Origin of the sequence: Cellulosimicrobium cellulans, assembly GCF_007679345.1 — a bacterium.
Classification (GTDB): Bacteria; Actinomycetota; Actinomycetes; order Actinomycetales; family Cellulomonadaceae; genus Cellulomonas; species Cellulomonas cellulans_A.
This window is the reverse complement of the sequence record NZ_VEGH01000006.1, coordinates 1-230,686: the sequence shown is the minus strand read 5'-3', so window position 1 is coordinate 230,686 and position 230,686 is coordinate 1. Positions and strand designations below refer to the sequence as shown.

Annotated in this window: 203 protein-coding genes, 2 tRNA genes and 1 pseudogene (1 of these 206 cut by a window edge); 85 read left to right on the top strand and 121 right to left on the bottom strand. The window is 74.9% G+C overall.

The window, feature by feature from the left end:
- On the bottom strand, positions 1 to 210 hold the 5' end (the start) of the coding sequence (sigE, locus tag FS882_RS10260; protein ID WP_158372950.1) for an RNA polymerase sigma factor SigE. The gene continues 393 nt to the left of window position 1, outside the view; 210 of the gene's 603 nt are visible here — the first part of the coding sequence; the start codon lies at positions 208 to 210; the stop codon falls past the left edge of the window.
- Positions 211 to 476: 266 nt separating this feature from the next.
- Here sigE and FS882_RS10255 point away from each other — a divergent pair, with 266 nt between their 5' ends.
- Positions 477 to 1,109, top strand: a complete 633-nt coding sequence (locus FS882_RS10255; RefSeq protein WP_158373039.1) for an O-methyltransferase — start codon at positions 477 to 479, stop codon at positions 1,107 to 1,109.
- 85 nt (positions 1,110 to 1,194) lie between these two features.
- Here FS882_RS10255 and FS882_RS10250 read toward each other — a convergent pair whose 3' ends face one another.
- The 6 genes from FS882_RS10250 to dapE form a co-directional block, all read right to left on the bottom strand.
- Complete coding sequence (locus tag FS882_RS10250; RefSeq protein ID WP_262348201.1) at positions 1,195 to 2,808, bottom strand: leucyl aminopeptidase family protein; 1,614 nt, start codon at positions 2,806 to 2,808, stop codon at positions 1,195 to 1,197.
- A gap of 22 nt (positions 2,809 to 2,830) precedes the next feature.
- Entirely contained in the window at positions 2,831 to 2,998 is a 168-nt protein-coding gene (locus FS882_RS10245) for a DUF3117 domain-containing protein (RefSeq protein WP_082812748.1), read from the bottom strand.
- 264 nt (positions 2,999 to 3,262) lie between these two features.
- Positions 3,263 to 4,585 (bottom strand): hypothetical protein, encoded by a 1,323-nt coding sequence (locus FS882_RS10240; RefSeq protein ID WP_187365249.1) that lies wholly within the window; start codon positions 4,583 to 4,585, stop codon positions 3,263 to 3,265.
- Positions 4,582 to 5,571 (bottom strand): dihydropteroate synthase, encoded by a 990-nt coding sequence (gene folP, locus FS882_RS10235; RefSeq protein WP_158372949.1) that lies wholly within the window; start codon positions 5,569 to 5,571, stop codon positions 4,582 to 4,584. The genes FS882_RS10240 and folP overlap by 4 nt, the downstream gene beginning before the upstream one ends.
- Positions 5,561 to 6,412, bottom strand: coding sequence for a TIGR00730 family Rossman fold protein (locus FS882_RS10230; RefSeq protein ID WP_158372948.1), 852 nt, complete (start codon positions 6,410 to 6,412; stop codon positions 5,561 to 5,563). The genes folP and FS882_RS10230 overlap by 11 nt, the downstream gene beginning before the upstream one ends.
- Positions 6,413 to 6,492: 80 nt before the next feature.
- Entirely contained in the window at positions 6,493 to 7,596 is a 1,104-nt protein-coding gene (gene dapE, locus FS882_RS10225; protein WP_158372947.1) for a succinyl-diaminopimelate desuccinylase, read from the bottom strand.
- Between the two features lie 59 nt (positions 7,597 to 7,655).
- On the opposite strand from dapE, the gene dapD reads away from it, so the two are divergent.
- Entirely contained in the window at positions 7,656 to 8,606 is a 951-nt protein-coding gene (gene dapD / locus FS882_RS10220; RefSeq protein WP_158372946.1) for a 2,3,4,5-tetrahydropyridine-2,6-dicarboxylate N-succinyltransferase, read from the top strand.
- A 4-nt stretch (positions 8,607 to 8,610) separates the two neighbouring features.
- A complete protein-coding gene (locus tag FS882_RS10215; protein ID WP_158372945.1) occupies positions 8,611 to 9,528 on the top strand; it encodes a hypothetical protein in 918 nt (305 codons plus the stop codon).
- A gap of 92 nt (positions 9,529 to 9,620) precedes the next feature.
- On the opposite strand, the gene FS882_RS10210 is transcribed toward FS882_RS10215, so the two are convergent.
- The 5 genes from FS882_RS10210 to fdxA form a co-directional block, all read right to left on the bottom strand.
- A complete protein-coding gene (locus FS882_RS10210; RefSeq protein ID WP_222848186.1) occupies positions 9,621 to 10,607 on the bottom strand; it encodes a methyl-accepting chemotaxis protein in 987 nt (328 codons plus the stop codon).
- Positions 10,604 to 11,146, bottom strand: a complete 543-nt coding sequence (locus FS882_RS10205) for a PAS domain-containing protein (RefSeq protein WP_262348200.1) — start codon at positions 11,144 to 11,146, stop codon at positions 10,604 to 10,606. The genes FS882_RS10210 and FS882_RS10205 overlap by 4 nt, the downstream gene beginning before the upstream one ends.
- Positions 11,147 to 11,308: 162 nt before the next feature.
- Positions 11,309 to 12,607 (bottom strand): citrate synthase, encoded by a 1,299-nt coding sequence (locus FS882_RS10200; RefSeq protein ID WP_158372943.1) that lies wholly within the window; start codon positions 12,605 to 12,607, stop codon positions 11,309 to 11,311.
- 235 nt (positions 12,608 to 12,842) lie between these two features.
- The gene (gene dapC, locus FS882_RS10195) at positions 12,843 to 14,000 is read right to left on the bottom strand and encodes a succinyldiaminopimelate transaminase (protein ID WP_158372942.1); all 1,158 of its coding nucleotides are present in this window, start codon (positions 13,998 to 14,000) and stop codon (positions 12,843 to 12,845) included.
- A 4-nt stretch (positions 14,001 to 14,004) separates the two neighbouring features.
- Complete coding sequence (fdxA, locus tag FS882_RS10190; RefSeq protein WP_147795850.1) at positions 14,005 to 14,331, bottom strand: ferredoxin; 327 nt, start codon at positions 14,329 to 14,331, stop codon at positions 14,005 to 14,007.
- A 126-nt stretch (positions 14,332 to 14,457) separates the two neighbouring features.
- Between fdxA and FS882_RS10185 the strand changes: the two genes are divergently transcribed.
- Positions 14,458 to 14,739: a hypothetical protein gene (locus FS882_RS10185; RefSeq protein WP_262348199.1), complete on the top strand. Its 282-nt coding sequence runs from the start codon at positions 14,458 to 14,460 to the stop codon at positions 14,737 to 14,739.
- Between the two features lie 30 nt (positions 14,740 to 14,769).
- Here FS882_RS10185 and FS882_RS10180 read toward each other — a convergent pair whose 3' ends face one another.
- The 6 genes from FS882_RS10180 to FS882_RS10155 all read right to left on the bottom strand — a co-directional run bounded on the left by FS882_RS10180 (position 14,770) and on the right by FS882_RS10155 (position 22,724).
- Positions 14,770 to 16,557 (bottom strand): VanW family protein, encoded by a 1,788-nt coding sequence (locus tag FS882_RS10180; protein WP_158372941.1) that lies wholly within the window; start codon positions 16,555 to 16,557, stop codon positions 14,770 to 14,772.
- A 145-nt stretch (positions 16,558 to 16,702) separates the two neighbouring features.
- Positions 16,703 to 17,236 carry a flavin reductase family protein gene (locus tag FS882_RS10175; protein WP_262348198.1) on the bottom strand — a complete coding sequence of 178 codons (534 nt, stop codon included), beginning with the start codon at positions 17,234 to 17,236 and terminating at the stop codon, positions 16,703 to 16,705.
- A complete protein-coding gene (locus FS882_RS10170; RefSeq protein ID WP_158372940.1) occupies positions 17,233 to 17,619 on the bottom strand; it encodes a hypothetical protein in 387 nt (128 codons plus the stop codon). Before FS882_RS10170 ends, FS882_RS10175 begins: the two co-directional genes overlap by 4 nt.
- Positions 17,620 to 17,643: 24 nt before the next feature.
- Positions 17,644 to 18,705 carry a PIG-L family deacetylase gene (locus tag FS882_RS10165; RefSeq protein ID WP_158372939.1) on the bottom strand — a complete coding sequence of 354 codons (1,062 nt, stop codon included), beginning with the start codon at positions 18,703 to 18,705 and terminating at the stop codon, positions 17,644 to 17,646.
- A gap of 10 nt (positions 18,706 to 18,715) precedes the next feature.
- Entirely contained in the window at positions 18,716 to 20,653 is a 1,938-nt protein-coding gene (gene typA / locus FS882_RS10160) for a translational GTPase TypA (protein WP_158372938.1), read from the bottom strand.
- Between the two features lie 139 nt (positions 20,654 to 20,792).
- Complete coding sequence (locus FS882_RS10155; protein WP_158372937.1) at positions 20,793 to 22,724, bottom strand: ABC transporter ATP-binding protein; 1,932 nt, start codon at positions 22,722 to 22,724, stop codon at positions 20,793 to 20,795.
- A 93-nt stretch (positions 22,725 to 22,817) separates the two neighbouring features.
- Here FS882_RS10155 and FS882_RS10150 point away from each other — a divergent pair, with 93 nt between their 5' ends.
- Positions 22,818 to 23,432, top strand: coding sequence for a PH domain-containing protein (locus FS882_RS10150; RefSeq protein WP_158372936.1), 615 nt, complete (start codon positions 22,818 to 22,820; stop codon positions 23,430 to 23,432).
- 4 nt (positions 23,433 to 23,436) lie between these two features.
- Here the strand turns inward: FS882_RS10150 and FS882_RS10145 are convergent, their stop codons facing one another.
- From FS882_RS10145 to FS882_RS21370, 5 genes are all read right to left on the bottom strand, one after another.
- Positions 23,437 to 24,504, bottom strand: a complete 1,068-nt coding sequence (locus tag FS882_RS10145; protein WP_158372935.1) for an ABC transporter permease — start codon at positions 24,502 to 24,504, stop codon at positions 23,437 to 23,439.
- Complete coding sequence (locus FS882_RS10140) at positions 24,501 to 26,117, bottom strand: ABC transporter permease (protein WP_158372934.1); 1,617 nt, start codon at positions 26,115 to 26,117, stop codon at positions 24,501 to 24,503. The genes FS882_RS10145 and FS882_RS10140 overlap by 4 nt, the downstream gene beginning before the upstream one ends.
- Positions 26,118 to 26,321: 204 nt before the next feature.
- Entirely contained in the window at positions 26,322 to 28,172 is a 1,851-nt protein-coding gene (locus FS882_RS10135) for an ABC transporter family substrate-binding protein (protein WP_158372933.1), read from the bottom strand.
- A gap of 411 nt (positions 28,173 to 28,583) precedes the next feature.
- Positions 28,584 to 28,991 carry a VOC family protein gene (locus FS882_RS10130; protein ID WP_158372932.1) on the bottom strand — a complete coding sequence of 136 codons (408 nt, stop codon included), beginning with the start codon at positions 28,989 to 28,991 and terminating at the stop codon, positions 28,584 to 28,586.
- A 95-nt stretch (positions 28,992 to 29,086) separates the two neighbouring features.
- Entirely contained in the window at positions 29,087 to 29,620 is a 534-nt protein-coding gene (locus FS882_RS21370; protein WP_222848185.1) for a CGNR zinc finger domain-containing protein, read from the bottom strand.
- Between the two features lie 113 nt (positions 29,621 to 29,733).
- Between FS882_RS21370 and FS882_RS10120 the strand changes: the two genes are divergently transcribed.
- From FS882_RS10120 to FS882_RS10105, 4 genes are all read left to right on the top strand, one after another.
- On the top strand, positions 29,734 to 30,402 hold the full coding sequence (locus FS882_RS10120; RefSeq protein ID WP_158372931.1) for a hemerythrin domain-containing protein: 669 nt from the start codon (positions 29,734 to 29,736) through the stop codon (positions 30,400 to 30,402).
- Positions 30,403 to 30,514: 112 nt separating this feature from the next.
- Positions 30,515 to 32,029 (top strand): APC family permease, encoded by a 1,515-nt coding sequence (locus FS882_RS10115; protein ID WP_158372930.1) that lies wholly within the window; start codon positions 30,515 to 30,517, stop codon positions 32,027 to 32,029.
- The gene (locus tag FS882_RS10110) at positions 32,026 to 32,472 is read left to right on the top strand and encodes a hypothetical protein (protein WP_158372929.1); all 447 of its coding nucleotides are present in this window, start codon (positions 32,026 to 32,028) and stop codon (positions 32,470 to 32,472) included. Before FS882_RS10115 ends, FS882_RS10110 begins: the two co-directional genes overlap by 4 nt.
- A gap of 110 nt (positions 32,473 to 32,582) precedes the next feature.
- Positions 32,583 to 33,026 carry an iron chaperone gene (locus tag FS882_RS10105; protein ID WP_158372928.1) on the top strand — a complete coding sequence of 148 codons (444 nt, stop codon included), beginning with the start codon at positions 32,583 to 32,585 and terminating at the stop codon, positions 33,024 to 33,026.
- A gap of 19 nt (positions 33,027 to 33,045) precedes the next feature.
- Here the strand turns inward: FS882_RS10105 and FS882_RS10100 are convergent, their stop codons facing one another.
- Together FS882_RS10100 and FS882_RS10095 are read right to left on the bottom strand one after the other, a co-directional pair.
- The gene (locus FS882_RS10100; RefSeq protein ID WP_158372927.1) at positions 33,046 to 34,293 is read right to left on the bottom strand and encodes an ATP-binding protein; all 1,248 of its coding nucleotides are present in this window, start codon (positions 34,291 to 34,293) and stop codon (positions 33,046 to 33,048) included.
- 115 nt (positions 34,294 to 34,408) lie between these two features.
- Positions 34,409 to 34,912, bottom strand: a complete 504-nt coding sequence (locus FS882_RS10095) for a MarR family winged helix-turn-helix transcriptional regulator (protein ID WP_158372926.1) — start codon at positions 34,910 to 34,912, stop codon at positions 34,409 to 34,411.
- Between the two features lie 109 nt (positions 34,913 to 35,021).
- Here FS882_RS10095 and FS882_RS10090 point away from each other — a divergent pair, with 109 nt between their 5' ends.
- Positions 35,022 to 35,813: an SDR family NAD(P)-dependent oxidoreductase gene (locus tag FS882_RS10090; protein ID WP_158372925.1), complete on the top strand. Its 792-nt coding sequence runs from the start codon at positions 35,022 to 35,024 to the stop codon at positions 35,811 to 35,813.
- Between the two features lie 10 nt (positions 35,814 to 35,823).
- Here the strand turns inward: FS882_RS10090 and FS882_RS10085 are convergent, their stop codons facing one another.
- Genes FS882_RS10085 through FS882_RS10070 form a run of 4 tightly spaced genes read right to left on the bottom strand, consistent with a single transcriptional unit; the run spans position 35,824 to position 40,391 of the window.
- Positions 35,824 to 36,957 (bottom strand): class I SAM-dependent methyltransferase, encoded by a 1,134-nt coding sequence (locus tag FS882_RS10085; RefSeq protein ID WP_158372924.1) that lies wholly within the window; start codon positions 36,955 to 36,957, stop codon positions 35,824 to 35,826.
- Entirely contained in the window at positions 36,957 to 38,042 is a 1,086-nt protein-coding gene (gene ychF / locus FS882_RS10080) for a redox-regulated ATPase YchF (protein WP_158372923.1), read from the bottom strand. The genes FS882_RS10085 and ychF overlap by 1 nt, the downstream gene beginning before the upstream one ends.
- 40 nt (positions 38,043 to 38,082) lie before the next feature.
- Positions 38,083 to 39,648 carry a hypothetical protein gene (locus FS882_RS10075; RefSeq protein WP_158372922.1) on the bottom strand — a complete coding sequence of 522 codons (1,566 nt, stop codon included), beginning with the start codon at positions 39,646 to 39,648 and terminating at the stop codon, positions 38,083 to 38,085.
- Positions 39,624 to 40,391 carry an ABC transporter ATP-binding protein gene (locus tag FS882_RS10070; protein WP_158372921.1) on the bottom strand — a complete coding sequence of 256 codons (768 nt, stop codon included), beginning with the start codon at positions 40,389 to 40,391 and terminating at the stop codon, positions 39,624 to 39,626. The genes FS882_RS10075 and FS882_RS10070 overlap by 25 nt, the downstream gene beginning before the upstream one ends.
- Positions 40,392 to 40,442: 51 nt before the next feature.
- Between FS882_RS10070 and rmuC the strand changes: the two genes are divergently transcribed.
- A complete protein-coding gene (gene rmuC, locus FS882_RS10065; RefSeq protein ID WP_158372920.1) occupies positions 40,443 to 41,828 on the top strand; it encodes a DNA recombination protein RmuC in 1,386 nt (461 codons plus the stop codon).
- Between the two features lie 34 nt (positions 41,829 to 41,862).
- Here rmuC and FS882_RS10060 read toward each other — a convergent pair whose 3' ends face one another.
- On the bottom strand, positions 41,863 to 42,903 hold the full coding sequence (locus tag FS882_RS10060; protein WP_158372919.1) for a 4-hydroxy-3-methylbut-2-enyl diphosphate reductase: 1,041 nt from the start codon (positions 42,901 to 42,903) through the stop codon (positions 41,863 to 41,865).
- Between the two features lie 381 nt (positions 42,904 to 43,284).
- On the opposite strand from FS882_RS10060, the gene xseA reads away from it, so the two are divergent.
- Positions 43,285 to 44,649 (top strand): exodeoxyribonuclease VII large subunit, encoded by a 1,365-nt coding sequence (gene xseA, locus FS882_RS10055; RefSeq protein ID WP_158372918.1) that lies wholly within the window; start codon positions 43,285 to 43,287, stop codon positions 44,647 to 44,649.
- A gap of 81 nt (positions 44,650 to 44,730) precedes the next feature.
- On the opposite strand, the gene FS882_RS10050 is transcribed toward xseA, so the two are convergent.
- On the bottom strand, positions 44,731 to 45,495 hold the full coding sequence (locus tag FS882_RS10050) for an SDR family oxidoreductase (protein WP_158372917.1): 765 nt from the start codon (positions 45,493 to 45,495) through the stop codon (positions 44,731 to 44,733).
- Between the two features lie 100 nt (positions 45,496 to 45,595).
- Here FS882_RS10050 and FS882_RS10045 point away from each other — a divergent pair, with 100 nt between their 5' ends.
- The 3 genes from FS882_RS10045 (at position 45,596) to FS882_RS10035 (ending at position 47,780) form a co-directional block, all read left to right on the top strand.
- Positions 45,596 to 46,447, top strand: a complete 852-nt coding sequence (locus FS882_RS10045) for a helix-turn-helix transcriptional regulator (protein ID WP_158372916.1) — start codon at positions 45,596 to 45,598, stop codon at positions 46,445 to 46,447.
- A gap of 51 nt (positions 46,448 to 46,498) precedes the next feature.
- Complete coding sequence (locus FS882_RS10040) at positions 46,499 to 46,750, top strand: exodeoxyribonuclease VII small subunit (RefSeq protein WP_262348197.1); 252 nt, start codon at positions 46,499 to 46,501, stop codon at positions 46,748 to 46,750.
- Between the two features lie 91 nt (positions 46,751 to 46,841).
- Positions 46,842 to 47,780 carry a carbohydrate kinase family protein gene (locus FS882_RS10035; RefSeq protein WP_158372914.1) on the top strand — a complete coding sequence of 313 codons (939 nt, stop codon included), beginning with the start codon at positions 46,842 to 46,844 and terminating at the stop codon, positions 47,778 to 47,780.
- Between the two features lie 103 nt (positions 47,781 to 47,883).
- On the opposite strand, the gene FS882_RS10030 is transcribed toward FS882_RS10035, so the two are convergent.
- The 4 genes from FS882_RS10030 to FS882_RS10015 are packed head-to-tail and all read right to left on the bottom strand — an operon-like array spanning position 47,884 to position 52,326.
- Positions 47,884 to 49,176 carry an ABC transporter ATP-binding protein gene (locus FS882_RS10030; protein ID WP_158372913.1) on the bottom strand — a complete coding sequence of 431 codons (1,293 nt, stop codon included), beginning with the start codon at positions 49,174 to 49,176 and terminating at the stop codon, positions 47,884 to 47,886.
- 26 nt (positions 49,177 to 49,202) lie between these two features.
- Entirely contained in the window at positions 49,203 to 50,051 is an 849-nt protein-coding gene (locus tag FS882_RS10025; RefSeq protein ID WP_158372912.1) for a carbohydrate ABC transporter permease, read from the bottom strand.
- A complete protein-coding gene (locus FS882_RS10020; RefSeq protein WP_262348196.1) occupies positions 50,051 to 51,037 on the bottom strand; it encodes a carbohydrate ABC transporter permease in 987 nt (328 codons plus the stop codon). Before FS882_RS10020 ends, FS882_RS10025 begins: the two co-directional genes overlap by 1 nt.
- A complete protein-coding gene (locus tag FS882_RS10015) occupies positions 51,034 to 52,326 on the bottom strand; it encodes an extracellular solute-binding protein (RefSeq protein WP_262348195.1) in 1,293 nt (430 codons plus the stop codon). Before FS882_RS10015 ends, FS882_RS10020 begins: the two co-directional genes overlap by 4 nt.
- A 202-nt stretch (positions 52,327 to 52,528) precedes the next feature.
- On the opposite strand from FS882_RS10015, the gene FS882_RS10010 reads away from it, so the two are divergent.
- Both FS882_RS10010 and FS882_RS10005 read left to right on the top strand, forming a co-directional pair.
- A complete protein-coding gene (locus tag FS882_RS10010; RefSeq protein WP_158372910.1) occupies positions 52,529 to 53,194 on the top strand; it encodes a carbonic anhydrase in 666 nt (221 codons plus the stop codon).
- Positions 53,195 to 53,308: 114 nt separating this feature from the next.
- Positions 53,309 to 54,721: a class II fumarate hydratase gene (locus FS882_RS10005; RefSeq protein ID WP_158372909.1), complete on the top strand. Its 1,413-nt coding sequence runs from the start codon at positions 53,309 to 53,311 to the stop codon at positions 54,719 to 54,721.
- Positions 54,722 to 54,781: 60 nt separating this feature from the next.
- Here FS882_RS10005 and FS882_RS10000 read toward each other — a convergent pair whose 3' ends face one another.
- The 3 genes from FS882_RS10000 to FS882_RS09990 all read right to left on the bottom strand — a co-directional run bounded on the left by FS882_RS10000 (position 54,782) and on the right by FS882_RS09990 (position 57,606).
- Positions 54,782 to 55,726 carry a methyl-accepting chemotaxis protein gene (locus tag FS882_RS10000; protein WP_262348211.1) on the bottom strand — a complete coding sequence of 315 codons (945 nt, stop codon included), beginning with the start codon at positions 55,724 to 55,726 and terminating at the stop codon, positions 54,782 to 54,784.
- Positions 55,657 to 56,913, bottom strand: coding sequence for a Cache 3/Cache 2 fusion domain-containing protein (locus FS882_RS21615; protein ID WP_158372907.1), 1,257 nt, complete (start codon positions 56,911 to 56,913; stop codon positions 55,657 to 55,659). Before FS882_RS21615 ends, FS882_RS10000 begins: the two co-directional genes overlap by 70 nt.
- A 207-nt stretch (positions 56,914 to 57,120) precedes the next feature.
- Positions 57,121 to 57,606: a MarR family winged helix-turn-helix transcriptional regulator gene (locus FS882_RS09990; RefSeq protein WP_222848184.1), complete on the bottom strand. Its 486-nt coding sequence runs from the start codon at positions 57,604 to 57,606 to the stop codon at positions 57,121 to 57,123.
- A gap of 74 nt (positions 57,607 to 57,680) precedes the next feature.
- Between FS882_RS09990 and FS882_RS09985 the strand changes: the two genes are divergently transcribed.
- Positions 57,681 to 58,808: an FUSC family protein gene (locus FS882_RS09985; RefSeq protein ID WP_158372905.1), complete on the top strand. Its 1,128-nt coding sequence runs from the start codon at positions 57,681 to 57,683 to the stop codon at positions 58,806 to 58,808.
- Positions 58,809 to 58,878: 70 nt separating this feature from the next.
- On the opposite strand, the gene FS882_RS09980 is transcribed toward FS882_RS09985, so the two are convergent.
- The gene (locus FS882_RS09980; RefSeq protein ID WP_410053270.1) at positions 58,879 to 60,225 is read right to left on the bottom strand and encodes a PhoH family protein; all 1,347 of its coding nucleotides are present in this window, start codon (positions 60,223 to 60,225) and stop codon (positions 58,879 to 58,881) included.
- 324 nt (positions 60,226 to 60,549) lie between these two features.
- A complete protein-coding gene (locus FS882_RS09975) occupies positions 60,550 to 61,311 on the bottom strand; it encodes an isoprenyl transferase (protein WP_158372904.1) in 762 nt (253 codons plus the stop codon).
- Positions 61,312 to 61,554: 243 nt separating this feature from the next.
- On the opposite strand from FS882_RS09975, the gene trhA reads away from it, so the two are divergent.
- From trhA to FS882_RS09960, 3 genes are all read left to right on the top strand, one after another.
- A complete protein-coding gene (trhA, locus tag FS882_RS09970; RefSeq protein ID WP_262348194.1) occupies positions 61,555 to 62,226 on the top strand; it encodes a PAQR family membrane homeostasis protein TrhA in 672 nt (223 codons plus the stop codon).
- A 29-nt stretch (positions 62,227 to 62,255) separates the two neighbouring features.
- The gene (locus tag FS882_RS09965; protein ID WP_187365248.1) at positions 62,256 to 63,038 is read left to right on the top strand and encodes a GTP pyrophosphokinase family protein; all 783 of its coding nucleotides are present in this window, start codon (positions 62,256 to 62,258) and stop codon (positions 63,036 to 63,038) included.
- Positions 63,039 to 63,120: 82 nt separating this feature from the next.
- Positions 63,121 to 63,705: a hypothetical protein gene (locus FS882_RS09960; RefSeq protein ID WP_158372903.1), complete on the top strand. Its 585-nt coding sequence runs from the start codon at positions 63,121 to 63,123 to the stop codon at positions 63,703 to 63,705.
- Positions 63,706 to 63,726: 21 nt separating this feature from the next.
- Here the strand turns inward: FS882_RS09960 and FS882_RS09955 are convergent, their stop codons facing one another.
- From FS882_RS09955 to mca, 3 genes are read right to left on the bottom strand one after another with little or no spacing between them, the layout of a single operon-like run.
- Positions 63,727 to 64,551, bottom strand: a complete 825-nt coding sequence (locus FS882_RS09955) for a carbon-nitrogen hydrolase family protein (RefSeq protein ID WP_262348193.1) — start codon at positions 64,549 to 64,551, stop codon at positions 63,727 to 63,729.
- Complete coding sequence (locus tag FS882_RS09950; protein ID WP_158372902.1) at positions 64,548 to 64,925, bottom strand: hypothetical protein; 378 nt, start codon at positions 64,923 to 64,925, stop codon at positions 64,548 to 64,550. The genes FS882_RS09955 and FS882_RS09950 overlap by 4 nt, the downstream gene beginning before the upstream one ends.
- Positions 64,922 to 65,779: a mycothiol conjugate amidase Mca gene (gene mca / locus FS882_RS09945; RefSeq protein WP_158373028.1), complete on the bottom strand. Its 858-nt coding sequence runs from the start codon at positions 65,777 to 65,779 to the stop codon at positions 64,922 to 64,924. The genes FS882_RS09950 and mca overlap by 4 nt, the downstream gene beginning before the upstream one ends.
- Before the next feature lie 134 nt (positions 65,780 to 65,913).
- On the opposite strand from mca, the gene FS882_RS09940 reads away from it, so the two are divergent.
- Positions 65,914 to 66,318 (top strand): DUF4307 domain-containing protein, encoded by a 405-nt coding sequence (locus tag FS882_RS09940; RefSeq protein ID WP_158372901.1) that lies wholly within the window; start codon positions 65,914 to 65,916, stop codon positions 66,316 to 66,318.
- Positions 66,319 to 66,539: 221 nt separating this feature from the next.
- Positions 66,540 to 67,028 carry a transcription elongation factor GreA gene (gene greA / locus FS882_RS09935; protein ID WP_158372900.1) on the top strand — a complete coding sequence of 163 codons (489 nt, stop codon included), beginning with the start codon at positions 66,540 to 66,542 and terminating at the stop codon, positions 67,026 to 67,028.
- Between the two features lie 87 nt (positions 67,029 to 67,115).
- On the opposite strand, the gene FS882_RS09930 is transcribed toward greA, so the two are convergent.
- Positions 67,116 to 67,322 (bottom strand): hypothetical protein, encoded by a 207-nt coding sequence (locus tag FS882_RS09930; RefSeq protein ID WP_158372899.1) that lies wholly within the window; start codon positions 67,320 to 67,322, stop codon positions 67,116 to 67,118.
- 211 nt (positions 67,323 to 67,533) lie between these two features.
- Positions 67,534 to 68,004, bottom strand: a complete 471-nt coding sequence (locus tag FS882_RS09925) for an SRPBCC domain-containing protein (RefSeq protein ID WP_158372898.1) — start codon at positions 68,002 to 68,004, stop codon at positions 67,534 to 67,536.
- A gap of 16 nt (positions 68,005 to 68,020) precedes the next feature.
- Between FS882_RS09925 and FS882_RS09920 the strand changes: the two genes are divergently transcribed.
- The gene (locus FS882_RS09920) at positions 68,021 to 68,356 is read left to right on the top strand and encodes an ArsR/SmtB family transcription factor (RefSeq protein ID WP_262348192.1); all 336 of its coding nucleotides are present in this window, start codon (positions 68,021 to 68,023) and stop codon (positions 68,354 to 68,356) included.
- Between the two features lie 14 nt (positions 68,357 to 68,370).
- On the opposite strand, the gene ilvA is transcribed toward FS882_RS09920, so the two are convergent.
- From ilvA to FS882_RS09905, 3 genes are read right to left on the bottom strand one after another with little or no spacing between them, the layout of a single operon-like run.
- Positions 68,371 to 69,573, bottom strand: coding sequence for a threonine ammonia-lyase (gene ilvA / locus FS882_RS09915; RefSeq protein WP_158372897.1), 1,203 nt, complete (start codon positions 69,571 to 69,573; stop codon positions 68,371 to 68,373).
- Between the two features lie 17 nt (positions 69,574 to 69,590).
- Positions 69,591 to 70,934, bottom strand: a complete 1,344-nt coding sequence (locus FS882_RS09910) for an AI-2E family transporter (protein ID WP_158372896.1) — start codon at positions 70,932 to 70,934, stop codon at positions 69,591 to 69,593.
- On the bottom strand, positions 70,931 to 72,160 hold the full coding sequence (locus tag FS882_RS09905; protein WP_158373026.1) for a cystathionine gamma-synthase: 1,230 nt from the start codon (positions 72,158 to 72,160) through the stop codon (positions 70,931 to 70,933). Before FS882_RS09905 ends, FS882_RS09910 begins: the two co-directional genes overlap by 4 nt.
- Before the next feature lie 126 nt (positions 72,161 to 72,286).
- On the opposite strand from FS882_RS09905, the gene msrA reads away from it, so the two are divergent.
- The 3 genes from msrA to FS882_RS09890 all read left to right on the top strand — a co-directional run bounded on the left by msrA (position 72,287) and on the right by FS882_RS09890 (position 74,467).
- Positions 72,287 to 72,955 carry a peptide-methionine (S)-S-oxide reductase MsrA gene (msrA, locus tag FS882_RS09900; RefSeq protein ID WP_187365247.1) on the top strand — a complete coding sequence of 223 codons (669 nt, stop codon included), beginning with the start codon at positions 72,287 to 72,289 and terminating at the stop codon, positions 72,953 to 72,955.
- A 183-nt stretch (positions 72,956 to 73,138) separates the two neighbouring features.
- Entirely contained in the window at positions 73,139 to 73,876 is a 738-nt protein-coding gene (locus FS882_RS09895) for a HEAT repeat domain-containing protein (RefSeq protein WP_158372895.1), read from the top strand.
- A 180-nt stretch (positions 73,877 to 74,056) separates the two neighbouring features.
- On the top strand, positions 74,057 to 74,467 hold the full coding sequence (locus FS882_RS09890; protein WP_158372894.1) for a VOC family protein: 411 nt from the start codon (positions 74,057 to 74,059) through the stop codon (positions 74,465 to 74,467).
- 22 nt (positions 74,468 to 74,489) lie between these two features.
- On the opposite strand, the gene deoD is transcribed toward FS882_RS09890, so the two are convergent.
- Together deoD and FS882_RS09880 are read right to left on the bottom strand one after the other, a co-directional pair.
- Entirely contained in the window at positions 74,490 to 75,206 is a 717-nt protein-coding gene (gene deoD / locus FS882_RS09885) for a purine-nucleoside phosphorylase (protein WP_158372893.1), read from the bottom strand.
- Between the two features lie 103 nt (positions 75,207 to 75,309).
- Positions 75,310 to 75,714, bottom strand: a complete 405-nt coding sequence (locus FS882_RS09880) for an FKBP-type peptidyl-prolyl cis-trans isomerase (protein WP_154729024.1) — start codon at positions 75,712 to 75,714, stop codon at positions 75,310 to 75,312.
- 124 nt (positions 75,715 to 75,838) lie between these two features.
- Between FS882_RS09880 and FS882_RS09875 the strand changes: the two genes are divergently transcribed.
- Positions 75,839 to 77,107 (top strand): FAD-binding protein, encoded by a 1,269-nt coding sequence (locus FS882_RS09875; protein WP_158372892.1) that lies wholly within the window; start codon positions 75,839 to 75,841, stop codon positions 77,105 to 77,107.
- Positions 77,108 to 77,293: 186 nt separating this feature from the next.
- Here FS882_RS09875 and FS882_RS09870 read toward each other — a convergent pair whose 3' ends face one another.
- The 6 genes from FS882_RS09870 to FS882_RS09845 all read right to left on the bottom strand — a co-directional run bounded on the left by FS882_RS09870 (position 77,294) and on the right by FS882_RS09845 (position 86,955).
- Positions 77,294 to 79,678, bottom strand: coding sequence for a carbon starvation CstA family protein (locus FS882_RS09870; protein WP_158372891.1), 2,385 nt, complete (start codon positions 79,676 to 79,678; stop codon positions 77,294 to 77,296).
- Between the two features lie 193 nt (positions 79,679 to 79,871).
- Entirely contained in the window at positions 79,872 to 81,278 is a 1,407-nt protein-coding gene (locus FS882_RS09865; RefSeq protein ID WP_158372890.1) for a cystathionine beta-synthase, read from the bottom strand.
- Between the two features lie 61 nt (positions 81,279 to 81,339).
- Positions 81,340 to 82,950 carry a UxaA family hydrolase gene (locus FS882_RS09860; RefSeq protein WP_158372889.1) on the bottom strand — a complete coding sequence of 537 codons (1,611 nt, stop codon included), beginning with the start codon at positions 82,948 to 82,950 and terminating at the stop codon, positions 81,340 to 81,342.
- A gap of 106 nt (positions 82,951 to 83,056) precedes the next feature.
- Entirely contained in the window at positions 83,057 to 84,151 is a 1,095-nt protein-coding gene (locus FS882_RS09855) for a sugar kinase (RefSeq protein WP_158372888.1), read from the bottom strand.
- A gap of 276 nt (positions 84,152 to 84,427) precedes the next feature.
- Positions 84,428 to 85,456 carry a LacI family DNA-binding transcriptional regulator gene (locus FS882_RS09850; RefSeq protein WP_158372887.1) on the bottom strand — a complete coding sequence of 343 codons (1,029 nt, stop codon included), beginning with the start codon at positions 85,454 to 85,456 and terminating at the stop codon, positions 84,428 to 84,430.
- Positions 85,457 to 85,491: 35 nt separating this feature from the next.
- Positions 85,492 to 86,955, bottom strand: coding sequence for a Gfo/Idh/MocA family protein (locus FS882_RS09845; RefSeq protein ID WP_158372886.1), 1,464 nt, complete (start codon positions 86,953 to 86,955; stop codon positions 85,492 to 85,494).
- Between the two features lie 240 nt (positions 86,956 to 87,195).
- On the opposite strand from FS882_RS09845, the gene FS882_RS09840 reads away from it, so the two are divergent.
- The 9 genes from FS882_RS09840 (at position 87,196) to FS882_RS09800 (ending at position 97,229) form a co-directional block, all read left to right on the top strand.
- Positions 87,196 to 88,143 carry a carbohydrate ABC transporter permease gene (locus tag FS882_RS09840; RefSeq protein ID WP_147795795.1) on the top strand — a complete coding sequence of 316 codons (948 nt, stop codon included), beginning with the start codon at positions 87,196 to 87,198 and terminating at the stop codon, positions 88,141 to 88,143.
- A gap of 15 nt (positions 88,144 to 88,158) precedes the next feature.
- Positions 88,159 to 89,073, top strand: coding sequence for a carbohydrate ABC transporter permease (locus tag FS882_RS09835; RefSeq protein ID WP_158372885.1), 915 nt, complete (start codon positions 88,159 to 88,161; stop codon positions 89,071 to 89,073).
- 44 nt (positions 89,074 to 89,117) lie between these two features.
- Positions 89,118 to 90,446: an ABC transporter substrate-binding protein gene (locus tag FS882_RS09830; RefSeq protein ID WP_158372884.1), complete on the top strand. Its 1,329-nt coding sequence runs from the start codon at positions 89,118 to 89,120 to the stop codon at positions 90,444 to 90,446.
- A 103-nt stretch (positions 90,447 to 90,549) separates the two neighbouring features.
- Positions 90,550 to 91,458: a fumarylacetoacetate hydrolase family protein gene (locus FS882_RS09825; protein ID WP_158372883.1), complete on the top strand. Its 909-nt coding sequence runs from the start codon at positions 90,550 to 90,552 to the stop codon at positions 91,456 to 91,458.
- Complete coding sequence (gene kduD, locus FS882_RS09820) at positions 91,455 to 92,219, top strand: 2-dehydro-3-deoxy-D-gluconate 5-dehydrogenase KduD (RefSeq protein ID WP_222848183.1); 765 nt, start codon at positions 91,455 to 91,457, stop codon at positions 92,217 to 92,219. The genes FS882_RS09825 and kduD overlap by 4 nt, the downstream gene beginning before the upstream one ends.
- A gap of 92 nt (positions 92,220 to 92,311) precedes the next feature.
- The gene (gene kduI, locus FS882_RS09815; protein WP_158372882.1) at positions 92,312 to 93,142 is read left to right on the top strand and encodes a 5-dehydro-4-deoxy-D-glucuronate isomerase; all 831 of its coding nucleotides are present in this window, start codon (positions 92,312 to 92,314) and stop codon (positions 93,140 to 93,142) included.
- Between the two features lie 12 nt (positions 93,143 to 93,154).
- Positions 93,155 to 94,324 (top strand): glycoside hydrolase family 105 protein, encoded by a 1,170-nt coding sequence (locus FS882_RS09810; protein WP_158372881.1) that lies wholly within the window; start codon positions 93,155 to 93,157, stop codon positions 94,322 to 94,324.
- Positions 94,321 to 95,766, top strand: a complete 1,446-nt coding sequence (gene uxaC, locus FS882_RS09805) for a glucuronate isomerase (protein ID WP_158372880.1) — start codon at positions 94,321 to 94,323, stop codon at positions 95,764 to 95,766. The genes FS882_RS09810 and uxaC overlap by 4 nt, the downstream gene beginning before the upstream one ends.
- Positions 95,763 to 97,229, top strand: a complete 1,467-nt coding sequence (locus tag FS882_RS09800; RefSeq protein ID WP_158372879.1) for a tagaturonate reductase — start codon at positions 95,763 to 95,765, stop codon at positions 97,227 to 97,229. The genes uxaC and FS882_RS09800 overlap by 4 nt, the downstream gene beginning before the upstream one ends.
- Before the next feature lie 178 nt (positions 97,230 to 97,407).
- Here the strand turns inward: FS882_RS09800 and FS882_RS09795 are convergent, their stop codons facing one another.
- A complete protein-coding gene (locus tag FS882_RS09795) occupies positions 97,408 to 98,265 on the bottom strand; it encodes a Bax inhibitor-1/YccA family protein (RefSeq protein WP_158372878.1) in 858 nt (285 codons plus the stop codon).
- 268 nt (positions 98,266 to 98,533) lie between these two features.
- On the opposite strand from FS882_RS09795, the gene FS882_RS09790 reads away from it, so the two are divergent.
- The 4 genes from FS882_RS09790 to FS882_RS09775 all read left to right on the top strand — a co-directional run bounded on the left by FS882_RS09790 (position 98,534) and on the right by FS882_RS09775 (position 102,544).
- Positions 98,534 to 99,502 (top strand): ABC transporter ATP-binding protein, encoded by a 969-nt coding sequence (locus FS882_RS09790; RefSeq protein ID WP_158372877.1) that lies wholly within the window; start codon positions 98,534 to 98,536, stop codon positions 99,500 to 99,502.
- The gene (locus FS882_RS09785; protein WP_158372876.1) at positions 99,499 to 100,323 is read left to right on the top strand and encodes an ABC transporter permease subunit; all 825 of its coding nucleotides are present in this window, start codon (positions 99,499 to 99,501) and stop codon (positions 100,321 to 100,323) included. The genes FS882_RS09790 and FS882_RS09785 overlap by 4 nt, the downstream gene beginning before the upstream one ends.
- A 179-nt stretch (positions 100,324 to 100,502) precedes the next feature.
- The gene (locus tag FS882_RS09780) at positions 100,503 to 101,849 is read left to right on the top strand and encodes a sensor histidine kinase (protein WP_158372875.1); all 1,347 of its coding nucleotides are present in this window, start codon (positions 100,503 to 100,505) and stop codon (positions 101,847 to 101,849) included.
- Positions 101,846 to 102,544: a response regulator gene (locus FS882_RS09775; RefSeq protein ID WP_158372874.1), complete on the top strand. Its 699-nt coding sequence runs from the start codon at positions 101,846 to 101,848 to the stop codon at positions 102,542 to 102,544. Before FS882_RS09780 ends, FS882_RS09775 begins: the two co-directional genes overlap by 4 nt.
- 16 nt (positions 102,545 to 102,560) lie before the next feature.
- Here the strand turns inward: FS882_RS09775 and FS882_RS09770 are convergent, their stop codons facing one another.
- Entirely contained in the window at positions 102,561 to 103,793 is a 1,233-nt protein-coding gene (locus tag FS882_RS09770; RefSeq protein WP_158372873.1) for an MFS transporter, read from the bottom strand.
- 102 nt (positions 103,794 to 103,895) lie between these two features.
- Between FS882_RS09770 and FS882_RS09765 the strand changes: the two genes are divergently transcribed.
- Positions 103,896 to 104,351 carry a MarR family winged helix-turn-helix transcriptional regulator gene (locus tag FS882_RS09765; RefSeq protein WP_158372872.1) on the top strand — a complete coding sequence of 152 codons (456 nt, stop codon included), beginning with the start codon at positions 103,896 to 103,898 and terminating at the stop codon, positions 104,349 to 104,351.
- Positions 104,352 to 104,487: 136 nt separating this feature from the next.
- A complete protein-coding gene (locus FS882_RS09760; RefSeq protein ID WP_262348191.1) occupies positions 104,488 to 105,390 on the top strand; it encodes a siderophore-interacting protein in 903 nt (300 codons plus the stop codon).
- Positions 105,391 to 105,418: 28 nt separating this feature from the next.
- Here the strand turns inward: FS882_RS09760 and FS882_RS09755 are convergent, their stop codons facing one another.
- The 3 genes from FS882_RS09755 to FS882_RS09745 all read right to left on the bottom strand — a co-directional run bounded on the left by FS882_RS09755 (position 105,419) and on the right by FS882_RS09745 (position 107,898).
- Positions 105,419 to 105,718 (bottom strand): sulfurtransferase TusA family protein, encoded by a 300-nt coding sequence (locus tag FS882_RS09755; protein WP_222848182.1) that lies wholly within the window; start codon positions 105,716 to 105,718, stop codon positions 105,419 to 105,421.
- 55 nt (positions 105,719 to 105,773) lie between these two features.
- Complete coding sequence (locus FS882_RS09750) at positions 105,774 to 106,613, bottom strand: ANTAR domain-containing protein (protein WP_158372870.1); 840 nt, start codon at positions 106,611 to 106,613, stop codon at positions 105,774 to 105,776.
- Positions 106,614 to 106,749: 136 nt separating this feature from the next.
- On the bottom strand, positions 106,750 to 107,898 hold the full coding sequence (locus FS882_RS09745) for a glutathione-independent formaldehyde dehydrogenase (protein WP_158372869.1): 1,149 nt from the start codon (positions 107,896 to 107,898) through the stop codon (positions 106,750 to 106,752).
- 228 nt (positions 107,899 to 108,126) lie between these two features.
- Between FS882_RS09745 and FS882_RS09740 the strand changes: the two genes are divergently transcribed.
- Together FS882_RS09740 and FS882_RS09735 are read left to right on the top strand one after the other, a co-directional pair.
- The gene (locus tag FS882_RS09740) at positions 108,127 to 110,181 is read left to right on the top strand and encodes a beta-galactosidase (RefSeq protein ID WP_262348190.1); all 2,055 of its coding nucleotides are present in this window, start codon (positions 108,127 to 108,129) and stop codon (positions 110,179 to 110,181) included.
- A gap of 80 nt (positions 110,182 to 110,261) precedes the next feature.
- On the top strand, positions 110,262 to 110,912 hold the full coding sequence (locus tag FS882_RS09735; protein WP_262348189.1) for a TetR/AcrR family transcriptional regulator: 651 nt from the start codon (positions 110,262 to 110,264) through the stop codon (positions 110,910 to 110,912).
- Between the two features lie 13 nt (positions 110,913 to 110,925).
- On the opposite strand, the gene FS882_RS09730 is transcribed toward FS882_RS09735, so the two are convergent.
- The 20 genes from FS882_RS09730 to FS882_RS20975 form a co-directional block, all read right to left on the bottom strand.
- Entirely contained in the window at positions 110,926 to 112,188 is a 1,263-nt protein-coding gene (locus FS882_RS09730; RefSeq protein ID WP_262348188.1) for an ABC transporter permease, read from the bottom strand.
- The gene (locus FS882_RS09725) at positions 112,185 to 112,928 is read right to left on the bottom strand and encodes an ATP-binding cassette domain-containing protein (RefSeq protein ID WP_158372868.1); all 744 of its coding nucleotides are present in this window, start codon (positions 112,926 to 112,928) and stop codon (positions 112,185 to 112,187) included. Before FS882_RS09725 ends, FS882_RS09730 begins: the two co-directional genes overlap by 4 nt.
- Positions 112,925 to 114,652: a hypothetical protein gene (locus FS882_RS09720; RefSeq protein ID WP_262348187.1), complete on the bottom strand. Its 1,728-nt coding sequence runs from the start codon at positions 114,650 to 114,652 to the stop codon at positions 112,925 to 112,927. Before FS882_RS09720 ends, FS882_RS09725 begins: the two co-directional genes overlap by 4 nt.
- Position 114,653: 1 nt before the next feature.
- Positions 114,654 to 115,712: a hypothetical protein gene (locus FS882_RS09715; protein WP_158372867.1), complete on the bottom strand. Its 1,059-nt coding sequence runs from the start codon at positions 115,710 to 115,712 to the stop codon at positions 114,654 to 114,656.
- Between the two features lie 284 nt (positions 115,713 to 115,996).
- The gene (locus FS882_RS09710; RefSeq protein ID WP_158372866.1) at positions 115,997 to 117,070 is read right to left on the bottom strand and encodes a hypothetical protein; all 1,074 of its coding nucleotides are present in this window, start codon (positions 117,068 to 117,070) and stop codon (positions 115,997 to 115,999) included.
- Positions 117,071 to 117,195: 125 nt separating this feature from the next.
- Positions 117,196 to 118,734 carry a DHA2 family efflux MFS transporter permease subunit gene (locus FS882_RS09705; protein ID WP_158372865.1) on the bottom strand — a complete coding sequence of 513 codons (1,539 nt, stop codon included), beginning with the start codon at positions 118,732 to 118,734 and terminating at the stop codon, positions 117,196 to 117,198.
- Between the two features lie 175 nt (positions 118,735 to 118,909).
- Positions 118,910 to 118,983 (bottom strand) — tRNA-Leu (locus tag FS882_RS09700).
- Positions 118,984 to 119,080: 97 nt separating this feature from the next.
- Complete coding sequence (locus tag FS882_RS09695) at positions 119,081 to 120,607, bottom strand: NAD(P)/FAD-dependent oxidoreductase (RefSeq protein WP_158372864.1); 1,527 nt, start codon at positions 120,605 to 120,607, stop codon at positions 119,081 to 119,083.
- Positions 120,608 to 120,698: 91 nt separating this feature from the next.
- A complete protein-coding gene (locus FS882_RS09690) occupies positions 120,699 to 121,859 on the bottom strand; it encodes an HAAS signaling domain-containing protein (RefSeq protein WP_158372863.1) in 1,161 nt (386 codons plus the stop codon).
- The gene (locus FS882_RS09685; protein ID WP_158372862.1) at positions 121,856 to 122,185 is read right to left on the bottom strand and encodes a PadR family transcriptional regulator; all 330 of its coding nucleotides are present in this window, start codon (positions 122,183 to 122,185) and stop codon (positions 121,856 to 121,858) included. The genes FS882_RS09690 and FS882_RS09685 overlap by 4 nt, the downstream gene beginning before the upstream one ends.
- A 356-nt stretch (positions 122,186 to 122,541) precedes the next feature.
- Positions 122,542 to 123,513, bottom strand: coding sequence for a Ppx/GppA phosphatase family protein (locus tag FS882_RS09680; RefSeq protein ID WP_158372861.1), 972 nt, complete (start codon positions 123,511 to 123,513; stop codon positions 122,542 to 122,544).
- Positions 123,514 to 123,556: 43 nt separating this feature from the next.
- Positions 123,557 to 124,084: a DUF501 domain-containing protein gene (locus FS882_RS09675; RefSeq protein WP_410053272.1), complete on the bottom strand. Its 528-nt coding sequence runs from the start codon at positions 124,082 to 124,084 to the stop codon at positions 123,557 to 123,559.
- A 57-nt stretch (positions 124,085 to 124,141) separates the two neighbouring features.
- Positions 124,142 to 124,672, bottom strand: coding sequence for an FtsB family cell division protein (locus tag FS882_RS09670; protein ID WP_262348186.1), 531 nt, complete (start codon positions 124,670 to 124,672; stop codon positions 124,142 to 124,144).
- Between the two features lie 691 nt (positions 124,673 to 125,363).
- On the bottom strand, positions 125,364 to 126,644 hold the full coding sequence (eno, locus tag FS882_RS09665; RefSeq protein ID WP_147795774.1) for a phosphopyruvate hydratase: 1,281 nt from the start codon (positions 126,642 to 126,644) through the stop codon (positions 125,364 to 125,366).
- Positions 126,645 to 126,742: 98 nt separating this feature from the next.
- The gene (pntB, locus tag FS882_RS09660; RefSeq protein WP_158372860.1) at positions 126,743 to 128,131 is read right to left on the bottom strand and encodes a Re/Si-specific NAD(P)(+) transhydrogenase subunit beta; all 1,389 of its coding nucleotides are present in this window, start codon (positions 128,129 to 128,131) and stop codon (positions 126,743 to 126,745) included.
- A gap of 1 nt (position 128,132) precedes the next feature.
- Positions 128,133 to 129,695: a Re/Si-specific NAD(P)(+) transhydrogenase subunit alpha gene (locus FS882_RS09655; protein WP_158372859.1), complete on the bottom strand. Its 1,563-nt coding sequence runs from the start codon at positions 129,693 to 129,695 to the stop codon at positions 128,133 to 128,135.
- Between the two features lie 200 nt (positions 129,696 to 129,895).
- Positions 129,896 to 130,558 carry a YabN family protein gene (locus tag FS882_RS09650; protein ID WP_262348185.1) on the bottom strand — a complete coding sequence of 221 codons (663 nt, stop codon included), beginning with the start codon at positions 130,556 to 130,558 and terminating at the stop codon, positions 129,896 to 129,898.
- A complete protein-coding gene (locus FS882_RS09645) occupies positions 130,555 to 131,109 on the bottom strand; it encodes a hypothetical protein (RefSeq protein WP_158372858.1) in 555 nt (184 codons plus the stop codon). Before FS882_RS09645 ends, FS882_RS09650 begins: the two co-directional genes overlap by 4 nt.
- 85 nt (positions 131,110 to 131,194) lie before the next feature.
- Entirely contained in the window at positions 131,195 to 131,392 is a 198-nt protein-coding gene (locus FS882_RS20980; protein ID WP_187365245.1) for a hypothetical protein, read from the bottom strand.
- Between the two features lie 146 nt (positions 131,393 to 131,538).
- A complete protein-coding gene (locus tag FS882_RS20975) occupies positions 131,539 to 131,937 on the bottom strand; it encodes a hypothetical protein (RefSeq protein ID WP_187365244.1) in 399 nt (132 codons plus the stop codon).
- Between the two features lie 75 nt (positions 131,938 to 132,012).
- On the opposite strand from FS882_RS20975, the gene FS882_RS09635 reads away from it, so the two are divergent.
- Positions 132,013 to 132,255: a hypothetical protein gene (locus FS882_RS09635; protein ID WP_158372856.1), complete on the top strand. Its 243-nt coding sequence runs from the start codon at positions 132,013 to 132,015 to the stop codon at positions 132,253 to 132,255.
- Positions 132,256 to 132,294: 39 nt separating this feature from the next.
- On the opposite strand, the gene FS882_RS09630 is transcribed toward FS882_RS09635, so the two are convergent.
- From FS882_RS09630 to mfd, 3 genes are all read right to left on the bottom strand, one after another.
- Complete coding sequence (locus FS882_RS09630) at positions 132,295 to 132,531, bottom strand: hypothetical protein (protein WP_158372855.1); 237 nt, start codon at positions 132,529 to 132,531, stop codon at positions 132,295 to 132,297.
- 16 nt (positions 132,532 to 132,547) lie between these two features.
- Positions 132,548 to 133,174 (bottom strand): RHS repeat-associated core domain-containing protein, encoded by a 627-nt coding sequence (locus FS882_RS09625; protein ID WP_158372854.1) that lies wholly within the window; start codon positions 133,172 to 133,174, stop codon positions 132,548 to 132,550.
- Positions 133,175 to 133,362: 188 nt separating this feature from the next.
- Complete coding sequence (mfd, locus tag FS882_RS09620) at positions 133,363 to 137,016, bottom strand: transcription-repair coupling factor (protein WP_158372853.1); 3,654 nt, start codon at positions 137,014 to 137,016, stop codon at positions 133,363 to 133,365.
- A 242-nt stretch (positions 137,017 to 137,258) separates the two neighbouring features.
- Here mfd and FS882_RS09615 point away from each other — a divergent pair, with 242 nt between their 5' ends.
- Positions 137,259 to 138,653, top strand: a complete 1,395-nt coding sequence (locus FS882_RS09615; protein WP_187365243.1) for an acyltransferase family protein — start codon at positions 137,259 to 137,261, stop codon at positions 138,651 to 138,653.
- Between the two features lie 21 nt (positions 138,654 to 138,674).
- Here the strand turns inward: FS882_RS09615 and FS882_RS09610 are convergent, their stop codons facing one another.
- Both FS882_RS09610 and FS882_RS09605 read right to left on the bottom strand, forming a co-directional pair.
- Positions 138,675 to 139,838 carry a glycosyltransferase gene (locus FS882_RS09610; RefSeq protein WP_158372851.1) on the bottom strand — a complete coding sequence of 388 codons (1,164 nt, stop codon included), beginning with the start codon at positions 139,836 to 139,838 and terminating at the stop codon, positions 138,675 to 138,677.
- Positions 139,839 to 140,000: 162 nt separating this feature from the next.
- A complete protein-coding gene (locus FS882_RS09605; RefSeq protein WP_158372850.1) occupies positions 140,001 to 140,954 on the bottom strand; it encodes a glycosyltransferase in 954 nt (317 codons plus the stop codon).
- Positions 140,955 to 141,191: 237 nt separating this feature from the next.
- Here FS882_RS09605 and FS882_RS20970 point away from each other — a divergent pair, with 237 nt between their 5' ends.
- Genes FS882_RS20970 through lhgO form a run of 4 tightly spaced genes read left to right on the top strand, consistent with a single transcriptional unit; the run spans position 141,192 to position 145,235 of the window.
- On the top strand, positions 141,192 to 142,040 hold the full coding sequence (locus FS882_RS20970) for a hypothetical protein (protein ID WP_187365242.1): 849 nt from the start codon (positions 141,192 to 141,194) through the stop codon (positions 142,038 to 142,040).
- On the top strand, positions 142,037 to 142,993 hold the full coding sequence (locus FS882_RS20965) for a glycosyltransferase family 2 protein (RefSeq protein WP_187365241.1): 957 nt from the start codon (positions 142,037 to 142,039) through the stop codon (positions 142,991 to 142,993). Before FS882_RS20970 ends, FS882_RS20965 begins: the two co-directional genes overlap by 4 nt.
- Complete coding sequence (locus tag FS882_RS09595; RefSeq protein ID WP_158372849.1) at positions 142,990 to 144,018, top strand: glycosyltransferase family 2 protein; 1,029 nt, start codon at positions 142,990 to 142,992, stop codon at positions 144,016 to 144,018. Before FS882_RS20965 ends, FS882_RS09595 begins: the two co-directional genes overlap by 4 nt.
- Positions 144,015 to 145,235, top strand: a complete 1,221-nt coding sequence (gene lhgO / locus FS882_RS09590) for an L-2-hydroxyglutarate oxidase (protein ID WP_158372848.1) — start codon at positions 144,015 to 144,017, stop codon at positions 145,233 to 145,235. The genes FS882_RS09595 and lhgO overlap by 4 nt, the downstream gene beginning before the upstream one ends.
- A 134-nt stretch (positions 145,236 to 145,369) precedes the next feature.
- On the opposite strand, the gene FS882_RS20960 is transcribed toward lhgO, so the two are convergent.
- Positions 145,370 to 146,725, bottom strand: coding sequence for a glycosyltransferase family 2 protein (locus tag FS882_RS20960; RefSeq protein WP_187365240.1), 1,356 nt, complete (start codon positions 146,723 to 146,725; stop codon positions 145,370 to 145,372).
- On the bottom strand, positions 146,722 to 147,561 hold the full coding sequence (locus tag FS882_RS21365; RefSeq protein ID WP_222848181.1) for a polysaccharide deacetylase family protein: 840 nt from the start codon (positions 147,559 to 147,561) through the stop codon (positions 146,722 to 146,724). Before FS882_RS21365 ends, FS882_RS20960 begins: the two co-directional genes overlap by 4 nt.
- Positions 147,562 to 147,910: 349 nt before the next feature.
- Here FS882_RS21365 and FS882_RS09575 point away from each other — a divergent pair, with 349 nt between their 5' ends.
- The 15 genes from FS882_RS09575 to FS882_RS09505 all read left to right on the top strand — a co-directional run bounded on the left by FS882_RS09575 (position 147,911) and on the right by FS882_RS09505 (position 167,737).
- Positions 147,911 to 148,735, top strand: a complete 825-nt coding sequence (locus FS882_RS09575) for a glucose-1-phosphate cytidylyltransferase (RefSeq protein WP_158372847.1) — start codon at positions 147,911 to 147,913, stop codon at positions 148,733 to 148,735.
- A 4-nt stretch (positions 148,736 to 148,739) separates the two neighbouring features.
- Positions 148,740 to 149,768 carry an NAD-dependent epimerase/dehydratase family protein gene (locus tag FS882_RS09570; protein ID WP_158372846.1) on the top strand — a complete coding sequence of 343 codons (1,029 nt, stop codon included), beginning with the start codon at positions 148,740 to 148,742 and terminating at the stop codon, positions 149,766 to 149,768.
- Positions 149,765 to 150,316 carry a dTDP-4-dehydrorhamnose 3,5-epimerase gene (gene rfbC, locus FS882_RS09565; protein ID WP_158372845.1) on the top strand — a complete coding sequence of 184 codons (552 nt, stop codon included), beginning with the start codon at positions 149,765 to 149,767 and terminating at the stop codon, positions 150,314 to 150,316. Before FS882_RS09570 ends, rfbC begins: the two co-directional genes overlap by 4 nt.
- Positions 150,313 to 151,596 (top strand): NAD(P)H-dependent oxidoreductase, encoded by a 1,284-nt coding sequence (locus tag FS882_RS09560; protein ID WP_158372844.1) that lies wholly within the window; start codon positions 150,313 to 150,315, stop codon positions 151,594 to 151,596. The genes rfbC and FS882_RS09560 overlap by 4 nt, the downstream gene beginning before the upstream one ends.
- A 282-nt stretch (positions 151,597 to 151,878) precedes the next feature.
- Positions 151,879 to 153,054, top strand: coding sequence for a glycoside hydrolase family 99-like domain-containing protein (locus tag FS882_RS09555; protein WP_222848180.1), 1,176 nt, complete (start codon positions 151,879 to 151,881; stop codon positions 153,052 to 153,054).
- Positions 153,047 to 154,126, top strand: coding sequence for a glycosyltransferase family 4 protein (locus FS882_RS09550; RefSeq protein ID WP_158372843.1), 1,080 nt, complete (start codon positions 153,047 to 153,049; stop codon positions 154,124 to 154,126). Before FS882_RS09555 ends, FS882_RS09550 begins: the two co-directional genes overlap by 8 nt.
- Complete coding sequence (locus FS882_RS09545) at positions 154,123 to 155,331, top strand: ABC transporter ATP-binding protein (protein WP_158372842.1); 1,209 nt, start codon at positions 154,123 to 154,125, stop codon at positions 155,329 to 155,331. Before FS882_RS09550 ends, FS882_RS09545 begins: the two co-directional genes overlap by 4 nt.
- A gap of 3 nt (positions 155,332 to 155,334) precedes the next feature.
- Positions 155,335 to 156,159: an ABC transporter permease gene (locus FS882_RS09540; RefSeq protein ID WP_158372841.1), complete on the top strand. Its 825-nt coding sequence runs from the start codon at positions 155,335 to 155,337 to the stop codon at positions 156,157 to 156,159.
- Between the two features lie 23 nt (positions 156,160 to 156,182).
- The gene (locus FS882_RS09535; RefSeq protein ID WP_158372840.1) at positions 156,183 to 159,440 is read left to right on the top strand and encodes a discoidin domain-containing protein; all 3,258 of its coding nucleotides are present in this window, start codon (positions 156,183 to 156,185) and stop codon (positions 159,438 to 159,440) included.
- A gap of 26 nt (positions 159,441 to 159,466) precedes the next feature.
- Positions 159,467 to 160,354, top strand: a complete 888-nt coding sequence (locus FS882_RS09530; RefSeq protein WP_158372839.1) for a glycosyltransferase family 2 protein — start codon at positions 159,467 to 159,469, stop codon at positions 160,352 to 160,354.
- A gap of 59 nt (positions 160,355 to 160,413) precedes the next feature.
- Complete coding sequence (locus FS882_RS09525; protein WP_187365239.1) at positions 160,414 to 161,574, top strand: glycosyltransferase family 4 protein; 1,161 nt, start codon at positions 160,414 to 160,416, stop codon at positions 161,572 to 161,574.
- Between the two features lie 52 nt (positions 161,575 to 161,626).
- The gene (locus FS882_RS09520; protein WP_262348184.1) at positions 161,627 to 163,831 is read left to right on the top strand and encodes a glycosyltransferase; all 2,205 of its coding nucleotides are present in this window, start codon (positions 161,627 to 161,629) and stop codon (positions 163,829 to 163,831) included.
- Entirely contained in the window at positions 163,828 to 165,408 is a 1,581-nt protein-coding gene (locus FS882_RS09515; protein WP_158372837.1) for an O-antigen ligase family protein, read from the top strand. The genes FS882_RS09520 and FS882_RS09515 overlap by 4 nt, the downstream gene beginning before the upstream one ends.
- The gene (locus tag FS882_RS09510) at positions 165,405 to 166,499 is read left to right on the top strand and encodes a glycosyltransferase family 4 protein (RefSeq protein WP_158372836.1); all 1,095 of its coding nucleotides are present in this window, start codon (positions 165,405 to 165,407) and stop codon (positions 166,497 to 166,499) included. The genes FS882_RS09515 and FS882_RS09510 overlap by 4 nt, the downstream gene beginning before the upstream one ends.
- A complete protein-coding gene (locus FS882_RS09505) occupies positions 166,496 to 167,737 on the top strand; it encodes a glycosyltransferase (RefSeq protein ID WP_158372835.1) in 1,242 nt (413 codons plus the stop codon). The genes FS882_RS09510 and FS882_RS09505 overlap by 4 nt, the downstream gene beginning before the upstream one ends.
- On the opposite strand, the gene FS882_RS09500 is transcribed toward FS882_RS09505, so the two are convergent.
- The 8 genes from FS882_RS09500 to glmU form a co-directional block, all read right to left on the bottom strand.
- Positions 167,697 to 168,905 (bottom strand): glycosyltransferase, encoded by a 1,209-nt coding sequence (locus FS882_RS09500; RefSeq protein ID WP_158372834.1) that lies wholly within the window; start codon positions 168,903 to 168,905, stop codon positions 167,697 to 167,699. The two genes, FS882_RS09505 and FS882_RS09500, sit on opposite strands and share 41 nt — an antisense overlap.
- Complete coding sequence (locus FS882_RS09495) at positions 168,902 to 170,812, bottom strand: polysaccharide biosynthesis tyrosine autokinase (RefSeq protein WP_158372833.1); 1,911 nt, start codon at positions 170,810 to 170,812, stop codon at positions 168,902 to 168,904. Before FS882_RS09495 ends, FS882_RS09500 begins: the two co-directional genes overlap by 4 nt.
- Entirely contained in the window at positions 170,809 to 172,011 is a 1,203-nt protein-coding gene (locus tag FS882_RS09490) for a glycosyltransferase (RefSeq protein WP_158372832.1), read from the bottom strand. Before FS882_RS09490 ends, FS882_RS09495 begins: the two co-directional genes overlap by 4 nt.
- Entirely contained in the window at positions 171,998 to 173,641 is a 1,644-nt protein-coding gene (locus tag FS882_RS09485; protein ID WP_158372831.1) for a sugar transferase, read from the bottom strand. Before FS882_RS09485 ends, FS882_RS09490 begins: the two co-directional genes overlap by 14 nt.
- Before the next feature lie 503 nt (positions 173,642 to 174,144).
- Positions 174,145 to 174,762 (bottom strand): aminoacyl-tRNA hydrolase, encoded by a 618-nt coding sequence (pth, locus tag FS882_RS09480; RefSeq protein WP_158372830.1) that lies wholly within the window; start codon positions 174,760 to 174,762, stop codon positions 174,145 to 174,147.
- Between the two features lie 108 nt (positions 174,763 to 174,870).
- Entirely contained in the window at positions 174,871 to 175,470 is a 600-nt protein-coding gene (locus FS882_RS09475) for a 50S ribosomal protein L25/general stress protein Ctc (RefSeq protein WP_158372829.1), read from the bottom strand.
- 307 nt (positions 175,471 to 175,777) lie between these two features.
- A complete protein-coding gene (locus tag FS882_RS09470) occupies positions 175,778 to 176,761 on the bottom strand; it encodes a ribose-phosphate diphosphokinase (RefSeq protein WP_154730688.1) in 984 nt (327 codons plus the stop codon).
- Positions 176,758 to 178,425: a bifunctional UDP-N-acetylglucosamine diphosphorylase/glucosamine-1-phosphate N-acetyltransferase GlmU gene (gene glmU, locus FS882_RS09465; RefSeq protein ID WP_158372828.1), complete on the bottom strand. Its 1,668-nt coding sequence runs from the start codon at positions 178,423 to 178,425 to the stop codon at positions 176,758 to 176,760. Before glmU ends, FS882_RS09470 begins: the two co-directional genes overlap by 4 nt.
- A gap of 185 nt (positions 178,426 to 178,610) precedes the next feature.
- Between glmU and FS882_RS09460 the strand changes: the two genes are divergently transcribed.
- Together FS882_RS09460 and FS882_RS09455 are read left to right on the top strand one after the other, a co-directional pair.
- Positions 178,611 to 179,048, top strand: a complete 438-nt coding sequence (locus FS882_RS09460) for a VOC family protein (RefSeq protein ID WP_158372827.1) — start codon at positions 178,611 to 178,613, stop codon at positions 179,046 to 179,048.
- 141 nt (positions 179,049 to 179,189) lie between these two features.
- Positions 179,190 to 180,665, top strand: a complete 1,476-nt coding sequence (locus FS882_RS09455) for a hypothetical protein (RefSeq protein ID WP_158372826.1) — start codon at positions 179,190 to 179,192, stop codon at positions 180,663 to 180,665.
- Positions 180,666 to 180,717: 52 nt separating this feature from the next.
- Here FS882_RS09455 and FS882_RS09450 read toward each other — a convergent pair whose 3' ends face one another.
- From FS882_RS09450 to FS882_RS09430, 5 genes are all read right to left on the bottom strand, one after another.
- Positions 180,718 to 181,593, bottom strand: coding sequence for a PRD domain-containing protein (locus tag FS882_RS09450; RefSeq protein ID WP_158372825.1), 876 nt, complete (start codon positions 181,591 to 181,593; stop codon positions 180,718 to 180,720).
- 40 nt (positions 181,594 to 181,633) lie between these two features.
- Positions 181,634 to 183,043, bottom strand: a complete 1,410-nt coding sequence (locus FS882_RS09445; protein ID WP_158372824.1) for a glycoside hydrolase family 1 protein — start codon at positions 183,041 to 183,043, stop codon at positions 181,634 to 181,636.
- 12 nt (positions 183,044 to 183,055) lie between these two features.
- The gene (locus FS882_RS09440; protein ID WP_158372823.1) at positions 183,056 to 183,607 is read right to left on the bottom strand and encodes a PTS glucose transporter subunit IIA; all 552 of its coding nucleotides are present in this window, start codon (positions 183,605 to 183,607) and stop codon (positions 183,056 to 183,058) included.
- A 59-nt stretch (positions 183,608 to 183,666) separates the two neighbouring features.
- Positions 183,667 to 185,556: an FAD-dependent oxidoreductase gene (locus tag FS882_RS09435; protein ID WP_158372822.1), complete on the bottom strand. Its 1,890-nt coding sequence runs from the start codon at positions 185,554 to 185,556 to the stop codon at positions 183,667 to 183,669.
- A gap of 66 nt (positions 185,557 to 185,622) precedes the next feature.
- Positions 185,623 to 187,062, bottom strand: coding sequence for a PTS transporter subunit EIIC (locus tag FS882_RS09430; protein WP_158372821.1), 1,440 nt, complete (start codon positions 187,060 to 187,062; stop codon positions 185,623 to 185,625).
- Between the two features lie 622 nt (positions 187,063 to 187,684).
- On the opposite strand from FS882_RS09430, the gene FS882_RS09425 reads away from it, so the two are divergent.
- Positions 187,685 to 187,963 carry an HPr family phosphocarrier protein gene (locus FS882_RS09425; RefSeq protein WP_158372820.1) on the top strand — a complete coding sequence of 93 codons (279 nt, stop codon included), beginning with the start codon at positions 187,685 to 187,687 and terminating at the stop codon, positions 187,961 to 187,963.
- A complete protein-coding gene (gene ptsP, locus FS882_RS09420) occupies positions 187,960 to 189,696 on the top strand; it encodes a phosphoenolpyruvate--protein phosphotransferase (RefSeq protein ID WP_262348183.1) in 1,737 nt (578 codons plus the stop codon). Before FS882_RS09425 ends, ptsP begins: the two co-directional genes overlap by 4 nt.
- Before the next feature lie 168 nt (positions 189,697 to 189,864).
- Here ptsP and FS882_RS09415 read toward each other — a convergent pair whose 3' ends face one another.
- From FS882_RS09415 to FS882_RS09390, 6 genes and pseudogenes are all read right to left on the bottom strand, one after another.
- On the bottom strand, positions 189,865 to 190,542 hold the full coding sequence (locus tag FS882_RS09415; protein WP_158372819.1) for a DUF6518 family protein: 678 nt from the start codon (positions 190,540 to 190,542) through the stop codon (positions 189,865 to 189,867).
- A gap of 181 nt (positions 190,543 to 190,723) precedes the next feature.
- Positions 190,724 to 192,652 (bottom strand): FtsX-like permease family protein, encoded by a 1,929-nt coding sequence (locus tag FS882_RS09410; protein WP_158372818.1) that lies wholly within the window; start codon positions 192,650 to 192,652, stop codon positions 190,724 to 190,726.
- A complete protein-coding gene (locus tag FS882_RS09405; protein WP_158372817.1) occupies positions 192,649 to 193,440 on the bottom strand; it encodes an ABC transporter ATP-binding protein in 792 nt (263 codons plus the stop codon). Before FS882_RS09405 ends, FS882_RS09410 begins: the two co-directional genes overlap by 4 nt.
- Positions 193,441 to 193,583: 143 nt before the next feature.
- Positions 193,584 to 194,255 (bottom strand): response regulator, encoded by a 672-nt coding sequence (locus FS882_RS09400; RefSeq protein ID WP_158372816.1) that lies wholly within the window; start codon positions 194,253 to 194,255, stop codon positions 193,584 to 193,586.
- A complete protein-coding gene (locus tag FS882_RS09395) occupies positions 194,252 to 195,538 on the bottom strand; it encodes a sensor histidine kinase (protein ID WP_187365238.1) in 1,287 nt (428 codons plus the stop codon). Before FS882_RS09395 ends, FS882_RS09400 begins: the two co-directional genes overlap by 4 nt.
- Before the next feature lie 127 nt (positions 195,539 to 195,665).
- Positions 195,666 to 196,268, bottom strand: a pseudogene (locus tag FS882_RS09390) (TetR/AcrR family transcriptional regulator); the annotation flags it as partial.
- A gap of 197 nt (positions 196,269 to 196,465) precedes the next feature.
- Between FS882_RS09390 and FS882_RS09385 the strand changes: the two are divergent.
- Positions 196,466 to 196,537 (top strand) — tRNA-Gln (locus tag FS882_RS09385).
- A gap of 11 nt (positions 196,538 to 196,548) precedes the next feature.
- Here FS882_RS09385 and FS882_RS09380 read toward each other — a convergent pair.
- Complete coding sequence (locus FS882_RS09380) at positions 196,549 to 196,935, bottom strand: SdpI family protein (protein WP_158372814.1); 387 nt, start codon at positions 196,933 to 196,935, stop codon at positions 196,549 to 196,551.
- Between the two features lie 120 nt (positions 196,936 to 197,055).
- Here FS882_RS09380 and FS882_RS09375 point away from each other — a divergent pair, with 120 nt between their 5' ends.
- The 5 genes from FS882_RS09375 (at position 197,056) to FS882_RS09355 (ending at position 202,823) form a co-directional block, all read left to right on the top strand.
- Positions 197,056 to 197,589: a MarR family winged helix-turn-helix transcriptional regulator gene (locus FS882_RS09375; protein WP_158372813.1), complete on the top strand. Its 534-nt coding sequence runs from the start codon at positions 197,056 to 197,058 to the stop codon at positions 197,587 to 197,589.
- A 339-nt stretch (positions 197,590 to 197,928) separates the two neighbouring features.
- Positions 197,929 to 198,615: a hypothetical protein gene (locus FS882_RS09370; RefSeq protein ID WP_158372812.1), complete on the top strand. Its 687-nt coding sequence runs from the start codon at positions 197,929 to 197,931 to the stop codon at positions 198,613 to 198,615.
- A gap of 199 nt (positions 198,616 to 198,814) precedes the next feature.
- Complete coding sequence (locus tag FS882_RS09365) at positions 198,815 to 199,915, top strand: radical SAM protein (protein WP_158372811.1); 1,101 nt, start codon at positions 198,815 to 198,817, stop codon at positions 199,913 to 199,915.
- The gene (locus tag FS882_RS09360; RefSeq protein WP_158372810.1) at positions 199,912 to 201,027 is read left to right on the top strand and encodes a methyltransferase; all 1,116 of its coding nucleotides are present in this window, start codon (positions 199,912 to 199,914) and stop codon (positions 201,025 to 201,027) included. The genes FS882_RS09365 and FS882_RS09360 overlap by 4 nt, the downstream gene beginning before the upstream one ends.
- A 134-nt stretch (positions 201,028 to 201,161) precedes the next feature.
- Positions 201,162 to 202,823 carry an ATP-binding cassette domain-containing protein gene (locus FS882_RS09355; RefSeq protein ID WP_262348209.1) on the top strand — a complete coding sequence of 554 codons (1,662 nt, stop codon included), beginning with the start codon at positions 201,162 to 201,164 and terminating at the stop codon, positions 202,821 to 202,823.
- Positions 202,824 to 202,933: 110 nt separating this feature from the next.
- Here FS882_RS09355 and FS882_RS09350 read toward each other — a convergent pair whose 3' ends face one another.
- The 10 genes from FS882_RS09350 to FS882_RS09305 all read right to left on the bottom strand — a co-directional run bounded on the left by FS882_RS09350 (position 202,934) and on the right by FS882_RS09305 (position 214,632).
- Positions 202,934 to 204,067 (bottom strand): ABC transporter permease, encoded by a 1,134-nt coding sequence (locus tag FS882_RS09350; RefSeq protein WP_158372808.1) that lies wholly within the window; start codon positions 204,065 to 204,067, stop codon positions 202,934 to 202,936.
- On the bottom strand, positions 204,064 to 204,999 hold the full coding sequence (locus FS882_RS09345; RefSeq protein WP_158372807.1) for an ABC transporter ATP-binding protein: 936 nt from the start codon (positions 204,997 to 204,999) through the stop codon (positions 204,064 to 204,066). The genes FS882_RS09350 and FS882_RS09345 overlap by 4 nt, the downstream gene beginning before the upstream one ends.
- 132 nt (positions 205,000 to 205,131) lie before the next feature.
- Positions 205,132 to 205,890 carry a response regulator gene (locus FS882_RS09340; protein ID WP_158372806.1) on the bottom strand — a complete coding sequence of 253 codons (759 nt, stop codon included), beginning with the start codon at positions 205,888 to 205,890 and terminating at the stop codon, positions 205,132 to 205,134.
- Complete coding sequence (locus tag FS882_RS09335; protein WP_262348182.1) at positions 205,887 to 207,323, bottom strand: sensor histidine kinase; 1,437 nt, start codon at positions 207,321 to 207,323, stop codon at positions 205,887 to 205,889. Before FS882_RS09335 ends, FS882_RS09340 begins: the two co-directional genes overlap by 4 nt.
- A 69-nt stretch (positions 207,324 to 207,392) precedes the next feature.
- Positions 207,393 to 209,474 carry a hypothetical protein gene (locus tag FS882_RS09330; RefSeq protein ID WP_158372805.1) on the bottom strand — a complete coding sequence of 694 codons (2,082 nt, stop codon included), beginning with the start codon at positions 209,472 to 209,474 and terminating at the stop codon, positions 207,393 to 207,395.
- Positions 209,475 to 209,524: 50 nt separating this feature from the next.
- Positions 209,525 to 210,511 (bottom strand): glycoside hydrolase family 130 protein, encoded by a 987-nt coding sequence (locus FS882_RS09325; RefSeq protein WP_158372804.1) that lies wholly within the window; start codon positions 210,509 to 210,511, stop codon positions 209,525 to 209,527.
- 2 nt (positions 210,512 to 210,513) lie between these two features.
- Entirely contained in the window at positions 210,514 to 211,350 is an 837-nt protein-coding gene (locus tag FS882_RS09320; RefSeq protein ID WP_158372803.1) for a carbohydrate ABC transporter permease, read from the bottom strand.
- A 1-nt stretch (position 211,351) separates the two neighbouring features.
- Positions 211,352 to 212,311 carry a carbohydrate ABC transporter permease gene (locus FS882_RS09315; RefSeq protein WP_158372802.1) on the bottom strand — a complete coding sequence of 320 codons (960 nt, stop codon included), beginning with the start codon at positions 212,309 to 212,311 and terminating at the stop codon, positions 211,352 to 211,354.
- A 1-nt stretch (position 212,312) separates the two neighbouring features.
- Positions 212,313 to 213,596, bottom strand: coding sequence for an extracellular solute-binding protein (locus FS882_RS09310; protein WP_158372801.1), 1,284 nt, complete (start codon positions 213,594 to 213,596; stop codon positions 212,313 to 212,315).
- 19 nt (positions 213,597 to 213,615) lie between these two features.
- The gene (locus FS882_RS09305) at positions 213,616 to 214,632 is read right to left on the bottom strand and encodes a LacI family DNA-binding transcriptional regulator (RefSeq protein ID WP_158372800.1); all 1,017 of its coding nucleotides are present in this window, start codon (positions 214,630 to 214,632) and stop codon (positions 213,616 to 213,618) included.
- Between the two features lie 98 nt (positions 214,633 to 214,730).
- Between FS882_RS09305 and FS882_RS09300 the strand changes: the two genes are divergently transcribed.
- The 3 genes from FS882_RS09300 (at position 214,731) to cycA (ending at position 218,750) form a co-directional block, all read left to right on the top strand.
- Positions 214,731 to 216,542, top strand: a complete 1,812-nt coding sequence (locus FS882_RS09300) for an ABC-F family ATP-binding cassette domain-containing protein (RefSeq protein WP_158372799.1) — start codon at positions 214,731 to 214,733, stop codon at positions 216,540 to 216,542.
- A gap of 473 nt (positions 216,543 to 217,015) precedes the next feature.
- Positions 217,016 to 217,198: a hypothetical protein gene (locus tag FS882_RS09295; protein WP_158372798.1), complete on the top strand. Its 183-nt coding sequence runs from the start codon at positions 217,016 to 217,018 to the stop codon at positions 217,196 to 217,198.
- A gap of 58 nt (positions 217,199 to 217,256) precedes the next feature.
- Positions 217,257 to 218,750: a D-serine/D-alanine/glycine transporter gene (gene cycA / locus FS882_RS09290; RefSeq protein ID WP_158372797.1), complete on the top strand. Its 1,494-nt coding sequence runs from the start codon at positions 217,257 to 217,259 to the stop codon at positions 218,748 to 218,750.
- A gap of 180 nt (positions 218,751 to 218,930) precedes the next feature.
- Here the strand turns inward: cycA and FS882_RS09285 are convergent, their stop codons facing one another.
- Positions 218,931 to 220,208 (bottom strand): MFS transporter, encoded by a 1,278-nt coding sequence (locus FS882_RS09285; RefSeq protein ID WP_187365236.1) that lies wholly within the window; start codon positions 220,206 to 220,208, stop codon positions 218,931 to 218,933.
- A 238-nt stretch (positions 220,209 to 220,446) separates the two neighbouring features.
- Between FS882_RS09285 and metG the strand changes: the two genes are divergently transcribed.
- The 6 genes from metG to FS882_RS09255 all read left to right on the top strand — a co-directional run bounded on the left by metG (position 220,447) and on the right by FS882_RS09255 (position 228,196).
- Positions 220,447 to 222,240, top strand: coding sequence for a methionine--tRNA ligase (metG, locus tag FS882_RS09280; protein ID WP_158372795.1), 1,794 nt, complete (start codon positions 220,447 to 220,449; stop codon positions 222,238 to 222,240).
- A 1-nt stretch (position 222,241) separates the two neighbouring features.
- Positions 222,242 to 223,234, top strand: coding sequence for a TatD family hydrolase (locus tag FS882_RS09275; RefSeq protein WP_158372794.1), 993 nt, complete (start codon positions 222,242 to 222,244; stop codon positions 223,232 to 223,234).
- Between the two features lie 151 nt (positions 223,235 to 223,385).
- Positions 223,386 to 224,606 carry a ubiquitin-like domain-containing protein gene (locus tag FS882_RS09270; protein ID WP_316043631.1) on the top strand — a complete coding sequence of 407 codons (1,221 nt, stop codon included), beginning with the start codon at positions 223,386 to 223,388 and terminating at the stop codon, positions 224,604 to 224,606.
- Between the two features lie 301 nt (positions 224,607 to 224,907).
- On the top strand, positions 224,908 to 226,167 hold the full coding sequence (locus tag FS882_RS09265) for a resuscitation-promoting factor (RefSeq protein ID WP_262348181.1): 1,260 nt from the start codon (positions 224,908 to 224,910) through the stop codon (positions 226,165 to 226,167).
- A 36-nt stretch (positions 226,168 to 226,203) separates the two neighbouring features.
- A complete protein-coding gene (locus FS882_RS09260; protein WP_158372792.1) occupies positions 226,204 to 227,175 on the top strand; it encodes a ribosomal RNA small subunit methyltransferase A in 972 nt (323 codons plus the stop codon).
- Between the two features lie 76 nt (positions 227,176 to 227,251).
- Positions 227,252 to 228,196, top strand: a complete 945-nt coding sequence (locus FS882_RS09255) for a 4-(cytidine 5'-diphospho)-2-C-methyl-D-erythritol kinase (protein ID WP_158372791.1) — start codon at positions 227,252 to 227,254, stop codon at positions 228,194 to 228,196.
- Here FS882_RS09255 and FS882_RS09250 read toward each other — a convergent pair.
- Together FS882_RS09250 and FS882_RS09245 are read right to left on the bottom strand one after the other, a co-directional pair.
- Positions 228,193 to 228,702 (bottom strand): GNAT family N-acetyltransferase, encoded by a 510-nt coding sequence (locus FS882_RS09250; RefSeq protein ID WP_158372790.1) that lies wholly within the window; start codon positions 228,700 to 228,702, stop codon positions 228,193 to 228,195. The genes FS882_RS09255 and FS882_RS09250 overlap by 4 nt on opposite strands.
- Positions 228,699 to 230,306, bottom strand: a complete 1,608-nt coding sequence (locus FS882_RS09245) for an alpha/beta fold hydrolase (RefSeq protein ID WP_158372789.1) — start codon at positions 230,304 to 230,306, stop codon at positions 228,699 to 228,701. Before FS882_RS09245 ends, FS882_RS09250 begins: the two co-directional genes overlap by 4 nt.
- Between the last annotated feature and the right edge of the window lie 380 nt (positions 230,307 to 230,686).

Sequence of the window (230,686 nt, the reverse complement as noted above, 5' to 3'; positions counted from 1 at the left end):
GATCCGGTGCAGCCAGCCCTCGAACGTCCCGGGGGTGTACGTCGACAGCGACCGGAAGACGCGGACGAACACCTCCTGCGTGAGGTCCTCGGCGTCGTGCCGGTTGCCGGTCAGCCGGTAGGCGAGGCGGTACACGCGCGCGGAGTGCTCCCGGACGATCGCCTCCCAGGTCGGGGGCTGCCAGTCCGGGTCGGGCAACGAGGTCGCCATCCACGTCCTTCTGCTCGGGGGCCGCGGGTGCGGCGCGGAGTCCCAGGGACCCAGTGTCCCAGGGCACGGGGCCCGGTGCGAACCGGGTCCACCCCTCCTCCCCCACAACGCGCACACTCCCCGCGCGGTTCCTGCGCGCCCGGGTGAGGTCGCGGGGCGCCGCGGGCCGCGGGACGGCCGCGCGCACTAGGCTGGCCTGCGCCGGCGCCACGTCCGCGCACCGCCCGCCGCACCCGGCGCGCACCACCCCCGACCAGGAGGACACCATCGCCACCGACAAGGCCGCGAGCTGGGTCTACGCCGAGGGCTTCGTCCCCGAGGACGACACCCTGCTGCGCGCGCGGGACCGCGCCGGCGAGCTCGGCTGCACGCCCGTGCAGCCCGGCACGGGCGCCGCGCTCACCGTGCTGGCCGCGGCCTCCCGGGCGCGCGCCGTGGTCGAGGTCGGCACCGGCGCGGGCGTCAGCGGGCTGCACCTGCTGCGCGGGATGCCGTCGGACGGGGTGCTCACCACCATCGACGTCGAGGTGGAGCACCAGCGGGCGGCCAAGCAGGCGTTCACGGAGGAGGGCGTCCGCGCGGCGCGAACCCGCACCATCTCCGGGCGGGCGCTGGACGTGCTGCCGCGGCTGACCGACGGGGCGTACGACCTGGTGTTCGTGGACGCCGACGTCGAGAGCTACCCCGCGTACGTCGAGCGCGCCGTGCGCCTGCTGCGGCCGGGCGGCGTGCTGGCCGTCGACGACGCGCTGTGGCACGACCGGGTCGCCGACCCGGCCCGGCGCGACGAGGCGACCACCCTGGTGCGCGAGACGGGCCGGCTGGTCCGCGAGGACGACCGGCTGATGCCGGCGATGCTGCCCGTCGGCGACGGCCTGCTGGTGGCCGTCCGCCGCTGACACCCGCGCCGTGCACGACGACGGCCGCCCACCAGCGAGGGTGGGCGGCCGTCGTCGTCCCCCGCCGTGCGGGTCCGGGTCGGGCTCAGCGCAGCGCGGCGAGCCAGCGCAGCAGCAGGCGCGCGCCGAACCCGGTCGCGCCCTCGGTGACCTCGTGCCGGTCCGCCGTCGACCGTGCGGGCCCGGCGATGTCGAGGTGCGCCCACGTCCGGGCGCCCACGAACTCGCGCAGGAACAGCGCGGCCGTGATCGAGCCACCGCCGTACTTCGCGTCCTGCGGGACGTGCCGCAGGTCGGCGACGGTGGACCGCACCGCGTCGACGTAGTCCTCGACCAGCGGCATCGACCAGACCGGCTCGCCGGACTCGGCCCCGGCCGCCTCGAGCGCGGCGGTGAGCCGGGGGTCGGTGGCGTAGAGCGCCCCGTGCTGCTTGCCGAGACCCAGGCTGGCCGCGCCGGTGAGCGTCGCGACGTCCACGAGCACGTCCGGGTCGAGCGTCGCGTCGGCCCAGGCCAGCGCGTCGCCGAGCACGAGGCGGCCCTCGGCGTCGGTGTTGGCGATCTCGACCGTGCGGCCGCCCCACATCCGGAGCACGTCGCCCGGACGGTACGACGAGGCGCCGACGTGGTTCTCCGCGAGCGGCAGCACCGCGGTCACCCGGTGCGGCACCTCGGCGGCGGCCGCCCCGAGCACGGTCGCGAGGGCGACCGCCGCGCCGGCCATGTCGGTCTTCATCGGCACCATCGCCTCGCGCGGCTTGATGGACAGGCCGCCCGTGTCGTAGGTGATCCCCTTGCCGACGACCACGACGTGCTGGCGCCGACGACCCGCGGTGCCGGCCGGGCCCGCCGGGTCGTAGGACACGGTGACCAGCCGGGGCGGCGACGCCGAGCCGGCGCCGACCGCGAGGATGCCGCCGAAGCCCTGGGCCTCGAGCTCGCGCGGGCCGAGCACCTCGACCCGCAGGCCGGCCGCGCGCGCCAGGTCGGACGCGCGGTCGGCGACCCAGGCCGGGTCCTTGGTGCTGGACGGGGTGTTGGCGAGGTCGCGCACCAGCCAGGTGGCGGTCGCGCCGCGCACGGCCTCGTCGAGCGCGGCCTGCACCCGGACGCCCTCACGGCCGACGACGACCAGGTGCTCGGCCGGCGCCTCGGCCGGCGACGCGGGCGCGCCGATCCGCTGCACGCGGTAGGCGGCCAGCAGGTAGCCCTCCGCGAACGCGCGGACCGCGCGCGGGCCGTCGGCGCCGGGCTCGGTGGCGACGGTCGTGAGCACGCGGCGCAGGCCGCGGGTGGCGCGCGCCAGGGCGGCGCCGGCCCGCCGGAGCTGGTCCGGGGTGCCGTCGCCGACGCCGACCAGCACGAGCCGGCGCGGCAGACCCGCCCAGGGCAGGTCGCCGCCGGCGCTGCCGACGGGGCGCGGGAGCAGCAGCGTCCACGCCTCGCCGGCGGCGCCGGTCAGGCCGGCCCGCTCCGCGAGCTCGGCCAGGTCGATGCCGTAGCGCGCCGCCGCGTCCGCGGTGCCGCGCCTCGGCTGGAGGTCGGTGTCGTCCGGCGCCGCGGGGGCGACCGGGACGGCCACCGCGTCGACGTCGGCCTCGAGCAGCAGCTCCGAGGTCGCCAGCGAGCCGGCCGCGAGGCCGATCGCCGGGACCGCGCGGCCGATGCGCACCGCGGGCGGGGTCAGGGAACGAGCCACGTCGGAAGCAGGTCCCGCGTGGTCAGGAGACGACGGAGGTCAGGGCCTCGCCGAGCTCCTGCGCCTCGGTCGCGTTGAGCTCGACGACGAGTCGGCCACCGCCCTCGAGCGGGACCCGCATGACGATGCCGCGGCCCTCCTTGGTCACCTCGAGCGGACCGTCACCAGTCCTCGGCTTCATCGCGGCCATGCGGGGCTCTCCTTCGCGTCGTCAGCTGGGCGTCCGGGCGCCCGGTACCGCCGCGTCCGCGGGGGGCGGGACGGGCGGACGCGGGCCTCCGGCTCCCGGATGTCCAACCCGCAGTCTAGTTCACCGGGGCGACAAGGCGGGGCCGTCCTCGCGCGCCGGGTGCGTCAAGCCGCTCGTCAGGCCCCTGCGGCCGGGTCGCGGCGTCCCGGCGGAGCGCCCGCGGAGCCCCGACGGCACCCCGCGGACGGGGGCGGTGGCGACGGGTCACGGCGGCCAGCCGGACGGCGGCACGAACCGCCAGATGTGCCAGATCCACACCACCTGGAGCACGAGCATGAGGACCACCACGGCGCCGGTCCACGCCCAGCGGGCCGCGCGCGGCCGGGTCACCACGCCCGCGGTCGCGGCGCCGAGCGGGAACGCCAGGAGCAGGAACCGGGCCAGGCTGCTGCCCGGCTCGACCGCCGCCGCGAGGTACAGCAGGTACGCGGCCGACCAGGCGTGCAGCTCCCTGCCGAGGCGCCACGCCGACGGCGTGACCAGGCACGCGACCACGAACGCGGCCGCCGCGAGCACCACGAGGGGCGCCGCGTCGCCGAACCAGAACGCCGGCACGTACGACCACCCGGCGAACGGCGCGGTCGTGGCGGCGCCGCGCCAGGCCTCCTGGGTCTGCAGGTAGGCGTCGGGCACGCCGGTGACCCAGCCGCAGATCGCGAGCCACGCGACGCCCGAGACCACGGCGGCGACCCCCACGGCCGCGATGCCCGCGAGGTCCCGGCCGCGCGGTCGCTCCCCGGCCGCCCGCCACTCCCGCCACCGCACCAGCGCGTGCACGGCGACCACGACGGCCATCGGCAGCGCGACGGCGCGGGTGAACCCGAGCGCGAGCACCGCGGCGCACGCCCAGCCGTACCGCCGGGTGACGACGGCGAGCAGCGACGCGGCGACCAGCAGTAGCGCCAGCGACTCGGTGTACCCGACCTGCAGCACCACCGACGTCGGGAAGACGCTCACCAGCAGCACCGTCGCCAGCGGCAGGCCCGGGCGGGCGGCGACCGCGCGCGGCGCCCCGCGCACCACGACGCGGTGCACCAGCAGCACCGCCCCGGCTCCCGCGAGCAACGACACGGTCGGGGCCACGACGGCCCAGGACCCGCCGGTCACGGTCATCACCGCGCGGACCAGGAACGGGTAGAGCGGGAAGAACGCCCACGCGTTCTGCTGCACCAGGCCGTCGGCGCCCACGGGGAGCTCCGCGGGGTAGCCGCCCTCGGCGATCGTGCGGTACCAGGTCGCGTCCCACATCAGGCCCGTGTAGTCCGCGTACCCGGGGGACGCGCCGGTCCAGCCGCTCGCCACCTGCCGGGTGGCGACGACCAGCAGCACGACGGCGGAGAAGGCGCGGGCCGCGGCGTACACCGCGAGCGCCTGCACCCACCACGGCCAGGTGCGCGGGTCGAGGGCGCGGCGGCCGGGGGCCGGGGCGCGGGTCGCGCTCCCGGTGCCCGGCGCGCGCCACCCGGGCGACCGCGGCTCCGGCGACCCGGACGGGACCGGCCCGGGAGCCCCGGACCCGGCGGTCACGCCAGGCCCCGGACGGCGCGCGCCGGCGGGGCGTCCCCGCGCAGCGCCGCGACCATGTCCACGGTCCGCCGGGTGGCCCGCACGTCGTGCGCGCGGAACACGCGGGCCCCGAGCCAGGCGGCCAGCGACGTCGCGGCGAGGGTGCCCTCCAGCCGGTCCTCCGGGGGCAGGTCGAGCGTCTCCCCCACGAAGTCCTTCCGGGACAGGGCGACGAGCACCGGGTGCCCGAGCGCGGTGAGCGCGGCGGTGCGCCGGACCAGGTGCAGCGAGTGCCAGGTGCTCTTGCCGAAGTCGTGCGTCGGGTCGACGAGCACGCTCGCCGGGTGCACCCCGAGGTCCACGGCCCGCGCGGCGGCGGCGCGCAGCGTCGCGAGCACGTCGAGCAGCACCCCGTCCCGCGGGTCGGCGCCGGCGGGCGCGTCGGGCGGCAGCGGGTACGACACCCGCAGCGGGTCCGTGCGCGGCGGGAGCCCGCCGGTGTGCGAGCAGACCACGCCCAGCCCGCGCCCGGCGGCGACCTCCACCAGCGCGGGGTCGTGCCCGGCCCAGGTGTCGTTGAGCAGGTCGGCGCCGGCGTCCGCCGCGGCCCGCGCGACCTCGGCGCGCCACGTGTCCACGCTGACCAGCAGGTCCGGGTGCCGGCGCCGGACGCGCTCGACGAGCGGCACGACCCGGGCGATCTCCTCGGCGACGTCGACCGCGGGCCCGCGGCCGGCGCGCACCCCGCCGAGGTCGACCAGGTCGGCGCCCTCCTCCTCGGCGCGCGCCACCGCCGCGTCGGCGCCGGCGTCGTCGTGCCGAGCGGCGGCGTAGAACGAGTCCGGCGTGCGGTTCACCACCGCCATGACGACCGGGTGGTCCGGGCCGAACCAGCGGCCGCGCAGCAGCAGCGGCGCACCGGGGGCCGGGACGCCGCCCGCGGGCGGAACGACCGGCGGCGGTGCGGCGGGTCCGGCGTCGGCTCCGGGCTCGGGCTCAGCGCCCACCCGGGGCGTCCTCCGCCTCGTCGGCCACCTCCGCCTCGGCCTCCTCCTGCGCCCGCTCCGCCGCCGCGGCCGCCGCGCGCTCGGCGGCGCGCAGCTCCGCCCCGCGGTCGCGCACGATGCGCACCGCCTCCTCCGGGCCGTCGACCAGCCGGATCAGCTCCAGGTCCGCCTCGCGGATCATGCCGCGGTCCAGGACCGGGCCGCGCAGCCAGTCGAGCAGTCCCTGCCAGTAGTCGGTGCCCACCAGCACGATCGGGAACTCGGTGACCTTGTGCGTCTGGACGAGGGTCAGGGCCTCGAACAGCTCGTCGAAGGTGCCGAACCCGCCGGGCAGCACGATGAAGCCCTCGGCGTACTTCACGAACATCGTCTTGCGGGCGAAGAAGTACCGGAAGTTGACCCCGAGGTCGACCCACGGGTTCATGCCCTGCTCGAACGGCAGCTCGATGCCGAGGCCGACCGACAGGCCGCCCGCCTCGGAGGCGCCCTTGTTCGCCGCGGACATGATGCCGGGGCCGCCGCCGGTGATCACCGCGTAGCCGGCCTCGGCCAGCAGCCGGCCGACCTCCTCGCCCAGCGCGAAGTCCGGGTGCTCGGGCAGCGTGCGGGCGGAGCCGAACACGCTGACGGCCGGGCCGAGCTCGGCGAGCGCGCCGAAGCCCTCGACGAACTCGCTCTGGATCCGCATCACGCGCCACGGGTCGCCGTGCAGCCAGTCGGCGCCGTCGCCGCCGGACAGCAGGCGCTGGTCGGACGTGGTGGTGGGGATCTGCCCGCGCCGCAGCAGCACGGGGCCCTTGCGGTAGCCCGAACCCGGCACGGGAACGCCGTCGTCGCTCATGGCCCCGACTCTACGGTCCGCGCCGGGGCGCGCACGGGCACCCCGGTGGTCCGGCGGGTGAACCCCCGTCGACGGCGACGTCAGGCCGTCAGCCAGGTCCGGAGCGCGTCGTGGCACAGCCCGAGCTGGGCGACCGGCAGCCGCTCGTCGTCCTTGTGCGCGAGCAGCGGGTCGCCGGGGCCGAAGTTCACGGCGGGCACCCCGAGCGCGGAGAACCGGGCGACGTCCGTCCAGCCGTACTTGGGCGCCGGCGCGCCGCCGGTGACGCCGAGCACCGCGGCGGCGAACTCGGCCGCCGCCGGGTCGTCCAGCCCGGGGCGGGCGCCGGCGGCGGAGTCCGTGACCACGACCTCGAAGCCCTCGAACAGGTCCCGGACGTGCGCCTCCGCCTGCGCCTCCGAGCGCGACGGGGCGAACCGGTAGTTCACGGTGACGACGCACCGGTCCGGGACGACGTTGGTCGCCACGCCGCCGCTGATCAGCACGGCGTTCAGCCCCTCGCGGTACACCAGGCCGTCGACCTCCACCGACGCCGGCTCGTACGCCGCGAGGCGCGCCAGCACCGGCGCCGCGCCGTGGATCGCGTTCACGCCGGTCCAGGCCCGCGCCGAGTGCGCCGCGACGCCCGGCACCCGGACCTCGGCGCGCAGCGTGCCGTTGCAGCCGCCCTCCAGGCCCGCGTCGGTCGGCTCGCACAGCACGGCGAAGTCGGCGGCCAGCCAGTCCGGGTGCTCCCGGGCGATCCGGCCCAGGCCGTTGAGCGAGGCCTCGACCTCCTCGTGGTCGTAGAACACCCACGTGATGTCCCGCGTCGGCTCGGTCAGCGCCGCCGCGAGCGCCAGCTGCACGGCGACGCCGCCCTTCATGTCGACCGTGCCGCGGCCCCACAGCACCGCGTCGGCGCCGGCGCCCTCGAGCCGGGTCGGCAGGTTCGCGGGGTCCGTGGTGACCGGCACCGTGTCGATGTGCCCGGCGACCACGACCCGGGACGACCGGCCGAGGTGCGTGCGCGCGACCACGGCGTCGCCGTCGCGCAGCACCTCCAGGTGCGGGTACCCGCGCAGGGCCGCCTCGACCGCGTCGGCCAGCGCCGCCTCGTCGCCGCTGACGGAGGCGATGTCGCAGATCGCGGCGGTGAGCGTCGTGAGGTCGGCGGTCAGGTCCAGCGGGGTGGTCGTCGTCACGCCCGCGACCCTACCCGCGGACGACCACCCCCTCGCCGACGGCCCCTAGGCTGGACGCCATGACCGACCGCACCGCCTGGGCATGGGGCCTGGCCACCGTCACCGGCTCCGCCACGCTGGACGCCTGGTACCCGGAGCCCGCGCTGGGCGAGGTGCCCCCCGCCGCGGAGTGCCCCGAGGAGCTCGCGGCCCTGGTCACGGTCGACGCCGCCCGCGGGGTCCGGACCGAGACCGTGCTGACTGTCGTGGACCTGGACGCCGAGCCGGTCGACACCGCCGACGCCTACCTCCGGCTGCACCTGCTGTCCCACCGGCTCGCGGCGCCGAACACGCTCAACCTCGACGGCATCTTCGCGGTGCTGCCGAACGTCGTCTGGACGGACCACGGCCCGTGCGCGGTCGACGGCTTCGAGCTGACCCGCGCCCGGCTGCGCGCCGCCACCGGCCGGCCGGTCACGGTCCTCGGGGTCGACAAGTTCCCGCGCATGGTCGACTACGTCCTGCCCGACGGCGTGCGGATCGCGGACGCCGACCGGGTCCGGCTCGGCGCGCACCTCGCCTCCGGCACCACGGTCATGCACGAGGGCTTCGTGAACTTCAACGCGGGCACCCTCGGCACGTCGATGGTCGAGGGCCGCATCTCCCAGGGCGTCGTCGTGGGCGGGGGCAGCGACATCGGCGGCGGCGCCTCCATCATGGGCACCCTGTCCGGCGGCGGCCGCGAGCGGGTGTCGATCGGCGAGCGCTCGCTGCTCGGCGCCAACGCCGGCCTCGGCGTCTCGCTCGGCGACGACTGCGTCGTGGAGGCCGGCCTGTACCTGACGGCCGGCACCAAGGTGACCCTGGTCGGCGAGACCGGCGACGACGGCGCCCCGCGCGTCGTCAAGGCCCGCGAGCTGTCGGGCTCCGACGGCGTGCTGTTCCGCCGCAACTCGCTCACCGGCGGCGTCGAGGCCGTGGCCCGCACCGGCACCGGCATCACGCTCAACGCCGCCCTGCACGCGAACTGACGCCGTGTCCCGCCGCCGCAGCACGGCCTCGCGCCTCGGCTGCGCGGCGCTGGCCGCCCTGGCCCTGCTGGCCGGGGCGGTCGGCGCGGTGGTGTGGGCCCTCGGCGGGACCTCCCCCGCGCCCGCGTCCCGGCGGTGCACCGCGACCGTCGGCGGCACGGCGTGGGCGCTGTCCGCGGACCAGGCCGACAACGCCGCGCTCATCGCCGCCACCGCGGCGCAGCGCGGGCTGCCGGCCCGTGCCGTCACGATCGGGCTCGCCACCGCGCTGCAGGAGTCCCGGCTGATCAACATCGACTACGGCGACCGGGACTCGATCGGGCTGTTCCAGCAGCGGCCCTCGCAGGGCTGGGGCACGGTCGAGCAGATCATGGACCCGGTGTACTCGACCGGGAAGTTCTACGACGGCCTGGTCGCGGTGCCGGGGTACACCGAGCTGCCGGTGACCGAGGCGGCGCAGGCGGTGCAGCGCTCGGGGTTCCCGGACGCGTACGCCCAGCACGAGGGCAGGTCCCGGGCGTGGGCGTCGGTGCTCACGGGCTGGACCCCCGCCGCCGTCGACTGCGACCTCGACCCGGCGGAGCCCGGCGACGTCGACGCCGTGGCCGCGCGCGTGCAGCGGGACTTCGGCGGCGCGGTGTCCGCGGCGGTCGACGCCTCCGCGGACGGTGCGTCGGGCCCGGTGGTCGTGCTGGACGTGGCGGGGCTGACCGCGGCGACCGGCGGCGACCCGGCGCGCGCCGCCTGGTCCGTCGCGCAGTGGTCGGTGGCCGCGGCCCAGGCGCTGGGCGTCGACGCGGTCGAGGTGGGCGACAGCCGGTGGGACCGCGCGGGCGAGGGCTGGACCGCGGGCGGCGCCGCGGCGGACGCCGCCGCTGCCCCCGAGGGCACGGTCGCCCTCACCCTCGCCCCGGCCCCCTGACCCCGCCCGTCGAGATCGGTGGTTCCCACCGAGATCGGTGCCTGCAGCCACCGATCTCGCGCGGAACCACCGATCTCGCGCGCACCGGCGCGTCAGCGGAGGGCCGCGAAGGCGGTGATCTCCTCCCGGAGCTGCTCCGCGAGCTCCGCCAGGCCGGCGCCCGAGCCCGCGCCGCCGCCCGCCGCGGCCGCGACCGCCTCGACCTGGTCCGACATGCCGGCCACGATCTCGTCGATCCGCCCGATGGCCCGTCCGGCCTCGTCCGCCACCGCCTGGGCCTCGGCGACCTGCCGCGCGATGTCGTCGGACCGGCCCGCTGAGTCGTCGGCGAGCGCCCGGACCTCCTCGGCCACGACCGCGAAGCCGCGTCCCGCCTCCCCCGCCCGCGCGGCCTCGATGGTCGCATTCAGCGCGAGCAGCCGGGTCCGGCTGGCGATCGCCTTCACCAGCCCCGCCGCCTCGTCGATCTGCCCGGACGTGTCGGCGAGCTCCCGGACCGTCGCCCGGGAGTCGCGCGCCGCGGACGTCGCCTGCTCCGCGGCGGCCCCCAGCGCGGCGGCCGACGACGCGAGCCGCTGGGCGCTCTCCGCCACCCGCTCGGCCACGGCGACCAGCCGCTCGGCGAGCTCGGCCCGCTCCGCCCGGTCCCGGGCGGTGCGGGTCGCGGCGCTCTCCAGCCCGGCGCGCGCGCCGTCGATCCGGGCGGCGCCCTCGCGGAACGCCCCGGGCAGGCCGCGGCGCAGGAACCGGCGGTGGAACCGTCCCTCGCCCGCGGCGGCGAGCGAGGCCTGGGACTCGCGGACGTAGGCGTCCACCAGGTCGGCCAGCCGGTTGAGGGAGTGGCGGGCACGCTGCACCGACTCGTCGCCGTCCAGCGCGGCGAGCCGGCCCTCGAGGTCACCCGCCGCGATGCGGTCGCAGAACGCGGCGATCGCGTCCAGCGCCGCCGCGTTCCCGTCGTCGGGCCCCGCGACCGGCCCCCGGGAGCGGGACCACCGGCGTCCCCGGTCCGGGGGCGCCGGGGCCTCGACCCGGCCCGAGCCCGCCGGCACCGCCGGCGCCCTCGTCGTCGCGGTCACGCGGCACCGCCGTCGGCGTCGTCGCGGCCGGCGAGCGACCACACCCACTCGTCGTACGACAGCCCGGCGTCGTCGAGCGCGGCGCCGAGCACCGCCGCCCCCGCGGCGAGGGCGTCCGGCGTGCTCGGCTGCGCGTCCTCGGCGGCCCGGACCCGGGCGTAGAGGTCGCCGACGGCGCGCTGCGTGGCCGGCGGCACCCACCGGCGGTTGGAGTGGTACCCGACGACCCGCCCGTCCGGCCCGCGCGACGCCGTGACGTGCGCGAGCACCCAGTAGTGCCCGCCGTCCGCCGCGAGGTTCAGCACGTAGGCGAACAGCTCCTGGCCGGTGGGGATGACCTCCCACATCAGCCGGAACACCGCCCGCGGCATGGCCGGGTGCCGGATCAGGTTGTGCGGGCTGCCGAGGATCTCGTCCTCGGGGTACCCGCTCACGCGCACGAACACGTCGTTCGCGTAGGTGACGACTCCCTTGGGGTCGGTCTTGGAGACGATGATCTCCTCGGGCCCGAAGGCCCGCTCGACACCGGTCGGCCGCACCCCGCGTCGCCCCCGCACGGGTCCTGACCGCCGGCCGCTGCCGCGACGGTGCGCGGCCTCAGTGGGCGACATGCCCCCCGGATCGGTCCGAGTCGTCGGGTTCTGACCGGTTCGTCCGACCCGATCCGGGGGAAGCGCTCGCCCGGTCGGGCGGTGCTCCCGTCAGCGGTCCTCGACCGGGACGAAGGTCCGCTCCGGCGAGCCCGAGTACACCTGGCGCGGGCGGCCGATCTTGGTCGTCGGGTCCGTCATCATCTCGCGCCACTGCGCGATCCAGCCGGGCATCCGGCCGAGCGCGAACAGCGGCGTGAACATGCGCTCGTCGAAGCCCATCGCCTTGTAGATCAGGCCCGTGTAGAAGTCGACGTTCGGGTAGAGCTTGCGCGAGATGAAGTACTCGTCGGACAGCGCGATCTCCTCGAGGGCGCGCGCGATGTCCAGCAGCTCGTTGTCCTTGCCGAGCGCGGCGAGGACGGCGTCGGCGCTCTCCTTCACGATGGCCGCGCGCGGGTCGTAGTTCTTGTAGACCCGGTGCCCGAAGCCCATCAGCCGGACGCCCTGCTCCTTGTTCTTGACCCGGCGCATGAACTCGGTGGCGTCGCCGCCGTTCGCCTGGATCTCGGCGAGCATCTTGAGCACGGCCTCGTTGGCGCCGCCGTGCAGCGGGCCGGACAGGGCGTTGATGCCCGCCGCGACCGAGGCGTACAGGTTGGCGTGGCTCGACCCGACGATGCGCACGGTCGACGTCGAGCAGTTCTGCTCGTGGTCCGCGTGCAGGATGAGCAGCTTGTCCAGCGCGCGCACCACCGTGGGGTCGACGTCGTACTGCTGGTACGGGACGGCGAACGTCATCCGCAGGAAGTCCTCGATGTACCCGCGCGAGTAGTCCGGGTAGAGCAGCGGCTCGCCGCGGGACGTGCGGTGCAGGTAGGACGTGATGGTCCGGGTCTTCGCCAGGATGAGCACGGTGGCCAGCTCGACGGTCGCCGGGTCGAACGGGTCGAGCGACTCCGGGTAGAACGTCGGCAGCGCGTTGATCGCCGACGACATGACGGCCATCGGGTGCGCGCCGGACGGGAAGGTGCCCATGAACGTGCGGAAGTTCTCGTGCACGAAGGTGTGCCGGTTGATCCGCTCGACGAACGCGTCGAGCTGGTCCGCCGTCGGCAGCTCGCCGTTGATGAGCAGGTAGGCGACCTCGAGGAACGACGACCGCTCGGCGAGCTGGTCGATCGGGTACCCGCGGTAGCGCAGGATGCCCGCGTCGCCGTCGATGTACGTGATCTGCGACTCGCAGGACGCCGTGTTCATGAAGCCGGGGTCGACGGTGACCAGGCCGGTCTCGCGCAGCAGCGACGACACGACGACGCCGTCGTTGCCCTCGGTCGCGCGCACCACGGGCAGGTCGTGCGGGGTGCCGTCGACGACCAGCTGGACAGGCTCGGTGGTGACGTCGGACATGGCGCTCCTCCTCGGGCGGTGTGCGGGGCTCGGACCTCGGTCCGGTCCGCGAGGTCGTGCAGGTCAGGTTGCCGGCGGCCGCTGCGGTGCGGGCGCGCGCCACGGGGGTGGCTCGGCCTGCGACGAGGCTACGTGCCGTCCGCGGGCGGAACCATCCCGGGAGCGACGCGAGACGCTGTGACGAGAGTCACACGCCCGGTCGCAGGCGGGGAACCGCCACCGGGCCCGTGCGCCCTCAGCGCGCGTCGACCGCCGCGAGCCGCGCCGCCGCGGCGGCGATCCGCTCGTCCGTCCCGGTGAGCGCGACGCGCACGTGCCGCGGTGCGCCGTAGAACGACCCGGGCGCGACGAGGATCCCCCGCTCCGCCAGCCGCCCGACGGTGGCCCAGCAGTCGTCGTCGCCCTCGGCGGGACGGGCCCAGAGGTACAGGCCCGCGGCGGACCGGTCGACCACCAGCCCGGCGGAGCCCAGCGCCCCGAGGAGGGCGGTGCGGCGCGCCCGGTACCGCTCGCGCTGCTCCGCCACGTGCGTGTCGTCGCCCAGGGCGACGGCCATCGCGGCCTGCACCGGGGCGGGCACGATCATGCCGACGTGCTTGCGGGTGGCGAGCAGGTCGGCGACGAGCGCCGGGTCCCCGGCGGCGAACGCCGCCCGGTACCCCGCGAGGTTCGACTGCTTGGACAGGGAGTACAGCGCGAGCAGGCCGGCGACGTCGCCGCCGGTGACGCGGGGGTCCAGCACGCTCGGCACGCCGTCGGTCGCCCACGGCTCGTCCCAGGCCAGCTCGGCGTAGCACTCGTCCGAGGCCACGACGACGGGCCGGCCGGTGCGCGCCGCGGCGGCGCGGGCGGCCTCGACCACCGCGCGCAGCTCCTCGACGCCGAGCACCCGGCCGTCCGGGTTGCCCGGCGAGTTCAGCCACACCAGGCGCACCCGGTCCCCGTCCGGGCCGGCGAGCAGCGCCGCCGGGTCGTCGGTCGCGACCGGCTCGGCGCCGGCCAGCCGGGCGCCGACGTCGTAGGTCGGGTACGCCGCCGCGGGGTGCGCGACCAGGTCGCCCGCGCCCAGGCGCAGCAGCGCGGGCAGCAGGGCGACGAGCTCCTTCGACCCGACCGTGGGCAGCACGCCCGCGGGGTCGAGGCCCGGGACGCCCCGGCGCCGCGCGTACCAGGCGACGACGGCCTCGCGCAGCGCGGGGGTGCCCCACGTCTGCGGGTAGCCCGGCGCGTCGGCGGCGTCGGCGAGCGCGCGGCGCACCACGTCGGGCGTCGGGTCGACCGGCGTGCCGACGGACAGGTCGACGATGCCGTCCGGGTGCGCGCGTGCCCGGTCGCCGTACGCCGTCAGGGTGTCCCAGGGGAAGTCCGGCAGCGCGCCGGTGTGCAGGCCCACGCGCCTACTCCCCGTGCACCTGGAGCGGCAGCGTCGCGATGACGGGGTGGTCCTTCTCGATCACGCCCATCTTGGCGGCGCCGCCGGGCGAGCCCAGGTCGTCGAAGAACTCGACGTTCGCCTTGTAGTACTCGCTCCACTGCTCGGGGACGTCGTCCTCGTAGTAGATGGCCTCGACGGGGCACACCGGCTCGCAGGCGCCGCAGTCCACGCACTCGTCGGGGTGGATGTACAGCGACCGCTTGCCCTCGTAGATGCAGTCGACCGGGCACTCCTCGATGCACGCCTTGTCCTTGACGTCCACGCAGGGCTGGGCGATCACATACGTCACGGTGTCCTCCACGCGCCCCGGCCTCGGCGGTCGGGCGCGGTCCGGGTCGGCTCGGGCTGGCTGCTCCTAGTATCGCTCACCTGCGCACGACCGGCGCAGCAGGGCGCGACGAGACGGGGACGACACGTGACCAGCGACGACGCGAGGCCTGCGGACCGCCCGGCGGACGGGGGTCGCGCCGCGGCCCCGTGGCGCGCCTGGCGGGCCGGCCAGCGGGTGGTCGTCCGGCGCCGGCTGCCGCCGGGCGAGCCGCAGCCCTACACCGACGTGCTGGGCGACCTGGTGGCCGTGGACGACGACGGCGTCACCGTCCGGACCCGCCGGGCGGGCGACGTGCGGGTGCCCGGTGCCGAGATCGCGCTCGGCAAGGTCGTCCCGCCCGCCCCGGAGCGCCGCCCACGGCGGTGAGCCGGCGCGCGGCCCGGGGCCGGGCGGTCCTCAGCCCGCCGGCGGCGCCGAGGCCGGGTCGGGCCCGCAGACCACCTTGTTCTGCGCCTTGTAGGTCCAGGTCGACGGCTCGACCGCGACGACCTCGCCGTTGAGCTTGATGGTCCGGGTGTTGGTGATCCGGAAGCCCGGGTTGCCCGCGGACTGCGGCGAGCAGGTCGCGGACTGCGAGTACACGGTGGTCGGCTGCACGACGTTGGTCTTCGGCCCGGCCTCGGTGGTCACCTCGAAGTACGGGGTGCTCCAGATCTTCACCCACGTCTTGCCGTCCGCGACGTACGCCTGGACCAGCGCGCCGTAGGGGGTGGTGTTCTTCCACCGCATGTCGAGCGTGCCGGTGAACAGGGTCGCCTCGCGGCCGGCGGGGTACCGGGTGAACCACTCGGAGTGCGGCTTGTGCTCCACGTCCTCCATGCCGGCGAAGTACGCGGCGTTGTACGTGGTCGTCGACAGCTGCGACAGCCCGCCGCCCCACGCGTCCGTGTGCTCGCCGCTGACGATCGCGCCCGCGGTGGTGAAGCCGTGGGCGGCGTCGATCGGGCCGAGGGCGTCGGTCAGGCTGAACGTCTCCCCCGGCCGGACCAGCGTGCCGGAGATGGCGGCGGCGCCGGCGGCGATGTTCTGCGTGCGGCGCGGCTCCGACGTCAGCGGCGTCGAGAACTCGGAGACGACCTGCGTGACGCCGAGGGCCTGCAGCGCCTCGGTGGTCTGCGCCGGGTCGGAGGCGACGAGCTCCACGGCCGCGTCCCGCTGGTCGGCCTGGGTGGCCTGCGCGACGGCGGCGGCGAGGGCGGCGGGGTCGAGGGTGGTGCCGGGGGTGCCCGGCACGATCACCGGCGCGCCGTCCTGGAACTCGAAGCGCGCGTCCGAGGCGGTGGTGAGCAGGTTCGTGGAGCGCGCGAGGACCGCCTCGACCAGCGCGGCGCCGTCCATCTGCAGCACCAGGTCGGAGTCCTGCGGCACCATCGACGCGGCGGCGCTCAGCACGTCCACCGGCAGCTCGACGGTCTGGCCCGCGACCTGCACGGCGACGGGCGCCGCCACGACCCGCGACGCGACGTCCTGCAGCGCGCGGTCGGTCTCCTCCTGGGTGATGTCCGGGGCGACCACCTCGGTGGCGAGCTCGAGCGGGCGCGCCGCGGTGAGCCACGTGCCGGTCAGGGTCGCGCGGGCGGCGTCCTCGTCCAGCGCCCAGCCGTCCTCGGCCGCGACGGCGTGCGCCTCCCCGTCCGCGAACGCGATCGACCCGTCGACCGGCGCCAGGGTGAGCGTCCCGGCGAGGGCCTCGACGGCCGCGTCGAGCGCGGCGTCGTCGACCGCGGTGACCGGCTGCTCGGCGCCGCCGCCCACCACGTGCCGCCACAGCCGCTGCGGGCGCAGGTCCGCGCCGGTCAGCCGGTCGACGGTGGCCGCCGCGTCGAACGTCAGGCCGGCCGTCGCGGGGTCGACGGTGCCGGACATGTCCTGCGCGCTGACCGGCACGGGCTGCACGGCGAGACCGCCCAGCTCGTCGGTCAGGACCTGCTCGGCGCGGTCGGCGGACATGCCGCCCACGGCGACGCCCGCGACGGTGGTGCCGCGCGGGACCCGGTCGGCCAGGGCGAAGGACGCACCGACGTAGGCGCCCGCCAGCAGCACGACCACGCCGCCGACGACGAGCGTCGTGCGCAGCCAGCGCCGCGGCCGCTCGGGCTCGAACTCGTCCAGCGGGGACCACGACTCCTCGGGTCCGTCGCCGTCCACGACGGGCTCGGTGCCCTCCGCGCTGCCCTTCGCCATCCAGGTTCCCCCTCGCGAGTGCGCGGCACCGGGATCAGGGCACCGCGACCGCCGATTCTACGGCCGCAGCCCGGTTCCGCCCCGGGTCCCTGTCCCGCTTTCGACCGGTTCACAGGTCACGACTTCGCAACGGCGCCCGCGCCGGTCAGCGCAGCCCGCGCACCCGCCGGCGCAGGTGGACGAGCGAGCCGGCCCCGGGATCGCCCTCGCGCGACTCGAGCACGTCCGCGAGCACCACGTCGTGGTCGCCCGCGGGGACGATCTGCGCCGTCCGGCACTCGAACCAGGCGGCCGCGCCGGACACCCACGCCGCACCCGACCGCGGCGCGGCGACGTGCGGCACCCGGTCCAGCTGGCCCACCGCGGGGCGTCCCGGCGAGGCGAGCCAGTCGGCCACCGGCGCCTGGTCGTCCGCCAGCACGCTGACCGCCCAGGTGTCGACGTCGTCCAGCGCGTCCCGCAGCCGCGCGTCCTGGTGCACGCACAGCAGCAGCATGGGTGGCTCCAGCGACACCGAGGTCAGCGCGGAGGCCGTCATCGCGTGCTCGGTGCCCTTCCAGCGCACCGCCACCACGACCACCCCCGCGGGCAGCCGGCCCATCGCGGCCCGGAACGCGTCCGTGGCCGCGGCGGACCCGGGCGCGGACCCGTCGCCGTAGAGCGGGTCGACCTCGGTCACGGGGCGCTCGGGCGGCGGCGCAGCGGCACGTCCGCGAACCAGCGGCGCGGCGCGAGCGACACGGCGAGGGCCACCGCCAGCGCGCCGAGCGCCCACGTCCAGCCGAGGGCGGCGTCCCCGCCCGGCACCAGCACGTCCCCGCCCGGGCCGAACCCCGACAGCACCTGCACGCTGCCGAACAGCCCGACCAGGAGCCCGACCGAGGCGACCCAGCCGCCCCAGGCGCGCACGGTCACGGCGGCGGCGAGCACCAGCAGCAGGCAGACGACCACGCCCCAGGGGCGCACCGAGCGGTGCATCACGGTGCCGACGGTCCCGACCAGGACGCCGAGCAGCAGGGCGCCGAGGGCGCGGAGGACCATCCGGGTCGACAGGGGCTGCACGCGCGCCAGGCTACCCCGCGCCGCTCAGGGCAGCGGGAGGGGGGCGGCCGGGGCGCGGCCCGGGGCCCAGGCGTACGACTCCGTCGGCAGGACCGGGGTGAGCACGAGGTTCGACAGGGCGTAGCAGGCCACGGCGTCCGGGTGGGCGAGCGGCGTGACGGCCTGGACCTGGGTGGCGTGGGCGCGCAGCGCGGCGAGCACGCGGTCCCGGACCGGCAGCACCGCGACGGCCAGGTCCACGGGCGCGTCGGTCGCGACCGACGGGAGCGGGCCCGCCGGGTCCGGCAGGGCCAGCGGGGCCTCCCGGGTCGCGCGGCGGTCGTCGGCGGCGGCCGCCAGCGCCGCCCGGGCGCCCGGGTCGGTCGCCAGGGCGGCGTATCCCGCGCGCAGGGCGGCCGCGGGCGCGACCGCCCAGGCGACGGCGGGCGCCCAGCCGTCGGCGGCGGCCGCCACGGCCAGCTCCACCGCCCGCATCGTGATCGCGTGCGCGCGCACGTGGTCCGGGTGCCCGTACCCGCCGCCCGGCTCGTAGGTCACGACCAGGTCCGGCCGCCGCTCCCGCAGCAGCCCGGCCAGCCGCCCGGCCGCGACGTCGAGCGGCACGGCGACGAGCGCCCCCGCGGGCACCTCCCCCGCGGCACCGGCGCGTCCGGCCCCGACCCAGGCCATCCCGGAGTCCTGGTACCGCGCACCGACCGCGCCTCCCCCGGCCGGATCGCCCGCCGAGACGGCAGAAGATGTCGCTGCCCGAGCCGCGAAGGCGGCATCTTCTGCGACCTCGGCGAGGTCGGCGGGGAGCGGGAGGGCGTCGAGGAAGTGCTGGGTGGCGCCCAGAGCGCCCACCGCCGCCGCCAGCTCGCTCTCGCGGTGCCGCGCGAGGGCCTCGCCGTCGCCCTCCAGGGCCGCCAGCGCGGCGCCGATCACCTCGCCGCGCTCGCCGCGGGTGCACGTCACCACCGTCGCGGGGAGGCGGGCCGACGCCCAGGTCGCGAGCAGCGCCCCGGTCGACAGCGTCTCGTCGTCCGGGTGCGCGTGCACCGCGAGCACGCCACCCGTGCGGGTCGGCGTGCTCGCGGCGTCGGTCATGCGGGCGGCGTCAGGCGCGCTTGGTGCGGGCCACGGCCCGGGCGCGCTCCGTCTGGTCCAGGATCACCTTGCGGATGCGGACGACCTCGGGGGTCACCTCGACGCACTCGTCCTCGCGGGCGAACTCCAGCGACTCCTCGAGGGTGAGGTGCCGCGGCGGCACCAGGTTCTCGAAGTTGTCGGCCGTGGAGGAGCGCATGTTGGTGAGCTTCTTCTCCTTGGTGATGTTCACGTCCATGTCCTCGGCGCGGGAGTTCTCGCCGACGATCATGCCCTCGTAGACCTCCTGCGTCGGGTCGACGAAGAACGACCCGCGCTCCTGGAGGTTGATCATCGCGAACGGCGTCACCGCACCGGCGCGGTCGGCGACCAGCGAGCCGGAGACCCGGGTCTCGATGGGGCCGGCCCACGGCTCGTAGCCCTCGGCGATCGACGAGGCGATGCCGGTGCCGCGGGTGTCGGTGAGGAACCGCGTGCGGAAGCCGATGAGGCCGCGCGACGGGACCAGGAACTCCATGCGGACCCAGCCGGTGCCGTGGTTCGACATGGTCTCCATGCGGCCCTTGCGCTGCGCGAGCAGCTGCGTGACGGCGCCCAGGTACTCCTCGGGCACGTCGATGGTCATGCGCTCGACCGGCTCGTGCACCTTGCCGTCGATCTTCTTGGTGACGACCTGCGGCTTGCCGACGGTGAGCTCGAAGCCCTCGCGGCGCATCTGCTCGACCAGGATCGCCAGCGCCAGCTCGCCGCGGCCCTGCACCTCCCAGGCGTCGGGGCGGTCGGTCGGGACGACGCGGAGCGACACGTTGCCGATCAGCTCCGAGTCGAGGCGGTCCTTGACCTGGCGGGCCGTGACCTTGTGGCCCTTGCCGCCCTTGCCGGCCAGCGGCGACGTGTTGATGCCGATCGTCATCGAGATGGCCGGGTCGTCGACCGTGATGAGCGGCAGCGGCCGCGGGTCGTCGGGGTCGGTCAGCGTCTCGCCGATGGTGATGTCCGCGATGCCCGCGACCGCGACGATGTCGCCGGGGCCGGCCTTCTCGGTCGGGACGCGGTCGAGCGCCTTCGTCTCGAGCAGCTCGGTGATGCGGACGTTCTGCATCGTGCCGTCGTGCCGCGCCCAGGCCACGGTCTGGCCCTTGGTGAGCTCGCCGTTGAAGATCCGGAGCAGCGCGAGCCGGCCGAGGAACGGCGAGGCGTCGAGGTTGGTGACGTGCGCCTGGAGCGGCGCGCCCTCGGTGTAGGTCGGCGCCGGGATCTTCTCGAGGATCGTGGCGAACAGCGGCTCCAGGTTCTCCGAGTCCGGCAGGCCCCCGTCGGCGGGCTGGGTCAGCGAGGCACGGCCGGCCTTGGCGGCGGCGTACACGACGGGGACGTCCAGGATGGCGTCGAGGTCCAGGTCCTCGACCTCGTCGTGCAGGTCGGAGGCCAGGCCGAGCAGCAGGTCGGTCGCCTCGGCGACGACCTCGGAGATCCGGGAGTCCGGGCGGTCGACCTTGTTCACGACCAGGATCACCGGCAGCTTCGCGGCCAGCGCCTTGCGCAGCACGAACCGGGTCTGCGGCAGCGGGCCCTCGGACGCGTCGACCAGCAGCACGACGCCGTCGACCATCGACAGGCCGCGCTCGACCTCGCCGCCGAAGTCGGCGTGGCCCGGGGTGTCGATGACGTTGATGGTGATCCCGTCGGGCTGACCCGCCGCGGCCGCCGCGGGGCCGGCGTACCGGACCGCGGTGTTCTTCGCGAGGATCGTGATGCCCTTCTCGCGCTCGAGGTCGCCCGAGTCCATCGCGCGCTCGTCCACGTGGGCGTGCGCACCGAAGGCGCCGGACTGGTGGAGCATCGCGTCGACCAGCGTGGTCTTGCCGTGGTCGACGTGCGCGACGATCGCGACGTTGCGCAGGTCGCCGCGCACGCGCGTGCCCGTGGGCGAGGTGGGCACAGTCATGTCAGGACTCGTTTCCGCGAGGAAGTGGGGAGATGAGGGGCGCGACGACGTCGAGCGCCGATCGATTGTACGCGCACGCGCGCCCCGGCACGAGGAGGGGTCGTGCCGGGGCGCGCGGGGGACGGGCTGCGGGTGCGGGTCAGACCGACCCGTCGCCGCCGCCCCGGGGGCGGAGGTTGCCGTCGTACCGGCCCGCGTTGGTGACCTGCTCGTCCTCGAACGCCTGGACGCGCTGCCCGTCGGCCACGGCCGACTCGGCGGCCGAGGTGCCGGCGGGCGCGGCCGCGGCGAGCAGCCGGTCCCGCTCCTCGCGGCGCAGCTTCTGCTCGGCCGGGTTCGGCACGGGCACCGCGGCGAGCAGGCGCCGGGTGTAGTCCTGCTGCGGCGCGCGCAGGATCTGCTCGCGCGGGCCGACCTCGACCAGGTCGCCCTTGCTCATCACGGCGATCCGGTTGGACAGGATCTCGACGACCGCGAGGTCGTGGCTGATGAACAGGCAGGCGAACCCGTACTCGCGCTGCAGCTCCTGGAACAGCTCCAGCACCCGCGCCTGGACCGACACGTCGAGCGCGGACGTCGGCTCGTCGGCGATGAGCAGCTTGGGCGACAGGGCCAGGGCGCGGGCGATGCCGACGCGCTGGCGCTGGCCGCCGGACAGCTCGTGCGGGTAGCGGTTCCGCATGGCGCGGGGCAGGTGCACCCGGTCCAGCAGGGACTCGACCCGGCGGTCCAGGTCGGCGCCCGAGGCGATCTTGTGCAGCTTGAGCGGCTCGCCGATGGACTCGCCGATCGGCAGGCGCGGGTTCAGCGAGGAGCCCGGGTCCTGGAACACGATCGAGACGTCCTGGCGGACGGCGCGCAGGTCCTTCGGCTTGATGCCGGCCAGCTCGACGCCGTTGACCGAGAGCGAGCCGCCGGCGACCGGCAGCAGGCCGACCGCGGCACGGCCGACGGTGGTCTTGCCGGAGCCCGACTCACCGACGAGACCGACGACCTCGCCCTTCCCGATGGACAGGTCGATGCCGTTGATCGCCCGGAAGGCGGGCACGCGGCCGCGGCCCGGGTACTCGATGACGAGGCCCTTCGCCTCGAGCGCGTAGCCGGTCTGCGCGGCGTCCAGGACGCCCGGCCGCGGCAGGGGCTGGCCGAGCGGCCGCTCCGAGACGTGCAGCGCCGCCGTGCCCTCGGCGGCGGCGACGGGGTGCTCGCCGTGCAGGCCGGACGCGGCGAAGGTCTCCGAGCCGAGGTGCGGGACGGCGTCCAGCAGCTGGCGCGTGTACTCGTGCTGCGGGCGGTTGAAGACCTCGTCGGCCGAGCCCGACTCGACCACGCGGCCGTTCTTCATCACCATGACGCGGTCCGACAGGTCCGCGACCACGCCCATGTCGTGGGTGATGAGGATGATGCCGGCGTCGACGCGGTGCCGCAGGTCGCGCATCAGCTTGAGGATCTCGGCCTGGACCGTCACGTCGAGCGCGGTCGTCGGCTCGTCGGCGATGAGCAGCTTGGGCTCGCAGGCGAGCGCCTGGGCGATCATCGCGCGCTGGCGCTGACCGCCGGAGAGCTGGTGCGGGTACTTGTCGACCGACTCCTCCGGGTTCGGCAGGTCGACCATGCGCAGCAGCTCGATCGCGCGGGCGCGGGCCTGCTTCGGCGTCATGTCGAAGTGCACGCGGAGCGTCTCGACGATCTGGAACCCGACGGTGTAGACCGGGTTCAGCGCCGTCATCGGCTCCTGGAAGATGACCGAGACGTCCTTGCCGCGGACCTTGCTCAGCTGCTTGTGGGTGAGGCCGAGCAGCTCCCGGCCCGCGAGCCTGGCGGAGCCCTCCGCGCGGCCGTTCGGCGGCAGCAGGCCGATCAGCGACATCGACGACTGCGTCTTGCCGGAGCCGGACTCGCCGACGATCGCGAGGACCTCGCCCGGGCGGACGTCGTAGGACACGTCCTGGGCCGCCGGGAACCACTCGCCGTCGACGAAGAACTCGACGCGCAGGTCGCGGACCTCGAGGATCGGCGCCTTGGCGTCGGCCGCGGGTGCCCCCGGGCTGGTGGCGTAGTCAGTGGTCACGGTTCACGAGATCCTTCCGTGGGACGACCCGATGTGTGCGGGCCGCGCGACGTCGAGAGGGGCGGACGTCCGCTGGTCTGGGACGATGGCCGCATGGTCTCGGCGGACGTGGTGGAGTACAGACCGGCCTTCGGCCGGGTGCTGGCGGTGGTCGTGGCGGTCCTGGGCCTCGGCGGCCTGGTGACCGGGCTGGTGGCCGACGCGGGGGCGACGTGGCCCTACGTGGCACCGGTGGTGCTGGTGGTGCTGTGGGTGTGGGCCGCCTACTGGCGTCCGGCCGTGCTGGTCAGCCCCGCGGGCGTCGAGCTCAGGAACGTCACCCGGACGATCGAGCTGCCCTGGCCGACGATCCAGCGGGTCGACACCCGCTACGCGCTCACGCTGCACACCGCCTACGGCGACTACGCCGCCTGGGCCGCGCCGGCGCCCGGCCGCACGCGCGTGGCGACCTCCGGCAAGGCGGACGTCGCGGACCTGCCGGGCTCGACCTACGGCCCCGGCGGGACCGTGCGCCCCGGCGACCTCGCGTCGAGCGCCTCCGGCCAGGCGGCCATCATCGTGCGCCGCCGCTGGGAGGAGCTGCGCGACGCGGGCGTCCTGGACGACCCGCGCCTCGAGCGCGCCACCCCGCGGGTGCGCTGGCACGCCGGCACGCTGGCCGCGATCGCCGTGCTGATCGCGGCCAGCGTGCTGACCGTGGCGCTCTGACACGTCAGGCTCGCGCCGCGGCCCGGGCCTGGGCGCGGGCCTTGCGGGCGTCCGCCTTCGCCAGGGCCCGCTTGGTCGGGATGCGCCGCTGCCGCGGGTCGAAGGCGTCGCGCAGGCCGTCACCGATGAAGTTCACGCACAGCGCGATCGTCACGATGAACAGGCCGGGCCACCAGAACAGCCAGGGCCGCGTGGCGAACGCGGTCTGGTACTCGTTGATGAGCTGACCCAGCGACACCTCGGGGCTGCTGATGCCGAAGCCGAGGTAGGACAGCGCGGTCTCCAGCAGGATCGCGGAGGCCATGAGCAGCGTCGCGTTGACGATGATCACGCCGACCGCGTTCGGCAGGATGTGCTTGAACATGATCCGCGCGTTCGACGCGCCGGCCACGCGGGCCGCGTCCACGAACTCCCGCTCGCGCAGGGTGAGGAACTGCCCGCGCACCAGACGCGCCATGTTCGTCCAGGACACCAGCGACAGCGCGATGGCCAGCGACCACGGGTTCGCGCCGCCGACCAGCACGCCGAGGATGGCGCCGATCATGATGACCGGGATCGTGATGATCATGTCGGTGAACCGCATGAGCAGGTCGTCCAGGCGGCCGCGGAAGAAGCCCGCCAGCGCGCCGACGAGGACGCCGATCGTGGTCGACAGGAGGCCGATCACGAACATGACGGTGAGCGACTGCTGCGTGCCGCGCATGACGAGCGCGAAGCCGTCGTGGCCGATGTTGTCCTGGCCGAACGGGTGCTCGCCGAAGTGGAACCCGCCGTCGAAGCCCATCGTCGGGGCGCCGCCCGCGTTCACGATGTCGCTGGTCTCGCGGTAGCCGTACTTCCACCATCCGGGGATCGGGCCCCAGCCGATGGACGTCGTCACGAGGACGACGACCGCGACCAGCACGACGGCCGAGATCATCGCGCCGCGGTGCCGCAGGAAGCGCCGCAGGACGATGCGGCCCTGCGAGAGGCCCTCGACCTCCTTGAGCTCGATGGCGTTCTCGGTGTTCTCGACCGCGGCCTTCGGGTCGGTGATGCCCTCGTTCGGCTCGAGGGGAGGAGTGATGCTCATGAGTTCACCCGGATCCGGGGGTCGAGCGCCGCGTACACGAAGTCGACCACGATGTTGGCGAGGACGAGGAGGGTGCCGGTCACGAGGAAGTACCCCATGATCGGGTCCGCGTCCTTGGCGCCCAGGGACTTGATGAACAGCGCGCCCATGCCGCTCCACGCGAAGATGCGCTCGGTGATGATCGCGCCGCCGAACAGGGCCGCGATGTCCAGCGGCACCACGGTGGCGAGCGGGATGAGCGCGTTGCGGAACGCGTGCCGCGTGGTCACGACCCGCTCCGAGAGGCCCTTGGCCCGCGCGGTGCGGATGTAGTCCTGGTTCATCACCTCGAGCAGGCTCGCCCGGGAGTACCGGGTGTAGCTCGCGAACGAGATGAGGATCAGCGCGATCGTCGGCAGCACGAGGTGCGTGAACTTGTCGAGCGACTCCACCCAGAAGTCGCCGGACAGGCCGGGCGTCTGCGAGCCGATCGTCGCGATCGGGCGGCCGTTGATCACCGACGCGTTCGAGTACGTGTACCAGACCGCCATGACGCGGTCGACGAAGATCAGCACGCCCACGCCCACGGCGGTGACGGCCGCGGCCCGCATCGAGACCGCCCGGTCGTACCCGCCGAACAGGTAGCCGACGACCAGGCCGACCACGACCGACGCGATCGCCAGGCCGATGATCAGCAGCCAGGTCGCGTTCACGAAGGCGAACTGCAGCGGGTAGTACAGCGCGGCGCCGATCGCGACCGTGGTCAGCGAGGCGTACAGGGCGCGGCGGTTGTCCAGGCCCGCGCTGAGCGCGACCACGCCGAACGCGATGCCGACGCCGAGGACGAGCACGCCCACCAGGCCGAGGCTCGGGTTCAGCAGCCAGTCGGAGTTCGAGATGAACAGCAGCGCGCCGGCGGTGGCGACGAGCGCCGCACCGAACGACACCCAGCGGGTGCGGGTGCTGCCGCCGATGATCGACGACCAGAGCACGCCCGAGATCACGGACAGCAGGGCGATCCACAGCGGCGGGACCGTCGGGTCCGCGAGGAAGTCGTTGAAGCCGATGGCGCCCCAGAGCTTGAGGAGCACCGCGACCCAGAACGAGGGCAGCGAGTACAGGACGAACGACAGGAACGTCACGCTGTAGTCGAACCGCGTGTACTGGCGCAGGGCCGACACGATGCCGACCAGGACGCCCAGGCCGATGGCGAGCAGCGTCGACGCGGCGACGAGCTGCACGGTGCTCGGGATCGCGGAGCCCAGCAGGGCGGTGACCGGCTGGCCGGAGACCCAGCTGGAGCCGAGGTCACCGGTGAACAGCGCGCCGAGCCACTTGAAGTAGCGGATGACGGGCGGCGTGTCCAGGTCGAGCGCCATGGTGCGGGCCGCGATCAGCGCCTCCTTGTTCGGCGCCGTGCTCGTCCGCAGGTCCTCGAGGGGGTCCAGGGAGTACGCCAGGAGCATGTAGACGATGAACGTCGCTCCCAGCAGCACGATCGCCGACGACACGAGGCGTCGACCGAGGAAGGTCAGGGTGGGCGCCGCGTTCCGGAACCAGGAACGTCGCGCCGTGACCGGTGCGTCGGGCGCGGAGCGCGCGCCGGAGGCACGGGTCGTCACAGAGGTGGCCATGGGGTCCTTGCCTCACGGGAAGGGGGGTACTCGCAAAGCGCAAGTGTAGGCACTCCGGATAGGGGTGCTGCGCCCGGGCCGGGGTCGGCCGTGGGTACCCGTACGGCTGTGGTACTGGAAGGGGCACGGCAACGGGGGTACCGCGGTGGCCGCGGTACCCCCGTGCCGGCGTCGCTCCTCGGGGAGGAGCGTCAGGTCAGTGCGTCACTCGGTCTCGGTCGCCGTCGGCGCCTCGATGGAGTCGTCCGCGCTGATCTCCCAGTCCCAGTAGTTCCAGAAGATCGTCGGCGAGAGCGCGATGGTCGAGACGCCCTCGAGGACGTCGCGGTGCGCGACCACGCCGGGGAACTGGAAGATGTTGACGCCGAAGGCGTCCTGGTTGAGCTTCTGCTCGATCTGGATCGCGAGCTCGGTCTCCTTGTCGGCGTCCGTGTTCGTCGCGACCTCGGCCCACAGGGCGTCGACCTCGGGGTTCGAGTAGCCGCCGTAGTTGTTCTGCCCGCCGGTCACGTAGTTCGCCTCGGCGTTCAGGATGAACGTGTTGGTGGACTGCCAGCCGAACAGCGACGCGTCGTACGTGCCGGTGCCCAGGATCGTGCCCCAGTTGTCGTCACCGTTGTCGATGACGTTGAAGCCGGCCTGCGAGGCGGACGCCGAGATGAGCTGGAACTCGTTGGCGCGGCGCACGTTCGACTTGCCGTACAGGAAGCGGACGTCGACCGGGGTGGTCACGCCGGCCTCGGCGAGCAGCGCCTTGGCGCCCTCGATGTCCACGTCGGCCCAGGCGTCGGAGCCGTTGCCGGCGACGACCTCGTCGTAGCTCGGGGCACCCGGCACGATGAGGAAGGAGTCACGGGTGGTGGCGTCCTCCTGCAGCGGCTGGATGAGCTTCTCGATGATCTCCTGGCGCGGGATCGTCTTGAGGAACGCCTCGCGGACCTTGCGGGCCTTCTCGGCGTCGCCGCCGTAGGTCGCCGGGTCGAACGGGCCACCGTTGTCGAAGGTCAGGTCGACGTGCTCGTAGGTGCCCTCGGGGGCCGAGGTGTAGGAGACGCCGTCGATGCCGTCGAGCGTCGCGAGGACGTCCACGGACGACTGCGGGGCGATGAGGTCGACCTCACCGTTCTGCAGCGCGGTCACCGACGCCAGCGGGTCCTCGGTGTAGCGGACCGTGATCGAGTCGACCTTCGGCTCCGGGCCCCAGTTGTAGTCCTCGTTGCGGGTCAGCGTGAGGTACTGGTTCTCGACGTAGTCCGAGATGACGTACGGGCCGTACGAGAGGTACAGGTCCGGGTCGTCCGGCAGCGAGGTGAAGTTGAACGCGTTCGTCCAGGTGTCCGCGATCTTCGCGAGCGCCGCGGCGTCGTTGTTCTCGAACGCGTCCTCGACGGCCTGCTTGGCCTCGGCCGGGTCGTCGATGCCGAGCGCCAGCTTGCCGACCACGTGGGCGGCGACCGGGCTGGGCTGGTTCATCGACACCTCCCAGTCGGAGCGCGGGGTGTCGTAGACGTACGTGACCGAGCGGCCGTCGTCGCCGATCTCCGGGAACTCGGAGATGGCGGTCATGGCCGGCGAGGAGGAGTCGAAGTAGACCTGGCCGTCGCCGACGATGGCGTTGCCCTCGTCGTCCGTCTCCACGTCGGAGGCCGCGACCGTGTCGAACTTGTCGTTCTGGGCGCCCCAGAACAGGATCATGTCCGCCGCGTCGACCGCGGTGCCGTCCGACCAGGTGACGCCCTCGTTGACCGTGTACTTGACGGTCAGCGGGTCCTCGGAGACGACCTCGTACGTGCCGAAGTCCTCGTTCTTCGCGAGGTTCAGGTCGCCGTCGTAGTAGTTGAAGAACGAGGTCGTCAGGTAGACGATGTTCGCGTTCGTCGTGGCGTTGCCGTTGGCCGTCAGGTTGTTGGTCGAGCGGAAGGGCTCGTTCCACCCGACGTTGACCGAGGTCGTCTCCTCGATCTCGCTCTGCTGCGCCGGGCTGGAGCACGCGGTGAGCACGAGGGCCCCCGCCGCCACCGCGGCCGCCGCGGCGCTGAATCGCCTGATCTTCAATGTTCCTCCTGTGAAGGTGGCGCCCACCCGTCCTCGCGCCGCGCGGGCCGACCTCCAGGGGTCGTCCCGAGCGCGGCAGACGTGCGGTCCCGCCGTGGATGGGGCAACGCTAGTGACCCCACTTGGGACAAAACGGACACATCCCCCCGTCGGAGGCGATCGTTACCGGATCGATACTGAGCAGTAGTGTCCAGCATTCAAGACGGAACCTGCCGGAAACACGGCGGAAACATGCCAGTCAGGGCATCCCCGGCAGGTGGATGCCCTCGTCCGGGGCCTCCGGCTCAGCGCGGAACCGGGGCCCTGTGCTATGGGGTGACCTGTCGGTCGCGTGCCTCCCGGCGTCGCGACGCCCTCGTCCCGGCGCCGGGTGTGACGAGCATCGCACGCGGCGGCCCGTCCGGCGCGCCGTCAGCCCGCGGCGGCGACGGTCTCGACGTTGAGGATGTTCCCGTCCGGGTCGGCGAACCACACCGCCCGCATCGGCCCGTCCGTCAGGACGCCGTCCAGCCACGACCCCGACGGCAGCTCGAACGTCTGGAGCTCGACCCCGCCGGCGCGCAGCGCGGCGACCTCGGCGTCGAAGGCGTCACCGGGGACCTGGAACGTCACGGCGGTCGCCCGGTTCGTCCCGGCGTAGGCGGACGGGTACACCAGGATCCCGCCCTCCTTCGTCGCGTAGACGACGCCCGCGCCCTCGGTCTCGTCGAGCCCCGGCACCTCCGCCCGCCGGAAGCCCAGGGTCTGCTCGTAGAACCGGCGCGCGCGGTCGAGGTCCCGCACGGCGAGGCAGGGCATCGCGGGGTGGTCGGACAGCATGGTCGCCTCCAGCGCGGGCCCGCCGACGGCCGGCCGGCCGGCGCCCGCAGCGTACGGCTGGCCGCTCGCAGCCCGGTCGCGGCGCCGGCGCGGCGTCAGGCCGGCGCCGAGCCGGCCCGGGCGCGGCGGCGGTAGGCGCGCGCCTTCATCACGTCGCCGCACTCGCCCATCGAGCACCACCGGCCCGACCGGTTGCGCGAGCCGTCGTGGTAGACCCACTGGCAGTCCGGGTTGGCGCACGCCTTGAGGCGCGCCCACTCCCCCGCGGCGACCGCGCGGTGCAGCGCGGCGAGCACGCCCGCGACCAGCGCCGCGTCCGGGCCGGCCCCGGGCGCGGGGACGAGGGTGAGCGCGGCGGTCCCGGGGTCGCCCGGCGCGACGACGAGCGGGTACCGCGCCGCGAGCGCGGCCAGCGCGGCCGGCTCGCCGCCGCCGAGGTACCCGCGGAGCACGTCGCGGGCCTCGACGAGCGCCGCAGGGCCGGAGCCGCGGAGCGGGTCGACCCCGTGGAACCGGTCGTCCGTGTTCAGCAGCGCGCGCAGCCCCTCCGTCGCGTCCGGCGCGACGCCGGGCTCGACGCCCCGGACCACCCAGGCGTCGAGCGGGTCGGGGCTCTTGACGGCGGACATGGGTCTGAGGATAGTCGTCACCACCGTTCGGCGATAGCCGGTGACGTCCGCAGGGGCGACGTCACCGGTGCCGGGCGTCCCGACCAGCCCCGCCGAGCGAGAGCGAGCCGACGATGACGACGACCACCGACCGTCCGGGGTGCGACACCTCCGACCTGCTGCACATCCACCAGCTGTTCCGGCGGGCGTTCGCCGACGCGCCCGGCCTCGTCCGCGGCGTCCGGGACGGCGACGTCGGCCGGATGCGGGTCGTCGCCGCGCACGTCCGGGAGGTCGCGACCGGCCTGCACCACCATCACGAGGGCGAGGACCAGCTGCTCTGGGACCGCCTCGAGCAGCGCTCCCCCGCCTGCGCCCTGCACGTCGGGCTGATGCGCGCGCAGCACGCGACCGTCGCCGAGCTGCTGCGCGACCTGGACGCCGCGCTGCCCGCCTGGGAGGACGGCGCGCCGGCGACCGCGCGCGACGGCGTCGCCCGGGTGCTGGACGACCTGCACGCCCTGCTCGTGCTGCACCTCGGCCAGGAGGAGGAGCGCATCCTGCCGACGGCGTCGAGCGTGCTCAGCCAGCGCGAGTGGGACCAGCTGCACGAGCACGGGATGGCCGCGGTGCCGCGCAGCCGGCTGCTCATCCAGCTGGGCTGGATCCTGGACGCCGTGCCGCCCGCGGAGCGCGCGGGCTGGCTGCGCACCAACCTGCCCGCGCCGGCCCGGCTGCTCTGGCACACCGTCGGGCGCCGGCGGTTCGCCGCGCACCGCGCGCGGGTCTACGGCGTCGGGTGACCCCGCCGGGCCGTCGGGCGCGGGGAGGTAACCCCGCCCGGGTGAGGACGCCCCACCCGCCCCTTCCTAGCGTGGGCCTCGTCGCCGGCGACGGCGCGGAGAGGGGGGCCTGATGTCCGCAGAGACCGCACCCACCACCGGTGAGCCCGTCGGGCGGCACCGCGCGGGCGACGCCCCGGAGCCGCCCGCCGCGGACGCCCCGGCGGGCCGCACCCCGGTGCCGGCGGCCCAGTGGATCTCCTGGGTCGCTCTCGCCATGATGACCACCAGCTCGGTGGCCAGCCTGCGCGCGGCGCCGACCATGGCGATCTACGGCCTCGCCGCGGTGTTCCTGTACGTCGTCCCGGCCATCGTGTTCCTGCTGCCGACCTCGCTGGTGTCCGCCGAGCTCGCGTCCGGCTGGAAGGGCGGCGTCTACAACTGGGTGTCCGAGGGCATCTCGAAGCCCGCCGGGTTCCTCGCGGTCTGGTGCCAGTTCGCGATGACGATCTTCTACTACCCGACGCTGCTCGGCTTCGTGGCCAGCACGCTCGCGTACGTCATCAACCCGGACCTGGCGACCAGCGGCGTGTGGACGGCCGCGGTCATCGTGATCGTCTACTGGAGCGGTGTCTGGGTGTCGTCCCGCGGCACCAAGGCGATCGCGGGGCTCGCCTCCGGCGGCCTCATCATCGGCACGCTGATCCCCGGGGTGCTGCTCGTGACCCTCGGCGTCGTGTTCCTCGGGCAGGGCAACCCGTCGGCGGCCCCGATGGACGCCGAGCACCTGCTGCCCGCGTGGGCCGGCCTGTCCAGCCTCGTGCTGATCGTGAACAACTTCCTGTCCTACTCGGGCATGGAGATGAACGCGGTGCACGTCTCGTCGCTGCGGAACCCCGGGCGCGAGTTCCCGCGGTCGATGTTCCTGGCGATGGGGATGGTGCTGCTCATCTTCATCCTGCCGGCGCTCGCCATCTCCTGGTTCGTCCCCGCGGAGGAGCTGTCGCTCACGGCCGGGATCATGCAGGCGTTCGACGCCGTGTTCGCCCAGTTCGGCTGGCAGTGGCTGACCCCGGTCATCGGGATCATGCTCGTCGCCGCCTCCGTCGGCGGGATGCTCACCTGGCTCGCCGGGCCGTCGAAGGGCCTGCTGCTGATCTCCCGGCAGGAGGGCTACCTGCCGCCGTTCCTGCAGCGGCTCAACAAGAACGGCGTCCAGCAGAACATCCTGGTCGCCCAGGGCGCCGTCACGACCGTCATCGCCCTCGGCTACGCGCTCATCCCCTCGGTGTCGAGCGCGTACTGGGTGTTCTCGGTCATCACGACGCAGGTCTACCTGATCATGTACCTGCTCATGTTCGTGGCAGCCGTGCGGCTGCGGCGGCTGCACGCCGACCACCCGCGCGGCTACCGCGCCCCGATCATCCGCACGCTGTGCGGCGTCGGCTTCGTGGCCTCGGCCGCCGCGCTGCTCGTCGGGTTCGTCCCGCCCTCCCAGCTCGGCACCGGCAGCCCGTGGGTCTACGTCGTGGTCGTCGGCGGCGGCGCCCTCGGCCTCGGCCTGCTCGTGCCGTTCCTGTTCTACCGGTCCCGCAAGCCCACGTGGCGGCTCGCGGAGGCGCAGCAACCGGAGGTGAGCGCGTCATGACCGTGCCCGTCGAGACCTCGACCCGCCGCGAGCGCGGCTGGGTCTACGGGGTGAGCATCGCGGTCCTCGCGGTGCTGGTGCTCATCGCCCTGCTGTCGTTCCGCTCCGCGCGGCAGGACGCCGAGGCGCAGGACAAGGCCCAGGAGCTGGTCGACGCGATGGCCGCGTCCGGCGCCACCCGGCTGCCGTCCGCCGACCGGGTCGCCGCGGTGCTCGGCGCCGACGGCGGCGTCGTCTGCGCCGACCCCGCGTCCGCCCTCGGGAAGGCGGCGCTGTTCCGCGGCCTGGCGAACGGCGCCACCGGCCCGGGGAGCCGGCCGACGCTCGCCGCCGACCGCGCCGTGCGCGCCGAGCTGCTGATCGTCGAGGTCTACTGCCCGGAGCACCTGGCCGACCTGCAGGCGGTGGTGGACGACCTGCAGCTCGCGGACACCGGGTCCTGACACCGGGGACGCCGGACGCCGGACCCGTCAGGATCGGAGAAGCACGGCGCCGGCCGCGGCTCCTACGGTGGGCTCACGCACCGCACCCCGCCGAGCAGGAGGCACCGAGCATGACCGAGACCCGCGAGCCCACCGCGAACTTCACCGCCGAGGAGCGCGCCGCGATGCAGGAGCGCGCCGCCGAGGTCCGCACCGCCCGCAAGCGGGGCAAGGCCGCCGGCGACCCGGAGGCCGAGCTGCTCGCGAAGATCGCCGAGCTGCCGGACGAGGACCGGGCGATGGCCGAGCGGATCCACGCGATCGTCCGCGAGGTCGCGCCCGGGCTCACCCCCCGCACCTGGTACGGGATGCCGGCCTACGGCGCCACGAAGGCCGTGCTGTTCTTCCAGCCGGCGTCCAAGTTCAAGGCCCGGTACGCGACGCTCGGGTTCAACGACGACGCGCGGCTGGACGACGGTGGGATGTGGCCGACGGCGTACGCGCTGACCCGGGTCGGCGAGGCCGAGGAGGCGGCGATCCGGGACCTGGTGCGGCGGGCCGCCGGGGAGGGGTGAGGGCGCTCGGCCGAGCCGGTCACGCCCCGAGGAGGGCGAGCGGCACGACCGCGACCCCGTCACGGCGACGGTAGGCCGTCGTCCCCGTGGTCACGACGACGAGGTCGGCGACCAGGTCGGGCAGCCGCTCGCGCAGCCACAGCAGGTGCCGGACGTCGGCGTCCGTCACGGCCGGGGCCAGCTTCACCTCGACGCCCACGACCCTGCCGTCGTCCCCCTGCACGACCAGGTCGACCTCGCGGTCGCCCGACCCGGTCCGCAGGTGGTGCACCGTCGCCTCGGCCGCCTGCGCGGCGACCCGGACCCCGAGCGTGACGAGCGACTCGAACAGCGGGCCGGTCATGTGCGCGCCCGCCGGGCCGAGCAGCGAGTCCGCCGAGAGGCCGAGGAGCCGGGCCGCCAGGGCGGGGTCGGCCAGCTGGTGCTTGGGCGCCTGCTGCAGGCGCGAGATCGGGTTGTTCGCCGGGATCCAGCCCGGCACCGGGTCCAGCAGCCACAGCCGGGTGAGGTGGTCCCGGTAGGCGATGGTGGTCGTCTTGGCCGGCTGGGCGCCGTCGCCCCCGGTCGTCGCGTCGAGCAGGCGCGAGTACGCGGTGGTGGTCGAGGAGGCCGCGCCGTAGGCGGCCAACCAGCGCCGGAGGGTCTCCGGACGGCGGACCGAGAAGCCGAGGTCGGGCAGGTCGCGGTCGACGACTCGCTGGAGGTAGGCGTCGAGCAGACCGCGGCGCACGCGCGGCGCGTGCGTCCTGACCCCGGGCAGGCCGCTCTCGACGATCGCCTCGGCGTAGTCGCGGAGCGAGGTCGTCGACTCGCCCGCGACGGTCGCACCCCCGGCCAGCAGGGCCGAGAGGGACACGGTCGGCTCCACCCCGCCCCGCTCGTGGAGGGCCATCGGCCGCATCCGCAGCGAGAGGATGCGGCCGGCACCGCTGTGCGTGCCGGCGCCGTCGACCGGGCTCGCGGAGCCCGTGAGGAGAAACCGGCCCGGCGGTGCGCCGGCGTCCACCTGGCGGCGCACCGCGTCCCACACCTGCGGGATCCGCTGCCACTCGTCGAGGAGCACGCCCCCGGGCGGGGGCGTGGACAACGCGGTGTCGGCCGCGGCCACCTGCCGCTGCGCAGGGTCGTCGAGGAACCAGGCAGTCGTCGCGCGCCGGAGCGCGGTGGCGGTCTTCCCCACGCCCTTGGGGCCGTCGAGGGCGATCGCCGCCGCGTGCGGGAGCAGCGCGGACAACTCGGCGTCGACGGTCCTGGTGAGGTACTCCACGGTCGGCACGCTACCGCTCGCAGGCGCCCTACGCTACCTCTGACAGGCCGGCTACGCTACCTTCTGTACCGTCGCTACGCTACCTTCTGCAGGGTACGGCGCCCCGGCCGGCCGGTCACCGCTCCCTCGGCACGGGCGGCCGCCAGGCACCCTCCTCGCGCACCGCCCGCGCGATCCGGAGGCTGACCTCCCGCAGCTGCCGCGCCTGCGCCGCGGTCAGCCGGTCGAGCACCAGCCGGTGCACCGTCGCGACGTGCCCGGGCGTCGCCGCCGCGACCGCCGCCCGCCCGGCGTCGGTCAGCAGCGCGAGCGTGTAGCGCCCGTCCGTGGGGTCCGGCTCCCGGCGCAGCCACCCGCGACCCTCGAGCCGGGCCGCCGCGCGGGAGAGCCGGGACAGGGTGCTGTTCGCGTAGTCCGCGAGCACGCTCATCCGCAGCGCGCCGTCGTCCGCCCGGCTCAGCGCGTAGAGCACCCCGTACTCGAAGTGCGTGATCCCGGCGTCCCGCTGGAGCTGCGCGTCGAGCGCGGGCGGGAGCCACTCGAGCACGGTCGCCAGCGCCGACCAGGTCGCGAGGTCGTCGCCCTCGAGCTCGGCGGGGGTCTGCGCGGAGTGCGTCATGCGAGCCAGCCTAGCCGGGCCTGACTTGCTCAGGAAAGTGATCGCGACCTACCGTGACTTTCCTGAGCAAGTGATCGCCGCACGGTGCGGCGGCACGGGGAGGACCACCATGGATCTGCAGCTGACCGGGACCCGGGCGTTCGTCAGCGGGTCGACGCAGGGCATCGGCCACGCGATCGCCGCGGCCCTGCTGCGCGAGGGTGCCGAGGTCGTCGTCAACGGGCGCGACGAGGGCCGGGTGCACGACGCGGTCGCCCGACTGAGCGACGCCGTCCCGGGGTCCGGGGTGTCCGGCATCGCCGCCGACCTCGCGGACGCCGATCAGGTGGAGCGGCTGCTGGACCGGCTGGGGGACGTCGACGTGCTCGTCAACAACGCCGGCGTCTTCGACGTCGTGCCGTTCGACCGGGCCACCGACGCCGAGTGGCAGCGCTACCTCGACGTCAACCTGCTGAGCGGCGTGCGCCTCACCCGCCGGCTGCTCCCGCCGATGCTCGCCCGCGGACGGGGCCGGGTGGTGTTCGTCAGCAGCGAGTCGGGGGTGGACGTCCCGGCCGACATGATCCCCTACGGGGTCACGAAGGCCGGGGCGCTGGCGCTGGCCAACGGCCTCGCCAAGACCACGCGCGGCACCGGCGTCACGGTCAACACGATCCTCGGCGGGCCGACCTACTCCGACGGCGTCGCGCGCACGGTCGAGCAGATCGCGCAGGCCCAGGGGGTCCCCGCCGGCGACCTGAAGGACACGCTGGCCGCCGCCCGGACGACGTCGCTGCTGCAGCGGTTCCTCGAGCCCGAGGAGATCGCGCGGCTGGCGGTGTACCTGGCGAGCCCGCTGTCGTCGGCCACGAACGGCGCCGCGGTGCGGGCCGACGGGGGCGTGCTGACGACGCTGCTGTGAGGCCGTCGCCTCAGACCCGGCGGGACGCCGTGATCGTGAACTTCGGGTTCCGCGCCACCTGCCGGGTCGGGCCGACCGCGGCCTGGAGGGCGGGCCGGTAGCCGAGCCCGGAGTTCCACACGCACCACAGCTCGCCCCCCGGGCGCAGCACCCGCGCCGCCTCGGCGAACAGCCCGCGCGCGACGCCGTCGTGCACCGCGGCGCCCACGTGGAACGGCGGGTTGAGCAGGACGAGGTCGGCGCTCGCGTCGGGGATCCCGGCCGTTCCCCGGGCCCGCTGCACGCGCACCCGGTCCGCGAGCCCGTTCGCCTCGACGGTCGCCCGGGCCGAGGCGACCGCGGCCGCGGCCTCGTCGGTCGCGACGACCTCGACGCCCGGACGAGCGGCGGCCAGCGCGGACGCCAGCACCCCGGTGCCGCAGCCGAGGTCCACCGCGGCGCGCGCGTCGGGGGCGGCATCGGCCAGGTGCTCGACCAGGAACCGGGTGCCGATGTCCACGCGGGCGCCGGCGAACGCCGCCCCGTGCGCGCGGACGGTCAGCCCGAGGTCGTCGTGCCGCGCGGTCGCGGGCCAGGCGGGGCCTCCCTCGTCGACGGCGAGCGGTCCGGCGGCGTGCAGGACGCGGGCCTTCTGCCGCCCGCGGCTGGCGCGCACCTGCCCGAAGTGCCGCGCGAGGACGTCGTTCATGGCCCGGGACATGTGCTTCTCCCGGCCACCCGCGACCACGACCACCGACGGGTCCGCGTGCCGGGCGACCAGGGCGGCGATCTCGTCCAGCGCGTCGAGCGACCGCGGCAGCAGGAGCAGCACCACCCGGGCGCCGGACACCAGCTCGGGGGCGAGGTCCGCGAGCGACCGGAACGCGTCGGCGCGACCCAGCCGGGCCGCGTTCTCCGCCAGCGCGAGCTCGCCGGTCAGCCGGTCGGTGTGCGTGCGGACGCCGGTCAGCCCGAACCGGTCGATCGCGCCCAACGTCACCGCGCCGTACCGGTCGCCGATCACGACGACCGAGCCGGGCGCGGCGCCGTCGAGCAGCGGCGCGGCCTCGTCCAGGACCAGCCGGTCGGCGGCGTCGACCGCGACCAGGTCCGGCGCGGGGATCTCGGGGTCGCAGCGCAGCGCGCCGAGCAGGTCCTCGGTCATCAGACGTTGAAGCGGAACTCCACCACGTCGCCGTCGGCCATCACGTAGTCCTTGCCCTCGATGCGCGCCTTGCCGGCGGCGCGGGCGGCGGCGACGGAGCCGGCCTCGACCAGGTCGTCGAACGAGATGACCTCGGCCTTGATGAAGCCCTTCTGGAAGTCCGTGTGGATCACGCCGGCCGCCTGCGGGGCGGTCCAGCCCTGCCGGATCGTCCAGGCGCGGGACTCCTTGGGACCGGCCGTCAGGTACGTCTGCAGCCCGAGCGTGTGGAACCCGACGCGGGCGAGCTGGTCGAGCCCCGCCTCCTCCTGGCCGTTCTCCGCCAGCATCTCCTTGGCCTCGTCGGGCTCGAGCTCGACCAGGTCGGACTCGAACTTCGCGTCGAGGAAGATCGCGTCGGCGGGCGCGACGAACGCGCGCAGCTCGTCCTGCATCGCGGTGTCCGCCAGGCCCGCGTCGTCCGTGTTGAACACGTAGATGAACGGCTTGGCCGTCATGAGCTGCAGCGAGGCGAGGTCGGCGAGGTCGAGCCCGGCGGCCTTCGCGCCCTGGAACAGCGTCTGGCCGGACTCGAGCACGGCCTGGGCGGCCTGCGCGGCGGCGAGCTCGGCGGGGTCCGCCTTCTTGATCCGGACCTCCTTCTCCAGGCGCGGGACGACCTTCTCCAGCGTCTGCAGGTCGGCGAGGACCAGCTCGGTGTTGATCGTCTCGATGTCGTCCTTCGGCGACACGCGGCCGTCGACGTGCACGACGTCGGGGTCGGCGAACGCGCGGGTCACCTGGCAGATCGCGTCGGCCTCGCGGATGTTCGCGAGGAACTTGTTGCCCAGGCCCTCGCCCTCGCTCGCGCCCTTGACGATGCCGGCGATGTCGACGAACGACACGGTCGCGGGCAGGATCCGCTCGCTGCCGAAGATCCCCGCGAGGGTCTCCAGGCGCGGGTCCGGCAGCGGCACGATGCCGACGTTGGGCTCGATCGTGGCGAACGGGTAGTTCGCCGCGAGGACCTGCGCGCGGGTGAGCGCGTTGAACAGGGTGCTCTTGCCGACGTTGGGCAGGCCGACGATGCCGATGGTGAGTGCCACGGGCGACCATCCTAGGGGGCGGACGCCTCGGGCGGGTCCGTCAGGCGAACGAGCGGATGGTCTGCAGCAGCTCCGGCGCCCGCCGGTCGTAGAGCCCGCCGCCGACCCGCACGCCCACGACCAGCGCAGCCGCGCCCGAGCCGAGGCCGACGACGAGGGTGAGCACCTGGAGCACCGGGTGCCCGGTGACGACGGCGCCGATGCCGAGCCCGACGGTGGGCGCGCAGACCGCGAGCAGCAGGAGCATGCCGAGCGACTGGGTGAGCATCACCGCGAGCGACGAGCCCTGCGGCGTCGAGAACGGGTTGTCCCCCGGCTTCGGCACCGGGTAGACGACGCGGGCCGAGTAGATCGACGACGCCCCCACGCCCACGGCCAGCACGCCGAGCGACATGCCGAGCACCGGGACGGTGGCGTCCCACCGCCCGGACACCCCGAGCACGAGCACGTCGGTCGCGAGCACGACCACGCCGCCGACGACCATCCCGGCGACCGCGCGGCCCGCCCGGTCGACCCGGCCGTCGACCGGCGCCGCGACGTGCGTCCAGAACGCGGTGTCGTCGTAGGAGATGTCCGCGGACAGCGACCAGCCCATGACGAAGGCCACGACGACGCCGGCGCCGAGCACGATCCCGCCGCCCCTCCCCATGAACCACAGCAGCAGCACCATGACGGGGACGACGGCGACGGCCGCCGCGTACCGGGGGTCGCGGAGCCAGTAGGTCAGGCTGCGGGCGGCGACCGCACCGGTCGGCGTCGCCGGGAACCGGGCGAAGAAGCCCAGGCCCTCGCTGCGGGCGACGTGGCCGGCGCCGCCGGGTGAGCGCACGAGCGCCGCCGACAGCGCCCGGTCCCAGACGCCGACCAGGACCGCGAGGGTCGCCCCGGTCACCGCGAGCTTGCCGAGCGCCGCGAGCCAGGCACCCGCCTGGACGTCCGCCGCGAGCGCCCACGGGGCGCCGAGCGGCGTCCAGCCGACCACGGCGCCGACCTCGGGCAGCGCGTCGGCGACCGCCTGCAGGCCGGCGGTCGCGCCGAGCAGGATCGGGCCGATCAGCATGAGCGGGACGATCGCGAGCACGGCGGCGACCTCGCGGAACCGCCGGCCGCCGACCAGCGGCGCGAGCATCGTGGTGATCGCGCGGGAGCCGACGACGCAGACGGCCACGCCGAGCGCCCCGCCCACGAGGCCGGCCGCGAGCGCGCCGGGCTCCTGCCACCACGCGAGGGCCGACGCGCCGCCGAGCACCAGGGTCGCGGCGCCCGGCACGCCGACCAGGCCGGCGAGGGTGAGGCCAGTCAGCAGGTGCCGGCGGCGGATCGCGAACAGCTGGAACCGCTCCGGGTCCAGGGTGCTGTCCACGCCGAACGCGACCAGCGGCAGCAGCCACCACCCCGCGACGAGCAGCGCGCCGCCGAGCACGAGGACCGTCCGGGTCAGCTCGGGGTCGTCGTGCGCGCCGAGCGCCACCAGGCCGACCACCGCGAGCCCGAGCAGGAACAGCGCGTAGAGGACCGACAGCAGGAGGGCGACGACCTTCCACACGCTGCGCCGCAGGCCGTTCCGCAGCAGGGTCAGCTTCAGTCGGACGAGGTGCGCAACCACGCGAGCGCCCCCTCCGTCCGGCGGCCACCGACCAGCTCGACGAACCGGTCCTCCAGCGAGTCGTCCCCGCGCACCTCGTCCACCGTGCCCTGCGCGAGCACGTGGCCGCCGGAGATCACGGCGACGTGGTCGCACATCCGCTGCACCAGGTCCATCACGTGCGAGGACACCACGACCGTGCCGCCGCCGGCGGCGTAGGCGGCGAGGATGTCCCGGATGTTCGCCGCCGACACCGGGTCGACCGCCTCGAACGGCTCGTCCAGGACCAGGACCCGCGGCGCGTGCACCAGGGCGCAGGCCAGGCCGATCTTCTTGGTCATGCCCGCCGAGTAGTCGACCACCAGGGTGTCGGCGTCGGCGGTGAGGTCGAAGGTGCGCAGCAGGTCGGCGGTCCGGTCGCGGACGGTGTCCCGGTCCAGGCCGCGCAGCAGCCCCGCGTAGGTGACGAGCTGGGCCCCGGTCAGCCGGTCGAACAGCCGCACGCCGTCGGGCAGCACGCCGAGCCCGGCCTTGACCGCGGGCGGGTCCGCCCACAGGTCCTGCCCGCGCACCAGCACCCGCCCGAAGTCCGGGCGGAGCAGGCCGGTCGCCATCGACAGCGTCGTCGTCTTGCCGGCGCCGTTCGGGCCGACGAGGCCGTAGAACGAGCCGGCAGGGACCTCGAGGTCGACGCCCGCCACGGCGATCTTCGTGCCGAACCTCTTCCACACCCCTTGGATGGACAAAGCGGACATCGGCTCCATCGATCCAGCATAGGGGCGGGCGTGTCGGTGGCGCCTGGCAATCTGCAGGTCATGGACACCGGACTCGTGCTCGCCCTCGCCGGGGCCCTCCTCGTCGGGCTCGCCCTCGGCTGGCTCCTGGCCGCAGGCCGCTCGGGGGCGCGGCTGCGCCGGGCCGAGGTGGAGGCCGCCCGCTGGCGCACCGCGGCCGAGCTCGGCGGCGGGACCGTCGACGCCGACCGGCAGGCCGAGCGGTTCCGGGCCCTCGCCGCCGACGCGCTGGCGCAGAGCAGCGAGCAGTTCCTCGCGCTCGCGCACCAGAGCCTCGCGGCGCGCCACCAGGAGCAGTCCGGCGACCTCGCGCAGCGCGAGCAGGCGGTCCGCTCGATGGTCGACCCGCTGGCCCGCACGCTCGACGCGGTGCGGGCCGAGCTGCGCACCGCCGAGCAGACCCGCGCGCAGCACGACGCCGCGCTGAGCGAGCAGGTGCGGCAGATGCACGAGGAGGCGGGGCGGCTGCGGGAGCAGACGGCCCAGCTCGTCACGTCGCTGCGCGCGTCCCAGGTGCGCGGGCGGTGGGGCGAGGTGCAGCTGCGCCGGGTGGTCGAGGCCGCCGGGATGCTGCCGCACGTCGACTTCGCCGAGCAGGACCAGGTCCGCACCGACGACGGGCTGCTGCGGCCGGACATGGTCGTGCACCTCGCGGGCGGCAAGCGGGTGGTGGTCGACGCGAAGGTGCCGTTCCTCGGCTTCCTGGAGGCCGCCGAGGCCACCGACCCCGCCGAGCGCGAGCGCCGGCTCGCCGCGCACGCCCGGCACCTGCGCGCGCACGTCGACCAGCTCGCGGCCAAGCGGTACTGGGACCAGTTCAGCCCGTCGCCCGAGTTCGTCGTGATGTTCGTGCCCGCCGAGGCGTTCCTGCACGCGGCGATCGACGTCGACCCGGCGATCGTCGAGCGCGCCTTCGAGAAGGACGTCGTCATCGCGACGCCGATGACGCTGCTCGCGCTGCTGCGCACCGTGGCCTACGCCTGGCGGCAGGACGCGCTGGCGAGCAACGCGCAGGCGGTGCTGGACCTGGGCAAGGAGCTGCACGGCCGGATCGCGACGCTCGGCGGGCACCTGTCGAAGGTCGGCCGGGCGATCGACTCGGCGGCGACGGCCTACAACCAGTCGGTGGCGTCGCTGGAGTCGCGGGTGCTCGTGAGCGCGCGGAAGTTCGCCGACCTCCGGGTCGTGGACGCGGGCCTGGAGACGCCGCCGTCCGTCGAGCGGCGGCTGTCCGTGGTGACGGCGCCGGAGCTCGTGGCGTGGGAGACGCAGCAGGTGGTGGGGCTGGGGTCCGACGGGCCGGCCGCGCCGGGGACCGGGCGGCAGGCGGCCGACGCGCTCGGGGCGCTGGACGACGCGGTGCTCGGGGACGTGCGGCCGCCGGAGGCGGGGCCGGGCGGGGCCTGACCCGGTCGGACGCGGTCCGAGGAGGGCCCGGCGGTCAGACGGGACGGACGGCCAGGTCGGGGCGGTCGCCGCGGCGCGGGCGCGGGTCGCCGCCGCCGGCCGCGCGCAGGTCGGCGCGCAGCTCCCGGGGCAACGAGAACATGAGGTCCTCGGTCGCGGTCCGCACCTCCTCGACGTCGCCGAACCCGTGCGCCGCCAGCAGGTCCAGCACGTCCCGGACCAGGATCTCCGGCACCGACGCCCCCGAGGTCACGCCGACAGTCCGGGCGCCCTCGAGCCACGCCGGGTCCACCTGGTCCGCGGTGTCCACCCGGTACGACGCGCGGGCCCCGGCCTCGCGCGCGACCTCGACCAGCCGCACGGAGTTCGACGAGTTCGCCGAACCGACCGTGATGACCACGTCGCACTCCGGCGCGAGCTTCTTGACCGCCACCTGCCTGTTCTGGGTGGCGTAGCAGATGTCGTCGCTCGGCGGGTCCTGCAGCAGCGGGAACCGCTCGCGCAGCCGCCGGACGGTCTCCATCGTCTCGTCCACCGACAGCGTGGTCTGCGAGATCCACACCACCCGGCTCTCGTCGCGGACCACCACGTCGGCGACCGCGTCCGGCGAGTCGACCACCTGGACGTGCGCGGGTGCCTCGCCCTGGGTGCCCTCGACCTCCTCGTGCCCGGTGTGCCCGATCAGCAGGATGTCGAGGTCCGCCGCGGCGAACCGCACCGCCTCCCTGTGCACCTTCGTGACCAGGGGGCAGGTCGCGTCGATCGTCCGCAGCGACCGGGCCTCCGCCGCCGCCCGCACCGCCGGGGACACCCCGTGCGCGGAGAACACGACGCGGGCGCCCTCGGGGACCTCGTCGGTCTCGTCGACGAACACGGCGCCGCGGGCGGCGAGGGTGTCCACGACGTGCCGGTTGTGCACGATCTCCTTGCGGACGTACACCGGGGCCCCGTAGTGCTCGAGGGCCTGCTCGACGGCGACGACCGCGCGGTCCACGCCGGCGCAGTACCCGCGGGGTGCGGCCAGGAGCACGCGACGGCCCGCGGTCGCGGGGCCGGGCTCGGTGCCGAGGGTCACGCGCCCATCGTAGGTCGCCCGGCGGGCGGCGGTCGGGCGAGCCGCCGCGCTGCGCCGAGGCAGGACCCGCCCGCCGAGGCAGGACCCGCTCGCCGAGGTAGGACCCGCTCCCCGAGGCAGGACCCGCTCCCCGAGGCAGGACCCGCGCGCCGAGGTAGGACCCGCGCGCCGACGTAGGACCGTCGGGAGTCCTATCTCGGCGCGACGGTCCTATCTCGGCGCGACGGTCCTATCTCGGCGCGACGGTCCTATCTCGGCGCGAGAGTCCTATCTCGGCGCGACGGTCCTATCTCGGCGCGAGAGTCCCATCTCGGCGCGAGAGTCGGAGGGTCGGCGTGCGCCCCGCCGCGCGGTGTCGGGAGCGCGTGGCAGGGTGGGCCCGTGCAGCAGCAGTCCTCCCCCACGACCGCCCGCGCGGGAGCCGGCGGCGCCCCCGGCGCGCCGGCAGCCGGCACCCCGGCACCCGGCGCGCCCGCCGAGCTGCCCGCCCGCGCGAACGAGACCACCGCCGAGCGCCCCTGGCCCGTGCGGCTGCTCTCGGTGAAGATCGCCGACTACGTCGCCAAGATGTCGCCGCTGTGGGTCGAGGGCCAGGTCGTCCAGCTCAACCGGCGCCCGGGCGCGAACATCGCGTTCCTCACGCTGCGCGACACGGACACCGACATGTCGCTGCCCGTGTCGATGCCGGCGGGCGTGCTGTCCGGCGCCGCCACCCCGCTCGCCGAGGGGGCGCACGTGGTGGTGCACGCGCGCCCGACGTTCTGGACCAAGCGCGGCACGCTGCAGCTCAACGCCGACGAGGTGCGCGCGGTCGGCGTCGGCGAGCTGCTCGCCCGGATCGAGCACCTCAAGCGGGTGCTGGCCGCGGAGGGCCTGTTCGACCCCGAGCGCCGGGTGCCGCTGCCCTTCCTGCCCCGGGTCGTCGGCCTGGTGTGCGGGCGGGAGTCGAAGGCGGAGCACGACGTGGTGGTGAACGCCCGCGCGCGCTGGCCGCAGGTGGAGTTCGTCATCCGCGAGGTCGCGGTGCAGGGCGTCGGCGCGGTGCCGCAGGTCAGCCGGGCTATCGCCGAGCTGGACGCCGACCCGCGGGTCGAGGTGATCGTGGTCGCGCGCGGCGGCGGCTCGGTCGAGGACCTGCTGCCGTTCAGCAACGAGGCGATGGTGCGCGCCGCCGCGGCCTGCCGGACCCCGCTGGTGTCCGCGATCGGCCACGAGACCGACACCCCGCTGCTGGACCTGGTCGCCGACTACCGCGCGTCCACCCCCACGGACGCCGCGAAGCGGATCGTGCCGGACGTCGGCGAGGAGCGGGCCCGCGTCACGCAGGCCCGCGCCCGGATCCGGTCGGCCGTCGAGCACCGGGTCGCCCGCGAGGCCGCCGGCCTGGAGCAGGTCCGCAGCCGCCCGGTGCTCGCCCGCCCGCAGACGATGGTCGAGACCCGGGAGGCCGAGGTGCTGCGCGCCCGGGACCACGCCCGGCGGAGCCTCGACCACGCGCTCGCCGGCGCGGTGACCTCGACCCGGGCGCTCGCCGCGCAGGTCCGGGCGCTGTCCCCCGCCGCGACGCTCGACCGCGGGTACGCCGTGGTGCAGACGTCCGACGGGCGCGTCGTGCGCGAGGCGACCGAGGTCGCCGCCAAGGACTCGCTGCGGATCCGCGTGTCCCGCGGCGAGCTCATGGCGACGGTGCTGGCGGTCGCGCCCGGGCGGAAGCGCCCCGCGGCGGCGGACGCCGAGGACGCCTGACCGCGTCCACCGTCCGCCACCCCGCGCGCCGACGGGACCGGCGCGGCGCCGGACCGCGCGTGCGGCCCGGCAGCCGCCCGGCTACTTCCCGTGCGGGTCCCGCGCGTTGAGGGCCGCGACCACCTGCGGGTAGTCCCCGCGGGCCTCGCCGTACCGGAGGAACTTCACGCGCTCGACCTGGATCTCCGTGGCGTCGGGCTGCGCCTCGATCAGCGCCAGCACCTCCGCGACGAAGTCGTCGAGCGGCATCGCGTCCGCGTTCTCCCGGTGCCCCGGCATGAGGTCGGTCTGGACCGACGGCGGCTCGAGCTCGACGACCCGCACGCTCGTGCCGGCCAGCTGCAGCCGGATCGACTCGCTGAGCATGTGGATGAACGCCTTGCTGGCGTTGTACGTCGGCGTGACCTGGAGCGGGGCGAACGCCAGCCCGGAGGACACGGTGAGGATGGTGGCGTCCGGGCGGGTCTGCAGGTGCTCGACGAACGCGGCGATCAGCCGGATGGGCCCGAGCACGTTGGTGGTCACGGTCTGCTCGGCCGTGCCGAGGAAGCCGGCCGGGTCGGTCCAGTCCTCGACGCGCATGATGCCGGCCATCGGGACCAGCACGTTCACCTCGGGGTGCTCCTCGATCACGCGCTTCGCGACCTCGGCCACGTCCTCGGCGTCGGCGGTGTCGATCCGGTAGGCGTGGATGCCGGGGTGCTCGGCGGTGACGCGGTCGAGCAGCTCGGTGCGCCGCCCGCCGACGATCACCTCGTTGCCCCGCTCGTGCAGGGCGAAGGCGAGGGCCAGGCCGATGCCGCTCGTCGCGCCGGGGATGAAGACGGTGTTACCGGTGATTCGCATGCCCCGAGTCTTCGGCGGCCCGCCCGGCCGCACCAGAGAGCGGTTGTCGGGGGACCGCCGATCCCTGCTTGCGCATCGGCGTCCCGCCGATACTGCTCGGGTGGATCGCGACGCACTGGCCGACTTCCTGCTCCGGCACCGGGAGGCGCTGCGCCCGGACGACGTGGGGCTGCCCCCGGGCGCGCGGCGCCGGGCACCCGGCCTGCGCCGCGAGGAGGTCGCGCAGCTCGCGGTCATGTCGACGGACTACTACACCCGGCTCGAGCAGCGGAGAGGCCCGCAGCCCAGCACCCAGATGCTCGGCTCGCTCGCCCGTGCGCTGCGCCTGACGCCCGACGAGCGCGACTACCTCTACCGCGTCGCCGGGCACAGCGCCCCCGACCGCGCGGCGCGCGAGGACTACGTCGCCCCGGGGCTGCTGCGGGTGCTCGACCGGATCACCGACAGCCCGGCGCTCATCCTGGACGGGCTCGCCCGCACGCTGGTGCAGAACGACCTGGCCCGGGCCCTGTTCGGCCCCGTCGAGCAGCTGACCGGCTGGGAGCGGAGCGCGATCTACCGCTGGTTCGCGCACCCGGAGACCGAGCGCCCGATGTACCCCGAGGAGGACCGGGACCGGCAGAGCCGGGCGCAGGTCGCCTCGCTGCGCGCGACGCTCGGCGCGGAGGGACCGCGCTCCCGGGCGGCCGAGCTGGTGCGCGCGCTGTCCGCCCGGAGCCCGGAGTTCGTCGCGATCTGGGAGGCGCACGAGGTGTCCCGCCGGTTCGAGGACCACAAGACGCTGGTGCACCCGCGGGTCGGGCCGATCGAGGTCGACTGCCAGGCGCTGTTCACCGAGGACGGCTCCCAGACGCTGCTGGTGCTGACAGCGGCGCCGCGCAGCGAGGCCGAGGGGCGCCTGCGGCTGCTGGCCGTGCTCGGCACCCAGGAGTTCGCGGCGCAGCAGGGCTGAGCGACCCCCGGGTGGGCGCGCGGGCCGGCGGTCGTTGGTTAGATGGTGCCCGTGAGCGACACCTCCCCCGCCTCCGACACCCCCGGCGCCCCCGGCGTCGCCGACCTGTCCTACGAGCAGGCGCGCGACGAGCTCGTCGCCGTCGTCTCCCGGCTGGAGGCCGGCGGAGCGACCCTCGAGGAGTCGCTCGCGCTCTGGGAGCGCGGCGAGGCCCTGGCGGCCCGGTGCCAGCAGTGGCTGGACGGCGCGCGCGCCCGGCTCGACGCCGCCCGCGCGGCCGACGGCGAGGACGCCGGCTCCTGACGGCCGGGCGCACCCGCGCCCCGGGCGACCCCGCTCCACCCGCTCGACCCCACCCCCGACCCGGCACCGACGCCGGACGCGAAGGAGCCCCATGACCGAGCAGCCCGCCGCCCGCGCCCTCGTCGTCGGGGAGGCCCTGGTCGACGTCGTCCTCCGCCCGGGCGCCGAGCCCGCCGAGCACCCCGGCGGCAGCCCCGCGAACGTCGCGATCGGGCTCGGCCGCCTGGGCCGGCGCGTCGACCTGCTGACCTGGCTGGCCGACGACGCCCACGGCGACCTCGTCCGGGAGCACCTGGCCGGCTCGGACGTGCACGTCCTCGCGGGCGACCGCGGCCCCGAGCGCACCCCCGTCGCGCGCGCCCACCTCGACGCCGAGGGTGGCGCGACCTACGAGTTCGACCTGACCTGGGACCTGCCGACGCGCTGGGACGAGGGCGAGGACGCCCCGGCCGTCGTGCACACCGGCTCGATCGCCACGGTGATCGCCCCGGGCGGCGAGGCGGTCGCCCGCCTGCTGGCGGACCGCCGGGACACGTCCACGATCACCTACGACCCCAACCTGCGCCCCGCGCTCATGGGCTCCCCCGAGGACACGCTGCCGGTGGTCGAGCGGCTCGTCGCGCTGGCCGACGTGGTCAAGGTGTCCGACGAGGACCTGGCCTGGCTGCACCCGGGGGTCGCGCCGGCCGAGATCGCCCGGGACTGGCTGGGCCGCGGCCCGGCGCTGGTCGTCGTGACGCTCGGCGGCGAGGGCGCGCTCGCGATCACGGCGGGCGGCGACGAGGTGCTGGTCGAGGCGCCGCGGGTCCAGGTGGCCGACACGGTCGGCGCGGGCGACTCGTTCATGGGCGCGCTGATCGACGGCCTCTGGACGGCGGACCTGCTGGGCGCCGCCGCGCGCGACCGGCTGCGGGCGATCGACCGCCCGACGGTGGAGCGCGTCCTGGTCCGCTGCGCCCAGGTCGCCGCGATCACGGTCTCCCGCTCCGGCGCCAACCCCCCGACGTCCGCGGAGCTCGGCGAGGCCTGACCCCACCGCCGAGGTCGAGGGTTCCGCCCCGAAGAGGGCACGGAAACACTCGACCTCGGCGGAAACCCTCGACCTCGGCGGGGGCAGCTCGCGGGGGTGCGGGTCAGCTCGCCTGGCGGTGGCGGCCCGCGGCCTCGCCGTTCGACTGCTTCTCGGCGTCGCGGTGGGCGCGCTCCAGGGCCGCGCGGCGGTCCTCCTCCGTCTCGCCGTCGATGCGGCGGGCCGCCTCCTCGTCGTAGGTGAGGTTCTCGCCCGACTCCGGGTCGAAGATCAGCAGCCGCCTCGGGTCGAACCACAGGTCGGCGCTGCTGCCGTCGCGCACCCGGCTCTCGGAGCCGAGCGCGACGATCATCTGGGTGCGCATCCCCTCGCCGTCGAGGTCGCGGTCGAGCTCCTCGAGCTTCTGCGCGACGTCGGCGTGCGTCTCGAACGGGATGTAGGCGTACAGCTCGGCGCCCAGCCACTCGACGACGTCGACCTCGGCCGAGAACGTCGCGCCCTTGGCGCGCTTGTCCTCGTCCAGGACGCGGGCGTCCTCGACGTGCTCCGGCCGCAGGCCGACGATGACCAGCTCCCGGCCGTCGAGCTTGCCGCGGGCCGACTCCGGGATCGGCACGTCGCCGAACGGCAGCCGCAGGGAGTCGCCGTGCACCTCGCCGGGCAGGAAGTTCATCGGCGGGGAGCCGATGAACCCGGCCACGAACAGGTTGACCGGCTGCTCGTAGAGCGCGCGCGGGCTCGCGACCTGCTGCAGCTCGCCCTTGCGGAGCACCGCCACCCGGTCGCCGAGGGTCATCGCCTCGGTCTGGTCGTGCGTGACGTACACGGTGGTGGTGCCGAGCCGGCGCTGCATGCGGGCGATCTCGGTGCGCATCTGGCCGCGCAGCTTGGCGTCCAGGTTGGACAGCGGCTCGTCGAACAGGAACGCGCGCGCGTCCCGGACGATCGCGCGCCCCATCGCGACGCGCTGCCGCTGGCCGCCGGACAGGTTGGCCGGCTTGCGGTCGAGGTGCTCGCGCAGCTCCAGGGTGTCCGCCGCGTACTCGACGTTGTCCTTGATCTGCTCCTCGGTGTACTTGCCCTTCTGCAGCCGCAGCGGGAAGGCGATGTTCTCGTACACGGTGAGGTGCGGGTACAGCGCGTAGTTCTGGAACACCATCGCGAGGTGCCGGTCGCGCGGGGCCTTCTCGTTGACGACCTCGTCGCCGATCTTCAGCTCGCCGGAGGTGATGTCCTCCAGGCCGACGATCATGCGCAGCAGCGTCGACTTCCCGCAGCCGGACGGGCCGACGAGGATGACGAACTCGCCGTCCTTGATGTCGAGGCTGACGCCGTTCACGGCCGGGTAGCCGTCGCCGTACTTCTTGACGATGTCGGTGAGGGTGATGGATGCCATGGGGTACTCCTTCCGCGGCGAGGGCCTCAGCCCTTGACCGCGCCCTGGGTCAGCCCGGACACGATCTGGCGCTGGAACAGCAGCACCAGGACGACGACGGGGATGGTCACGACGACGGCGGCGGCGGAGATCGCGCCGGTGGGGTCCTCGAACTGCGAGGCCCCGGAGAAGAACGCCAGAGCGGCGGGCACGGGCCGGGCCGCCTCGGTCGAGGTCAGCGAGATGCCGTACACGAAGTCGTTCCACGCGATGAAGAACGCGATCAGCGCCGTGGTGAACACGCCGGGCGCCGCGAGCGGCACGATCGCCTTGCGGAACGCCTGCCACGTCGTGGCGCCGTCGACCTGCGCGGCCTGCTCGAGCTCCCACGGGATCTGCCGGAAGAACGCGGTCAGCGTCCAGATGGAGATCGGCAGGGTCAGCGACAGGTACGGGATGATCAGGCCGGGCCAGGTGTCGTACAGGCCGATGTTCCGCCACAGGTTGAACAGCGGCGTGACGATCGAGATCACCGGGAAGATCGACACCCCGAGCGCGGTGGTGAGGATCAGCTTGCGGCCCGGGAAGTCGAGGCGGGCGATCGCGTACGCGGCGAGCGTGGCCAGCACCGAGGAGATCGCCGTCGCGATCAGCGAGATGCCGATCGAGTTGCGCAGCGAGGACAGGAACAGGTCCTGCGCCGAGCCGTCCGGACCGAGGATCTGCTCGTAGTTCGTCCACGACCACGTCGTGGGCAGGAAGTTGCCGGTGCTGAGGTCGCTCGGCAGCTTGAACGACGTCGCGATGATCGACGCGACCGGGAACAGCGCGTACACCAGCACCACGACGGTGATGGCCGCCCAGGCCGCCTTCTGCTTGCCGGACAGGGTTCCCATCACTTCTCCCCTCGGGCACCGGCGAGGTCGACCTTGAAGATCTTGATCGCGATGAAGCAGATGATGATCACGCAGACGAACAGCAGCACCGAGATGGCGGAGCCGAGGCCGATCTCCAGCCGCCCGATGGACGTCCGGTAGGCCAGCAGCGACAGCACCGTGGTGCCGTTCGCGCCGTTCGTCATGATGAAGACGTTGTCGAAGATGCGGAACGCGTCGAGCGCCCGGAACAGGACGGCCACCATGATCGCGGCCTTCATGTTGGGCAGGACCACGCGCTTCATCCGCTGCCACCAGGTGGCGCCGTCGACCTGCGCGGCCTCCTCCAGGTCGCCCGGCACCTGCGCCAGGCCGGCGAGCAGCAGCAGCGAGATGAACGGCGTGGTCTTCCAGACCTCGGACGCGATGATGACGAACAGGCTGGTCCCGGTGCCGGCGAACCAGTTCAGGTCCTCGCTGATCCCGGGCACCCAGTCGAACCAGCTGTTGACGTAGCCCGAGCTGATGTCGAACGCGTAGAACCACGCGAACGCGGAGACGACCGTGATGATCCCGTACGGCACGAGGATCGCGGTGCGCAGCAGCCCCCGGAGCCGCAGGACGGCCCGGTGCATGACCAGCGCCAGCGCGAAGCCGAGCACCAGCTCGATGGCGACGGTGATCACCATGATCACCGTCGTCACCCAGAGGGACTGCCAGAACACCTGGTCGCCCAGCACCACGCCGTAGTTGCCGAGCCCGACGAACGCCCGGTCGTCCGGGGCGGTGAGCCGGTACCGGAACAGCGAGTCGTAGACGGCCTGCAGGATCGGGTAGGCGGTGACGGCCAGCATCACCACGAACGCCGGGCCGGCCAGCCACCAGCCCAGCCGGGCCTCGGCCCGGGCGCGGTCGCTCTTGCGGGGCTTCGACGCCCGGTCCGGGCCGGCGCCGCGGGTGGCCCGCGCCGTCGTCCCCGCCGTGGCGCCGGTGATCTCGGTACTCACAGCAGGCGCTCCCCTCGCAGCACGGCGGTGATGAAGTCCGTGGACTCCTGCGGCGTCCGGTCGGGGTCGACCGAGGCCGGCGGGTGCCACGTCTCCTGCAGCCCCTGGGACACCTCGTTGTAGTACGGCGTCTGCGGCCGCGGGGCCGCCTGCTCCAGCGACTGCCGGATGACGTCCGCCATCGGGAACGTCTCCTGCACCTCGGGATCGTCGTAGGCGACCGTCGAGGACGGCGGGTTGCCGTCGGAGACGAAGTACGCGGCCTCGTTCTCCGGCTGCACGATGCACGCGGCGGCCTCGTAGGCCTCGTCGACGTGCGCGCTGAACGCGCCGACGCCGAGGTTGATGCCGCCGTACGGCGGCGCGGCGTCGGTGCCCTCGGTCACCTGCGGGTAGATCGCCCAGCCGACGTCGTCCAGGAACGCCTGGTCCAGCGCGCCGTCCTCGACGGACGCCTGCATGGCGGGCCAGACGAACGGCCAGTTCACCATGAACGACCCGCTGTCCCCCTGGAACTGGGTGAGCGAGGCGTTCTCGTCCTGGGTGGGCAGGCCGGGGCCGCCGAGCCTGTCCTTGCCGATCTCCCCGATGATCCGGGCGGCCTCCCTGCCGGCGTCGGACTCCAGGCCGAGCGTCACGTCCTCGGCCGGCGCCTCGGGGTTCTCCACGATCTGGCCGCCGGCCGACTCGACCAGGGCGTTGATCCACACCGTGTACGCCTCGGCCTTGATGCCCTGCACGCCGAGCGTCTTGTCCTGGTCGCGGGCCGCGTCCATCACCTGGTCCCAGGTCACGGGCGCGGCGGCGGGGTCGAGCCCGGCGGCCTCGGCGACCGACTTCTTGTACCAGAGCAGCTGGGTGTTGGCCCAGAACGGGACGGTCACGAGCTCGTCGCCCCAGGACGCGCCCTGCAGCGCGCCCTCCGCGACGTCCTGGCTCACCTGCTCGGCGACGTCGTCGGGCACCGGCGCCAGGAACCCGGCGTTGGCCAGCTCGGGGATGAACGGCGGGTCCAGGCTCATCAGGTCGATCGACGAGTCCGACGCCGCGAGCCGGCGCGCCAGCTGCTCGCGCTGCGAGCTCGCGTCGCGCGGCAGCACCGAGACCTCGATGCGGTACGCGCCGCCGGCCTCCTCGGTGCACTGCTGCGCCAGCCTCGCCTGGCCCCCCGCGTCCGGGTTGGTGTACCAGGTGAGCACCGGCGTCGAGTCGGCCGGCGCGCACGCCGCCAGCCCCGCCCCCAGCGCGAGCACCGTCACCCCGGCGATCGCCCTCGACCGTCTTCGCACGCGCACCGCTCTCCTCAGTCCGGCGCCGCGTGCGCCCCGACCTGGGGATCCGCGGCGTCTCCACGCTTCCACCACTAGGGCTACACCGCGCCGCGGTGGTCTGCCACCGGAGCGCAGGCCGTCCGGGGCGCTCGCGGCGGGACGTGCGGGCCGCGCGGACGCCGGTCCCGAGCACGCGCCCGGCGGTGCGACCATGGGGCGCATGGCACACCCCACGACCCCCGCCGAGGCCTGGACCGCGCTGCGCGCCGGCAACGACCGGTTCGTCCGCGGCGAGATGGAGCACCCGTCCCAGGGCATCGACCGCCGCGCCGAGGTCAGCACGGCGCAGCACCCGTTCGCCGTCGTGTTCGGCTGCTCGGACAGCCGCGTGGCGGCCGAGATCATCTTCGACCAGGGCCTCGGCGACGTGTTCGTGGTCCGCACGGCCGGGCACGTCCTGGACACCACCGTGATCGGGTCGATCGAGTACGGCGTCGAGGTGCTGGGCGCCTCGCTGGTCGTCGTCCTCGGCCACGACTCCTGCGGCGCGGTGGCGGCGGCCACGGCGGCGCTCACCACCGGCGAGCTGCAGCGCGGCTTCGTGCGCGCCGTCGTCGACCGGGTGATCCCGTCGATCGTGTCGCTCGCGCACGGCTCCGACGCCGAGGGCCGGCCGCGCGACCTGTCGTCGGTGGACCCCGCCGAGCTCGGCCACGAGCACGTGCGGCACACCGTCGACATGCTGCGCTCGTACTCCGTGACGCTGGCCGAGGGCATCGACGCCGGCCGCGTCGCGGTCGTCGGCGTCGAGTACGCCCTGGCGGACGGCCACGCCCGCCTCACCTCCGCGATCGGTGACATCGGCGACGTCCCGGTCCCCGCCTGACGCCTCCCTCGCACACCCGCCTCTCGTGAGGGGCCCGCCGGGGGCGTGTGACGTGCGCCACCCTGGGGCCGGGTGGTCGGGACCTCGGTCCCTGGCGGTGGCAGGATCGGCCGCATGAGCCTGCACGCCGACGACGACGTCCAGTACCGCATCGAGCGCGACACGATGGGCGAGGTCCGCGTCCCCGCGGACGCCCTCTACCGCGCGCAGACCCGGCGCGCGGTAGAGAACTTCCCGATCAGCGGGACCGGCCTGGAGCGCGGCCACGTCGCCGCGCTGGCCCGGGTCAAGAAGGCCGCCGCCCTGGCCAACGCCGAGCTCGGCATCCTCGACGCCGCCGTGGCGCGCGCGATCGCCGACGCGGCGGACGAGGTCGCCGACGGCCGGCACGACGCGCACTTCCCGGTCGACGTCTACCAGACCGGCTCCGGCACGTCCTCGAACATGAACATGAACGAGGTCCTGGCGACCCTCGCGTCCCGGTCCCTCGGCGCCGACGTCCACCCGAACGACCACGTCAACGCCTCGCAGTCCTCGAACGACGTCTTCCCGACCTCGGTGCACGTGGCCGCCACCGACGGCGCGGTCAACGACCTCGTCCCCGCGCTGGAACACCTCGCCGCCTCGCTGGAGCGGCTCGCCGGGAAGCACGCCGGCGACGTGAAGGCCGGCCGCACGCACCTCATGGACGCGACGCCGGTGACCTTCGGCCAGGAGTTCGGCGGCTACGCGGCCGCGGTGCGCCGGGGCGTGGAGCGGGTGCAGGCGGCGCTCCCCCGCGTGGCGGAGGTCCCGCTCGGCGGCACGGCGGTGGGCACCGGCATCAACACCCCCGCCGGCTTCCCGCAGCGGGTCATCGCCCTGCTCGCCGAGGAGACGGGCCTGCCGCTCACCGAGGCGCGCGACCACTTCGAGGCCCAGGGCGCCCGGGACGGGCTGGTCGAGCTGTCGGGCGCGCTGAAGACCATCGCGGTCAGCCTGACCAAGATCTGCAACGACCTGCGCTGGATGGGCTCCGGCCCGAACACCGGCCTGGGCGAGATCCGCATCCCCGACCTGCAGCCGGGCTCGTCGATCATGCCGGGCAAGGTGAACCCGGTGATCCCCGAGGCCGTCCTCATGGTGGCCGCGCGCGTGGTCGGCAACGACGCCACGGTGGCGTGGGCCGGCGCGAGCGGCTCGTTCGAGCTCAACGTGCAGATCCCGGTCATGGGCCAGGCGGTGCTCGAGTCCGAGCGGCTGCTCGCGGCGGCCTGCCGGGTGCTCGCCGACCGGACCGTCGACGGCATCGAGGTCGTCACGGAGCGCGGCGCGGCCTACGCCGGGTCGTCCCCGTCGATCGTCACCCCGCTGAACCGGGTGATCGGCTACGAGGCCGCGGCGAAGATCGCCAAGCACGCGGTGGCGCAGGGCATCACGGTGCGCGAGGCGGTCGTCGACCTCGGCTACGTCGAGCGCGGCGAGGTCACCGAGGCGCAGCTGGACGCGGCGCTCGACCTGCTGAGCATGACCCGCCCGAAGGCCTGACGCCGGCGCGACGGCGCCGCCGGTCCGGGGCAGGGGGTCCCGGGCCGACGGCGCCGCGCCCTAGCGTGCCAGGTCGAACTGCGCGGCGGGCCCGTTCAGCGTGAATTCCTCCGCACCCCGCGCGAGCTCGGCGGCGACGTCACCCAGGGTGATGACGGCCTGCCGCACCTCGGCGGCCCCGTCGAACGCCCGGCCGGCCGCCTGCGCGACGTCCGCCGCGCTGCCCGCGATGTCGGTCGTGCTCTCGGCGGCGACCACCAGGTTGCGCTCGATCTCCGACGTCGTGGCGGTCTGCTCCTCGACCACCGCGGACACCGCGCCCTGCAGCCCGTCGACCGTCGCGACCGCCCGGGAGATCCGGGACACCGACTCCTGCACGTCCGCGGCGTCCCGGGTGACGGCCTCCAGCACCGGGGTGATGGTGCCGATCGCGCTGGACGTCTGCTGCGCCAGGTCCTTGACCTCGCCCGCCACCACCGCGAACCCGGCACCGGCGCTGCCCGCCCGGGCGGCCTCGATGCTGGCGTTCAGCGCCAGCAGGTGGGTCTGGCCGGCGATGGTCGTCACGGTGTCGAGCACGGCCGCGATCTGGCCGGTCGAGGCCGCGAGCCGGTCGGCCGCCGCGGCCGCCTCGGCGGTCACGCCCACGGCCTGGGCCGCCTCGCCGGAGGCCGCGGTCACGTCCTGCGCGACCGACTCGATCGACGCGCGCATCTCGGTCATCGCCGCGGTCACGGTCTGCACCTCGGTGCTCACGACGGAGGCGGAGCCGGCGACGCCCTCGGCGCGGGACACCGTGCGCCCCGCGGCCTCCTCCAGCGTCCCGGACGACCCGTCGAGCCGGCCCGCGGTGCCGCGCACGGCCTCGGCGCCCTCGCGCATCCGGGTGAGCGCGGCGCGCATGGCGTCGATGGCCTCGCCGAGGGCGGCGCCCATCACGCCGATCTCGTCGCGGCCCTCGCCGCGCACCGCCACGGACAGGTCCCGGTCCGCGACCCGCCGCAGCGCGGTGGTGAGCCGGCCGACCCGCGCGACGACCCGGCCCGAGATCCACACGACGAGCGCGACCGCCGCCGCGGCCACCACGAGCCCGGCCACCAGCAGCGTGAGCATGAGGGTGCCCGCGCCGGACTCCAGCTCGGCGGACACCGCGCGCAGGTCGGCGTCGAAGCCCCACGCGGCGACGGTCCAGCCCCACGGCGCGTACCGGGCGAGCTGCACGGTGGCGGCGCCGGCCTCCCCGAGGTCCACGCGCTCGGTCGCCGTCTCCCCTCGCCCAGCGCGGCGGCGGCCTCGACCAGCCGGGGCGCGTACGCCTCGCCGTCCGCGTCCACGGAGCCCGCGGCGTCGCCCGCCTGCGCTCCCGGCGGCGGGACGACCCACTTCCCGTCCGCGTCCGCGACGGTCAGGTAGCCCTCCTCGCCGACGGCCACCTCGGCCAGCGCGGCGCGCAGCGGGGCGTCGACCTCGGTCTGCGGGACGCCGACGAACAGCGCGCCCACGACGTCGTCGCCGGCCATCAGCGGCGCGTAGGCCGTGACGTACGGCTGCCCGACGACGGTCGCCGTGCCGTAGTACGGCTGCCCGGCCAGCAGCGAGGCGACCACGGCGTTCGGCGTGCCGTCGGCACCCGTCGCGCCGATCGCGGTGCCGATGACCCGCGCGCCGTCGGCGTTCGTCACGCTCGTCGCGACGCGCAGCATGTCGCCCTCGGCGTCGACCCGCTGGAAGACGGTGACGGGGGCGTCGAGCAGCGACGTGATGTCGTCGACGACGGGGACCGGGACCGCGGGGTCCGTGGTACGGCCGAGCCAGGTGCCGCCGACCTGCAGGCGCGGCAGGTCGACCTCCTCGGTGGCGCCCGTGGTCTGGTCGGTGACGGTCCAGTGCTCGGAGCCCTCGAAGGTCAGCGCCCCGGCCTGCGCGAACGTCTCCTGGGCCACCCGGAGGCTGGACGCCATCCGGTCGGTGACCGTGGCCACCTGGGTCCCGACCATCGTCACCGCCTGCTGCGTCGTCTGCGACATGGAGTCGCGCATCAGGCGGTCGACGTCGTCGCCCGCCTGGGACGCGAGGCCGGTCACCTGCCAGCCGCCGACGGCGGTGAGCAGGGCGGCGGTGACGGCGACGGCGCCGGCTCCGGTCGCGACGAGCTGAGCGCGCAGGCTGGTGCGCAGTCGGGGCAGGGGCACGGTGGTCTCCTGGGCCGAGGGCGGGCGCCGGTCGGCCGGGTGGGCCGCCGGCGGTGTCGCCGACCCATCGGAGGGACCTCGGTCCCATGTGAGCGGTCACAGGGGAGGAAACCGGATGTCGCGGACGATCTTCACCCGCGAACGGGCCGCGCGGAGGGCGTCGACCTGGTCAGCCGTCGGGGCCCCGGCGGCCGCCCGGACCCGCGCTCAGGCCCCGCCCTCGACCCGGACGAGCACCCGGGACAGCAGCGCCGCGAGCGCCTCCGCCTCGTCCCCGTCCAGGGCGGCCAGGGCGTCGGCCTCGCGGGCGAGGTGCTCGGGCATCAGCCGGTCGACCGCGGCGCGACCCTCGTCGGTGAGCTCGAGGAGCACACCCCGGCGGTCCCGGTGCGGGATCGCCCGCGCCACCAGGCCGGCGCGCACCAGCGTGTCCGCGCGCTTGGTGATCGCGGCCGGCGAGGCGGCGGTGATCGTGGACACCTCGGCGGCCCGCAGCGCGCGCCCGGCCCGGCGCAGGGCGCAGAGCACGTCGAACTCGCCCCGCGTCAGGTCCGCCTCCGCCAGCGCGGCCTCCGCCCGGGCGTCCAGCAGCGCGGCGATCCGGGTGATCCGCCCGGCCACGGCGATCGGCGCGACGTCGAGCCCCGGCGCCTCGCGCTCCCAGTCCGCACGGAGGCGGTCCACGCTGTCCACGGCCGCCACCCTACCGAGCGTGAGTTGCTTCACGAATCATTTACCGGTGAACGACTGCGTGGCAGGATCAGCAGGTGCACCGTCTGTCCCTCGCCGCCGCCCTCCTGCACCCGTCCCAGCTCCGCGCCGCCCTGAGGCCGCACCGGGGCGGGCCGAGCACCCGGGACTCCCTCGGCGGGGCGCTGCGGTGCGGTGCGAGCGTCGCGCTGGCGTTCCTGCTGGTCGCCACGATCGGCCACCACGAGCTCGCCGGCTACGCCTCGCTCGGCGCGCTCGCGTCGCTCTACGGGCGGTCGAGCGGGTACGCCTGGCGGCTGCGGCTCATGGCGCTGGTCGGCGGCGCCCTCACGGCGACCGTGGTGGCGATGTCGGCCCTGGCCGCCGCGGGCGCCCCGGTCGTCGCGGAGCTGGCCGTGCTGACGCTGCTCGCCGCGGGCGCCACGGCCGGTGCGGTGGCGCTGCGCACCGGCCCGCCGGGGGCGACGATCCTCGTCTTCGCGGCGGGTGCCGGCACGGCCGCCGCCGCCGGCGCGGGCGACGTCCTGGCGCGGGGCCTCGCGGTCGCGGGCGGCGCGCTCGTCGCCTGCCTGGTCTGCAACGCCGGCTGGTCGCTCGACCGGCGCCGCGGGCGTCCGACCGAGCCCGCGCCGCGGGTGCGCGACGTCGTGCGCGCCGGCACCGCGGGCGGCGCGGCCCTCTCCCCCACGGCCTCCGTCGCGGTGGCCGCCGCGCTCGCCGGGGCCGTCGCGTCCGCCGCCGGCTGGGGACATCCGGCCTGGGCCGTGATGGGCGCCGCGGCCGTCCTGCAGGGCGCGCACGTCCGGCACATGGGCGTCCGGGCGCTGCAGCGCGCCGCGGGCACCGCCGCGGGCGTCGCCATCGCGCTCCCGCTGCTCGGGGCGCACCTGCCGTTCTGGGCCGTCGCGGCGCTCGTCGTGGTGCTGCAGACCGCGACCGAGCTGGTCGTCGCCCGGCACTACGGGGTCGCGATGCTCACCATCACCCCCATGGCGCTGCTGATGACGTCGCTGGGCGCGCCGCTGGACCCGACCCGGCTGGCCCTCGACCGCGCCCTGGACACGGCCGCCGGCGCGGTGGTCGGCCTCGTGGTCGCGGTCCTGGCGGCCCGCCCGGACCCCACGCCCCCCACCCCGACCCCCACTCCCTCGCCGATCCCCGCCACCTCGCCGAGCGTGCAGTAGACGTCGTCTTCCCGGCCGGGGAAGCGACATCTGCTGCACGCTCGGCGAGAGCGGCCGGGCGGTCGGGGCGTCAGAGCTCGATGCCCTCCAGCATCTCCGTCACCAGGGCCGCGACCGGCGACCGCTCCGAGCGGGTCAGCGTCACGTGCGCGAACAGCGGGTGCCCCTTGAGCGCCTCGATCACCGCCGCGACGCCGTCGTGCCGGCCGACGCGCAGGTTGTCCCGCTGCGCGACGTCGTGGGTGAGCACCACGCGCGAGCTCTGCCCGATCCGGGACAGCACGGTCAGCAGCACGTTCCGCTCGAGGGACTGCGCCTCGTCGACGATCACGAAGGCGTCGTGCAGCGACCGCCCGCGGATGTGCGTCAGCGGCAGCACCTCCAGCAGCTCGCGGTCCATGATCTCCTCGACCACCTCGCGGCTGACCACCGCGCCCAGGGTGTCGAACACCGCCTGGGCCCAGGGGTTCATCTTCTCGGCCTCGCTGCCCGGCAGGTAGCCGAGCTCCTGGCCGCCGACCGCGTAGAGCGGCCGGAACACCATGACCTTGCGGTGCTGCCGGCGCTCCAGCACGGCCTCCAGCCCGGCGCACAGCGCGAGCGCCGACTTGCCGGTGCCGGCCCGTCCGCCCAGCGACACGATGCCGACCGACTCGTCCATCAGCAGGTCGATCGCGATGCGCTGCTCCGCGCTGCGGCCGTGCAGGCCGAAGACGTCCTGGTCGCCACGCACCACCTGCACGTGCTTGTCGGCGGTGACCCGGCCGAGCGCCGAGCCGCGCGGGCTGTGCATCACCAGGCCGGTGTGGGTCGGCAGCGTCGGGGCGTCGGGCAGGTCCGCCAGCGGCAGCGACTCGTGCTCCCACAGGTCGGCCATCTGCTGCTCGGTGAGGTCGAGCGCGTCCATGCCGGTCCAGCCGGAGTCGACGGCGAGCTCGTGCCGGTACTCCTCCGCCCGCAGGCCGATCGCCGACGCCTTGATCCGCATCGGCAGGTCCTTGGAGACCACGGTGACGTCGTGGCCCTCCGCCGCGAGGTTGGCGGCGCACGCGAGGATGCGGGTGTCGTTGTCCCCCAGCCGGAAACCGGCCGGCAGCACCGCCGGGTCGGTGTGGTTGAGCTCGACCCGCAGCGTGCCGCCCTGCTCCCCGAGCGGGATCGGCGTGTCCAGCCCGCCGTGCGCGACCCGCAGGTCGTCCAGCAGCCGCAGGGCCGCACGGGCGAAGTAGCCGAGCTCGGCGTGGTGCCGCTTGGCCTCGAGCTCGGTGATCACGACGACGGGGAGGACCACGTCGTGCTCGGCGAACCGCGTGATCGCCCGCGGGTCCGACAGGAGGACGGAGGTGTCGAGGACGTGCGTCCGGCGCCCCTCCGGCTGGTCGGTCGAGGCGGTGGCGGTTCCCAGCTTGCTGACCACGGCAGGCTCCCTCCGGCGCTGCTCAGCGCCGAGTCGGACCCCTCGCGCCGGACCCGCGGGTCCTGCGGCGCTCGGTGACGGGACGAGGGCGGCCGGCCGCGGAGGGCCAGGACCGGCCCTCCCCCCGGAGCGGATGCTCCATGGGCTGGCCTCCCGGGGGCGGCGGGTGCCGCCCGTTGCTCCGGACGCTACGCCGCGCCTCCGACACGTCCGCGCGCGCGACACGCCGCGGGTGTGATCCGCAACACGTTGTTCACCCGCGGGACGCCGCGGCGTCGTCCGGGTCGCCGGGGCAGGGCCCGGCGGCGGCGCGCGACCGGCGCGTCACTGGCCGTGCCGGCGCTCCCGGGCGGCGTAGTCGCGGACCGCGCGCAGGAAGTCGACCCGCCGGAAGTCCGGCCAGTAGACCTCGCAGAAGTAGTACTCGGAGTGCACCGACTGCCACAGCATGAAGCCGCCGAGCCGCTGCTCCCCCGACGTGCGGATCACCAGGTCGGGGTCGGGCTGGCCCTTGGTGTAGAGGTGGTCGGCGATGTGCTCGACGTCGAAGGTCGCCGCGATGTCGTCCAGCGTCGCGCCCTCGGCGGCCCGCTCGCGCAGGTAGGACCGCACGGCGTCCGCGATCTCCCGGCGGCCGCCGTAGCCGATCGCGACGTTCACGTGCAGTCCGCGGACGTCGGCCGTGGCGGACTCGGCGTCCCGCAGCGTCGCCCGGGTGTGCTCCGGGAGCAGGTCGAGGGAGCCGACCGCCTGCAGCCGCCAGCGCCGGGTGGCCGCGAGCTCGCGCACCGCGTCCTCGATGATGCCCAGGAGCGAGTCCAGCTCCTCGGGGTCGCGGCTCAGGTTGTCCGTCGACAGCATCCAGAGCGTGACGACCTCGACGCCGACCTCCTCGCCCCAGGCCAGGAGGTCCGCGATCCGGTCCGCGCCGCGCCGGTGCCCGGTGGCGGTGGACTCGCCGAGCTGCCGCGCCCACCGCCGGTTGCCGTCCAGGATGACGCCGACGTGCCGCGGGACCCGGTCGCGGGGCAGCGAGGCGGCGAGGCGGCGCTCGTACAGCCCGTAGAGCGGGTGGGGCAGGCGCACGCGCGGGTCTCCTCATCATGGGCGGCTGGCGTGCTCACGCTACCGCTCGCGCGCGGCACGGCACCGCGCGTCCCGCGGCCCCCGCGAGGAGGATTCGTGCAGGCCGCGCGACCGGCGCCGGGCGCACAACCTACGCACCCGTAACCTACGCATTCGTAGGTTAGGCTCGACCGCGTCGCGAGCCGCCGCGACGGCGCGCCGTCGGTGCGCCGCCCCCACCGCGAGCACGAGGGAGGACCCGCCGTGGACGTCACCGAGACCGCCGAGCAGATCGCCGACGCCGTCAAGCCGCGGCTGCGCGGCTGGATCCACGCCGGCATGTTCCCGGTGGCGACCGTCGCCTCGGTCGTGCTCGTCGTGCTCGCCCCCACCACGCCGCTGACGCTCGCCAGCGCGGTCTTCGGCGTGGCCGCGATGCTGCTGTTCGGCACGAGCGCCGTCTACCACCGCGGCACCTGGTCCCCGCGGGTCGCCGGCGTCCTGCGCCGGATGGACCACACCAACATCTTCCTGGTCATCTCGGGCACTTACACGCCGCTGGCGGTCGCGCTGCTGCCCGCGTCGACGGCGCGGACGCTGCTGATCATCGTCTGGGCCGGCGCGCTGGTCGGCCTGCTCGCGCGCGTGTTCTGGCTCGGCGCGCCGCGCTGGGTCTACGTGCCGGTGTACGTCGCGCTCGGCTGGGTCGCCGTGTGGTTCCTGCCCGCGTTCGGGCGGGCGCCCAACGGCGGCGCCGAGGTGGTGTGGCTCGTCGCCCTCGGCGGCCTGGCGTACACGGTCGGCGCCGTGGTCTACGGCCTCAAGCGACCGAACCCCAGCCCGCGCTGGTTCGGGTTCCACGAGGTGTTCCACGCGCTCACCGTCGTCGGCTTCTCCTGCCACTACGCCGCCGCGGCCCTGGCGGTCCTGCGCTGACCCCCTCTTGGGGCAACTACGGTGGAGGCATGACCGGCACCGTGCAGCGCACTCCCGACCCGTCGGCCCTGCCCGACCCGGCCGAGCTCCGGGCGCTCATGCGCGACATGCGCCGGCTGGCGCTGACGTACAAGTTCGGCATCGACGAGGTCATGACCAAGATCGCGATCCTGCGCGACGAGTTCCGGCACATGGCCAACTACAACCCGGTCGAGCACGTCGGCTCCCGGCTCAAGTCGTTCGAGTCGATCGTAGCCAAGTGCCGGCGCAAGGGCATCCCGCTGACGCCCGCGGCGGTCCGGGAGCAGATGTTCGACGTCGCGGGGGTGCGGGTCACCTGCTCGTTCGTCTCGGACATCTACCGGGTGCGGGACATGCTCGTCGGCCAGTCCGACCTCACGCTGCTCGAGGAGCGCGACTACATCGCGCACCCGAAGCCCAACGGCTACCAGTCGCTGCACCTCATCGTGCAGGTGCCGGTCTACCTGTCCGACCGCGTGGAGGACGTGGTCGTCGAGATCCAGCTCCGCACCATCGCGATGGACTTCTGGGCGAGCCTCGAGCACAAGATCTTCTACAAGTACGGCCGGCAGGTGCCCCGGCACCTCACCGACTCTCTCAAGCTCGCCGCCGACGTGGCCGCCCAGCTGGACGCCTCGATGGAGCGGATCCACGACGAGGTCCGCGCGCTCGCCGGCGACGACGAGGCGGTCGAGCACGCCGAGGCGGTGCTCACCCCCGAGGAGCTGCTGCGCACGTTCTGGCCGCCGCCGGACACGGGCATCGACGCGGAGGGGCGCCCGCGGGGCTGACCTGCCGGAACCGGCCACGCCGGGGCCCCCGACCCGGCAGACTCGTCGCGGACCAGCACCGCGAGCCAGGGGGCACGAGCGCATGACCGGCACGAACGACACCACCCGCGTGCTCGGCACGCTCGTCGGCCTGGCCGCCGGGGCCACCGGGGTCGGCTACTGGGTGAACGGGCTCACGGTGCCGCTGGCGAAGGTCGCGGTCCGCGTCGCCCCGGACGCGACGGCGGTGCCCGGGTTGTCCGGAGACGCCACGCTCGCGCCCGTCACGACCACCGCCGAGCTGACCCTGTGGGGCGTCGACGGCGCGGACCGGGTCGTCACCCGGCTCGGCCTCGTGCTGACGCTGCTGCTGGTCGCCGCGACCGCCTTCGTCCTCGTGGCGCAGGCCCGCCGGTACGCGTCCTACGGCCCCGCGTGGTTGCTCGTGCCGTCCCGGCTGTCGACCTGGGCCGGCGTGCTGGTCGCCGCGCTGGGCATCCTGCCCGCCGCGGGGGCCTGGGTGGCGTCGAGCACCGTGCTGGTGCTCGCCGGGTCGCCGAAGGGGCTCTCGCCCGTGGTCGACGTGCAGCCGGGCTGGGTCGTGGCCGGCCTCGGCTACCTGGCGGTCACGCGCGCGGTGCGCCTGGCGGTCCCCCTGCGGCCCGTGCCGGCTCCGCCGTTCGTCTGACCCGGACCGCTCGCGACGGCGTCAGACCGCCGGGACCACCCGGTAGCGGCGGTTCGCCAGGGACGGGTTGGCCGCCCGCACGTCCCGCAGCGCCTCCGGGTCGAGGTCGACCGTCCGCAGCTCGGGCTCCTCGCCGAGCTCCAGCCCCACCACGCCGTCGGGGCCGACCACGAGCGAGCGCCCGGTGACGCCCTTCCCGGCCTGGCCGACCGCGACCACGACGGCGGTGTTCTCGATCGCCCGCGCGATCGACAGCGCGCGCCAGTGCTCGGCCTTCAGCGGGCCGGCCGCCCACGCGGCCGGGACCACCAGCACGTCCGCCCCGGCGTCCACCAGCCGGCGCGCCGACTCGGGGAACCGCAGGTCGTAGCAGGTCAGCACGCCGAGCCGGAGTCCCGCGACGTCGAGCGTCAGCGGCGGGGCGTCCGCCGGGCCGGCCTCCAGCCGCTCCGACTCCCGGTGCCCGAAGGCGTCGTACAGATGCACCTTGCGGTACACGCCCGCGAGCGCGCCGTCGGCACCGACGGCGACCACCGCGTTCACCGCCCGTGCCGGGTCGGTGCCCGGCAGCGTCGTGCCCGCCAGGACCGCCACGCCGTCCGCGGCCGCGCGCTCGCGCAGCAGCGTGACGAACGGGCCGTCCAGCGGCTCGGCGTGCTCCGGGCCGGTCCCCCGCGGGTCGAAGCCCGAGGCGTACTCCGGCAGCACCAGCACGTCCGCCCGGGCGCGGCCCGCCGTGTCGAACGCCCGGCGGACCACCTCGCGGTTCGCGTCGTGGTCGTCGCTCACCCGGAGCTGGCCGACCGTGACGCGCACCGCCGGGCGGACCGGCGGCGGGGTGGTCACGCGCGGCCCCGCGGCGGGGCGCTCGGCCCCGGGTCGACGGTGCCGTCCGGGTCGTCGGTGCCGTCCCGGTCGCCGGCCGGCGGCGCGGACGCGGTGCCCGACGCGGCGGACGTGCCCGTCGCGCCGCCCTCGGCCTCCCGCAGCCGCCGCGCGTTCCGGTCGACGACCCGCAGGTGCCGCACCATCGAGAACCCGAGCAGGATCACGGCCACCGCGGCCGCGAACGTCACCAGGAACCCGAGCAGCCCCGGCGACGTCTGGTCCTCCGGCGGGATCTCGATGCTCGACGGCGAGGGCGACGGGTCGACGGCCGCGGCCACCGCCCCCCAGCCCTGCAGCAGCGTGCCGTGCGCGACCGCCAGCAGCCCCGTCACGCGATCGCCTCCCGCACGCCGGCGAACAGGTCGTCCTCCGGCAGCGTCGTCGGGACCCGCGACTCGGCGAGCTCGAACTCCTCGGTCGGCCACACCTCGAGCTCCAGGTCCCGCGGCATCGCGAAGAAGAAGCCCTCGGGGTCGATCTGCGTCGCGTGCGCCCGCAGCGCCGCGTCCCGCGCGTCGAAGTGCTCGTGCACGTCGACCAGGGTGGTGACCTCGCGCTCGGGGATCTCCCGGGCCGCCCGGGACTCGACCCACTCGCCGAACGGCGACTCCAGGCCCCGCTCCACCAGCGCCTCGTGCGCCGCGCGGATCCGCGCCATCGAGAACCCGTGGTTGTAGTAGAGCTTCAGCGGCTCCCACGGCTCGCCCGCCCCGCGGTACCGCTCGGGGTCGCCGGCGGCGTGGAACGCCTCGAAGGCGACCCGGTGGCACATGATGTGGTCCGGGTGCGGGTAGCCGCCGGTCGGGTCGTACGTGGTGATCACGTGCGGCCGGAACTCGCGCACCAGCTCGACCAGCGGGCGGGCCGCCTCCTCCAGCGGCTGCAGCGCGAAGCAGCCGTCGGGCAGCGGCGGCAGCGGGTCGCCCTCGGGCAGCCCCGAGTCGACGAAGCCCAGCCAGTGCTGGCGCACGCCGAGCGCGGCGGCCGCCGCGGCCATCTCGGTGCGGCGCACGGCGCGCATCTCCTCGATGCCGCCCTCGACGGGCGGGTGGTGCGGGTTCAGCACGTCGCCGCGCTCCCCGCCGGTGCAGGTGACGACGAGCACGTCCACGCCCTCCGCGGCGTAGCGGGCGGTCGTCGCCGCCCCCTTGCTCGACTCGTCGTCCGGGTGGGCGTGCACCGCCATCAGGCGCAGCTGCTCGGTCACGGTGTGATGTCGTCCTCTCCTCGTCGCCGGTGCGGCACCCGGCGCGAGACAATGGTCGCACCCCGACGACTCCGCGCGGCCCGGCGCGCGACCCCCTCACCCAGGAGCGACACGTGACGGCGACCCCGACCCCCGCCCCCGAGCTCCCCGCCGGGCGCTACGGGAAGCCCGCAGGGCCCGGCCGCCGACGCGCCGCCCGCGTCGCGATGATCGCGCTCGGCGTCCTGGCCGTGGCGGTCGCAGCGTGGCTCGCCCTCGCGGGGGACGGCCTCACCTGGAAGATGGTCGGCTTCCGCGTCGACGGGCCGACCAGCACGCAGGTCACGTTCGACGTGACCAAGGACGCCGATGCGACCGTCACCTGCCGCGTGCAGGTGCTGTCCGAGTCGTACGCCGAGGTCGGGGTGCAGACCGTCGAGGTCGGCCCCGCCGGCACCGCAACCCAGCGCGTGACCACCACCGTCCCCACCAGCGAGCTCGCGGTGTCGGCCGTCGTGGAGTCCTGCACCGCTCCCTGACCGGCACGCGCGGGGCGGACCCACCCGCACCGGACCCGGCCAGTTGCTATGCTTGCCGATTCATACGCCGCCCCCGGTCCGACGTCGCCCGATGTCACCGCAGGTCGACGCGACCGCGAGGGAGACGGCATCCCCGTTCATCGCTCGGGCCCGCGCACGCCTGGCCGGGGTCACCGACGGCGCGACCCGGACGGGCGCGCGACACGCAGGAAGGAGTGGACGTGACCGACACGACGCAGGCCGCCACCTGGCTGACGCAGGAGGCCTACGACCGCCTCAAGGCAGAGCTCGAGCACCTCGAGGGCCCGGGACGAGCCGAGGTCACCGAGCGGATCGCCGCCGCGCGTGACGAGGGCGACCTCAAGGAGAACGGCGGCTACCACGCCGCCCGCGAGGAGCAGGCCAAGCAGGAGGCCCGCATCCGCGAGCTCAAGGAGAAGCTCCGCAACGTGCAGATCGGCACCCCGCCGGACGACGGCGTCGTCGAGCCGGGCATGGTCGTGACCGCCGTGGTCGCCGGGGACGAGATGACCTTCCTGCTCGGCTCGCGCGAGATCGCCGGCAGCGCGGACATCGAGGTGTTCTCCCCCACGTCGCCGCTCGGCGCGTCCATCAACGGCCGCAAGGTCGGCGAGAAGGTGTCCTACACGGCGCCCAACGGCCGGGACATCCCGGTCGAGATCACGGACGCGAAGCCCTTCGCCGGCTGACGCACCGCACGCGACGAGGGCCCCGACCGGCGATCCGGTCGGGGCCCTCGTGCGTGGCGGGCCGGGGCTGCGCGGCCCTCGCGGGTGTCAGACGGCGCACTCGCAGACCAGGTTGTACTCGACGACCTGCTCGCCGTCCTCGGGCCGCGCGAACGCCTCGGCCTCGGCGCGGGACGCGAACCGCCGCCCGGCGAGCCTGCCGTCGGCGAGCAGCACGCCCACCTCGATCTGCGTGCGCGGGTCGACCCAGCCGTCCGTGGTCGTGGCCGCCGGGGTGCTCGTCGTGGTCGTCACCGTGGGTCCCTCTCGTCCGTGCGGGCCGCACCGGCCCTCGCCGGATACAACACCACGCCTCCTCCGTCCATGCCCGCCGCGCGCCGCCCGCCGCGCGCCGCCCGCCGCAGACCCGGACGCCGAGGGGGTACGCGACGCGTCGAGGGGGTAGTCGGCGACTGCTCGCTCGACGTGTCGGATACCCGCTCGGCGCGGTCGGCCGGCCCGGCGGTCAGGCGTAGAAGCCCTCGCGGAGGGTGATGCCGTGCTCCAGCCACACCTTCAGCGCCGCGAGCATGCCCGTCCAGCCCTGGCAGTTGCCGAACGCGCCGCGGGCACCCTCCGGCGTGGGCCGCCAGGCCGCCTCGGAGATGGTGACGAGCGTGCGGGTGCCGCCGTCGAGGGGTTCGAGCTCGAACGTCGTGGTGGTGCCGGACCCGTCGACCGTCGCCTCGCCCGCCCACCGGATGACCAGCCGGCGCGGCGGCTCGGCCTCGACCACGGTGACGGGGAACCGCCCCGGCGCGTCGTGGAAGTCCCAGGTCACCTCCGCCCCGGGCTCCAGGCGGCCGCGCGCCCCACCGGTCGTGAAGTACCGGGAGAGCTGCTCGGGGTCCGCGATCGCCTCGTACACCTCGGCGCACGGGCGGGCGATGCGGCCCGACACGGTGAACCGGAGGTCCTGCAGCGCGTCGTCGCTCATGTTGTAGTTTTACAACGTGTTGGCCGACCGCGACAACCCCCAGGACGACCTCGTCTTCAAGGCGCTCGCCTCGCCGGCGCGGCGCCGGATGCTCGACGCCCTGCGCGACGGGCCCCGCACCACCGGCGAGCTGTGCGCGGCGCTCTCGGAGCTCGACCGCACGACGGTCCTGCAGCACCTGCGCGTGCTGGAGCGGGCGGCGCTCGTCGACGGCCGGCGGGTCGGCCGCGAGCGGCACCTGACCCTGGCGCCGCTGCCGATCAAGCGGATCCACGACCGGTGGATCAGCGGCTACGCGGCCGCCGCGGTCGACCTCCTGGACCGCCTGGACCGCGGCGCCGAGCGGCCCTGAGGCCACTCGTCGCGTCAGTGCTCCGCGAGCCGGAAGCCCGCGTCGCGCAGGTGCTGCAGCACCCGCGCGCAGTGCTCGGGCCCCTTCGTCTCGACCTGCACCTCGATCTCGACCTCGTCGATCTCCAGGTCCACGCCGGTCCGCACGTGCGACACGTGCATGACGTTCCCGCCGGTCGTCGCGAGCTCGCGCAGCAGCGCCGCCAGCGCCCCCGGGGCGTCGTGCACCCGGACCCGCAGCTGCAGGTACCGGCCCGAGACCGCGAGGCCGTGCCGGACGACGCGGAGCAGCACCAGGGGGTCGATGTTGCCGCCGGACAGCAGCACCACCACCGGGCCCTCGAGCTCCCCCGGCGCGGCCATGACCGCTGCGACGCCGGCGGCACCCGAGGGTTCGACCAGCAGCTTCGCCCGCTCGGCGACCAGCAGCAGCGCGCGGGACAGGTCCTCCTCGGAGACCGTGCGCACCTCGCAGCCGAGCTGGTGCAGCAGCGCGAACGGGACCGCGCCCGGCGTGCCGACCGCGATGCCGTCGGCCATCGTGTGCAGCTCGGGCGCGGCGACCGGCTCCCCCGCGGCCAGCGACGCCGGGTACGCGGCGGCGCGCGCGGCCTGCACCCCGATCACCCGCACGTGCGGCGCGACCTCGGCCACGACCGCCTGGATCCCCGCCGCGAGCCCGCCGCCGCCGAGCGGCACGACGATCGTCCGGACGTCGGGCACCTGCTCCAGGATCTCCAGGGCGAGCGTGCCCTGCCCCGCCACGATGTCCTCGTGGTCGAACGGGTGGATCAGCACCCGGCCGGTGCGCTCCGCCTCGGCGCGCGCCTGCACCAGCGCCTCGTCGACGCTGCGGCCGTGCAGCCTGACCTCGGCGCCGTACTCCTTGGTGGCCGCGATCTTCGGCAGCGCCGCGTCGACCGGCATGTAGACGACCGCGTCGATGCCCAGCAGCTGCGCCGCGAGGGCCACGCCCTGGGCGTGGTTGCCGGCGCTGGCCGCCACGACGCCGCGGGCCTGCTCCTCCGGCGACAGCCGGGCCATCCGCACGTACGCGCCGCGGATCTTGAACGAGCCGGCGCGCTGGAGGTTCTCGCACTTGAGCAGCACCGGGACCCCGGCGACCTGGGAGAGCGCGCGGGAGGACTCCACCGGGGTGCGGGTCGCCACGCCCGCCAGCAGGCGCGCGGCAGCGCGGGCGTCGTCGAGGAAGGTCACCGGTGCATCATTCCCGATCAGGCGGGGGGCTCGTCCGGGCCGCGCCGCGCGCCCCCGGCCCCGCGCGCGCCGCCGGGCTCCACGCCCGCCGTCGCGTCGTCCCCGCCGGGCAGCACCCGACCGCGCCCGCCGTAGCGCCGGCGGCCGAACACCCCGGGCGGCCGGAGCGTCACGTGGTCGTCGGTGCCGAGCGCGGGGAACTTGTCGTGCCCGTGCAGGTACAGCACCACCGTGTTCAGCACCGCGGCGATCGGCACCGCGAACAGGGCCCCGACGATGCCGGCGGCCAGGGAGCCCGCGGCCACCACCAGCAGCACCGCCACGGGGTGCAGCGACACCGCGTGGCCCATCAGGAACGGCTGCAGCACGTGCCCCTCGATCTGCTGGACCAGCAGCACGACGCCGAGCATGATCAGCGCCACGACCGGGCCCTGCGCGACGAGCGCGACGAGCACCGCGACGGCGCCCGTCGCGATCGCGCCGACGATCGGGATGAACGAGCCGACGAACACCAGCGTCGCGAGCGGCACCGCCAGCGGGACGCCGAGGATCGCGGCGCCGATGCCGATGCCGGTGGCGTCGACGAACGCCACCAGGATCTGCGTCCGGGTGTACCCGGAGAGCGTGACGATGCCGCGGCGGCCCGCCTGGTGCACCCGCTCCCGCACGGTGATCGGCAGCAGGCCGACCAGCCAGGTCCAGATGGTCCGGCCGTCGAGCAGGAAGAAGAACGTGCAGAACAGCGCGATCAGGGTGCCGGCGGCGACGTGGCCGACGGTCGTCGTGACCGACAGCGCACCGGACACGAGCGTGCTGGCGTTCTCGCTGATCTGGTCGCGGCCCTGCTGGACGAGGTCGTCGAGCTGGTCGGTGCTCAGCCCGAGCGGGCCGTCCGACAGCCACTGCAGCGCCTCGTCGACGCCCTGCGACGCCTGGTCGTAGAGGTCGCCGAAGCCGCTGGCGATCGACCGCCCGGCGAGCACGACCAGCCCGGTCACGACCGCGAGCAGCAGCAGCACCGACGTGATCGCCGCCAGCCCGCGGGGGAACCGGAGGCGGGCGTGCAGGAACCGGGCCACCGGGGCGAGCAGCACCGTCAGCAGCAGCGCGATCGCGACCGACACCACGATGACCTTGAAGAACCCGACGACCCACAGCCCGGCGGCGGTGGCTGCGGCGATCAGCAGGAACCGCCAGGACCACGCCGCCGCGGCGCGCACGGACGGCGCGACCGACTGCTCGGCCGACCAGCCCGGGGGCGTGTCGCCCGACGCGAGGTCGCCCTCGTGCAGGACCGGAGCGGGTGCCGCCGGCTCGCCGGCGCGGTTGCGGCCCCGCCCGCCCCGGCGCGGGGTGGTCATGCCAGCGCCTGGGCCAGGTCGGCGAGCAGGTCGGCCTCGTCCTCGATGCCCACCGACAGGCGGACCAGGTCGTCCGGGACCTCGAGGTCGGTGCCGACCACGGAGCCGTGCGTCATCCGGGCGGGCAGCTCGATGAGCGACTCGACGCCGCCGAGCGACTCGGCGAGCGTGAACACCTTCGTGCGGGCGCAGACCTGCGCGGCCCGCTCGGCGCTGCCGACGCGGAACGACACCATGCCGCCGAAACCCGACATCTGCCGCGCCGCGACCTCGTGGCCCGCGTGGCTCTCCAGCCCCGGGTAGATGACCTGCGGGACGTCGTCGCGCGCCTCGAGGAACGCGGCCACCGCGGCGGCGTTCGCGCAGTGCCGGTCCATGCGCACCGCGAGGGTCTTGAGCCCGCGCAGCGTCAGCCACGCGTCGAACGGGCCGGCGACCGCGCCCGAGGCGTTCTGGTGGAACGCGACCGCGTCCGCGAGCGCCGTGGTGCCCGTCGGGCCGTCCAGCCCGACCGGCAGCTGCGCCCCGTCCGCGACCACGAGCGCGCCGCCGACGACGTCGGAGTGCCCGCCGATGTACTTCGTCGTCGAGTGCACGACGACGTCCGCGCCGAGTGCGATCGGCTGCTGCAGGTAGGGGGTCGCGAATGTGTTGTCGACGACGAGCACCGCGCCCGCCGCGGCGGCGTGGGCCGCGAGCGCCGCGACGTCCGCGACGCCCAGCAGCGGGTTCGTCGGGGTCTCCAGCCAGATGACCTTGGTCTGCCCCGGGCGGATCGCCGCGAGCACCGCCTCGGCGTCCGACAGGTCCACCGCCGTGTGCTCGACGCCCCACGGCCCGAACACCCGCGCGATCAGCCGGTACGTGCCGCCGTACGCGTCGTTCGCCATCACGACGTGGTCGCCGGGGCGCAGCACCGCGCGCAGCAGCGTGTCCTCCGCCGCGAGCCCGGACGAGAACGCGAAGCCCGCGCCGCCGCCCTCCGCCGAGCGCAGGGCCTCCTCGAGCGCCGCGCGCGTCGGGTTGCCCGACCGCGAGTACTCGTAGCCGCCGCGCAGCCCGCCGACGCCGTCCTGCTTGTACGTCGAGACCTGGTAGATCGGCGTCACCACGGCACCCGTGGCCGCGTCGGGGTCCTGGCCCGCGTGGATCGCGCGCGTCGCGAACCCGGCCGACGACCAGTCGCCGTGGTCCGTGTGCTGGTCGAGGTCGCCCGTGGCGGCCAGGGTCGGGGTGCTGTCGTTCGCGTCCGTCACAGGCCCAGGCTAGGCCCCCGCCCCGGCCGGTGCCGCGCGGGAACACGCAGGCCCGCACGCGGGTTGAGCGTGTCGGACCCGTGGAAGGGAGTCACCATGAACTGGCTGTTCGGATCCGCCCTCAAGTCGACCATGGTCGAGCCGGAGCGCGCGCTGAAGGGGCACGAGGGCTACACCTACTCCGTGCCCGCCACCCACACGGTGCTCGGCACGCCGCTGCAGGGCCCCTGGCCCGAGGGGACCCGGACGATCGCGCTCGGCATGGGCTGCTTCTGGGGCGCCGAGCGCATCTTCTGGCAGCTGCCGGGTGTCGTCAGCACCTCGGTCGGCTACCAGGGCGGGTACACGCCGTACCCGACGTACGAGGAGACGTGCACCGGCCTGACCGGTCACGCCGAGGTGGTCCAGGTCGCCTACGACCCGGCCGTCGTCTCGGACGCGGACGTGCTGCGCACGTTCTGGGAGTCGCACGACCCGACGCAGGGCTACCGGCAGGGCAACGACCGCGGCACGCAGTACCGGTCGACCGTGTACACGACGACGCCGGAGCAGGCCGTCGTCGCGGAGGAGACCCGCGCCGCGTACCAGCAGCGGCTGACCCAGGCCGGGTACGGAGAGATCACGACCGAGATCCGCACCGCGGACGAGGCCGGCCCGTACTACTACGCCGAGGACTACCACCAGCAGTACCTGGACAAGAACCCGAACGGGTACTGCGGCATCGGCGGCACGGGCGTCTCGTGCCCGCGCCCGCTCGACGCCTGACGGCGCGCGCCCGGACGGCCCGGTCCCCCCGCACGGGGGGCCGGGCCGTCCTGCGTCGGGGACGGTCCGCACGGCCCTTCCCCCGCCGAGATAGGACCCGCGCGCCGAGATAGGTCCCTGGACGGCCCTATCTCGGACGGAAAGTCCTATCTCGGCGCAGGTGGCGGGGCTAGCGTGCTGGGCATGGGCGTGAGCAGCGGCGTGCGGGAGCGGCACCGGGAGGACCTGCGGGGGCTGCTCGGGGACCCCGCAGCCGTGCGGGCGCACCTCGCCGCCGGGTCCGGGCTGCCCGGGCCGCGGTCGAACCTCGAGCTGCTCGGCGCGTTCGCCGACGTCGCGCCGGCCGACCTGGTGCTCGCGCTCGCCGACGACGCCGACGAGTACCTGCGCTGCTGCGGGACCGACGGCGTCGGGCGGCTCGTCCTGGAGGCCCCCGCGGCCGAGCGCGGCCGGCTGACCGCCCTGCTCCGCGCCCGGGCCGCCGACGGCTCCTGGCGCGTGCGCGAGTCCGCCGCGATGGCGCTGCAGCGGATCGGCGACGCCGAGCCCGGGACCCTGCGCGCGCTCGTCGCCGACTGGGTCGCCGACCCCGACCCCCTGGTCCGCCGGGCGGCCGTCGCCGGCGCGTGCGAGCCCCGGCTGCTCCGGGACCCGGCGACCGCGGCGGCCGCCCTCGACGCGTGCGCGACCGCCACGGCCTCGATCGCGGCGCTGCCGGTCGACGACCGCCGCGACCCCGGCGTCCGGACGCTGCGCCAGGCGCTCGGCTACGCGTGGAGCGTCGCGGTGGCCGGCGACCCCGCCGCGGGGCTGCCCCGGTTCGCCGCGCTGCGGGCGTCCGACGACCCCGACGTGGCGTGGGTCGTGCGCGAGAACGAGAAGAAGACCCGCCTGCGTCGCCTGCTCGACCCACCCGGCTGACCCTGCGCCTGCCCCTGCCCCTGAGCAGCCGGACCACGCCCTGTGGGAGCCTCGGCCGGTGATCCTCGACGCCGACTGCCGCGCCGGCCTGAACCTGAGGCCCTGCCCTCGGCTCGACGACGTACCGCGCCCGCTGGGCGCGCCGGCGGACCGGGAGCCCGCGCGCCCCGCGGGGGCCGCATGACGCGCGGGGCGGTGCACCACGTCGAGCTGTGGTTCGCCGACCTCCGGCGCGCCGAGCGGTCCTGGGGCTGGCTGCTCGGCGCGCTCGGCTACGCCCGCACCCGCGAGTGGACCGGCGGCTGCGCGTGGTCGTCCGGCGGCGCACCCGGCAGCACGGACGTCGTGCTGGAGTCGGGACCTGACGTCGTCGACGCCCCGCACGAGCGGCGCCGCCCCGGCGTGAACCACCTGGCGTTCCACGCCGGGACGCGCGCGGAGGTCGACGCGCTCGTCCGCGAGGCGCCGGCACACGGTTGGACGCTGCTGTTCGCCGACCGGCACCCGCACGCCGGCGGCCCGGACCACTACGCCGCGTACCTGGAGGACGGCGAGGGCCTGGAGGTGGAGCTGGTCGCCGCTCCGGCCTGACCCGGCCCCCCGCCGCCGCCGGTCAGGCCGCGGTGGCGAACGCGCGGAGCGCCATCTGCACCGCGTGGTCGAACAGCTGCTCGCGCTCGTCGGCGGTCAGCTCGTTCGGCTGGAACGTGAAGTCCGAGATCGACAGCAGCGCCAGCGCCTTGGCCCGCTCCCGGTCCGCCACCGCGTAGAGCCCGGCGGCCTCCATCTCGACGGCGAGCGTGCCGTGGTCGACCAGCGCCTGCGTGCGCTCGGGGCGGTTCGAGTAGAACGAGTCCGAGGTGAACACCGCGCCGGCCTGCGCGCGGGCCCCGGGGATCTCGGCCGCGGCGGCGAACGCGGCGACGGCGAGGCCGAAGTCCGGCACGTGCGAGTAGTGCACGCCGGAGATGCGGTGCTCGCTGACCCCCGAGTCGGTGTGCGCGGCGATCGCGACGACGACGTCGCCGAGCTCCAGCGTGCGGGCCATGCCGCCCGCGGTGCCGATCCGGATGATGCGCTGGACGCCGTAGAACCGGAACAGCTCGGTCGCGTAGATCGAGATGGACGGCACGCCCATGCCGGACGCCATCACCGAGACGGGCCGGCCCTGCCAGGTGCCGGTGTACCCGAGGATGCCCCGCACCTCGGTCACCAGCCGCGCGTCCTCCAGCACGGTCTCCGCGATCCGGGTCGCGCGGCGCGGGTCGCCCGGCATCAGGACGTCGGGGGCGAAGTCGCCGGGCTGGGCGGAGATGTGCGGGGTGGGCATGGCGGGCTCCTCGGGGTGGTGGCGGGGTGGGGCGGACGCGCAGCCGCCGCCCGGCCCGGTGCGGGCTCGGGCGGCGGCCGAGGTGGTGCGGGGACTGCCTGCGTCAGTGCGTGCCGACGATGTCGACGACGAACACCAGGGTGTCGCCGCCGCGGATGCCGGCCTGCGGGACCCCGCGGTCGCCGTAGCCGAGGTGCGACGGGATCGACAGCAGGACGCGCGAGCCGACGGGCTGGCCGACGAGGCCCTCGTCCCAGCCGCCGATGACGGCGCCGACGCCGATCGGGAACGAGATGGACGAGCCGCGGTCGTACGAGTTGTCGAAGACGTGGCCGCCCCAGGTCTGGCCCAGGTAGTGGACCTCGAGGTCGTCGCCTGCCTCGACGAGCGCGCCGTCGCCGGGCGACAGCACGACGACCTCGAGCTCGGCGGGGGCGTCGCCCTCCGGGAACGTGAGGGTCGGCTTCTCACCGAACGAACCGGTGGCCTCGGGCAGCGTGGCGGACATGACGTCTCCTCGATCGGGTGCGGCGTACTGCCCCATCCTGCACGGTGCGCTCCCCGGCTCGCGAACGCGCCCGGGTTACGGTCGTCCCGGCGGGCGAGGGGCGCCCGCCGGGACGGGAGCACCGATGACGCTGACCACCTGGGCCGGGAACCTCACCTACGCCGCCGCGCGCGTGCACGAGCCGCGCACGGTCGAGGAGGTGCAGGAGGTGGTGGCGGCCGCGCGGCACGTGCGCGCGCTGGGCACCCGGCACTGCTTCAACGACCTCGCGGACACCCCGCACGACCTCGTGCGGCTGGACGGGCTGGACCCGGACGCCCGGGTGGACGCGGCCGCCCGCACCGTGACCGTCTCGGCGGGCACCCGGTACGGGACGCTCGGGCAGGCCCTGCACGCGCAGGGCTGGGCGCTGCACAACCTCGCCTCGCTGCCGCACATCTCGGTCGCGGGCGCGGTGGCGACGGGCACGCACGGGTCCGGCGACCGGTCCCGTAACCTCGCCGCCGCGGTGGCGGGCCTGGACCTGGTGACCGCCGACGGCTCGCTGCGGCACCTGGCGCGCGGCGACGCCGACTTCCCCGGTGCGGTCGTCGCACTGGGCGCCCTCGGGATCGTGGTCCGCGTGACCCTCGACGTCGAGCCGACGTACGACGTCGCGCAGGAGGTGCACACCGACCTGCCCTGGGACGCCGTGCTCGAGCACCTCGACGAGATCACCGGCTCCGCCGACTCGGTCAGCCTGTTCACCGACTGGGCCGGCCCCGCCGTCCGGCAGGTCTGGCGCAAGACCCGCGTCGCGCCCGGCGCGGCGTACGAGCCGCGCGCCGAGCTGTTCGGCGCCCGCCCGGCGCCCGGCCCGCTGCACCCGCTCCCCGGCATCGACCCGGTGAACTGCACCCAGCAGCTCGGGGTGCCGGGTCCGTGGCACGAGCGGCTGCCCCACTTCCGGCTGGACTTCACGCCCAGCAACGGCGACGAGCTCCAGACCGAGTACCTGGTCCCCCGTGCGCACGCCGTCGAGGCGATCGAGGCGATGCGCGGCCTGGCGCCGCTCGTGGCCCCGCTGCTGCAGGTCGCGGAGATCCGCACCATGGCCGGCGACGACCTGTGGCTCAGCGGGGCCGAGGGCGGCGACCGGGTCGGCCTGCACTTCACCTGGCTGCCGCGGCAGGCCGAGGTGGAGGCGGTGCTGCCCCGGATCGAGGCCGCGCTGGCGCCGTTCGGGGCCCGGCCGCACTGGGGGAAGCTCTTCGCCTCGGTGGGCGGCCCCGGGGTGGACCCGCGGCAGCTGTACCCGCGCCTCGACGACTTCCGCGCGCTGGTGGCCCGGACGGACCCGGAGGGCACGTTCCGCAACGCGTTCGTCGACCGGCACGTGCTCGCCGCGGCCTGACCGCCCCGAGGTGGGTACGGGTGGAGCGTCCTGCCGGGACACGCCGCGCGTGTCGGGCAGAACGCTCCACCCGGTTCCGGTCCGGGGGTCGCGGTCAGCAGCAGCCCGGGCCGGTGCCCCGGTCGGACGTGCGCAGCACCTCGCGGACGTACCAGCGCAGGGCGCGCACCGCCCGCCTCACCGCGCTCACGGCCGGCCCCCGCCGTGCCCGTGCCCGCCGGAGCCGTGCCCGCGCCCGCCGGAGCCGTGCCCACCGCCGACCGGCGCGACACGGCCCTCCTCGACCAGCCGCTCGAACTCCGCCTCGACCTTCCGCTCCAGCGGTGACGCGAACAGCTGGCCCGGCGCGTAGAGCCGCGACGGCTCGGCAGGGTCCTCGGACGTCCCGATCCCGCCGGGCGTGCGCAGCGCGCGGGCGACGGTGACGACGGCCGCCACGAAGAGCGTCGCCACCAGCACGACGAAGAGGATCGACAGCGTCCCCTGGATCGCGGTGTTCCGGACCACCGCCCGCGCGTCCGCGAGCGCCGCCGGGTCGTCGATGCCGTCGGCGATCAGCTGCTGGTACTGCCGGTGCTGCGCCCAGTACCCGATGGCCGGGACGCCGGAGAAGATCTTCTGGTACGAGGCGGTGAACGTGACGACGGTGTCCCAGGCGAGCGGCACCAGCGGGATCCACGCCCACCGCACGTAGCCCTTGCGGACCACCATCACCGTGACCACGAGCAGCGCGACGGCGGCGATGAGCTGGTTCGCGATGCCGAACAGCGGGTACAGCGTGCGGATGCCGCCGAGCGGGTCGGTCACGCCCATGAGCAGCAGCGACCCCCAGGCCGCGACGACGACCGCCGTCGAGATCCAGCCGCCCACCAGCCAGGACGGGTCGCGGAACCGTGGCACCCAGTTCCCGATCGCGTCGGACAGCTGGAACCGGGCGACCCTCGTCACCGCGTCGACGGCGGACAGGATGAACAGCGCCTCGAACATGATCGCGAAGTGGTACCAGAACGACATCATCCCGGTGCCGCCGACCACCTGGTGCAGGATGTTCGCCATCCCGACGGCCAGGGTCGGCGCGCCGCCGGTCCGGGACACCACGGACGGCTCGCCGACGTCCTCGGCCACCTTGTCGAGGGCCTCGGCGCCGGTCAGCGACACCGGGTTCCCGGCGGCGTCCTCGGAGTCCCAGCGGATCTCGACCGGGTCGCCCGCCGCGTCGGTGACGCCCAGGTCGGCGATCGCGGCCTCGGCGCCGATGGACGTGCCCTCGGTCGTCACGGCCGGCGCGTTCATCGAGAAGTACACGCCCTGGTTCAGGGACACCGCGGCGGCCAGCGCCATGATCGCGACGAACGACTCCATCAGCATGCCGCCGTAGCCGATCATCCGGACCTGCGACTCCTTCTGCACCATCTTGGGCGTGGTGCCGGAGGCGACCATCGCGTGCATCCCGGACAGGGCGCCGCACGCGATGGTGATGAACAGGAACGGGAACAGCGCGCCCGCGAACACCGGGCCCTCGCCGTTCGACGCGAACTCCGTGACGGCGGGCATCTGCGCGATCGGCCGCACCAGCACGATGCCGGCGGCGAGCACGAGGATCGTCCCGACCTTCATGAACGTCGACAGGTAGTCGCGCGGGGTCAGCAGCAGCCACACCGGCAGCACCGCCGCGAAGAAGCCGTAGATCACCACCGCCCAGGTCAGCGTCACCGGGGACAGGTGCAGGTGCTCGCCCCAGGACGACTCCGCGACCCACCGGCCGCCCACGATCGCCGCGATCAGCAGCACGAACCCGATGACCGACACCTCGGTGACCGCGCCGGGCCGGACGAACCGCAGGTACAGGCCCATGAGCAGCGCGATCGGGATGGTGCAGCCGACGGAGAACACGCCCCACGGGCTCTCGGCGAGCGCGTTCACGCACACCATCGCGAGCACGGCCAGCACGATCATCAGCATCACGAAGACGACGACCATCGCGACCGTGCCGCCGAACCTGCCGATCTCGTCCCGGGCCATCTGCCCGAGCGACCGACCGCCGCGCCGGGTGGAGAAGAACAGCACGAGCATGTCCTGCACGCCACCCGCGACCACGACGCCGAGGATGATCCACAGCGTGCCGGGCAGGTAGCCCATCTGCGCCGCGAGCACGGGACCCACCAGCGGGCCCGCGCCGGCGATGGCCGCGAAGTGGTGCCCGTAGAGCACCCGCCGGTCGGTCGGGTCGAAGTCCCGGCCGTTGTCCACGCGCTCGGCCGGGGTGGCGCGGGTGTCGTCCGGCCGCATGATCCGGCGCTGCACGTACAGCGCGTAGAACCGGTAGGCGATCGCGTAGGTGGCGACCGCGGTGACGACGAACCAGATCGTGTTGACCTGCTCGCCCCGCACGACCGCGAGCATCGTCCAGCCGACCGCGCCCGCCAGCGAGATCGCGACCCAGACCGCGATCCGCAGCGGCGTCCACCGCTGGCGCGGGACCACGCCGACCGGCGTCCCGTCCTCCGCCCGGACGACCTGGGCCCGTTCCTCGTCGGTGTAGTCCTGCTCCTCGACGGTCGCCTGCGTCATGCCGAGCCCCTTCGCTCACGTGCCGTGCACGGGGCGCGCCCGACCGCGCGGGGGCGCGACGACGCGCCCGCCGGGCGGGACCGAGGCGCCCCCTTTCGTGCCTCGGCGCCAACCTAACGGGGCCGGGTAAGCGCCTGCCACCCGAAGTCGCGGGCGGACGGCCGTCACGCCCGCACGAGCCGCGGGAACCCCGTCAGCGGGCCAGGAACGCCAGCAGGTCGTGCCGCGTCAGCACCCCGACGGGCTGCCCGTCGTCGACCACCATGAGCGCGTCGTGCTTCTGCAGCGCCTCGCGCGCCGACTGCACGGACTCCCCCGAGCCGATCAGCGGCAGCGCGGCGGCCATGTGCCGGTCGACCCGGTCGGACAGCGACGCCGACCCGGAGAACACCGCGTCCAGCAGCTCGCGCTCGGAGACCGACCCGGCGACCTCGCCGATCTTCACCGGGGGCTCCGCGCCGACGACCGGCATCTGCGAGACGCCGTACTCCTGCAGGATCTCGATGGCGTCCCGCACGGTCTCGTTCGGGTGCGTGTGCACGAGCGCCGGCACGCTGCCGTCCTTGGTGCGCAGCACGTCCGCGACGGTCGCGCCCGCCTCGGTGTCGAGGAACCCGTACGACCGCATCCACCGGTCGTTGAAGATCTTCGACAGGTAGCCCTTGCCGCTGTCCGGCAGCAGCACGACGATGATCGCCCGCGCGGCCGCGGCCGGGTCCTCGTCCTCGAGCCGGCGGGCCAGCCGCAGCGCCCCCTCGACGGCCATGCCGCAGGAGCCGCCCACCAGCAGGGCCTCCTCGCGGGCCAGGCGCCGGGTCATCGCGAACGAGTCCGCGTCGGACACGGCGATGATCTCGTCCGGCACCGACGGGTCGTACGCGGCGGGCCAGAAGTCCTCGCCGACGCCCTCGACCAGGTACGGCCGCCCGTCGCCGCCCGAGTAGACCGAGCCCAGCGGGTCGATGCCGACCACGCGCACCGGGCCGCCGTCGGCCGCGGCCCGGTCGGCGGACGCGTCGTGCAGGTACCGGCCGGTGCCGGTGATGGTGCCGCCCGTGCCGACGCCGGCGACGAAGTGCGTCACCCGGCCGTCGGTGTCCGCCCAGATCTCCGGGCCCGTCGACGCGTAGTGGCTCGCGGGGCCGTTCACGTTGGCGTACTGGTTCGGCTTCCAGGCGCCCTCGATCTCGGTGACCAGGCGGTCCGAGACCGAGTAGTAGGAGTCGGGGTGGTCGGGCGGCACCGCGGTCGGGGTGACGACGACCTCGGCGCCGTACGCGCGCAGCACGTCCCGCTTGTCCTCCGACACCTTGTCCGGGCAGACGAACACGCAGCGGTAGCCCTTGCGCTGCGCGACCAGGGCCAGGCCGACGCCGGTGTTGCCGCTGGTCGGCTCGACGATCGTGCCGCCCGGGCGGAGCTCGCCGGAGGCCTCCGCCGCCTCGATCATCCGCAGCGCGATCCGGTCCTTCGCCGACCCGCCGGGGTTGAAGTACTCGACCTTCGCCAGGATCGTCGCGGACAGGCCCGCGGTCACGGCGTTGAGCCGGACCAGCGGGGTGCCGCCGACCAGCTCGGAGATGTGCTGCGCGTACTTCACGGGTCTCCCAGGAGGCGAAGGGACGGGACGGGCGACCGCCCCGGGCCCCCCAGCCTAGGTGTCAGGTGACCGTGCCGACGTGCCAGGGGATGAACTCCTCGACCCCGATGCCGAGCTCCTCGCTCGCGGTGCGCTCCCCCGAGGCGACGGCGAGGATCCGGTCGAACAGCTCCTGCCCCACCTCGGCCACGGTGCGCGCGCCGTCCGCGATCGGCCCCGCGTCGAGGTCCATGTCCTCGGCCATGCGCTCGTACACCGCGGTGTTGGTGGCCACCTTGATCGACGGCGTCGGCCGGCAGCCGAACACCGACCCCCGGCCGGTGGTGAACACGACGACGTTCGCGCCGCCGGCGACCAGCCCGGTGACCGACACCGGGTCGTACCCCGGCGTGTCCATGAACACGAAGCCCCGGTGCGGCGCCATCGGCTCGGCGTACCGGTAGACCGCCGCGAGGTCCGCCTGACCGCCCTTGGCGACGGCGCCCAGCGACTTCTCCAGGATGGTGGTCAGGCCCCCGGCCTTGTTCCCCGGCGACGGGTTGTTGTCCAGCGACCCCTGACCCGCCGCGGCGTAGTCCTTCCACCACGCGATCCGGTCGAGCAGCTGCGTCGCCACGTCCGCGTCGACCGCCCGGCGGGTCAGCAGGTGCTCCGCGCCGAAGACCTCGGGCGTCTCCGCGAGCGCCGACGTGCCGCCGTACGCGACGAGCCGGTCGCTCGCCCAGCCGAGCGCCGGGTTCGCGGTGATGCCCGAGTAGCCGTCGGACCCGCCGCAGTTCAGGCCCAGCACGAGCTCCCGGACGTCCACCTCCTCCCGCCGGCACCGGTCGAGCGCGGGCAGCATCGCGCGGACGGCCTCGACCCCCGCGCGCACCGTGGCCCGCACGCCCCCGACCTCCTGGATCGTCAGGCTCCGCACGACCGTGCCCTCGGGGATCGCGGCGAGCAGGTCGGCGCCCGCCGGCTCCGGCGCCGGAGCGCCGACCGACGGCATGCCCAGGAACGCCTCGGCGCCCGAGCGCGCGGACAGCTGCGCCGGCTGCAGCATCTCGCAGCCCAGCCCGAGCACCAGCACCGCGCCGATGTTGGGGTGCGCGGCGTACCCGCGCAGGGTGCGCAGCAGCAGCCGGCCACCCTCGCTCTCCGGCACCATCCCGCAGCCCGACTGGTGGGTCAGCGGGAGCACGCCGTCCACGTGCGGGAACGCCGCGAGCGCGCTCGGCGGGAACTCCGCCGCGATCATCCGCGCGGTCGACGCCGAGCAGTTCACGCTCGTGAGGATCGCCAGGTAGTTGCGCGTGCCGACCCGGCCGTCCGACCGGCGGTAGCCCCGGAACGTGGGCCGCGGGCCGTCCGGCACGGGCAGCACGGTCCGCGTGCCGCCGAGCTCGTGCCGGCGCTCCCCCTCCTCGTACCCGAGGTTGTGCGCGTGCACGTGCTCCCCGGGCGCGATGTCCGCGGTGGCGACCCCGATCACCTGGCCGTACTTGCGCACCGGCGCCCCCGCCGTGGCGGGCCGCAGCGCGACCTTGTGGCCCCGCGGCACCCGGTCGCGCACCCGGACTTCCGGGCCGGCGGCGGGCGCGGCGTGCTCCCCGGGGGCGAGGTCGCGGGTCGCGACGGCGACGTCGTCCCCGTCGCGGAGCACCAGCAGGTCGGGGCGGGTCGTCATGGGCGGGCCTTCCGTCGGTCGGTCGGTCGGGGGCGGGTGCTGCGGGGTGCGGCGAGGCCGGGGGCGGGGAGGCCGGGCGCGGTCGAGCGGCCTAGGCCGCGGCGGCTCACCACGCGATCGCCGCCGGGCGGCGGGCCGCGGCGTCGCGCACGTCCGCGAACCGGGCGCGCGCGGCGTCGCCGGGGGTCGTCATCGCCAGCGCGCCCGACGCGACCCCGAGGTCCAGCGCCTCCGGGAGCGGGGCCCCGCGGAGCAGCCCGGCGACGAGGCCCGCGGCGAACGCGTCGCCCCCGCCGACCCGGTCGAGGACCTCCACGTCGCCGTGCCCGACGGAGGCGTGCACCCCGTCCGCGGCCGACCAGCCGAGCGCGCCCCAGCCGTTGCGGGAGGCGGAGCGCACCGCCCGGCAGGTGGTCGCGACCACGCGCACGCCGGGCGCGACCGTGCGGATCCGCGCGACGCCGCGCTCGAACGCCTCGCGGGCGGCGACCGGGTCCTCGGCCGGCGGGTCGTCCACGTCCGGGAACAGGTCCCACGCCGACCCGATCAGCACGTCGCACCCGGCGGCGAGGGCCCGGGCGGTCGCGCACGCCTCCGCGCGGCCGCCGCGGGCCCGCCACAGCGAGGGCCGGAAGTTGGTGTCGACGGACACCGGGACGCCGCGCCGCCGCGCCTCGCGGGCGGCGTGCAGGGCCGTGGCGGTCGTGGTCGGCGACAGCCCTGCGAACACGCCGCCGGTGTGGAACCACCGCGCTCCCGCCAGCACCGCGCCCCACGGCACGTCCGCCGGCGCCAGCCGCGACGCCGCCGTGCGCGCGCGGTCGGAGACGCCCACCGCGCCGCGGGCACCGTGCCCGCGCTCGGTGAAGTTCAGCCCGTTCCGGCCGGGAACCGGTCCCCCGGCCGGCGACCAGCGGATCCAGCGGGTGTCGACGCCCGAGGCCAGCACGAGGTCCTCGACCAGCCGGCCCACCTCGTCGTCGACGAGGGCGGTGACCACCGCGGCCCGCAGGCCGAACGCCGTGCGCAGCGCGCGGGCGACGTTGTACTCGCCGCCGCCCTCGTGCGCCGTGAACGCACGGGCCGAACGGATGCGCGCCTCCCCCGGGTCCAGCCGGAGCATCACCTCGCCGAGCGCGACGACCTCGGGGGCCCGACCGCCCGGCGGCGCCGCGGGCGGCGGGGAAGACGGGGACGGCATGACCTCACCTCGCTGTCGGGATCACCGGCAACCTACCCGAGAAACCGGTTCCTCGACACCCCTTGATCCGCGCTCCGGAGATGCCGGGCTGGCGGGCGGAGGCGGGCGACCCCGCGGCCTGCGGCTTCCGGCGCCGGCCCCCGCCGACCGCCGAGGGCAGGGCCGGGGGCCGTCGGCGTACCGCGCGCGACCCGGCAGCGCGGGCACGCGAGGCCACCGGGTGGCCGGCAGCGGCGCGCGTCGGCGCCGCCCCCGCGCGCGGCTCCCCGCTCCGCGTCAGCCGGCCGCCGGCGCGGGCGCCGAGGACGCCCGGGTGAGCAGTGCGGCCGGCAGGACCTCCGCGGCGCCCTGGACGTCCACCCCGTCGGCGGGTGCCGGCTCCGGGACCCCGGCGATCCGCGCGTGCAGCCGGGCCCACGCGCGGGCGCCGATCTGCTCGTACGGCACGTGCACCGTGGTGAGTGAGGGCGTCGCGTACCGCGCGAGCTCGATGTCGTCGAACCCGACCACCGAGAGCGTGCCGGGCACGTCCACCCCGAGCTCGTGCAGGTGCCCCAGCAGCCCGAACGCCACCTGGTCGTTGTAGGCCACCACGGCCGTCGCCTGCGTGGCGAGCGCCGCGTGCGCGAGCGCGTACCCCTCGGCGACCGTCGCGCCGCAGGCCAGCGTGAAGAACCGCACGTCCCGGAAGGCGACCCGCGCCCGCCCGAGCCCGTCCAGGCGCGCGACGTTCGACGGGCTGGAGTCGGGCCCGGACAGGTAGGCGATCGCCCGGTGGCCGAGGGCCACCAGGTGCTCGACGACGCCGTACATCGCGGGCGAGTAGTCGACGTTGACGCTCGGGGTCGCCGACCCCGGCACGGTGCGGTTGACGAGGACGACCGGGGCGACCTCGTCCAGGACCCCGCCCAGCACCTCCTGCGACATCCGCGGCGCGACGATGACCAGCGCGTCGCACCGGGCACGCGTGCTGCGGACGATGTCGACCTCGTCGCGACCGGGCCCGGCCGTCTCCGCGACGACGACGCCGTACCCGTGCCGGTGCGCCCCGTCGGCGACCGCGCGGAGCACGGCCTGGAACATCGGGTTCGCCAGGTCCGGCACGACGATGCCCACCGCGAGGGTCCGCCCGAGGGACAGCGAGCGGGCGGTGACCGAGGGGCGGTAGTGCAGCTCCGCGGCGGCGGCGCGCACCCGGCGGGTCAGCTCGGCGTCGACCGTGCTGCCGTTCATCACGCGGGAGACCGTGGCCCGGGAGACCCCCGCGGCCGTCGCGACGTCGCTGATGGTCGCGCCCGTGCGCATCGGTCGGCTCCCTTCCGCCGGACGCGTGCTGCGGCTCAGCGCACGGTGCCCAGGTCGAGTGCGCCGATGTTAACAGCGCGCCCGGTCCGCAGGGACTCGCCGGCCGCGATCCCGACGGACACCGCGCGCAGCCCGTCGGCGTACCCGGCGGCGCGACCCAGCGGGTCGTCCTCGACGCGGAGGTCCCGGCGGAACACGTCCATGAGCAGCAGCGCGTCGCCGCCGCCGTGGCCGCCCTCGCCCCGCGGGATCGGCACCTCGCGGGCGCCCTCCCAGTGCCGCTGGACCACCAGGTGCTCGCCCTCGGGCCGGGACGCCGCGACCGGCACGGCGTGCGGGTTGGCCGAGGGGTCGAGCACGACGCGCCCCTCGGCGTCGACGGAGACCGCGCCCCGCTCGACGACGGTCAGCTCGGCCCGCCCCTCGGTCCCGTTCACCGCGACGGAGTACCCCTCCCACGGGCAGTGCGCGTTGAGGGCGTAGGTCATCGAGACGCCGGACCGGTAGTCGACGACCAGGGACAGGTCGTCCTCGATCGTGATGCCGTCGGTGAACACGTCCCGGTCGCGCAGGTAGCCGTCGTGGTGCTCGGCGTCGAGGTAGAGGCCCTTCAGGCGGCGGTCCGCCCGCAGGTCGAGCGCCCACGGGTCGCCGGTGGTGCCGGTGCCGCGCTCGGGCCGCGGCCCCAGCCCGCGGGCCTGCGCGTTGTCGTGCCCGTAGAACCGCAGGCCGCCGGAGGCGAACACCCGCTCGGGCTCGTCGTCGAGCCACCAGCCGACCAGGTCGAAGTGGTGCGACGACTTGTGCACCAGCAGGCTCCCGGAGGCCTCGCGGTCCCGGTGCCACCGGCGGAAGTAGTCCGCGCCGTGCACGGTGTCGAGGAGCCACTCGAAGTGCACGCTCGTCGGCCTGCCGATCACCCCGGACGCGATGACCTCGCGGAGCGCGGAGTTCCGCGGCGCGTACCGGTAGTTGAACGTCATGACGAGGTCGCGGCCCGTGGCGGCCACGGACGCGGCGATCGCCCGGCACCCGTCGGCCGTGGTGGCCATCGGCTTCTCCAGCACGACGTCCGCCCCGGCGGCCTGCGCCCGGGCGACGTGCTCGGCGTGCAGGTGGTCCGGCGTCGTCACCACCACGACGTCGACCGCCTGCTCCGCGACCATCCGCGCGAGGTCCGCCGGGCCGTAGCGCGGCAGGCCGGCCGGGCCGTCGAGCCCCAGCGCGGCGCCGACCTCCGCGTCGTAGAAGTCGATCCGCCCGGGGTTCGGGTCGCACCAGGCCACGAGCTCGGCGACGTCCCGGTGCGCGCCGGTGATCGCACCCACGTACATGCCGGCCCGGTGCCCGGTGCCCAGGACCGCGTACCGGCGCCGCGGCCGGCCGGGCGGGACCGGCGCGAACCGCGGCGTGACGGCGGCGTCCGGGTGCGCGGAGGCGGAGGCGGGCGGGCGGGGGGCCGTCGGGTTCTGGTCGAGCGGGGCGGGGGGAGGCGTCATCGCGGGTCCCTTCTCTCAGAAACGGGTTTCTCGCGATCACCCTACCCACGCGTCGACGGCACCGGCAGCAGCACCTCGCAACCGGGACCTAGGGCCCAGTTCGAGGCCCGCTCTACCGCCGGATCCGCGATCGGACGCCGGATCGGGCGACTGGGGCTGGACAGGGCGTTCACCCGTTCGGGTAACGTCCGGAACCGGTTCCTGAGAACCGATGCAGCCAGACCACGAGGAAGTGTGTCCATGACAGCACTCAACGAGCTCCGCACGATGCGCAGCAAGCGCGGCGGCCCGAAGATCGCGGCCGTCTCGAACCTCCGCAAGTCCGATCAGCGTGCGGCGCTGGCGTTCCTGGCCCCCTGGTTCCTGGGGCTGTTCGGGATCACCCTGATCCCCCTGGTCGCGTCGCTGGTCCTGGCGACGACCGACTACGACCTGCTGACGTCGCCGACGTTCATCGGGCTCGACAACTTCACGGCGATGCTGACCGACACCCGGCTGCACGAGTCGCTCCGGGTGACGTTCCTGTACGTCGTCACGGGCGTCCCGCTGCAGCTGGTCGTCGCGCTGGGCCTGGCCGTGCTGCTCAACCGCGGCCTGCGCGGGATGACGTTCTACCGCTCGGTCTTCTACCTGCCCTCGCTGCTCGGCAGCTCGGTGGCCATCGCGATCCTCTGGCGGCAGGTGTTCGGCGAGGACGGGCTGTTCAACGCGTTCCTCGGCCTGTTCGGCATCCAGGGCATGGGCTGGGTCTCGCACCCCGACACCGCGCTGTGGACGCTCGTCCTGCTGCACGTGTGGACGTTCGGCTCCCCGATGATCATCTTCCTGGCCGGCCTGCGGCAGATCCCGGAGATGTACTACGAGGCGGCCTCGCTGGACGGCGCCTCGCGCTGGCGGCAGTTCCGCTCGGTGACGCTGCCGCTCCTGAGCCCGATCATCTTCTTCAACCTCGTGATGCAGGTGATCATCGCGTTCCAGTCGTTCACGCAGGCGTTCGTGGTGTCCAACGGGACGGGCGGACCGTCGGACTCGACGCTCTTCTACACCCTCTACCTGTACCAGGAGGGGTTCACGAACCTGCGCATGGGCTATGCGGCCGCCATGGCCTGGGTCCTGGTCCTCATCGTGCTCGTGCTGACCGCCATCAACTTCTGGGCCTCGAAGTTCTGGGTCTTCTACGAGGACTGAGAGGAGTCCAGCGCCATGACCACCACCACCTCCCCCGACCTGCCCACGCGCATCCGCCGCCTCGCCGACGACAGCCCCGTCCGGCCGGGCCGCGAGCGGTGGCGCTCGGTCCTGCGCACCACCCTGCGCCACGCCACCATGATCGTCGCCGCGGTGATCATGATCTACCCGCTGATCTGGCTGGTCGGCAGCTCGTTCAAGCCGACCGAGCTGATCTTCCGCGACCTGTCGGTGCTGCCGACCGAGTGGGACTTCTCCAACTACGCGAGCGGCTGGGAGGCGCTGTCCCAGCCCTTCGGCCGGTACATGCTCAACTCCGCCGTCATCGTCGCCGGCTGCCTGCTGGGCAACCTGGTCACCTGCTCGATGGCCGGCTACGCCTTCGCCCGGCTGCGGTTCCGGGGCCGGAACATGTGGTTCGCCATGATGCTCATCAGCATCATGCTGCCGATCCACGTGATCATCGTGCCGCGCTACATCATGTTCCAGCAGATGGACTGGATCAACACGTTCTGGCCGTTGATCGTCCCGAAGCTGCTGGCCACCGACGCGTTCTTCATCTTCCTGATGGTGCAGTTCTTCCGCGGCATCCCGAACGAGCTCGAGGAGGCCGCGCGGATCGACGGCTGCGGCCACCCGCGCATCTTCTTCTCGGTGATGCTGCCGAATGCCGTCCCCGCCCTCGCGACCACGGCGATCTTCACCTTCATCTGGACGTGGAACGGCTTCTTCAGCCAGCTCATCTTCCTGACCCGGGACGAGATGCGGACGGCGCCGCTCGCGCTGCGCCTGTTCCTCGACCCGGCGACGGGCAGCAACTGGGGACCGATGTTCGCGATGTCCATCGTGACGCTCGTCCCCATCTTCCTGGTCTTCCTCTTCGGCCAGCGGTACCTGGTCCAGGGCATCGCGACGACGGGGATGAAGTGATCGGCCGCACCGCAGAGCACGACTCGACGACGAGAGGGACGCTGATGCAGGTAGGACGAGGGACGGCGCGCGCGCGTCGGCTGGGCGCGGCCGTCGCCGCCACGGCGATGGCCGTGACGCTGGCCGCGTGCGGGAGCTCGGGCAGCCCGGGCACCGGGGGCAGCACGAGCGGGTCCGACGACCCGGACCAGGTGACGATCACCTTCGCCTGGTGGGGCTCGGACACGCGGCAGCAGATCACCGAGGAGGTCATCGCGGCCTTCGAGGCCGAGTACCCGCACATCACGGTGGAGCCGGACTTCACCAGCTGGGACAACTACTTCGAGCGGCTCAACGTGGCGGCGGCCGGCGGGAGCCTGCCGGACGTCATCACGCAGCAGGAGCGGTTCCTGGCCGAGTACGCCAGCCGCGGGCTGCTCGCGGACCTCCGCGAGCTGGACATCGCGACGGACGCCATCGACCCGTCGGTGATCGAGTCCGGCGAGGTCGACGGCACGTTCGTCGGGATCGCGACCGGGGTCAGCAGCCACGCGCTGGTCACGGACCCCGCGATCTTCGCCGAGGCGGGCGTCGACCTCCCGGACGACACCACCTGGTCCTGGGACGACTACGAGGCGGTCGCGAACGCGATCTCCGCGGGGTCCGGGGGCGAGCTGTTCGGCGTGCAGAACTACAGCTTCCTCGAGGTCGTGCTGAAGATCATGGCGCGGCAGAACGGCGAGGAGGTGTTCACCGAGGACGGCGAGCTCGGCGTCTCGGTCGACACCGTGGAGGCGTGGTTCCAGCGCTCGGTGGACCTGATGGAGTCGGGCGGCGAGCCGTCCGCGTCGGTGTCCACCGAGATCAACGCCGCCGGCGTCGAGGGCTCGCTGCCCGCGACCGGTCAGGGCGCGATGGCGTGGTTCTGGTCCAACCAGCTCGACGCGATCCAGAGCGCCGCCGGCCGCGACCTGCAGCTGCTGCGGCCGCCGGGCGAGGCGGACGGGGTCCGGACGGGCGCCTACCTGTACCCGACGATGTACTACTCCGTCGCCGAGTCCAGCCCGCACCCGGAGGAGGCCGCGCTGCTCGTCGACTTCCTCATCAACTCGACGACCGCGGGCGAGCTGATCCTCATGGACCGGGGCCTGCCGTCCAACACCGAGGTGCGCGAGGCGGTCCTGCCGCTGCTGTCGGACGCCGACCGGGTCGGCGCGGACTTCGTCGCCGAGATCGAGCCGACGATCGTCGACGGGACCCCTGTCCCGCCGGTCGGCGCCGGCGAGACGACGCAGATCACCCAGCGGGTGAACTCCGACGTGCTGTTCGGGCGGATCACCCCGCGCGAGGCGGCGGAGCGCTGGCTGGACGAGGTCGGCACGGCGATCTCCTGACGCCCGGGGCCGGGACTCGCGCCGCGAGCCCCGGCCCCGTCCCGACCCCACCCGCTCCGACCCACCCGCGGCCCCGCCCGGACCCGACCCCAGGGAGACCCCCGTGCGCCTCGTCAGCCACCACGCCGGCGACGCCGTCCGCCCCGGCGCCCTCGTCGCCGGCCCCGGCGGCGACCGGCTGCTCGACCTCGCCCCCGTGCTGCCCGGCCGCGGCGTCGTGGACCTGCTGCGCGACCCCGCGCTGCTCACCGCCGCGCACGAGGCCGTGGGCGCGGCCGACCCCGCGTGCCTGCCCGACGCCGCCACGGTCCGGCTCGCGCCGCCGGTGCGTCCCGGGAAGATCCTCTGCCTGGGCCACAGCTACGCCGGGCACCTCGGCCGGGACCGCGCGCCGGACGACGTGCCGGAGGTCCCGAACGTCTTCGTCAAGACCCCCAACACCCTGTGCGGCCCCCACGACCCGGTGGTGCTGCCGCCGGCCGTGCGGCACGCCGACTACGAGGGCGAGATCGCCGTCGTCGTCGGGCGGCGCGCCCACCGCGTCCCGCTGGCCGAGGCCGAGGCGCACGTCGGCGGGCTCACGCTCTTCGACGACGTGTCCGCCCGCGACTGGCAGTCCCGCACCTCGCAGTGGACGCTCGGCAAGTGCGTCGACGGCTTCGGCCAGCTCGGCCCCGCCGTCGTCACCGCCGACGAGGCGCTGCCGGTCACCGGGCGCGAGCTCACCGTCGAGCGCGACGGCGTCGTCACCGTCCGGTCGAGCACCGACGCCCTGGTGTTCTCCCCCGCGTTCCTGGTCCACCACCTCAGCCAGGTCCTCACCCTCGAGCCCGGCGACGTCATCGCCACCGGCACGCCCGCGAAGCTCCCCGAGGCCGCCGCCGCGCACGTGCCCCTGCGGCACGGCGACGCCGTGACGATCACGGTCACCGGCCTGGGGTCCCTCACCACCACGTTCGTCGACGGTCCCCCGTCGGCGCCCCGCCCCGACACCCCTGGAGGCCCGCAGTGATCCTCGACTCCTTCCGCCTGGACGGGAAGGTCGCCCTCGTCACCGGCGCCGCGCGCGGCCTCGGCCGGGGCGCCGCCCTCGCGCTCGCCGAGGCCGGCGCCGACGTCGCCCTGCTCGACCACGTCGCGGGCACCGGGACCGCCGAGGCCGTGCGCGCGCTCGGCCGGCGGTGCCTCGTGCTCGAGCGCGACCTGATCCACGCCACCCCCGAGGAGATGGACGCCGACGTGCAGGCCGTCGTGGACGGGCTCGGCCGCGTGGACGTCCTGGTGAACAACGCCGGCATCATCCGCCGGGCACCGCTGCTGGAGCATGCGGCAGCCGACTGGGACGACGTGCTCGCCATCAACCTGGACGCCGTGTTCCACCTGTCCCGGTCGGCCGCGCGCCGGTTCGTCGACCAGGGGAGCGGGAAGATCATCAACATCGCCTCGATGCTGGCGTTCCAGGGCGGCGTGCTGGTCCCCGGCTACACGGCCTCCAAGCACGCGGTCGCGGGCGTCACGAAGGCGCTGGCCAACGAGCTCGCCCGGCACGGCGTCAACGCCAACGCGATCGCCCCCGGCTACATGGCCACCGACAACACCGCCGCCCTCCGCGCCGACGAGGTCCGCGAGCGCTCGATCCTCGACCGCATCCCCGCGGAGCGCTGGGGCACCCCCGCGGACCTGCAGGGCGCCTTCGTGTTCCTGGCGTCCGCGGCCTCGGACTACGTCAACGGCACCGTCCTGCCCGTGGACGGCGGCTGGCTCGTCCGCTGACCCGCGGCCCCACCCGCACGCCGCGCCACCGCCACCCGCGCCGCCCGCACCCCGCCCGCACCCCGCCCGACCCATCCCAGGAAGGCCCCCTCGTGGAGAACCGCTACGCCACCGGACCCGACCAGATCGCCGGACTCGACACCGCCGGGCTGCGCGCCCGCTACCTCGTGCCCGACCTGTTCGTCCCCGGCGAGGTCCGCCTCGTCCACACCCACCACGACCGCGTCGTCCTCGGCGGGGCCGTCCCGGCCGGGCGGCGGCTGCCGCTCGAGGCGCCCGACGGCCTGCGCGCCGCGCACTTCCTGGAGCGCCGCGAGGTCGGGATCGTCAACGTCGGCGGCCCGGCCGTGGTGGAGGCGGACGGGACCACCTACGAGCTGCCGCCGCGCGCGTGCCTCTACCTGGGCCGCGGCGTCCGGGACGTGACGTTCGCCGACGCCGCGGAGGGATCCGGCGCACGGCTCTACCTCGTGTCGGCGCCCGCGCACACGGCGTACCCCGCCGCGCGCGTGCTGCCGGAGGCGGGCACGGTCCGCGAGCTCGGCGACCAGGAGACGTCGAACCGCCGGACCCTGCGCCAGTACCTGCACCCGGACGGCGTCCGCACTTGCCAGGTGATGATGGGCGTCACGACGCTGCACCCGGGCTCGATGTGGAACACCATGCCGGCCCACACCCACGACCGGCGTACCGAGTGCTACCTGTACGTCGACCTGCCCGAGGACGCCCGGGTGATCCACCTGCTCGGCCGGCCCGAGGAGACGCGGCACCTCGTCGTCGCCGACGGGCAGGCCGTCATCTCGCCGTCCTGGTCGATCCACGCGGGGGTCGGCACCGCGGCGTACTCGTTCGTGTGGGCGATGGCCGGGGAGAACCAGGCCTTCGACGACATGGACGCCGTGCCGCCGGCCGCGCTGGCCTGAGCGGAGGACGGGATGACCACGCACTCCACCCCCGACGCGCCGACCGGGCGCGGGTACGGCACCGCGCGCACCCCGTGGGCCGTGCTCGGCGCCGACACCCTGCTCGCCCGCGAGCCGCTGATGAACCCGCGCGACCGCTGGGAGTACGAGGACGGCCTGGTGCTCGACGGCGTCCGGGCCGTGCACCGGCTGACCGGGGACCCGCGGTACTCCGCGTACATCCGGCGCAACCTCGACCACTTCGTGCGCGAGGACGGCTCGATCCTGGGGTACTCCCGCGCCGAGTACAACCTCGACCACGTCAACAACGGCAAGGCCGTGCTCGACCTGCTGGAGGAGACCGGCGACCGCCGGTACCGCCTCGCCGCCGACCGGCTGTTCCAGCAGCTGCTCCGCCAGCCGCGGCTCCGGGCCGGCACGTTCTGGCACAAGCAGATCTACCCCGACCAGGTCTGGCTCGACGGCCTGTACATGGGCTCGGTGTTCTACGCCCGGTACTGCGTGCTGGCGGGCCGCGCCGACCTGCTGGACGACGTCGTGCTGCAGTTCACCACCGCGTACGAGCTGACGGTGGAGGAGTCCTCCGGCCTGTGCCGGCACGCCTGCGACGAGTCGCGCCGGATGGGCTGGGCCGACCCGGAGACCGGGCGCTCGCCGCACGTGTGGCTGCGCGCGCTCGGCTGGTTCGTCATGGCGATGACCGACGTGCTCGAGCACCTGCCGGCCGAGCACCCCGGCCGCGAGCGCATCCGGGTGCAGCTCACCGACGTGCTCGCCGCGCTGCTGCGGGTCCGCGACCCGCGCACCGGCCTGTGGTTCCAGATCCCCGACCAGGGCGACCGGCCACTCAACTACCTGGAGTCCTCGGGCTCGTTCATGGTGCTGGCCGCGATCGCCAAGGCCCTGCGGCTCGGCCACCTCGCCGGCGACGACTGGGAGCAGGCGCTGGAGGCCGGCTGGGCGCACGCCACGGAGCAGTTCCTGTCCGTCGACGCGCAGGGCTGGGTGAACGTCCACCGGATGTGCCACGTCGCCGGCCTGGGCGGGCAGCCCTACCGGGACGGCAGCTACGCGTACTACATGACCGAGCCGATCGTCACGAACGACCACAAGGGCGTCGGCCCGTTCCTGCTGCTCGCCGCCGAGATGGACCGGCGGCACGGCCTCGGGGCGTCCCGGTGACCGCCCCGGCCCGCCCGGAGGGCGCCTGGACGCTGCACCCCGACCGCGCGCTGCCCGCCGACCCGGTCACCCGGCCGGTCGCCCGGGAGATCTACCGCGCCACCCGCGACCTGCCGCTGGTGGCGATGCACGGGCACGTGCCGGTGGAGTGGTTCGCGGAGGACTCCCCGTTCCCGGACCCGGCCCAGCTGCTCGTCGTGCCGGACCACTACCTGGTCCGGATGCTGGCCTCGCAGGGGGCCGGCATCGAGCAGCTCGGCGTCGCCCCCGTGCGCGGCGGCACCGGCATCGCGGCCGAGACGGACCCGCGGGCGATCTGGCGCCGGTTCTGCGCCGGGTGGCCGCTGTTCCGGGGCACCCCGACCCGGTTCTGGCTGGAGACCGAGTTGGTCGAGATCTTCGGCATCACCGAGCGGCCCAGCGCCGCCACCGCCGACGCGCTCTACGACCGGGTGCAGGCCGCCATCGACGACCCCGCGTTCCGGCCGCGGGCGCTGCTCGACCGGTTCGGCATCGAGGTCATCAGCACCACCGACCCGGCCTGGTCCACGCTGGACGCGCACGCCCGCCTCGCCGCCGACGGGCTCGGGCACCGGGTGCTCCCGACGTTCCGCCCCGACGCCCTGCTCGCCGTCGACCGACCGGGCTGGCGCGCCGACCTCGACCGGCTGGGCGCCGCCACCGGCGCCGACGTCGAGTCGTACGCCGGGTACGTCGAGGCCCTGCGGGTGCAGCGCGCCCGGTTCAAGGCCGCGGGCGCCCGGGCCTCCGACCACGGGCTGCTCGCCACCGGCACCACGCCCCTGACGGACGCCGAGGCGGAGCGGGTGTTCGCCGCGGCGCTGCGCGGGCGGGTCCCGGCCGCGGACGCCGCCGCCTTCGCCGGCCACATGCTGTTCCAGATGGCGGCGATGGCCGCCGACGACGGCCTGGTGCTGCAGCTGCACCCCGGGGTGCTCCGGGACCACGACCCGGCGGTGGCCGCCGCGTTCGGCCCGGACCGCGGCTACGACATCCCGGTCGCGACGGAGTACACCCGCGCCCTGCGCCCCCTGCTGGCCGCCTTCGGGCGGCACCCGGGGTTCCGGACCATCCTGTTCACGGTCGACGAGTCCACGTTCTCCCGCGAGCTCGCCCCGCTGGCCGGCGTCTACCCGTCGGTCCGGCTCGGGGCGCCGTGGTGGTTCCTCGACGCCCCGGACGCCATGCGCCGCTACCGCGAGGCGGTGACCGAGACCGCCGGGTTCGCCAACACCTCGGGGTTCGTCGACGACACCCGCGCGTTCGTGTCGATCCCGGCCCGGCACGACCTGGCCCGCCGCGTCGACGCCGGGTACCTGGCCCGGCTCGTCGTCGAGCACCGGCTCGACCTCGACGAGGCGGTCGACACCGCGGCCGACCTCGCCTACCACCTGCCCCTGCGCGCCTACGAGGCCACATGACCACGACGCCCCAGCCCCTGCCCGTCCCCGACGCGTCCACCGTGCCGCGCGACGCGCTGCCGCTCACCGTCCTGCAGTTCGGCGCCGGGAACTTCCTGCGCGCGTTCGTCGACCAGATGATCCAGGGCGCCAACGACGCCGGCGTCACCCGCGACGGGGTCGCCGTCGTGCACGCCACCCCCGGGCCGGACCGCGCGCTCGACCTGCTGCGCGAGCAGGACGGGATCTACCACGTGCTGCTGGAGGGCGTCCGCGACGGCGAGCCCGTGCGGCAGGTCACCCGGGTCACCGCGATCCAGCGGGTCGTGCGGGCGCACGAGGAGTTCGCCGCCTACCGCGCGACCTACCTCGAGCCGTCGCTGCGGGTCCTGGTGTCCAACACCACCGAGGCCGGCATCGCCTGGGTCGAGGGCGACGACCTCGCCGCCACGCCGCCGGCGTCGTTCCCCGCGAAGGTCACCGCGCTGCTGCTGGACCGGTTCCGGCACTTCGGCGGCGACCCCGCGGCCGGCCTGCACGTCGTGTGCTGCGAGCTGATCGAGGACAACGCGAGCACCCTGCGCCGCTACGTCCTCGCGCACGCGGCCGCGAACGACCTGCCGGCGGCGTTCGTCGACTGGGTCGAGCGGTCCTGCACGTTCCACGACACGCTGGTCGACCGGATCGTGCCCGGCTACCCCCGGGACGAGATCGCCGACGTGCACCGGCAGATCGGCTTCGCCGACCGGCTCGTCGTCAAGGGCGAGCTCTACGGCCTCTGGGCCGTCGGCGGCGACCCCGCGCTGCGCGACGCGCTGCCGCTGGACCGGGCCGGCCAGCCCGTCGAGTTCCTGCCCGACGTCCGGCCGTCCCGGGACCGCAAGGTCCGGGTGCTCAACGGGATGCACACGGCGCTGACCCCGGTCGGGCTGCTGCTCGGCGAGGTCGGCGTCCGGGAGACGGTGGCGCGGGCTGACGTCGCGCGCTACCTCGACCTGCTGCTCGACCGCGAGGTCCTGCCGTCCCTCGCCGGGGACCCCGAGGCGCTGCGCCGGTTCGCCGCGACCATCCGCGAGCGGTTCACCAACCCGTTCCTGCAGCACCGGCTCGCCGACATCGCCCTCAACGCGCTCGCGAAGTACCGCGCGCGGAACCTGCCGGTGCTGCTGGAGGCCTGGGCGGCGGGCCGGGAGGCGCCGGCGACGGCGTTCGCGCTCGCGGCGCTGCTGGTGCTGGACTCCGGGCGGGCGGGGCCCGCGGGGTTCGAGCCGGCCGACGACCCGGGGCTGCTCGCGCTGGCGCGGGCCTGCGACGAGAGCGACCTCTCCGGGTGGGTCCGTGGCGTGGTCGTCGGGGCAGGGATGCTGCCGGCCGGCGACCCGCGCCTGGAGCGCCTCGTGGCCGAGGTGGCCGGGCACGCCGCGGCGATCCTGCGCGACGGCGCGCGGGCGGCGCTCTCGGACCTGCTCGCCGCGGCCGGCTGATCCGCACGGACGTCCGTGCGGATCAGCCCGCCGCGGCCGGACGTGGGGCCGCGCACGTCGCGGTCGGGCGGTGCGGAGGGCCTGCCCGGCCGGGACGACGACGGCCCGCGTCCCCCGGGACGACGACGGCCCGCGCCCCCTCGAGGGGCGCGGGCCGTCGGGCGCGTGCGGGGTGCGGTCAGTCCCGACCCTGCAGGATCGCGAGGATCCGCAGGATCTCGAGGTACAGCCAGACCAGCGTGACGATCAGGCCGAACGCGGCCGACCAGGCGAACTTCGCCGGGACGCCCTGCTCGACGCCCCGCTTGATGGCGTCGAAGTCCATGATCAGGCTGGCGGCCGCGAGCCCGACCGCGAACAGGCCGGCGATGACGCCGATCGGTCCGTTGCGCAGCGGGCCGAAGCCGTCGCTCGACACGAAGAACATCATCACGACGTTGACGAGCGAGTACGCGAGGTAGCCGACCATCGCGATGAGCAGCCAGCGCGTGAACTTCGGGGTGACCCGGACCCGGCCCGACTTGAACAGGAACAGCGCGGCACCGAAGGTCGCGAACGTGGCGATCACGGCCTGCAGCACGATCGGCTGGACGCCCTGGCCGTCGAAGGTCATGTTCTGGAACGCCAGGCTGATCCCGCCGAGGAACACGCCCTGCGCGACGGTGTACAGCGTGATGAGCAGCGGGCTCGGGTTCTTCTTGAACGCGTTCACCAGGCCGAGCACCAGGCCCGCGATCGCGCCGAGGGGCCAGAGCCCGGGCGCGACGTTCCAGGTCGCCGCCGCGACGACGACCAGCAGCGCGAGCAGCCCGCCCGTCTTGATGATGACGTCGTCGTAGGTCAGCCGGCCCGTGTCCCGGGTGGTGGCCGCGGGCGCGCCGTACATCTGCTCCAGCGACTGCGCCTCGATCACCGGCCCGGTGGCCGTGGCGCCGTACGCGCCCGGCTGCGCCGTCGTCTGCTGCGCGCGTCCGCGGTTCCCGCGGGCGCGCGGGTCGCCGAACACGGCGCTGTTGTTGAACACCGGGTTGGTCATCGGTCCTCCAGGGTCGGTTCGCGATCGAGCCGGCAGTGGTACTGACCCTAGAACGCCGCGACCCCCACGGAAGTTCCCCGGACCCCTCACGGGCCCGAGCCCATCCTGGCGGCCGACCTGGCGGGGCCCCGGGTCATCCCCACGGCGGACGGCGTCGGCCGTGCGGGCGAGCCGACCGGTCCGCGGAATCGGCCGCGCGGTCGTTCCGCCGGGGCCCGCGGGTCCGTAGGTTCGTGCCGTACCTGGAGACCACCCCTGTGAGGACACCATGATCGAGGCAAGAGGACTCACCAAGAGGTACGGGCAGAAGACCGCCGTCGCCGGCATCGACTTCACCGTGCAGCCCGGCAAGGTCACCGGCTTCCTCGGCCCGAACGGCGCCGGGAAGTCGACCACGATGCGGATGATCATGGGCCTCGACCGGCCCACGTCCGGCACCGTGACCGTCAACGGCCGCCCGTACGCGCAGCTCAAGAGCCCGCTGACGGAGGTCGGCGCGCTGCTCGACGCCAAGGCCGTCCACTCCGGCCGCTCGGCGACCAACCACCTGCGTGCCGTCGCCGCGACGCACGGGATCGGCCGCAAGCGGGTCGACGAGGTCATCGAGATGACCGGCCTTCAGGCCGTCGCCGGCAAGCGCGTCGGCGGCTTCTCCCTCGGCATGGGCCAGCGGCTCGGCATCGCCGCGGCCCTGCTCGGCGACCCGCGCACGCTGATCCTGGACGAGCCGGTCAACGGCCTCGACCCCGAGGGAGTGCTCTGGGTCCGCAACCTGGTCAAGCACCTCGCGACCGAGGGCCGGACGGTCTTCCTGTCCTCACACCTGATGAGCGAGATGGCGCTGACCGCGGACCACATCCTGGTGATCGGCCGCGGCCGGATCATCGCGGACGCGCCGGTCGCGGACATCGTCGCCGGCGCATCCGGCACCCGGGTCCGCGTCCGCAGCCCGCAGGCCGCCCGCCTCGCCGAGCTGCTCCAGGGCCCCGAGACCACCGTCACCTCGGTCGAGGCGGGCCTGATCGAGGTCACCGGCACGACCGCCGAGGCCGTCGGCGAGCTCGCCGCCCGCGACGGCGTCGTGCTGCACGAGCTCACGCCCGTCGCCGCGTCGCTCGAGGCGGCGTACATGTCGCTGACCGCCGACGACGTCGAGTACCACTCCGCGCCCACCGGGGCCGGCACCACCGTCCAGCAGGGGCAGACCGTCCCCACCCACGAGGAGGCCCGGCGATGAGCGCCACCGCCACCGTCCCCGCGACCCGCGCCGCGGCCCGCCCCTCGGGCGACGCCCGGGTCACCTTCGGCCGCCTGCTGCGGTCCGAGTGGATCAAGCTGTGGTCGCTGCGTTCGACCTGGTGGGTGCTGCCGATCACCGTCGTCGCCCAGGCCGGGATCGCCTGGATGATCGCGTACTTCGGTGTCCAGCAGTTCGACGAGTCCGGCATGGACTACACCGTCACGGCCGCCGACATCGTCGGCGGCATTCAGTTCGCGCAGCTGGCGATCTGCGTCCTGGCGGTCCTGGCGATCACCGGCGAGTACTCCACCGGGATGATCCGCAGCACGTTGTCGACCTCCCCGACCCGGACGCCGGCGCTGCTGGCCAAGGGCCTGGTCGTCGTCGCGGTCGCGATCGTCACCGGCATCGTGGGCACCCTGGTGTCCTGGGCCGTCACCTACCCCGTGCTCGGCGAGGCGCACCGCGTCGACCTGGGCCTGGAGATGAACCAGCGGATCCTGCTCGGCGCACCGCTCTACCTCGGGGCGATCGCCCTGCTCGCCTACGCCATCGGCGCCCTGCTGCGGCACTCGGCCGGCGCGCTCGCAACGGTGCTCGGGCTGCTCCTGGTCGTCGAGAGCGTGTTCGCGCTGATCCCGTGGACGTTCTTCGAGAAGATCAGCCCCTACCTGCCCATGTCGGCCGGTTCCCAGCTGGTCATGTCGGACAACCCCGATGCCGTGCTGGGGCCCTGGGAGGGCTACGGCGTCCTGGTCGCCTGGGGCGTCGTCGCGCTGGCCGCCGCCGCGGTGCTGCTCCGGCGCCGCGACGCCTGACAGCCGCGCCCTAGGGTGGCCCCGTCCCGGATCCCCGGGGCGGGGCCGCCGCCGTTCCCCGCGGCCCCGGCCGCGCCCCACCTCCGGAGGACCCGCTGAGCCCGACCCCCGAGCCCGCCCCCGCCGCGTTCACCGAGCTGGACGCGCGACGGCTCGGCCGCGTCCGCCGGTTCTTCGCCGTGCACCCGCGGGCCTCGGACGTCCTGGTGTGCGCGCTGTTCGCCCTGTCGGCGATCACCTCCGTGGGGCCCGCCGTGGAGAGCGCGGGGCCGAACGTCGGGTTCGCCGAGGACGAGGTCGTGCTGTCCGGCGCCGTGGCCGGGCTGTCCGTCGCCCTGACCACGCTCGCGCTCGTCGCGCTCTGGTTCCGCCGCCGCTGGCCGGTCCGGGTGACCCTGGGGCTCGGCGCCGCGACGGTGCTGCAGGTCCTGCTGACCGGGTCGGCGGGCGCGTGCGACGTCGCGTTCGCCCTGGGCTTGTACGTGGTCGCAGCGACCCGGCCGCAGCGCCAGGGCTGGCTGCTGCTGGGCGGCGCGGCTCTGGCTGTGCTCGGTGCGTTCCTGCTCTGGGGCGCACTGCTTCGCCCGGACGGCGCGCGGCTGAACATCGATGTGGGGTCGATCCTCGTCGCCGGGCTGGTCGCCCTGGCCGTCGGTGCGAACGTGCGGGGCCGCCGCCTGCACACCCGCGCGCTGGTCGAGCGGCACCAGCAGCTCGTGGACGCCGGCGAGCAGCACGCCAAGCTCGCCGCCGCGGCCGAGCAGACCCGGATCGCCCGCGAAATGCACGACGTCGTCGCCCACGGCCTCACGGTGATGATCGCCCTGTCCGACGGCGCGCGCGTAGCGGTGCGGCGCTCGCCCGACGACGCCGTGGCCGCGCTGGACCTGCTGTCCGAGACCGGGCGGTCGGCACTCGCCGACATGCGCCGGATGCTCGGCGTGCTGCGCGGCGCCGACGTCCCGCTGGAGCCGCAGCCGGGCACCCAGGACCTGGAGTCGCTGGTGCAGCAGTTCCGTGCGGCGGGCCTCACCGTGCACCTGACCACCGCGGGGCCTGCCCTGCCCGCCGACGCGGCCCTCGCCCTCACCGTGTACCGGGTCGTGCAGGAGTCGCTGACCAACGCCCTGCGCCACGCCGGGGCGGGAGCCCGAGTCGACGTGCTCGTCCGTCACGGCGCCGGCCGGGTCGGCATCGAGGTCGTCGACGACGGGGCGGCTGCCGAGCCGGTGGCGGACGCCCCGACCGAGCCCGGGCGCCTGGGACGGCTGGGCGAGCGCCTCGCGGAGCGGCTCGACGACCCGCTGGCGGCCCGGACCGACGCCGAGGGCGTCGCCGCGGTGCCGCCCGTGCCGGTCCCGGCCCGCGGCGGTCGCGGGTTGGTGGGCATGCGCGAGCGCGCGGCGGTCTACCGTGGCTCCGTGGCGGCCGGGCCGTACCGCGGCGGCTGGCGCGTGCACGTCGAGCTGCGCACCGAGGACGTCCCCGACGGCGCCACCACGACCCCGACCGAGGAGCCCGCGTGACCACCACCCCCGACGGCGCCGGGCCGGCGCCCATCCGCGTCCTGCTGGTCGACGACCAGCCGCTGCTGCGGATGGGCTTCCGTCTGGTGCTGGACGACGAGGACGACCTGACCGTGGTCGGCGAGGCCGGGGACGGCGCCGAGGCCCTGCGGCAGATCGCCGCGCTCGACCCCGACGTCGTGCTCATGGACGTCAGGATGCCGGGCACCAACGGGATCGAGGCCACCGAGCGCATCGTCGCCGCCGGCTCCCGGTCCCGGGTGCTCATCCTGACGACCTTCGACCTCGACGAGTACGCGTTCGCCGCCCTGCGCGCCGGCGCCAGCGGGTTCCTGCTCAAGGACGCCCGCCCCGCCGAGCTCACCGCCGCCATCCGGGCCGTCGCGACCGGCGACGCCGTCGTCTCCCCGCGCGTCACCCGGCGGATGCTCGAGCTGTTCGCCGAGGAGCTGCCCGGCGAGTCCGCCACGCCCGCGCCCCGCGGCGACGCGCGGCTCGACGAGCTCACGCACCGCGAGCGGGAGGTGCTGCTCGCCGTCGCCGAGGGGCTGTCGAACGCCGAGGTCGCCGAGCGGCTGTTCCTGTCCGAGGCGACGGTGAAGACCCACGTCGGGCGGATCCTCGCGAAGCTCGGCGTGCGGGACCGGGTGCAGGCCGTCGTGCTCGCGTACGAGTCGGGGCTCGTCGGGCGCTGAGCCGAGCACGGATCCCTCAGACCTCGCCGAGCGCCTCCTCGGGGGTCCCCTCGACCGCACGCGCGGCGCGGTCCCACTGCCGGAAGGTCAGCCGCTCGCCCACGGCCGCCGCCATGGCGCGGCCCTTCCAGGCGAACGCGACCACGCCGATCAGCAGCACCCCCGCGCCGACCCAGTACGGGGCGGTCGCGCTGACCGGGTGCAGCAGGCCCGCGATCACCGGGGCCGGAGCGGCGAAGCCCCAGCGCACCAGGTTGAACGCCGCGGTCGTCGTGCGGCGCTCCGCCCCGCCCAGGCCGAGCGCGAGGTCCGTCAGGTTCGCGTTCGCGATGCCCATGCACACGCCGGCGAGCACCAGCACCACGACGGACTCCGCCGTGCCGGCGCTCGTCGCCAGCAGCACCAGGGCCACGAGCAGACCGGCGATCGCCACGCCCACCGTCGCCACCGCGCCGATCCGGTGCGCGAGCCGGTGGCCCACCACCAGGATGCCGACCGCCAGGCCGATGCCCCACGCCGTGAACACCAGGCCGAGCGGGATGACGTCCAGACCCAGGAACACCGGCGTGTAGCCGAGCACGACGAAGAACACGAAGTTGTAGGCGGCCGTGACCACGCACAGGGTGCGGAACGCGGGACGGCGGAACGGCTGCCACACGTCGCGCAGCGTCAGCGCCGTCGGCGGGTCCTGCGGGTCGCGGAGCCGGGTGACCGACATCGCGAGCGCGATCAGCATGAACACCCCGCACGCGGCGAACGGCACCCGCCAGGAGATCTGGCCGAGCAGGCCGCCGATCAGCGGGCCGACGGCGAACCCGAGGCCCACGCAGGTCTCGAACAGCTCGACGACCCACTCGCGGTCCGTCGCCAGCGCGACCAGCAGCACCATCGCGGTCGCGAAGAACATCGCGTTGCCCAGGCCCCACAGGCCGCGGAGCACCGCCAGCTCGAGGATGTTCCCGGACAGCGCGGCGAGCACCGCGGCCGCCGCGACGACGGTCACGCCCGTCGCGAGCACCTTGCGGTAGCCGTACCGGCCGGTCGCGATGACCGCGGGGATCATGCCCACCGCCATCACGACCAGGTAGGCGGTGAACAGCAGCTCGATCTGCCAGGTGGAGGCGCCGATCTCCTCGCCGATCACCGGGAGGATCGGGTCGACCACGGCGATGCCGGCGATCGCGAAGAACGCGGTCAGGGCCGTGGCGTAGATGGCGGTCTTGTTCGGTTCGGGGTGCCGGCTGGGCATGCGTGTCCTCGGGAAGTCGTCGTCGGTATGTCTGTACTATACAGGCTTATTGCCCAGGGGGACGTGGCAGACTTCCCGGGCCGACCCGAGGACGAGGTGACCATGCCGGACGACTCCCTGCGCACGATCGAGGCCCAGGTGGCCATGCTGCTGCGCCTGTCCGACCGGACCCGCCGCGCCGGTGCGCGCGCCCGCGGCGAGATCGAGCGCTCCGCCTACCTCGTCCTGGGGGTCCTCGCGCAGGACGGGCCGACGAGCGTCAACGCCATCGCCGACGCCCTCCGGCTCGACCCGTCCACCGTCACCCGCCAGGTGCTCGCGATGGAGCAGGCCGGCCAGGTCGTCCGCGCCGCCGACGCCAGCGACGGCCGGGTCACCCTCGTCCGGCCCACCGAGGCCGGGCTCGAGGCCCTCGAGCGGACCCGGGACGTCCGCGCGCGGCTGTACGGCGAGGTGCTCGACGGCTGGTCCGCCGACGACCGCGCCGCGCTCGCCCGGCTGCTGACCCGGCTCAACGACGACGTCGACACCTGGGGCCGCGCGCACGGCAGCCGGTGAGACGCGCGCCGCACCTGCGTGACGCGCCGCGGCCCACCACCTACGCTCGACCCGACGCACCGGTCACGCCCCCGGGCCGCGCGTCGTCGCACGCCGACCCGTCCGGCACCTCGAACGACCGGAAGGTGCTACCCGCGTGACCTCGACCGAGCCCCTGACCACCCCGCGCCGCCCGCCGCGGACGGCCCTGCGCGCCACCGTGCTGCGCGCCGAGCACCTCACCCCGGCGATGGTCCGGCTCACCCTCGGCGGCCCCGGCATCGCCGGCTTCGCGCCGTCCCCGCACGCCGACTCCTACGTCAAGCTCGTCTTCCTGCCGGGCGTCGGCGCGACCGCCTCCGGCGCGGACGTCCTCGCCGCGTGGACCACCCCGGACGGGCGCGTCGACATGGAGGCCGCCCGCGCCGCCCTGCCGCCGGAGCACCAGCCCCGGATGCGGACCTACACGGTCCGCGGGTTCGACGACCTCGAGCTCACCCTCACGCTCGACCTCGTCGTGCACGGGGCCGAGGGCATCGCCGGACCCTGGGCCGCCGCCGCGGCGCCCGGGGACGAGGTCGTCGTGGTGGGCCCGGGCGGCGGCTACACCCCCGACCTGACGGCCGACCACCACCTGCTCGCCGGCGACGCCTCCGCACTGCCCGCCGTCGCCGTGACCCTCGAGCGGCTCGGCGGCGCCGCCTCCGGGCACGCCGTCCTGGAGGTGCGCGACCGCGCCGAGGAGCAGGCCCTGCACGTCCCCGACGGCATCGCCCTGCACTGGGTGCACACCGGCGACGCCGCCCCGGGCGCCCGGCTCGTCGAGGCGGTCCGCGCCCTGCCGTGGCCCGTCGGCCGCGTGCACGCGTTCGTGCACGGCGAGGCCGGGTCGGTGCGCGAGCTGCGCCGGTACCTGCGCGTCGACCGCGGGCTCGGCAAGGGCGACCTGTCGATCTCCGGGTACTGGCGGGCCGGCGCCGACGACGAGGGCTGGCGAGCGGGCAAGCGCGACTGGCTGCGCGGGATCGAGGACGCCGAGGCGGCCGCGGGACTGGACTGAGCCGGCCGGGGCCGCGGTGCCGGGCGGGTCAGGCGTCCGGCGCGACGTGCCAGGGGCGGTCCGGGTCCGTCGGCCGCGCGTCCGCCGCGACCTCGATCGCATACGTCGCCGGCGCCGGGCCGTCCGGCACCGGCCCCAGGTAGCGGTGCCCCGTCATCCGGCACCACGCCGGCAGGTCGATGGGCGCGACCGGGTCGGACGTCGTCAGGTGCACCACGGTGCCGGGCGGGAGCTCCCGGGCACGGGCCCGGAGCAGCACGAGCAGGCGGGCGCAGCCGAGGTCACCGCCGTCGACGTGCACCGGCTCGGGGCCTGCCGGGGACAGCACGCACCGCACTGTACCGACCCGCTGCGGCGCCGGGCCGCTGCGGCGCCGGGCCGCGTCAGGCGACGTCCGGGTGCACCCCGCCGGACGGGCCTGCTCCCCCCGGGCCACCCCGCCCGGTCGCGCCGGCGTCGTCCCACGCCGTCACCGGGTGGCCGCCGGCGGTCGCGCCCCCGGCGGGGCGACCCCCGAGGGTCATCTCGTCGTCCCGCTGCGCCACCAGCCCGCCACCCGCCGCGGCCCCGGCGATCAGCCCCGCCGCCACCTCGCGCGCGTCCCGGGCGCCGGACGCGGCCTTGAGGTACGCGATCGCCTCGGACGCGTCGCAGCCGCGCCGGGCCATGACGACGCCGACGGCGCGGTCGAGCACCGCCTGCGAGCGGCTGCTGGCGAGCAGGTCGTCCATGGTCTGCCCGAGCTCGATGATCTCGTCCCGCGCGGCGACCACGGTCGCGATCCCGTGCGCCAGCCCGAGCGCGCGCGGCGTGACGGCGGACCAGTCGGGCGTCTCGGGCGAGTACAGGGACAGGTGCACGGTGACGTCCCCGTAGGTGCCGGGCACCACCAGGACCGAGCGGAAGCCCTGCACCGCGCAGGCGTGGCTCCACACCGGCCACCGCTCGTCGGCGCCGACCTCGGCGACCACGGCCGGGGCGCCGGTCTTGCGGACGAGGTAGCGCGGCCCGAGCCGGTGCCGGTCCTGGACGGCGTCGCAGCGCGCGACGCCGACGGAGGCCGCGGACAGCCAGCGGTCGCACCCCCGGACGGTGGCGGCCGAGCAGGCGGACGCGACGACGCCGAGCGTGCGGGCGGCGTGGTGGGTGAGGGTGTGGATCAACGCGTCGAGCGAGGCGTCGGCGTCGATGCGCACGACCTCGTCGGACCCCCGGGTGGACATGGGTGCGCTCCCCTGACGTGACGGGCGCGCTGCGCGGCGCTGCACAGGGGGCCAGTGTCCGCCGTCCCGGGCGGGAGCGCCACCGGGCGCCGGGACGGTCGGCCGCGCGGCGCCCCCGCGCGGCCGACCGGGCCGCTCAGGCCGCCTGACCCGGGCGCAGCAGCACCTTGGTCCAGCCCTCCTCGCGGTCGTCGAACCGGCGGTAGCCGTCCGCGGCCTGGTCGAGCGGCAGCTCGTGGGACACGATGAACGACGGCGTGGCCCGCCCCGCGACGATGAGGTCGCGCAGCTGCCGGTTGTACCGCATGACGGGCGCCTGGCCGGTGCCCATGTGCTGGCCCTTGGTGAAGAAGGTGCCGTAGTCGAACCCGATCCGCCCCTGCTTCGCCCCCTCGTCCGCGGCGCCCGGGTCCTCGGGCATGTAGACGCCGACCACGCCGATGCCACCGGTCGCGCGCACCGTGGCGACGAGGTTGTCGAGGACCAGCTCGGGGTGCTCGTCCCCGGAGGGGTCGTGCGCCTGGTAGCCGACGGCCTCGACGCCGCAGTCGGTGCCGCGGCCGCGGGTGGCGTCCATGATCTGCTCGACGGGGTCACCGGCGGAGAAGTCGATCCCGATGCCGCCGATGCTCTCGGCGAGCCGCAGCCGGTCGGGCTCCTTGTCGACGACGAACACGCGGGACGCCCCGCGGATGAGCGCGCTGTGCGCGGCCATGAGACCGACGGGCCCGGCGCCGTACACCGCGACGTCGTCGCCGGGCTGCATGCGGGCGAGCTCGGTCCCGTGCCAGCCGGTCGGGAAGATGTCGCTCAGCATGGTGAAGTCGTTCTCGTGCTCGGTGCCCTCGGGGAGCTCGAGCAGGTTGACGTCGCCGTAGGGCACCCGGAGGTACTCCGCCTGGCCGCCGTCGTACGGCCCCATGTTCGCGTAGCCGTACGCGGCGCCCACCATGCCCTCGAGCGGGTTGGTCCGCAGGCAGAACGAGGTCCAGCCCTGGAGGCAGTTGCGGCAGGTGCCGCACGCGATGTTGAACGGGACGCTGACCCGGTCCCCGACGCGGATCCGGGTGACGGCCGGGCCGACCTCCTCGACGACCCCCATGTTCTCGTGGCCGAGGACCTTCCCCTCCTCCACGGAGGTCCGCCCCTCGTACATGTGCAGGTCGGAGCCGCAGATGTTGGTGGTGGTGATGCGGACGAGGACGTCGGTGGGCTGCTCGATCCGGGCGTCCGGGACCTCGACGACCTCGACCTGCTTCGGACCGCGGTACACGACTGCGCGCATGCTGGCTCCCCTCGTCCGGCGGCCGCGTGGGCCCGCCCTGGTCGCCGCGCGGAGCCGCGCGACGGATCCTGCGATCGTCCGTCTGCCGGGGGCATCCGGCATCCGGGGGGCGGGGCGCTTGCCGTTACCTACCGTTCGGTAGGTAGAGTGGCGACCGGTCCGACGGAGGACCGGCCGGAGACCGCGCCGCGCGCGGGCACCCGGCATCGCGCGACGAAGGGTGAACCGGTGGACGAGCTCCTGTTCGGTGCGGCGTACTACGACGAGTACATGCCGACGGACCGGATCGAGACGGACGTCGCGATGATGAAGGCGGCCGGCATCACGGTCGTCCGGATCGCCGAGTCGACGTGGAGCACGCTCGAGCCGCAGCCGGGGGTCTTCGACTTCACGCACGTCGACCGCGCCCTGGACGCGTTCGAGGCGGCCGGGATCCACGTGATCGTCGGGACGCCGACCTACGCGGTGCCGGCGTGGCTGGTGCAGTCGCACCCGGCCGTGCTGGCGACGACCCGGGCCGGCGAGGGCCGGTACGGCGCCCGCCAGATCATGGACATCACCAACCCGACGTACCTGTTCCACGCCGAGCGGGTCATCCGGGAGCTCATGCGGCACACCGCGCCCCGCCGCGGCGTGATCGGGTTCCAGATCGACAACGAGACCAAGTACCACGACACCGCCGGCCCCGCGGTGCAGCGCCGGTTCGTGAAGTACCTGCGCGAGGAGTTCGACGGTGATCTGGCCGCGCTGAACGCCCGCTTCGGCCTGGACTACTGGTCGAACCGGGTGGACGCGTGGGAGGACTTCCCGGACGTGCGCGGGACGATCAACGGCTCGCTGGGCGCGGAGTTCGACAAGTTCCGCCGCCGCCTGGTCGAGGAGTTCCTGGGCTGGCAGGCCGCGATCGTGCGCGAGTACGCCCGCGAGGACCAGTTCGTCACGCAGAACTTCGACTTCGACTGGACGCCCGGCTGGTCGTACGGGCTGCAGCCCGCGGTGGACCACTTCCGCGCCGCGCCGACGGTCGACGTCGCGGGCGTGGACATCTACCACCCGACGCAGTCGCGGCTGACCGGCAAGGAGATCGCGTTCGGCGGCGACATGACCCGCTCGATCAAGGGCGGCGCGAACTACCTGGTGCTGGAGACGCAGGCGCAGGGCCAGCTCGGCTGGCTCCCCTACCCCGGCCAGCTGCGGCTGCAGGCGTACAGCCACCTGGCGAGCGGCGCCGACGGCCTCATGTACTGGCACTGGCACTCGATCCACAACTCCTTCGAGACGTACTGGCGCGGGCTGCTCTCGCACGACCTGCAGTCCAACCCGACGTACGAGGAGGCCGGCGTGTTCGGCCGCGAGGCCCGGCGGGTCGGCTCGTCCCTCATCCACCTGCGCAAGCACAACCGCGCGGCGATCATGGTCAGCAACGAGGCGCTGACCGCGCTGCAGTGGTTCACGATCGAGGTCGGCTTCATCGACGGGGTGTTCGGCTCGTCGATCGGCTACAACGACGTGCTGCGCTGGGTGTACGACGCGCTGTTCGACCTGAACGTCGAGGTCGACTTCGTGTCGGTCGACGACGAGGACCTGGCCCGGTACGACCTGGTCGTGGCGCCGGTGCTGTACGCGGCCCCGCAGGCGACCGTCGACCGGCTCGACGCGTACGTGCGCGGCGGCGGCCACCTGGTGACGACGTTCCGCACCGCGGTGGCGGACGAGTACGTGAAGGTCTGGCACGACACCGCGCCGCACGGGCTGACCGGGGTCACCGGCGTGACCTACAACCAGTACACGGTGCCCGGCGACGGCGTCGGGCTGGCGCTGCACGGCGACCTCGCCGCGGTCCCGGGCGCCGCCGAGGGGGCCGCGGCCGGGGCGCAGGCGTTCCTCGAGCTGCTGCACCCGCAGGGCGCGGAGGTGCTCGCGTCGTACGACCACCCCGCCTGGGGCGGGTACGCGGCGATCACCCGGAACCGGGTGGGCGACGGGCAGTCGCTGCACCTCGGCACCATGACGTCGCCGGAGCTGCTGCGTGCGGCGCTCGGGCTCGCGGTGCGCGACGCGGGGATCGCGGACTGGGCGCAGGACCTGGCGGGCACCGTCTCGGTGCGCCGCGGCACCAACGCCGCGGGCAACGCCGTCACCTACCTGCTGAACTACTCGGCGGACCCGGTGACGGTCGCGGCGCCGGTGGCCGGTCGCTCGGTGCTGGCGGACGGCGCGGCCGTCACCGCGGGCGACGCGCTCACGATCGGGGCGTGGGACCTGGTCGTCCTGGAGTCCTGACCGCCCGGGCGGGGGCGCGGCGCGGCTAGTCTGCGTCGTGGCCCCGCCCGCGGTGGGCCGGCCCGGAGGAAGCAGGAGACGTGACGACGCAGCACCAGGACCCGCCGGCCGTGCGCCGCCGGGTGCGCCTGACCCCGGAGCAGCGCCAGGCGCAGATCCTCGAGGCCGCGACCCGCCTCATCGCGCGGCACGGGTTCACCGGCATGGCGCTCGCCGACGTGGCGCAGGAGGTCGGCCTGACCCAGGCGGGCCTCCTGCACCACGTCGGGTCCAAGGAGGGCCTGCTGGAGCTGGTCGTCTCGCAGCTGTACGACCGGCGCGGCACCCCGGACGACTACGTCGCCACGGGCGACCCCGCCGCGACGCACCCGGACGGGATCTCGCTGCCGGGGTACTTCCGGTTCCTCGTCTCCTTCAACGCGGCGCGCCCGGAGCTGCTCCGGCTCTACACCGTGCTGGGCGTGGAGGCGTCGTCGCCCGAGCACCCGGCGCACCGGTACTTCCTCGACCGGCCCGACCAGGTCTGGGGGTTCTACCGCGGTTTCACCTGGCGGCTGCCGCCGCAGGTGGGACCGTTCGACGGGCTGCGGGACCTGGTCGAGATGACGATCGAGGCGATGGACGGGCTGCAGATCCGCTCGTTCCGGCTCCCCGCGGTCGACCTGGTCACCGAGTGGGCGAAGTTCGAGCGCGTGCTCTACCCCTCGCCCGCCTGGGACGCGTACCGCTGAGCCGCCCCGGGCGTCACACGCCTCCGCGCAGCGCCGCGATGGGTTCGACCCGCGCGGCCTTGAGCGCCGGGTAGACGCCCGCGAGCAGGCCGACCACCGCGCCGCCCGCGGCGGCGACCAGGACGACGCCCAGGTGCAGGATCGGCGTCCAGGACTGCGCGGCGGAGACCGCGACGACGACGGCGACGCCGAGCGACGCTCCGACCATGCCGCCGAGCAGACCGACCGTCGCGGACTCGAGCATGAACTGCGCCGCGATGTCCCGGCGGCGCGCGCCGAGGGCCCTGCGCAGGCCGATCTCCCCCGTCCGCTCCATGACGGACAGCAGGGTCACGTTGGCGATGCCCAGGCCGCCGATCAGCAGGGCGACGCCGCCGAGGGCCAGGAAGATCGTGCTGATGTCGGCCTGCACGTCCGCGCGGACCCCGCCCGAGCCGCCGGGCACCTGCACCGTCACCGTCTCGGGGGAGTTGGGCGACAGCGCGATCGGCAGCTGCTCCCCCACGACCGGCCCCGCACCGACCGCGATGCGCAGGTGCAGCTCCTCCGGCGCCGCGAGGCCGAAGTCGGCCCGGGCGGTGCCGACGGGCAGCACGACGGCGTCGCGCAGGTCGGTCCGGCGCTGCATCCCGTCGACGATGCCGATCACCGTGTACGAGCGGTCGCCGATGAACACGGACGGCTGCCGGTCGACCCGGGACACGCCGAGCCGGTCGGCCGCGCGGACGCCGAGGACGACCACGCGGTCGGCGCGGGCGTCGTGCCCCGCGTCGAAGGAGCGGCCCGTCACGACCTCGCCGCGGACGGCGTCGAGCAGGTCGCCGGTGCCGGCCAGCACGGCGACGGAGGTGGTGGCGGGCGCGGACGGGTCGTTGACCGGGACGGCGGTGACGGCGGCGCCGTCGACGTCGACCGGGGCGACGAGCCCCGCCGCCTCGACGCCCGCGAGCCGCTCGGCGCGCTCGGCGGCGTCCCACGGCAGCGGCGCGGTGGCGCGCTGGTTCCCGTCGGCGCCGCGGGTGGTGCTCGCGGTCGCCATGGCCTGCGTGGCCGCGACGGCGTCGAACCGGCGGGCGATCTGGCCGGCGGCGGTCTGCGCGAGACCGACCGTCACGACGACCGAGGCGATGCCCAGGACGGTGCCGAGGATGGTGAGGAACAGCCGGCCGGGCCGGGCGTCGATGCCGGCGGCGGACTCCCGGACCAGGTCGCGGAGGCCGAACCGGTCGCCGCGGGGCGTGCTGCCGCGCGGCGCGGTCAGCGCGGGGGCGGTCACGCGAGCTCCGTCAGCCGGCCGTCGGCGATCCGGACCCGGCGCCGGGCGCGGGCGGAGACGACGTCGTCGTGCGTGATGACCACGAGCGTGAGCCCGTCGCCGTGCAGCTCGTCGAACAGGTCGAGCACCTCCGCGGAGTTGTGCGTGTCCAGGTTGCCGGTCGGCTCGTCCGCGAGCAGGACGCCGGGCGACGCGACGACGGCGCGGGCGACGGCGACGCGCTGCCGCTCGCCGCCCGACAGCGTGGTGGGCAGGAACGTCAGGCGGTGGCCCAGGTGCACGCGGTCGAGGGCCGCGAGGGCCCGGGCACGCCGCTCGGCCCGCGGGACGCCGCTGTACAGCGTGGCGAGCAGGACGTTGTCGAGCACCGTCCGGTGCGGCAGCAGGTGGAACTGCTGGAAGACGAAGCCGATCCGGCCGCCGCGCAGCGCGGTGCGCCGGGCCTCGGTGGCCTCGGACGTCGGCTCCCCGTCGAGCAGGTACTCCCCCGACGTCGGCCGGTCGAGCAGCCCGAGCAGGTGCAGCAGCGTCGACTTGCCGGAGCCGGACGGCCCGACGACGGACAGGTAGTCCCCGCGCTCGACGCGCAGGTCGCTCGGGCGCAGGGCGACCACGGGCGGGTCGCCGGGGAACTCCCGGGCGACGCCGCGCAGCTCGACGACGGGCGGGATCCCGCCCCCGCCGTCGCCCTCGCCGCGGACGTCCGCGTCCTCGCCCGCGAGCAGGTCCAGGGCCGTCACGCCTCGGCGTCCTCGTCCGGCTCCCCGGTCGCGGCGTCGGTCGCGCCGCCGGACTGCCCGATGACGACGAGGTCGCCCTCGGAGAGCGTCGCTCCGCCCGCGCCGGTGACCTCGACGTAGCCGCCGGCGGCGAGGCCGGTCTCGACCTCGACGAGCGCGGTGGTGTCGTCGTCGCCCATGACCTCGACGCGCGACTCCCCGCCCGGGCCGGCCGTGAGCGCGGCCAGCGGCACGGCGAGGACCGCCCCGCCGGTGGACGACACCGGGATGCTGACCCGCACGTTGCTCCCCTGGAGCGCGGCGACCTGCTCGGGGGTGAGCTCGCCGGGCAGCAGGGTGATCGTGGACCGCCCCGCGCCGGCGTCGCCGCCCGAGCCGCCGCCGGACCCGCCGTCGCCCGCGTCGCCGCCGGAGCCGCCGCCGGAGCCGCCGGACGCGCCGGCCGCCTCGATGGCGCTGATGGTCACGGGGAACTCCTGGCCGTCGAGCACCGCGGTGCCCGTCGCGCCGACGGTGAGCAGGGCCGCGTCGGCGCGGGCGGCGGTCGCGACGACCTGCAGGGTCGCGCCGGACACGCTCATGACCGAGCCCTCGACGGTGCCGCCGCGCCGCACGGACACGGCGTCCACCCGGCGGGGCAGGGTCTCGAGGAACACGACCTCGCTGGCGGGCAGGGCCACGACGGTGGCGTCCTGCGCGTCCGCGAGCGCCTCGCGGGCGTCGGCGAGGCCGTCGCGGGCGGCGGTCAGCGCCGCGCGCTCGCCCGAGGTGTTCGGGGCGGCGTCGAGCTCGGCGCGCGCGGCCTGGGCGACGCCGACCTGGTCACGGGCGTTGTCGACGTCGTTCTGGAGGCCGACCCTCATGGCGGGACCGCACTCGGGCTCAGGAGCAGTCAGGCAAGCGTCGAGTGCGATCTGCGCGGCGGCGACGGCCCGCTCGGCCGAGCGGATGTCGGCGTCCCCCTGGGCGACCGCTGCTCCGCCGGACCCGCCGCCGGCGGACGCCAGGGCGCCCTCGGCCGCGCTCACCTCGGCCTGCGCGGACCGCACGGCCCGCTCGGCGTCGGTCACGGCCTGGGCGGCCTCGTCGGACGGCGACGGCGCCGGGTACCCGGCGCGCCGGTAGAGCTCGGCGACGCCCTGGGCGGTCGCCCGGTCGTACGCGTCCGAGGTCGCGTCGCCGGCGCCGATCCCGAGGGCGCCGAGCGCCGCCTTGAGCTGCAGCACGTCGGGCCCGGAGACGCCGAGGCTGAGCGTGCGGTAGGTGGGCAGGCCGCCGGGCAGCACGAGGACGGGGCGGCCGGCGACCTCGAGGGCCACGGAGCCCGCGTCGAGCGTCGCGCCGACCTCCGGCACCTGGCCGGTGACGACCGCGCGCTCGCCGAGGTCGGCGGTCTCCACCCGCAGGTCGACGGCGTCGTCGAACACGACGTCGCCGCGCACGGTGACGTCGTTGCTCAGCTCGCGGCTCTCCACCGGCACCGTGATCGGCCCGGCCTCGGGGGGCGCGGTCCGGGCGGCCGCCTCCGCCGGGTTCAGCACCAGGCGGGACAGCCCGAGACCGGCGACCAGGCTGACCGCCGCGACGCCCGCCAGCACGACGAGCGTGCGGTTGCCCGTGCGCCAGGACCGGCGACCGGCCTCGGGGGCGTCCCCGGCAGCGGGCCCGGCAGGCCCCACGGGGCCGTCGGGGTCGGACGGGACGACGTCGTGCCCAGCGGCCACGTCAGCCCTCCCGCGCGGCGGTCGCGGCGGTGGCCCAGGCCTCGAGCTCGTCGCCGTGCTGGTCCACGAACTCCTGCTGCAGCTCGTGGTCGATCCGCATGCGCTCGGCGATGTAGTCCACCTTCTCCTGGCAGTCGAAGTCGGCGACGGCCTGGTTGATCTCCTTCTCGGTGAACGCCTTCACCGCGGCCTCGTCGACCTCGGGGGCCGGCGGGCCGTCCGGCTGCGCCTCCCAGTCCCAGGACTCCATCTGCGCCTGGTACTCGGGGTCCTCCCAGCCCTGGAGGCCGTTCCACTCCGTGTAGAGCGCCTCCGTCGCGGTGGACGCGTCCGTCAGCGAGTCGAAGCCCTCGTCGGCCATGCAGGAGGCCCAGGAGTTGTCGAGCTCGGCGACCCGCGGGTCCGCCTGGACGGTCTCGTAGAACCGGTTGAGCTCGTCCTGCAGGCCGGAGAACTCGTCGGTCGCGGCACCGCCCTCGTAGACCTCGTGCTGGGCCGCGCCGGAGCAGCCGGCGGTGGTCCAGTCGTACTCCTGCGCCTCCTCGCCGTCTCCCTCGATCGGCGGCCCGTACAGCGCCTCGGACCAGGCGGCGGCCTCGCTCTCGGACATGGCCTCGACGTACTCGGCGTTGGGGTCGACCCACTCGGTGCTCTCGCCGGTGTCCATGTCGCCCCACGGGTCGGTGCTGATCGCGTAGCCGTACTGCTCGGCGAACTCGCGGGTGCCCCACTCGACGTCGAGGTCGTCGTCGGAGCTCATCACCACGCCGCCGTTGTTCTCGGCGGGCGTGTAGTCGAAGCCCTGGTCCGCCATGCACGCGGAGATCAGCTCCTCGACGCGGCGGTTCTGCCGGTCGGACTCGGCCTGCAGCTCCTCGTCGGTGCGCTCGTCGTCGAGCGAGTAGCCGAAGATGCGGGCCTGGTACTCGTCGAGCGGGCCCGGCGTCCACTCGGTCGACTTCGACGACCCGCCGTCACCCCCGCCCCCGGAGCACCCGGCGAGCGCCAGGACCGCGAGCACGGCGACGGCCGCGGGACGGAGAGGTCGGGAGGAGGTCATCGTGCGGCCCTTCGGTCGGTGACCGCGTCGGCTGCCCCACCGACGCGCGTGCCCAGCATGGCGTGGACGACCCGTCCCGCGTGGGCGTTTCGGGAGATCAGCACGCGTTCGTCCGGCGTCGCGCGTCCACTGGGGCAGACGCTAGCGACGGCGCCGGGACCCCCACGTCCACCCCGGGGCGGACGTCGGGGAGCGGTCCGGTCCCCCGGGGGGCGGACGAGGCCGCCGCGGACCGGGCCCGCCGGACGGGACCACCGCGGCAGGTGTGGTGCCCCGCGGCCACGTCAGCCCTCCCGCGCGACAGCCGCGGCGGCAGCCCACGCCTCGAGCTCGTCGCGGTGCCGCTCCACGAAGTCCTCCTGCAGCTCGTGGTAGATGCGCACCCACGCGGCGTCGTAGTCGATCTGCTCCTTGCACGCGGCGTCCGCGACGGCCTGCGCGATCTCCTTGTCCCGGAACGCGGCGGTGGCCGCCTCGTCCACCTCCGGGTCCGGCGGGCCGTCCGGCTGCGCGTCCCAGTCCCAGCCCTCGGCGAGCGCCTGGTACTCCGGGTCGTCCCAGCCCTGCAGGTCCCACCACTCGGTGTGGAGGTCGTCCCGCGCGCCGTCGGCGCCGGTGAAGCCGGGGTAGCCCGCGTCCGCCATGCACGAGGACCACCGCGCGTCGAGGTCGGCGACCCGCGGGTCGTCCCGGGTCGTCTGCCAGAACCGGTCGACCTCGTCGCTGAGGGCGGCGAACTGGTCGGCGACCTCTCCCCGGTCGTACACCTCATGCTGCGCCGCGCCGTAGCAGCCGGCGGTGGTCCAGTCGTACTCCGCGGGCTCCTCCTCGTCGTGCTCCGTCATGGGGCCCCACAGGGCCTCCCAGTACGCCGCGGCCTCCCCCTCGGACATGGCGGCGACGTACTCCTCGTTCGGGTCCTCCCAGGTGCCGGAGTCCGCGGCACGGCCCTCGTTCCCCCAGGGGTCGGTGCTGATCCCGTAGCCGTACTGCTCGGCGAACTCGCGGCTGCCCCACTCGACGTCCAGGTCGTCGGTCGAGACGGCGACGGCGCCGCTCCGGTCGGCGGGCGTGTAGTCGAAACCCTCCTCGGCCATGCAGGCGGCGACCAGCTCCTCGACCCGCCGCTCCCTCTGGTCGTGCTCCGCCTGCAGGTCCTCGCTCGACCGGTCGTCGTCGAGCGAGTACCCCCAGATCCGGGACAGGTACTCGTCGAGCGGCCCCGGCGTCCACGTGGAGGGGCCGGCGGACGACGCATCACCACCACCACCGCGGGTGCAGCCGGTGACGGCGAGCGCCAGCAGCGCGAGGCCCACCACGGCGGTGCGGACGGTGTGCAGGGGTCGGGACGGCGTCATCGCGCGCTCCTTCGTCGGCAGCGCGCCGGCTGCCCCGCCGACGCACACCGCACAGGTTGGCGGCTGCGCGCGACCCCTCAGGTGCGCACCGGACCACCGTTGAGTGGTGGTCCGGCGCGCACCTGTCAGTGCAGCGCCACCGGGGCGTCGGCGTCGGCCGGGGGCCGCCGGACCAGCAGCGAGGCGGCGAGCGCGACGAGCGCGACGACGCCGCCCCACAGGAACGCCCCGCGCACGCCCGCCGCGGTGGCGGTGAGCGCGTCCGCGCCGTCCGCGAGCCGCGCGGCCGTCGTGGTCGACAGCACGGTGATGAACAGCGCGGTGCCGGCGGCGCCGGCGAGCTGCTGCAGGGTGTTCACGATCGCGCTGCCGTGCCCGTACAGGTCGCGCGGCAGCGAGCCGAGCGCCGAGGTGAACAGCGGCGTGATCATGAACGCGAGGCCGATGCTGAGCAGCGTGTGCACCGCCACCACGGCCCCCGCCGGGGTGCCCGGGTGCAGGGTGGACAGCAGCCACAGGGCGGTGCTCAGCGCGAGCACGCCCGGCGTGACCAGCGGCCGCGGGCCGAACCGGTCGTACAGCTGGCCGACCAGCGGCGACAGCGCACCCATGACCAGGCCGCCCGGGAGCAGCAGCAGGCCGGTCTCCAGCGTGCCCAGCGCCAGGACGTCCTGCAGGAAGATCGGCAGCACGATCAGCGCGCCGAACATCGCCATGAAGCCGACGATCAGCACCAGCGCGGACACGGTGTACGAGCGCCGGGTGAACACGCGCAGGTCCATGAGCGGGCCGTCGTGCGTGCCCTGCAGCCGGATCTGGCGCAGCGCGAACGCGGCGAGCGCGAGCACGCCGACCGCGATCGGGACCCACGGCGCGACGAGGGTGTGCCCGCCGGCGGACTCGCCGATGCTGGACAGGCCGAAGATCAGCGCGCCGAAGCCGACGGCGGACATGACCAGGGACAGCACGTCCAGCCGGTGGTCGGACGGCTCGGTGACGTCCCGGACCTTCCACGCGCCGAGCGCGAGGGCGATCCCGGCGATCGGCAGCATGACCAGGAAGATCCACCGCCAGGACAGCTGCGACAGCACCAGGCCGGAGATCGTGGGGCCGATGGCCGGGGCCACCGAGATGACGATCGAGATCGTGCCCATGGTGCGGCCGCGGATGCTCGGCGGGACCAGGGTGAGCGCGGTCGTCATCAGCAGCGGGAGCATCACGGCGGTGCCGCTCGCCTGGACGACGCGGCCCGCGAGCAGCGCGCCGAAGCCCGGCGCCGCGGCGGCGAGCGCGGTGCCCGCCACGAACAGCGACATCGCGGTGATGAAGATCGGCCGCAGCCGGAACCGGTTCATGATCCAGCCGGTCGCCGGGATGACGACGGCCATCGTGAGCATGAAGCCGGTGGTCAGCCACTGGCCCGTCGCGGCGGTCACGCCCATCTCCTGCATGAGGACCGGCAGGGCGACGCCCATCGCGGTCTCGTTGAGGATGACGGTGAAGCCGGCGACGAGCAGCAGGCCGATGAGCGTCCGGTCCCCCGGCGCGAGCCGCACCGGTCCGGCGGGGGCCGCCTCGGCAGAGGGCGCGGCGGGCGCGGCGGCCGGCCCGGCGCCGGCGCCCGGTGCGCGGTCGCGCAGGGCGGTGTCGTCGTGCGTGGTCATAGGTCTCCCTCGCGGGTGGGGTCGGCGGTGAGGTGCGCGCGAGCGGGTCCGCGGCCGAGCCGGCGGACGCCCGAGGGAGGCGCACGTCGGGACCAACGTCCCAGACGCGCTCGATGATTCCCGAGGGGACGGCGCGGTGTCTCCGGGTTTTCGCCGCGCCGCACGCGGGTGCGGGTGCCCCCGGCGGGGTTCGAACCCGCACTGGGCCGGGTTTAAGCCGGCTGCCTCTGCCGGTTGGGCTACGGGGGCCGCGCCCATCCTGCCAGCACGGCCGCCGGCACGACGGAGCCCGCCCACCCCGCGAGGGGGTGGACGGGCTCCGGTGCTGCGGGCCGTGCGGCGCGCGTCAGGCCTTCGTGGCCGGCTTCGCCTCGGCGGGCGAGCCGTCGGCCGGCGAGGTGTCGTCGGCCTTGCCGGTGCCGGACGGCTTCACCTCGGCGCCGGGGACCGCGGCGTGGTCCTCGTCCTTGGCCGGGGCGGCGGCCGGCGCGGCCTCGGGCTTCGGCTTCGGCGGCACGGACGCGGCGCGGAACTCGGCGCGCGGGTCGTGGATCGAGCCGAGCGCGACGGTCTCGCGGCGCCACAGCAGGTTCGCGGTCCAGCCGGACATGATCGCGATCTTGCGGTTCAGCGTCGGCATCGCCATGACGTGGTACGAGCGGTGCAGGACCCACGCGAAGAAGCCGCGGACCTTGATCTTGCCGAGGAACTGCGCGACGCCCTTGTACATGCCGAGGGACGCGACCGCACCGATGTTCTTGTGCTTGTAGTCGGTCGGCTCCGCGCTGCGCAGCACCCGGGCCAGGTTGTCGGCCAGGTGGGTCGCCTCGCGGATCGCGTGCTGGGCGTTCGGCGGGCAGAACGAGCCCGGGTTGTACAGGTCCGGCACCGCGGCGCAGTCGCCGGCGGCGTACGCGTCCGGGACGACGTGGCCGTCGGCGTCGACGATCTGCAGGGTCGCGAGCGTGGTGACGCGACCCATCTTGTCGAGCGGCAGGTCCGAGTTCTGCAGGACCGGGTTGGCCTTGACGCCCGCGGTCCACACGATGGTCTCGGAGTCGAACTCGGTCTTGTCCGAGAGCACGACGTGGCCGTCGACGCAGGAGTTCAGGAACGTCGAGAGGTAGACCTCGATGCCGCGCTTGCGCAGCTGCTCGAGCGTGTAGCCGCCGAGCTCCTCGGAGACCTCGGGCAGGATCCGGCGCGAGCCCTCGACCAGGACGAACCGCAGGTCCGCCGCGTCGAGCGACGGGTACTGCTTGACCGCGTCGCGCGCCATGTCCTCGACCTCGGCGATCGCCTCGACGCCGGCGAACCCGCCACCGACGAAGGTGAAGGTCAGCATGCGCTTGCGCAGCTCCGGGTCCCAGGTGGACGACGCGCGGTCGATCCGGCCCAGGACGTGGTTGCGGACGGCGATGGCCTCCTCGACGTTCTTGAAGCCGATCGCCTGCTCCGCCAGGCCCGGGATGGGCAGCGTGCGGGCGACCGAGCCGAGGCCCACGATCAGGTGGTCGTAGGTGATCCAGTACGGCTCGCCCTCCTCGGGCGTGATCTGGACCTTGCGCTCCGCGTGCTTGATCTCGGAGACCTTGCCCTGGAGCGCGTCGATGCCCTTGAGGGCGCGGCGGTGCGGCGCGACGACGTAGCGCGCGTCGATGGAGCCGGCGGCGGCCTCGGGCAGGAACGGCGCGTACGTCATGTACGGGCGCGGGTCGACCACGACGATCGCGGCCTCCCGGTTGCCCAGGCGACGACGGAGCCGGCGGGCGGAGTACAGCCCCACGGACCCGCCGCCGAGGATGACGATGCGCGGCACCTTGCGCGACGTGGCGGACTGCGGCGCCGGGGTCGTGACGGTGGACTCAGACATGGATCCAACGGTACGTCCCATGACTTCCCTGAGGCGAACCGGGACCACGTGATTCTGGGCACAAAGTCCCGGTTCCGTAGGCGACCCGACGTCAGGGAGCCGGAGTCGGCGCCGCCGAGGGCGCGGGAGACGCCACCTCCCCGGGACCTGAGTCCTGGGTGGCGCCCACGACGGCCGGGGCCTTCGCGAACGGCATCGGCGGCGTGCGCGGGGCCTCGTCCAGGAGCTCCGCCGTGTCCGTCGTGCCCGCGGGGTTCGACCAGTCGAAGTCCTCGTAGGGAGCGCCCCGCAGCGGGTACACGTTCCACCGGGACCGCCCGTCCTCGTCCGCCGCGGGCACGAACGACCAGGGCTCCTCGACCCCCGGCAGGGACCACGCCGACCACCCGTTGTCCGTCGTCGTGCGCACCGGGCGCCCGCGGTCGTCGTAGACCTGCACGTCCGTCAGCGGGTCGCCGTCCGCGTCGTACACGAAGAGGTTGCTCACCTGCATCCCGTCCACCCAGACGCCGTCCTTCGGCCGCGAGTCCGCGGCGGGCACCTCGACGTACCGCACGTCGCTCACCTCGGGCCCGTAGAACCGGGACTCGGAGGTGAACCACGCGACGGGCACGAGCAGGACCAGCGCGACCACCGTGACCACGCGGGACAGCCGCGGCAGCTGCGCGGCACCCCAGCGCCCCCGGCCCCACTGGACCGAGAGGACGACCAGGCCGAGCAGCATGATCCAGTGCACCCCGCGGCTCGGGACTCCGTCGCGCTCGGGCCGCACCTGCCACAGGAGCGCGCTCCACTCGATGAGCAGCCACATGATCGCCTGGTAGCCGATCCACGCGCGGGCGACCCACCACAGCGGCCTCAGCTCGGTGGCCGCGCGCGCGACCGGCTCGGCCCACGGCTGCCGGCGCACCGCGGCACCCACGCGCCCCGCTGCAGCCCGCAGCCGCTGCACCCGCTCGGGCCACGGCTTCGCCGGCGCGGCCGCCTCGTCCGGCAGCCCCGCCGCGGTGCGCAGCTCGCGGGCGTAGGCCTCGGGGGCACCGAACCGCACCCCGAGGTCGACAGGGCCGTCGTCCCCGTCGACGGCCGCAGGGGGCGGACCGTCGGCCAACGCGTCGGCGAGGTCCGCCTCCAGCCCGTCGGTCAGGTCGTCCACCTGGTCGGGCGGCAGGTCACCCAGCCGCCGGCGGACCTCCGCCGCGTACCGGGCGACCACCTCGCGGATCTCGTCCTGGGCCCTCGTGCCGTTCACGCCGCCGCCTCCCCGTCGAGCAGGCGGGTCATCGTCCCCGCGAACTCGCGCCAGTCCTTGCGCTGGGCGGCCAGCATGGCCCGGCCCTGCGCGTTGATCCCGTAGTACTTGCGGTGGGGGCCCTCGTCGCTGGGCACCACGTAGGACGTCAGCGCGCCCTGGGAGTACAGCCGGCGGAGCGTGCCGTAGACGGACGCGTCACCCACCTCGGCCAGGCCCGCGGCGCGCAGCCGGCGGACGACGTCGTAGCCGTACCCGTCCTCCTCGGCGACGACGGCGAGCACCGCGACGTCGAGCACTCCCTTGAGCAGCTGGGTCGTGTCCACCCGGGCCTCCTGTCGCGGCCGGCCGGGGTCCGGCGGCCGCTGCGGTGCGGGGCGGGCGCCGCGGTCGGCCCCCTGTCGGCCGCGGCACCCGCTGTCTGGTGCGGGAGCCGACCCTCCTCGGCTCCCGCAGGACACACGGTAGTACAGATTGCGCAGTACCGGGCGAAGTTCGCTACCGGATCGCACGGGCGTGTCGGGACCGCCTCCCCGCGGACCCCGCCCGCCGCCCCCCGCTCCCCCGCACGCCCGCACGCGCGCCGCTGACGCTCGCCGAGGTAGGACCTCCGCGCCGAGGTAGGACCGCGCACGGTCCTACCTCGGCGCGCGCGTCCTCTCTCGGCGCAGGAGAGCGCGGGTCAGGCGGTCGCGGAGCCTGCGCGCTCGGCGACGCTCCAGGCGATGCCGTCGAGGATGTCGTGCTCCGAGGTGACGACCTCGGTCAGCGTGCCGCCGGCGGCCTCGACCTCGGCGCGCACGCGCTCGACGACCGCCCGCCACACCAGGGCCCCCGCCCCGATGACGTCGACCCGGCCGGGGTGCATGAAGCCGAGCACCGCGCGGGCGTCGTGGTCGCGGGCGAGCAGGTCGTCGCAGGCCGCGACCACGTCGTCGACCGCGAGGACGGCGCCGTCGATGGCGTCCCGGTCGTAGGCCGGCAGGCCGAGCGCGTGGGCGGTGATCGTGGTGACGGACCCGGCGAGCCCGACGAGCGTCACGGTTCGCCCGAGCGGGACGTGCTGCGCGGCGACGTCCAGGGCGGTCCGCACGTCGGCCTCGGCCGCGGCGACCTGCTCGGCGGTCGGCGGATCGGACAGCAGGTGGCGCTCGGTGATCCGGACGCAGCCGACGTCCATCGAGTACGCGGCCTCGGGCTCTCGCTCGCCGAGCACCACCTCGGTGGAGCCGCCGCCCAGGTCGACGACGAGGAACGGGCCGTCGTGGGTGGCGCCGAGCACCCCGGTCGCGCCGCGGAAGGACAGCGCGGCCTCCTCGACGCCGCCGATCACCTCGGGCTCGACGCCCAGCGCCTCGCGGACGCCGGCGACGAACTCGTCGCGGTTCTCGGCGTCGCGGGACGCGCTGGTGGCGACGAACCGGACGGCCTCGACGCCGAGGTCGCGGCAGACCTCCGCGTACCGGCGGGTGGCGTCGAGCGTGCGGGCCATCGCCTCCGGGGCGATCCGGCCGGTGCGGTCGACGCCCTGGCCGAGCCGGACGACCTCCATGCGGCGGTCGAGGTCCGTGAGGGTCCCCGCCTCCGCGTCGACGTCGGCCACCAGGAGCCGGATGGAGTTGGTCCCGCAGTCGATGGCAGCCACACGCGTCACGCGACAGATCATCCCATCCCCGGCGCGGGCCGCGCGCCCGGGGTCAGCAGGTGCAGCGGTCCGGGCGCCACACGTCGCGCAGCCGCAGCAGCACGTCGTCGCCGACGGGGTTCACGCCCGGCCCGGCGGCGAGCGCGTGCCCGACGACGACGTGCAGGCACTTCACCCGGGTCGGCATGCCGCCGGCCGAGATGCCCGCGATCTCCGGCACGTCGCCGAGCTCGGCGCGGTCGGCGAGGTAGGCCTCGTGCGCGCGCCGGTACGCGGCGGCGAGCTCCGGCTCGTCCTGCACGCGGGCGGTGAGCTCCTTCATCAGGCCGGTGGCCTCGAGGGTGCTGACGGCGCCGACGGCGGGCGGGCAGGTGAGGTAGTAGGTCGTCGGGAACGGGGTGCCGTCGTCGAGCCGGGGGGCGGTGCGGACGACGAGCGGCCGGCCGCAGGCGCACCGGGCGGCGACGCCGACGACGCCGCGGGCGGGCCGGCCGAGCTGCTCGCGCAGGACGACGAGGTCGGCCTCGGTGACCTCGGGGGCGTCGTGCCGGGCGCGCGGCACGGCCGCCGGGTCGGGCAGCGCGGGCGCCGGGGTGCGGGGCAGGTCGGTCACGTGCGGTCCTCGGGGCGGTCGGCGTCAGGGGGTCGGCGCGGTCGGCCCCTCGGACCCCTCGGTCCCGGTGCCCTCCGGCGCGGTCCCATTCTCCCCCGGCGTGCCGGTGCCCGCGGACCCGTCGGTCCCGGTGCCCGCCGAGCCGGTCGACCCCGTGCCCGCGGCGCCCGCGACCTGCACGGAGTCCCACACCTGGGCGTACCAGGGCCGGGTCGGGTCGTCGGACTCCACGGTGCCGGGCGAGGTGACCTCCGGGTCGGCCGCGGTGTCGTCGGGCACGACCTCCGGGTCGGCCACGCGCAGCGCGCGCTCCCCCGGCATGACGAACGCCAGCCGCTCGCGCGCCTGGGCCTCGACGTAGGCGGGGTCGGACCACCGGTCGAGCTCCGCCTGCAGGTCCTCGTTGTCCTGCTCGGCCGCGGCGACCTCGGCGCGCAGCTGCTCGAGGCGGACCTGCTGGTCGAGGTACTGCCGCAGGGTCGGGAACACCAGGACGAACGCGATCGACAGCACCACGAACATGACCATCGCCCGGACGGTGAACAGCCGCGGCACCCGCTGCTGCACGGTCTCGGAACGGGCGCCGCGGCGGTCGCCGCCCGAGCCGCCGCGGCCGCCGGGCCGGGAGCTGCTGGGCCGGCCGGCCGCCGGGCGCGGCGGGGCGGACCGGGCACGGGAGGCGCTGGGCCGCGGGGTGGCCGGGCGCGGGACGGACTGCTGCGGGGTGCCGGTGCGCGGGGTCGCGGGGGTGCGCGCCGCAGGGGTCCGTGCCGCCGGGGCGCCGGACCGGGTCGCCGGGGCGGAGGCCGACCGCGACGCGGCGGCGGAGCGGGTCGCCGGGGTGCCGCCCGAGCGCGGGGCCGGCGCTGGCGACCGCGGGACGCTCGCGGTGCGGGGGGCCGCCCTCTTCGGCGCCGGGGTGCGGGGGGCTGGGCCCCGCCCGCCGTCGCGGGTCGCGTCGTCGTCGGCGCCGGTGCGGGGCGCGGCGGGACGACGAGGGGCGGGCATGGTCCCGATTGTGCCCCGCGCACGGGCGCCGGAAGCGCAGGCGGCCCGGCCGTGTCCGCGCCCGCACACGATCCGCACAAGCCGCGGGGCGTGCCGGGGGCCGCGCGCCGCGGCCGGGTCGGGCGCGGCGGGTGCCGACCGCGCGGACGAGACGCCGACCTCGCGCCCCGGGCCCGGACGCGCCGGAGGCCGGCGACCCCGTGCGGGGTCACCGGCCTCCGGTCGAGAGCCTGGGGGCTCAGGCCTTCCAGCGGGGGAAGGCCGACAGGCCGGCGTAGCGGCCGGCGTCGTCCAGCTCCTCCTCGATGCGGAGCAGCTGGTTGTACTTGTTGATGCGCTCGCCACGGGCCGGGGCGCCGGTCTTGATCTGGCCGGCGTTGGTCGCGACGGACAGGTCGGCGATCGTGACGTCCTCGGTCTCGCCGGAGCGGTGCGAGGTCATCGTGGTGAAGCCGTTGCGCTGGGCCAGGGTGACGGCGTCCAGCGTCTCGGTCAGGGTGCCGATCTGGTTCAGCTTGACCAGCAGGGAGTTCGCGGCCTTGAGCTCGATGCCCTTGGCCAGGCGCTCCGGGTTGGTGACGAACAGGTCGTCGCCGACGATCTGCACCTTGTCGCCGACCTTGGTGACGAGCTCGGACCAGGTGCCCCACTCGTCCTCGGACAGCGGGTCCTCGATGGAGACCAGCGGGTAGTCCGCCACGAGCTGCTCGTAGAACGCGATCATCTCGGCCGGCGCGAGCGCCTTGCCCTCGAACTGGTACGCGCCGTCCTTGAAGAACTCGGTGGCGGCGACGTCCAGGGCCAGCGCGACGTCCTTGCCCGGGACGAAGCCGGCCTTCTCGATCGCGACGAGGATCAGGTCCAGCGCGGCGCGGTTCGACTCGAGGTTCGGCGCGAAGCCGCCCTCGTCGCCGAGACCGGTCGACAGGCCCTTGCTCTTCAGCACGGACTTCAGGGAGTGGTAGACCTCGGCGCCGGTGCGCAGGGCCTCGCGGAAGGTCGGGGCGCCGATCGGGGCGACCATGAACTCCTGGATGTCGACGTTGGAGTCGGCGTGCGACCCACCGTTGAGGATGTTCATCATCGGGACGGGCAGCACGTGGGCGTTCGGGCCGCCGACGTAGCGGAACAGCGGCAGGTCGGCCGAGTCGGCCGCGGCCTTCGCGACGGCGAGCGAGACGCCGAGGATCGCGTTGGCGCCGAGCTTGCCCTTGTTCGGGGTGCCGTCGAGCTCGATGAGGGCCTGGTCGACCAGGCGCTGCTCGGTGGCCTCGAAGCCGATGAGCTCCGGGGCGATCTCGTCGATGACCGCGTTGACCGCGTCCTCGACGCCCTTGCCCAGGTAGCGCGACTTGTCGCCGTCACGGCGCTCGACGGCCTCGAAGGCCCCGGTCGAGGCACCCGAGGGCACACCGGCCCGGGCGATGGTGCCGTCGTCGAGCGCGACCTCGACCTCGACAGTGGGGTTGCCGCGCGAGTCGAGGATCTCGCGGGCGCCGACGGCCTCGATGCTGGCCATGGTGCTCCTTCGTCAAACGGGTCGGTTTGCGACCTCAGCCTAGTGCGCGCCGTCCGGTGCGTCGGTGGGACCTTCGGCAACCGGACGGTGAACGCCTGTCAGAGCGCGGCGACGATGCGCTCCACCTGGTCCTTCGCGTCGCCGAACAGCATCGCCGTGTTCTCGCGGAAGAACAGCGGGTTCTGCACGCCGGCGTACCCGGTGGCCATCGACCGCTTGAACACGATCACCTGCTTGGCCTTCCACACCTCGAGGACGGGCATGCCGGCGATCGGCGAGCCCGGGTCGTCCAGCGCGGCGGGGTTCACGGTGTCGTTGGCGCCGATGACCAGGACGACGTCGGTCGAGGCCAGGTCGTCGTTGATCTCGTCCATCTCCAGGACGATGTCGTACGGCACCTTCGCCTCGGCGAGCAGGACGTTCATGTGCCCGGGCAGCCGGCCCGCGACGGGGTGCACGCCGAACCGGACCTCGACGCCCGCGGCGCGGAGCCGCGCGACCAGGTCGGCGACCGGGTACTGCGCCTTGGCGACGGCCATGCCGTAGCCCGGGGTGATGACGACGCTGGACGCGGACTTGAGCAGCTCGGCGACCTCGGCGGCCTGGATCTCGCGATGCTCGCCGACCTCGGTCGAGCCCGACGAGACGACGGTCCCGCCCTCGGCGCCGAAGCCGCCGAGGATCACGCTGACGAACGACCGGTTCATGGCGCGGCACATGATGTACGACAGGATCGCGCCGGAGGAGCCGACGAGGGCGCCGGTGACGATCAGCAGGTCGTTGTCCAGCATGAAGCCCGCGGCCGCCGCGGCCCACCCGGAGTACGAGTTGAGCATCGACACGACGACGGGCATGTCGCCGCCGCCGATCGCGGCCACGAGGTGCCAGCCGAGCGCGAGCGCGACGACGGTCATGAGCAGCAGCGGCACCAGGGACGGCGACGCCAGGAACCAGCCCAGCGCGCCGGCCGACGCCACGAGGGCGCCGAGGTTCAGCCAGTTGCGGCCGGGCAGCGTGAGCGGCGCGGACGACATCTTCGCCGACAGCTTGAGGTAGGCGACGATCGAGCCGGTGAACGTCACGGCGCCGATGAGCACGCCGAGGAACACCTCGACCAGGTGCACCGCGTCGGCGTGCGTCTCGGTCAGGTAGGAGTTGAACCCCACCAGGACGGCCGCGGCGCCGACGAACGAGTGCAGCATCGCGATCATCTCGGGCATCTGCGTCATCTCGACGGAGCGGGCCCGCCAGGTGCCGACGGCGATGCCGATGATCAGCACCAGCGCGATGAGCAGCAGGGTGACGAGCGGGCTGCGCTCGGAGACGTCGACGCTGAGCAGGACGGTGGCGACCAGCGCGAGCGCCATGCCGACCATGCCGAGCAGGTTGCCGCGGCGGGCGGTCTCCTGCTTCGACAGCCCCGCGAGGCTGAGGACGAACAGGACGGCGGCGACGAGGTACACGCCCTGGGCTGCGGAGGTGAGCATCTCAGGCCTCCTCCTTCCGGAACATCCCGATCATCCGGTAGGCCACCAGGAAGCCACCGAAGATGTTGATGGCGGCGACCGCCGCCGCGGCGAACGCGAGCGCGGAGACGACCCAGCTCTCGCTGCCGATCTGCAGCAGCGCGCCGACCAGGATGATCCCGGAGATGGCGTTGGTCTGGGCCATCAGCGGCGTGTGCAGCGAGTGGCTGACGTTCGAGATGACGTAGTAGCCGACGAACACCGCGAGCACGAACACCGTGAAGTGCCCGGCGAACGCGGCCGGCGAGAACGTGATCGCGAGGGCGAGCAGCACGGCACCGAGGGCGAGGCCGGCCATCTGGCGCTGCCCGCGGCGGCGCGCAGCCTCGCGGGCGAGCCGGGCCTGCTCGGCGGGGTCGACCGGTGCCGGCGCCGGAGCGGGCTCCGCCGCCGGCGCCGCGGACACCTGCACGGGCGGCGGCGGCCAGAGCACCTCCCCCGCCCGGGTCACGGCCATGCCGCGCTGCACCGGGTCGTCGAGGTCGAGGACCAGCGCCCCGTCCTTGCCGGGGGTGAGCAGCGTGAGCAGGTTGACGACGTTGGTGCCGAACAGCTGCGAGGTGTGCCGCGCCATCCGGCTGGTGAGGTCGGTGTAGCCGAGGATCGTCACGCCGTTCGCGGTGACGACCTTCTCCCCCGGCACGGTGAGCTCGCAGTTGCCGCCGCCGGACGCGGCCAGGTCGACGATCACCGAGCCGGGTCGCATGGCCGCGACCATCTCGGCGCTGATCGTGCGCGGCGCGGTGCCGCGGACCAGGGCCGTGGTGATGACGATGTCGGCCTTGGCCGTCTCCGCGGCGTACATCTCGGCGGTCAGCCGCTCCTGCTCGGCGGTGAGCGCGCGGGCGTAGCCGTCGGCGCTCACCTCCTGCTGGGCCGCGGCGGCCTGCACGAACGACGCGCCCATCGACTCGATCTGCTCGCCGACCTCGGGCCGCACGTCGTACGCCCGCACCTGGGCGCCGAGGCTGCCGGCGGCGCCGATCGCCGCGAGCCCCGCGACGCCCGCGCCGATGACGAACACGGTGGCCGGCGGGGTCTTGCCCGCGGCCGTGACCTGGCCGGTGAACATGCCGCCGAACTCCTCGGCGGCCTCGATGACCGCGCGGTAGCCCGCGACGTTCGACATCGTGCTGAGCACGTCGAGCGCCTGGGCCCGGGACACGCGCGGCACGGCGTCGAGGGCCAGGGCGGTGACGCCGCGGGCGGCCAGCGCCGCGACCCGCTCGGGGTGCGCGGCCGGCGCCAGCATCGACACCAGCGTCGCGCCCGGCGTCAGGGCCGCGACCTGCGCGTCGGCCGGGGCGTTCACGGTCGTCACCACGTCGCTCGCCCACACCTCGGCGGCGGCGCCGAGCGCCGCGCCCGCCTCGGCGTACGCGGCGTCGGGGAAGCTCGCGGCCTCGCCGGCGCCGTGCTCGACGACCACCTCGTAGCCCAGCTTCGCGAGCCGGCCCACGGTGGCGGGCGTGGCGGCCACGAGCCGCTCGCCCGGTCGGGCCTCCTTCGGGACGCCGATCCGCATCGACCCCTCCTCGTCCGGTGTCGCGGTGCCGCCCGCCGTCACCGGCAGGGGGCACCGGGCCGCGGGTGCACCCCGAGCCTCGCCCATCCTGGTGCCCGGGGCTCGCCGGGGGCCCGGACCTTCGGCCCGGCGCGCCGCGGTCGGGCGGGATCGGGCGGGGTCGGGCGGGGTCGGGCGGGGTCGGGCGGGGTCGGGCGCGGTCAGCCGCGCTCGGCCGCCCGCAGGTCCCGCTCCCAGGCCGCGGTCGCGCGCCGGAGCTCGCCCTCGGCGTCGAGCCCGGTGGCGCGGGCCTCCTGGACGAGCGCGAGCAGCCGGGCGCCGAGGTCGGCCGCGCCGCTGCCGGTCGCCCCCGGTGCGGGCGCGGCCTCCGCCAGCCCGGAGCGCTCCGCCCGCGCGGCGATCTTCTGCGCCCGGGCGAGCGCGCCCATCGCGAGCGGAACCCCGTCGAGCACCGACTCGCGCTGCTTCTCCTCGCGCTTGATGGCGTCCCACTGCCGGTTCACGCCGTCGGCGTCCGCCACCCGGGCGTCGCCGAACACGTGCGGGTGCCGCCGGACCAGCTTCGCGACCAGGTCGGCCGCGACGTCGTCGACGTCGAACGGCTCGGCCGGGTCCTCCTGGGCGATCCGCGCGTGGAACACCACCTGCAGCAGCAGGTCGCCGAGCTCCTCGCGCAGGTGCGCCCGGTCCCCGCCCTCGACCGCCTCCGCGACCTCGTAGGCCTCCTCGAGCACGTACGGCACGAGGGACGCGTGGGTCTGCTCGGCGTCCCACGGGCAGCCGCCCGGGGAGCGCAGGCGGTCCATCACCGCGACGAGCCGCCGCAGCGGGTCGGCGACGGCGGCGGGGTCGGCCCTTCTCACGGCGCGGGGGTCGCCGCGGTGCCGTCGGCGGAGACGATCCAGGGGTAGGCCGTCGTCCCGATGGTGCCCAGCTCGTCCGCGCTGCCGAACCGCGGGTTGACCGTGAAGTCGATCGACCCGAGGTCCTCCTGCAGGGAGGCGAGCAGCGTGTCGGCGTCGTCCGCGCTCTGCATCGCCTGGATCTCGAGCAGGTACCGCATGACCGCCACCGACGCCGGGGAGAACTCCTGGCCGGCCTCGCCGCCCGCGGCCGCCACCTGCTGGTCGAGCGCGTCCGCCGCCTGCTCGTCGGAGACCGCCACGCCCGCGTCGGCCGCCGCCGCGGCGACCGTCGGCTCCTGGACGAGCACGCCGAGGATCGCGGAGGACGTCACGCCCTGCAGCACGGGGCCGAGCTCCTGCGTCGCCGTCTCGACGTCGGAGGTCGGGATCGAACGGCCGTCGACCACCGCCGCCGCGCCGGGCCGCCCGCCGCCGCACGCGGCCAGCACGCCCGCCACCGCCAACACCCCGACGGCGGACACCGTCCGCCGGACCGTCTTCCGCGTCACCGCACACCTGGCCTCTCGTCGCTCTCCGTCGCCCGACCCGGCCCATCGTAGGGGCCGGTCGGGGTGCTGGCTGCGCCGTTCCCGCTCACCGCTCGAACGCGGACTCAGCCCGCCTTCGCCGACGTGAGCGCACCCACCCGACGATCGGGACCCCGACAGAGCCGCAACCGATGAGGGTCCATCCCACCCACGCGCCCAGTGACTCGTCCACCTGGCTGAGCGCGAACAGGAGAACCAGGCCCATCCCGGTCACGCGGAACGACCACGCCAGGGTCGGGTTCATGTGACCTCGTTCGACAGCGGAGCAGGGCGGTTCGCAGATGCCGGCACCGCTGAGTACAGCACCACGGGCACGAGCCGACAACGCGTCCGGTGCACGGTCTGCAGATCGCCCCCGCGCTGTCGGCATCACTGCAGCCGAGGCCGGCATCAGCACGGTCGCGAGACCGGCACGTGCTGGAGCCCTACGTCGTGGGTCCGTCGTCCTCGCACGAAGGAGAACTCCTGGCCGGCCTCGCCGCCCGCGGCCGCCACCTGCTGGTCGAGCGCGTCCGCCGCCTGCTCGTCGGAGACCGCCACGCCCGCGTCGGCCGCCGCCGCGGCGACCGTCGGCTCCTGGACGAGCACGCCGAGGATCGCGGAGGACGTCACGCCCTGCAGCACGGGGCCGAGCTCCTGCGTCGCCGTCTCGACGTCGGAGGTCGGGATCGAACGGCCGTCGACCACCGCCGCCGCGCCGGGCCGCCCGCCGCCGCACGCGGCCAGCACGCCCGCCACCGCCAGCACCCCGACGGCGGACACCGTCCGCCGGACCGTCTTCCGCGACACCGCACACCTGGCCTCTCGTCGCTCTCCGTCGCCCGACCGGGCCCATCGTTGGGGCCGGTCGGGGTGGGGCTGTCCGTGATCGCGACGACGTCGGCGAGCACGGGCACGACGATGGATCACGTCGTGCCGCAACGCGGGAGGAGCCCCGCCAGGGACCGGGAAGTCGAACACATCGCCAACGACGTCATCGATGGTGTATCGGCCCGTGGGGTCGACGTCGTTGATGGGGTGTTCGCCGCCTCGCGGTCAACCGGTCCGGCGAGCCGCCGGTCGCTGAACGTGATCACCACCAACCGCGAAGATCCACCAGAGCGATGACCCCCGCGAGCCGAGAACTCAGCCGACGAAGCACACGCATCAGTGCAGTTCGTCGTCACCTGACCGTTTGGGATCCTCCTGTCGATCGACGCCGCTGCTGGCCGTCTCGTGCGCGCGCTCGCGACTGCGGAGCCAGTGGATGAGCGGGAGCACGACGACTCCGCCGAAAGCGACGCTCCCACCTACCCAGTTGCCGAGAGTCTCATCGATCGGGCTGAGCACGATCTTGAGCAGCAGCCCGACGATGACCAGCGCGGCGGACCAACTCCACCTCATGCTCTTCCCCGCATCTCTAGCCGGCGATGCCAGCAGTCAGGGCGCCAGCCGCACATGCTCTGAGCCCGCTGCCCGCGTCATACCCGCCCCGCTCTCCCCAGATGTTCGAGATCGAGTCGCCGAGGTAGCCACCAATGCACCCACCGACGCATCTACCGATGGTGCGACCCGAGACTGCGCCCGGCACGTTCCCCACGAGCGTGCCGATCGCCGTGCCTGCGGCGGTGAAGAGCGCCGTCACGGCGACCCCGACGACGTCGCCGACGATGTCCGCGGTGCCGTAGAGGCCGGTCGGGTCGATGAAGTTGATGGGGTTGTTCGCTGCGTAGGCGTACCTGTTGGCGTTGGACGGGTCGAGGGGTGAATCAAGGGTGTCCATCTGGGTCCAGCGGCCTTCGCCGGCGTCGTAGTAGCGGGCGCCGTTGAGGGTCCAGCCGGTGACGCGGTCGTTGAGGCCGCCGGTGTAGGCGAACGGTGTGTAGACCTGGGCGATGGACTCCTCGGTCAGGTCGGCTACGCCGTAGGGGTCGCATTCCCAGGCGTCGGACGTGGTGTTGCTCTGGGTGATGATCGTCAGCGGAGAGCCGAGGTTGTCGTAGATGTACATCGACTGCCCGTCGAGGTTGCCGACCGCGCCGCGCATGATCAGCGGGGTTCCGTTGGCGTCGTGCTCGATGTACGCCGTGGTCGCTACTGATGCCTACCGCGCCGGGTGAAGCCGCGTCCGGCGTTCACCACGTCGTTCACCCGATCGGACGCACCCGCGACGGACGCCGACGGCGAGCACCGGCGACCCGGCGGTGGGCGCGCCGTGCCGTCGCCCCGGCCGCCTCAGCGCGCCGCCGTGCCCACCCCCGCCGCCGCGGACACGTCACCGAGCACGACCGCGTCGATCAGCTGCCGCGCCCACGACATGATCGCCTCGCCGTGCAGGGGCTTGCCGCCGATCCGCGCGGTCGTCGGGAACGGCACCAGCACGGTGCGCAGCGCGGGCTTGAGCACCGAGCCGGGGTACAGCCGCTTGAGCCGCAGCTGCGCCGACTCGGGCAGGTCGACCGGCGCGAACCGCACGAACTTGCCCTGCGCGGTGATGTCGGTGAGCCCGGCCGTGCGGGCGTGCAGCCGGAACCGGGCCACCGCGAACAGGTTGGTCACGGCCTCCGGGATCGGGCCGTACCGGTCGACGAGCTCGGCGGAGATCTCCTCGAGCGTCTGCTCGTCCGCCGCGGCCGCGAGCTTGCGGTACGCCTCCAGGCGCAACCGCTCGTGCGCGATGTAGTCGTGCGGGATGTGCGCGTCGACGGGCAGCTCGACCGTGACGTCCGGCAGCTCCTCGGGCTGGTCGCCGCGGTAGGACGCCACGGCCTCACCGACCATCCGGATGTACAGGTCGAAGCCGACGCCCTCGATGTGCCCGGACTGCTCGCCGCCGAGCATGTTGCCCGCGCCGCGGATCTCCAGGTCCTTCATCGCCACGGCCATGCCGGCGCCGAGGTCCGTGTTGGCGGCGATCGTCTGCAGCCGGTCGTGCGCGGTCTCGGTGAGCGGCTTCTCCGGCGGGTACAGGAAGTACGCGTACGCCCGCTCGCGGCCCCGGCCGACGCGCCCGCGCAGCTGGTGCAGCTGGGACAGGCCGAGCCGGTCGGCGCGCTCCAGGATCAGCGTGTTCGCGTTGGAGATGTCCAGGCCGGTCTCGACGATCGTCGTGCACACCAGGACGTCGAACCGCTTCTCCCAGAAGTCGACGATCACCTGCTCCAGCTGGTGCTCGTTCATCTTGCCGTGGGCGACCGCGATCCGGGCCTCGGGCACGAGCTCGTTGAGCCGGGCCGCGGTGCGCTCGATCGACTCGACCTTGTTGTGCACGTAGAACACCTGGCCCTCGCGCAGCAGCTCGCGGCGGATGGCGGCGGAGATCTGCTTCTCCTCCCAGGCGCCGACGAAGGTGAGCACCGGGTGCCGCTCCTCCGGCGGGGTGGCCAGGGTGGACATCTCGCGGATGCCGGTGACCGCCATCTCCAGCGTGCGCGGGATCGGGGTGGCGGACATCGCCAGCACGTCGACGTTGGTGCGCAGCGCCTTGAGCGTCTCCTTGTGCTCGACGCCGAACCGCTGCTCCTCGTCGATGATGACCAGGCCGAGGTCCTTGAACCGCACCTCGCCGGTGATGAGCCGGTGGGTGCCGATGACGACGTCGACGCTGCCGTCGCGCAGGCCGTCGACCACGGCCTCGGACTCGGCCTTGGTGTTGAACCGCGACAGCGCCTTCACGGTCACCGGGAACCCGGCGTACCGCTCGGTGAACGTGTCGAGGTGCTGCTGCACGAGCAGGGTGGTCGGCACCAGGACGGCGACCTGCTTGCCGTCCTGCACGGCCTTGAACGCCGCGCGCACCGCGATCTCGGTCTTGCCGTAGCCGACGTCTCCGCAGACCAGCCGGTCCATGGGGATCGGCTTCTCCATGTCCCGCTTGACCTCGTCGATCGTCGCCAGCTGGTCGGGCGTCTCGACGTAGGCGAACGCGTCCTCCAGCTCGCGCTGCCACGGGGTGTCCGGGCCGAACGCGTGGCCGCTGGTGGCCATCCGGGCGCTGTAGAGGCGGATGAGCTCGCCGGCGATCTCCTTGACCGCCTTGCGGGCCCGCCCCTTGGTCTTGGCCCAGTCCGAGCCGCCCATCTTGTTCAGGCTGGGCGCCTCGCCGCCGACGTACTTGGTCACCTGGTCGAGCTGGTCGGTCGGCACGAACAGCCGGTCGCCCGGCTGGCCCCGCTTGGACGACGCGTACTCGATGACCATGTACTCGCGGGTCGCGGCGGCGGCGCCCGACCCGACGGTCCGGGAGATCAGCTCCACGAACCGGCCGACGCCGTGCTGCTCGTGCACCACGAAGTCGCCCGGGCGCAGCTGCAGCGGGTCGACGACGTTACGGCGCCGGCTCGGCATCTTGCGCATGTCGCGGGTGGACGAGCCGGGGCGGCCGGTGAGGTCGGACTCGGAGAACACCGCGAGCCGCAGGTCCTCCGACACGAAGCCCGGCCCGACCTGCGCGGGCATCACGAGGACGACGCCGCCCTCGAGGTCGCCCTCGAGCTCGGGGACCAGGCGGGCGGGCACGTCGGCGGCGCGGAGCTGCTCGGCCATGCGCTGCGCGGGCCCGTGGCCCTCGGTGGCGAGCAGCAGCCGCCAGCCGTCCTGCTGCAGCCGGCGCACGTCGGCGACGGCCCGGTCGACCTCCCCGCGGTACCGCTCGACGTCCCGGGCCGCGACGACGACCGTCTCGACGCCGTCGTCGCTGCTGCGGACGTCGTCGGCGGCCGCGGTGCCGTCCGCCGCGTCGACGGCGTCCGCGTCCAGCGTGAACGGGCTCAGCGTCCACCAGCCCAGGCCGCGCACGGCCGCGAGCGCCCGCACCTCGGCGAACGACGCGAACGAGGCGGCGGACAGGTCGAGCGGCGTCGCGGCGCCGGCGGCGGCCGAGGTCCACGCGGCCTGCAGGAACTCCTCGGTCGTGGCGACGAGGTCGTGCGCCCGGCGCCGCACCCGCTCGGGGTCGGCGAGCACGAGCAGCGCGTCGTCCGGCACCAGGTCGAGCACCGGGACCATGTCGCCGACGAGCGCCGGGGCCAGCGACTCCATGCCCTCGACGGCGATGCCCTGCGCGAGCTTGTCGAGCATGTCCACCGCGCCGGGCAGCCGCTCCACCAGGGACGCGGCGCGCTCGCGCACCTCGTCGGTCAGCAGGATCTCCCGGCACGGCGGCGCCCACAGGCCGTGGCTCGCGACCTCGAGGCTGCGCTGGTCGGCGACGGAGAACCAGCGGATCTCCTCGACGTCCTCGCCCCAGAACTCGATGCGCAGCGGGTGGTCCTCGGTCGGCGGGAACACGTCGAGGATGCCGCCGCGCACCGCGAACTCGCCGCGGCGTTCGACCATGTCGACCCGGCTGTAGGCGGCGGCGACCAGCCGCTCGGCGACGTCGGACAGGTCGGCCCGCTGGCCCACGTCCAGGGAGACGGGCTCCAGCTCGCCGAGCCCGGCCACGACGGGCTGGAGCAGCGCGCGCACGGGCATGACGAGGACCCGGATCGGCCCGGTGTGGCCGGGCTCGGGGTCCGGGTGCGCGAGTCGGCGGAACACGGCCAGCCGGCGCGCGACGGTGTCGCTGCGGGGCGAGAGCCGCTCGTGCGGCAGCGTCTCCCAGGACGGGAGCACGGCCACGTCGTCGTCCGGCAGGTAGCAGCGCAGGGCGGCGGCCGTCTCGTCCGCGTCGCGGCCGGTGGCGGTGACGACGACGAGCGGGCGGCCGGGGCGCTTGCCCCCGGTGGCGGGGGCGTCGCCGCGGGCGCCGGTCAGCGCGGCCAGCAGGGGCGGGCGGATGCCGGCGGGCCCGACGACGTCGACCTCGCCGCGGGACGGGACGAGGGAGACGGCGCGCGCGACGGCGGGGTCGGTGAGGAGGACGGGCAGCAGTCCGGCGACGTTCATGGGTTCCTTCCGGGGTGCCGGCGGCGGGGCGCGGTCAGCACGAGAACCCCGGATCCAGCGGATCCGGGGTCGTAGGCGTCCACTGTACGAGCGACCACCGACACACTCACCCGGACGGTCGCACCCCTCTTGACATGATCTGCACCCTTTGTCCTAATTTGCACCGCAACGACAGGCCTGCCGCGGGGCTCCCGCGCAGCCGCGACCAGCCCCGGCCGACGACTGCCACCCCGGAGGGCGATGTGACGGGTACGACCGCGCGCGAGGACGCCGTGCCCGTGCTCTGGAGCCTGAACGGGCTGCGGGCGGCCGGCGCGCTGCTCGTGATGCTCTACCACGTCAACCTCTGGAACCTGCAGGTGATCCGCGGATCCAGCGCGTTCAACACCGGCGTCGGCCTGTTCTTCGTGCTCTCCGGCCTGGTGCTGACGTGGACCACGCGGCCGGGCACGAGCCTGCGGGCCTTCTACACGCGGCGGGCCGCACGGATCTACCCCAACCACCTCGTGACCTACCTGCTCGGCCTGGCGGTGACGGTCCTGCTGGTCGGGTCGGCGATCAGCCCGGCGACCGCGCTCGCCGGGCTGTTCCTCCTCCAGTCCTGGTCGCCCGACAACACCACCGTGTTCGCCGTCAACGCCGTGACGTGGTCCCTGTCCTGCGAGATCGCGTTCTACGCCGCCTTCCCCGGGATGCTGTGGGCCCTGCGCCGCATGACGGCGCGCACCCGCGCCGTCGTCGCCGCGGTCGCGCTGCTCATCCCGCCGGCGGTCGGCGTGGTGTGGCCGGCGACCATCCCCCTCCTGTTCCACCTCCCCCTGAGCCGCCTCCCGGAGTTCCTGCTCGGCATGGTCGTGGCGCTCGCGGTGCGCGACGGCTGGCAGCCTCGCCTTCCCGCGCCGGTGTGGCTCGGCGGCCTGGCCGTCGGCGTGCTCGGCGCGGCGGCGGTGGAGGTGCACCCGACCGTGCTCACGGCTGTCCTGGCGGCGCTGTTCGCCCCCCTCGCCGCGCGGTGCGCCCAGGGCGACGTCGCCGGCCGCAACGGCTGGGCCCGGCACCCCGTCGTCAAGCTCGCGGGCGCGCTGTCGTTCTCCTTCTACCTGCTGCACGAGCTCGTGATCCGCACGCTCCTGCTCACGCCGCTGCGCGGGTGGGCGACCGTCCCGCTGGTGCTCGGCGTCTCGGCGGCGCTCGCCTTCCTCCTCTGGCGCTGCGTCGAGCTGCCCGGCCGGGCGCGCATCCTCGCGGCCGCGAGCCCGACGCCCGCGGGGGCGCACGAGACGCGCGCGTCGCGTGCCCGGCACGGACGGGCTCGCCGGACGGCGTGGTCGGGGACGCCGGCAGCCGTCGGCCGGGACGGGGCCCGCGGGGCGCCGCAGCCGCCCGCCCTCGACCCCGCCCCGGAGCGGCCGGCGCTGCCCGGGCCGACCCGGGGCGCGCCGAGCCGGGCGCCGGCGGCGGGAGTGGCGTCGGCGGTCACGATCGCCGCGGTGGCCGCCGTGGCACGCGGCGCCGGGTGGACCCCGCCGGCCGCGCCACCACCGCGCGCCGACCAGCCGGGACGCACCGCACCCGGCTGGACGCCGCCGCCGGCACCCGGCCGGGGCTCCCGCGCGGCCGTGACCCGGCGTCCCTGACGCCCGCCCCGCGCGACGGGGTCAGGACGCCGTGCGCCGGCGACGCAGACCCGCGCTCGCCCAGAGGTCGAGCGCGGAGCCGCGGGCGCCCTGGTCCTGGTCGCCGGTGCGGCCACGCGCGGGGCCGACCGCAGCGGCCGGGGGCGGCGAGGGCAGCGGCGTCGCGGGGACGGAGTCGCGCGTGACCAGCGCGACGGGCGCCGCCGAGCGCGGCGCACCCGCGCCCCCGGGGACGTCGCCGGCGGCGGAGCGTGGCGGCACCCGCACAGGCACCCGGCGCAGCCGGAGCAGCTCCCGGTGCCGGGCTAGCGCGGCGTGCGCCGGCAGGAGCACGGACGGCCGGGCGCCGCGCACCTCGGCCCAGGCCAGCAGCAGCGCACGACCGACCAGCCGGACCAGGACCGGCAGCGCCGCGGGGGCGGGCTCACGGGCGTGCCGGTCGAGGTAGGCGGCGCCCCGGCCGTGCGCGCGCGCCCGCGCCGCCAGCGCCCCGCGGCCGAGCGCACCGGAGGGGAGGTGGCGCACCACCGGGACGCCCGCGACGGCGGCCTCGCGGAAGCCCGCGCCGACGGCGTCGCGCCGCAGCGCGACGTCCGCGGTGTACGGGTAGCGGGCGGTGCCGAGCGCCTCGTCGAAGCCCACCGCCTCGAACACGGCGCGCGTCGCCGCCATGCTCACCCCCGAGAACCCGTGCCCGACGACGGGCGGGTCGGGCACGACGTCGAGGTACGCCGCCGCGTCCGCGTCGGCGAGCCTGACCGGCCCGTCGGACGCCGGGACCACGGCGCCGGCGACCAGGTCGGCCCGGCCGGCCCGCAGCGGCGCCGTCATCGCCCTGACCCAGCCGCTCGGCACCCGCGCGTCCGGCTCGGTGAACAGCAGGTACCGCCCCCGGGCGGCGGCGACGCCGATGTTCCGGGCGCGTCCGCCGCTGACCCCTGGCGCCGCCACGACCCGGACGCGCGGGTCGGCCGCGACGCCCGCCGGGAGCGGCGCGACGTCGTGCAGGACGAGCACCAGCTCGCCGCCGAGCCGGTCGCCGCGGAGCGCGGCCCCGCGCCGCTCCCGCGCGGCGTCGCCGAGCGAGGCGAGCGTGCACGTGATCGACGGGGCGAGGCCCGGTTCGTCGCCGCGCGCCACGACCACGACCGACACGTCCGCACGGGCCGGCACGGTCCCGGACACGACTCACCTCCGTCGAACCCCGGCGGCCGCCGGGGAGGTCGTATCGTCGCAAACCGCCACGAGGCACGGCGAGCCGCGTCACCCGGTCGCAGCAGCGGGAGCACCCGCACGCGGACGGCGCCGCGACGGCCCGGCCTCCCCGACCCCGCCCCGGAGGCACGGTCAGTGCGCCGGGATCGCCTCCAGCGCCACCGCGTCGGGCGGGTACGGGGCGGGGTCCGGCAACCCGCCGAACGCGTAGCCGACGCCGAAGCCGGTGGTCCAGGACAACCGCGCCACGTCCCCCCGGCCGCGCAGCCGCAGGAGGTCCCCGCCCACCAGCACCGCGCGCCGGGCCACGCGGGCGGGCCACGCACGCCGCGCGCGCGGCGGCGGAGCAGCCTCTGCCTCGCCGGCCACCCGCGCGAGCAGGTCCCGGGCGGCACCGAACCGCGCCGCCAGCCACCGCTGGCCCATGCCGGAGTTCCGCCCCTGCCGCCAGGCGCCGCGGACGCCCTGCCGCAGCCGCATGTGCACCACCGCCTCCGGCTGGAACGCGAGCCTCTCGCCGCCGAGCTGAGCGCGCCAGCAGAGGTCGGTGTCCTGGAGGAACCGGGCCGCGGGGTCGAAGCCGCCGAGGCGGTCGAACACGTCGCGCCGCACGCCGAGGTTGCTGGAGCTCGCCGCGGGCAGCCACGGCAGCGGCTCGCTGTACTGCAGGCCCCGCTGCTGCGGCAGCGCGCGCGACGCCTGGTCGGCGTCGGTGTTGAGGCGCGCCCACTCGAGCCGTCCGGCCACGAGCGCCGCCCCCGCGAGCGCGCGGTGCAGCGCGTCCGCCCACCCCGGCGCGACGACGTCGTCCGCGTCGCAGAACAGCAGCGAGCGCCCGCGCGCCTCGGTCACGGCGGCGTTGCGCGCGGCGCCCGCCCCGCGGACGGCGGACGCGTCGACGTAGCGGAGACCGGGGAGCCAGCCGCGGGCCTCCCGGACGACCCGGGCCGTGTCGTCGCTCGACCCGTTGTCGGCGACCAGCACCTCCCAGGCCGCGTCCGGCCGCTGCGCGGCGAGCGCCCGCAGCTGGTGCGGCAGCGTGCGCGCGGCGTTCCGCGCCGCGATCACGACCGAGATCTCCACCATCAGTGCCCCCAACTGGGTGAAATCGGGACGATCCACCCATAGCAGACCACACGCTCGCCGCCGGCGCAGCACCGGGACCGGTCGGCCCCGGTGCCGGTCGAATGGGTGGATATGTCCGATTTCACCCAGTTGCAGGTACCTCCGGCGCCCGGCCTCGACCTAGGGTCCATCCGTGCCCCTCGCCCTGTTCCGCGCCCCCGCTCCCGGCGTCCCCGCCGCCACCGGGGCGGCGTCCTGATGCGCCGCCACGCCTACATCCTCGCGGCGGACCCCACGTACCTCGCCGCGAGCGTCCGGGCGTACTACCCGGTCGTCGACCGCATCGTCGTGTCGTACGACCGCGGTCACCGGTCCTGGGCGGGCCAGCACCTGCCGGGCGAGGAGGCCATCGCCCAGGTGAAGGCCGTGGACGTCGACGGCAAGTGCGTCCTCGCGCCCGGCGACTACTCGGACCCCGACGGACCGGTGCTCGACGTGGAGACCCACCAGCGTCAGACGGCGCTCGACCAGGCCTCCGAGGGGGCGGACTGGGTGCTCACGCTGGACACCGACGAGGTGATCCGCCGCCTGGACCCGTTCCTCGGCGCGCTGGGCCGCGCCGAGGACGCGGGCGCGGACGCGCTGCACTACCCGGCGCGGTGGCTGTACAACCGGGTGGGCGAGGACCTGTTCCTCGAGACCAGCACGCGGTGGGGCCGCACCGTGACCCACTACCCGGGTCCGCTCGCGGTCCGCGCCGGCACCCGGCTGGACCACTGCCGGCAGACGCTGGCTCCGCACTACCGGGTCGACATCCGCCCGTGGAACGCCGACCCGTACCACCCGCGGGGGACGCTCGTGCACGAGGTCGTGCACCCGCGCGACGCGGTCATGCACTTCTCCTGGGTCCGGGACGACGCGGCGATGCGTGCGAAGTTCGCCTGGTCCGGCCACGCCGACCAGTACGCCGAGCCGACGGTGTACCGGCACTGGGTGTGGCGCACCCAGCACCCGCGCCTCGCCGCAGCCGCCTCGGTCCTGCGCCGGCACGACCGCGACCGGTACCGCGTGCTCCACCTGCCCGGCGCCCCGGAGGCGCGGGTATGACGACCCCGACGCGCCCGCGGGTGAGCGTCGTCGTGCCGACCAACCGCCGGTCGCCCTACCTGCCCGACGCGCTCGCGTCGGTGCGCGACCAGCAGTTCACCGACTGGGAGGTCGTGGTGGTCGGCGACGGGGTGGCCGACCGCGCGGGGCTCGAGGGGACCGTCCGCGACGTCCTGGGCGCGCACCGCGCCACCGTCCTGCACGTGCCACCCCGGGGTGTCTCCGTCGCCCGCAACGCCGGGACGGCCGTCGCACGGGGGGAGCTGATCGCGTACCTCGACGACGACGACGTGTGGCACCCCGAGCGGCTCGCCCGCCAGGTGGCCCGGCTCGACGCAGATCCTGCGGCGACGGCGTGCTCGAGCGACGGCTGGGTCGTCGACCAGGACGGCGAGCGCCTCGACGAGCCCTGGCCGCTCACCCGCGGCAGCCGGCTGGACCTCCTGAGCGGGCGGGTGGACATCCCCCGGATCGTGACGCTGCTGTTCCGCCGGGACGAGGTGCAGGCGATCGGGGGCTTCCACCCCGCGTTCCGGGTCGGCGAGGACAACGAGCTGATCCTCCGGGCGCTGCTGCTCGGCCGGTTCGTCGCGGTGCCGGAGGCGCTCGTGGGCTACCGCCGGCACGCCGGCGGGGTCAGCGCGACGATCCGCGCCGAGGACGATCCCGGTGAGCAGATCATCACGCTGACGCTCGACGGCGCACGCCGTGCCGGGGACGCGGCCGCGGTCGCCGCCCTGGAGCAGAACCTGCGCCGGTTCCGTGCGCGCTCCGCGGCGTCCTCCGCCCGGACCGCCCGCGCACGGGCCCGCGCGCGGGACTGGGGCGCCGCCGGGCTGGCCGGCGCCGCCGCCCTGCGCCGGTCGCCGGCCGTGGCCGCGCACACCCTTCTGCTCGGCAGGCCCCCCGCCGCGCGACCGACCCCGCCCACCCCCGCGAGGAGCACCGCATGACCCCGACCGTGAGCGTCGTCGTGGCGACGTACGGCAGACCGGACCACGTCGAGACCTGCCTGCGGCACCTGGCCGCGCTGCGGACGGCGCCGTCGGAGATCGTCGTGGTCGACGGGTCGCCGGACGACCGGACCCGTGAGGTGGTGGCGCAGCACCCCGGCGTCGTCTACCTGCGCAACGACCTCGGCCGGGGCAAGCTCCCCGAGTCGCGCCAGATCGGGGAGCGCGCCACCACCGGGGACGTCCTGGCGTTCCTGGACGACGACGCGTTCGCCGAGCCCGAGTGGCTGGACGAGCTCGTGCTGCCGTACGCCGACCCGGAGGTCGTGGCGGTCGGCGGTCGGGCGCGCAACGGCATCCCGGGCGAGGAGTCCATCGGGCTCGGCTCGGTCGGGCGGTTCCTGCCGGACGGCACGTTGACCGGCAACTTCGCGGCGGACCCGGGCCGCGTGATCGGGGTGGACCACATCCTCGGCGCCAACATGTCGTTCCGCCGCACGGCGCTGGACGCGATCGGCGGCATCCGGGGCGACTACCCCGGCACCTGCCTGTGCGAGGAGTCGGACATCTCGCTGCGGCTGCGCGCCGCCGGAGGCCGGCTCGTCTACGCCCCGCGCGCGGTGGTCGAGCACATCGCCGCGCCGTACGGGATCGGCGGCCAGCGGTTCGACCGGCGCTACCAGTTCTACGCGCGGCGCAACCACGTGGTGCTGCTCGCGCGCAACTACGGGTTCGGTGCGCCCGTGCTGCGCCGCTACCTCGTCACCGCCCTGAAGGCGCAGGTCGGTGCGGTGCGCTCCGCCGGTCGGCGCGCGCTCGGTCGCCCGGGCCCCGACGGCAGCCGCCCGACGACCCGCGAGCGCCTCATGGCGCCGGCGGTCGCCACCCGGGTCGGCGCCGACCTCGCCGGCCTGGTCGCCGGGTTCCCCGCAGCGGCGCGCGCCCGGCGGCAGGACCGGCTGGACGGTGTGGCGACCCCGGACCCCACCCGCCGCGCGGTCGTCCCGGCGAGGGCCGCGGCATGAGCCACGTCGTCGTCGTCGGGTCGGGCATCGTCGGGCTGGCGGTGGCGGCCCGGCTCGCCGCGCGCGGCGACGAGGTCACCGTCCTGGAGAAGGAGGACGGCCTGGCGCTGCACCAGACCGGCCGGAACTCCGGGGTCGTCCACTCGGGCCTGTACTACGCGCCCGGCAGCCTCAAGGCGACGATGGCCGCGGCGGGCGCGCGCTCGATGGTCGACTACGCCCGCGCGAAGGGCGTGCCGGTCGAGGTGTGCGGGAAGCTCGTCGTCGCCACCTCGGACGCGGAGGTGCCGCAGCTCGAGAAGCTCGCCGGCCGCGCCGCGGCCAACGGCGTGCCCGCGCGCCGCCTCAGCCCCACGGAGGCGCGCGAGTACGAGCCGCACGTCCGCGCGGTCGCGGCCCTGCGGGTCGAGAGCACCGGCATCGTCGACTACCCCGGCGTGTGCCGGGCGCTCGCCGCGGACGTCGAGGCAGCGGGCGGCCGGATCCTGTTCGGCGAGGAGGTCCTCGCCGCTCGCACCGTCCCCGACGCCCCCGGCGCACCCGGCCGGGTCGAGATCCGCACGTCGCACGCCGACCGGGAGGCCGACGCCCTGGTGGTCTGCGCCGGGCTGCACGCCGACCGGCTCGCCCGCGCGTGCGGGCTGGAGCCCGAGGCGCGGATCGTGCCGTTCCGCGGCGAGTACTTCGAGCTCACCCCCGAGGCCGGGGCGCAGGTCCGCGGCCTGATCTACCCGGTGCCCGACCCGCGGTTCCCGTTCCTCGGCGTGCACCTCACCCGCGGCATCGAGGGGCACGTGCACGCCGGGCCGAACGCGGTGCTCGCGCTCGCCCGCGAGGGGTACACCTGGACCGACGTCTCGCCGCGCGACCTCGCCGACAGCCTGGCGTGGCCCGGGCTGTGGCGGCTCGCCGCGCGCAACCTGGTCCCCGGCGCCGCCGAGGTCGGCCGGTCGCTGTCGCGGCGCGCCTTCGCCCGGAGCCTGTCGCGGCTGGTCCCGGGGATCTCCGCGGCCGACCTGGCGCCCGCCCCCGCCGGGGTGCGTGCGCAGGCGCTGCGCCGCGACGGCGGGCTCGTCGACGACTTCCTGCTGCAGGGCGAGGGCCGGCAGGTGCACGTGCTGAACGCCCCGTCGCCCGCGGCCACGGCGTCGCTGGAGATCGCGCGGCACATCGTCGACCAGCTCGACGCGGCGGTGCCGGCGGCGCACACGGCCTGACGCGGGCAGCACCGGCGGCGCACCCGGGCGGCCCCGCTCGCACAGCGATGGACCGTCGCGGGTGGGGCACCTCGCGCGGGCGCGCGCGGGTGCGGCGCCGGGCCGCGAGGGGGGCGCGGGCCCGGCGCCGCGGCTCAGGCGGCGCCCTGCCGCCGGGACGTCGCGGCCGCGGGCCCCGGCACGACGGACGGGGCCGGCGCGGGCACGGACGTCCCCGCACGGGGCGCGGCGGCAGCGGGTGCGGCGGCACCGGGCGCGGCGGCACCGGGCGCGGCGGCACCGGGTGCGGCGGCACCGGGTGCGGCGGCACCGGGCGCCGACGCCACGCCGGGCGCCCGCACCGGCGCCGGCGGGTCGACGCGGCCGAAGGCGTACCCGACGCCCCAGCCGACGTCCCACGACCAGCGCCCGAGGTCGCCGAGCGAGCGCACGCGCAGCAGGTCGCCGCCCGTCGCCGCGAGCCGGCGGGCCGCGCGCGCGGCGCCCGGCCGGTGCGGGCCACCGCCCGTCGCCGCGAGGCCCGCCCCGGTGAGACCGGCGCCGGTGAGCGCCGCGCCGGCCGCGAGCTGACCCGCCGGGACCAGGCCGCCGGCGAGCGCCGGGTCCGCCATCGCCATGCCGACGGCCGCGCCCGCGAACGCCGCGCCCGCGAGCGAGCCCGCCGCCCGGCCGGCGCCGCCCTGGTCCGCCGCGGCGGGCACACCAGCCGGCACGCCGGCCGCCACCCCCGCAGCCGCGAGGGCCCGCAGCCGGTCCTCCTGCTCCCGGTACCGCAGCGCGAGCCAGCGCTCACCCGTGCCGTAGTGGTAGCCCTGCTGCGCCGAGGACCACACGCTCCCGCGCAGCCGCACGTGCAGCACGGCCTCCGGCACCCAGGTCAGCGGCACCCCGGCGAGCTGCACCCGCCAGCACAGGTCGGTGTCCTCCAGGAACAGGCAGCCGGGGTCGAACCCGCCGACCGCGCGGAACAGGTCCGCGCGGATGCCCATGTTCCCGGCCCCGGCGGCGTGCAGCCCGGGCAGCCGGGTCGACTCCTGCAGCCCCGCCGTCTGGGGGACGGTGCGCGACCGGAGCACGCGCGGCGTGTTCAGCCGCTCGCCGTCGAACCGGCCGGCGACGAACGCGTGCGTGCGCAGGGCGGTCCGCATCGCGACGAGCCAGCCGTCGCCGACGACGTCGTCCGCGTCGCAGAACGCGACCAGCGGGGCGCGCGCGACGGACACGCCGACGTTGCGGGCGGCGCCCGCGCCGCGGGTGGCGGAGGCGTCGACGACCCGGACGGGCAGCCGGTCCGCGTAGGAACGGGCGAGGTCCGCGGTGCCGTCGGTGGAGCCGTTGTCCGCGACGACCAGCTCCCAGCCGAACGGCGCGCACTGCGCCGCGAGCGCGTCGAGCTGCTCGCCGAGGGTGGCCTCGGCGTCGAAGGCGGCGATGACGACGGTGAGCTCGACGCCCGCGGGGCGCGCGACGCCGTCCCGGAGCCCGGTCACGACATCAGCTCCCGGAACACGGTCCGGACCCGGGGGTACCGGGCCAGGAGGCCGCCGACGGTGTCGAACGACCAGCCCGCTTCGAGCAGCGGGTCGACCAGCGCGGCGGTGACCGCGGCCCGGTCGAACCGGGGCAGCTCCTCGCCGGCGCCGAGCGTCTCGGGGTCCGCCCGGGTGTCGTGCAGCAGCAGGATGCCCCCGGGGTGCAGCGCCGCGCGGGCGCGGTCCGCGACGTCCTGGACGGGTGCGTCGACCCAGTCCTGCGCCCAGCCGGACCAGATGACGACGTCGAGCCCGGAGCGAGTCCAGCCCCGCAGCGACCCGGGCCGGTGCGCCCCGTACGGCGGGCGGAACAGCGTGACGGGCACGCCGGCCACCGCCTCGACGCGGTGCCGGGCGTCGGCGACCACGCGGACCGCCTCGGCGTCCGGCAGCCGGTTGAGCCGGCCGTGGTCCGGGCCGTGCAGGGCGAGCTCGTGGCCCTCGGCGACGAGGCGACGCACCAGGTCCGGGTGCGCCTCGGCGGCGTCCGCCAGGACGAAGAAGGTGGCGCGCAGGCCGCGGTCGGCGAGCACGTCGAGCAGGCCGGGCGTGTGGTCGGGGTGCGGGCCGTCGTCGTACGTCAGGGCCGCGACCGCGTCGGCGGTGTGCACGCACGCCGTGGGCGCGAGGCCGCGGAGCAGCGGCCGGGCGAGGCGCAGCGCGGCCCGGTCGGGCAGCGGACGTGGCGCGGGTGCCCCGAACTCCCCGAGGTCCCGCCGCAGGACCAGGATCTCCCCCGGGACCCGCGGTGCGGGACGGGCACCCCGGTGCAGCGCCGGCTTCTCGACGACCATCGACCTTCCCCCCTCGCATCCGTCCGGCGTCCCCGCAGGCGGGCCCGCCGGACGACAGTGTGCTCGCACCACCAGGCCCGGTTTGTCCGATTTGGGGCTTTTCACCCGAACGCTCGACAGGTTTCGCCCCACCGCCCCCGGACGGCCCGCGCGGCGCCCCCGCCGAGCCGGCCCACGGAGCGGGCGTGGGCCACCCGGGGGACCCCACCCCACCCCGGCGGACCCAGGGGGGTGATATGTCCGGTTTTCACCCGTTAGTACCTGTCTGGCATGAAATGCCCGGACTAGCCTCGGGGCTGCCGCGGCGCGATCGCGGCGCCATCCCACACCCCCCGTCCGAGGAGGAGCCATGACCGCAGGCGACCTGTCGCCCGCCGACATCCCGGTGGTGATCCTGTGCGGCGGCATGGGGACGCGTCTCCGCGAGGCCAGCGAGAAGCTGCCCAAGCCGCTGGTCGACATCGGCGGCCGGCCGATCCTCTGGCACATCATGAAGACGTACAGCGAGCACGGCTTCCGCCGGTTCGTGCTGGCGCTCGGGTACAAGAGCGACCTGATCAAGCAGTACTTCCTGGACTACCGGCACCTGACGTCGGACTTCACGCTGCACCTGGGCGGCGACGGCACGGGGTCCGAGCCCGTCTTCCACGGCACCGCCGCCAAGGAGGACTGGGAGATCACGTTCGTCGAGACGGGGCTGACCACGGCCACCGCCGCGCGCATCCGCCGGGTCGCCCAGCACCTCGACGCCGACCGGTTCGCGCTCACCTACGGCGACGGCATCGGCGACGTGGACATCACGGGCGCCCTCCGGCACCACGTCGAGCAGGGCCTGCTCGGGACGCTCACCGGCGTGCACCCGTCCAGCCGCTACGGCGAGATGCGCGTCGAGGGCGACACGGTCGTCGAGTTCAACGAGAAGCCGACGCTCGCCGACGGCTGGGTCAACGGCGGGTTCTTCCTCTTCGAGCGGGAGTTCGTCGACAAGTACCTCGACGACGACCCGGCGGTGATGCTCGAGAGCGCGCCGCTGCAGCAGCTCGCGCGGGACCGGCAGCTGTCGGTCTACGAGCACGAGGGCTTCTGGATGGGCATGGACACGTTCCGTGACTGGACGGAGCTGAACGGACTGTGGGACGCAGGTCGCGCCCCCTGGAAGATCTGGGAGGACTGAGCGCGTGCGCATCCTGGTCACCGGCACCGAGGGCTACCTCGGCAGCCTGCTCGCACCGACGCTGCTGGGCCGCGGCGACGAGGTCACCGGCCTCGACACCGGCTACTACAAGAACGGCTGGCTCTACAACGGCGTCCACGAGACCCCGCACACGCTCGTCAAGGACATCCGGCACGTCACGCCGGACGACCTGGCCGGGTTCGACGCGGTGGTCCACATGGCCGAGCTGTCGAACGACCCGATCGGCGACCGGATCGGCGAGGTCACGTACGACATCAACCACCACGGGTCGGTGGCGCTGGCCTCGGCCGCCAAGCGCGCCGGGGTCTCGCGGTTCGTGTACATGTCGTCCTGCTCGGTCTACGGCGTCGCCGACGGCACGGTCGACGAGACCAGCCCGACCGACCCGCAGACCGCCTACGCCCGGTGCAAGGCCCTGGTCGAGCGGGACGTCACGGCGCTGGCCGACGACGACTTCTCCCCGACGTTCCTGCGCAACGCCACCGCGTTCGGCGCGTCCCCGCGGCAGCGGTTCGACATCGTGCTGAACAACCTGGCCGGTCTGGCCTGGACGACGCACCGGATCGCGATGACCTCCGACGGCACGCCGTGGCGCCCGCTCGTGCACGGCCTGGACATCGCCAAGGCGATCCGCGCGGTGCTCGACGCCCCGCGCGAGGACGTGCACGCGCAGGTGCTCAACGTCGGCGCGGACTCCAACAACTACACGGTGCGCGAGATCGCCGAGACGGTCGGGGCCGAGTTCCCCGGCTGCGAGGTGTCGTTCGGCGAGCCGAGTGCGGACAACCGGTCGTACCGCGTGTCGTTCGCGAAGATCCGCGAGGTGCTCCCCGGCTTCGAGACCGACTGGGACGCCGCCGCCGGCGCCGCGCAGCTGCACCGGGTGTTCGAGCAGATCCAGCTCGACACCGAGACCTTCACCGGGCGCGGCCACACCCGCCTGGCGCAGATCGAGCACCTGCTCAAGACCGGCCAGGTGGACCCGCAGCTGTTCTGGACGGTGAACCCGTGAAGTACACCCCGACCGCCGTCGACGGCGTGATGATCGTCGACCTCGAGCTCCGCTCGGACGACCGGGGGTTCTTCGCCCGGACGTTCGACACGACCGAGTTCGAGGCGCACGGCCTGGACACGACCGTCGCGCAGTGCAACCTGTCGTACAACCACGTGGCCGGCACGCTGCGCGGCCTGCACCGCCAGGTGCCGCCGTACGCCGAGGGCAAGCTCGTCCGATGCACCGCCGGCGCGATCGTCGACGTGGCCGTGGACGTCCGCCCGGACTCCCCGACCTACGGGGCGCACGTGATGGTCGAGCTCACCGCCGCCAACCGCCGCGCGCTGTTCATCCCGCCGTACGTCGCGCACGGGTACCAGACCCTGGCCGACGACACCGAGGTGATCTACCAGGTCAGCGGCCCGTACACCCCCGAGGGCGAGCAGGGCTTCCGGTACGACGACGCCGCGTTCGGCATCGAGTGGCCCGTGCCGGTGACGGTGATCTCGGACAAGGACGCCGCCTGGCCGCTGGTCGGGGCCGGCGCCGCCGAGGTGGCGCCGTGATCGTCGTCGACTCGCTGCTGAAGGCGCGCCAGGCCGACGGGAAGCCGATCCGGGTGGCGCTGGTCGGCGCCGGGTTCATGGGCCGCGGCCTGGTGAACCAGATCGTCAACTCCGTGCCCGGGATGGACGTCGTCGCGATCGCCGCCCGGCACCCCGAGCAGGGCGTCCGGGCGTACACCGAGGCGGGGCTCACGGGCGTCGTCGAGGTCGACTCCCCCGCCGCCCTCGCTCGCGCCGCCGCGTCCGGGACCCCGGCCGTGACCGCCGACTACCGCGTGGCGATCGCGTCCGACGCGGTCGACGTGGTGGTGGACGTGACCGGCGCCGTGGAGTTCGGCGCGCACGTCGCGCTCGCCTGCTTCGAGCACGGCAAGCACCTGGTGCTGATGAACGCGGAGGTCGACGCCACGGTCGGCGGCGAGCTCGCCCGCCTGGCCGACAAGGCCGGCGTCGTCTACACGGGCTGCGACGGCGACCAGCCCGGCGTGCAGATGAACCTGCACCGGTTCGTCACCGGGCTCGGGCTGACGCCGCTGGTCGCGGGCAACATCAAGGGCCTGCAGGACGAGTACCGCACCCCCACCACGCAGAAGGCGTTCGCCGAGCGGTGGGGGCAGGACCCGCACATGGTCACGTCGTTCGCGGACGGCACCAAGGTGTCGGTGGAGCAGGCGCTCGTCGCCAACGCGACCGGCATGTCCGTGCACCGGCGCGGGATGCTCGGCATGGACCACGACGGGCACGTCGACGAGCTGACGACCCGGTACGACGTGGACGAGCTCCGCGCGCTGGGCGGCGCCGTGGACTACGTGGTCGGGGCGCGGCCCGGGCCGGGCGTCTACATCCTGGCGACGCACGACGACCCGAAGCAGCGGCACTACCTGGAGCTCTACAAGCTGGGCACCGGGCCGCTCTACTCGTTCTACCAGCCCTACCACCTGTGCCACTTCGAGGTGCCGACGACGATCGCCCGGGCCGCGCTCCTCGGCGACGCGACGATCCGGCCGCTCGGGGCGGCGAGCGTCGAGGTCGTGACGACGGCCAAGACCGACCTGGCCGCGGGCACCGTCCTCGACGCGCTCGGCGGGTACCACTACTACGGCCAGGCCGAGAAGGCGGCGATCACGCGGGACGAGCGGCTGCTCCCCGTCGGCGTGGCCGAGGGCTGCGTCCTCGTCCGGGACGTCCCCAAGGACGCCACCCTGACCTACGACGACGTCCGCCTCCCCGAGGGCCGCCTGGTCGACGCGCTCCGCGAGGCCCAGGCCGCCCTGGCCTGACCGGCCCGGCCGCCGGCCGCCGCGCGCCGAGCGCGGTGGCTCCCGCCGAGCGCGGTGGCTCCCGCTACCGCGCTCGGCGCGAGCTGCCGCGCCCGGCACGGCCTCCTCCGGCGCGGGTGCGCGCGGCCGCCCCGGGCGCGTCACCCGGATGCCAACGGCTTCACCCGGGGTCGACGGACAAACCGGACAAATCTACTCATAGGCTGCATCCCAGCAGGAACGGGCCTGGGGGCGACGACCCGTCCCCCTCGGCCACCCAGGACCACCAGGAGAGGGGGGACCGTGCCGTCCACCGACAGCAGCACGGACCTGCGCGCCCGCGCCGTCACGTTCTACCTGCCCCAGTTCCACCCGGTGCCGGAGAACGACGCGTGGTGGGGCCCGGGCTTCACCGAGTGGCGCAACGCCGCGAAGGCCCGCCCGCTGTTCCGGGGCCACAACCAGCCGCACCTGCCGGCGGACCTGGGGTTCTACGACCTGCGGATGCCCGAGGCCCGCGAGGCGCAGAGCGACCTGGCGCAGCAGTACGGCGTCGAGGCGTTCATCTACTGGCACTACTGGTTCGGCGGCGGCCGGCGGATCCTCGAGCGCCCGTTCACCGAGGTGCTCGCGTCCGGGGCCCCGTCGGTGAAGTTCTGCCTCGCCTGGGCCAACCAGACCTGGAGCGGGATCTGGCACGGCGCCAGCGACCGCGTCCTGATGGAGCAGACCTACCCCGGCCCGGACGACGAGCAGGCGCACTTCGACTCGCTGCTGCCCGCGTTCCGGGACGAGCGGTACCTGCGGGTGGACGACCGCCCCGTGTTCTACGTGTTCCGCCCGGAGGACCTGCCGGACGCCGCGGCCTTCGTGGACCGCTGGCAGGGCATGGCCCGCGCGGCCGGGCTGCCGGGGCTGTACCTGGTGGCCGAGGTGTCGGACCTGCTCGGCCGCGGCCCCAAGTACGTCGACGTCGACGCGGCGGGCTTCGACTCGGGCGTGTACATGCGGATCCCCGCCCGGCAGACCCGCGCCGACGTGCTGCGGATGCGGGTCGGGCGCAAGCTCGGCCGTCCCGAGGTCTACCCCTACGCGCCCGACTTCCAGCCCGCTCCGCAGGGGATCTCCGAGAACCTGCAGCCGTGCATCTACCCGAACTGGGACAACACCCCCCGGTCCGGGACCCGCGGGCTCGCGATCACCGGCTCCTCCCCCGAGCTGTTCGGCCGGCACGTCCGCCAGGCCGTCGCGACCCTGCAGGACCGCCGGCCCGCCGAGCGGCTGCTGTGGGTGAAGTCCTGGAACGAGTGGGCCGAGGGCAACTACCTGGAGCCCGACCTGGAGCACGGCCACGCGTGGCTCGAGGCGCTGCGCGACGGGCTGACCGGGACGAGCACGCTCGCCACCACCCCGGCCCGGGTGCTGACCCCGCACCCGCTCGCGGCCCCGGCCCCGACGGACGGCGTCGCGCATGGCTGAGGCCACCACCGCGGCCCCGCTGCGCATCGCGATGCTGTCCTACTACCTCCCGTCGGGCAGCAAGATCGGCGTCGGCTTCCAGGCCCACGAGCTCGCAACCGAGCTGGCGCGCCGCGGGCACCACGTCGACATGTTCAGCGACTGCCCGCCGGTGCCGGGCGCGGCCTACGGCCACCGGCACGTCGCCATGTCGGGCTCGCTGCGCACGTTCCGGTTCGCGACCGACCTGCGCAAGCAGGACTTCACCGGCTACGACGTGCTGCACGCGCACGGCGACGACTACTGGCTGTGGCGCCGGCGCGCCCCGCTGCACGTCCGCACGGTGCACGGGTCCTGCTTCGAGGAGGCCCGGCACATCCGCGGCGCCAAGGAGAAGCTGCGGATGCTGCTCCTGGGGTTCACCGAGGTGCTCGCGTCCGTCGTCGCGGACCGGGTCGTCGTGGTCTCGCCGCAGACCCGGCGCTGGGTGCCGCGGTCGCACGACGTGATCCCCAACGGCGTCGACACCGCCCGGTTCGCCCCGGGCGACGCCGAGGGCCGCGCCGACCACCCGGTGGTGCTGTTCGTCGGCACCTGGCACGGCCGCAAGCGCGGCAAGGACCTGGCGGCCGCGTTCGCCCGGGACGTGCTGCCGCGGGTGCCCGAGGCCGAGCTGTGGATGGTCACCCGGGACGCGCCCGCCGACCCCGGCCCGGGCGTGAAGGTGCTCGGCCGGCTGTCCGACGAGGACCTGGCCGACGCGTACCGCCGCGCCTGGGTGTTCTGCCTGCCGTCGTCCTACGAGGGCTTCGGCATCCCGTACGCCGAGGCGATGGCGAGCGGCCTGCCGGTCGTCGCCACCCCGAACGTCGGCGCCCGGTACGTCTCCGACGAGGGCCGCGCCGCGGTGCTCGCCGAGCTGGACGACCTCGGCGCCGCGCTGGCCGACGTGCTGCTCGACGCCCCGCGCCGGGCCGCGCTGTCCGCCGCGGGCCTCGAACGGTCCCGCACCTTCTCGCTCACCGCGGTGGCCGACGCCTACGAGCGCCTGTACGCCGCCGCCCCGACCCCCCACCACGGAGACCAGTCATGACCGAAGTCGCCATCCGGGCCGCCGGGGTCGGGAAGTCGTACCGGATCGCCACCTCCGACGACGCCCCGTCCACGGCCGCCGAGGCGGTGCTGCAGCGCCTGCGGCACCCGCTCCAGCGCCCGCAGTTCGAGGAGTTCCGCGCGCTCGACGAGGTGAGCTTCGAGATCCCCCGCGGCGAGGCCGTCGGCATCCTGGGCCGCAACGGCGCGGGCAAGTCGACGCTGCTCAAGCTGCTGACCCGCGTCGCCGCGCCCACCCGGGGCCGGATCGAGCTCGCGGGCCGGGTCGGCTCGCTGCTGGAGGTCGGCACCGGCTTCCACCCGGAGCTCACCGGCCGCGAGAACGTCTTCCTCAACGGCACGCTGCTCGGGATGCGCAAGAGCGAGATCAAGCAGCGCTTCGACGAGATCGTCGCGTTCTCCGGCGTCGAGAAGTTCCTCGACACCCCCGTGAAGCGGTACTCCTCCGGCATGTACGTCCGGCTCGCGTTCGCGGTCGCCGCGCACCTGGACACGGAGATCCTCGCGGTCGACGAGGTGCTCGCGGTCGGCGACGCCGAGTTCCAGGCCAAGTGCCTCGACCGGATGCGCTCGGTCGCCGCCGAGGGCCGGACCGTCCTGTACGTGTCGCACCAGGTCCAGACCGTCAAGACCCTGTGCACCTCGGCGATCTTCCTGGAGCACGGCAAGCTCGTGATGCACGGGAGCGTCGACGACGCGATCGAGCTGTACCAGACCAGCCGGGACCGGGTCGCGATCAGCCAGACCGACATCGACCGCCGGCCGGGGTCGGGCGAGGTGCGCATCACCTCGGCGACCGTGTCCAGCCCGCTCTACAAGACCACCGAGCCGAAGACCATCGAGTTCCTGGTGTCGGCCAACGCGGACTACATCGGCAAGTACTTCGTCTCGTGCCACATCAACGACCGGCACGGCACCACGATCCTGCAGTGCGACTCCCGGGTCAGCGGCCTGTGGCTGGACCCGGCGCAGGAGCAGAAGCTCGCGCTGACGATCAAGGAGCCCTGGCTCAAGCCGGGCGAGTACACCGTGGACCTGTTCGTGTGCTCCTCCGGGGTGCTCGACGCGTTCGAGGGCGCCGGCCGGTTCGAGATCCACCCGGTGCTGCCCTACCCGCAGGCCGTGTCCGACGAGGGGCTCGACGCCGGCCTCGTCCTCGCCGACTTCGACTACGAGAGGCGCTGAGCGATGGCCACGCGCACGACTGTCATCAACCCGCCCGGCCGCCTGCCGCTGCCGGCGTGGCGCGAGATGTGGGAGGCCCGCGAGGTCTTCACCCGGTTCGGTGTCCGCGACCTCAAGCTGCGCTACCGCCAGACCGCGCTCGGCGTGATCTGGGTGGTGCTGCAGCCGCTGCTCAGCGCCGGCATCTTCTCGATCGTGTTCGGCGAGATCGCCGACCTCGGCAGCGACGGCGTGCCGTACTTCGTGTTCTCGTTCACCGGCATGCTGGCGTGGACGCTGTTCAACGGGATCGTGTCCCGGGCCGCACCGTCGCTGGTGAACAACCAGGCGCTGGTGTCCAAGGTGTTCTTCCCGCGGCTGCTGGTGCCGCTGTCGTCGGTGCTGTCGGTGCTGGTGGACTTCCTGGTGGCGAGCGTGCTGATGGTCGGGCTGATCATCTTCTACGACATCCAGATCACCTGGGCGGTGCTCACGCTTCCGCTGTGGATCCTCGCGGTGATCCTGCTCGGCTCGGGCCTCGGCATGGCCGCCTCCGCGCTGATGGTCAAGTTCCGCGACATCGCCTACGTGGTGCCGTTCGCGCTGCAGACCCTGCTGTACGCCAGCCCGCTCGCGTACTCGCTCAGCGAAGTCGGCGAGTCGGTCCGCTGGCTGTTCGACATCAACCCGCTGACCTGGATCCTCGAGGGGTTCCGGTGGGCGCTCCTCGGCCTCGCGCAGCCGGACACGTGGCAGCTGGCCGCGACCGCCGGGGTGAGCGTCGCGGTGTTCGTCGGCGGCGCGCTGATCTTCTCGAAGATGGAACGCGGCTTCGCGGACGTGATCTGAGCGTGCGGGCGACGGAGGAACCGATGGAGCCGAGGACCGCGACCCCCCGGGCGCGCCGCCGCTGGGCGGTGGTGGGCGGCGTCACCGCCGTCGCCCTGGTGGCCGCGGGGGGCGCGGTCGCCCTGACCCGCGACCGCGGGCAGGCGGTGTCCGCCGCCGACGTCCCGGTGGCGGGCGACCCGACCGTGCGGATGTGCGGGGTCGCCGACCCGGACCGGTTCGCGGCGCTGGCCGCCGGCACGCCGGCGACCGAGCCCGAGGTCCTGGTCGCCGACCTCGAGCAGGCGGTCGGCGGTCAGGTCTCCGGCCTCGAGGCGGTCGGTGAGCACCTCGCGACCTCCGTCCGCACGGACGACGCCCTCGTCGTCACCCGGTGGACGCAGGCGGGCGCGGCGGACGGGACGATCCGGCTCGAGCCGCCGGCGGACGGCACGGCACCCGGCAGCTTCACCCTGGCTCCGGACGGCGCCGTGCTCGCACCGGCGGGCGACCCGGCGGGCACCGCCGTCGGCTCGTGGACCGGTTCCGGCCGGGCCGGCACCACCTGGGACCTGGGCGCACGGGACGAGGGGCAGGTGCTGGCGGTGATCCCGTGGACCGCCGGCGAGGACGGGGTCGTCGGCGCCGCCGTCCTGACCCGGTCGACCACCCCGGTGCTGCTGCACGGCGACGGGTCCGTCTCGGACGGCCCGGAGCTGGACTGGGGGTTCGGGCCGCGCTTCTACCCGCAGCCCGACGGCAGCCTGTTCGTGCTGAGCGACGTCGACGCCGAGGCCACGCCGTCCTACACCACGCTGCGCCGGTTCGCCGCCTCGGGCGAGCAGCTGCTCGAGGTCGGCGGGACGAAGGTCGCGGACTCGGCCAACGGCAGGCCGCAGACCCTGGAGCACCCGACCGGCATCGTGCCGTCACCGGACGACGAGGGGTTCCTGCTCTCCGGGCCGACCTGGCGCGTCGTCGAGATCGGCGCCGACGGGATGTGGCGCAAGGTCGCGCTGTCCGGGATGGGCCAGGGCTCGACGTTCCGGCTCGTCGACGGGACGCCGCTGCTGCGGGTCGGGGACGACTACGTGTTCCTGTCGAAGTCCGACGACGGCACCGTCCAGCTCGCGCGCTCCGCCACGGCGACGATGCGCGCGCTGCTCGACGCGCCGATCACCTGGAACCAGAACGTCGCGACCACCACCGACCGGCTGGGCTACGGCGCGGGTCTGGCCACGGACGCGACGTACGACTACTTCGCCGACGGCGAGACGCCCGAGGCCTACGCCACGTTCGACCCGTGGTGGGGCGCCGTGGCCGACGACTACGAGGTCCGCTACGAGGTGACGGGCGATCCCGGGCTGCGGCCCGCCGTCGAGCCGGTCACCGGCACGGTGGCGATCCCCGCCGACGGCGGCCGGGTGCCGCTGGACCTCCCCGAGGCACGGCCCGGGCCGTACCAGGTCCACGCCACGCTGGTGGAGAAGGCGACCGGCGAGGTCCGCACGGCCACCTGCCTGCGGTACGCCGTCGGCGCGCCGGGCGCGACCTTCGACCCGGACTCCCTCGCCGAGGGCGCGGACTGGGGCGGCGCGGGCCCGCTGCGCGGGGTGCAGCTCGCCGACGAGCTCGGCGTCGGGACGCACCGGGTGCAGCTCGACTTCGCGGGGATGGTCCCCGAGGGCGCGACCCCGTCGGTCGCCGCGCTCGACCTCTCCGCGCTGCCGGGAGCCGAGGAGGACGACCCGTTCGCCGGGCTGGCCGCCGCCGCCGAGGAGGCCGCCGAGCGCGGGGTGCACCTGTACCTGCAGGTCGGGGAGGCCGACGAGCGCGCGCAGCAGGCGGTGACCGACGGGACGTGGGAGGCCTGGGTCACGGCGATCGCCACCGCTGTGCACGCCGGGGCGCCCGACATCGTGGACTGGGCGCCCTGGAACGAGCCGAACAACACCGGGTTCGGTGACGGGGCCGCCTACGCGACCCAGGTGCTCGCGCCGTTCGCCCGCGCGGTCAAGGGCGTGGACCCCGACGCCCGCATCATCGGCGGCAACGCCCTCAACGTCATCGTCCCCTGGTACCGGCAGGCCGTGGACGCCGGCGCGTGCGCCTCGTGGGACGTCGTCGGGATCCACCCGTACACCGGGCTGAACCGGTCCTGGGACGAGGAGGGCGCGGACGGCCCGATCGGCCAGATCGCCGAGCTGCGCGAGGTGCTCGCGTCCTGCGGCGACGTCGAGATCTGGAACACCGAGTCGGGCTGGTGGTCGGACGGCCCCGCGAACGAGTGGGGTCAGGCGTACGACGTGGCCCGCACCTCGCTGTGGCAGAGCGCCCTCGGCGTCGACGCGTGGATGTACTTCTTCAGCGAGGGCGGGTGGGGCGAGGGTGACAACTCGTGGTCGCTGCTCCAGGTCGGCTCGTTCGTGAAGCCCGGCGCGCTGGCCATGACGACGACCTCCGCCCTGCTGGCGGGCCGCCCCGCGGCGGAGCCCCTGGAGGTCGCCGACCCGGTGGTCCGGGCGATGACGCTCGGCCCGCGGTCCGGGAGGGGGGACGCGGGCTCCGGCGCCGACGGGCCGCTCACGGCCGTGTGGACCCTCGACGCGGACACCGCGGTCGCGCTCTCGGCGCCCGGCGGCGCGACGGTCACCGTCACCGACGTCTACGGCGGCACCTCGCAGGTCGAGGTGCCCGCCGACGGACCCGCAACGCTCCAGGTGACGGGCTCGCCGCTGTTCCTCGACGCGGGCGGCGCGGAGCTGGACGTCGAGGCCGCGGAGCCCACGACGACCAACCTGCTCGCCGGCGGGGCGGTCACCGCGTCCTCCACGTCGGAGGGCGAACCGGCCGACCTGGTCACGACCGAGGGCGCGGAGGCGAGTCCCTGGCGCGCCGGCCCCACGACGGCCGACGGCCCGGACGTCGAGCCCTGGGTGCAGGTCGACCTGGCCGCGCCCGCCGCGGTCGACCGGGTCGTCCTCGGCTCGGCCGGCATCCGGTGCTGCACCGCGGGGCTCAAGGACGCCGTGGTCGAGGTGGAGACCGCGGACGGCTGGTCGGAGGTCGGCCGGGTGTCGGACGCGTTCTTCGACCGGACCAGCACCGTGCGCTTCGACGCCGTCCCGGACGTCACCGCCGTGCGGGTGACGGTGCCGTCGACGACCCAGCGGGACGTCACCGTGCCGAGCGCCAACTACGGCGGTCAGACCGGCGGCCTGCTCCCGGCCTGGGAGCCGGTGCAGCCGGAGCCGTCCTGGCCCGTGTCCCTCGTCAGCCTGGCCGCCTACGGCCCGGCCTGACCACCCCGTCGACGCAGGAGGTCACCATGAGCCCCAGGGCCACCGTGGGCATGCCCGTCTACAACGGCGAGAAGTACCTGCCCGCCGCGCTCGACTCCGTGCGGGAGCAGGACGAGGCCGACCTCGAGATCGTGATCTCGGACAACGCCTCGACCGACGCCACCGAGGAGATCTGCCGCGCCGCCGCGGCCGAGGACGACCGCATCCGGTACGTCCGGCTGCCGGAGAACCGGGGCGGGCGGTTCAACTTCAACCACGTGCTGTCCCTGGCGACAGCCCCGTACTTCACCTGGGCCGCCGCCGACGACGTCCGGCGCCCGGCGTTCGTCCGGCGCTGCCTGGAGGTGTTCGCCGAGTCGGACCCCGCGACGGTGCTGGTGTACCCCCGTACCCAGATCATCGACGCGGGCGGGATCGTCACCGAGGACCTGAACGACGCCGACCTCGCGTGCGACGAGCCGACCCCGCACGAGCGGATGGGGCACTTCCTGCGGGCGCAGGCGGCGCACCTGTTCTACGGCCTGCACCGCACCGAGGCGCTGCGCCGGACCCGGGGCATCCGCCCGACGGTCGGCAACGACCTGGTGATCCTGGCCGAGCTCGCCTGCCAGGGGCCGTTCGCACTCGTGCCCGAGCAGCTGTTCCTGCAGCGCCGGCACAGCGAGCAGTTCTCCCAGCAGGGCCAGGCGCAGGTGGCGTGGCACGCCCCGTCGGCGTCGGTCCGGTTCGCCTTCCCGCACACGAAGGTGAGCGTCGAGCTGGCGCGGGGCGTGCTCGCCTCGGACGTGCCCGCGGCGGAGAAGGCGCGCGCGCTGGCGACGATCCCGGTGGCGTGGACGATCCCGCGCTGGCGCGGGCCGGCCGCCGACGTGTGGGCCGCGCTCGGGCTCGAGCCGCGGAGCCGGCGCCGGTGAGCGCGTCCGGCGGGGCCGGCGCGGCGGGCGCGGGCGGCGGGGCGGGCGCGGGTGCGCGCGTGCCCGAGGTGCACGTCCTCACGCCCGGCGACCACTTCTCCCCGCGCACCGGCTCGGCCATCCCGACCGTCGTCGACGGCCTCTGCGCCGCGCTGCCCGCCGACGCGACGCCGCGGCCGCGGGTCGTCGTCGCCGACGGCACCTACCCCGACCGGTACGCCAGCGCGGACCCGGTGGGCTACCCGCTCGCCACCGCGCGCCCGGCGGACCGGTACCTCGACGCGCTGGCGGGCCGGCTCGGGCTCCCCCGCCCGGGCGTGCGGCGCACGCTGCGCCCGACCCTGGCCGACCAGGACGCGTGGGAGCCCGGCGTGGTGCTCGCGCACAACGCCCCGCAGCTCGTGCCCCTGGTGCACGAGCGGCACGCGCCGGTGCTGTACGCGCACAACCTGCTGCTGCGCACCTACTCCCCCCGCGAGGCCGACCGCGTCCTCGGCCGGGCGGCGGCGATCGTGTGCGTGAGCGGCGCGCTGGCCGACCAGACCGCCGCGCACCTGCCCGCGCGGCTGCGCGACCGCCTCCGGGTGGTGCCGAACGGCGTGGACACCACCCGGTTCGTGCCGCGTGCGGACCCGGGTCGCGGGGAGCGCCTGCGGGTGCTGTTCGTCGGCCGGATGATCCCGGACAAGGGCGCGGACGTGGTCGTCGACGCCGTCGCGCGGCTGGGCCGGGACGACGTCGAGCTGACCGTGGTCGGCTCGCAGAACTTCGACGCGGGCGCGGCGCCGTCGCCGTACGAGCGGGAGCTGCGCGCGAAGGCCGTGGCGCTCGGCGACCGGGTGCGGCTGCTGCCGTTCACCCCGCGCGCCCAGGTGGCCGCGGTCTACCGGGAGGCGGACGTCGTGGTCGTGCCGTCGCGGTGGGCCGAGCCGTTCGCGCTCACCGTCATGGAGGGCATGGCCAGCGGGGTCCCCGTCGTCGCGTCAGCGATCGGCGGCATCCCCGAGGTCGCGGGCGACGCGGGCGTGCTGGTGCGCCCGGACGACCCGGCGGAGCTCGCGGCGGCGCTGGAGGCGCTGGCGGACGACGAGGCGCTGCGCCGCCGGATCGGGTCGCGCTGCCGGTCGTGGGCGCGGACGCACGACTGGGCCTGGGCGCGCGGGCGGCTGGACGCCGTGCTGACCGAGGTCGCCGGCGTTTCACCCACGCCGGTCGGGTGAACCTTTTGCACCAGATGTCCGATTTGTGGAGGTGACCGGCACGATGGTCCCCATGCGCGTGCTCCGGGTGTCCCACAGCGCCGTCGTCACGGCGTGGCGCGGGCGGGAGTCCGCCCTGCGCGCCCGCGGCCTGACGGTGCGGACGCTCAGCGCGCGCACGTGGGCCGAGGGCGGCCGGGACGTCGACCTGGAGCCGCAGCCGGGCGAGGACGTGGTCGGCGTGCGCACGGTCGGCCGCCACCCGAACGTGTTCCTCTACGACCCGCGCCCGATCTGGCGCGCGCTCGGCGAGGACTGGGACGTGCTGGACCTGCACGAGGAGCCCGCCGCCCTGGCCACGGCCGAGGTGCTGCTGCTCCGGGCGCTGCGCCGGTCGCGCGTGCCGTACGTCCTGTACTCCGCGCAGAACATCGCCAAGCGCTACCCCGCGCCGTTCCGCTGGTGGGAGCGGCGCGCGCTGCGCGGGGCCGGCGCGGTCAGCGTCTGCAACGCCGAGGCGGGCGACGTGCTGCGCGCCAAGGGGCTCACCGCCCCCGCGCACGTCATCGGCCTCGGCGTCGAACCCCCCGGCGCGCGCGACGCGGTCGCCGGGCACCCGGGAGCTCAGGACGCGGGCTCCCGGACACGGGGCGCTCGGGACGAGGGCGCCCCCACGGACGCCGGCGTAGTCGGTGCGGCCGCCCCCGCACGCACCGGCTACGTCGGCCGCCTCCTGCACCCGCACAAGGGTCTCGACGTGCTGCTCGACGCCGCCGAAGCCGAGCCGCGGATCACCGTGGCCGTCGCCGGCGCCGGCCCGCACGAGGCCGCGCTGCGCGCACGGGCCGCGACGCCCGCCCTGGCGGGCCGGGTGACGTTCCACGGGCACGTGTCCGGGGACGCGCTCGACGCGTTCTACCGGGGGCTCGACGTGCTCGCGGTGCCGTCCGTGCCGACGCCCGGCTGGCTCGAGCAGTTCGGCCGGGTCGCGGTCGAGGCGATGGCCGCGGGCGTGCCCGTGGTGGCCTCGGACAGCGGGGCCCTGCGCGACGTGGTCGGCGGGGCGGGGACGCTCGTGCCGCCCGGCGACGCCGGCGCGCTCGCCGCGGCGCTGGTCGCCGTGGTCGACGACGCGGGCCTGGCGGCGCGGATGCGCGCGACGGGCGCGGAGCGGGCGGCCGAGTACACCTGGGCGGCGATCGCGGAGCGCTACGAGGCGATGTACCGGCAGGTCGTCGCGGGCGGCGGCCCGGGCGGCGGCGCGGCCGCGGGCGACGCCGGCGATCCCGAGGTCGTCGTCGTCGCGTACCACGCCGCCGGGCTGCTCGGGCGGGCGCTCACGCCGCTGGCGGGCGCGCTGCCGGTCACCGTGGTCGACAACTCCGGCGACCCGGAGGTCCGGCGCGTCGCCGAGGACGCCGGCGCGCGCTACCTCGACCCAGGTGCCAACCTCGGCTTCGCCGCGGCCGTGAACCTCGGGGTGCGCGCCGCCCGTCCCGGCGCGGACGTGCTGCTGCTGAACCCGGACGCCCGGGTCGACCTGGACGGCGTGCGCGCCCTGCACCGGGCGCTGCGCGCCGAGCCCGGCCTGGCCGCCGTCGGCCCGGCGCAGGTGGACGACGACGGCACCCCCGCGCGGGTGCGCTGGCCCTTCCCCACCCCGGCCGCCGCCTGGCGCCAGGCGGTCGGGCTCGGCGTGCCCGAGACGCGCGAGGGCTTCGTGATCGGTTCCGTGCTGCTGCTCCGCCGGACGGCGCTGGCGGCGGTCGGCGGGTTCGACGAGCGGTTCTTCCTGTACTCCGAGGAGACCGACTGGCAGCGCCGCGCGCACGACGCCGGGTGGCGGTCCGCCGTCGTCGAGGACGTGCTCGCCGGGCACGTCGGCGGCGGCACCAGCACCGACCCGACCCGCCGCGAGACCCACTTCCACGCGTCCCAGGAGCGGTACTTCCGCACCCACCACGGCGCGGCGGGCTGGGCCTCCGCCCGCGCGGCCGTGGTGCTCGGGGCGGTGCCGCGCGCGCTGCTCCCCGGCGACCGCGGCGAAGCCGCCCGGCTGCGGCTGCGGCTGTACCTGCGCGGGCCGCTGCGGGCCGAGGCGGCGCTGGGCGACCCCCGCGCGCCCCGGCCCGCGCCCGGCACCCCGGCACCCGGCACCCCGGCACCCGGCGCCCCGGCGCCGGCCGTCGACCCGCAGGCCGAGCCGAGCCCGGCCCCGCCCGCCACCCGCACCGACGCACCCGCCCCCGAGACCACCGACCGGGAGGCCGCCGCGTGACGACCACCACCCCGCCCACGGCCGCCGCGCCCCGCGCCGCCGCCCCGGCCCCGTCCGCCCCGGCCCCGTCCGCCCCGGCCCCCGCCGCCGCGCTCGCCCCCGGCATCCGCCCGCACCGGACCGCCCTCGGCGGCGCCGTCGCCGAGCGGCTCCCCGCGACCACCGCCGGCCGCCGCGCGCTCGCCGGCGGCGGCCTGGTCGCCGTCGGCCTGGTCGTCGCCGCGGTCACCTCCACCCAGCCGCTGCTCGCGCTCGGTGTCGCGGCGGCCGTGCTCGTCGTCGGCCTCACGCTGCGGATGCCGATGGCGCTGCCGGTGCTCGGCATGCCGCTGCTGCTGCTGGTGAACCGGGTCGGCGGGGCGCTGTCGGTGTCGGACTTCGTGCTGTTCGCCGCGTTCTGGCCGGCCCTGCTGTTCTGCCGGCGGCCGCTGACCCGCCCGATGCGGAACGTGCTGTGGGCCTCGGCGTTCTACCAGGCCACGGTGCTGTTCACCGTGATCGCGAACCCGTACGCGGCGAACGCGGTCGAGTGGTTCCACGAGTGGCTGCTGGTCGGCGGGGCGCTCCTGGTCGGCTGGGCGATCGGGGCGGCCGGGCACGCCCGGCTCGCGCTGGGCCTGTACGTCGGGGGGTCGGTCGTCGTGGCGCTGGCCGCCCTCGCGCAGTTCGCGGTGAACCTCGCGTCGGGCAACACCGGGCCGGTGTACCTCAACGAGCCGCTGCTCATGCACAAGAACTACATCGGGTGCGTGCTCGCGTTCGCGGCGATCATCGTCTACGCCCGGCCGCGCTGGCTGCGGTGGAACGACCTGGTGTGCCTCGCGCTCTTCGGGCTGTTCCTCGCCGGGATCCTGGTCGCGCAGTCGCGGCAGGCGCTGATCGGCCTCGCGGTGGCGATCGCGGTCGTCGCGCTGCGGCCCGACCCCCACCGGCACCGGTCGAAGATCGTGCTGCTGGCGATCGCCGGCGCGGCCGTCGTCATCGGGACGCTGGTGCAGGACCAGCTCGAGTCCGGCAACCAGTACAACTCGGCCTACCAGCGGCTCATCTGGTTCCGGCAGTCGCTGCTGATCTGGCAGGAGTACCCCTGGTTCGGCGCCGGCCTGCGCTGGTGGTACACCGACCGGTTCGAGGAGAACTTCCAGCCGCCGAACGCCGAGTTCGAGATGCTGTCCTCCGGCGGGGTCGTCGGACTGGTCGGCTTCCTGGTGATGTTCCTGGCGATCCTCGTCATCCTGTGGCGGGTCGACTCCCGGTACGGCACCCTCGCGTTCGTCCTCGTGCTCATGCGGTTCGTGCAGGGGCAGTTCGACCTGTTCTGGGTGGCGGCCCAGGTGTCGATCCCGTTCGTCATCGCGGGCATCTGCCTCGGCGCCCAGGCGCACGCGCAGCGCTCCGGCGAGGAGGAGGACGCCCCCGCCGCGCTCGGCCCGCCACCCCCGTCGTCGCGCCGCACCCCCGGCCCCGCGGACAGCCCCGCGGGCCGGCGCGCCCGGCACCTGCGCGAGGCCGTCGTGGGCGGCCGCCCCCGCCGCCGGCGCGGCCCGCTGCCCGTCGGCCACCGGGAGCGCTCGTGACCGCCGCGCCGGTCGACGTCGTGCACGTGGTGTGCACCGACGCCTTCGCCGGGGTCGAGCGGTACGTCACGACGCTCGCCCGCACCCAGGACGCGCGGGGCCTGCGGGTGCAGGTGCTCGGCGGCGCGGCCGACCGGATGCCCGCCGAGCTCGCCGGCTCCGGGGTGCGGTGGGCGGCCGCGCCGACCCCGCTGCGGGCCGCGGCCGGGCTGCGCCGCGTGGACGCCCGGCTGGTGCACGCGCACATGACGGCCGCCGAGCTGGCCGCGACCGCCGCCGCCCGGGCCCCCGTGGTCGCCACCCGGCACTTCGCGGACCGCCGCGGGTCGTCGGCGGTGGGCCGCGCGGTCGGCCGGTTCGTCGCGCCGCGCATCGCCGCCCAGGTGGCGATCAGCGCGTACGTCGCCGACCGGGTCGAGGGCCCCTCGACCGTCGTGCACCCCGGCGTCCCCACCGTGCCGCGCACCGGCGCGGAGCCCGAGCGCCGCCGGGTGGTGCTGATGGCGCAGCGGCTCGAGGCCGAGAAGCGCACCGACGTCGCGCTGCGGATGTGGGCCGCCTCCGGGCTGGCCGCCGACGGGTGGGAGCTGCACCTCGCGGGCGACGGCGCCCTGCGGCCGGAGCTGGAGGCGCTCGCGGGGTCGCTCGGCCTCGGCGGGTCGGTCCGGTTCCTGGGGATGCGGGCCGACATGCCGGCCCTGCTGGCCACCGCCGGGATCTTCTTCGCGCCGCGCGGCGACGAGCCGTACGGGCTGTCGGTCGTCGAGGCGATGGCCCACGGCACCCCCGTGGTCGCGGGCCGCGGCGGCGGGCACTGCGAGACCGTCGGGGCCGCGGACGGCGCGGTGCTCGTGCCGCCGGACGACGTGGCGGCCGCCGGGGCCGCGCTGGCCAGGCTCGCGCGCGACCCCGAGCGGCGCGCGGCGTACGGCGAGGAGCTCCGGACGCTGCAGCAGCGACGGTTCGGGCCGGAGGCGCACGCGGACGGCATCGCGGCGGTGTACGCGGCGGTGCTCGGCGCGCCGCTCGGGCCGGGCTCGCCCGCCGCCCCGTCGACGTCGGCCGCCCCGTCGGCGGGGGTGACCCCGTGAGCGCCCGGACCCGGGACGACGCGGGGCCGTCCGCGGCCCCCGGGAGGCCGGCGGTCGCCGCCCCCGCCCGTCCGGGCGACGACCGCCGCGACCTCGTCGTCCTCTCCCTCGAGCCGTGGGACGAGGTGTGGCGCCGCAACCAGCACCTGGTGGCCGGCCTGCTCGCCACCGACCCCGGCCTGCGCGTGCTGTTCGTCGAGCCCCCGGTCGACCACCTGCACGACCTGCGCCGCGGCGCCTCCCCCACGCTCGGCCGGCGGCTGCGCCGGCTCGGCCCGGACGACGGCGCGCCCGCGGGCCGCGCCTGGGCGTACCGGCCGACCAAGTGGCTGCCGCGGCGCCTCGACCCCGCCGGCGACGACCGGCGCGCCCGCACGGTGGCCCGGGTGGCCCGCCGGCTCGGCATGGCCGACCCGGTGCTCTGGGTGAACGACCCCGACGGCGCCGCCGTGCTGCGCGCCACCGGCTGGCGGTCGCTGTACGACGTGACCGACGACTGGCTGCGCGCGGTCCGCGAGCCCGCCGAGCTCGAGCGCACGCGGGCGGCCGAGGCGCTGCTGGTCGAGCGGTGCGCCGAGGTGGTCGTGTGCTCCCCGGCGCTGGCCCGGGCCAAGGGCGCCGACCGCCCGGTCACGCTGCTCACCAACGCCGTCGACGTCGACGCCTACCGCACGCCGCAGGCCCGCCCCGCCGACCTGCCGGACGGGCCGTACGCGGTGTACGTCGGCACGATGCACCCGGACCGGCTCGACGTGGCGGCCTGCCTGCGCGTCGCCACCCACCTGCGCGCCACCGGCGCGCACCTGGTGCTCGTCGGCCCGGCGCTGCTCGACCCGCTGGACCTGACCCGGCTGGACGCGGCGGGCGCGGTGGTGCTCGGGCCGCGGCCGGCCGCGCTGGTGCCCGGGTACCTGCAGCACGCCGGCGTCCTGCTGGTGCCGCACGTGGTCGACGGCTTCACCGACTCGCTCGACCCGATCAAGCTCTACGAGTACCTGGCCGTCGGCCGCCCGGTCGTCGCCACCCCCGTCGCCGGGTTCCGGGACCAGCCCGCCGACCGGGTCACCACCGCCTCGCCGCAGAACCTGGCCGACGCCGTCGTGCGGGTGCTCGCGGAGGGCCGCCCGGCCGGCATCGGCCCGGCGCCGGCGGACGTGCCGCGCTGGTCCGACCGGGTGCGCGAGATGCAGGCGGTGCTCAGCCGCGTGCGGGAGTCGCCCGCCGCCACACCGCGGTGAGCCGCTCGGCGGTGCGGGCGATCGCGTAGTCGGCCTGCACGTCCTTCCACGCCCGGTCGGCCCGCGCCGCGGCCTCCTCCGGCCGGTCGAGCACCCGCGCGACCGCGTCCGCCAGCGCCGGCACGTCCCGCGGCGGCACCACGAGGCACCGCGGCGTGCCGTCGCCGGCCACCGCGATCTCGTCCACGCCGCCGCCCGCGGTCGCGACCACGGGCACCCCGCGGGCCATGCCCTCGACGACCACCTGGCCGAACGGCTCCGGCACCGGCGACGCGTGCACCAGCACGGACAACCGGTCGATCTCCCCCACCGGGTCGGCCACCCAGCCGGTCAGCTCGACGCGGTCGGTCAGCCCGAGCGCGGCGACCCGGGCGCGCAGCTCCTCCTCGTACGCCTGCTCCTCGAACAGCGCGGCGCCGACGACGCGGAACCGCGCGTCCGGGAACCGCTCGGCGAGCAGCGCGGCGGCCTCCACGAACTCGCGCTGCCCCTTGGTCGGGCTGATGCGTCCCACCAGGCCGACGACCGGGCTCGCCGGCGCCGGGCGGGCGGCGGGGTCGGCGGCCACCTGCTCGGGGGCGAGGCCGGGGTACGCGAGGGTCCAGCCGCGCGGGAGCGGCAGCAGCGTGCGGGCGGTGGCCTGCGAGTTCACCACGACGTGCCGCGGCCCGCGCCGGGCGAGCACGCGGACGACCCGGGCGACCGGGCCCGGCAGGTAGTCCTCGGCGATCCGGTCGTGCACGTGCCAGACCAGGGGGCGGCGGGCGAGCCGGGCGGCGGGCAGGCCGATGAGGTCCGCCTTGAGCGAGGTCGTGTGCACGACGTCGGGCTGCAGGTCCCGCAGCAGCCGGGCCAGCCGGGCCACGAACGGCAGCGTCGCCGCCGCCGAGCGCGCCGCGCCGAGGGCGGACCGGCCGGCCGCCGCGCGGTCGGTCTGCGCGATCCGGGGGTCCAGCGGCAGCACGCGCACCGCGACCCCGGCGTCCCGCAGCCGCCCGGCGAGCGGGCCGTCGGCGAACAGCACCACGGTCACCTCGACCGCGGCCCGGTCGAGCGCCCGGCACGTGCGCAGCAGCGCGAGCTCCGCCCCGCCGAGCTGGGCGGTGTGGTCGAGGACGACCACCCGCACCGGGCGCGGTGCGGCGCCCGGTGCGGGGACGGCGGTCACTTCGACTCGGCGGCGACCGGCGCGCGGTCCTCCCCGGACCGGGCGGCGGCGTCGTCCGCCGGCTCGTCCGGGGAGGCCTCGGCGGCCTCGGCCGGCCGGTCGGCCGCGCGGTGCTGGCCGTCGGCGCGGGGCGCGGGCACCTCGGACTCCGCGTCCGCCGGCGCGTCCGCGGCCGGGGTCGCGTCGCGGTCGGCGGGGGTCTGAGCGCCGTCCGCCGGCTCCCCGCCGGTCGCGGCGTCCTCCGCCGGCGCGTCCGCGGCCCGGTCGTCCGCGGCCCGGTCGTCCGCCGCCCGGTCGTCCGCGGCCCGGTCGTCCCCGGCCCGGTCGCCCTCGGCGTCCTGCGCCGGCTCCTGGGGGACCTCCTCGGCCCCGGCGAAGGCGTAGGTCGCCGCGTAGGTCGCCTCGCTGCGCTCCGTGGTGCCGTCGACCGACAGGCCGAGCAGCGCGGCGTTCGCGGCGCGCAGGCGCTCGGCGGACTCCTCGACCGCGCCGACGTGGGTGTGGCCCAGCGTCACCGCGAGCAGCACGCCGTCGGCGTAGGAGCCGAGGATGGTCGCGTCGGCCGCGACCAGCATGGGCGGGGCGTCGATGATGACGACGTCCGCGGTCGCCCGCAGCTGCTCGACCAGGGCCCGCACGTCGGCGGAGGCGAGGAAGTCGGCCGGGTCGAGCTCGGTCTGCAGCGCGGGGTGCACCGCCAGGTGCGGGATCGCGGTCGGCACCACCGCCGTGCGGGCGCGGCCGCCGCCCCGGCCGGGGCGCACGGGCGCGTCGGCGTCGGCGGGCAGCAGGGCGTTGAGCCGCGGCTGGCGCAGGTCGCCGGACAGGACGACGACGCTCCGGCCGGACAGCGCCCAGGACGCCGCCAGGTTCGCGGCCAGGAACGACCGCGGGGTCTCGACGTCGGCCGCGGTCACGACGATCACGGCGCTGCCGGACTCGTTCTCGACCGCCGCCTGCAGGGCGGTGCGCAGCTCGCGGATCGACCGGGTGTAGGCGGTGGCCTCGCGCCGGGCGACGGGCAGCGTGCCCTCGGTCTCGGCCGACTTCAGGGCGGCGCCGGTGCCCGACAGCCGCGCGAGCACCGGGGCGCCGGCGGACCGGCGGGCCTGGCCCGAGGTGCGCACCTTGGTGTCCAGGCCGCGGCGGACGACCGCGAGGCCGATGCCGACGAGCAGACCCGCGAGGCCGGCGATCAGGTACACGAGGCTGCCCGGGAGGCTCACCAGGGCGCTGCCGACGGCGTTCTGCAGGATCGTGGCCGGGGAGGCGAGCAGCTGGGCCTGGGTGAGCTGGCCGGACAGCGTCTGGTACTGGTCCATCGTGGTCGAGTACTGCGCCTCCAGCAGGCCGTCGACCGGGTCCACCTGGGCGTTCGGGTTCGTCGCCGACGTGGCCGCCGCGGCGGCGCGCCGGGCGTCCGTGATCGCCTTCTGCTGCTGGTCGATGCTGGTCGCGAGGTTGCTCAGCCGCTCCTGCATCGCCGCGAGGTCGTCGTCGAACTGCGCCTGGAGCGCGGCGACGTAGGCCTTCGCGATCGCGTTGGCCCGGTCGACCGTGGCGTCCGCGTCGGGGCCGGTCTCGGTGATGATGACGTTGCTCGGGCTGTCAGTCGCGTACTCGGCGGTGGACGACGCGGCGAGCCCGTCGGCCAGGCCCGGGTCGCCGAGCTCCTTCGCGGCGGCCGCGGTCACGGAGTCGCTGGTCACCAGGCTCGGGTCGCTCTCCAGCCGCACACCGGCGGCGGCGAGCGTCTCGGCGTCGACGATCTGCACCGTCGCCGTGCTGGCGTACTGGGGCTCCTGCCGGGAGACGTAGAGGTACGCGCCGCCGAGGGCGGCGAGCACGGACACCAGCACCAGCCACTTGCCGAACCAGATGGTCCGGAACATGTCCTGCAGGGTCATCGGGAGCGCCTCTCGGTCGGGACGGGGTCGAGCCGGGCGGGGCCGTCGGGCCGGCCGGCCGCGCGCTCCTCGCGCACGACGCGGTGCAGCCGCTCGACGAACCGCTCGGCGGCGAAGTCGTCGGCGTGCGCGGTCAGCACCGTGGGGTCCCACGTGCGGGCCAGCGCGCGCCCGGCGGCCTCGGCCACCAGGTCGGGGTCGGGGGCGTCGAAGAACTCCCCGGTGACGCCGTCGCGGACGGTGTCGAGGTACCCGCCGTCGCGCAGCACGACGGACGGGCGGCCGAAGGCGGCGGCCTCCAGCGGGGACAGGCCGTAGTCCTCGTACGAGGCGGCGACCAGGGCCGCGCTGTTCCGGTACAGCCAGCGGAGCCGGGCGTCGTCCACGCGTCCCGCCAGGTGCACGCGGGGCAGGTCGCGCACCCGGTGCTCGAGCGCGGCACGCTCGGGGCCGTCGCCGACCACGACCAGCCGGGCACCCGGGGTGCGCCGCACGGCCTCGACGACGACGTCCACGTTCTTGTACGGCAGCAGCCGCGCCACGCAGAGCAGGAAGCCGGGCTCGACGCCGTCGACCCGCGTCTCCGGGCCGCCGGGCAGCATGGCGGGCGGCGGCGGCACGATCTCCGCCTCGATCCCGTACACCTCGCGGATCGCCCGCGCGGTGACGGTCGAGTTGGCCAGGTACCGGTCCGCGGTGCCCGCCGCGCGGCGGTCCCACGCACGCAGGGCCGGGGCGAGCAGCCCGAGGGCCGCGGCCGCGAGCCTGCGCTGGGCCCCGCCGCCCGGGGCATCGCCCGCGCCACCGCGCGCCGGGCCGAGGTACCGGTCCGACTGGTAGAGCCAGCGCGCCGGGGCGTGGCAGTAGACGACCTTGCGCCCCGTGGTCGGGAAGCCGTGCGCCCAGCCGGTCGACGAGGCGAGCAGCACCTCCGCGTCGATCGGCGTCGCGCCCACGGCCGGGGCCAGCAGGGGCAGCGCCAGCCGGTGGTGCCGGCGCAGCACGCCGACCCGGTCCAGCGGGCTGGTGCGGACGTCGAGCGCCCCGAACTCGGGGAACGTGCCGTCCGGGTCGTAGAGCGTCGTGTAGAGGGGGGCCCCGGGGAACGCGTCCGCCATCACCAGCGCGACGCGCTCCGCCCCGCCGCGCTGCGTGGCGTAGTCGTGCGCCAGCGCGACCGCCCCGTCACCGCCCGCCATGGCCGCTCACGACGACGTGCACGGTGCGCCACAGGATCATCAGGTCGAAGGCGATGGACCAGTTCTCCACGTAGCGCAGGTCCAGCTTCACCGCCTCCTCCCACGCGAGGTCGGCACGGCCGCTGATCTGCCACAGGCCGGTCAGGCCCGGCTTCACGAGCAGGCGGCGGCGGGCGGACTCCCGGTACTGGGCGACCTCGTACGGCAGCGGCGGGCGGGGCCCGACCAGTGCCATCTCGCCCTTGACCACGTTGATCAGCTGCGGGAGCTCGTCCAGCGAGTGCTTGCGCAGGAAGTGGCCGATCCGGGTGATCCGCGGGTCCCGGTCCATCTTGAACAGCGGGCCGTCGGCCTCGTTCGCGGCGCGCAGCGCGGCCAGCCGCTCCTCGGCGTCGACCACCATGCTGCGGAACTTCAGCATGGAGAACTCGCGCCCCTCCTTGCCGACCCGGGTCTGCTTGAACAGCACCGGGCCGGGGCTGGTGAGCTTCACGGCGACGGCCGTGACGGCCAGCACCGGCGACAGCAGGATCAGGGCGCCGAGCGCGAACGCCGTGTCGAACGCCCGCTTGGCGAGGATCCGGGACCGGCGGGACTCCGCGGCGTTCACGTGGATGAGGGACAGGCCGGCGGTCGGCTCGAGCGTGACGCGCGGGCCGAACACCTCGACGATGCCCGGGGCGACGACGAGCTCGGTGTCGGTGCGCTGCAGCGCCCAGGACAGCCGGCGCAGCGCCTGCCCGGAGAGCTCCGAGCCGGTGACGATCACGACGTCGAACTCGCCGTCCACCGCCACCTGCACCACGTCCGACACCGTGCCGAGCACCGGGACGCCCAGCGCGGGCAGCGGGCCGTCGAAGGACGGCACGCACACGCCGGCGATGTTGTACCCGTACTGCGGCAGGCCGCTGAGGTCGTCGACCACGTGGGTGATCGAGGACGCGTCGCCCACCACGAGGGTGCGGCGCATCGACTCGCCCTGCGCCCGGCGCTTGTGCAGCGAGCGGCGCGCCAGGTGGCGGGCGCCGAGCAGCAGCACCGCGACCACCGGGAGCGCGAGGAACACGATCGTGCGGGGCACGTCCACGTCGGCGCCGACCGCGAACACCGCCAGCGCGGCCGCGGTCAGCACGCCGCCGCGGATCACCGCCTCGAACTCCTGGTGCCCGTCGCCGATCACCTGGCGGTCGTAGCCCCGCTCCACCGCGACGAACGCGACGTACACCAGCCCGATCATCAGGCCCCAGGACAGCTGCAGCAGCGTCACCCCGTGCATGAGGAACAGCAGCAGGGTGGGCACGCAGGTGGCCAGCACGACGTCCCGGGCCAGGGTCTCGACCTGGTACGCGGCGTGCGAGCCGCGCCAGCCCGAGGGCGCGGCGTGGCCGAGCGGCTCGTGGAACGGGCGGTCCGAGGCCCAGGACAGCCGGGGGCCGCGGGTGTCGCGGCGGCGCTCGGCGGCGTGGTCGGCCGCGGCGCGCTCGGCGGCGGGCTGGCCCGTGGCAGGCTGCTCCGCGGGGCGCTCGACGGACCCCGTGGGAACCGCCGTGCCGCTCGGTGCCGCCGTGCCCGGGGCCGCGACGTCGCGCTGCGGGGAGCGCGAGACGTCGTGATCGTCGAGCAGACTCATGTCGGATCCCCCAGGGCGGCTTTGGTGTGACTTGAGGCTATATCAGCGGGTTTGCCCCAGTCCGCCCTATGTGTCCGTTTTCACCCCTTTCACACCCATTTGGGCGATCGGCATCGCTCTGACGTGCACGAACGCACCCCGACAGCCCTCTCCAGGGGTACCCGCGGCGGGTACCGGTGACCTGGGCGAAGGCCCGTGACCAGCACCGACGCGGCGCCGTCCCAGACCCCCTCCCCGGGGGCCGCGAGGGCGCGGGCCGTCCCCTTTCACCCGGCCGCCGGACGGGGCACCGCCGCGCGGCCCGTCGCCGGGGCACCCGCGGCGCGCCCTCGCCCGCACCCGCGGCGCCCTCGCCCAGGGGGTACCCGACGCGTCGAGCGAGTAGTCGGCGACTACTCGCTCGACGCGTCGAGTACCCCCTCGGCGCCGCGCCCGCCGGGACGCGCGAGAGGCCGCCACCCCCGGCGGGGTGGCGGCCTCTGTCGCGTGCGGTGCCGGCGGCGCTACGCGGTGCGGGTGTGGAACCGGAGCTGCGCGCGCTCCAGGCCCTCGGTCACGAGCAGCTCGACGGCGTCGGCCGCGTCGTCCAGCAGCAGCGGCAGCTCCTTGAGCTCCGGCTTGGCGAAGTCCCGCAGCACGAAGTCGGCCGCGTCCATCCGCCCCGGGGGCCGGCCGATGCCGACGCGCACCCGCAGGTAGTCCTTGGTGCCGAGCGCCTTGGTGGTGTCGCGCAGGCCGTTGTGGCCGCCCTCGCCGCCGCCGATCTTCAGCTTGATCTCCCCGAACGGGATGTCGAGCTCGTCGTGCACCATGACCACGCGCTCGGGCGGCACGTCGTAGTACCGCGCGAGCGCGGCCACCGGGCCGCCGGACGTGTTCATGTACGTGGTCGGCTTCGCGAGCACGGCCCGCGGACCCGGCGCGCCGCCGGGCAGGGTGCCGATCCGGACCTCCGCGGTCGCGGCCTGCGGGCGCCGGGACAGCACGCCGCCCTTCGACCCGAACGACGCCTGCGCACGCCGCGCGAGCTCGTCGAGCACCATCTGCCCGACGTTGTGCCGGTTGCCGGCGTACTGCGGCCCGGGGTTCCCCAGCCCGACCACCAGCCAGACGTCGCTCATCGCGGCGCCACTCCCTCCGTCGTCCACCTCATGGAACGCCGGACGCCCGGCACCTCACGGTACCGGGCGTCCGGACGGCGTCGGCGCGCACCCGGCGCGCCGTGCGGGTCACTCCGCGGCGGCGGCCTCGGCGGCCTCGGCCTCGTCCGCGGCGCGGTCCTCGGCGGAGACGCTCGGGACCGTGACGGTCACGATGACCTGCTCGGCGTCGCCCTCGAGCACGGAGCCCTTCGGCAGGGTCAGCCCGCCGGCGGTCAGCGCGGTGCCGGCCTCGAGGCCCTCGATGGAGACCTCGACGTGCTCGGGCAGGTGCGTGGCCTCGGCCTCGAGGGTCAGCGTCTGGGTCTCGACGATGTGGATGGTGCCGGGGGCCGACTCGCCCACGACCGTCACGGGCACCTCGACGGTGACCTTCTCGCCGCGGCGGACGATCAGCAGGTCGACGTGCTCGATGACGTTCTTGACCGGGTCGCGCTGGACGTCCTTGGCCAGGGCCAGGACCGGCTTGCCGTCGAGCTGGATCTCGAACAGCGCGTTCGCCGCGCCCTTGACCGCGAGCATCGTCTCGTGGCCCGGCAGGGCGACGTGCACCGGCTCGGTGCCGTGCCCGTACAGGACGGCGGGGATCTGGTGCGCACGGCGCAGGCGGCGCGCGGCGCCCTTGCCGAACTCGGTGCGGGCGGTGGCGGCGAGCTTGATCTCGGACACGGTGACTCCTGGGGCGCTGAGAAGGGCGATGGCGAGCGGTGGTGGCCTCGACGCGGGGCGCGGGACGGGCACGCGGAGGCGTTCCACCCTGTCGATCACGGACCGGCGGACCCGGTTCTCTCCGGTGACCGTCCGACATCCCTCGCCGAGGCAACTGGTCGATCTTACCCGGGCACGCGCCCCGCACGAAACCGGGCCGGCAGCACCCCGCGCCCCGCGCACGCCCCCGGACGCGCCGAGGCCCGCTCCCCCGGCGCGGGGCGAGCGGGCCTCGGACGTCGCGCGGCGGTGGCCGGCGCGCGACGGGTCAGGACTGGCCGTCGAACAGGCTGGTCACCGAGCCGTCGTCGAACACCTCGCGGATGGCGCGCGCGATGAGCGGCGCGATCGACAGGACCGTGAGGCCGTCGAACCGGCGCTCGTCCGGGATCGGCAGCGTGTCCGTGATGATCACCTCGCGGGCCCCGCACTGCTGCAGGCGGTCGGTGGCCGGGTCGGAGAGCACGCCGTGCGTCGCCGCGACGATGACGTCCTTGGCGCCGGCCTCCTTCAGGACGCGCACGGCGCCCGTGATGGTGCCCGCGGTGTCGATGAGGTCGTCGACCAGCACGCAGGTGCGGCCCTCGACGTCGCCGACGACGCGGTTGGCGACCGTCTTGTTCGGCTGCCGGATGTCGCGCGACTTGTGCACGAAGGCGAGCGGGCCGCCGCCGAGCTTCTGCGCCCACAGCTCGGCGACGCGGATGCGGCCGGCGTCCGGGGACACGACGGTGACGTTCTGCACGTCGACGCGCGTCCGCACGTACTCGGTGAGGATCGGCATGGCCCACAGGTGGTCCACCGGGCCGTCGAAGAAGCCCTGGATCTGCGCGGCGTGCAGGTCGACGCTCATCAGGCGGTCCGCGCCCGCCGTCTTGAACAGGTCGGCCATGAGGCGGGCCGAGATCGGCTCGCGACCGCGGTGCTTCTTGTCCTGCCGGGCGTAGCCGTAGAACGGCGCGATCACGGTGATGGTCTTGGCCGAGGCGCGCTTGAGCGCGTCGACCATGAGGAACTGCTCCATCAGCCACTGGTTGATCGGCGCGGCGTGGCTCTGCAGCACGAACACGTCGGCGCCGCGGACGGACTCCGCGAACCGCACGTAGATCTCGCCGTTCGCGAAGTCGTACGCCGTGGTGGGCAGGAGGTCGATGTCGAGGCTCTTGGCCACGGCGGCGGCGAGCTCGGGGTGTGCGCGGCCCGAGACCAGGACGAGCCGCTTCTCACCGTCCTGCGAGACGATCCCGGTCATCGTGCGGTGTCCTCCGTGCTGGGCTGGGCGTCGGGCAGCGGGACCGGGTGGTCCGGCAGGGTCGGGGGTGGCGTGCGGTGCACGCCGGCGGCGGGGCCGGCGGCCTGGCCGGCGCGCTCGCGCTCGGCGCGCGCCTGGGGCGAGAGCTCGGCGTCGTCGCCGCGGGCGCGGGCGGCGGCGTCGGCCGCGGGGGTGCCCGGGCGGGAGCGGGCGACCCAGCCCTCGATGTTGCGCTGGGCACCCGCGCTCACGGCGAGCGCGCCCGGCGGGACGTCGTGCCGGATCACGCTGCCGGCACCGGTGTAGGCGCCGTCGCCGACGGACACCGGGGCGACGAACATGTTGTCCGAGCCGGTCCGGGCGTACGAGCCGATCGTCGTGCGGTGCTTGCGGACGCCGTCGTAGTTGACGAACACCGAGGCCGCCCCGATGTTCGTCTCCACGCCGATCGTCGCGTCGCCCACGTACGACAGGTGCGGCACCTTGGACCCGGCGCCGATCTCCGCGTTCTTGGTCTCCACGAACGTGCCGATCTTGCCGCGCTCGCCCAGCACCGTGCCGGGGCGCAGGTAGGCGAACGGCCCGACGGTGGCGCCGGCGCCGACGACGGCCAGCGAGCCGTGCGTCCGGATCACCGTGGCGCCCTCGTGGACCTCGACGTCCTGCAGCGTGGTGTCCGGGCCGATCGTGGCGCCGGTCGCCACCGAGGTCGCGCCGAGCAGCTGGGTGCCGGGCAGCAGCGTCACGTCCTGCGCGAGCTCGACGTCGACGTCCACCCAGGTGGTCGCCGGGTCCACCACGGTCACGCCCGCGCGCATCCAGCCGTCGAGCACCCGGCGGTTGAGCTCGGCGCGGAGCACCGCGAGCTGGGCGCGGTCGTTGACGCCCTCGACGAGCACCGGGTCGTCGGTGCGCAGGGCCCGCACCCGGCCGCCGTCGCCGCGGGCGATCGCCACCACGTCGGTCAGGTAGACCTCGCCCTGCGCGTTGTCGCGGCCGAGCCGGCCGAACGCGCCGCGCAGCACGGCGGCATCGAAGACGTAGACCGAGGAGTTGATCTCGGCGATCGCGCGCTGGGCGTCGGTGGCGTCCTTCTCCTCCACGATGCCGAGGACGTCCCCGGCGTCCGGGGCGTCGGGGCCGGCCCGCAGGATGCGGCCGTAGCCCGTGGGGTCCGCGACCTCGGTGGTCAGCACGGTGACGGCGTTGCCGTCGGCGGCGTGCGCGGCGAGCAGCTCGCCCAGGGTCTCGCCGTCGAGCAGCGGGATGTCGCCGGCGAGCACCACCACGGGACCCTCGACCAGCACGCCGGAGACCGAGCCGGCCTCCCCCGGCCGGTCGCCGGCCGACGCGGCCTCGGCCTGCGCGGCGGCGTCCAGGACGGACAGCGCGCACTGCACGGCGCGGCCGGTACCCGGCACGTCGTCCTGGTCGGCCACCAGCACCTGCGGCATGAGCTCGCGGGCGTGGGCCGCGACGGCCTCGCGCTCGTGCCGGACCACGACCGCGGTGCGCCGCGGCTCGAGGGCCTGGGCTGCCGCGAGCGCGTGCCCGAGCATGGACCGGCCGGCGAGGGTGTGCAGGACCTTGGGGGTGGCGGATCGCATCCGCGTGCCCTCGCCTGCGGCGAGGACGATGACCGCGGCGGGGCGGGGGGTGGTCACCTGTGGGTGCTCCCTGTGAGAGGTCTGCCCGCGCGCCCTACGGGCGAGCCGGGCGGGGACGTCGTGCGCTGACGCACTCTACCGCCGCCGGGGAGCCCGCCGTCGCGGGTCCGGGCGGCGGGCACCATCATGGGACTGGCGCGGGCGCCGGCCGGGCGCCCGCCGGTCCCGCGAGGAGTGCCGCCATGACGGACGCGACCGCCCCCGGTGCCGCACCGCCCCGGGTCGTGCAGACGGTGCTGGACACCACCGATCCGCGGGGGCTCGCGGAGTTCTACCGCGAGCTGCTGGGCATGTCGTACCGCCCGGGGGACGAGCCGCCCGCGCCCGGGGAGCCGGACCCGCAGGGGGACGACTGGCTGGTCCTGCGCGGCGACGACCTGTGGCCGCTGGCGTTCCAGAAGGTGCCGGAGATCACGCCGCCGACGTGGCCGGAGCCGGCGGTGCCGCAGCAGCTGCACCTGGACATGACGGTGCCCGACGGCGCGACGCTGGACGCCCAGCGGGACCGGGCGCTCGCGCTGGGCGCGCGCCTCCTGCTCGACCGTCGCGACGACCCGGACGAGCCGCTCTACGTGTTCGCCGACCCGGCGGGCCACCCGTTCTGCATCTTCGTGGGGTGAAGCTCCCTTGAGCGGTGGATGCCCGGCGTACGGCCACCGCCTTGGGGATTGCAGGACTACCCTCCTTGAAGATCGCCCCCAGCGAAGCGCCTCCGCTGCTAAGTTCATCGGGACCGATGGAAGCGTCACCGCGGAGGGTTCGTGCGCCAGCAACATCTGCTCGAAGAGCTGAAGTTTCCCTCGCGATACGAACGCCTCGTCGACCAGCTCGGCACCGACGTTGCGCGGCTCCTCGTGTCGCCAGGAGCGCAGACTCACGATGAGTTTGAGGCAGTCGCGTACGCCATCGACCAAGGCGACGAAGGCCTCTTGTGCCCGATGTATGCCCTACCTGGCACAGGAAAAACCACGCTCGCTCAGAACCTCGGATCTTTCCACAAGACGCTATACGGTCCAACGCTGAAATACTCGGGCGACCTGACCACGACCGCGCTGAGCGCCGCCGTTCGAGCGCACCGGGCCGAAACCATGGCAGCCAACGACGAGCGCCTGACTCCAGTGAACATCGACTCCCGCGAGGCGCTACCGCCAGCAGCCATGGAATTGGCGGAGATCAAGCAGTTCTTGCGCACTTCGGACGGCGCAAAGGTGGCGATACTCTGGCCAACCACGAAGCGCGAAGTTGCACAGACCATGTCGCGCCAGTTTGAGGAGATCGCCGGAACCGTCCCTGTGCATCTGCCACTTGAGGTCCAGGGGCCGCCCGTCGAAACGTGGCGCAACATCGCAGCCGACACCGTTAGGCTCGTTAATCACGTAGATTCCCTCGAGTTGCTGATTAATCCCGCGGACTACGACCCAAACGAACACACTTCGATCGGTTCCTATCTCCGTGCGATGAGTGGCGACTTCATGAAGCGCCGTTTGGAGCTCCTGCGCAGCACGCGCAAACCGCTGAGCCTGACGATCGTGTTCGGGTCGGAATCGAACGACGCCGGCATCCTTAGTCAGTTGACCTCGAGCACGCGGTACGGGCTGCTCGATGGCAGCGCCCTCGTTGGGATCACGAAAGACAGCACGGTCGGGCAGTGGTGGGATGCGCGACGAGGCTTGCTGACACAGACAATCGTCCAACTCGACGCTCACGCCTTCGCGCTTTCCCCTACCACGACGATCGCCATGCTCAGGCAGTTCGGAAATGAAGACGTGCGGCGCGATCTAGCAACGCTCAACTTCAAGCCAAAAGGCACTAACGCCTGCCGTACGTCGATCGGGCGCTCGGACCTTGGTCGCCACCTCGCAGGCGAGCGTCGGTCGGCTTACGAGGCGCGCGGCAACCCGGGCGACGCATCGGTGACCGCCTTCGGCCTCCTGGTTGAAAACGGACTGATCAATAATAACCGGGATCGCCTCCTCAACAAGTCGATCGCAATGGCATTGCACGACTACCTGGGCGCCAGCGACTCCACCCTTGAGGTTGTCGCCGAGAGATCTCTAGACGGTACGTCGCTTATCCCGGATGTCTCAATCATCACCGACAAGATGGCACACGGCATCGAATACGCGTGGCGCACCGGCGACTACCTCGTCGCCAAGAATCGGTCCGCGTGCGCGATCTACATCTTGACTAAGTTGAAGAACTACGCCACTTCGATGGGTTGGGCTGGGACTGCGTAAGCTCCGTCTTGGGTCATACTCGAGATGACCCAAGACGGACACAGCACGGCTTTCATTGCGGCGCCATGCCCGTCAGCCGCGCCACGTGCAGGCTCAGGTAGAGCAGTTCGTCCTGGTCGACCTCCCAGGCGAACAGCTCCTCCAGCAGCGCGCCGATCCGCACCGCGGACGCGTACTGCCGCGGCTTGGTGAGCCGGACGGCCTCCAGCAGCGCGTCCGGGTCGGGGGCGCCCGGGCCGGTCGCCCCCGACACCGGCACCGGCGCCTTCTCGGCCTGCCGCGCGCGCACGAACAGGAACCGCAGGTGCGTGATGAACCGCGCCACCTCCACCGAGCCCTCGTCGAACCGCACGCCGTACTCGTCGTCGATGATGCCGAGGATCCGCTGCAGGGCCTCGGTCATCCGGACGTACTCCCGCATGTCGTCGGAGCCGTACTGGGCGTTGACGAAGTGCATGGCGATCGGCACGGCCTCGGACGCGGGGAGCCGGACGCCGGTGCGCCGCTCCACGATGTCGAGCGCCTCCCGCCCGAACGAGAGCTCTGCCGGGTACAGGTAGGACAGCTCCGACCGCAGCGGGTACTCCATCGCGGTGCCGTCGGCGACCCGCCGCAGCGCGAACCCGATGTGGTCGGCCAGCGGGATGAGCACCCGCGCCGTGACGTGCGGGCCGAGCCGCTCGCGCCCGGTGCGCATGACCTCCTCGGACGCGGCGACGGCGTCGATGGAGATCTCCTCCACCATCGCCGCCAGCCGCTCCAGGGAGCCGATCCCGTCGGGGACGAAGGTGCGCTGCACGGCCGCGGCGTCCACCTCGTCGCCCGGGGTGGCCCGGAACCCGAGCCCCGGGCCGAGGAGGATCACCTCGGTCCCGGCGTCGTCGACGCCGAGCACGACGGAGTTGTTCAGGACCTGCTTGACGCGCATGCGCACTCCCGCTGCTCCGGCGGCGGCGCCGCCGACCCGGTCATCGGATGCCCCCGTTGCTCGCGATCACCCGCTGGTACCAGGTGAACGAGTCCTTGCGGTGCCGCGCGAGCCCGCGCAGGTCCGTCTCGTCGCGGTCGACGTAGACGAAGCCGTACCGCTTGCGCATGCCCTGGTGCGTGGACACCAGGTCGAGCGCGGACCACGGGCAGTAGCCGAGCACGTCGACCCCGTCCGTGATCGCCTCCTGGATCTGCTCCACGTGCGAGCGGAGGTAGTCGATCCGGTACGGGTCGTGCACCGAGCCGTCCGCCTCCAGCACGTCGGGCGCGCCGAGGCCGTTCTCGGTCACGAGCAGCGGCAGCCGGTAGCGGTCGAACAGCTGGCGGAACGTGGTGCGGAACCCGACCGGGTCCATCTCCCAGCCGAAGTCGCTGACCTGCAGGTGGGGGTTGGTCACGCCGCGGTACACGCCGGCCTCGCCGATCAGCAGGTGCTGGTCGTGCGAGCCGCCCTTCTCGGGTCCGTCCGGGTCGGGTGCGCCGACGGTGTGCGACGTGTAGTAGTTGAACGCGATGAAGTCGGGCTTCCCTGCCGCCAGGTCGTCCAGGTCCCCGGGCTCGATCCTCGGCCGCCAGCCCCGCTCCCCCAGGTACGCCCAGGCAGTCGGGTTGTAGACCCCGTGCACCGCGGCGTCGAGGTACAGCCAGTTCCGGATCGCGGCGAAGTCTTCGGCGGCGACCACGTCGAGCGGGTCCGGGCTGGCCGGGTACACGCACGCGATGTTCGGCGCCGGGCCGACCAGCGCGCCGGGCACCTCGTGCACGGCGCGCATGGCCCGGGCCTGGGCGACCAGCATGTGGTGGTTCTGCTGGTAGACCGCGCGCTGCGGGTCCTCGCCCGCGGGCGCCGGGACGCCGAGCGCGGAGCCGAACAGGATCATGATGTTCTGCTCGTTGATGGTGAGCCAGCGCCGCACCTTGCCGCCGAGCTCGCGGACCAGCAGGCGCGCGTACCGCTCGAACGCGTCCACGGTCGCGCGGGAGGACCAGCCGCCGCGTTCCTGCAGCGCCTGCGGCAGGTCGAAGTGGTACATCGTCAGGACGGGCTCGATGCCCCTGGCAAGCAGCGCGTCCACCAGCCGGTGGTAGAACGCGATGCCGTCGGGGTTGACCTCGCCGTCGCCGTCCGGGATCACCCGGGACCAGGACACCGAGAACCGGTAGGCCGTGAGCCCGAGCTCGGCGAACAGCTCCACGTCCTCGGCGAACCGGTGGTAGTGGTCGGAGGCGACGGTGTAGTCGGCGACGCCGGCCGGGCGGTCGGTGCGGGCGTCGATCACGGACGGGCCCTTGCCGTCGGTGAGCGACGCGCCCTCGACCTGGTAGGCCGAGGTGGACGCGCCCCACAGGAAGGACGGCGGGAACGGGGCCAGGGTGCGGTGCTGCACGGGTGCGCCTCCTCAGGTCGCGGGGGTGACGGTCAGGACGGGTGCGCCGGCGACGACGGGGCCGGGCGCGTGCGGCTCGACCCCGCCGAGCGCGGCGGCGTTCGTCACCACCAGCACGACCGTGGTCGGCAGTCCCCCGGCGGCGACGGCCGCGACGTCGACGCGCGCGAGCACGTCGCCGGCCTCGACCCGGGCGCCGGGCTCGACCCGCTGGTCGAAGTGCTGCCCCTTCAGGGTCACGGTGTCGATGCCGACGTGCACCAGCACCTCGACACCGGCGTCCGAGCGCAGGCCGTAGGCGTGCGGCATCGCGGTGACGACGGTGCCGGACAGCGGCGCGACGACCGTACCGTCCGTCGGCTGGACCCCGACACCGGGCCCGAGCAAGCCCGCCGCGAACGCGGGGTCGGCGACCTCGGCCAGCGGGACGACGGTGCCCGCGACGGGGGCACCGACCTGGCCGGCGACGAGTGCGGCTGCCGCCGGGGCGGCGGCGGGCGGGGCCGCAGGGGTGGCCGGGGCCGCGCCGGCGCGGCGGCGTCGGCCGAAGAGGTTCGTGGGCATGGGTGCTCCTGTTCGTGCGGGGTGGTGCGGGGGCGGCGGGGCGTGCTGCGCGGCCGCCGTCAGAGGTTCATCGCGTAGGTGTGCCCCTCGAACACGGCGTCCATGATGATCCGGGGCCGGACGCAGTCCCCCACCGACACCACCTCGGGCGTGATGCCGTAGAACGACTGGGCGAGGTCGGCGCGGGCGCGCATGCCGACCGAGACGATCACGTGGTCCGCCGGGATCGCGCGCTGGACGCCGTCGACGTCCTCGACCAGCACGGAGTCCGCGTCGATCCGCAGGCACCGGCTCTGCAGCTGGAACCGCAGCGTCGGGGTGTCCTCGATCTTCTGCCGCAGGGCCTCGCGGTACAGCGAGTTGCCCTGCGGCGCGTAGGTCGAGCCGATGTCGACCATCGTCACGTCCTTGCCCTTGAGCCGGGCGAGCTCGAGGCCGATCTCGGTGCCGATCGCGCCGGAGCCGACGACGACGACGCGGTCGCCGATCTCGTCCTCGCGCAGGATCGCCTCGTTGCCGGTCATGACGTGCGGCTGGTCCAGCCCGATGATCGGCGGCACGAACTCGGTCGCCCCGACGGCGACCACCAGGGCGTCCGGGCGCAGGCCTCGCACCAGCTCCGGGGTGGCGTCGACGCCGGTGCGGACGTCGATCGCGCTGATCTTCACCTGGCGCAGGAGGTACTCGAGGTACGCCTTGATGTCCTCCTTGTAGTGCTCGCGCGCCACGTACTGCAGCTGCCCCCCGAGCACGTCCTCCTTCTCGAGCAGGATCACCTCGTGGCCGCGCTTCGCGGCGGTGAGCGCCGCGGTGATGCCTCCGGGGCCACCGCCGGCCACCACGGTGCGCCGCGGACGCGGGGTGACGGACAGCTGCCGCGGGACGAAGTCCTCGTTCCAGAACCGCGGGTTCACCGAGCAGCCGACGTTCCGGCGGTTCGTGCTGATGTGGTAGCACTGCAGGCACCGGATGCAGGGGACGATCTCGTCCGCGCGGCCCTCCTGCGCCTTGCGCGGCCACTCCGGGTCGGCGATCAGGGGGCGGCCCAGCGCGACCATGTCGACCACCCCGCCGGCGATCAGCGCCTCCGCCTCGTCGGGGTGCATGACCGCGCCCACCACGCTGACCGGGATGCCGACGTTGCGCTTCACCTCGGCGGCCCACGGCACGTTGGGCATGTGCTCCTCGAAGTTCGTCGTGGCCATGTGCACGTTGCCCTGGATCCCGATGTCGACGCCGGCGCTGATCTGCACGGTGTCGATGTACGGCTCGGCCAGCTTGATGAACGCAAGGGTGTCCTCGAACGAGATGGAGTTCTCCATCCACTCGACGGCGCTGATCCGCATGTCCACCGGGAAGTCGGGCCCCACGGCGGCGCGGATCGCTCGCAGGATCTGCAGCGGGAACCTCGCGCGGTTCTCCAGGCTGCCGCCGTGCTCGTCGGTGCGGTGGTTGGTCCGCGGGGACAGGAACTGCGCGGGCAGCCAGCCGTGGCCGAAGTGCAGGAACACCAGGTCGAACCCGAGGTCGCGGGCGTTGCGGGCCGTGCTCGCCCACATCGCCGCGACGTCCGCCATGTCCTGCTCGGTCATGCCGCGGACCTCGACGCCGTCCTCGCGGACGAAGGTCACCGGGCCGCGCGCAAAGTCCTCGACCCTGGCGTGCGCCCCTCCGTGGAACAGCTCGACCGACGCCTGCGCACCCGCCTGGTGCACACGGAGCACCCGGCGGCGCGTGGCCTCGACCTCGTACTTGGAGAACGCGTCCGGCTCGGCGGGACTCGCATAGGAGGACCGTCCCGGCTCGACGATCGCGTGGCCGGCGATGACGATGCCCGCCCCACCGAGCGCCTTGTCCTCGAAGAACTCGCTCGTCGGCGTGGCGACGATGCGGTTCTTCGTCATGACCCGGTTGATCTTCAGGGGAGAGAACAGGTGAGGGTAGTTCATGAGCACTCCTTCGCGTGTGACGACGAGGGCGGGTGGGGCGACCAGCGGTCGCCCCACCCGGTCCGATCAGCGACCGCCGACGGGGGCAGCCGCCGGCTCGGGTGCGACGACCTGCTCGACGGCGTCGCGCTCGCGAGCCCTGCGCTCCAGCAGCAGGGTCACGACGAACCCGGTCGCGATGGAGCACGCCACGGCGACGAAGTGCGGCACCGCGCGCGGCGAGGAGAGGAAGGCGGGTGCGCCGAGCACCCCGGTGAAGGCGAATGCGGTGATGTACACGTCGAACAGACCGCAGATGAGACCGCCGACGAGTCCGCCCGCGATGACGCCGACGAAGTACTTCTTGCTCTTGACCAGGACGCCGTAGATGCCGGGCTCGGTGACACCGGCGATCCCGTTCACGAACGCCGCCGAGCCCGCCACGGTGCGCGTCGCCCGGTCCCGCGAGACGAGGAGGACCGCCAGCAGCACGCCCAGCACCGCGTAGTTGCCCATCCCCCCCGCAGCCAGCGAGTACTCCTTGCCCTGGTCCGCGAGGATGCCGAGTTCGAGCGGCAGGACGAGCCAGTGCGCGCCGATCATGATGACGAAGACGAAGAAGCCGCCGAACAGCAGACTCAGCACGAGCGGGTACTGCACCAGCCAGTCGTAGCCGGAGGCCACCCCGTTCGCGATCGCGAAGCCGACGGGGCCGAACACGAGCAGCATCAGCGGCACCATCAGGACGAGCGAGATCACCGGCACCAGCAGCAGGTGGGTGAGCTGCGGGAGCACCTTCTTCAGGCCGCGCTCCAGCCACGCGAACGCCCACATGCCGATGATGATCGGGATGACCGTGTTGGCGAACGACTGGCCGACGAACGGGATCCCGAGGAAGTCCAGGCGCTCCCCGGTGACGTTGATCGCGGTGAGGTTCGGCTCCATCAGCGCCGCACCGATCGTCGCGCCCACGTACGGGTTCGCGCCGAACTGCCGGGCCGCGGTGAAAGCCAGCAGCACCGGGAAGAAGTAGAGCATCGCGTTGCCCGCGGCCGACAGGATCGCGTAGGTGTTCGAGGTGTCGGCGAGCCAGCCGAACTGCAGGCACAGGGCCAGCAGGCCCTTGATGATGCCGACCGAGGCGAGCACCGGGATGTACGGGGTGAAGATCGCGGAGATCGTGGCGAGCAGGCGGTCGAGCCACGAGCCGGACCGCGCCGGCTTCGCAGGGGTGTCGCCGGCCGCGGCGGCCTGGTCGGCGGTCCGCACCTCGTCCTCGCCGGGCACGCCCGAGACGGCGGCGACGGCCTTGTAGGCGTCCGGCACGCCCGGGCCCACGATGACCTGGAACTGGCCCTGGGACTCCAGGACGCCCACGGCCTCGGGGCGGTCCTGGATCCGCTGCTGGTCGACCTTCGTGGGGTCGACGAGCTGGAACCGCAGGCGCGTCGCGCAGTGGGTGACGCTGCGGATGTTCTCGGGGCCGCCGACGGCGTCGACGGTGACGCGAGCGAACTCGGTGTACATGGCCATTCCTCTCCCGGCCCGCGGCGTCGCGGTTCCGGATCCGCTCGGCGGGGGGCCGAGACCGAAGGGGTCGACTGCTCCGTCGCAGTCGGACGCCGGCGCGCGGGACGGAGGGCGGCGCCGCGGACCGCGGGCGGGGAGTGCCTGCGGGACGGGGCGTCGCCCGGGTGCGGGGAGTCGGTGCCGCGCGGGACCACCAGCAGTGGGGGTCCGGGGTCGCGGGGGGCCACGTCGTCCTGCTCACCTCGGACCGCGCATCCGGTCCCGGAGACGAGGCGAGTCCGGACCCGGACGCACGGAACACCGTGCGCCGGGCCACCGATCTTGCCTCCGAGGAGTAACAACCCTGTGGCCGTGCGAAGCGTGCAGCTTCGGACCGTGAGCATGCTCCTGACGCGTCCGGATCCGCAAGTCCGCTGGTCGTGCGGCGTGGCGGCGCGGTCGTCGCGGCGAGCCGTTTGACGCCGCCCCCGCCGCCCCCGTACAACTGACGGCACCAGGGTTGTTACTGAGCGGTTCAGGCAAGACCTGAGGCACCGGCGAGCGTCGGACGCCTCAGGTCTTTTTTGTTGCCCTGGCGCGCCGTCCGACGCCGGCCGGTGCGACGAGAAGGGAAGTTCCGATGCCTCGACGTCGAGCACGAGTCGCCACCGCCACCGGCCTGCACGCCCGCCCGGCGTCGCTGGTCACCCGCAAGGCCGCCGAGGGCGGCCACCCCGTCCTGATCGGCCGCGAGGGCGAGCCCGGCGTGGACGCCTCGAGCATCCTGTCGGTCATGGGCCTGCGCCTGCAGCACGGCGACCAGGTCGAGCTGAGCTCCGCGTCCGACGACGCCGAGGCGCTGCTGGACGAGCTGGCCGCGCTGCTGGAGAGCGACCTGGACCTCGTGGAGCAGGCGTGACCGCCGTCGACGCGTCCCCGGCCGGGGCGCCTGCCGCCGGCACCGTGCTCGCCGGGATCGGTGTGGGGCGCGGCGTCGCGCTGGCCCCCGTCGCCCGGGTCGCCGCCCCGCCCGCCGTCCCCGCCGACGAGCCCGCCCCGGCCGACCCGGCCGCGGCCGAGGCCCGGGTCCGCGGCGCGCTCGCCGAGGTCGGCGACGACCTGCGCGCCCGCGCCGCCGCGACCGCGAACCCCGACCTGCAGCAGATGCTGCAGGCCGCCGCCACGATGGCCGGCGACCCCGCGCTCGCCGCGGAGGCCGCGCGCCTGGTGCACGCCGGCACCGGCCCGGCCACCGCGGTGGACCAGGCCGTCGAGGGCTTCGCCGCGGTGTTCACCGCCGCCGGCGGCGACCTCGCCGAGCGGGCCACCGACCTGCGCAGCGTCCGGCACCGCGCGGTCGCCCGGCTGCTCGGGGTCCCGGAGCCGGGCCTCGCCGCGCTGGACGCGCCCGCCGTCGTCGTCGCGGACGACCTGTCCCCCGCGGACACCGCCGCGCTCGACCTGTCGAAGGTCGCCGCGATCGTCACCGAGCTCGGCGGCCCCACCAGCCACACCGCGATCGTCGCGGGCCAGCTCGGCCTGCCGTGCGTGGTGCGCGTCGCGGGTGCCACGACGCTCGCCGCCGGCACGCCCGTCCTGGTGGACGCCGCGGCCGGCACGGTCGAGGTGTCGCCGTCCGCCGAGGCGGCCGACCGGGTCGCCCGTCGCGCCGACGACGAGCGCCTGGTCGCGGCCGTGGCCGGCCCCGGGGCGACCGCGGACGGCCACCCGGTCCCGCTGCTGGCCAACGTCGGCACCCCCGCCGACGCCCGCGCCGCCGCGCCGGGCACCGAGGGCGTGGGCCTGTTCCGCACCGAGGTGCTGTTCCTCGACGCGCGCACCGAGCCGGCCGTCGCGGACCAGACCGCGGCCTACGCCGAGGTGATCGAGGCGTACGCCGGCCGCAAGGTCGTCATCCGGACGCTCGACGCGGGCGCCGACAAGCCACTGGCGTTCGCCACCCAGGCCGACGAGGAGAACCCGGCGCTCGGCGTCCGCGGCTACCGGCTGGTCCGGTCGCTGCCGGGCATCGTCTCCCGCCAGCTCGAGGCGCTGGGCGCGGCCGTCCGCGCGCTGCCGGCCGAGCGGCAGGCCGACGTCTGGGTCATGGCCCCGATGATCGCGACCCCCGCCGAGGCCCGGGCGTTCGCCTCGGCCGCGCGCGAGGTGGGCATCGTCAAGGTCGGCGTCATGGTGGAGGTCCCCGCGGCCGCGCTGCTGGCCGAGGCGATCCTGGCCGAGGTCGACTTCGTGTCCCTGGGCACCAACGACCTCGCGCAGTACACGATGGCCGCCGACCGGCTGCGCGGCGAGCTCGCCGACCTGCTGGACCCGTGGCAGCCGGCGGTGCTGTCGCTCGTGGCCGCGACGGCCTCGGCGGGCGTGCGCGTCGGCAAGCCCGTGGGCGTGTGCGGCGAGTCGGCCTCCGACCCGCTCATGGCGCTGGTGCTCGCGGGCCTCGGGATCACCAGCCTGTCCATGGCGGCCGGGCGGGTGCCCGCCGCCCGGTACGCGCTGCGCTCGCTGACGCTGGACGCGTGCCGCGCACTGGCGGAGGCCGCGCTGGCCGCGCCGGACGCGGCGTCGGCCCGGGCCGCGGTCCGCGCCGGCCTGGACGCCGACGTGGCGCGGGTCCTCCTCGGCGAGGGCTGACCGACCCCGCCGGGCGGGCTCCTCCGCGGGCCCGCCCGGCGGCTCCATCGACACTCCCCTGGGGGCGCCGGGGCGCCGCGACACCGCGGATGGATCCACTCGCACGGACACGCCCGGGCGTGTCTGCGCCGAGGGATCCAGTCGCGCCCCGGGCGCCCGCCGACACGGCTACGCGAGGGCCAGGTGCACCGCGGCGAAGCCGGCCGCGCCCACGACCGCCGCGGCCGGGAGCCAGCGCAGCAGCGCGCCGGTCTGGCCGCCGGGCCGGCCGAGCAGCACCACCAGCACGGCCGACACCGCGGCGAACACCACCGCGTCGTCGCCGTACCGCAGCACGACCGCGTACGTCACGACCGCCTCGGCCAGCCAGCACCCGACGAGCAGCGCGGGGCCGAGCCCGCGCCAGCGGCCCGCCGCCGTCCGCCAGAGCCGCCCGGCCCAGCCGAACACCGGCCCGCCGACGACGCCCGACACCGCCCACACCGCGACGGACGACGTCCCGACCGCGAAGCCGCGCAGGTCGGCGGCCAGGTAGTACCCGGCGACCTCGCCGGCGCACGCGACCAGGCCCGCGAGCGCCGCCACCCAGCCCCGACGCGCCAGGGCGCCGACGAGGAACGACGCGACCAGCCAGGGGCTCACGGCGTTGGCCAGCCCGGCGAACCAGGTGCCGCCGAGCAGGGTCTGGCCGAACGACGTGAGCGCGCCGACGGCGAGCCCGGCGCCGACGGCGATCGCGAGGACGGCGGGCGCGGCGAGGTCCGGGCGCGCGGCCCGGGCGACGAGCGCCGGCTGCCCGGGGGGCGCGGGCGTGACGGCGTGCGGTGCGGGGACGGCGGCGCTCACGGTCCCATCGGACCGCGAGCGGCACCTCCGCGTCGTCCGCCCGTGGCCGGACCCGCGTCGATCGCCGTCCCCCTGGGGTCGGGCCCGGGCGCGCCGCGCCGCCTACGGTGCCCGGCCCCGCCCACCGCGATCGGCGGAGGCGGGGCCGGACACCGTAGGCGGGACGGAGCGCGCCCGCGCCTCACGCCGCCCGCGCCGCGAGACCACCCGCCGACGGCCGCGTCGCGCGGACCGCGGCCGCCACCGGCAGCGTCAGCCCGATCAGCGCCACGACCGCCAGCAGCCCGCCCAGCACCACCGGGTCGAGCACCGGCACCGGCACGCCGAGCAGCCCCTGCCCGACGCCCAGCAGGGCGGGGAGCACCGCGGCCAGCCCCACCGCGACGGCGGTACCGGTGATCAGCGCCGACTCGGCCGCGATCATCCGGATCAGCTGCGCGCGGGTCGCCCCGGTGCGGCGCAGCAGCGCGAGCTCCGCCCGCCGGGTCCCGACCAGGCCCACCAGCGTGGTGCCCCCGGCGACCGCGACGAACGCGAGCAGGGCCAGCAGCAGCGCGGTCGACAGCCCCTGCTCCCCCGCGGCCGCGTCGCGCACCGTCCGGGCGTACCCGGCGGGGTCGGTGACGTCGAGCCCCGTCGCGGCGACGGCCGCCCGGACGTCCCCGGCCGAGGCGGGGTCCTCGGCCCGGACCAGGAGCACGCCGCCCTCGGCCCCCGCGGCGACCGTGGCCCCGGAGCCGATCAGGTAGTCGCCGAGCCCGAGACCCCGGTCGTAGACCGCGACCACGGTCAGCTCCACGGACTCGCCGCCGACCCGCACCTCGACCGGCTTGCCCAGCCCGGTGCTGCCGAGCGCGGCCTCGCTGCTCACCGCGATCGTGCCGTCGCGGGCCAGGTCGTCGAGCGAGCCGGACCGCACGTCGGGGTCCAGCAGCGTCGACTCGACCGGCACGGTGCGCAGGGTGGCCGGCTCCCAGGACAGCCCGTCCAGGAACGGCAGGTCCTCGTCCTCGGCGTCGACCCGGACCTGGGCGGGCACGCCGGCGGTCACGCCCGCGGCGGCAACGCCCGGCAGGGCGGCGACCTCGGTGGCCGCCGCCTCCGGCACCCCGGCGGCCCCGGGGCCCTGCGCGACGACGTCCGCCACCACCCCGTCGCGCACCTGCTGCTCGGCCGCGTCGACGAGCGCCGCGTTCGCCCCGGACTGCACGGTGCCGAGCGCGAGCAGCAGCGCGAGCGGCAGGACCGCCCCCGTGAGCCGCCGGGAGAACCCGCGGGCGTTCGTCAGGGCCAGGGTCGGCACGGCCCGCGACCCGCGGGTGAGCCGCAGCCCGCGCTCCGCTCCCCACCGGACGAGCAGCGGCGCCACGAGCGCGGCGGCGATCAGCAGCACGATCGCCGAGGTCGTCGCGGCCGCGGCCCCCGCGATCCCGGGCAGGGCGAACGGCACCAGCGCGGCGACCAGGCCCGCGGCGACCAGGACGGCAGCCGTCACGGCGCGCGCCCGCGGGATGCCCCGCGGCTCGACCGCGGCCTGCTGCACGGCGCTCGCCGGGCTCAGGCGCGCGCTCTCCCGGCCCGCCAGCCGGGCACCCAGCAGCGCGGTCGGCACCAGCAGCGCCAGCGCGCCGAGCACCGGCCACGGCGTCAGCGGCGGCGTGTACCCCGCGGGTGCGACCCCGCCGGACACCAGCACCTCGGACAGCAGCGGCGCCAGCAGCAGCCCCGGCACCGCTCCGAGCGGCGCCGCGACCGCGAACACGAGCAGCACCTCGGCGGTGACCAGCTGCCGCACCTGACCGGTCGTCGCGCCGACCGCACGCAGCAGCGCGAACTCCCGGGCCCGCGGCCGGAGCGCCCCGGCGAACGTCGACGCCACGACCAGCAGCGCGATGAGCACCGCGGTCCCGGCGAACGACGACGCCACGGCCAGCAGCATCGACGCGGCGGGGTCGTCCGCCGCACCGGCCGCGAGCCGGACACCCGCCTCGACCCAGACGCCCGTGGCCGTGAGCAGCGCGGCGGCGAGCCCCACGACCAGCGCGCTGCCCGCCAGGCTCCCGCGGTGCACCCGGACGGCGGACCGGGCCATCGCCCCGACGGCGCTCATCGGCCCAGCTCGATCATCCGGGCCGTGACCTGCTCGGTCGTCGGCGCGTCGAGGTGCCCGGCGATGAGGCCGTCGGCGAGGAACAGCACGCGGTCCGCCGCGGCGGCGACGTGCGCGTCGTGGGTGACCAGCACCAGGGTCTGCTGCAGGGTCTCCGCGGTCGAGCGGAGCACCTCGAGGACCTGGCCGCCGGTGTGCGAGTCGAGGGCGCCGGTCGGCTCGTCGGCGAACACCACCGCCGGCCGGGTGATCAGCGCGCGGGCGATCGCGACGCGCTGCGCCTGCCCGCCGGACAGCTCGCCCGGCAGCCGGTCCTCCATGCCCTCCAGGCCGACGGCCGCCACGAGGTAGCGACGCAGGTGCGCGTCGGGCTCGCGGCCGCCGAGCAGCAGCGGCAGCGCGATGTTCTCGGCGACGGTCAGGTGGCCCACCAGGTTGTACGCCTGGAAGACGAACCCGATCCGGTCCCGGCGCAGCCGGGTGACGGCGTCGGGCGACATCGCCGTCAGGTCGGACCCGCCGACGACGACCCGCCCGCTCGACGGCCGGTCCAGGCCCGCCGAGACGTTGAGCAGCGTCGACTTGCCCGAGCCCGACGGCCCCATGACCGCCGTGAACGAGCCGGGCGCGAGTGCCAGGGACACGCCCGCGAGCGCCGCGGTCGTGCCGCGGCCGTTGGGGTAGGAGCGGTAGACCCGGTCCAGCAGGACCGCGGGCTCCGCGGCGGTCGGCGGCGGGGTCGGGGTCGGCCCCGCCGGGGTGGTCGGGGTGGGTGCGGTGGCGCTCATGGCGGCCTCCTCGTGTCGGGTTGCTGCGTCCCCTCGACGCTAGGAATCCGGCACCCGCCCGCTCCAGCCGCCTGCGACGGAACCCGCGGGCCTGCACCTTTCGACGCAACCGGTCCGCCGCCCGGCGGAGCGCGCCGGGCCGCTCACCCCTCGTCGGGGACCGTGACCACCCGGTTCTGGTACGCCCACACGACCGCCTGCAGCCGCGACCGCACCCCGAGCTTCGGCATCATCCGGGCGAGGTGGGACTTCACCGTCGAGACCTCGACGACGAGCTCCGCGGCGATCTCCTCGTTCGACATCCCCTGGGCCAGCAGCCGGAGGATGTCCTGCTCCCGGGCCGTCAGCGCGTCCGCGCCGCGCTGGACGGTGACGGGCTGCAGCCGCCGCCGGTCGGCGAACTCGCGCAGCACCCGGCGGGTCAGCGCCTGGTCGAGCGTCCCCCGGCCGGCGGCGACGTGCCGCACCGCCCGGACGATCTCCTCCGGCTCCGCGTCCTTGAGGAGGAACCCGGACGCGCCCGCCTCCAGCGCGCCGAACACGTAGTCGTCCAGGTCGAACGTCGTCAGCACCAGCACCGGCACGGGCCGCTCGGCCTCCGGCCCGCACAGCTCGCGGGCGACGCTGATCCCGTCCCGCCCGGGCATCCGGATGTCGAGGACCGCCACGTCCGGGGCGGCGGTGCGGGCGAGCGCGACGGCCTCGTCGCCGTCGGCCGCGACGCCGACGACCTCCACATCCGGCTCGGCCGCCAGCAGCGCGGACAGGCCGGCACGCACCAGGGGCTGGTCGTCGGCGATGAGCACCCGGATCACGGGGCGGCCTCCTCTGCTCGGGGTTCGCGCGGCAGCACGAGCCGGACCTCCCAGCCGCCGTCCGGCGTCGGCCCGTGCCGCAGGTCGGCGCCCACGAGCTCCGCGCGCTCGCGCATCCCGCGCAGGCCGTGGCCGCCGTGCTCGGACGGTACCGGGTCACGGCCCGGCGGGCCGTTCCGCACGGTCAGGACCACGGCGTCGGCGGCGCGGGCGTCGACCGTCACCCGGCAGGCCGCCTCCGGCGCGTGCGCCCGCACGTTCGCGAGCGCCTCCTGCACCATCCGGTAGCCCGCGAGCTGGGCGAGCGGACCGACGCCCGCGCCCGGGTCGGCCCCGCGCGGCAGCACGTCCAGGGCCACGCCCGGCCCCACCAGGTCCGGCACCGCGGCGAGCGTGAGCGCCGACGTCTCGGCCCCGTCGTCCTCCCGGAGCAGCCCGACCAGCCGCCGCAGGTCCGCCAGCACCACCCGGCTCTGGTCCCGGACCTCGCGCACCCCCTGCCGCGCGGCCTCCGGGTCGGTGCCGATCTGCCGGTCGATCGCCGAGGCCATCAGCGCGATGCCGGACAGGTGGTGCGCGGCGATGTCGTGCAGCTCGCGGGCCATCGCGGTCCGCTGCTCCGCCAGCGCCGTCCGCACCCGGGCCTCCTGCTCCCGGGCGAGCGCGCGCAGCTCGCCGGCCTGCGCCTCCCGCACGGCGCGGCGGGACGACACGACCAGGGCCGGCACCAGCCCGAGCGCGACGACGGCGAGCGCCTGCGCGGCCGCGGCGAGCACCACGAGCGGCGTCTGCGGGGCGTCGACGGCCTGGGCCGCCGCGGGCGCGGAGGCGACCGCGAGCAGCACGACCACCAGCGCGAGCACCGTGCGGACCCGGGCGAGCGGCACGGCGACCACGGCGCGGTAGACCACGACGACCACGGCCAGCGTGAGCAGCCCGGACGCGGCCACCGCCGTCCCGCCGCCCGCCGCACCGACCAGCAGCGGGACGGCGGCAACGCCGAGCAGCGCCGCGCGCGGGGCGACCCGCGCGCCGACGACCGCGCCCGCCTGCGCCACCAGGGCGACCACGACGAGCCACCAGCCCGGCGTCCCGAGCGGCGGCGCCGGGTCGGGCTCGGCCGGCTCCATCGCCGTGAGGGCCGGGAGCGCGAGCAGGGCGGCCAGGCCGAGCGCGAGCGTGACGCCGGCGGTCACGAGGTCCGCGCGGCTGAGGCGGCCGGGCAGGGACCGGGGCCGCGGCGGTGCGGGCGTGCCGGGCTCGGCGGCGGGCGCCCCGGGCACGGCTCCCTCAGGCACCGGGGGGCGTCGGCGCGTCGCCGCGGGTGGCCGGCGTCCCGCCACCGGTCGCCGGCGTCTCCTCGCGCGCCCCGTCCTCGGTCGCCGCCCGCGCCTTCCCCGACCGCCGACGGGGCTCGGGCGCGGCCGTCAGGCGGGGCCGGCGCTCGAGGCCGGACAGGCCGTTCCACGCGAGGTTGACCAGCGCCGCGGCCACGTCGGCCTTGTCCGGGCTGCGCGCGTCCAGCCAGTACTGGCCGGTCAGCGCGACCATGCCGACGAGCATCTGCGCGTAGATCGGCGCGGTGCGCGGGTCGAGGTGCCGTCGCCTGAACTCGTTCGCCAGCAGGTGCTCGACCTGGGTCGCCACGTCGCCGATCAGGCTGGAGAACGTCCCGGTCGCCTGCGCGACCGGCGAGTCGCGGACCAGGATCCGGAAGCCGTCCTCGGAGTCCTCGATGTACCCGAGCAGCGCGAGCGCCGACCGCTCCACCATCACCTTGGGGTGGCCGCCCTCGTCGAGCGCGGAGGTCAGGGCGGAGGTCAGCGCCTGGATCTCCCGGTCGACGACCACCGCGTAGATGCCCTCCTTGCCGCCGAAGTGCTCGTAGACGACGGGCTTGGACACCTCGGCGCGGGCCGCGATCTCCTCCACGGACGTGCCCTCGAAGCCCTTCTCCGCGAACAGCCGGCGGCTCACCTCCAGGAGCTGCGCGCGCCGCTCCGTCGCGGTCATGCGGGCGCGCGCGGTCCGCGGCGTGCGGCGGGGCTCGGCAGTCATCGGGCCATCCTCGCAAATCCGGGCGCCGGGCGGGCCGCTCACCGCCCGGGACGACGACGCCCCCGCCGTCGTCAGAGGCGCCCCCGCCGTGCGACGCGCACCCGGCGCGGGCTGGCAGACTGGCGGCCGACGCGGGGCGTGCCGTCCCGCGGTCCGCCCTGGTGTAACGGCAGCACGCAGGCCTTTGGAGCCTTGAGGTCCGGGTTCGAATCCTGGGGGCGGAGCCGGGCGTCGCTCAGCGCGACCCGCGGGCGGCGCCGGGCCCGGCCCCGGCCGCGAGCCTCCGCTCGATCCGGACCGCGCACCACGCCGAGGTGGCCAGCAGCGGCCCGAGCGCGACCGCGACGCTCGCCGCCTCCCACCACGGCACCGCGGCACCGGCCGCCGCGAGACCCGCGAAGACCCCCAGACCACCCCCGACCGACCACGCCCCCGCGCGCCGCCACACCCGCGCGCACTCCTCCTGCGCGAACCGCCAGCCCTCCTCGGTCCGGCGGGAGCGCGGCGTGCGGTACCCGACCCAGGCGTTCGGCCCCTGCCGCGCGGCGGCCCGGAACAGCGGGTGCGCCGCGACCATCAGGGCCGGGCCGGCGAGTCCCGCCACCGCCAGGAACAGCCGCACCTGCGCCACCTCCTCGGGCGGCCGGACCCCCGCCGACCCCCGCGCCCACCAGACCACCGCGCGCGTCGCCCGGCCACCAGAGACCGAGGTCCCGGGCGCGCGTCGAGTACCCTCGCCCGCATGTCGGCAGCCGAGTCCCCCGCGCACCCGGACGCGTCCGGGGCCCGGGACGAGGTCGACCGGATCGTCGAGGCCTGGGCCCGCGAACGCCCGGACCTCGACGTCGCGCCGCTGTCGGTGCTGTCCCGGGTCACCCGGCTGTCCCGGCACCTGGACCTCGCGCGCCGGCAGGCGTTCGCCCGGCACGGCCTGGAGCCGTGGGAGTTCGACGTGCTGTCCGCGCTGCGCCGCGCCGGCGCGCCGTACCGGATGTCGCCCGGCGCCCTGCTGACCCAGACCCTGGTGACCAGCGGGACCATGACCAACCGCATCGACCGGCTCGCGTCCCGCGCGCTCGTCGAGCGGCTGCCGTCCCCGGACGACCGCCGCGGCGTGCTGGTCAGCCTGACGGACGAGGGCCGGACCCGCGTCGACGCCGCGATGTCGACGCTCCTGGAGATCGAGCGCGACCTCCTCTCGTCGCTCCCGACCCCCGAACGCGACCGCCTGGCGGACCTGCTCCGCACCCTGGTCGCCCCGTTCGACACCCCCTGACCGCGAGGAAGGGCACGCCACCGCGGCACTCGGTTTCCGGAACAGGCAGAGGTCGAACGCGAGTCCGGTCCGGCGGGACGACGTGAGGGGGCGGGCTGACCTGGGACTGAACGGTCGGCACCACCTTGGGACCAACTGCTCTTGCTTGCAGCGCGCACCCCTGTTATTCATCGACACCCATCCGGGCACCTACCTCAATGGGTTTTCACCCGTTCGGGTGATCTACCCGATAGCGCGGGAACACGGCGGTGCAAAGTCGCACCGCCTTCGCGCCAGCATTCAGCCTGCACGCTGGCCGACTCACAGAGAGGCAAAGGAGCCGAAATGTCCAATTTGTCGGTGCTGGAGATCGCCGATCACGAAGGAGTGAGTGACCTACCGCGAGTACTGCAGAGGGTGACTGTGGACGACGAGCTACGTTCGGCGTTCGAGAAGTCTCCGTCCACCTACCTCAAGCATGAGGGGATCGACAACGTGTCGGTCCGAGTCGGGGACGACAGCATCGGAATCCACGACCTCCTCGAGTCCGTCGCGCGGAACGCGCGCCTCGCCGTCGCGAAGACGGTCGCCGCGCGCGTGCGACACGAGCCGAGCAGCACCGGAGAGCCGCAGCCACGAATCGTCGTCCCTCTCGCGAACGTGGTCGTCGTCGTCAACGTCGTCGCGGCAGCAAATGCCGTGGCAGGCGTCAACGCGGCGGCGAACGCGAATGCAGCCGTGAACACGAACGTTCGTGGACTCGCAGACCCGAATGTAGCCCGATCGAGTCGTCAGTTCCAGCGCTTGTCGCTCTCACCGAAGTACCTGGCCGGGCAGGTGCGAGCAACGCTGGGAGCTCAGGGTTACAGCGACGTACGTCAAGCCGCCCTGATGAAATCGCTACTCGACGAGACGGGAGCTTCGCGGGTGGGACGCACGGTCGAACGGTTCAAGCTGACGCACCGCGGAGTTGAGTTCGAAGTCAGCGTCGGCACTGACGAGCACGGCAGCGCGACCGTCTTGGACGCCTGGATGCTCGCCGCCTGAACAGACCACTCCAAGGTGACCGGCGTCAGCCGGCGACCGCCGCGGCGCGGCGCCATGCACGCAGCTCGCGACGTTGCGGGCGAGCGCTGCTGCGCCGCGCCGCTCATCACCGTGCGCAAAGCCGTGATGGCTAGCCCGTGCCGTGCCGCGTCGAGCTCTGCTCACAGTACGGCCCCCTTCGATCTCTGCGGAGCACAGCATGCCCCCCAATCCGGTGGACGACGATCCCATTCGAGCAGCGTCCTACTTCCCGAGAACCGCACTGACTTTTATCACCACCGACGAATGCAGCGCCCGGTGCGCACACTGCCTGATGCTCTCGGGACCAGACGAGCACGCGATGCTCACCTTCGACCAGATGCGCAGGGGAATTGATGAGATCGCCATCCGAGATGGTTATCAGCAGGTGATCTTCACCGGCGGGGAGTGCACAAGGTTAGGTGAAGATCTGCTCGATGCGGTCTCATACGCGCATGTCAATGGACTCGCAACCCGCGTGGTCACCAACGCCGAGTGGGCGACCAACGACGTCGAAACCGCTGCGACGATCCGATCACTCCGAGAGTGCGGGCTGAACGAGATCAACTACAGCTACGACGATTTCCACCGCGTCTGGATACCAGAGAGCAACATCGTGCGGGCCTGGGAAGCCAGTCGGAACCGTGGGTTCGACACCGTGCTCATCGCACTCGCCTCGGGCAAACGCTCGCGCGTCACCCCGAGATGGTTGATGGACCTCCTGGGAGAGGATCTGCCACTGGCATACGACCCCGCTACCGGCGCGCGTCTCCCGCTGCCCGAACCCGACAGCGACGGTACGCGCTACCTCATCTCCAACGGTTCTCTCCTGCGGCTCGGACGCGGCCGCGGGCTGCGGGCTGGATACGTGTCGTTCCCCACGCACAAGGAGACAGTGATGCTCCAGAGCTGCCCGCCCGGCAATCGTGACCCTGTCATCACTCCTCGCAACCATGTCGCCGCGTGCTGTGGCGTCAACCCTGCCGGGAACGCCGTCCTGGACTTCGGAGGCACCCGCTCGGGACCGGACGAGCTTCAGTCGACCATCCTGCAGGCGATCCACTACCTGGGGCCCGGGCATCTCCTTCGCATGGCGCGGGAGGGGGGCGCAGCCCGGCGCTCGCGCCTCGAGTACGCGTCGATCTGCGAGATCTGCGACGACGTGACGGGGGACCCCGAGACGGTGGCATACCTCCGGACCCACATCGACCAGATTGCGGAAGAGGTCGCCGCTGCGGTTGCGATCACCGAGGCCGCGGCACGTCAGGAGGCTCGTCGGTGAGCGACGTAGCACCAACCAGAGACCGCTTCGAGCGGGTCCGCCAAGCCCTCGACCGGGCCGGCGTGACGGACCTCTACGACTCCCTGGACCCGTGGAACGACTTCGCCAAGACCGCCGCTCGGCTCTGGCCGCTGCTTGAACCGAGGCTCCACCCCATGCTGTCCTTGCTCGCTGCCGGCGAGCCCATCACGTTGTCCGCGTTCCACGGTTCGCGAGAACGTGAGGTCGTCGACGCTCTCACGGCCGCAGGCGTGGCGAGGACTACTGGTGACCTGGTGACGCTCGACGGTCTCGCCCTGTACCGCTTCGGCGGCTGCTGGCTCCTCGCCGACCGCCCCTCGGGGACACCGACCCTGTACTTCGGAACCGACTCCGTGGGCCTCGCCACCCGAATCCCGTCGTCTCGGGGCGGACGCGCGCTCGATCTGTGCGCGGGCCCGGGGGCCCAGTCGCTCGTCATGGCCTCGCACGGGTTTGTCGTCGACGCTGCGGAAATCAACCCGATCGCGTGCGAGCTGTTCGCGCTCAACGCGGAGCTCAACGACCTCTCGGGCATGGCACGCGTCCGGTGCGGCGACCTCTATGCAGCTGAGGACACGGTCGGGCCTTACGACCTCATCGTCGCCAACCCGCCGCTCCTGCCCATTCCCGCCGGCTGTGCGTACCCGTTTGTCGGAGACGGTGGCCCCTCGGGGCTCGACGTTGCCCTCCGGGTCATCCGTGGCGCCGGGGAGCGCCTGACGCCAGACGGGTCAGCACTGGTCGTGTGCGCGGCACGGGTCCGCGGGTTCGAGCTGCAGGACATCCGCATGATCGAAGCGGCGGCCGAAGACGGTGACGTCGACGTCCTCGTGACGATCATCCAGTCCTACGGCGTGACGCCGGACTCGGCGTGGGTGCATGGCGTCGCGGCCACGTCCCTGGACCACCGAGGAGAGGCGCCCGTCGACCTGCAATCGCGAGCGTCGGACTTGGCCGCGCTCTACGCCTCTGATGAGACGACCGGTGTCTGCAGCCTGACGCTGCGGGCCTGGCGCGGCCAGGGTGAGGTGAGCGTCCAGGACTTCAGCTCCCCCGACGACCCCGGTCCGAACCCATGGTTGATCCGTTGAGGGGCCCGTCCGCGCAGACGAAGCACCGCCGCCCCTCCGGCACTTCACGCGGTCCGGCGCATCCCTTGGGCACGTTGAGCAGGTGCGTGCGGATTGTCTACCAGACGGGGCGTGCCCGCGTAGCCGTGTTCGCGATGCTGTCGATGGTCAACGGCTTCTTGCCGGCCGCGAACGTCTGGGCCGTCGCGAGCCTTATCGACGCCGTGAACGCGTACGCCACCGCCGAGTCGCCCGGCGCGGGACCCGCGGTCCTCCACGCCGGGGCTCTTTTCGGCGCGGCTCTCCTTCTGACGTTCAGTGGCACGCGGCTCGCGTCGGTCCTCGAGGCCGAGGTCCGAATCCGAGCAGGCGTCGCCATCAAGGGCAGCTATCTGGCCAAGTCAGCCTCCGTCGACATCGACCGGTTCGAGTCGCCAGAAGCACTCGACGCGATGCACCGTGCCGGGACGGAGGGAGCCGACCGCGTCGTCCGCCTGATCGTCACGGCATTAACTGTTCTCGCGAGCGTCGCCACCCTTTGCTCGATCGGCCTGATCCTGATCACCTGGGACCCCGCCATCGCCGCGCTTCTCATCGTCGCACCTTTCCCATCGTTCATCGCATCAGTGCGAATGGCACGTCGACAGTATTCTGTTGACGTCGACCGGACGGGGAAGAAGCGAATGGCTCGCTACTTGGAGGGTCTCCTGCTCAGGACGAGCACCATCCGGGAAGTTCGCCATTTCGCGGTGTCACCTCGATTCCTCGCGCAGCACACATCCATCATCTCGGCCATTGCCCGGCAAGACCGCTCGTACGTCCAGCGCACTGCGGCGGTCGACGGAGCGTGGGGGTTGTTCGGGCTCGGCCTCTACCTCTCAGCAGTGTGGCGAGCGACCTCGACAGCCCTGACACACGGGGCCGTGGGGCAGCTCACCGGGTGCCTGCAGGCGATCGGGTCCCTCCAGGACGCGGCGGGTCAGGTGGTACGCGGGGTGACGATGATGCATGAGGACCTGCTGTACAGCTCGAACCTCGTCGCGTACCTAGACAGCACCCCCGCTCCACGTCCCGAAGGCGCCCGTGCTCTGACCGCCGCAGGCCCGATCGGCGTCGAGCTCCGGCGGGTCCGCTACACCTATCCGTCCCGACAGGAGGCGACGCTACTGGACGTCGACCTCGCGATACCTGCGGGGTCGATGGTCGCGATCGTCGGACAGAGCGGTTCCGGCAAGACCACGCTCGCTCGAGTCATCGCCAGGTTGTGCGTCCCGGAGTCGGGGCAGTACCTCGTGAACGGCGTCAGCGCAGACGCGTACTCACTGGAGTCCGTGCGCGCCAGGATCGCCATCTTGTTCCAGGACCCGCTCCGCTACCAGATGTCTCTCCGCGACAACGTGACGCTCGGCGACGTCGCCCGTGTGGGCGCGGACGAGGAGGTCGAAGAACTCCTGTCGCAGGTTCGCGTCTCACCACGCGAGCTAGGTTGCGACTCGCTCGACACAACCCTCGGCAAGGAGTTCGAGAACGGCGTCGAACCATCCGTTGGGCAGTGGCAACGAATCGCCACTGCGCGGGCTCTGTTCCGCCGAAGCGGCCTGCTCCTGCTCGACGAGCCGACGTCAGCGCAGGACCCGGTTCATGCGCGCGAGCTTGTCCAGCTCCTCGTGCGGATGCGCGACTGCACGCGCATCGTCGTGACGCACGATCCGGTCGTCGCCCGTGCTGCGGATCATCGTGTTCTGGTCTGTCAGGGACGCGTCCATGCCGTCGAGAGAGACGACCCGGTCCTGCACGATCTGCTGAGAGAGGCGTGAACTCGTGGGAGCCGACGGAGGGTTCGCTCACGGCAGGCCGCTTACCGGGACGGGCTCGATGTCAGCGGGCCGGTGCGCAACTGTTGCGCACCGGCCCGCTGCGCTCCCGATCAGGCCGCCTTCGTCAGGGCCTCCGAGAGCTTGACCCGGCGGCCGGTGCGGAGGACCGAGCGGGAGTAGATTCGAGCGCCGACCGCCGTGACGACCAGGGCCGACGCCGCGAGGATCACCAGGGAGAGCAGCGGTTCCCACCACTCGGCGGTGCCGAGGAACAGGCGGACAGGCATCCCCACGGCGGCGCTGAACGGCACGTACGACATGATCGTCAGCACGAGGTCGTTGTCGTTGAAGAAGATCACGGCGAAGTACGGGATCATCACCAGCATGATCACCGGCATGAGCACGGAGCCGGTGTCCTCGATGCGGGAGACGAGCGATGCGGCGGACGCGAACAGCGCGGCCAGCAGCACGAACCCCACGAGGAAGAACAGCACGAACCAGGCGACCGGTGCGCCGATCAGGCCGAGCAGCTGGTCCTGGCCGGTCAGGACCAGCCCGAGGACCGCCACCGCTCCGATCGCGGCGATCTGACCGACCGCGAGCGCCGTGTTGCCGAGGATCTTGCCCGCGAGGAGCGCACGCGGCGGGACGGTGGACAGCAGGATCTCGACGATCCGCGACTGCTTCTCCTGCACGGTGTTCTGGGCGATCTGACCGCCGAACGACGAGGCGGCGAACAGGAACACGGCACCGAACATGATGGACACGAGGTAGCGCACCCCCGCCGAGGTGTCGGCCTCGTCCAGCAGCTCGACCGGCGGCGTGACGGCCAGCGCACCGAGCACGCCGTCCGGGGCGGAGTCGAGGCCGACGACGACGAACCCGAGCGGGTTGTCGACGTCGTCGTCGGGCAGGACCGCGGCGGAGACCTCCTCGGACTCCACCAGCTCCCGGGCGGCCTCCGCGTCCGGCACGTCGACCGCCTCGAGCCCTTCGACGTCCGCCACGACCGGCGCGGTCTCGGGCACGACCGCCACCTTGGTATCCCCGCCGCCGAGCCGGTCTCCGAGCACGGAGGTGAGGATGATGCCGCCCAGGACCAGCGCGAGCATCACGACGGTGGACACGATGAAGGACTTGGTCCGCAGCTGGGACTGGATCTCACGCTCAGCGACCAGCAGGGTCGCCTGTGCGGTGCCGGGGACCGCGGGGCGTCCGGCTCGCTGGGGTGTGGGGCTGCTCATCGCACGGACTCCTTGGTCGTCGTGGCGGGCTGACCGTCGTGGCGCTGCTCGTCGGTCACGATGTCCCGGAAGATCTCGGCCAGCCGGGGGCGGACCGGCGCGAACTGCGCCACCGGTGCGGTGTCCAGCGCGGCCCGCAGCACCCGCTGGGCCGTGGCCTCGTCGGCGTCGAACAGGGCGTAGCCGCCGGCGAACTCGACGACCTGGACGCCCGGCTCGGTGCGCAGCCAGCCCATGTCGCCGGACGAGCTGATCTCGTACCGGGGCGCCGAGTACTGCTGACGCAGGGCCTCCTTCTCGCCGGAGGCCCTGATCTTCCCGCCCGCGATCACGACGACGTCGTCGCAGAGCCGTTCGACGACGTCCAGCTGGTGCGAGGAGAACAGCACCGGCACGCCTCGGGAGGCGTACTCCTGCAGGACGCCGAGCACGACGTCGACCGCCATCGGGTCCAGGCCGGAGAACGGCTCGTCGAGGATGAGCACCTCGGGGTCATGCACCAGCGCAGCCGCGATCTGCGCACGCTGCTGGTTGCCCAGCGACAGGTCGTCGACCGGGCTGTCCAGGCGCTCGCCCAGCCCAAGCTTCTCCAGCAGGTCCCGAGCGCGCTCGGTGGCCGAACGGCGGTCGTAGCCGTGCAGCCGCGCCAGGTAGGCGATCTGGTCGAGCACGTGCATCTTCGGGTACAGCCCGCGCTCCTCCGGCATGTAGCCGAACGCCCGGCGGCGGTCGTCTCCCAGCGGGCTCCCGTCGAGCGTCACCGTGCCCGAGTCCGCGGAGAGCACCCCGAGGATGATCCGCATCGTCGTCGTCTTGCCGGCGCCGTTGCCGCCGACGAACCCGGTGAGCTTGCCGCGCTCCACCGAGAAGCCGACGTCGTCGAGCACCAGCCGGTCCCCGAAGGACCGGTGGATCCCGTCGAGCTGCAGCATGTCGTCTCCTGTCGTGACCTGTCCGGACCTGTCGTCCGCTGAGGTCAACGCTAGGAGGCGACCGGCCCCGGCACCTCGGCCGCCGGGCGGAACTTGCCGGGCGGCCGGGCCTCCGTCCCGGGGCGGAGGTCGTCAGTCCGTGAGCCCGTTCTCGAACGCGTAGACGACGGCCTGCACCCGGTCCCGCAGGCCGAGCTTGGTGAGCACGTTGGACACGTGGGTCTTGACGGTGGCGCGGCCCAGCACGAGCTCGGCGGCGATCTCGTCGTTGCTCAGCCCGCGGGCGACCAGGCGCAGCACCTCGAGCTCGCGCTCGGTCAGCCCCGTGGCGGAGGGGTCCCCGGTCCCGCGCGCGGCACCGGCGGGGCTCCCCCCGGGGGTGGAGCCCTGGCCCACGACGGCCCGGGCGATGACGGCGCGCGTGACCTCGGGCGACAGCAGCGCGTCCCCCGCGGCGACGGCGCGCACGGCGTCGGCGAGCTGCTCCGGCCGGGAGTTCTTCAGCAGGAAACCGGCGGCGCCCGCCTGGAGCGACTCCAGCAGGTAGTCGTCCCGGTTGAAGGTGGTGAGCACGAGCACGCCGGCCGTGATGTCGGGGTCGGCCGTGATCCGGCGGGTGGCCTCCAGGCCGTCGACGCCCGGCATCTGCACGTCCATGCAGACGACGTCCGGGCGCAGGGCCCGCGCCAGCTCGACCGCCTCGGCACCGTCGCCGGCCTGGCCGACGACCTCGAGGTCCGGCTGCGCGCCGAGGATCGTGGCGAGCCCCGCGCGCAGCAGCGCCTGGTCGTCGGCGAGCACGACGCGCACCGGCCGGTCCGGACCGAAGCCCCGGTCCGGGGCGTCGGCCTCCGTCGCGTCGTCCGACCGCACCGCGTCGGCCCCGCTCATCGTGCCCCTCCCGTCCGCGGCCCGAGCGGCACCCGCGCCCGGACCAGGTAGCCGCCGCGCCCGCGCGCGCCGGTCTCCAGCGTGCCGCCGTCGGCGGCGACCCGTTCCCGCATCCCGACCAGGCCGAGCCCGCCGGACGTCCCGCGCCGGGCGACGCGGCGGGCGCCGGTGCCGTCGTCGGTGACCTCGAGCTCGACCGCGTCGGGCTCGTACCGCAGCCGGACGTCCACCCGGGCGCCGGTGCCCGCGTGCTTGCGCACGTTGGTCAGCGCCTCCTGGCAGATCCGGTACAGGTTGAGCGAGGTCAGCGGCGGCACCCGCACGGGCTCGCCGATCACCTGGTACTGCGCGGCGAGGCCGGTGTCCGCCGCCTGCTGCACCAGCTCGGGCAGCCGCTCGACGGACAGGGAGCCCACCGCGGACGCCGCGTGCGCCTCGGTCCCGGACTCGCGCAGCGTGCTCAGCAGGCCGTGCAGCTCGTCGACGGCCTCGCGCGCCGAGTCCTCGACCTGCTCCAGCGCGAGCGCGGCCTGCTGCGGGTCGGACGTCTGCACCATCCGCGCCGCCGCGGCCTGCACGCCCATCATCGACACGTGGTGCGCGACCGCGTCGTGCAGCTCGCGGGCCAGCCGCAGCCGCTCGATCGCGACGGCCTGCTCCTCGACCCGGCGCCGCTCGCCGACCAGCAGGCGCCCGCGGTACTCGGTGCGGGCGCGCTCGCGCGCGGCGTTCCACGCGTGGTCGCCGAACCACCACGCCCCGGCGAAGTACAGGATGTTGGTCAGCAGCTGGATCAGCAGGTAGGCGACGAGCGGCGAGAACGCCCCCGCGTTGGAGAACCCCTCGATGCCCTCGGGGTCGGTGACCGCCTGGAACATCGCGACCAGCAGCCAGACGAACATCGCGACGACGATCCCCGCCCGCACCCACAGGGCCCGCGCGCGGTTCCGGTCCCACGCGCCGACCGTGTACAGCGCCATGAACAGCGCGATGTTGGCGAACAGCGTCTCGGGCACCCGCAGCTCGCCGACCAGGACGAACGCCGCCGCGACCACGACCGCGACCACCGCGGGGCGCTGCCGGCGCCACGCGAGCGGCGCGGTCACCGCCAGCACGCACAGCACCGCGACCCAGCCCTCGGCGGGCTCGTCGTACATCCCCGCGGTGCGCCCCAGCGCCAGGCTGAGGATGCCGCCGACCAGCAGGCCGACGGCCAGCAGCACGTCGTACCGGCGCTGGTCCGGGGTGATCGGCGGGCGCCCCCAGCCCGGGGCGTCGGGGTCGGCGGGCACCTCGGCCGCCGGGGCGGCCGGGTCGTCGGCCCGCACGTCCGAGCGCTCCGGCCCCGGGCGGGCCGGGGCCGGGCCTGCCTGGGCGGAGCGGGTCACGTCGGGGACGCCGGCCGTGTCGGGGTCGCGGTCGAGCGGCTGCACGGGTGCCACGGTAGCCGGACCCGGCCGGGACCCCGCGGCCGCGACCACGGCGGACGCGCCGCGACGGCCTCAGCGCGTGACGGTGAACCCGCCCGCCGCCACCGGGACCGCCGCACCCGGCGCGGCGGCGGCGACGCGGCGGTCGACCCGGCCGTCCGCGAGGTACGCGGCGCCGGACCCGGCCGCGAGCGCCGGCGTGGTCGTGCCGCGGGGCGTCGAGCCGGCGTAGAGCACCGCGTCGGTCCCCGTGGTGGTGGACCAGCGCGCGGTCGCCACCGCCGGGCGCACCAGCAGCGCGTCGAGCCGCAGGTCGCCGCCGCCCTCGTTGGTGCAGCGCACGGTGACCGCCGCCCCGGGCGGGGTGCCGTCCGGCAGCGCCCGGTCGAGCAGCTGCGGCACCAGGCTCCCGTCGGCCTCCGTGAGCCCGGCCGCTCCGGTCCCGCCGTTCTCGGTCCGCCCCAGCCGGTGCCCGCCGACGACCTCCCAGCGCGCCCGCCCCGCCGGGGCGGCCGTCCGCCAGACCAGCGGCAGCGCCCACGCCCCGGCGGCCCCGGTCACGTCGAACTCCACGGTCGACCCGGGCGGCACCCGCACGTACCCGCCGCCGACGAGGTTGCCCTCGCCCGTCCACGCTCCCCCGGCGGGCCGGACCACCTCGCAGCCCGCACCGAGCCGTGCGGCCTCGGCGTCCAGCACCCGCAGGCCGTCGTGCGCGGCCAGGCCGGTGATCGAGCGGGCGACCGCGGCGACGTCAGGCCGCGCGTCGAGCAGCTGCATCGTGAGCAGGCCGTGGATCGTCGACTCCGCGCCGGAGTTCCAGTTCACGCGGCCGTCGGTCTCCACGCCGTCGAACGTGACGCCCGTGGCGGGGTCGTACACCGGCACCTGCGCCGGGTTCGCGCCGAAGAACCAGCCCGCGGCCAGCCCGCCGAGCACCCGCAGGCCCTCGCCACCGCCCGCGTCCGCCGCCGCCGACGCCGCCGCGACCCGCCCGTGGGCGCCGTAGGCGATCTGCGCCTCCCCGGGCGCCGGGGTCCAGGCGTTGAACGGCCCGCCGGTCGCGAGGAGGAGGGGCGTGAAGGTGCCGGCGTCCGCGAGCGCCGCGCGCCGCCAGTCCCGCCGCCCGCGCAGCGCGCCCGCCGCCGCGAGCGCCTCGGGCGCCGCCGCGCCCCAGGCGTGCCAGAACCCGAGCGACCCGGTCCACGGCAGCACGGCGCCGAACGGCCACGTCCGGGTGTCGGGTGACCCCATCGCCGCGACGCCCTCCGCGTACCGGTCGAGCGCGCGGGACAGCTGCCGGTCGCGGGGCAGCACCCGCACGGCGGCCACCAGGCCCAGCACCGCCTCCGCGGTGGCGTCCGCGCCGCCGGCGATCAGCCAGTCCGGCAGCGGCACCCCGTCGCTGCGCACCCGCCGCCCGTACCGGGACAGCGACTCCTGCTCGAGCGCGCCGACCGCGAGGTGCAGCCGGTCGAGCAGGAACTGCGCGAAGGCCGGGTCGTCGGCCGCGAACGCCGCGTACCCCTCCCCCAGCGCCCAGACGGTGCGCGCGAGCCAGTACGACTCGGCGGAGTTCGACGGGTCGGGCAGCTCGACCGGTTCGGCGCTCGGGTTGAGCGCCCCGTCCGGCTGCTGCCAGAGCACGACCCGTCCGGCGTGCGGCCCGGAGTCGTCCTGGAGGTAGGTGAGCGTGCGGAGCAGCTGGTACGCCTGCTGCCGGCTCTCCCCGTCACCCGCGGCCCTCCAGTCCCGCAGCAGGACGACCGCGGCGCGGGCGATGTCGTCCGCGTTGTAGGCGCCCTGGCTCCAGTGCCCCGTGGCCGGGTCGAGGGTGCCGCCGCCGACCCGGCGGAAGGTGCCGCCGTCCGCGTCCGCGTACGTCCACGGGGCCAGCGCCGTGGGCTCCTCCGCGATCCGGTACGTGGTGTGCGCGTCGACCGCCGGCAGCGGCACCGCGTCGAGCAGGAACCGCAGGTGCGCGGGGTTCGCGAGCCGGGACGCCGGGGGCGCCGGGGTCCCGCCCGCGTCGACGGCCGCCGGGACGGCCGCGGGTGCGGTGGCCCCGACACCGACGGAGGCCGTCCCGGGGGCGGCGGCCACGAGCGCGGGCACCGCGGCGGCCGCGGCGAGGAAGGTGCGTCGAGTCGTCATCGTCTCTCGTCTCCCTGGTCGGTGGTGCGGGTCGGGTGGTGCGGGACTGCTCAGCCGCGGAGCGACGACCCCCAGGGCCGGGCGGGGTCGTGGACGGCCACCGCGAGCGTCGTGTCCGACTGCCCGTAGTAGGCGAACCACGTCCCGTGGAACTGCACGAGCCCCTCGACGAACGTCACGTTGGACACCAGCCCGTTGCGGTCCTCGAAGGTCTGCGGCCGCAGCCACGGCTCCTGGAGGCGGGCGAGCACCCGGGTGGGCTCGTCGGGGTCGATCGCGATCTGCCCGCACCGGTAGTCGACGTCGACGGTGCCGTCGTCGTGCACGGTGCGGGTGGCGCCGTTGGTGAGCATGACCAGCAGCCCGTTGTCGGTGAGCACCGGTGAGGTGCCGATCTCCACCAGGTCGGCGTCGAACGACCCGGGCGTCGGCGCGTACATCGGCTCGGTGTCGGGCGTGCCGGGCGTCCAGTGGACCAGGTCGTCGCTGGTGGCCCAGTAGATGCCGCCCTCGCCGAAGTACATCCACCACCGGCCCTGCATCCGCACGGGCACGATCACCCCGGCCTTGGACCACTCGTGGCCGCGGGGGTCGACGGTCGCGAAGGTGTCGAAGCCCGGGAACAGCGGGCCGTGCCGGGTCCAGGTGCGCAGGTCGGTGGACGTCGCGAGGCACAGCCGCGCCGCCTTCCGGTCCCAGCCGGTGTACGTCAGGTAGTAGGTGCCCTCGACGTACGCGATCCGGGGGTCCTCGCAGCCGAACTCCTCGTAGTCCTCCTGCGGGGACAGGATCGGCTCGGCCTCGCGCTCGAAGTGGTACCCGTCGCGGCTCCGGGCCAGGCCGATGTGGGACACGATGTCCTCGGCGTGCGCCCGGTAGAGCAGCACCACCTCGTCGTCGACGACCAGCGCCGCCGGGTTGTAGAGGTTGGCCGACTCCCAGGACCCGCCGCGCGGGCGCAGGACCGGGTTGCCCTCGTAGGGCACGAACGGCCCGAGCGGGAACGTCGCGCCGGTGAACAGGGTGGTCACGGTCATGGTCAGCCCTTCACGGCGGAGCCGAGGTCGGTGGTGCGGAAGTACCGCTGGAACACGCAGAACAGGACGACGACGGGGAACGCCAGCGCGCAGGCGCCCGCGAGGATCGCGCCGTTGGGGTTGGCCGCGGTCTGCGACACGTTGGAGATGTAGTTCGCCAGGGACACCGCGAGCGGCTGCAGCGAGGCGTCCTTGGTAATGAGGAACGGCCAGAGGAACTCGTTCCACGGCCCGATGAACGTCACGAGCACGACGGTTGCCAGCGCCGGCCGGACCAGCGGCAGGGCGATCGACCGCAGGATGCGCAGCTCGCCGGCGCCGTCGATCCGGGCCGCCTCGAACATCTCCCGCGGCAGCGCCCGGAAGAACTGGGCGAAGATGAACACCGCCGTGGTGTTGATCGCGAACGGCAGGATCATGCCGAGGTAGGTGTCGCCGAGGCCGTAGCCGCGGGTGATCTGCACGTACAGCGGGATCATCAGCAGCTGGAACGGCACCATCTGCACCAGCAGCATCAGCACCCAGGTCAGCCGCCGGCCGGGGTACTGCAGCCGGGCCACGGCGTACCCCGCGAGCGTCCCGAGCACGATCGTGCCGAGCAGCACGCCGGCCGTGAACACCAGCGAGTTCACCAGCGACCCCGCCAGGTCGATCCGCGAGTCGATCTGCGTGAAGTTCTGCGTCGTCCACCCCGACGTCGGCACGAGCCGGTCCGGGGTGTTGGTCGGGCTCTCCTGGAACGCGCCGACCACCATGAAGTAGAACGGGAAGGCGAACACCAGGGCGGCCAGGGTCAGGAGCACCTGGCGCAGCACGGCACCGCCGCGTCGTCGTCGCATGTCACCGCTCCCGGTTCAGTCGCTGCGCGGCCAGGGACAGCAGCCCCACGACGACGACCAGGACCATGCCGATGGCCGCCGCGACGTCGGGGTTCTGCTGCTGGATGCCGCGCTGGTAGATGAGCAGCACGGGCGTCACGGACGCCCCGTCGGGGCCGCCGCCGCCGGTGAGCAGGTACGGCTCCGTGAACAGGTTGGTGCCGGTGATGATCGCCAGGACCAGGACGAGCGTCGTCGCCGCCCGCACGCCGGGCACCGTCACGTTGAGGAACCGCTGCACGCCGCCCGCGCCGTCGGTCTCGGCCGACTCGTACAGCTCGCGCGGCACGTTCTGCAGCGCCGCGAGGTACAGCAGCACGTAGAACCCGAGCTGCTTCCACGTGACGTAGAGCGCGATCGTCGGCATGGCGAGCGCCTTGTTCGCGAGCCACGACGGGTCCGGCGCCAGCGGGCCCAGGACCGAGTTCACCAGGCCGTTCGACGAGAACAGCAGCATCCACACGCCGACCAGGGACACGCTCGCCGTCAGGTAGGGCACGTAGTACGCCACCCGGTACGCCGCCGCCCACCGCACCCCGGCGTTCAGCGCCGACGCCAGCACGAGCGCCAGGCCGACCGTCAGCGGGACGTTGATCACCAGGAACACCGCGGTGTTGCGGAACGAGGCGAGCACCTGCGGGTCGGTGAGCACCGTCGCGAAGTTGTCGAACCCGACGAACGGCTTCGGCACGTCGACGCCCGGGGCGGTGAAGAAGTAGTCGTGGAACGCCATGTACGCGGAGAACCCGAGCGGGTAGGCGAACACCACGAGCACGAACACCAGGTAGGGCGCCGCGAACAGCGTGCCGAGCGGCTGGCCGCCCCACCACCGCCGTCGGCCGCGGCCCCGCGTCGCGGGCGGCGGGGTGCGGCCGGTGCTCGCGCCCGGCCCCGCCCCGGCGCCCGCCGTCAGCGTCGACATCTCAGCCCTGCACCAGGTCGTCGATCTTGGCCGCCGCGGTGCTCAGGAAGTCGTCGACGCTCGTGCTCTGGAAGATCACGGCCGACGTGTACGCCTCGCGGAACGCCTGCCAGGCCTCGATCGAGTTCGGGATGCTCGGCACATCGCCGGTGCGGGCGGCCTGGTCGGCGAACACCTCGTACTCGGGGTGCTCCGCGAAGTAGTCCGGGTACGTCGCCGCGAGGTCCTGGCGCAGCGGCATCTGGCCGGTGGCCTCGAGCAGCGCGCCGTCGCTCTCCTCGCTGGTGGAGTACTTCAGGAACTCCCACGCGGTGCCCTGGTTCTCGCAGGACGTGAACATCGAGACGTTCTTCGAGTCGGCGAACGTCGTCACGTCCTCGCGGCCGTCGGAGGTCGGCACCGGCATGAACCCGACGTCGACGCTGTCCTTGTAGGACGCGATCGCCCACGGGCCGGCCAGCTGCATCGCGGTCTGCCCGGACACCATGGCGTCGTCGGTGGCCTCCTCCTGCGGGGCGAGCCCGTCGGCGTAGATCGAGGCCCAGAAGTCGGCGACGGCCTTGCCTGCCTCGTCGTCGAACGTGGCCTTCCCGTCCTCGACCAGCGCGGTGCCGTCGGTCTCGGCCAGGTACACCGGGTAGAAGTCGAACCACGGCTGGTAGAAGTCGTTGGTCGGCGACGGCCAGATCGCGCTCGGCGCCGCCCCGGAGTCGACGATCTGCCGGGCGCCCGCGAGGAAGTCGTCGAACGTCGCCATGCCGGGGTTCTCCGGGTCCAGCCCGGCCTGGGCGAACAGGGCCTTGTTGTACATGACCATGACGGGGTTCGACTTCCACGGCAGCTGGTAGTAGCCGCCGTCGGTCTCGTAGCCGGACACGCCGTCCCCGCCGCGCTCCGTGAGGTAGTCGGCGCCGCCGTCGAACGTCGTCAGGTCGACGAGGCCGCCCTGCCGGACCCAGCCCGGCACCGCGGCGCTGGAGATGTTGTAGACGAGGCACGGGGCGGTGCCCGCGGTGATGGCGGCGGTGATGGCCTCCTCGGAGGACGAGCCGGCCGGGATCTCCTGGGCCTTCACCTGCTCGTCGGGGTGGTCCGCGTTCCACGCGTCGACGACGTCCTGGCCCCAGCCCACCTCCTGCTCGTTGTTCGACAGCCAGATGGTGATCGGCCCGGTGGCGCCGGTGGCCTCCCCGGACCCGCCGCCGTCGCCGTCCGACCCGCCGGAGCAGGCGGTGATCGTGAGGGCGACGGCGCCCAGCAGGGCGGCGGTGCGGATGTACCTCATGGGGTGCTCCTCCTCGAGCTCAGGACGTGCGGTGCGTCGGCGCGGGGGCGTCGGTGCTCCCGCGCAGCTGCAGGACGGTGCAGTCGACCGTGACGGACCGCGGCCCGTCGCCGGCCAGGTCGGCCAGCAGGCGGCCGGTGGCGACCCGGCCGCGCCGGGCCGGGTCGGTGGACACGCTGGTCAGCGACGGGCTGAGGTGCGCGGACAGGTGGTCGTCGTCGAACCCGGCCACGGCGAGCTCGTCGGGCACCCGCACGCCGCGGCTCTGCGCGTAGGACATCCCGGCGATCGCCATCGTGTCGTTGGCGTAGAGGATCGCGGTGGGCCGGTCGCGCAGCGCGAGCAGCTCGGCGGTGTGCGCCCGGCCGCTGCCCGCGGTGAAGTCGCCCTCCCGGACCAGCTCCCGGGACCCGACGGCCCGGACGAACGCGCGCGCCCGGGCGTACGAGTGGACGTAGCCCAGCGGGCCGGCGACGTGCGCGATCCGGGTGTGGCCGCGGGCGCGCAGGTGCGCGACCAGCTGCTCCACCGGGGCGGCGTCGTCCGTGCGGACGCACGACAGCCCGGTCGGGCCGTCGTACGCGCCGAGCAGCACGGCCGGCAGCCCCAGCCCTGCGAGGAACGGCACCCGCCAGTCGTCCCGGTGCAGGTCGAGGGCGATCACGCCGTCCGCCCGCCCGGCGGCCATCGCCTGGTAGGCCCGCTCCTCCGCGCCGCGGCTGCCGACCACCTGCAGCACCAGGGCGACCTCGCGCTCGGCGAGCGTCTGCTCGACGCCGGCGATGAACGCGGGGAAGAACGTGTCGGACGCGAGGATGGCGGGGTCCCGGCGCAGCACGACGCCGATCGCGTTGGCCCGGCGGGCCGCGAGCGCGCGGGCGCTGCTGCTGGGCACCCAGCGCAGCTCCTCCGCCGCGGCGAACACCCGCGCCTTCGTGGCCGCCGAGATGGGCCGGTGGCCGCTGTACGCGTGGGACACGGTCGCCTTCGTCACGCCGGCGGCCCGGGCGACGTCGGAGATCGTCGGTCGGCTCATGCTCACCTCCTCGTGCAGCACGTCCTGACGAACGTAAAAGCGGTTTGACGATCGGGCCAACCGGTTTGACGACGCGCCACGCGCCCTACGCTTGCCCGATGGCCCACCTGCTCGGCGGCGAAGCGCTGCACCTGTCCTTCCCGACCAAGAACGTCTTCGACTCGGTGACCGTGGGCCTCAACGAGGGCGACCGGGTGGGGATCGTCGGCCGCAACGGCGACGGCAAGTCCTCCCTGCTCGCGCTGCTGGCCGGCCGGCTAGCCCCCGACTCCGGGCGCGTGACCGTCCGCGGCGGCGTGCGGATCGGCGTGCTGGACCAGACCGACACCCTCGACCCCGCGCTCACCGTCGGGGCCTCCGTCGTCGGCGACCGTGCCGAGCACGAGTGGGCCGGCGACCCGAAGGTCCGCGACGTCGTGTCCGGGCTGGTCGGGGACCTGCCGTGGGACAAGCTCGTCGGCGACCTGTCCGGCGGGCAGCGCCGTCGCGTCGCCCTGGCCGCGCTGCTGGCCGGCGACGACGACGTGCTCATGCTCGACGAGCCGACCAACCACCTCGACGTCGAGGCCGTCACCTGGCTCGCCCGGCACCTCAACCGCCGGTGGTCGTCGAACGCCGGCGGCCTGCTGGTCGTCACCCACGACCGCTGGTTCCTCGACGAGGTGTGCACGGCGACCTGGGAGGTGCACGACGGGATCGTCGAGCCGTTCGAGGGCGGGTACGCCGCGTACGTGCTGCAGCGCGTCGAGCGGGACCGGATGGCCGCCGCGACCGAGGCGAAGCGGCAGAACCTCATGCGCAAGGAGCTCGCCTGGCTGCGCCGCGGCGCCCCGGCCCGCACCTCGAAGCCGAAGTTCCGCATCGAGGCCGCGAACCAGCTGATCGAGGACGTGCCGCCGCCGCGCAACTCCGTCGAGCTGTCCCAGATGGCCACCGCGCGCCTCGGCAAGGACGTCGTCGACATCGAGGACGTGTCCGTCGCCTACGGCGCGCACGAGGTGCTGCGCGACGTGACCTGGCGGATCGCCCCGGGCGAGCGCACCGGCGTGCTCGGCGTGAACGGCGCCGGCAAGTCGACGCTGCTCGGCCTGGTGACGGGCGCCGTCGCGCCGACGACCGGCCGGGTCAAGCGGGGCAAGACCATCAAGGTGGCGACGCTGACCCAGGAGCTCGCCGAGCTCGCGGACATCGCCGACACCCGGGTCAACGACGTCATCGCCCGCTACCGGACCTCCTACGTCGCCGGCGGCAAGGAGATGACCCCGGGTCAGCTCCTGGAGCGGCTCGGGTTCACCGCGGTCCAGCTCCAGACGCCGGTCAAGGACCTGTCCGGCGGGCAGCGGCGCCGGCTGCAGCTGCTGCTGATCCTGCTCGACGAGCCGAACGTGCTGGTCCTCGACGAGCCGTCGAACGACCTCGACACCGACATGCTCGCGGCGATGGAGGACCTGCTCGACACCTGGCCGGGCACGCTCCTGGTCGTGTCCCACGACCGGTACCTGCTCGAGCGGGTGACCGACCAGCAGTACGCGGTCCTCGACGGCCACTTCCGGCACGTGCCGGGCGGCGTCGACGAGTACCTGCGGCTGCTGGAGCGGTCGCGCGCCGGGGCGGGCGCCGTGGCGACCGGGGCGCCCACCGAGTCGTCGGGCGCCGTGGGCGGCGAGGTCGCGCCGTCGGGGCTGGACGGTGCCGAGCTGCGGGCGGCCAAGAAGGAGCTCGGCGCGCTCGACCGCCGGATCTCCAAGCTGACCGGCCAGATCGAGGCGCTCGAGAAGAAGATGGCCGAGCACGACCCGGCCGACTACGTCGGGCTGACGGCGCTCGGGAAGGACAAGGCGGCGCTCGAGGCCGAGATCGGCGAGGTCGAGGAGAAGTGGATGGCGCTGGCGGAGGCCGTCGAGGGCTGAGGCCCGGGCCGCGGGCGGGCGGCGAGTCCTCCACAGGCGCGGGGACGCGCGCGGTCCCCAGCGCGGCCCGCGGGCGCGGACCCGCGGGCGGGGCGGTCGGCCTAGCGTCGGCCGCATGACGGGGACCGGGTGGCTCGGCGCGCTGTCGCTGCTCGGGCCGGTGGCCACGGGGGCGGCGGCGGTGGTCGCACTGGCGGTCGGCGTCGCGACGATCCGGCAGCGCGACCGCGCGGACCGCCGCGAGCAGTGGTGGCGACGGGCCGAGTGGGCGCTGGGGCTGACGCTGTCCACGCACCGCGCGCACGTGACCCGCGGGCTCGCGGTCCTGGACCACCTGGCCCGCAGCGACCTCGCGACGAGGGATGAGCGCCGGCTGCTCCGGGCGCTCACCGAAGCGGGGTTGAGCAGGGCCGTCGAGCCACCGCAGGATGGTGACGTACCCGGGGGCCGCGACGACGAGGAAGAGGTGTCCGGTGGACCGGTTCGAGCGGGAGATCGAGGAGCAGCGGCTCCGCCGGGCGGCGGTGCTCCGCGACCCCGAGGTGCAGCGGGCCGCGGCCCGGCTCCGGGTGACCCTGGACGAGAGCCTCGGTGACGAGACCCCGCAGTGGATCCGTGACCTCGCGGAGCAGCCGCTCCTGCCTGACGGACGCTGACGCGCGCCTCACCCGATCGGGGGTACGGTCCCGCCCACCCCGACCCGGAAGGACGCCCGTGCCCGAGCCCACCGCACCGGCCGCCGCCGACGCCGCACCGCACGCCCCCGAGGACCACCTCCAGCGCGGCCTCAGCAACCGGCACATCCAGCTCATCGCGATCGGCGGCGCCATCGGCACCGGCCTGTTCCTGGGCTCCGGCCGCACGATCTCCCTGGCCGGCCCATCCGTCCTGCTGGTCTACGCGGTCATCGGCTTCATGCTGTTCTTCGTCATGCGCGCCATGGGCGAGATGCTGCTGTCGAACCTGGAGTACAAGTCGTTCCGCGACATGGCGGCCGACGTCCTGGGGCCGTGGGCCGGCTTCCTGACCGGCTGGACGTACTGGTTCTGCTGGATCGTCACGGGCATCGCCGACGTGGTCGCGGTGTCCGGGTACGTGGCGTTCTGGGCGCCCGACCTACCGCGCTGGCTGCCCGCGCTGGCCCTCGTCGTGCTGCTGCTCGCGCTCAACCTGGTCGCGGTCCGGCTGTTCGGCGAGCTCGAGTTCTGGTTCGCGATCGTCAAGATCGTCGCGATCGTCGGGCTGATCGCGGTCGGCGTCGTGCTGATCTCGATCGGCTTCAAGGGCGCCGACGGCGTCACCGCGTCGCTGAGCCACCTGTACGCCGACGGCGGGTTCTTCCCGCACGGGTTCACCGGGTTCCTCGCGGGGTTCCAGATCGCGATCTTCGCGTTCGTCGGCATCGAGCTGGTCGGCACCACCGCGGCCGAGACCCGCGACCCCGCCCGCACGCTGCCCCGCGCGATCAACGCCATCCCCGTGCGGGTGCTGCTGTTCTACCTGGGCGCGCTCGTCGTGATCATGGCGGTGACCCCGTGGCGGAGCATCGACCCGGGCGAGAGCCCGTTCGTGGCGATGTTCGCGCTCGCCGGGCTGCCGGCCGCGGCGGGCGTCATCAACCTCGTCGTGCTCACCTCGGCCGCGTCGTCGGCGAACAGCGGCATCTTCTCGACCTCGCGGATGCTCTACGGCCTGGCGGAGGACCGGGAGGCGCCGCGCCCGTTCGGGCGGCTGTCGGCCCGGCACGTCCCCGCCCGCGGCCTCGCGTTCTCCTGCGCGTGCCTGCTGCCGGGCGTCGTCCTGCTGTACGCGGGGCGCTCCGTGATCGAGGCGTTCACGCTGGTGACGACCGTCGCCACGCTGCTGTTCATCGTCGTGTGGACCGTCATCCTCGTCTCTTACCTGGTGTACCGGCGCCGCTCCCCCGAGCTGCACGCCGCGTCGTCGTTCCCGATGCCCGGCGGCCGGGTCATGTGCGGCGTGGTGCTGGCGTTCTTCGCGGCGATGGTGGTCGTGCTGGCGCTGGACCCCGACACGAGGGCGGCGCTGCTGGTGATGCCGGTGTGGTTCGGGGTGCTCGCCGTCGCGTGGGTCGTGCTGCGGCGCCGCGGGGTCGGCGCGCGCCCGGCCCGGTCGGCCACGGCGGACGACGCCACCGACGCCGCCCGCGGCGAGACCGGTCGCGAGCCCGCCCGCGCGGCTCACTAGCGATCAGCGCGTCGCCCCACGCCACTGAGCCGAGTTCGTCCTGGACTCGGCCGCGAGGCGTCACCCGTAGTCGACGTCGGCGGGACGACATCGCAGGTCTCGGGTACGCAGGAGTGGAGGCGTGCGTGCAGGTGCGCGGTTCGCGTGAGGGGGCCTGAGAAGCGCACTGTGCGGATCGGGTCAGGTCGCCTCCGCCGTCGTGGGCAGGACCCGCCACGACCGGATCGGCGAGCAGAGAACGGGGACCACCGCGAGGACCGCGAGCGCCCCCCAGGCGTAGAGCGCCACGCTCGCGGACGTGCGGTCGGCCAGCAGTCCGCCGGCCAGAGCCGCGAGCGGCATCGACCCGAGCGTGACGAACTGCGTGTTCGACATGACGCGCCCCAGCAGGTCCTGCGGTGTCACGCGCGGGATGATCCCGGCCTGGGCGACAGACGCGCAGATCACCGAGAAGGACCAGCCGAAGGTGGCGACGGCCACGCCGACGACCGGTGGGATCCCGAGTGCGGGCGACGCCGGCAGCACCACGACCGCAGAGGCGCCGAGAGCGCACGAGGCGACGAAGGTCCCGGCGATCCCCGCTCGCCGCACCACCGGCACTGCCACGACCGAGGCCAGGAACCCACCGAGGGCACCCACGGCCTGCGTGGCCACCAGCGTGGCGGCGCACACGCCGAGCTCGTTCAGCGCGAACACCGCCTCCGCACCGGCGCCGAACATCGCCGCCGAGTTCAGCGTCGCGGTCGCGAGCACGACCGCCCGAACCACCCGGTGTCGTGCCACGAACCCGAGCCCCTGGCGCACCTCACGTCCGAACGCCCCTCGCCCTCGAGGCACGGGGCCACCGTCCCGCGGTGGTTCCGGCACGCGACGAAGCGCGAGGGCGGAGCACACGTAGGAGGTCGAGGCGACCACCATCGACAGCGGTGCGCTGAGCACGCGCAGGACGACCGACGTCAGCACCGGTGAGAGGATCGAGATCCCGGTGCCGACGGACTGCCGACGGGCATACGCCTCGGTCACCTGGTCGCGACCGACGATCGCAGGGAGCACGGCTGCAGAGCTGTTCGTGAAGAAGACGTCTGCGACTCCGACGGCGGCCGCGACCGCGAGCACCGCGCCGACGGTGAGCCGGTCCACCGCGTAGAGCAGGGGGACGGCGAGCACCACGCAGGCCCGCATCATCGCGGACCACACCATCACGCGGGTCCGGCACCGCCGATCGATCCACGCGCCGACGGGCACGGAGATCAGCAGGAACGCCACGAGGGAGGCGGCGTTGATCGCTCCCGCCGCCGTCGCCCCGGCGCCGAGTGTCGAGACAGCGAGAATCGGCAGCACCCCCTTCACCACGCTGTCGCTGACGGCCTCCGCGGCGGTCGAACCGAGGAACCACCGGAACGGCGGGTGCCGGAGCGGTCCGGGCTCCGCGGGGGCGCTCTGCGCGTCGTCGGGCACGAGTTCGACAATAGCAAGACAATTGCTCGTGACAATGCACTGAAATGTCCGCGATGCCCTTGTATGTCTCCTTGGCGCAGGCTCGGACCTGCGAATTTGTCCGCTATGCGACTGCTGTAGCGCCCGATATATGCCTGCGGTCGTGGAAGCAGCCCGGGTGCTATTGGCCGCCCTGCGCGACGCCCCGCGGCCACAACCGAGTCGGTCACCGCCCGCGCGGCTCACTAGGATCGACGCCATGTCCCGCATCCTCAGCGCAGTCGCCTGGCCCTACGCCAACGGCCCGCGCCACATCGGCCACGTCGCCGGCTTCGGCGTCCCCTCCGACGTGTTCAGCCGCTACATGCGCATGGCGGGGCACGACGTCCTCATGGTGTCCGGCACCGACGAGCACGGGACGCCGATCCTCGTGCAGGCCGAGCAGGAGGGCGTCACGCCCCAGGAGCTCGCCGACCGGTACAACCGCGTCATCGTCGAGGACCTCACCCAGCTCGGCCTGTCGTACGACCTGTTCACCCGCACCACGACCCGCAACCACTACGCGGTCGTGCAGGAGATGTTCCGCACGGTGCACAAGAACGGGTACATGGTCGAGCGGACGACCATGAACGCGATCAGCCCGTCGACCGGCCGCACGCTGCCGGACCGGTACATCGAGGGCACCTGCCCGATCTGCGGCTACGACGGCGCCCGCGGCGACCAGTGCGACAACTGCGGCAACCAGCTCGACGCGATCGACCTGAAGAACCCGCGCAGCCGCATCAACGGCGAGACGCCGAAGTTCGTCGAGTCGAACCACTTCTTCCTGGACCTGCCGGCGTTCGTCGACGCGCTCGGCGACTGGCTGCGCACCCGGACCGAGTGGCGGCCGAACGTCCTGAAGTTCTCCCTGAACCTGCTGGACGACGTGCGCCCGCGCGCCATGTCCCGGGACATCGACTGGGGCATCCCGATCCCGCTCGAGGGCTGGGAGGACAACCCGTCCAAGCGGCTCTACGTGTGGTTCGACGCGGTGATCGGCTACCTGTCCGCGTCGATCGAGTGGGCGCGCCGCTCGGGCGACCCCGAGGCGTGGCGGCAGTTCTGGACCGATCCCGAGTCGCTGTCCTACTACTTCATGGGCAAGGACAACATCACCTTCCACTCGCAGATCTGGCCGGCCGAGCTGCTCGGCTACGCCGGGGGCGGGTCGAAGGGCGGCGAGCCGGGCGTCTACGGGAAGCTCAACCTGCCGACCGAGGTCGTGTCGTCCGAGTTCCTCACGATGGAGGGCAAGCAGTTCTCCTCGTCGCGCGGGGTCGTGATCTACGTCCGCGACATGCTGAGCCGGTACCAGCCGGACGCGCTGCGCTACTACATCTCCACCGCGGGCCCGGAGAGCCAGGACGCCGACTTCACCTGGGCCGACTTCAAGCGCCGCACCAACGACGAGCTGGTCGCGGGCTGGGGCAACCTGGTGAACCGCACGGCGAGCATGATCCACAAGAACGTCGGGTCGATCCCCGAGCCGGGCCCGCGCACCACCCGCGACGAGGACCTGCTCGCGACCACCACGACCGCGTTCGGCCGGGTCGGCGAGCTCATCGGCACGCACCGGCACCGCGCGGCGATCGGCGAGGCGATGCGGGTGGTCCAGGAGGCCAACCGGTACATCTCCGAGACCGAGCCGTGGAAGCTGAAGAACGACCCGGAGCGCCTGGGCACCGTGCTGCACACCGCGGCGCAGGCCGTGAGCGACTGCAACACCCTGCTGTCGCCGTTCCTGCCGCACTCGGCGCAGGCGGTGCACGAGGCCCTGGGCGGCACCGGCACGTTCTCGCCGCTCCCCCGGATCGACGAGGTCACCGACCTCGACGACGCGTCGCGGCACTACCCGGTCATCACCGGCGACTACCGCCTCGGCGAGACCGTCCCCGCGTGGCGGCCGCGCGCCGTGGTGCCGGGCACGCCGGTCGGCAAGCCGACGCCGGTGTTCACCAAGCTCGACGACGACGTGGTCGAGACCGAGCTCGACCGCCTGCGCCAGGGCTGAGGTGGGGCGCAGCCGCAACCGGCCCACGGGCTGGGCCCCGTCGCCCGAGCCGCTGCCGGTGCCGGTGGTCGACGACCACACGCACCTGGAGTCGGTGCTCGGGGTGCGCGCGGAGGCGGGGACCGACGCGGGCGACGAGCCCGCGCCGGCCTCCCTGGACGACCACCTGGACCGGGCGGCGGCCGTCGGCGTGCCGCGGATGGTGCAGGTCGGCTGCGACCTGGACGCGGTGGCGTGGACGGACGCGGTGCTGTGCGTCGACGGGGACCCGGACGCAGACCCGGCGACCGCCCCGGTCCCTCTGCGGCCCGGCCGGCGGGCGCTGCTCGGCGCCGTCGCGATCCACCCGAACGAGGCCGTGCTGCACGCCGGGGTGCACGAGGTCGCCCCCGACGGCCTGGAGCCCGACCCGCAGCCGCGGCACGACGCGTCGCTCGACGAGGCCCTGGCCCGGGTGGCCGCGGTCGCCCGGGCGAACGACCGGGTCCGCGCGATCGGCGAGACCGGCCTCGACTTCTTCCGCGCCGGGCCGCGCGGCCGCCAGGTGCAGCGCGAGGCGTTCCGGGCGCACGTGGCGCTGGCCAAGGAGCTCGGCCTCGCGCTGCAGATCCACGACCGCGACGCCCACGACGACGTCGTGGACGTGCTGCTCCGCGACGGCGCCCCCGAGCGGACGGTGTTCCACTGCTTCTCGGGCGGCCCCGCGCTCGCCGAGGTCTGCGCCGAGCACGGCTGGTTCGCGTCGTTCGCCGGCCCGGTCACCTACGGCGCCAACGACGACCTGCGCGCGGCGGTGCGGGCGCTACCCCTCGACCTCCTGCTCGTCGAGACGGACGCGCCGTACCTGACCGCGCACCCGCTGCGCGGCCGACCGAACGCCCCGTACCTGGTCCCGCACACGGTCCGGCGCCTGGCGGCGGAGCGCGACCTCGACCTCGCCGAGGCGTGCGCGGCGCTGGCGGCGACCTCGGAGCGCGTGTACGGCACCTGGTGACCGCGCCCGCGACCCGCAGCACACCCCCGCCCGGAGGGGTGATCGCGCGGATCGCGGGTTCCCCTCCGGGTCACGGATCGGTTACGGTCGGAGCGCTGTACCGGCGCGGGTCCCTCCCCTCGCGCCGACCCGACCTGCTGGAGCCCCCCGCGTGCCTGCGCCCGAGACCCCCGTGCCCGCCGTGCCGTCGAGCCCGACGCACCGCACCGCCCGCCGCTCCCGCCTGCTCCGGCACGGCGCCCAGGCCCTGGCGCTGGCGCTCGTCGCGGGCGCGACGACGGCGTTCGTCGGCCTGCACAAGACCGTGACCGTCGAGGTGGACGGCGCCGCCGTCGAGGTGAGCGCGTTCGGCCGCACGGTCGGCCAGGTGCTCGCCGCCGGCGACATCGAGGTGGGCGACCGCGACCTGGTGGCCCCCGGCCTCGGCGAGCCGGTCCGGGACGGCGCGCAGATCGTCGTCCGGCACGGCCGGGAGCTCGACGTCCAGGTCGACGGCGAGGACCGCACGGTCTGGACGACGGCGCTGACCGTCGGCGAGGCGGTCGAGGGCCTGGGCCTGCGCGGCGACGAGACGCTGCTGTCCGCGTCCCGCTCCGCCGGCCTCGAGCGCGGCGACGTGCTGCGGGTGTCCACCCAGAAGACCGTCCACCTGGCCGTCGACGGCCAGGTGATCGATGGTCTGACCAGCGGCGGGACCGTCCGGGACGCTCTGCGGGACATCGGCCTGGTGCTCAACGAGGGCGACCGGGTGTCCGTCCCGCTCGACGCGACCGCGACCGACGGCCTCGTCGTCCTGGTGACCCGGGCGGCCACCGCCGGGGAGACGGTCACCGAGGCGGTGCCGTTCGAGGAGCAGGAGGTCGAGGACCCCACGCTCGCGAAGGGCACCCGCAAGGTCGAGACCACGGGCCGCGCCGGCGTCCGGACCACGACGTACAGCACCGCGACCGTCGGCGGCGCGGTGGTCGACCGCCAGGTGGTGGCGTCCGCCGTCACCGTGGAGCCCGTGACCCAGGTCGTCAAGGTCGGCACCATGGAGGTCGCCGCGGGCGTCGACATCTCCGTCTCCCCGGGCAGCTCGCAGGAGATCGGCAAGCAGCTCGCCGCGGAGCGCGGCTGGGGCGACGACCAGTTCGGCTGCCTGCTGCAGCTCTGGAACAAGGAGAGCGGCTGGCGGGTCGACGCGGCCAACTCCTCCTCGGGCGCCTACGGCATCCCGCAGGCGCTGCCGGGCTCCAAGATGGCGAGCGTCGCCGCCGACTGGCGCACCAACCCGGCGACCCAGATCACCTGGGGCCTGAACTACATCGCCGGCCGGTACTCGACGCCGTGCGGCGCCTGGTCGTCGTTCCAGGCCAAGGGCTGGTACTGACCCCCTCCCGCCCCCGGCGGTGACCTGCGGGGCCGCGCCCTGCACTTGGCACATGGTCACGAATGGGTTACGGTCGCGTGTCGCTCGTGACAGACCGGGGCCCTCCCCCCGCGAGCGCACCCGTGCAGCAGCACCGCACGGGGCATGACCGCCGGATCGGGGATCCGGGACCGCCGGGTGCAGCACCTCCCTCCAGGTGCCGCCGCAGCCGCGGGGCCGTCAGGCCCGGGCACCGGCGGGCGACGCCCGCGCGCGCCGCGCCCCGCCCCCCGTGCCCGGGACCGCCGTCGTCTGGAACCACGTGACCTCCCTCCTCCGCCGCGCCCGCGCGCGCCTCGCCGCCACGCCCGCAGCCCTCCGCACCCGCGTCGTCCACAACACCGACCCCGGGTCCGCCGGCACCGAGCCCGACGGCGCGCGCCGGTCGCGCCGGGGCCGCGTGCGCCTCATCGGCACCGCGACCGCCGTGGTCGTGCTCGCCACCGGTGGCGTCGCCGTCGCGGATGCCCACAAGACCGTGACCCTCGACGTCGACGGGGTCACCACGACCGTGTCGACGTTCTCCGGCAGCGTCGACGGCCTGCTGGCCGAGCAGAAGCTCGAGCTCGGCGACCGCGACACCGTCAGCCCCTCCGGGGCGCTGGCCGACGGCGTCGACGTCGTCGTGCGGCACGCCCACCAGGTGACCATCAACGCCGACGGCGCGGAGCAGACGGTCTGGACGACCGCCCTCACCGCCGACGAGGCGCTGACCATGCTCGCGGCCCGCGGCGACGACGTCCGGCTGGTCGCGTCCCGCTCGGCCGCCGGCGGCCGCCCCGACCTGTCGCTCGACCTCACGCTCGACGGCGCCGCCGCCGTGGTGGTCGACGGGACGACCCTGACGGTCCCCGACGGCAGCACGACCGTCGCCGACGCGCTCGACGCCCTGGGCGTCACGCTCCAGCCGCTCGACCGGGTCAGCGTGCAGCGCGCCGGCGGGACGATCACCGTCGTGGTGAACCGCGTCGTGATCCAGGACGTGACCACCACGCACGAGGTGCCGTTCAACGCGGTCGAGCAGAACGACGCGTCGCTGTACGTGGGCGACTCCAAGGTCACCACCGCCGGCGTCGCCGGCGTGCGGACCGTCGTCGAGCGCGTGACCACCGTCGACGGCGTGGAGACCGGCCGCGAGCCGCTGTCCGACGCCGTCACCCAGGCGCCGGTCGACCAGGTGACCAACATCGGCACCAAGAAGAAGCCGGTCGTCACCACCCCCAAGGCGTCCTCGTCGGCACCCGCGTCCGCGGGCACCCCGGCGGTCGGCGGCGGCGACGCGGCCGGTCTGAACTGGGCGGCGCTGGCCGCGTGCGAGTCGGGCGGCAACCCGTCCATCGTCTCGGCCTCCGGCAAGTACCACGGGCTGTACCAGTTCTCCGTCGCGACCTGGAACGCCGTCGGCGGCACCGGGCTGCCCTCGCAGGCCTCGGCCGACGAGCAGACCGCCCGCGCGCAGATGCTGTACAGCCGCTCCGGCGCCGGCCAGTGGCCGGTCTGCGGGTCGCGGCTGTTCGGCTGACGCCGCAGCCGCGGGTGGCCCGGTAGGCTCGCCCGCATGTCTTCCAGCAACGGCCCCGTCGCACCCGCGGCGGGGCCGTTGCTCGGTCCCGCCGAGATCCGCGCGCTCGCCGAGCGCGCCGGCATCCGCCCGACCAAGACGCTCGGGCAGAACTTCGTGCTCGACGGCGGGACGGTCCGCAAGATCGTGCGGCAGGCCGACGTGGTCGCCGGCGAGCGGGTCGTCGAGGTCGGGCCCGGCCTCGGCTCGCTGACGCTCGGCCTCCTCGAGGCCGGCGCCGACGTGGTCGCGGTCGAGATCGACCCGGTGCTGGCGGGCCTGCTGCCGGAGACCGTGCGCCGGCACGTGCCGGGCGCGGTGGTCGACACGGTGGACCTGCCGGACGTCGCGGTGCCGGCGGCCGGGGCGGGGGCCGGCACCGACCCCGGGCCCCCGGCGCACCCCGCGCTCACGGTGGTGCGCGGCGACGCGCTCGACGTGCGCGCGCTGCCCGGCCGCGCCCCCACCGCGCTGGTCGCGAACCTGCCCTACAACGTCTCCGTGCCGGTGCTGCTCACCTTCCTCGAGCACTTCCCGACGCTCGAACGGGTGCTCGTCATGGTGCAGGCCGAGGTGGCCGACCGCGTCGCCGCCCCGCCCGGCAGCCGCACGTACGGCGTGCCGTCGGTGAAGGCCGCCTGGTACGCGTCCGCCCGCCGCACCGCCACCGTCGGCCGGTCGGTGTTCTGGCCCGTGCCGAACGTCGACTCCGCGCTGGTCCGCCTGGACCGCCGGGAGCCGCCCGCCACCACCGCGACCCGCGAGCAGGTGTTCGCCGTCGTGGACGCCGCGTTCGCCCAGCGGCGCAAGATGCTGCGCTCCGCCCTGGCGACGCTCGCCGGCGGCGCCGAGGCGGCCACGCGCGCGATCACCGCGGCCGGGGTCGACCCGCAGGCCCGCGGCGAGGCGCTGGACGTGACCGCCTTCGCCCGGGTCGCCGAGCGGCTGCACGCCCCCGCGGGGGGCTGACCTCGCCGGACGTCGCCCGCGGGCGGGCCCGCCCCGGGACGCGCCGGACACGCCGGGACCTGGCACAGTGGTCCCCGTGACCGACCTGCGCCTCGCCCCCCGCACCGGCCGTGAGGTCCGCGTCCGGGCACCCGGCAAGGTGAACCTGTCGCTCCGCGTCGGCCCGCGCCGCCCCGACGGCTACCACCCGCTCGCCACCGTGTTCCAGGCCGTGTCGGTGTACGAGGACGTCGTGGCGTCCGCGTCGGAGGACCTGCGCGTCACCGTCTCCGGCCCCCAGGCCGAGCGGGTCCCGACCGACGCCAGCAACCTCGCGCTCCGCGCCGCTCGCGCCCTCGCCGCCCGCACCGGCGTCGACGAGGGGGTGCACCTGCACCTGCACAAGGGCGTGCCGGTCGCCGGCGGCATGGCGGGCGGGTCCGCCGACGCCGCCGCCGCGCTGCTCGCCTGCGACGCGTTCTGGGGCACCGCCCTGAGCCGCGAGGAGCTGCACGAGGTGGCCGCCGAGCTCGGCTCCGACGTGCCGTTCCTGCTCATGGGCCAGACCGCCGTCGGCTCCGGCCGGGGCGACCTGCTCACCGCCGCGCTCAGCCGCGGCGAGTACCACTGGGCGTTCGGGGTCCGGGACGAGGGGCTGTCCACCCCGCGGGTCTACGAGGAGTTCGACCAGCTCGCCGCCGGGCGCGACGGCCTGGAGACGGACGGGGACGTGGCGCTGCTCCAGGCGCTGCGCGCCGGCGACGCCCCCGCGCTCGGGGCGCTGCTGCACAACGACCTGCAGGACGCCGCCGTCGAGCTCGCGCCCGGGCTGGTCGAGACCCTGGCCGTCGCCGAGGACGCCGGCGCGCTCGGCGTCGTCGTCTCCGGTTCCGGCCCCACCGTGGCCGCGCTGGCGCGCAGCCGGCAGCACGCGCTGGTGATCGCGGCCGCGATGACCGCCGCGGGCGTCGCGGACGCCGTGCTCACCGCATCCGGCCCGGTGCCCGGCGCCCGGCTGGTCGCGGGGTCGGACGTCCTCTAGGCCCCCGGGCCCGTACCGGGGTCGTCGGCCGGGGCCGCGTGCGCCGCGTCACCGTCCGGAGGCGCGAGGCGCCGCAGGTGCAGCAGGGGGTACGGCCTCCCGTCGCCGTCCAGCGGCGAGCGGCCCACCTCGACGAAGCCGCGCCGGTCGTAGAACGCCCGGGCACCCGGGTTCTGCTCGTTGACGTCGAGGTCCACCACGGCCCGGCCCGCCGTCGCGTGCCGCAGCAGCGCCGAGCCGATCCCGCTGCCGTGCACCTCGGGGTCGACGAACAGCATCTCGACCCGGGCGCCGTCCACCGCGACGAACCCCGCCACGCGACCCTGCCGCTCGGCGACGGTCACCGTCAGGGTCGGGAGGCCGGCACGGACGACGACCTCGTAGCGGTCGACGTCCCCCGGCGCGAGGAAGGCATGCGTCGCGAGCACGGCCCGTCGCCACACGGCCACGAGCGCGGCCGCGTCGGCCGGGTCCGCCGGGCGCAGGACGGGCTCACCCACGCTCATGCCAGGTCCACGTAGACGTCCAGCCCGCCGACCTCGGCGAAGCCGGACCGGGCGTAGAGCCGCGCGGCGCCGTCGATGTCCGGCTCGGTGTGGGCGAGACGCGCGCCCGCGTCCACCGCTCCCGCCAGCAGCCACGAGACGACGGCCCCCGCCACGCCGCGTCGCCGGGCCGCGGGCACCACCCCCACGCCGCCCAGGCCCACGGCCGGACCGGCCTCGCCGTCCGACCGCACGACGTACGCGGTGCCCACGGGCGCCCCGTCCCGCTCGGCCAGCGCGACCGTCACCGCCGACGACCGCACCATCGGGTCCAGCCAGGCGCGCGAGGCGGCCGCGTCGCCGCCGAAGGCCGCGAGGTCCACCGCCAGCACCGCGTCCAGGTCGGCGGCGGTCGCCCGGCGCACCCGCAGACCGTGCACCGGCGGCCCGGTCACGAGAGCGCTCGCGTCGAGCAGCATGAGCCGCTTGCGGAACAGGTGCCGCCCGTGGGGCCAGGCCGCCCCCGCCGGCACCCGCACGCCCCACGGCACGCCGCGCCGCGCGTACCAGTCGCGGACGGCCCCGAGGTCCACCCGGTCCGGGTCCGTGACGTCGCCGTTGTTCCACTGCGGGCGCCCGAGCCCGCTCGCCATCAGCCGGATGCCCGGCAGGTCCGCGACCGCGCCGCCCCGGCTCTCGCGGATGCGCCCGTGCACCTGCCAGGTCTCGGCGTGGGCGGAGCGCGCGAGCGCGTCCCGGTCGGGTGCGCTCAACGCCGCGTCGAGCACCAGGTCCGGCCGGTCCCAGAGCAGCGAGCCGCCCGCGCCGGGCACCACCCGCCGCTCTGCGCCGGGTACGCGAGCGGTCAGCGTGCGCGCGCGGTCCGGCGAGTGCCCGCGGTCGTGCTCCCCGACCAGCACCGTCGTCGGCACCGCCACGGCCGACAGGTCGACCTGCCAGGGGCGCATCGCCAGGATCGTGTCCTGCACGTAGGCCGCGCCCGCCCCGGCGAAGCCCTCGGCGAGCGCCGCCCGCCAGCGCGCGCGGAACGCGGGGCGCTCGTAGACCTCCCGGTCGACCGCGGCGGCGCCGTCCAGCACCATCGCCTCCATCGCGGCCGGCCCCAGCCGCCCGAGGACGGTCCGCGCGGCCTCGGGGTCGGCCAGCACGAGGCCGGCCAGCTCGCGCGCGTGCGGCGGCAGGAGCGGCTCCACGACCGGGTGCGCGACCTCGTCCGCCGGCGAGACGAGCACCAGCCGGGACGCGGCGCCGGCGGCGGCGAGCGCGAGCCCGAACAGCGCCCCCTGCGAGCTCGCGACCACCGGGAGCGGGACGGGATGACCGACCGCCGCGGCGAACGCGGCGTAGTCCCGTGCGGTCGACGCCGCCGTGCGGGCCGGGTCCGGGGTCGAGCCGCCCATCCCGGGGCGGTCCACCGTGATCAGCCGGACGCCCCGCGGCCCCAGGAGGTCGTCGCCGAAACCCATGGCCGAGCCGGTGGCCGCGCCCGCGACGAGCAGCACCGGCCGCCCGTCCGCGGGTCCCCGCGTGCGTCCCGTCAGCACCCGGCCGTCCGGCAGGGTCACCGCGTGCCGCTCGGGCACTCCGGGCGAGGTGGTGGTCATGGGGTCCGGCTCCTTCCGCCTCGCCGGAGGCTAGCGGCGCCGCGACCCGCCGCGCCCGCTGATATCCGCGTGCGCTCCCCCGGTCCGAGCCGCACGCGTCGCGTCGGAGCCGCACCCGCACGACCCCGTCGGAGCCGCACGCCCCCATCGGAGCCGCGCGTTCCGTCGGAGCCGCACGCCCCCATCGGAGCCGCGCGTTCCGTCGGAGCCGCACGCCCCGTCGGAGCCACGCACCCCGTCGGATTCCACGCACCCCGGTCGGAGTCCACGCACCCCCGTCGGAGTCCACGACGCCTCGAGACGCGCGCGACACGGCCGCTGGTCCCGGGGCGCCGTGTCAGTACGGCGGGGGGTCGTCGGGAAGGTCCGGCGGGGGTGGG

Bases quoted from the DNA above. Each gene is read 5' to 3' on its own strand.
- FS882_RS10090 (WP_158372925.1), top strand. From the start codon at position 35,022: ATGGATCTGCAGCTGACCGGGACCCGGGCGTTCGTCAGCGGGTCGACG.
- FS882_RS09550 (WP_158372843.1), top strand. From the start codon at position 153,047: ATGGCTGAGGCCACCACCGCGGCCCCGCTGCGCATCGCGATGCTGTCC.
- FS882_RS10150 (WP_158372936.1), top strand. From the start codon at position 22,818: ATGGTCTCGGCGGACGTGGTGGAGTACAGACCGGCCTTCGGCCGGGTG.
- mfd (WP_158372853.1), bottom strand. From the start codon at position 137,016: ATGAACGTCGCCGGACTGCTGCCCGTCCTCCTCACCGACCCCGCCGTC.
- mca (WP_158373028.1), bottom strand. From the start codon at position 65,779: ATGGCGGTGCACGCCCACCCGGACGACGAGTCGAGCAAGGGGGCGGCG.
- FS882_RS09870 (WP_158372891.1), bottom strand. From the start codon at position 79,678: ATGACGCAGGCGACCGTCGAGGAGCAGGACTACACCGACGAGGAACGG.
- FS882_RS09540 (WP_158372841.1), top strand. From the start codon at position 155,335: ATGGCCACGCGCACGACTGTCATCAACCCGCCCGGCCGCCTGCCGCTG.
- FS882_RS09495 (WP_158372833.1), bottom strand. From the start codon at position 170,812: ATGACCCTGCAGGACATGTTCCGGACCATCTGGTTCGGCAAGTGGCTG.
- FS882_RS09305 (WP_158372800.1), bottom strand. From the start codon at position 214,632: ATGAGCCGACCGACGATCTCCGACGTCGCCCGGGCCGCCGGCGTGACG.
- FS882_RS09260 (WP_158372792.1), top strand. From the start codon at position 226,204: ATGTCTTCCAGCAACGGCCCCGTCGCACCCGCGGCGGGGCCGTTGCTC.
- FS882_RS09325 (WP_158372804.1), bottom strand. From the start codon at position 210,511: ATGACCGTGACCACCCTGTTCACCGGCGCGACGTTCCCGCTCGGGCCG.
- FS882_RS09450 (WP_158372825.1), bottom strand. From the start codon at position 181,593: ATGCGCGTCAAGCAGGTCCTGAACAACTCCGTCGTGCTCGGCGTCGAC.
- FS882_RS10085 (WP_158372924.1), bottom strand. From the start codon at position 36,957: ATGACCGAGGACCTGCTCGGCGCGCTGCGCTGCGACCCCGAGATCCCC.
- FS882_RS09625 (WP_158372854.1), bottom strand. From the start codon at position 133,174: ATGCGCGGCGCGGTCGGCAACCTCGACGGGCAGTCGATGTACATCTAC.
- FS882_RS10145 (WP_158372935.1), bottom strand. From the start codon at position 24,504: ATGAGCATCACTCCTCCCCTCGAGCCGAACGAGGGCATCACCGACCCG.
- FS882_RS09810 (WP_158372881.1), top strand. From the start codon at position 93,155: ATGACCACGCACTCCACCCCCGACGCGCCGACCGGGCGCGGGTACGGC.
- FS882_RS09375 (WP_158372813.1), top strand. From the start codon at position 197,056: ATGTCGGCAGCCGAGTCCCCCGCGCACCCGGACGCGTCCGGGGCCCGG.
- FS882_RS21370 (WP_222848185.1), bottom strand. From the start codon at position 29,620: ATGTCCGCCGTCAAGAGCCCCGACCCGCTCGACGCCTGGGTGGTCCGG.
- FS882_RS09490 (WP_158372832.1), bottom strand. From the start codon at position 172,011: ATGGCGGGCGGTGACGGGGCGGTCGCGCTGGCGCACGACTACGCCACG.
- FS882_RS09315 (WP_158372802.1), bottom strand. From the start codon at position 212,311: ATGTCGACGCTGACGGCGGGCGCCGGGGCGGGGCCGGGCGCGAGCACC.
- deoD (WP_158372893.1), bottom strand. From the start codon at position 75,206: ATGCCCACCCCGCACATCTCCGCCCAGCCCGGCGACTTCGCCCCCGAC.
- lhgO (WP_158372848.1), top strand. From the start codon at position 144,015: ATGAGCCACGTCGTCGTCGTCGGGTCGGGCATCGTCGGGCTGGCGGTG.
- pntB (WP_158372860.1), bottom strand. From the start codon at position 128,131: ATGCTCACCTCCGCAGCCCAGGGCGTGTACCTCGTCGCCGCCGTCCTG.
- typA (WP_158372938.1), bottom strand. From the start codon at position 20,653: ATGACTGTGCCCACCTCGCCCACGGGCACGCGCGTGCGCGGCGACCTG.
- FS882_RS09545 (WP_158372842.1), top strand. From the start codon at position 154,123: ATGACCGAAGTCGCCATCCGGGCCGCCGGGGTCGGGAAGTCGTACCGG.
- FS882_RS10010 (WP_158372910.1), top strand. From the start codon at position 52,529: ATGGCACACCCCACGACCCCCGCCGAGGCCTGGACCGCGCTGCGCGCC.
- FS882_RS09750 (WP_158372870.1), bottom strand. From the start codon at position 106,613: ATGTCCACCCGGGGGTCCGACGAGGTCGTGCGCATCGACGCCGACGCC.
- FS882_RS09715 (WP_158372867.1), bottom strand. From the start codon at position 115,712: ATGACCTCCTCCCGACCTCTCCGTCCCGCGGCCGTCGCCGTGCTCGCG.
- FS882_RS09785 (WP_158372876.1), top strand. From the start codon at position 99,499: ATGAGCGCCACCGCCACCGTCCCCGCGACCCGCGCCGCGGCCCGCCCC.
- FS882_RS10025 (WP_158372912.1), bottom strand. From the start codon at position 50,051: ATGGGAACCCTGTCCGGCAAGCAGAAGGCGGCCTGGGCGGCCATCACC.
- FS882_RS20970 (WP_187365242.1), top strand. From the start codon at position 141,192: ATGCGCCGCCACGCCTACATCCTCGCGGCGGACCCCACGTACCTCGCC.
- FS882_RS09840 (WP_147795795.1), top strand. From the start codon at position 87,196: ATGACAGCACTCAACGAGCTCCGCACGATGCGCAGCAAGCGCGGCGGC.
- FS882_RS09535 (WP_158372840.1), top strand. From the start codon at position 156,183: ATGGAGCCGAGGACCGCGACCCCCCGGGCGCGCCGCCGCTGGGCGGTG.
- FS882_RS09850 (WP_158372887.1), bottom strand. From the start codon at position 85,456: ATGCGCACGGGCGCGACCATCAGCGACGTCGCGACGGCCGCGGGGGTC.
- FS882_RS09745 (WP_158372869.1), bottom strand. From the start codon at position 107,898: ATGCGCGCAGTCGTGTACCGCGGTCCGAAGCAGGTCGAGGTCGTCGAG.
- FS882_RS10110 (WP_158372929.1), top strand. From the start codon at position 32,026: ATGACCGTGCCCGTCGAGACCTCGACCCGCCGCGAGCGCGGCTGGGTC.
- FS882_RS09770 (WP_158372873.1), bottom strand. From the start codon at position 103,793: ATGCCCAGCCGGCACCCCGAACCGAACAAGACCGCCATCTACGCCACG.
- eno (WP_147795774.1), bottom strand. From the start codon at position 126,644: ATGGCCAGCATCGAGGCCGTCGGCGCCCGCGAGATCCTCGACTCGCGC.
- FS882_RS09835 (WP_158372885.1), top strand. From the start codon at position 88,159: ATGACCACCACCACCTCCCCCGACCTGCCCACGCGCATCCGCCGCCTC.
- FS882_RS09890 (WP_158372894.1), top strand. From the start codon at position 74,057: ATGACGCGCGGGGCGGTGCACCACGTCGAGCTGTGGTTCGCCGACCTC.
- FS882_RS10245 (WP_082812748.1), bottom strand. From the start codon at position 2,998: ATGGCCGCGATGAAGCCGAGGACTGGTGACGGTCCGCTCGAGGTGACC.
- FS882_RS09710 (WP_158372866.1), bottom strand. From the start codon at position 117,070: ATGACGCCGTCCCGACCCCTGCACACCGTCCGCACCGCCGTGGTGGGC.
- metG (WP_158372795.1), top strand. From the start codon at position 220,447: ATGTCCCGCATCCTCAGCGCAGTCGCCTGGCCCTACGCCAACGGCCCG.
- FS882_RS09830 (WP_158372884.1), top strand. From the start codon at position 89,118: ATGCAGGTAGGACGAGGGACGGCGCGCGCGCGTCGGCTGGGCGCGGCC.
- FS882_RS10165 (WP_158372939.1), bottom strand. From the start codon at position 18,705: ATGACCGACGCCGCGAGCACGCCGACCCGCACGGGTGGCGTGCTCGCG.
- FS882_RS09595 (WP_158372849.1), top strand. From the start codon at position 142,990: ATGACCCCGACCGTGAGCGTCGTCGTGGCGACGTACGGCAGACCGGAC.
- FS882_RS09520 (WP_262348184.1), top strand. From the start codon at position 161,627: ATGCGCGTGCTCCGGGTGTCCCACAGCGCCGTCGTCACGGCGTGGCGC.
- FS882_RS09860 (WP_158372889.1), bottom strand. From the start codon at position 82,950: ATGACGACCCGCCCCGACCTGCTGGTGCTCCGCGACGGGGACGACGTC.
- FS882_RS09875 (WP_158372892.1), top strand. From the start codon at position 75,839: ATGACGCTGACCACCTGGGCCGGGAACCTCACCTACGCCGCCGCGCGC.
- FS882_RS20980 (WP_187365245.1), bottom strand. From the start codon at position 131,392: ATGAACCCGACCCTGGCGTGGTCGTTCCGCGTGACCGGGATGGGCCTG.
- FS882_RS09530 (WP_158372839.1), top strand. From the start codon at position 159,467: ATGAGCCCCAGGGCCACCGTGGGCATGCCCGTCTACAACGGCGAGAAG.
- FS882_RS09330 (WP_158372805.1), bottom strand. From the start codon at position 209,474: ATGACGACTCGACGCACCTTCCTCGCCGCGGCCGCCGCGGTGCCCGCG.
- FS882_RS09855 (WP_158372888.1), bottom strand. From the start codon at position 84,151: ATGCCGTCCCCGTCTTCCCCGCCGCCCGCGGCGCCGCCGGGCGGTCGG.
- FS882_RS10035 (WP_158372914.1), top strand. From the start codon at position 46,842: ATGACCGAGCAGCCCGCCGCCCGCGCCCTCGTCGTCGGGGAGGCCCTG.
- FS882_RS10105 (WP_158372928.1), top strand. From the start codon at position 32,583: ATGACCGAGACCCGCGAGCCCACCGCGAACTTCACCGCCGAGGAGCGC.
- FS882_RS09310 (WP_158372801.1), bottom strand. From the start codon at position 213,596: ATGAGGTACATCCGCACCGCCGCCCTGCTGGGCGCCGTCGCCCTCACG.
- FS882_RS10070 (WP_158372921.1), bottom strand. From the start codon at position 40,391: ATGGAGCCGATGTCCGCTTTGTCCATCCAAGGGGTGTGGAAGAGGTTC.
- FS882_RS09800 (WP_158372879.1), top strand. From the start codon at position 95,763: ATGACCACGACGCCCCAGCCCCTGCCCGTCCCCGACGCGTCCACCGTG.
- FS882_RS09605 (WP_158372850.1), bottom strand. From the start codon at position 140,954: ATGGTGGAGATCTCGGTCGTGATCGCGGCGCGGAACGCCGCGCGCACG.
- FS882_RS09410 (WP_158372818.1), bottom strand. From the start codon at position 192,652: ATGAGCGCCGTCGGGGCGATGGCCCGGTCCGCCGTCCGGGTGCACCGC.
- FS882_RS10050 (WP_158372917.1), bottom strand. From the start codon at position 45,495: ATGCGAATCACCGGTAACACCGTCTTCATCCCCGGCGCGACGAGCGGC.
- FS882_RS20965 (WP_187365241.1), top strand. From the start codon at position 142,037: ATGACGACCCCGACGCGCCCGCGGGTGAGCGTCGTCGTGCCGACCAAC.
- dapD (WP_158372946.1), top strand. From the start codon at position 7,656: ATGACCGACCGCACCGCCTGGGCATGGGGCCTGGCCACCGTCACCGGC.
- FS882_RS21365 (WP_222848181.1), bottom strand. From the start codon at position 147,561: ATGGTCGTCGAGAAGCCGGCGCTGCACCGGGGTGCCCGTCCCGCACCG.
- FS882_RS09425 (WP_158372820.1), top strand. From the start codon at position 187,685: ATGCCTCGACGTCGAGCACGAGTCGCCACCGCCACCGGCCTGCACGCC.
- FS882_RS09925 (WP_158372898.1), bottom strand. From the start codon at position 68,004: ATGAGCGACGACGCGCTGCAGGACCTCCGGTTCACCGTGTCGGGCCGC.
- FS882_RS09340 (WP_158372806.1), bottom strand. From the start codon at position 205,890: ATGAGCGGGGCCGACGCGGTGCGGTCGGACGACGCGACGGAGGCCGAC.
- FS882_RS09845 (WP_158372886.1), bottom strand. From the start codon at position 86,955: ATGACGCCTCCCCCCGCCCCGCTCGACCAGAACCCGACGGCCCCCCGC.
- FS882_RS10030 (WP_158372913.1), bottom strand. From the start codon at position 49,176: ATGGCATCCATCACCCTCACCGACATCGTCAAGAAGTACGGCGACGGC.
- FS882_RS09470 (WP_154730688.1), bottom strand. From the start codon at position 176,761: ATGACCGGGATCGTCTCGCAGGACGGTGAGAAGCGGCTCGTCCTGGTC.
- pth (WP_158372830.1), bottom strand. From the start codon at position 174,762: ATGAGCGACGTCTGGCTGGTGGTCGGGCTGGGGAACCCCGGGCCGCAG.
- FS882_RS09250 (WP_158372790.1), bottom strand. From the start codon at position 228,702: ATGAGCGTGGGTGAGCCCGTCCTGCGCCCGGCGGACCCGGCCGACGCG.
- FS882_RS10120 (WP_158372931.1), top strand. From the start codon at position 29,734: ATGACGACGACCACCGACCGTCCGGGGTGCGACACCTCCGACCTGCTG.
- FS882_RS09765 (WP_158372872.1), top strand. From the start codon at position 103,896: ATGCCGGACGACTCCCTGCGCACGATCGAGGCCCAGGTGGCCATGCTG.
- FS882_RS09485 (WP_158372831.1), bottom strand. From the start codon at position 173,641: ATGAGTCTGCTCGACGATCACGACGTCTCGCGCTCCCCGCAGCGCGAC.
- FS882_RS09895 (WP_158372895.1), top strand. From the start codon at position 73,139: ATGGGCGTGAGCAGCGGCGTGCGGGAGCGGCACCGGGAGGACCTGCGG.
- FS882_RS09910 (WP_158372896.1), bottom strand. From the start codon at position 70,934: ATGACCACCCCGCGCCGGGGCGGGCGGGGCCGCAACCGCGCCGGCGAG.
- FS882_RS09705 (WP_158372865.1), bottom strand. From the start codon at position 118,734: ATGACCACGCACGACGACACCGCCCTGCGCGACCGCGCACCGGGCGCC.
- FS882_RS09880 (WP_154729024.1), bottom strand. From the start codon at position 75,714: ATGTCCGCCACGCTGCCCGAGGCCACCGGTTCGTTCGGTGAGAAGCCG.
- FS882_RS09630 (WP_158372855.1), bottom strand. From the start codon at position 132,531: ATGAGGTGGAGTTGGTCCGCCGCGCTGGTCATCGTCGGGCTGCTGCTC.
- FS882_RS10095 (WP_158372926.1), bottom strand. From the start codon at position 34,912: ATGACGCACTCCGCGCAGACCCCCGCCGAGCTCGAGGGCGACGACCTC.
- FS882_RS10140 (WP_158372934.1), bottom strand. From the start codon at position 26,117: ATGGCCACCTCTGTGACGACCCGTGCCTCCGGCGCGCGCTCCGCGCCC.
- FS882_RS09245 (WP_158372789.1), bottom strand. From the start codon at position 230,306: ATGACCACCACCTCGCCCGGAGTGCCCGAGCGGCACGCGGTGACCCTG.
- FS882_RS09960 (WP_158372903.1), top strand. From the start codon at position 63,121: ATGACCGGCACGAACGACACCACCCGCGTGCTCGGCACGCTCGTCGGC.
- FS882_RS10005 (WP_158372909.1), top strand. From the start codon at position 53,309: ATGAGCCTGCACGCCGACGACGACGTCCAGTACCGCATCGAGCGCGAC.
- msrA (WP_187365247.1), top strand. From the start codon at position 72,287: ATGAACTGGCTGTTCGGATCCGCCCTCAAGTCGACCATGGTCGAGCCG.
- FS882_RS09300 (WP_158372799.1), top strand. From the start codon at position 214,731: ATGGCCCACCTGCTCGGCGGCGAAGCGCTGCACCTGTCCTTCCCGACC.
- FS882_RS09350 (WP_158372808.1), bottom strand. From the start codon at position 204,067: ATGAGCAGCCCCACACCCCAGCGAGCCGGACGCCCCGCGGTCCCCGGC.
- FS882_RS10130 (WP_158372932.1), bottom strand. From the start codon at position 28,991: ATGCTGTCCGACCACCCCGCGATGCCCTGCCTCGCCGTGCGGGACCTC.
- FS882_RS09435 (WP_158372822.1), bottom strand. From the start codon at position 185,556: ATGAACTACCCTCACCTGTTCTCTCCCCTGAAGATCAACCGGGTCATG.
- FS882_RS10230 (WP_158372948.1), bottom strand. From the start codon at position 6,412: ATGAGCGACGACGGCGTTCCCGTGCCGGGTTCGGGCTACCGCAAGGGC.
- FS882_RS09795 (WP_158372878.1), bottom strand. From the start codon at position 98,265: ATGACCAACCCGGTGTTCAACAACAGCGCCGTGTTCGGCGACCCGCGC.
- FS882_RS09655 (WP_158372859.1), bottom strand. From the start codon at position 129,695: ATGCGGATCGGCGTCCCGAAGGAGGCCCGACCGGGCGAGCGGCTCGTG.
- FS882_RS09365 (WP_158372811.1), top strand. From the start codon at position 198,815: ATGCCCCCCAATCCGGTGGACGACGATCCCATTCGAGCAGCGTCCTAC.
- FS882_RS09460 (WP_158372827.1), top strand. From the start codon at position 178,611: ATGACGGACGCGACCGCCCCCGGTGCCGCACCGCCCCGGGTCGTGCAG.
- FS882_RS09405 (WP_158372817.1), bottom strand. From the start codon at position 193,440: ATGAGCGCCACCGCACCCACCCCGACCACCCCGGCGGGGCCGACCCCG.
- FS882_RS09790 (WP_158372877.1), top strand. From the start codon at position 98,534: ATGATCGAGGCAAGAGGACTCACCAAGAGGTACGGGCAGAAGACCGCC.
- FS882_RS10115 (WP_158372930.1), top strand. From the start codon at position 30,515: ATGTCCGCAGAGACCGCACCCACCACCGGTGAGCCCGTCGGGCGGCAC.
- FS882_RS09575 (WP_158372847.1), top strand. From the start codon at position 147,911: ATGACCGCAGGCGACCTGTCGCCCGCCGACATCCCGGTGGTGATCCTG.
- FS882_RS10180 (WP_158372941.1), bottom strand. From the start codon at position 16,557: ATGGCGAAGGGCAGCGCGGAGGGCACCGAGCCCGTCGTGGACGGCGAC.
- FS882_RS09345 (WP_158372807.1), bottom strand. From the start codon at position 204,999: ATGCTGCAGCTCGACGGGATCCACCGGTCCTTCGGGGACCGGCTGGTG.
- FS882_RS10200 (WP_158372943.1), bottom strand. From the start codon at position 12,607: ATGTCCGACGTCACCACCGAGCCTGTCCAGCTGGTCGTCGACGGCACC.
- FS882_RS09965 (WP_187365248.1), top strand. From the start codon at position 62,256: ATGACCGGCACCGTGCAGCGCACTCCCGACCCGTCGGCCCTGCCCGAC.
- FS882_RS09320 (WP_158372803.1), bottom strand. From the start codon at position 211,350: ATGCGACGACGACGCGGCGGTGCCGTGCTGCGCCAGGTGCTCCTGACC.
- FS882_RS09440 (WP_158372823.1), bottom strand. From the start codon at position 183,607: ATGCCCACGAACCTCTTCGGCCGACGCCGCCGCGCCGGCGCGGCCCCG.
- FS882_RS09355 (WP_262348209.1), top strand. From the start codon at position 201,162: ATGCTGTCGATGGTCAACGGCTTCTTGCCGGCCGCGAACGTCTGGGCC.
- rmuC (WP_158372920.1), top strand. From the start codon at position 40,443: ATGGACACCGGACTCGTGCTCGCCCTCGCCGGGGCCCTCCTCGTCGGG.
- FS882_RS09430 (WP_158372821.1), bottom strand. From the start codon at position 187,062: ATGTACACCGAGTTCGCTCGCGTCACCGTCGACGCCGTCGGCGGCCCC.
- FS882_RS09695 (WP_158372864.1), bottom strand. From the start codon at position 120,607: ATGTCTGAGTCCACCGTCACGACCCCGGCGCCGCAGTCCGCCACGTCG.